Annotated in this window: 185 protein-coding genes, 1 tRNA gene and 5 pseudogenes; 62 read left to right on the forward strand and 129 right to left on the reverse strand. The window is 36.2% G+C overall.

Translation table 11 applies throughout. From position 1 onward, the window contains the following. A partial coding sequence (locus tag AAA915_RS05900; RefSeq protein WP_338200258.1) for an SLAP domain-containing protein occupies positions 1–268 on the forward strand: 268 nt, incomplete at its 5' end. 61 nt (positions 269–329) lie between these two features. Here AAA915_RS05900 and AAA915_RS05905 read toward each other — a convergent pair. From AAA915_RS05905 to greA, 4 genes are all read right to left on the reverse strand, one after another. Continuing rightward, on the reverse strand, positions 330–992 hold the full coding sequence (locus AAA915_RS05905) for a type II CAAX endopeptidase family protein (RefSeq protein ID WP_294604875.1): 663 nt from the start codon (positions 990–992) through the stop codon (positions 330–332). A gap of 88 nt (positions 993–1080) precedes the next feature. Next, positions 1081–1437 carry a hypothetical protein gene (locus tag AAA915_RS05910; RefSeq protein WP_338207482.1) on the reverse strand — a complete coding sequence of 119 codons (357 nt, stop codon included), beginning with the start codon at positions 1435–1437 and terminating at the stop codon, positions 1081–1083. Continuing rightward, the gene (locus AAA915_RS05915) at positions 1430–2743 is read right to left on the reverse strand and encodes a Y-family DNA polymerase (protein ID WP_338200263.1); all 1314 of its coding nucleotides are present in this window, start codon (positions 2741–2743) and stop codon (positions 1430–1432) included. The genes AAA915_RS05910 and AAA915_RS05915 overlap by 8 nt, the downstream gene beginning before the upstream one ends. A 78-nt stretch (positions 2744–2821) precedes the next feature. Then, positions 2822–3283, reverse strand: coding sequence for a transcription elongation factor GreA (gene greA / locus AAA915_RS05920; protein WP_338200265.1), 462 nt, complete (start codon positions 3281–3283; stop codon positions 2822–2824). Positions 3284–3491: 208 nt separating this feature from the next. On the opposite strand from greA, the gene AAA915_RS05925 reads away from it, so the two are divergent. Beyond that, on the forward strand, positions 3492–3914 hold the full coding sequence (locus AAA915_RS05925) for an Hsp20/alpha crystallin family protein (protein WP_046325466.1): 423 nt from the start codon (positions 3492–3494) through the stop codon (positions 3912–3914). 138 nt (positions 3915–4052) lie between these two features. Further along, complete coding sequence (locus AAA915_RS05930) at positions 4053–5369, forward strand: C1 family peptidase (RefSeq protein ID WP_338200270.1); 1317 nt, start codon at positions 4053–4055, stop codon at positions 5367–5369. 75 nt (positions 5370–5444) lie between these two features. Here the strand turns inward: AAA915_RS05930 and AAA915_RS05935 are convergent, their stop codons facing one another. The 6 genes from AAA915_RS05935 to AAA915_RS05960 form a co-directional block, all read right to left on the reverse strand. Next, positions 5445–6380 (reverse strand): nucleoside hydrolase, encoded by a 936-nt coding sequence (locus AAA915_RS05935; protein ID WP_338200272.1) that lies wholly within the window; start codon positions 6378–6380, stop codon positions 5445–5447. Between the two features lie 8 nt (positions 6381–6388). Further along, on the reverse strand, positions 6389–7345 hold the full coding sequence (locus AAA915_RS05940) for an ABC transporter permease (protein WP_338200274.1): 957 nt from the start codon (positions 7343–7345) through the stop codon (positions 6389–6391). After that, positions 7345–8490 (reverse strand): ABC transporter permease, encoded by a 1146-nt coding sequence (locus AAA915_RS05945; protein WP_338200276.1) that lies wholly within the window; start codon positions 8488–8490, stop codon positions 7345–7347. Before AAA915_RS05945 ends, AAA915_RS05940 begins: the two co-directional genes overlap by 1 nt. Continuing rightward, positions 8483–10018 carry an ABC transporter ATP-binding protein gene (locus AAA915_RS05950; protein ID WP_338200278.1) on the reverse strand — a complete coding sequence of 512 codons (1536 nt, stop codon included), beginning with the start codon at positions 10016–10018 and terminating at the stop codon, positions 8483–8485. The genes AAA915_RS05945 and AAA915_RS05950 overlap by 8 nt, the downstream gene beginning before the upstream one ends. Positions 10019–10092: 74 nt before the next feature. After that, entirely contained in the window at positions 10093–11163 is a 1071-nt protein-coding gene (locus AAA915_RS05955) for a BMP family lipoprotein (RefSeq protein ID WP_338200280.1), read from the reverse strand. Between the two features lie 119 nt (positions 11164–11282). Next, positions 11283–12374: a BMP family lipoprotein gene (locus tag AAA915_RS05960; RefSeq protein WP_338200282.1), complete on the reverse strand. Its 1092-nt coding sequence runs from the start codon at positions 12372–12374 to the stop codon at positions 11283–11285. Between the two features lie 281 nt (positions 12375–12655). On the opposite strand from AAA915_RS05960, the gene AAA915_RS05965 reads away from it, so the two are divergent. Further along, positions 12656–13189: a methylated-DNA--[protein]-cysteine S-methyltransferase gene (locus tag AAA915_RS05965; protein WP_338200284.1), complete on the forward strand. Its 534-nt coding sequence runs from the start codon at positions 12656–12658 to the stop codon at positions 13187–13189. Between the two features lie 57 nt (positions 13190–13246). On the opposite strand, the gene AAA915_RS05970 is transcribed toward AAA915_RS05965, so the two are convergent. The 12 genes from AAA915_RS05970 to AAA915_RS06025 form a co-directional block, all read right to left on the reverse strand. Then, the gene (locus tag AAA915_RS05970; protein ID WP_338200286.1) at positions 13247–13900 is read right to left on the reverse strand and encodes an HD domain-containing protein; all 654 of its coding nucleotides are present in this window, start codon (positions 13898–13900) and stop codon (positions 13247–13249) included. A 224-nt stretch (positions 13901–14124) separates the two neighbouring features. Continuing rightward, entirely contained in the window at positions 14125–14961 is an 837-nt protein-coding gene (locus AAA915_RS05975; RefSeq protein WP_338200288.1) for a hypothetical protein, read from the reverse strand. Positions 14962–15281: 320 nt separating this feature from the next. Further along, positions 15282–15354: transfer RNA gene (locus AAA915_RS05980), tRNA-Thr, on the reverse strand. A gap of 63 nt (positions 15355–15417) precedes the next feature. Beyond that, a complete protein-coding gene (locus tag AAA915_RS05985) occupies positions 15418–15756 on the reverse strand; it encodes a heavy metal-binding domain-containing protein (RefSeq protein ID WP_294601735.1) in 339 nt (112 codons plus the stop codon). Between the two features lie 73 nt (positions 15757–15829). Next, positions 15830–16225, reverse strand: a complete 396-nt coding sequence (locus AAA915_RS05990) for an NUDIX domain-containing protein (RefSeq protein WP_338200291.1) — start codon at positions 16223–16225, stop codon at positions 15830–15832. Between the two features lie 108 nt (positions 16226–16333). Then, entirely contained in the window at positions 16334–17599 is a 1266-nt protein-coding gene (tyrS, locus tag AAA915_RS05995; protein WP_338200293.1) for a tyrosine--tRNA ligase, read from the reverse strand. A gap of 270 nt (positions 17600–17869) precedes the next feature. Next, positions 17870–20842 (reverse strand): LTA synthase family protein, encoded by a 2973-nt coding sequence (locus AAA915_RS06000; RefSeq protein WP_338200295.1) that lies wholly within the window; start codon positions 20840–20842, stop codon positions 17870–17872. A 21-nt stretch (positions 20843–20863) separates the two neighbouring features. Then, the gene (locus AAA915_RS06005; RefSeq protein WP_338200297.1) at positions 20864–21496 is read right to left on the reverse strand and encodes a glycerol-3-phosphate acyltransferase; all 633 of its coding nucleotides are present in this window, start codon (positions 21494–21496) and stop codon (positions 20864–20866) included. Next, positions 21496–22620 (reverse strand): LCP family glycopolymer transferase, encoded by a 1125-nt coding sequence (locus AAA915_RS06010; protein WP_338200299.1) that lies wholly within the window; start codon positions 22618–22620, stop codon positions 21496–21498. Before AAA915_RS06010 ends, AAA915_RS06005 begins: the two co-directional genes overlap by 1 nt. 103 nt (positions 22621–22723) lie before the next feature. Then, complete coding sequence (locus tag AAA915_RS06015) at positions 22724–23290, reverse strand: aldose epimerase family protein (protein WP_338200301.1); 567 nt, start codon at positions 23288–23290, stop codon at positions 22724–22726. A gap of 262 nt (positions 23291–23552) precedes the next feature. Continuing rightward, positions 23553–23840, reverse strand: a complete 288-nt coding sequence (locus AAA915_RS06020) for a type II toxin-antitoxin system HicB family antitoxin (RefSeq protein WP_294601749.1) — start codon at positions 23838–23840, stop codon at positions 23553–23555. Between the two features lie 136 nt (positions 23841–23976). Beyond that, positions 23977–25413, reverse strand: a complete 1437-nt coding sequence (locus AAA915_RS06025; protein ID WP_338200304.1) for an MFS transporter — start codon at positions 25411–25413, stop codon at positions 23977–23979. Between the two features lie 343 nt (positions 25414–25756). Here AAA915_RS06025 and hflX point away from each other — a divergent pair, with 343 nt between their 5' ends. Next, the gene (gene hflX, locus AAA915_RS06030; protein ID WP_338200306.1) at positions 25757–27037 is read left to right on the forward strand and encodes a GTPase HflX; all 1281 of its coding nucleotides are present in this window, start codon (positions 25757–25759) and stop codon (positions 27035–27037) included. 82 nt (positions 27038–27119) lie between these two features. On the opposite strand, the gene AAA915_RS06035 is transcribed toward hflX, so the two are convergent. From AAA915_RS06035 to AAA915_RS06050, 4 genes are all read right to left on the reverse strand, one after another. Further along, complete coding sequence (locus AAA915_RS06035; protein WP_420915111.1) at positions 27120–28046, reverse strand: C40 family peptidase; 927 nt, start codon at positions 28044–28046, stop codon at positions 27120–27122. A 150-nt stretch (positions 28047–28196) separates the two neighbouring features. After that, the gene (locus tag AAA915_RS06040) at positions 28197–28916 is read right to left on the reverse strand and encodes a C40 family peptidase (protein ID WP_174795602.1); all 720 of its coding nucleotides are present in this window, start codon (positions 28914–28916) and stop codon (positions 28197–28199) included. Between the two features lie 210 nt (positions 28917–29126). Continuing rightward, positions 29127–29618 carry a C40 family peptidase gene (locus AAA915_RS06045; protein WP_110446557.1) on the reverse strand — a complete coding sequence of 164 codons (492 nt, stop codon included), beginning with the start codon at positions 29616–29618 and terminating at the stop codon, positions 29127–29129. A 181-nt stretch (positions 29619–29799) separates the two neighbouring features. Then, positions 29800–30345 carry a guanylate kinase gene (locus AAA915_RS06050; RefSeq protein ID WP_338200312.1) on the reverse strand — a complete coding sequence of 182 codons (546 nt, stop codon included), beginning with the start codon at positions 30343–30345 and terminating at the stop codon, positions 29800–29802. A gap of 94 nt (positions 30346–30439) precedes the next feature. Here AAA915_RS06050 and AAA915_RS06055 point away from each other — a divergent pair, with 94 nt between their 5' ends. Together AAA915_RS06055 and AAA915_RS06060 are read left to right on the forward strand one after the other, a co-directional pair. After that, entirely contained in the window at positions 30440–30754 is a 315-nt protein-coding gene (locus AAA915_RS06055) for a DUF2187 domain-containing protein (protein WP_338200314.1), read from the forward strand. A gap of 108 nt (positions 30755–30862) precedes the next feature. Then, positions 30863–32386, forward strand: a complete 1524-nt coding sequence (locus AAA915_RS06060) for an O-antigen ligase family protein (protein WP_338200316.1) — start codon at positions 30863–30865, stop codon at positions 32384–32386. A gap of 155 nt (positions 32387–32541) precedes the next feature. Here the strand turns inward: AAA915_RS06060 and lacG are convergent, their stop codons facing one another. The 6 genes from lacG to AAA915_RS06090 all read right to left on the reverse strand — a co-directional run bounded on the left by lacG (position 32542) and on the right by AAA915_RS06090 (position 38411). Then, the gene (gene lacG, locus AAA915_RS06065; protein ID WP_338200318.1) at positions 32542–33966 is read right to left on the reverse strand and encodes a 6-phospho-beta-galactosidase; all 1425 of its coding nucleotides are present in this window, start codon (positions 33964–33966) and stop codon (positions 32542–32544) included. Between the two features lie 11 nt (positions 33967–33977). Continuing rightward, positions 33978–35723 carry a PTS lactose transporter subunit IIBC gene (locus tag AAA915_RS06070; RefSeq protein WP_338200320.1) on the reverse strand — a complete coding sequence of 582 codons (1746 nt, stop codon included), beginning with the start codon at positions 35721–35723 and terminating at the stop codon, positions 33978–33980. 19 nt (positions 35724–35742) lie between these two features. Then, positions 35743–36096 carry a PTS lactose/cellobiose transporter subunit IIA gene (locus AAA915_RS06075; RefSeq protein ID WP_122026486.1) on the reverse strand — a complete coding sequence of 118 codons (354 nt, stop codon included), beginning with the start codon at positions 36094–36096 and terminating at the stop codon, positions 35743–35745. Then, positions 36086–36964, reverse strand: a complete 879-nt coding sequence (locus AAA915_RS06080; RefSeq protein ID WP_338200324.1) for a PRD domain-containing protein — start codon at positions 36962–36964, stop codon at positions 36086–36088. Before AAA915_RS06080 ends, AAA915_RS06075 begins: the two co-directional genes overlap by 11 nt. Positions 36965–37143: 179 nt before the next feature. Next, positions 37144–37764 (reverse strand): LVIS_2131 family protein, encoded by a 621-nt coding sequence (locus AAA915_RS06085; protein ID WP_338200326.1) that lies wholly within the window; start codon positions 37762–37764, stop codon positions 37144–37146. 101 nt (positions 37765–37865) lie between these two features. Further along, positions 37866–38411, reverse strand: coding sequence for a hypothetical protein (locus tag AAA915_RS06090; RefSeq protein WP_338200328.1), 546 nt, complete (start codon positions 38409–38411; stop codon positions 37866–37868). Between the two features lie 357 nt (positions 38412–38768). Between AAA915_RS06090 and AAA915_RS06095 the strand changes: the two genes are divergently transcribed. Both AAA915_RS06095 and AAA915_RS06100 read left to right on the forward strand, forming a co-directional pair. After that, positions 38769–40346, forward strand: a complete 1578-nt coding sequence (locus AAA915_RS06095; RefSeq protein WP_338200330.1) for a multicopper oxidase family protein — start codon at positions 38769–38771, stop codon at positions 40344–40346. A 99-nt stretch (positions 40347–40445) separates the two neighbouring features. After that, a complete protein-coding gene (locus AAA915_RS06100) occupies positions 40446–41156 on the forward strand; it encodes a C39 family peptidase (protein ID WP_294601783.1) in 711 nt (236 codons plus the stop codon). Positions 41157–41331: 175 nt separating this feature from the next. Here the strand turns inward: AAA915_RS06100 and AAA915_RS06105 are convergent, their stop codons facing one another. The 5 genes from AAA915_RS06105 to AAA915_RS06125 all read right to left on the reverse strand — a co-directional run bounded on the left by AAA915_RS06105 (position 41332) and on the right by AAA915_RS06125 (position 45827). Continuing rightward, positions 41332–41808 carry a threonine/serine exporter family protein gene (locus tag AAA915_RS06105; protein WP_338200333.1) on the reverse strand — a complete coding sequence of 159 codons (477 nt, stop codon included), beginning with the start codon at positions 41806–41808 and terminating at the stop codon, positions 41332–41334. A 3-nt stretch (positions 41809–41811) separates the two neighbouring features. Next, positions 41812–42588 carry a threonine/serine exporter family protein gene (locus AAA915_RS06110; protein ID WP_294601787.1) on the reverse strand — a complete coding sequence of 259 codons (777 nt, stop codon included), beginning with the start codon at positions 42586–42588 and terminating at the stop codon, positions 41812–41814. A gap of 8 nt (positions 42589–42596) precedes the next feature. After that, positions 42597–44144: an ABC-F family ATP-binding cassette domain-containing protein gene (locus AAA915_RS06115; RefSeq protein WP_338200335.1), complete on the reverse strand. Its 1548-nt coding sequence runs from the start codon at positions 44142–44144 to the stop codon at positions 42597–42599. 115 nt (positions 44145–44259) lie between these two features. Continuing rightward, on the reverse strand, positions 44260–44619 hold the full coding sequence (locus AAA915_RS06120; RefSeq protein ID WP_338200337.1) for a hypothetical protein: 360 nt from the start codon (positions 44617–44619) through the stop codon (positions 44260–44262). A gap of 26 nt (positions 44620–44645) precedes the next feature. Then, a complete protein-coding gene (locus AAA915_RS06125) occupies positions 44646–45827 on the reverse strand; it encodes an LCP family protein (RefSeq protein WP_338200339.1) in 1182 nt (393 codons plus the stop codon). Between the two features lie 149 nt (positions 45828–45976). Here AAA915_RS06125 and pepF point away from each other — a divergent pair, with 149 nt between their 5' ends. Then, complete coding sequence (gene pepF / locus AAA915_RS06130) at positions 45977–47782, forward strand: oligoendopeptidase F (protein ID WP_338200341.1); 1806 nt, start codon at positions 45977–45979, stop codon at positions 47780–47782. A gap of 176 nt (positions 47783–47958) precedes the next feature. Here the strand turns inward: pepF and AAA915_RS06135 are convergent, their stop codons facing one another. The 15 genes from AAA915_RS06135 to AAA915_RS06205 all read right to left on the reverse strand — a co-directional run bounded on the left by AAA915_RS06135 (position 47959) and on the right by AAA915_RS06205 (position 64595). Next, positions 47959–48708 (reverse strand): amino acid ABC transporter ATP-binding protein, encoded by a 750-nt coding sequence (locus AAA915_RS06135; protein WP_338200344.1) that lies wholly within the window; start codon positions 48706–48708, stop codon positions 47959–47961. Beyond that, the gene (locus AAA915_RS06140) at positions 48701–50197 is read right to left on the reverse strand and encodes an ABC transporter substrate-binding protein/permease (RefSeq protein WP_338200346.1); all 1497 of its coding nucleotides are present in this window, start codon (positions 50195–50197) and stop codon (positions 48701–48703) included. Before AAA915_RS06140 ends, AAA915_RS06135 begins: the two co-directional genes overlap by 8 nt. Before the next feature lie 167 nt (positions 50198–50364). Next, positions 50365–51594, reverse strand: coding sequence for a lactate oxidase (locus tag AAA915_RS06145; protein ID WP_338200348.1), 1230 nt, complete (start codon positions 51592–51594; stop codon positions 50365–50367). Positions 51595–51752: 158 nt separating this feature from the next. Further along, the gene (locus AAA915_RS06150; protein WP_338200350.1) at positions 51753–52550 is read right to left on the reverse strand and encodes a metal ABC transporter permease; all 798 of its coding nucleotides are present in this window, start codon (positions 52548–52550) and stop codon (positions 51753–51755) included. Further along, positions 52550–53170, reverse strand: a complete 621-nt coding sequence (locus AAA915_RS06155) for an ATP-binding cassette domain-containing protein (protein WP_294601870.1) — start codon at positions 53168–53170, stop codon at positions 52550–52552. The genes AAA915_RS06150 and AAA915_RS06155 overlap by 1 nt, the downstream gene beginning before the upstream one ends. 54 nt (positions 53171–53224) lie before the next feature. Further along, positions 53225–54385, reverse strand: a complete 1161-nt coding sequence (locus AAA915_RS06160; RefSeq protein ID WP_338200352.1) for an SLAP domain-containing protein — start codon at positions 54383–54385, stop codon at positions 53225–53227. Between the two features lie 13 nt (positions 54386–54398). Beyond that, the gene (locus tag AAA915_RS06165; protein ID WP_420915112.1) at positions 54399–55286 is read right to left on the reverse strand and encodes a metal ABC transporter solute-binding protein, Zn/Mn family; all 888 of its coding nucleotides are present in this window, start codon (positions 55284–55286) and stop codon (positions 54399–54401) included. Positions 55287–55559: 273 nt separating this feature from the next. After that, the gene (locus AAA915_RS06170; RefSeq protein WP_338200357.1) at positions 55560–56285 is read right to left on the reverse strand and encodes an LrgB family protein; all 726 of its coding nucleotides are present in this window, start codon (positions 56283–56285) and stop codon (positions 55560–55562) included. Then, positions 56285–56719 carry a CidA/LrgA family protein gene (locus AAA915_RS06175; protein ID WP_294836415.1) on the reverse strand — a complete coding sequence of 145 codons (435 nt, stop codon included), beginning with the start codon at positions 56717–56719 and terminating at the stop codon, positions 56285–56287. The genes AAA915_RS06170 and AAA915_RS06175 overlap by 1 nt, the downstream gene beginning before the upstream one ends. Before the next feature lie 155 nt (positions 56720–56874). Continuing rightward, positions 56875–57612 (reverse strand): LytTR family transcriptional regulator DNA-binding domain-containing protein, encoded by a 738-nt coding sequence (locus AAA915_RS06180; protein WP_338200360.1) that lies wholly within the window; start codon positions 57610–57612, stop codon positions 56875–56877. Positions 57613–57639: 27 nt separating this feature from the next. Beyond that, on the reverse strand, positions 57640–59325 hold the full coding sequence (locus AAA915_RS06185) for a LytS/YhcK type 5TM receptor domain-containing protein (RefSeq protein ID WP_338200589.1): 1686 nt from the start codon (positions 59323–59325) through the stop codon (positions 57640–57642). Between the two features lie 287 nt (positions 59326–59612). Then, the gene (locus AAA915_RS06190; RefSeq protein ID WP_338200362.1) at positions 59613–61583 is read right to left on the reverse strand and encodes a PTS fructose transporter subunit IIABC; all 1971 of its coding nucleotides are present in this window, start codon (positions 61581–61583) and stop codon (positions 59613–59615) included. 16 nt (positions 61584–61599) lie between these two features. Beyond that, positions 61600–62514, reverse strand: coding sequence for a 1-phosphofructokinase (gene pfkB / locus AAA915_RS06195; RefSeq protein ID WP_338200364.1), 915 nt, complete (start codon positions 62512–62514; stop codon positions 61600–61602). Further along, positions 62514–63269 carry a DeoR/GlpR family DNA-binding transcription regulator gene (locus tag AAA915_RS06200; RefSeq protein ID WP_338200366.1) on the reverse strand — a complete coding sequence of 252 codons (756 nt, stop codon included), beginning with the start codon at positions 63267–63269 and terminating at the stop codon, positions 62514–62516. Before AAA915_RS06200 ends, pfkB begins: the two co-directional genes overlap by 1 nt. 162 nt (positions 63270–63431) lie before the next feature. Beyond that, positions 63432–64595: a GNAT family N-acetyltransferase gene (locus AAA915_RS06205; RefSeq protein WP_338200368.1), complete on the reverse strand. Its 1164-nt coding sequence runs from the start codon at positions 64593–64595 to the stop codon at positions 63432–63434. Positions 64596–64908: 313 nt separating this feature from the next. Here AAA915_RS06205 and AAA915_RS06210 point away from each other — a divergent pair, with 313 nt between their 5' ends. Together AAA915_RS06210 and add are read left to right on the forward strand one after the other, a co-directional pair. Further along, entirely contained in the window at positions 64909–66264 is a 1356-nt protein-coding gene (locus tag AAA915_RS06210) for a threonine/serine exporter family protein (protein ID WP_338200370.1), read from the forward strand. A 179-nt stretch (positions 66265–66443) separates the two neighbouring features. Next, positions 66444–67463, forward strand: coding sequence for an adenosine deaminase (gene add / locus AAA915_RS06215; RefSeq protein WP_338200372.1), 1020 nt, complete (start codon positions 66444–66446; stop codon positions 67461–67463). Between the two features lie 56 nt (positions 67464–67519). Here the strand turns inward: add and AAA915_RS06220 are convergent, their stop codons facing one another. Beyond that, entirely contained in the window at positions 67520–68020 is a 501-nt protein-coding gene (locus tag AAA915_RS06220) for a beta-xylosidase family glycoside hydrolase (RefSeq protein WP_420915113.1), read from the reverse strand. Positions 68021–68117: 97 nt separating this feature from the next. Here AAA915_RS06220 and AAA915_RS06225 point away from each other — a divergent pair, with 97 nt between their 5' ends. Continuing rightward, positions 68118–68516, forward strand: coding sequence for a helix-turn-helix domain-containing protein (locus AAA915_RS06225; protein ID WP_338207483.1), 399 nt, complete (start codon positions 68118–68120; stop codon positions 68514–68516). A gap of 103 nt (positions 68517–68619) precedes the next feature. On the opposite strand, the gene AAA915_RS06230 is transcribed toward AAA915_RS06225, so the two are convergent. From AAA915_RS06230 to AAA915_RS06255, 6 genes are all read right to left on the reverse strand, one after another. Continuing rightward, positions 68620–70065, reverse strand: coding sequence for a vinyl phenol reductase (locus AAA915_RS06230; protein WP_338200378.1), 1446 nt, complete (start codon positions 70063–70065; stop codon positions 68620–68622). Between the two features lie 68 nt (positions 70066–70133). After that, entirely contained in the window at positions 70134–71999 is a 1866-nt protein-coding gene (locus AAA915_RS06235) for an FAD-dependent oxidoreductase (protein ID WP_338200380.1), read from the reverse strand. Positions 72000–72016: 17 nt separating this feature from the next. Next, positions 72017–73240 carry an MFS transporter gene (locus AAA915_RS06240; protein ID WP_338200382.1) on the reverse strand — a complete coding sequence of 408 codons (1224 nt, stop codon included), beginning with the start codon at positions 73238–73240 and terminating at the stop codon, positions 72017–72019. Positions 73241–73270: 30 nt separating this feature from the next. Then, positions 73271–74755 carry an FAD-dependent oxidoreductase gene (locus tag AAA915_RS06245; protein WP_338200384.1) on the reverse strand — a complete coding sequence of 495 codons (1485 nt, stop codon included), beginning with the start codon at positions 74753–74755 and terminating at the stop codon, positions 73271–73273. A gap of 210 nt (positions 74756–74965) precedes the next feature. Next, positions 74966–75871 (reverse strand): LysR family transcriptional regulator, encoded by a 906-nt coding sequence (locus tag AAA915_RS06250; RefSeq protein WP_338200386.1) that lies wholly within the window; start codon positions 75869–75871, stop codon positions 74966–74968. Between the two features lie 148 nt (positions 75872–76019). After that, entirely contained in the window at positions 76020–77822 is a 1803-nt protein-coding gene (locus AAA915_RS06255; RefSeq protein WP_338200388.1) for an FAD-binding protein, read from the reverse strand. 205 nt (positions 77823–78027) lie between these two features. On the opposite strand from AAA915_RS06255, the gene AAA915_RS06260 reads away from it, so the two are divergent. The 5 genes from AAA915_RS06260 to lepA all read left to right on the forward strand — a co-directional run bounded on the left by AAA915_RS06260 (position 78028) and on the right by lepA (position 82512). Next, on the forward strand, positions 78028–78441 hold the full coding sequence (locus AAA915_RS06260) for a cupin domain-containing protein (RefSeq protein ID WP_338200390.1): 414 nt from the start codon (positions 78028–78030) through the stop codon (positions 78439–78441). A gap of 1 nt (position 78442) precedes the next feature. After that, complete coding sequence (locus AAA915_RS06265; protein WP_338200392.1) at positions 78443–78760, forward strand: carboxymuconolactone decarboxylase family protein; 318 nt, start codon at positions 78443–78445, stop codon at positions 78758–78760. A gap of 191 nt (positions 78761–78951) precedes the next feature. Beyond that, complete coding sequence (locus AAA915_RS06270; protein WP_338200394.1) at positions 78952–79920, forward strand: asparaginase; 969 nt, start codon at positions 78952–78954, stop codon at positions 79918–79920. An 89-nt stretch (positions 79921–80009) separates the two neighbouring features. Then, positions 80010–80696, forward strand: a complete 687-nt coding sequence (locus tag AAA915_RS06275) for a TetR/AcrR family transcriptional regulator (RefSeq protein WP_338200396.1) — start codon at positions 80010–80012, stop codon at positions 80694–80696. Position 80697: 1 nt separating this feature from the next. Beyond that, positions 80698–82512 carry a translation elongation factor 4 gene (gene lepA / locus AAA915_RS06280; RefSeq protein ID WP_338200398.1) on the forward strand — a complete coding sequence of 605 codons (1815 nt, stop codon included), beginning with the start codon at positions 80698–80700 and terminating at the stop codon, positions 82510–82512. A 177-nt stretch (positions 82513–82689) separates the two neighbouring features. On the opposite strand, the gene AAA915_RS06285 is transcribed toward lepA, so the two are convergent. Both AAA915_RS06285 and AAA915_RS06290 read right to left on the reverse strand, forming a co-directional pair. Then, positions 82690–83454, reverse strand: a complete 765-nt coding sequence (locus AAA915_RS06285; RefSeq protein WP_338200400.1) for a hypothetical protein — start codon at positions 83452–83454, stop codon at positions 82690–82692. A 2-nt stretch (positions 83455–83456) separates the two neighbouring features. Next, positions 83457–83999, reverse strand: a complete 543-nt coding sequence (locus AAA915_RS06290; RefSeq protein ID WP_338200402.1) for a Panacea domain-containing protein — start codon at positions 83997–83999, stop codon at positions 83457–83459. A gap of 354 nt (positions 84000–84353) precedes the next feature. Here AAA915_RS06290 and AAA915_RS06295 point away from each other — a divergent pair, with 354 nt between their 5' ends. After that, entirely contained in the window at positions 84354–84632 is a 279-nt protein-coding gene (locus AAA915_RS06295; protein ID WP_338200404.1) for a helix-turn-helix domain-containing protein, read from the forward strand. Positions 84633–84712: 80 nt separating this feature from the next. On the opposite strand, the gene AAA915_RS06300 is transcribed toward AAA915_RS06295, so the two are convergent. Next, positions 84713–85405, reverse strand: a complete 693-nt coding sequence (locus AAA915_RS06300) for a 2,3-diphosphoglycerate-dependent phosphoglycerate mutase (protein WP_110446606.1) — start codon at positions 85403–85405, stop codon at positions 84713–84715. Positions 85406–85563: 158 nt separating this feature from the next. Here AAA915_RS06300 and AAA915_RS06305 point away from each other — a divergent pair, with 158 nt between their 5' ends. The 4 genes from AAA915_RS06305 to AAA915_RS06320 all read left to right on the forward strand — a co-directional run bounded on the left by AAA915_RS06305 (position 85564) and on the right by AAA915_RS06320 (position 89336). Next, complete coding sequence (locus AAA915_RS06305; RefSeq protein WP_338200407.1) at positions 85564–86361, forward strand: DUF6612 family protein; 798 nt, start codon at positions 85564–85566, stop codon at positions 86359–86361. Positions 86362–86706: 345 nt separating this feature from the next. Beyond that, positions 86707–87471, forward strand: coding sequence for a hypothetical protein (locus AAA915_RS06310; RefSeq protein ID WP_338200409.1), 765 nt, complete (start codon positions 86707–86709; stop codon positions 87469–87471). A gap of 35 nt (positions 87472–87506) precedes the next feature. Continuing rightward, on the forward strand, positions 87507–88277 hold the full coding sequence (locus AAA915_RS06315; protein ID WP_338200410.1) for a hypothetical protein: 771 nt from the start codon (positions 87507–87509) through the stop codon (positions 88275–88277). A 93-nt stretch (positions 88278–88370) separates the two neighbouring features. Then, positions 88371–89336 carry a Gfo/Idh/MocA family protein gene (locus tag AAA915_RS06320; RefSeq protein ID WP_338200412.1) on the forward strand — a complete coding sequence of 322 codons (966 nt, stop codon included), beginning with the start codon at positions 88371–88373 and terminating at the stop codon, positions 89334–89336. Between the two features lie 144 nt (positions 89337–89480). On the opposite strand, the gene AAA915_RS06325 is transcribed toward AAA915_RS06320, so the two are convergent. The 10 genes from AAA915_RS06325 to AAA915_RS06370 all read right to left on the reverse strand — a co-directional run bounded on the left by AAA915_RS06325 (position 89481) and on the right by AAA915_RS06370 (position 101277). After that, the gene (locus tag AAA915_RS06325) at positions 89481–90251 is read right to left on the reverse strand and encodes an SLAP domain-containing protein (protein WP_338200414.1); all 771 of its coding nucleotides are present in this window, start codon (positions 90249–90251) and stop codon (positions 89481–89483) included. A gap of 229 nt (positions 90252–90480) precedes the next feature. After that, a complete protein-coding gene (locus AAA915_RS06330; RefSeq protein WP_338200416.1) occupies positions 90481–91962 on the reverse strand; it encodes an SLAP domain-containing protein in 1482 nt (493 codons plus the stop codon). 186 nt (positions 91963–92148) lie between these two features. Next, on the reverse strand, positions 92149–93978 hold the full coding sequence (locus AAA915_RS06335) for a cation:proton antiporter domain-containing protein (RefSeq protein ID WP_338200418.1): 1830 nt from the start codon (positions 93976–93978) through the stop codon (positions 92149–92151). A gap of 130 nt (positions 93979–94108) precedes the next feature. Further along, positions 94109–95263: an SLAP domain-containing protein gene (locus tag AAA915_RS06340; protein ID WP_338200420.1), complete on the reverse strand. Its 1155-nt coding sequence runs from the start codon at positions 95261–95263 to the stop codon at positions 94109–94111. Positions 95264–95309: 46 nt separating this feature from the next. Continuing rightward, complete coding sequence (locus AAA915_RS06345) at positions 95310–96527, reverse strand: glucosaminidase domain-containing protein (RefSeq protein WP_338200422.1); 1218 nt, start codon at positions 96525–96527, stop codon at positions 95310–95312. A gap of 121 nt (positions 96528–96648) precedes the next feature. Next, positions 96649–97140 carry a sigma-70 RNA polymerase sigma factor region 4 domain-containing protein gene (locus tag AAA915_RS06350; RefSeq protein WP_338200424.1) on the reverse strand — a complete coding sequence of 164 codons (492 nt, stop codon included), beginning with the start codon at positions 97138–97140 and terminating at the stop codon, positions 96649–96651. 236 nt (positions 97141–97376) lie between these two features. Beyond that, complete coding sequence (locus AAA915_RS06355) at positions 97377–98219, reverse strand: hypothetical protein (RefSeq protein WP_338200426.1); 843 nt, start codon at positions 98217–98219, stop codon at positions 97377–97379. 133 nt (positions 98220–98352) lie between these two features. Further along, entirely contained in the window at positions 98353–100239 is a 1887-nt protein-coding gene (locus AAA915_RS06360; RefSeq protein WP_338200427.1) for an SLAP domain-containing protein, read from the reverse strand. A 530-nt stretch (positions 100240–100769) separates the two neighbouring features. After that, entirely contained in the window at positions 100770–101018 is a 249-nt protein-coding gene (locus tag AAA915_RS06365; RefSeq protein ID WP_110446618.1) for a DUF2922 domain-containing protein, read from the reverse strand. A gap of 40 nt (positions 101019–101058) precedes the next feature. Beyond that, on the reverse strand, positions 101059–101277 hold the full coding sequence (locus AAA915_RS06370) for a DUF1659 domain-containing protein (RefSeq protein ID WP_110446619.1): 219 nt from the start codon (positions 101275–101277) through the stop codon (positions 101059–101061). 214 nt (positions 101278–101491) lie between these two features. Between AAA915_RS06370 and AAA915_RS06375 the strand changes: the two genes are divergently transcribed. From AAA915_RS06375 to AAA915_RS06385, 3 genes are all read left to right on the forward strand, one after another. Further along, entirely contained in the window at positions 101492–102355 is an 864-nt protein-coding gene (locus tag AAA915_RS06375) for a hypothetical protein (RefSeq protein ID WP_338200430.1), read from the forward strand. Between the two features lie 262 nt (positions 102356–102617). Next, complete coding sequence (locus AAA915_RS06380; protein ID WP_338200432.1) at positions 102618–103076, forward strand: hypothetical protein; 459 nt, start codon at positions 102618–102620, stop codon at positions 103074–103076. A gap of 121 nt (positions 103077–103197) precedes the next feature. Then, the gene (locus tag AAA915_RS06385; protein WP_338200434.1) at positions 103198–105228 is read left to right on the forward strand and encodes a KUP/HAK/KT family potassium transporter; all 2031 of its coding nucleotides are present in this window, start codon (positions 103198–103200) and stop codon (positions 105226–105228) included. A gap of 243 nt (positions 105229–105471) precedes the next feature. Here AAA915_RS06385 and AAA915_RS06390 read toward each other — a convergent pair whose 3' ends face one another. The 7 genes from AAA915_RS06390 to AAA915_RS06420 form a co-directional block, all read right to left on the reverse strand. Further along, positions 105472–106728, reverse strand: a complete 1257-nt coding sequence (locus AAA915_RS06390; protein WP_338200436.1) for a CPBP family intramembrane glutamic endopeptidase — start codon at positions 106726–106728, stop codon at positions 105472–105474. Between the two features lie 141 nt (positions 106729–106869). Further along, positions 106870–108819 carry a M13 family metallopeptidase gene (locus AAA915_RS06395; RefSeq protein WP_338200438.1) on the reverse strand — a complete coding sequence of 650 codons (1950 nt, stop codon included), beginning with the start codon at positions 108817–108819 and terminating at the stop codon, positions 106870–106872. A 95-nt stretch (positions 108820–108914) separates the two neighbouring features. Then, a complete protein-coding gene (locus tag AAA915_RS06400; RefSeq protein WP_294604221.1) occupies positions 108915–110135 on the reverse strand; it encodes an MDR family MFS transporter in 1221 nt (406 codons plus the stop codon). 171 nt (positions 110136–110306) lie between these two features. Beyond that, complete coding sequence (locus AAA915_RS06405) at positions 110307–111563, reverse strand: carboxylate--amine ligase (protein WP_338200441.1); 1257 nt, start codon at positions 111561–111563, stop codon at positions 110307–110309. Positions 111564–111582: 19 nt separating this feature from the next. Then, complete coding sequence (gene asnB / locus AAA915_RS06410) at positions 111583–113532, reverse strand: asparagine synthase (glutamine-hydrolyzing) (protein ID WP_294604227.1); 1950 nt, start codon at positions 113530–113532, stop codon at positions 111583–111585. A 109-nt stretch (positions 113533–113641) separates the two neighbouring features. Further along, positions 113642–115039, reverse strand: a complete 1398-nt coding sequence (locus tag AAA915_RS06415) for a metallophosphoesterase family protein (RefSeq protein ID WP_338200444.1) — start codon at positions 115037–115039, stop codon at positions 113642–113644. 55 nt (positions 115040–115094) lie between these two features. Further along, complete coding sequence (locus AAA915_RS06420; protein WP_338200445.1) at positions 115095–115580, reverse strand: hypothetical protein; 486 nt, start codon at positions 115578–115580, stop codon at positions 115095–115097. A gap of 188 nt (positions 115581–115768) precedes the next feature. Here AAA915_RS06420 and AAA915_RS06425 point away from each other — a divergent pair, with 188 nt between their 5' ends. After that, a complete protein-coding gene (locus tag AAA915_RS06425) occupies positions 115769–116335 on the forward strand; it encodes a DNA-3-methyladenine glycosylase I (RefSeq protein ID WP_338200447.1) in 567 nt (188 codons plus the stop codon). Between the two features lie 56 nt (positions 116336–116391). Here AAA915_RS06425 and phnE (AAA915_RS06430) read toward each other — a convergent pair whose 3' ends face one another. The 6 genes from phnE (AAA915_RS06430) to AAA915_RS06455 all read right to left on the reverse strand — a co-directional run bounded on the left by phnE (AAA915_RS06430) (position 116392) and on the right by AAA915_RS06455 (position 121988). Then, positions 116392–117204, reverse strand: coding sequence for a phosphonate ABC transporter, permease protein PhnE (gene phnE, locus AAA915_RS06430; protein ID WP_110446630.1), 813 nt, complete (start codon positions 117202–117204; stop codon positions 116392–116394). Beyond that, positions 117204–118007 carry a phosphonate ABC transporter, permease protein PhnE gene (phnE, locus tag AAA915_RS06435; RefSeq protein ID WP_338200450.1) on the reverse strand — a complete coding sequence of 268 codons (804 nt, stop codon included), beginning with the start codon at positions 118005–118007 and terminating at the stop codon, positions 117204–117206. Before phnE (AAA915_RS06435) ends, phnE (AAA915_RS06430) begins: the two co-directional genes overlap by 1 nt. After that, the gene (gene phnC / locus AAA915_RS06440) at positions 118000–118773 is read right to left on the reverse strand and encodes a phosphonate ABC transporter ATP-binding protein (RefSeq protein ID WP_338200452.1); all 774 of its coding nucleotides are present in this window, start codon (positions 118771–118773) and stop codon (positions 118000–118002) included. The genes phnE (AAA915_RS06435) and phnC overlap by 8 nt, the downstream gene beginning before the upstream one ends. Positions 118774–118794: 21 nt before the next feature. After that, positions 118795–119721, reverse strand: a complete 927-nt coding sequence (locus AAA915_RS06445; RefSeq protein ID WP_338200591.1) for a phosphate/phosphite/phosphonate ABC transporter substrate-binding protein — start codon at positions 119719–119721, stop codon at positions 118795–118797. 324 nt (positions 119722–120045) lie between these two features. Further along, positions 120046–120978 carry a phosphate/phosphite/phosphonate ABC transporter substrate-binding protein gene (locus tag AAA915_RS06450; RefSeq protein WP_338200454.1) on the reverse strand — a complete coding sequence of 311 codons (933 nt, stop codon included), beginning with the start codon at positions 120976–120978 and terminating at the stop codon, positions 120046–120048. Between the two features lie 518 nt (positions 120979–121496). After that, positions 121497–121988: a universal stress protein gene (locus AAA915_RS06455; protein WP_294756665.1), complete on the reverse strand. Its 492-nt coding sequence runs from the start codon at positions 121986–121988 to the stop codon at positions 121497–121499. A gap of 143 nt (positions 121989–122131) precedes the next feature. On the opposite strand from AAA915_RS06455, the gene AAA915_RS06460 reads away from it, so the two are divergent. Both AAA915_RS06460 and AAA915_RS06465 read left to right on the forward strand, forming a co-directional pair. Further along, positions 122132–122932: a tyrosine-protein phosphatase gene (locus tag AAA915_RS06460; protein WP_338200457.1), complete on the forward strand. Its 801-nt coding sequence runs from the start codon at positions 122132–122134 to the stop codon at positions 122930–122932. 24 nt (positions 122933–122956) lie between these two features. Further along, the gene (locus tag AAA915_RS06465; RefSeq protein ID WP_046327691.1) at positions 122957–123433 is read left to right on the forward strand and encodes a nucleoside 2-deoxyribosyltransferase; all 477 of its coding nucleotides are present in this window, start codon (positions 122957–122959) and stop codon (positions 123431–123433) included. Between the two features lie 377 nt (positions 123434–123810). On the opposite strand, the pseudogene AAA915_RS09235 reads toward AAA915_RS06465, so the two are convergent. The 5 genes and pseudogenes from AAA915_RS09235 to AAA915_RS06485 form a co-directional block, all read right to left on the reverse strand. Further along, positions 123811–123873: pseudogene (locus AAA915_RS09235) on the reverse strand (putative holin-like toxin); the annotation flags it as partial. Positions 123874–124157: 284 nt separating this feature from the next. Beyond that, the gene (locus AAA915_RS06470; RefSeq protein ID WP_338200459.1) at positions 124158–124943 is read right to left on the reverse strand and encodes an ABC transporter permease; all 786 of its coding nucleotides are present in this window, start codon (positions 124941–124943) and stop codon (positions 124158–124160) included. A gap of 1 nt (position 124944) precedes the next feature. Then, complete coding sequence (locus AAA915_RS06475; RefSeq protein WP_338200461.1) at positions 124945–125766, reverse strand: ABC transporter permease; 822 nt, start codon at positions 125764–125766, stop codon at positions 124945–124947. Continuing rightward, positions 125747–126757 (reverse strand): ABC transporter ATP-binding protein, encoded by a 1011-nt coding sequence (locus tag AAA915_RS06480; protein WP_338200595.1) that lies wholly within the window; start codon positions 126755–126757, stop codon positions 125747–125749. The genes AAA915_RS06475 and AAA915_RS06480 overlap by 20 nt, the downstream gene beginning before the upstream one ends. Before the next feature lie 671 nt (positions 126758–127428). Further along, the gene (locus AAA915_RS06485) at positions 127429–128094 is read right to left on the reverse strand and encodes a type 1 glutamine amidotransferase (RefSeq protein ID WP_338200463.1); all 666 of its coding nucleotides are present in this window, start codon (positions 128092–128094) and stop codon (positions 127429–127431) included. 145 nt (positions 128095–128239) lie between these two features. Between AAA915_RS06485 and AAA915_RS06490 the strand changes: the two genes are divergently transcribed. Beyond that, positions 128240–129850, forward strand: coding sequence for an ATP-binding cassette domain-containing protein (locus tag AAA915_RS06490; protein ID WP_338200465.1), 1611 nt, complete (start codon positions 128240–128242; stop codon positions 129848–129850). A 101-nt stretch (positions 129851–129951) separates the two neighbouring features. After that, the gene (locus AAA915_RS06495; RefSeq protein WP_338200467.1) at positions 129952–130290 is read left to right on the forward strand and encodes a hypothetical protein; all 339 of its coding nucleotides are present in this window, start codon (positions 129952–129954) and stop codon (positions 130288–130290) included. Here the strand turns inward: AAA915_RS06495 and AAA915_RS06500 are convergent. Further along, positions 130287–130781 (reverse strand): MFS transporter, encoded by a 495-nt coding sequence (locus AAA915_RS06500; protein WP_338200469.1) that lies wholly within the window; start codon positions 130779–130781, stop codon positions 130287–130289. The genes AAA915_RS06495 and AAA915_RS06500 overlap by 4 nt on opposite strands. Before the next feature lie 362 nt (positions 130782–131143). Here AAA915_RS06500 and AAA915_RS06505 point away from each other — a divergent pair, with 362 nt between their 5' ends. Beyond that, the gene (locus AAA915_RS06505) at positions 131144–131422 is read left to right on the forward strand and encodes a hypothetical protein (RefSeq protein ID WP_046325577.1); all 279 of its coding nucleotides are present in this window, start codon (positions 131144–131146) and stop codon (positions 131420–131422) included. Positions 131423–131481: 59 nt separating this feature from the next. Here AAA915_RS06505 and AAA915_RS06510 read toward each other — a convergent pair whose 3' ends face one another. Next, positions 131482–132150: a hypothetical protein gene (locus tag AAA915_RS06510; RefSeq protein WP_338200472.1), complete on the reverse strand. Its 669-nt coding sequence runs from the start codon at positions 132148–132150 to the stop codon at positions 131482–131484. Positions 132151–132578: 428 nt separating this feature from the next. Between AAA915_RS06510 and AAA915_RS06515 the strand changes: the two genes are divergently transcribed. From AAA915_RS06515 to AAA915_RS06525, 3 genes are all read left to right on the forward strand, one after another. After that, on the forward strand, positions 132579–132929 hold the full coding sequence (locus AAA915_RS06515; protein WP_338200474.1) for a hypothetical protein: 351 nt from the start codon (positions 132579–132581) through the stop codon (positions 132927–132929). A gap of 332 nt (positions 132930–133261) precedes the next feature. Further along, on the forward strand, positions 133262–135295 hold the full coding sequence (locus AAA915_RS06520) for a hypothetical protein (protein WP_338200476.1): 2034 nt from the start codon (positions 133262–133264) through the stop codon (positions 135293–135295). A 10-nt stretch (positions 135296–135305) separates the two neighbouring features. After that, entirely contained in the window at positions 135306–135959 is a 654-nt protein-coding gene (locus AAA915_RS06525) for a putative bacteriocin export ABC transporter (protein WP_338200478.1), read from the forward strand. Between the two features lie 255 nt (positions 135960–136214). Here AAA915_RS06525 and AAA915_RS06530 read toward each other — a convergent pair whose 3' ends face one another. Further along, complete coding sequence (locus AAA915_RS06530) at positions 136215–136469, reverse strand: hypothetical protein (protein ID WP_338200480.1); 255 nt, start codon at positions 136467–136469, stop codon at positions 136215–136217. 194 nt (positions 136470–136663) lie between these two features. Here AAA915_RS06530 and AAA915_RS06535 point away from each other — a divergent pair, with 194 nt between their 5' ends. After that, entirely contained in the window at positions 136664–136963 is a 300-nt protein-coding gene (locus AAA915_RS06535) for a MazG nucleotide pyrophosphohydrolase domain-containing protein (RefSeq protein WP_338200482.1), read from the forward strand. Positions 136964–137061: 98 nt separating this feature from the next. Continuing rightward, positions 137062–137409 (forward strand): hypothetical protein, encoded by a 348-nt coding sequence (locus AAA915_RS06540; RefSeq protein WP_338200484.1) that lies wholly within the window; start codon positions 137062–137064, stop codon positions 137407–137409. 254 nt (positions 137410–137663) lie between these two features. On the opposite strand, the gene AAA915_RS06545 is transcribed toward AAA915_RS06540, so the two are convergent. The 5 genes from AAA915_RS06545 to AAA915_RS06565 form a co-directional block, all read right to left on the reverse strand. Then, positions 137664–139580, reverse strand: coding sequence for an FtsX-like permease family protein (locus AAA915_RS06545; RefSeq protein ID WP_338200486.1), 1917 nt, complete (start codon positions 139578–139580; stop codon positions 137664–137666). A gap of 17 nt (positions 139581–139597) precedes the next feature. Then, a complete protein-coding gene (locus AAA915_RS06550; RefSeq protein ID WP_338200488.1) occupies positions 139598–140335 on the reverse strand; it encodes an ABC transporter ATP-binding protein in 738 nt (245 codons plus the stop codon). Positions 140336–140643: 308 nt separating this feature from the next. Further along, positions 140644–141753 (reverse strand): SLAP domain-containing protein, encoded by a 1110-nt coding sequence (locus AAA915_RS06555; protein ID WP_338200490.1) that lies wholly within the window; start codon positions 141751–141753, stop codon positions 140644–140646. Between the two features lie 159 nt (positions 141754–141912). Next, positions 141913–143022, reverse strand: coding sequence for an SLAP domain-containing protein (locus tag AAA915_RS06560; protein WP_338200492.1), 1110 nt, complete (start codon positions 143020–143022; stop codon positions 141913–141915). Positions 143023–143595: 573 nt separating this feature from the next. Continuing rightward, positions 143596–145548, reverse strand: a complete 1953-nt coding sequence (locus tag AAA915_RS06565; protein ID WP_338200494.1) for a BspA family leucine-rich repeat surface protein — start codon at positions 145546–145548, stop codon at positions 143596–143598. A gap of 309 nt (positions 145549–145857) precedes the next feature. On the opposite strand from AAA915_RS06565, the pseudogene AAA915_RS06570 reads away from it, so the two are divergent. Then, positions 145858–145986 (forward strand): annotated as a pseudogene (locus AAA915_RS06570) (transposase); the annotation flags it as partial. Positions 145987–146078: 92 nt separating this feature from the next. On the opposite strand, the gene AAA915_RS06575 reads toward AAA915_RS06570, so the two are convergent. The 3 genes from AAA915_RS06575 to AAA915_RS06585 are packed head-to-tail and all read right to left on the reverse strand — an operon-like array spanning position 146079 to position 148225. Next, a complete protein-coding gene (locus tag AAA915_RS06575) occupies positions 146079–146807 on the reverse strand; it encodes an ABC-2 family transporter permease (protein WP_338200496.1) in 729 nt (242 codons plus the stop codon). Continuing rightward, positions 146800–147528 carry a lantibiotic immunity ABC transporter MutE/EpiE family permease subunit gene (locus AAA915_RS06580; RefSeq protein WP_338200498.1) on the reverse strand — a complete coding sequence of 243 codons (729 nt, stop codon included), beginning with the start codon at positions 147526–147528 and terminating at the stop codon, positions 146800–146802. The genes AAA915_RS06575 and AAA915_RS06580 overlap by 8 nt, the downstream gene beginning before the upstream one ends. Then, positions 147521–148225, reverse strand: a complete 705-nt coding sequence (locus AAA915_RS06585) for a lantibiotic protection ABC transporter ATP-binding subunit (protein ID WP_338200500.1) — start codon at positions 148223–148225, stop codon at positions 147521–147523. Before AAA915_RS06585 ends, AAA915_RS06580 begins: the two co-directional genes overlap by 8 nt. A gap of 511 nt (positions 148226–148736) precedes the next feature. Here AAA915_RS06585 and AAA915_RS06590 point away from each other — a divergent pair. Together AAA915_RS06590 and AAA915_RS06595 are read left to right on the forward strand one after the other, a co-directional pair. Further along, a pseudogene (locus tag AAA915_RS06590) lies at positions 148737–148937 on the forward strand (transposase); the annotation flags it as partial. Between the two features lie 332 nt (positions 148938–149269). Continuing rightward, a complete protein-coding gene (locus AAA915_RS06595; RefSeq protein ID WP_338200502.1) occupies positions 149270–150622 on the forward strand; it encodes an FAD-dependent oxidoreductase in 1353 nt (450 codons plus the stop codon). 236 nt (positions 150623–150858) lie between these two features. Here AAA915_RS06595 and AAA915_RS06600 read toward each other — a convergent pair whose 3' ends face one another. The 8 genes from AAA915_RS06600 to AAA915_RS06635 all read right to left on the reverse strand — a co-directional run bounded on the left by AAA915_RS06600 (position 150859) and on the right by AAA915_RS06635 (position 157200). After that, positions 150859–151644 (reverse strand): hypothetical protein, encoded by a 786-nt coding sequence (locus tag AAA915_RS06600; RefSeq protein ID WP_338200504.1) that lies wholly within the window; start codon positions 151642–151644, stop codon positions 150859–150861. Between the two features lie 10 nt (positions 151645–151654). Further along, the gene (locus AAA915_RS06605; RefSeq protein WP_338200506.1) at positions 151655–152179 is read right to left on the reverse strand and encodes a hypothetical protein; all 525 of its coding nucleotides are present in this window, start codon (positions 152177–152179) and stop codon (positions 151655–151657) included. Then, the gene (locus AAA915_RS06610; RefSeq protein WP_338200508.1) at positions 152169–152804 is read right to left on the reverse strand and encodes an ATP-binding cassette domain-containing protein; all 636 of its coding nucleotides are present in this window, start codon (positions 152802–152804) and stop codon (positions 152169–152171) included. The genes AAA915_RS06605 and AAA915_RS06610 overlap by 11 nt, the downstream gene beginning before the upstream one ends. Before the next feature lie 10 nt (positions 152805–152814). Beyond that, positions 152815–153519, reverse strand: coding sequence for a rhodopsin (locus tag AAA915_RS06615; protein WP_338200510.1), 705 nt, complete (start codon positions 153517–153519; stop codon positions 152815–152817). A 160-nt stretch (positions 153520–153679) separates the two neighbouring features. After that, positions 153680–154282 carry a rhodopsin gene (locus tag AAA915_RS06620; RefSeq protein WP_338200512.1) on the reverse strand — a complete coding sequence of 201 codons (603 nt, stop codon included), beginning with the start codon at positions 154280–154282 and terminating at the stop codon, positions 153680–153682. Positions 154283–154722: 440 nt separating this feature from the next. Further along, positions 154723–155100, reverse strand: a complete 378-nt coding sequence (locus AAA915_RS06625; protein WP_338200514.1) for a type II toxin-antitoxin system YafQ family toxin — start codon at positions 155098–155100, stop codon at positions 154723–154725. A gap of 18 nt (positions 155101–155118) precedes the next feature. Continuing rightward, positions 155119–155385, reverse strand: coding sequence for a type II toxin-antitoxin system RelB/DinJ family antitoxin (locus tag AAA915_RS06630; protein WP_338200515.1), 267 nt, complete (start codon positions 155383–155385; stop codon positions 155119–155121). Between the two features lie 228 nt (positions 155386–155613). Then, positions 155614–157200 carry an ATP-binding cassette domain-containing protein gene (locus AAA915_RS06635; RefSeq protein ID WP_338200517.1) on the reverse strand — a complete coding sequence of 529 codons (1587 nt, stop codon included), beginning with the start codon at positions 157198–157200 and terminating at the stop codon, positions 155614–155616. Between the two features lie 640 nt (positions 157201–157840). On the opposite strand from AAA915_RS06635, the gene lepB reads away from it, so the two are divergent. Next, positions 157841–158497, forward strand: a complete 657-nt coding sequence (gene lepB / locus AAA915_RS06640; RefSeq protein ID WP_338200519.1) for a signal peptidase I — start codon at positions 157841–157843, stop codon at positions 158495–158497. Between the two features lie 407 nt (positions 158498–158904). On the opposite strand, the gene AAA915_RS06645 is transcribed toward lepB, so the two are convergent. From AAA915_RS06645 to AAA915_RS06655, 5 genes are all read right to left on the reverse strand, one after another. After that, complete coding sequence (locus AAA915_RS06645; RefSeq protein WP_338200521.1) at positions 158905–159387, reverse strand: hypothetical protein; 483 nt, start codon at positions 159385–159387, stop codon at positions 158905–158907. A gap of 576 nt (positions 159388–159963) precedes the next feature. After that, positions 159964–160053, reverse strand: coding sequence for a putative holin-like toxin (locus tag AAA915_RS09240; protein ID WP_081945396.1), 90 nt, complete (start codon positions 160051–160053; stop codon positions 159964–159966). Positions 160054–160565: 512 nt separating this feature from the next. Continuing rightward, complete coding sequence (locus tag AAA915_RS09245) at positions 160566–160655, reverse strand: putative holin-like toxin (protein WP_084619607.1); 90 nt, start codon at positions 160653–160655, stop codon at positions 160566–160568. Between the two features lie 604 nt (positions 160656–161259). Then, on the reverse strand, positions 161260–162843 hold the full coding sequence (locus tag AAA915_RS06650; protein ID WP_338200523.1) for an ATP-binding cassette domain-containing protein: 1584 nt from the start codon (positions 162841–162843) through the stop codon (positions 161260–161262). 458 nt (positions 162844–163301) lie between these two features. Continuing rightward, on the reverse strand, positions 163302–163526 hold the full coding sequence (locus AAA915_RS06655; RefSeq protein WP_338200525.1) for a hypothetical protein: 225 nt from the start codon (positions 163524–163526) through the stop codon (positions 163302–163304). 311 nt (positions 163527–163837) lie between these two features. On the opposite strand from AAA915_RS06655, the gene AAA915_RS06660 reads away from it, so the two are divergent. Next, entirely contained in the window at positions 163838–164275 is a 438-nt protein-coding gene (locus tag AAA915_RS06660) for a GNAT family N-acetyltransferase (RefSeq protein WP_338200527.1), read from the forward strand. Positions 164276–164460: 185 nt separating this feature from the next. Here AAA915_RS06660 and AAA915_RS06665 read toward each other — a convergent pair whose 3' ends face one another. The 3 genes from AAA915_RS06665 to nagA form a co-directional block, all read right to left on the reverse strand. Beyond that, on the reverse strand, positions 164461–165426 hold the full coding sequence (locus AAA915_RS06665; protein ID WP_338200529.1) for an AEC family transporter: 966 nt from the start codon (positions 165424–165426) through the stop codon (positions 164461–164463). Next, positions 165427–167076 carry a malolactic enzyme gene (locus tag AAA915_RS06670; RefSeq protein ID WP_338200530.1) on the reverse strand — a complete coding sequence of 550 codons (1650 nt, stop codon included), beginning with the start codon at positions 167074–167076 and terminating at the stop codon, positions 165427–165429. Between the two features lie 203 nt (positions 167077–167279). Next, positions 167280–168434, reverse strand: a complete 1155-nt coding sequence (nagA, locus tag AAA915_RS06675; protein WP_338200532.1) for an N-acetylglucosamine-6-phosphate deacetylase — start codon at positions 168432–168434, stop codon at positions 167280–167282. 157 nt (positions 168435–168591) lie between these two features. Here nagA and AAA915_RS06680 point away from each other — a divergent pair, with 157 nt between their 5' ends. Both AAA915_RS06680 and AAA915_RS06685 read left to right on the forward strand, forming a co-directional pair. Next, entirely contained in the window at positions 168592–171579 is a 2988-nt protein-coding gene (locus AAA915_RS06680; protein ID WP_338200534.1) for a TIM-barrel domain-containing protein, read from the forward strand. Positions 171580–171882: 303 nt separating this feature from the next. Next, positions 171883–172149, forward strand: a complete 267-nt coding sequence (locus AAA915_RS06685) for a hypothetical protein (RefSeq protein ID WP_338200536.1) — start codon at positions 171883–171885, stop codon at positions 172147–172149. Positions 172150–172211: 62 nt separating this feature from the next. On the opposite strand, the pseudogene AAA915_RS06690 reads toward AAA915_RS06685, so the two are convergent. The 7 genes and pseudogenes from AAA915_RS06690 to AAA915_RS06720 all read right to left on the reverse strand — a co-directional run. Further along, positions 172212–172444, reverse strand: a pseudogene (locus tag AAA915_RS06690) (recombinase family protein); the annotation flags it as partial. Positions 172445–173979: 1535 nt separating this feature from the next. Continuing rightward, positions 173980–174462 carry a PTS sugar transporter subunit IIA gene (locus AAA915_RS06695; protein ID WP_338200538.1) on the reverse strand — a complete coding sequence of 161 codons (483 nt, stop codon included), beginning with the start codon at positions 174460–174462 and terminating at the stop codon, positions 173980–173982. Positions 174463–174471: 9 nt separating this feature from the next. Continuing rightward, the gene (locus AAA915_RS06700) at positions 174472–174963 is read right to left on the reverse strand and encodes a hypothetical protein (protein ID WP_338200540.1); all 492 of its coding nucleotides are present in this window, start codon (positions 174961–174963) and stop codon (positions 174472–174474) included. Further along, positions 174953–175744, reverse strand: coding sequence for a MurR/RpiR family transcriptional regulator (locus AAA915_RS06705; RefSeq protein ID WP_338200542.1), 792 nt, complete (start codon positions 175742–175744; stop codon positions 174953–174955). The genes AAA915_RS06700 and AAA915_RS06705 overlap by 11 nt, the downstream gene beginning before the upstream one ends. Positions 175745–175817: 73 nt before the next feature. Next, positions 175818–177443, reverse strand: coding sequence for an alpha-glucoside-specific PTS transporter subunit IIBC (locus AAA915_RS06710; RefSeq protein WP_338200544.1), 1626 nt, complete (start codon positions 177441–177443; stop codon positions 175818–175820). A 21-nt stretch (positions 177444–177464) separates the two neighbouring features. Then, a complete protein-coding gene (locus AAA915_RS06715; protein WP_338200546.1) occupies positions 177465–178808 on the reverse strand; it encodes a family 4 glycosyl hydrolase in 1344 nt (447 codons plus the stop codon). A gap of 234 nt (positions 178809–179042) precedes the next feature. Then, positions 179043–179972, reverse strand: coding sequence for a cytochrome C5 (locus AAA915_RS06720; RefSeq protein ID WP_338200548.1), 930 nt, complete (start codon positions 179970–179972; stop codon positions 179043–179045). A 150-nt stretch (positions 179973–180122) separates the two neighbouring features. Here AAA915_RS06720 and AAA915_RS06725 point away from each other — a divergent pair, with 150 nt between their 5' ends. Continuing rightward, entirely contained in the window at positions 180123–181361 is a 1239-nt protein-coding gene (locus AAA915_RS06725) for an MFS transporter (RefSeq protein ID WP_338200550.1), read from the forward strand. Positions 181362–181475: 114 nt separating this feature from the next. Here the strand turns inward: AAA915_RS06725 and AAA915_RS06730 are convergent, their stop codons facing one another. Next, positions 181476–182720, reverse strand: a complete 1245-nt coding sequence (locus AAA915_RS06730) for an MFS transporter (RefSeq protein ID WP_338200551.1) — start codon at positions 182718–182720, stop codon at positions 181476–181478. A gap of 106 nt (positions 182721–182826) precedes the next feature. On the opposite strand from AAA915_RS06730, the gene AAA915_RS06735 reads away from it, so the two are divergent. Continuing rightward, positions 182827–183690 (forward strand): helix-turn-helix domain-containing protein, encoded by an 864-nt coding sequence (locus tag AAA915_RS06735; RefSeq protein ID WP_338200553.1) that lies wholly within the window; start codon positions 182827–182829, stop codon positions 183688–183690. Positions 183691–183886: 196 nt separating this feature from the next. Next, positions 183887–184522 carry a hypothetical protein gene (locus tag AAA915_RS06740; protein ID WP_338200555.1) on the forward strand — a complete coding sequence of 212 codons (636 nt, stop codon included), beginning with the start codon at positions 183887–183889 and terminating at the stop codon, positions 184520–184522. 382 nt (positions 184523–184904) lie between these two features. Here AAA915_RS06740 and AAA915_RS06745 read toward each other — a convergent pair whose 3' ends face one another. The 3 genes from AAA915_RS06745 to AAA915_RS06755 all read right to left on the reverse strand — a co-directional run bounded on the left by AAA915_RS06745 (position 184905) and on the right by AAA915_RS06755 (position 189326). Further along, positions 184905–186353 carry a glycoside hydrolase family 1 protein gene (locus tag AAA915_RS06745; protein WP_338200557.1) on the reverse strand — a complete coding sequence of 483 codons (1449 nt, stop codon included), beginning with the start codon at positions 186351–186353 and terminating at the stop codon, positions 184905–184907. Positions 186354–186365: 12 nt separating this feature from the next. Further along, positions 186366–188312: a beta-glucoside-specific PTS transporter subunit IIABC gene (locus tag AAA915_RS06750; protein ID WP_338200559.1), complete on the reverse strand. Its 1947-nt coding sequence runs from the start codon at positions 188310–188312 to the stop codon at positions 186366–186368. Between the two features lie 144 nt (positions 188313–188456). Further along, positions 188457–189326, reverse strand: coding sequence for a PRD domain-containing protein (locus AAA915_RS06755; protein WP_338200561.1), 870 nt, complete (start codon positions 189324–189326; stop codon positions 188457–188459). Between the two features lie 254 nt (positions 189327–189580). On the opposite strand from AAA915_RS06755, the gene AAA915_RS06760 reads away from it, so the two are divergent. The 11 genes from AAA915_RS06760 to AAA915_RS06810 all read left to right on the forward strand — a co-directional run bounded on the left by AAA915_RS06760 (position 189581) and on the right by AAA915_RS06810 (position 214638). Then, positions 189581–190534, forward strand: a complete 954-nt coding sequence (locus AAA915_RS06760; RefSeq protein ID WP_338200563.1) for a class A sortase — start codon at positions 189581–189583, stop codon at positions 190532–190534. A 265-nt stretch (positions 190535–190799) separates the two neighbouring features. Further along, entirely contained in the window at positions 190800–192671 is a 1872-nt protein-coding gene (locus tag AAA915_RS06765; RefSeq protein ID WP_338200565.1) for a MucBP domain-containing protein, read from the forward strand. A gap of 144 nt (positions 192672–192815) precedes the next feature. Next, a complete protein-coding gene (locus tag AAA915_RS06770) occupies positions 192816–193889 on the forward strand; it encodes a leucine-rich repeat domain-containing protein (protein WP_338200566.1) in 1074 nt (357 codons plus the stop codon). A gap of 179 nt (positions 193890–194068) precedes the next feature. Continuing rightward, positions 194069–196624 (forward strand): BspA family leucine-rich repeat surface protein, encoded by a 2556-nt coding sequence (locus tag AAA915_RS06775; RefSeq protein WP_338200568.1) that lies wholly within the window; start codon positions 194069–194071, stop codon positions 196622–196624. A 143-nt stretch (positions 196625–196767) separates the two neighbouring features. After that, a complete protein-coding gene (locus AAA915_RS06780; protein WP_338200570.1) occupies positions 196768–197997 on the forward strand; it encodes a BspA family leucine-rich repeat surface protein in 1230 nt (409 codons plus the stop codon). A 154-nt stretch (positions 197998–198151) separates the two neighbouring features. After that, the gene (locus AAA915_RS06785; RefSeq protein WP_338200572.1) at positions 198152–202066 is read left to right on the forward strand and encodes a BspA family leucine-rich repeat surface protein; all 3915 of its coding nucleotides are present in this window, start codon (positions 198152–198154) and stop codon (positions 202064–202066) included. Positions 202067–202204: 138 nt separating this feature from the next. Beyond that, positions 202205–205888, forward strand: a complete 3684-nt coding sequence (locus tag AAA915_RS06790) for a BspA family leucine-rich repeat surface protein (protein ID WP_338200574.1) — start codon at positions 202205–202207, stop codon at positions 205886–205888. Positions 205889–206026: 138 nt separating this feature from the next. Next, entirely contained in the window at positions 206027–209500 is a 3474-nt protein-coding gene (locus AAA915_RS06795) for a BspA family leucine-rich repeat surface protein (protein WP_338200576.1), read from the forward strand. A gap of 636 nt (positions 209501–210136) precedes the next feature. Further along, entirely contained in the window at positions 210137–213658 is a 3522-nt protein-coding gene (locus tag AAA915_RS06800) for an SLAP domain-containing protein (protein WP_338200578.1), read from the forward strand. A 347-nt stretch (positions 213659–214005) separates the two neighbouring features. After that, on the forward strand, positions 214006–214326 hold the full coding sequence (locus AAA915_RS06805) for an IS110 family transposase (protein WP_338200580.1): 321 nt from the start codon (positions 214006–214008) through the stop codon (positions 214324–214326). Between the two features lie 69 nt (positions 214327–214395). After that, complete coding sequence (locus AAA915_RS06810; protein ID WP_338200582.1) at positions 214396–214638, forward strand: hypothetical protein; 243 nt, start codon at positions 214396–214398, stop codon at positions 214636–214638. Between the two features lie 55 nt (positions 214639–214693). On the opposite strand, the pseudogene AAA915_RS06815 reads toward AAA915_RS06810, so the two are convergent. Continuing rightward, positions 214694–214945, reverse strand: a pseudogene (locus AAA915_RS06815) (transposase); the annotation flags it as partial. A gap of 716 nt (positions 214946–215661) precedes the next feature. On the opposite strand from AAA915_RS06815, the gene AAA915_RS06820 reads away from it, so the two are divergent. The 4 genes from AAA915_RS06820 to AAA915_RS06835 all read left to right on the forward strand — a co-directional run bounded on the left by AAA915_RS06820 (position 215662) and on the right by AAA915_RS06835 (position 222228). Then, positions 215662–217629, forward strand: a complete 1968-nt coding sequence (locus AAA915_RS06820) for an SLAP domain-containing protein (protein WP_338200584.1) — start codon at positions 215662–215664, stop codon at positions 217627–217629. Positions 217630–218337: 708 nt separating this feature from the next. Then, positions 218338–218460, forward strand: coding sequence for a hypothetical protein (locus tag AAA915_RS06825; protein ID WP_338200585.1), 123 nt, complete (start codon positions 218338–218340; stop codon positions 218458–218460). Between the two features lie 324 nt (positions 218461–218784). Continuing rightward, the gene (locus AAA915_RS06830; protein ID WP_338200597.1) at positions 218785–219972 is read left to right on the forward strand and encodes an SLAP domain-containing protein; all 1188 of its coding nucleotides are present in this window, start codon (positions 218785–218787) and stop codon (positions 219970–219972) included. A gap of 267 nt (positions 219973–220239) precedes the next feature. After that, positions 220240–222228 (forward strand): MucBP domain-containing protein, encoded by a 1989-nt coding sequence (locus AAA915_RS06835; protein WP_338200586.1) that lies wholly within the window; start codon positions 220240–220242, stop codon positions 222226–222228. The last annotated feature ends 165 nt before the right edge of the window (positions 222229–222393 follow it).

Consider the following 222393-nt stretch of genomic DNA (forward strand, 5'->3'; position numbering starts at 1 on the left):
CATTTGGACCTATGGCACTAAAGTTATTCAGGGCAAGAAGTATTACGATTTAGGCCAGGACAACTATGTTAAGGCTACTAATGTTTCCGGCGTTAAACGCAAGCTAAGACGCAACAGCTACGTTTACAGTAAAACGGCTAAAAAGCTGCAGCTAAAAGCTTTAAAGAGGGGGCAAAAGGTAAGAACTTATGGCGCAGCCGTTAAGATCCACCGCAAGTTATACTATATCGTAGGGAAAAACCAATACATCAAAAAGAGTAACTTTTAATAAATATTACAAGTAAAAAATAAGAGTTAGGAAATTTTCCTAACTCTTATTTATATTTGTTTTAAGTCATAATTATTAAGATAATGCCGTTTAGCACCGCTAAATAAATTGGCATCCATAAAGTTTGAGTATAAAGGTAAGACCAGGCAAAAAGTCCACCGAGTACAATATTAATTACTAATAGTGGCAGTGAACTTTGCCAATTAAGTAAGCCGAACAAGATACCAGAAGTTAGTATTCCTAGAATTGCTGTTAAGACAGTGTTACTTCTAAATGCATAATTAAATAAAAACCCAGTAATTAAAAATTCTTGCAGGATTGGCAAAACTATCCCTATTGCAGCTAGTAAAAACCAGTAAGTCAAACTTGCCTCATGGTGCAAATAAGCAATTTGGAAATTATATAATTTTAATCTGCCGTAGGATTGGAGCCAGGAAACGCTAATACGTAATACCGTTACCACAGCAGTCAAACCAATTATTAAGCCAAAATTACTCAGCCAGGAACCCCCAAAGCTACGATCAAAAAAGCGCTGTTCCCTATTAAAACGATAAACAAAAAACAATGAAACCATCAACGAGATAGTTGCAAATAAGATTAAATCCCAAATATGAATCGGTGAATTAGCAGTAACTAGCTTAATCACGCCGACAACCATCAAATAACTAATAAAATAAACAAAATAGCGTATGATGTTGCCTTGCCTCGATGCTGGTGTATTCACAAAAATTACCTCTATACTATTATGTACCTTACAAGTTCCATATTATAGCAAAAAAAGCAACCTATATAAAATATCAAGAAAACTTTTCTCAATCGACACTAATATTGTTGATATCTTCTAGCGCAATTTTTTGGCCGTCAACAATAATACCATCTTCACTATAGCCACTGACAAAACCGACAATATCTGCAGGCAACTGATCATCACTGTTCATGACCTTAGCCTGTAAATGAACCATGCGGTGATTACCATATGCTTTAAGTAATTGTAAGCTAATTTCTTCTATACTCATAGTTTCTTTTGCCGAATGCTTCACGCTGCGCCTTTGCTTATCTTTATTAATTGCCATTGTATGATCGCTTAAAAAGAAGCCTTGCCACTTTTTCATTTTGCGATCTTGATAGTTTTTAAAAAAGTCTGTGACAATTTTATCAAAATCATTCATATGCATTTCCGCCATTATGCCCACCAACTAAACTGCTACGCCTGATTGCTGTTGCACCTTTAGATAAACTAGATGCTTTGACTAAACTGGTAAAGCCATATTTCTTTCTGATTCTGTCAATAGTTATGTTTATAGTCCGTTTTTTTATCTGTTCAGAAGCTGGAACAAAGAAGGTTAATTGCTGGCAGGTATCCGGCTCCAAGCGACTGCAGTTAACCCCTAAAGCACGTACAGTTTCTCCATGCCAATTTTTGCGAAAAAGTGCCAGTATTTCTTGCACTAACAAGTCATTATCATTGGTAGGACAAATTTTTTGCTGCACATTAAAGCCCTTGCGCTTGCCGTCTTGCTCGTACCTAGAAAAGCCGACAAATAAACTAATACAGCCAGCTTGCAATCGGTGCGCACGTATTCTGGCACCTACCTGCTCACCAATTTCACGTAAGACTATCTCAATCTCCCGCTGATCTGTGTAGTCACGGTTTAAAATCTGTGAATTCCCGTAATTTTTCATTATGGGAAAATATTCTTCACTGATAATGCTGCGATCCACTCCCCAGCTGATTGCAAATAACTGTTCACCAATCACACCAAATTCTTTTTTTAGGATTGTCGGATCAGTATGAGCCAATTCATACATATTATTAATGTGTAACCGGCGCAAACGGGCAGCTATTCTTTTGCCAATTCCCCAAACATCTTCCATGTCTTTAATTTGCCAAATAGTATCAGGTACATCAATATAATGCCAATAATCAATCATTGAACACCGGTGTTTAGCAGAAATATCCATGGCAAGTTTAGCTAGCAGTGGATTCTCTCCTATTCCGCAAGTAGTATAAAGTCCAATTTTTGATTTAATTTCTATTTGAATTTTGCGTGCCACCAGATACGGATCGTTGCCAAACAAGCGCCATGACTTAGTCATATCAATCATGCTTTCATCAATAGAATAGACATGGATATCCTCATCAGCAGCATACTTTTGAAAAATTTCCAATACCTGCATACTGCGTTTGATATATAAATTCATATGGGGTTCTACCAAAATCAAATCCGGTGCTTCTTTTTTCGTGGGTAAATCACGTACCCGCATGACGTTAGTCAACCCATATTTCTTCTTCGCTAATGGTGAGGCCGCCATAATGAGCCCCGAGCCGTAATTTGTATGTGGCTGATGCGAAACAACTGCTAACACAGCTTTCATTGGGTTTAGACCTAATTGAAGTGCCTCACAACTAGCAAAGAATGATTTGTTATCAATCATAAAAATTAATCGGTGTGGTTCATAACGGTAATCATACATTGCTTTCACTTCCTATTGCAAACTTATGTTCGCTAAAATAAATTATACAAACACAAGTTCGAATAATCAAGCAAAAATTTATTCGATTGCCGCAATAGTAACCTGATACTCCCCAGCAGGTGCTACAACACTTACAGTTTGACCAACTTCTTTTTTCATAATTGCTTGGCCCAGTGGTGAGTCAAACGCAACTTTTCCTGCTCCAATATCAGCTTCCATACGGCCGACAACCTGGTATGTTTCAGTTTCTGGGTCGTCAGCAAATTTTAGTGTGACCGTCTTGCCTAAATCTACTTTGCCGTCATCCTTCTTCTCAATAATTTCGGCATATTTCAACTGCTTTTCCAGATAACGCAGACGACTTTGAAGGTGGCCTAAATCACGCTTCGCTTCCGTATATTCGGTATTTTCCGACAAATCACCTAAAGAGCGCGCTTCCTGTAAAATTTTAATTCTTCTAGGCCTATCCTTTTTTAAACTGGCTATTTCATCTTTAATTTTTTGGTAACCCTTGGGCGTCATTTTTTGATAGTAAACCAAAATATTCTCTCCTAATTATTTTGTTAAAAATATTATCCACAAGCTATAAATACTAATTTAAAGCTATAAATTATAATTTTTTAGCACTCTAAAAATAATAGTGCTAATTATTTCCTTTTTATGAATCTGCATACTATAATAATAATTGTAAGGAAGAAATGAAAGTCTTCTGATACAATATATAAATTTCGAAAGGAAGTTTTTTACTATGGCAAATGATATGATGAATCGGCACAATGACCTATTTGATGCGATGAATGATTGGTTTGATCTTCCGAGAAAATTTTTTGACGATAACGAAGTAGCAAAATTAATGCAATCAGATGTTGTTGAAAACGACAAAGAATATGTAATCAAAGTTGATATGCCCGGAATGGACAAGGATAAAATTCACCTAAATTACAATAATGGTATTTTGAGCGTATCCGGCTCAAGAAAATCATTTAAGGATATGTCTAAGGACAACAGTATTATTCACCGTGAAAGAAGTGAAGGTCACATTTCACGCAGCTTCAGATTACCAAATGTAGTTGCAAGTGATATTCACGCAAAGTATGATAATGGTGTATTAACTATTACCTTGCCAAAGCAACAAGCTGGTGCAAATGATAACTCAATCCAGATTGATTAACTTATTACCATATTGCATAAATTTTAAATAAATTGCCAATACAATTCTCTAAAGCGAGTTCAGCTATTGAACTCGCTTTTATTTTAGCTTAAAATATATAGTAATTTAAAAATAGATTAAAAAAGGAGAATTTATTTTATGGCTCATAAATTAACTGTCCAAGAGTTGGAAGAATTTGCCGCAAACTTTAATGAAAAACCACAAAATCAAGTTGTTGCCCGAGCAGCTCAGAAAAGTGGTGTTCTAACAGCTGCTTACAATGAACACGTTCAAGGTGAATTGACCCGTGTATTTTCAACTGAACTTGACACAGAAAATGTTACTAATCAACGCCAATCAGGTCGTTGCTGGGAATTTGCTACTTTAAACATCTTACGCCACAATTTTGGTAGAAAATATCACTGCAAGAATTTCACTTTCTCACAAAGTTACAACTTCTTCTGGGATAAAATTGAACGGGCAAATATTTTTTATGACAATATCTTGGCTACTGCAGACGAACCACTTGATTCACGTACTGTAAAAGCTCACTTAGAGGGTGCAGGTGAAGATGGTGGTCAATTCCACATGGGTGCCGCTTTAATTGAAAAATACGGTGTCGTTCCTTCTTATGCAATGCCTGAGAGTTTCAATACCAATAATACCAACGGCTTTGCCAAAGCTTTGGGTGATAAGCTAAAGAAAGATGCTCTGGTCTTGCGTAAATTAAAGCAAGCCGGTAAAGACGATGAGATCGAAAAAGCCCGTAAGCACTTCTTAAGTGAAGTTTACCAGATGACCGCAATTGCAGTCGGTGAACCACCTAAGAAATTTGATTTGGAATATCGTGATGACGATAAGAAATATCACCTGGATAAAGATTTAACTCCACTGGAATTTTTGCATAAATACATGGGTGACGTTGACTTCAATGACTATGTCGTACTGTCTAACGCTCCAGACCATGAATATGATAAATTATACGGCTTACCTTTTGAAGATAACGTTGAGGGTTCATACCGTATCAAATTCTTAAACGTGCCAATGGAATACTTGGAAACTGCAGCTGTTAACCAGTTAAAAGATGGCGAAGCAGTTTGGTTTGGAAATGATGTTGGTGAACAAAGCGACCGTAAGAAGGGCTATCTTGACAGTGATTTGTACCAACTAAGTGACCTCTTTGGCGTAGACCTTAAGATGTCCAAAGCTGATCGCTTGCGCACTGGTGCTGGTGCTTCAACTCACGCTATGACTTTAGTTGGTGTTGATGAAGACGGCGGACATGTTCGCCAATGGAAGGTTGAAAACTCCTGGGGCGAAAAGAACGGTGACAAAGGATTCTTCGTTATGAACAACGACTGGTTCAAAGATTATGTTTACGAAGTTGTTGTCCACAAGAAGTACTTGACACCAGAGCAAGTAGCTATAGCAGAAGGACCAATTACTGATTTGCCAGCTTGGGATTCACTCGCTTAAGCTAATCTATAACTAATAAAAAGACGAAATTCTATTGTGAATTTCGTCTTTTTTATTACAAATATTAATTAATGTCTAACTACGCAATAATAATTCATCAAACTTTTTAAAGAATAAATTTTTATCTGCTTTAGTTACCAGAGTTATTTCACGACCATTGGGATCGTCTTCCAGACGACCTGCTGCCAAACCTTGGGTAATTACTCTTACTTTGTGCTTTTTAGTCGTTAAAACGACTTCGGGATATAGTGCACTAATTACCGTTAAAACATCCCAGAAGTACAATTGCGAAGTTGGTATTGGCGGGTTAACTAAAAGACAATACCCTTGTGCAACTAAGTCCATAGCTGGATGCGCACTTAAACTGGCCCAGTGCATTCTTAACTCATCAGTTAAAGGTAATTCTTCACTGCTCTCAAGACCAATAATCTGCATAGGAATGTTGGATTTCAGGACGCTTTCAACCGCAAAAGGATCCCAGAAAGCATTCCATTCTTGAGTACCGTCAGCATTAACCTGAACAACATTACCATGACCATCAAGGGAACCACCCATCCAGTATAGTTGCTCAATGTTATCCGCAATTTGGGGATTAGTTTCTAATGCACGCGCTAAATCCGTTAAAGGACCTGTCATAACTAAAGTTACAGGCTGCTCTGACGCCATAATTTTCTCAACCATATCTAAATGAGCCGGCTTTTCTGCCATCTTAGTAATTACTTTGCCGGAACGATTCAATAAAGGCAGATAATTGAAAGAATATGCCGCTTTACGCCAATCTTCCGGAAACTGATTAACGGCACGGGAATTTGATTTAGCAATTTCCAATTGATCTTCGCGCAAGTTAAAGCGGTCTGTTAATTTACGACATACTTCAACAGCCGGATCAACATAGCCATCAGCATCAATTGCGCTGACACCAATCAGTTTAATATCTGGGGCTTGCAAGAACAGCAAACATGCTACTAAATCATCAATATTACCATCATGGTTAAAATAAATTGTTTTCATTATTCTCCCTATTTTGACTTAATATAATTTTGGCCATCAGCTGCCGGAGCAACCGATTTTCCAAAGAACAGAACTAAAACTAAGATTGTAATTACATAAGGAGCAATCTGCATGTAAACAGCAGGTATATGGCTAAAGAACGGTAGTTGATTGCCGATGATACTAATACTCTGAGCAAAGCCAAAGAAAAGCGAAGCCATCATTGCGCCTAACGGATTCCATTTACCAAAGATCATGGCCGCTAAAGCCATAAAACCCTGTCCCACAATAGTAGAAACTGAAAAGTTGCCAGAAATTGCTTCTGCAAAAACTGCACCGCCAACTCCACCTAAAAAGCCGGATATTAATACTCCAGCATAACGCATGCCATAAACATTAATGCCCAGAGTGTCAGCAGCTTGCGGATTTTCACCACATGAGCGCAAGCGCAAGCCAAAGCGGGTTTTATACAATATCCACCACAATACGACCGACACCACTATTGCCAGCCACGCTGGTGCTGATGTATTTTGAAAGAAAATAGGTCCTATTACAGGGATATTAGCTAAGCCGGGAAAACTAAAATAACCAAAGCTTTGAGTAATGTTTTCAGTTTGCCCTTTATCATAAATAGCTTTAACCAAAAATACTCCCAAAGGCGGTGCCATAAGGTTAAGTACAGTCCCACTGATAATATGGTCAGCATGAAAATTAATAGTGGCAACAGCATGCAGTAATGAAAAGAGCAAGCCTACAATTCCACCGATCAATAAGCCAATCCATGGCGTTGCTTTACCAAAAGTAGAAGCAAAAGTCAGGTTAAAGACAATGGCTGAAAAGGCACCGATAGTCATTATTCCTTCCAGGCCAATATTGGTAATACCCGAATTTTCACTATAAACACCACCTAGAGCAGTAAAAATCAACGGGGCCGAATAGACAAAAGTTGATGATACAATTAACGCTAAAATAGTAACTAAATTCATTAATTTTGTCCTCCTTGAGCTTTAGTAGAATCCGCCACTGCACTGTCTGAATCCGTGTCAGCGGTTTTGGCGTCGTTCTGAATTGCCTGCGCTTTTTTAGTTTTAAATAGCAGTCCAATGACATATTGAATAGCAACAAAGAAGATAATAGCGGCAATAACTATTGAAACGATCTCATAAGGAATACCGGCAATAGTCTGCATTCCTAGTCCTCCGATTTTTAATATCGAAAATAATAATGATGCTAGCAAAATACCAACAGCTGTTCCGCCACCAAGAAGGGCAACAGACAAGCCATCCCAGCCAATATCCAAGCTAGTCGTCTGGGTAAAGTAGTTCTGATAAGTACCAAGGCCCTGAACAACTCCACCTAAACCGGCAAAGCCACCAGAAAGTAGCATTGATAACATGATGTTCTTTTTAGCAGACATGCCAGCATAGCGACTAGCTGCAGCATTAGTACCAACCGAACGAATTTCAAAGCCGGTGGTAGTCTTCCGCATTAAATACCAATACAAAAAGACGGCGACTAAAGCAATAAAAATTCCTGCATTAATCCGCGAATCACCAAACATTGAACTAAGCCAGTCAATTTTTAAACTGCCGTTAGCAGTAATTGTTTTAGTAGTATCAGTATCAATACGTAATTTGGCTGACATTACCTGCTGCATCAAATATTGACAGGAATAAAGCACAATATAGTTAATCATAATGGTTGTAATTACTTCGTTGGTACCAAATTGAGCACGCAGCCAGCCGGCAACACCGGCAACAAGCGCACCGGCAATAATACCGGTAATTACAGCCAGTGGCAATAAAAATACTTTAGGCATGTTCGGATTAGCCAGGACTACCCAGATGGATGACAACCAGCCTGCTTGCGCCTGCCCGGGCAAACCAATATTGAAAAAGCCGGCAGTAGAAGCAATGGCAAAACCAATAGCAGTAAAAATCAGCGGAGTTGCTTCACGAATAGTTTCACCGATACCATTCATGTTTCCTAAGGCACTGGAAAACATTGAAACGTATGCTTGAAACGGGTTATAACTCCAAACTAGCATAATGATTGCTCCAACTAAAAAGCCTGCCAAAATTGAAATAATTGGTACTAAAATTTTCTTAGTTTTTAGTGTTACTTTAAGCAAGAGCGCTGCCTTCTTTCTTAACGCCAGTCATTAACAACCCTAATTCCTCATCACTCGTGTTTTCCGGTCTGACTTCACCTGAAATACTACCATTGTGAAGGACAATAATCCGATCAGACAATTGCATAATTTCATCAAGTTCGTAGGAAATTAACAAAATTGCTTTACCTTGAGCTCTTTCATTTAAGAGTTGATTATGAATATATTCAATCGCACCAACATCAAGACCACGAGTTGGCTGAAAAGCAATAACTAAATTACTATTACGACTTAATTCACGTGCAATAATTACTTTCTGCTGATTTCCGCCAGATAAATCACTTACAGGCAACTTTTCACTAGTCGTTCTGATATCAAATTGCTTGATCAACTTTCTGGCATGTTCGTGAATGACATCATAATGCATGACGTTGTGACGTGAAAATGGCTCTTGATAATAAGTTTGCAGGGCTAAATTGTCTGAAACTGAAAAAGGTAAAATCAAGCCATATTTTTGCCGGTCAGCAGGTATATACGAAACACCCTTTTCAGTTATTTGCCGTACCTTGCGATTAGTCATGTCTTCACCGTCAATCATAATTTTGCCGGAATGAACATGTTGCAAGCCGGTTAAAGCTCTGACAAGTTCATCCTGGCCATTACCATCAATACCGGCAACGCCTAAAATTTCGCCAGCGTGCAAATTAAAAGACATTCCTTTAATTACCGCCACGTTTTGCTTATTTTTTACCTGCAAATTTTCAACCTGTAGCATCGTTTTACCAATTTTTGCTACTGGCTTATTAAGCTTCATGTTAACGTGACGACCAACCATCAATTCCGCCAAACGATTATTATCGACATTAGCAACAGCAAAAGTTCCTACACTTTGACCAGCACGAATAACGGTGACACGATCAGCAGCTCTCTCAATCTCTTCCAACTTGTGCGTAATTAAGATAATTGATTTACCTTCTTTGGCCAGTCCATGCAGAATTTGGATAAATTCCGTAATTTCTTGCGGCGTTAAAACAGCAGTGGGCTCATCAAAAATCATAATATCAGCCCCGCGATACAAGACTTTGAGAATTTCCACTCTTTGTTGTTGTGCCACGGTAATCTCACTGATTTTTTTTTGAGGGTCAATATTTAAGTTATAGCGCTCAGATAAGGCCATAATCTGCTTTTCAGCTTTTTTGAAATCTAGTTTAGGTCCCTTGGTTGTTTCATGACCCAAAATAATATTTTCCAAAACTGTAAAGGATTCCATCAACATAAAGTGCTGATGCACCATACCGATACCTAGGTCTTTGGCAACAGTTGGATTTTTAATATTAACCTTTTTTCCGCGAACTTTGATTGTACCTGAAGTGGGCTGAATCAGTCCTGAAAGAATGCTCATTAGAGTTGATTTACCAGCACCGTTTTCCCCTAATAACGCCAGAATCTCACCTTTTTTCAAAGTCAGATTAATATCGTTATTAGCTTTAAAGCCATTAAAATCCTTAACAATATGGCGCATTTCTATTACGTTCGTCATATTTTCCATTTTATGTAAATTTCCTTTTTCGTAAAAAACTCTTTGCATAAGTATACACAAAGAGTTTTAATCAATAATTTACTTTAATTTTGCGCTACAGTAATTTTTCCAGAAACTATTTGTTGTTTGGCCTTTTCAACTGCCAGCCATGCCTTTGGTGTAAGGTTGCCTTTAGTAATTGAAACACCATTGCCTTTTAAGGAATAGACAAGATGCTTTCCTCCTGGGAATTTTCCTTTGGCCGCATCGTCAGCCAAGGATTTAGTTGCAACGTTTAGTCCCTTCAATACTGAAGTTAAAGTAAAGTTAGCCTTTTTACCATCTTTCGTTTTATAGTTACCAAGATTTTTCTGGTCAACATCTACACCAATCACCCAAACCTTGTTACTTTCAGGTTTAGTTTGATTTAGGGCTTTAGCTTCTTGGAAGACTCCGCTACCGGCTGAACCTGCAGCCTGGAATACTACATCACATTTATTAGCATACATTGACTGAGCAATCGATTTAGCTTTATCGTTTGAAGTAAAGTTACCGATATACTGTACGCTGACATTGATCTTTTTATGCTGAGCTTTAGCAGCGTCTTTTACACCTTGCTTGAAACCAGCTTCAAAAGTATCAATAATAGCTGACTTGGCTCCTCCGATAAAACCAACTTTGTTGGTCTTAGTAGAATAAGCAGCAGCCACACCACCTAAATATGATGATTCATTACTCTTAAAAGTTACTGAAGCCACATTTTTTTGACCAGTAATCACATCGTCAACGATTACAAAATTTTTCTTAGGATTCTTTTTAGCAGCAGCTTTGACTGAATCCTTTAACATATAACCTATACCAAATATTGTTTGGTAGCCAGACTTAGCAGCTTGGTTAAAGTTAGGTGTATAGTCAGTAGCACTGCTAGATTGGAAATACTGATAGCCTTTACCTTGTTTGAAATTATGTTCTTTACCATAATCTTTAAAACCGGCCCATGCAGCCTGGTTAAAGGACTGGTCATTAATACCATTGCTATCAGTAATTAAAGCAATACTGTCTTTTTTGTTCTGGCTGCTTGTTCCCTGCTTTTTTCCCGAGCAAGCATTCAAAACTAAAGTAAATGATGCCATTAAAAATCCTAATGACAAAAATTTCGTAAATTTTCTACCCATTAATTTTACCCTCCACAAAATACGAACTTTTCATAGTCAATATTATAATAAAATACGCATTAATTCAAGGAATATTTTTTTGTGGCTAATTATAGGTAAAAACGTTGGCATATTGCGAACTATTTACTTGGATGGATTGGCACTTTGATATTACCCTTAATAATTTCTGTACGAGCTTGACGTGAATATTGCCAAGCTTTTTCACTAATTTGTCCGCGTTTGATCGAAACACCGTTAGTTTTTAGACCATAAACTAATTGTTGACCACCCGGAAACTTTCCGTGATAGGCGCGATTAGAAATATCACGCGTAGCTACATTTACACCGGTAATAACTGAAGTCAAAACAAAGTTATCTTTTTTACCATCTTTAGTCTTGTAGTTGCCCAAATGAGACTGGTCGGAATCGACTCCAATAGCCCAAACTTTGTTAGCAGCTGTTCTTGTCTGGTTAATTGATTTAGCTTCTTGGAACAAGCCGTTGCCAGCTAAACCAGAAGCGTGGAAAATAATATCGGCTTTTTTGGCATACATTGATTGCGCAATTGCCTTTTCTTTATCAGCACTCTTAAAGTCGCCAACATATTGGTTTAAGAGTGTAATCTTTTTATGCAACTTTTTAGCCTGGTCATGAACGCCCTTGGTAAAACCAGCATCAAATAAATCAATAATATTGCCATGAGCACCGCCAATAAAACCGATAACATTCGTCTTTGTTTCTGTTGCCGCAACAACACCTGCCAAATAAGAAGCCTGCTCACTCTTGAAGTTGGCAGAAGCTACATTCTTCTGCCCCTTTATTACTTCATCGACAATAACGTAGTTCTTTTTAGGATTCTTTTTAGCAGCTGCTTTGACCGCATCTTTTAAGCTATAGCCAATACCAAAAATCGTCTGGTAGCCGGCTTTGCTAGCCTGATCAAAATTAGGCTCAAAATCTGCTGCGCTGCCTGATTGAAAATACTGGTAGCCATTACGTCCGCGATTAAGATTATGATCTTTACCATATTCCTTAAAGCCTTGCCAAGCAGATTGGTTAAAAGAATTATCATTAACACCCGCAGTATCAGTGATTAGCGCAATTGAGTGTTTAGCACTACTACCTGAATTGCTAGCGCCACCTTGCTTTTTACCAGAGCAAGCAGTAAGTGCTAACCCTGCAGCAACCACCATCGCACTAATGGAAAAGATTTTTTTGATTTTTGACCTCATATTGTACCTCCTGTAAATATCACAATACCTAACATACCATATCTGGTAGTATTGTCAAAAATCAGCTACAAGATAAAGTATTGATCTGATAACATTCCTATTTTTTCATGAAAGCGAAACTGAGCTTTACTCATAATGTTTTGTATACCACAAATAAAAAAGTTAAAATTTTCGTATAGGTGTTAATTAAGTTAATTTGGCGCCATTAAGCAATCTTTTTTCATAAACTAACGTATAATAAAATATATGGTAAAATGTTCGTCAATAACAAAGGTAACATAATGAATTTATATAAGGCTTTTTTTAAATCAAAGTTAGGAACATTAACGCTTTTAAGCGATGACAGCTATCTCTTAGGATTATGGTTTAACGGGCAAAAACATTTTGGTGCAGGCTACGATTTGAATCTTGTCAAAGTCTTTCCAAGTAACCCAATTAAATTGGCCCAAAAATGGCTGACTGACTATTTTTCTGGACAAAAACCAGACCCGTATACTGTCCCAGTGAAACCTGACGTGTTGTCTTTTAGGCAAAAAGTACTTAAAGAACTGCAAAAAGTGCCTTACGGCGAGCTTGTCACTTATAAAGAATTATCCGATCGAGTGCAAAAAGGGCAAAAAAATAAAGTAAATAAGGCTCGTGCAATTGGCAATGCTGTTGGGCACAATCCTATTAGCTTAATCATTCCCTGTCACCGTGTAATTGGCAGTAACGGCTCTTTAACGGGTTATGCTGGAGGTCTCGACCGCAAAAGAGCATTATTAAAAATGGAAAATCCCCAAATCAAATTTTCCAGTCAATTAGACTTGCTATAAAGTATTTAATATTCGGTTTTAAAGCAAAATAAAAAGCTGCATGGAGCTTCATGCAACTTAAACATTCCATTCAGACATAAATTCTTTAACATAGTCACGCATAAATTCAGTTCTTTTTTGCGCTTCCTTTTTTCCTCCGACTGTATTCATTAAGTCAGCTAAATGAAATAATTTTTCATAGAAATGATTAATTGTTGTTTCCGTGTGTTCACGATATTGATCGTGACTAACAAGCTTTTGTGGTTTGATTCTTGGATCATATATGACATTGCCATGGGCCCCACCATAAGTAAAGGCCCGTGCAATACCAATTGCACCCAAGCTTTCTATTCGATCAGCATCTTGGACGTATTCTCCAGAAACTGGCAGCTGATAATGGTGTTCGATATTGGCTGAAAAAGACATGTGCTGCATAGTAAATAGAATATCTTTAACTTCTAAAGCGGTAAAGCCTGCTTTAGGTAATAATTCTTTAATACTGGTAAGAACTTGATCAGGATCTGTGCAAATTTTTTCATCAATAGTATCATGCAAATATCCAGCTGCTTCGATAATAGCAACCATACGGCTGTCTTTATGTGCATCAGGATTATCCTGCAAATACATTTTGCTGGCTAAATGCGCTACTCGTTGGCCATGATAAAAATCATGACCAGTTTTTTCGTCTTGCAGTTGTTTTTTTACAAATTCTGTTACTTTAGCTAAATCCAAATTAATTTCCTTTCCCCATCCAACTATTAAGCCTGCATTCCCTCAAAATATAACTTAATGACGATTTTACCGTTTTTTACAAAAAAAGACAGACCACAAATTTATAGCTTTTACTACTTGTTTAATAGTCTATCTCTTTTGATAAGTTTAACCAAATTATTTTATATTAGTTACTAATATTAAGAAATCACTTTTTGACTTAAAATTTTTACCAGATATCAATGCTAAATGTTTAATTTCTTATGAGCTGGTTTAAATTTATGGCTCTTAGTTATAGTACCAATGTGATTATAAGTTACTGTCGCTGGTTTAAATTGACTCAAATCTTCCGTCTTAATATAAGTCACAATTAGTTCACCGTTTGGCACATAATTGTATAGTGGATAATAATTTTCATAGGTATTAGTACCGTCAACTCTGAACTTAATCGGTGTGCGACCAATCCAAAAACCCTTATGTTTACCTTTTGTTTGACCATCTTGCTTCAGGGAAACAGTAAACGTAGCGTCTTTCTTATTACTATATATAATGTTTTCATTAGTTAGCGTTTTACCATATTTATGATCTGATTCACTGTAACCATTATAAGCATTAGCTAAAGAGCCATTGTAATCATGAACTACAGCGTGTCCTTTTTTAAGTTGGTAACCATAAGGGATCTGGCAATAAGCGGCTGGGATAATATATTTTCTTTCGCCATCTTTTTCCTTAATATTACTAATGAAATAGCGTGTTCCGTTGATTGTTCCGGCACCTATAAAGACATCCCAATCATCAATTCCAGGATCTGACTTAGTTCCTATTAATTTCAGTGATTTAAGATCACGATATGCTTCAACGTTATCACCTGGAATAAAACTGGCATACCATTTCCTTTTTTTGATGTAATGGGCACCAGACTTTTTAGAAAGCTTCTGAAGCTTGTTATAGTCCTTGCTTGTTGCAACCGGTAGTGACTTAGCAGCAACGGTTTGAGGGTTTATGCAAGCTAGTGTAGTGATGCCAGCGGACAACAATACTCCCGCAATTAAAATTTTTTTGAATAATTTAGTTTTCTTCATAGCAAATTGACTTCCTTTCAGTAAGATACTGCTTGTTCTTTCTATAGTAAATTACTTACCCAACACTATTAGTTATATAATCAATAATAAAATTAAGCAATATAAAAATTAGATAATAATATTTAATTATCAATTTTTTCAGTAAAATTTACATCTAAAACTGATTACGACACTTATTCAATCAGTCTTTAAGCGCACTTATTTCCCTCAAAAATTAATAAAAAGCATAATTAAAGGTGATGTAAACTCATTATTAATGCAAACTAGTCCTTAACCTATCACAGCAATATTTTGATAAATTACTGATATTAAAAATTCTAAGCCACTTCCCAGATTTGAACTGAGGACCTCCTCCTTACCACGGCGGTGCTCTACCTTCTGAGCTAAAGTGGCAAACTAATTTCACTAAAAAAGCATTCACTTTTCATAAAGCGAATACTTCAAATAATACTATATCTATTCGTTGTCTGCAATAAATCTTACAGCGGTGCCATAAGCAACCACTGACTGCATGTCGCCACTGATTGAACCAGAATCAAAGCGCATCATCACAATTGCATCTGCTCCCTTATCCTCTGCAGCTTGACGCAGTCTATCTAAGGCTTGATTGCGAGAATCTTCTAGCATCTTGGTATAACTGCGAATTTCGCCACCAACTACGGATTTTAATCCAGCACCAAAATTTTTAACAAAATTTTTGGACTGGGTAGTCAGACCAAAGACTTCTCCGATAATTTCGTATTTTTTACCAGGTATATTTTCTGTGGTTGTTATTAAAATTTCTCTTTGTGCCATTTTGGCCCTCCTATCAGTATCATTAACATAATATATTACTAAATAAATAGTATGAAATCCTAAAACTTTTTTGTCAAATCAGATTTAGTATTTTCGCCGCAATTTCAGGGGGCATTAAATTAATCTTAGTTAGCTCTTTAACAGCTACCCAACTAGGCTGGTATACATTTAAATTATTTGAACGCTCTTTTTCTTCTCCACTAATTTCTGGCACAGCTATAAAGGGCATTTCAGCGTAGAAGAAATGTTCATTTTCTTGATTTTTGTATTCAAATAGATAGGTCAAGTCAGCTGGCTTTAGCTGAATACTCAGTTCCTCATCAATTTCTCTAATTGCGGTTTCAACTGGAGTTTCATTCCCTTTAGCTCCACCTCCTGGAATTACCCAGTAGTCCCGACCATTTTTTAATCTGTGAATTAATAAAATCGCATCATTTTCAGAATTATAAAGTATTACACGTGCGCGCATATCAAACACTCCTTCAAAAAAATAATATGGTGTTATTATACTCTTTTGCCAACCAAAAATTGTTTTAACAAAAAATCTGTTGCTTCAAATGCAACAGATCTTTCTTAACTAGTCTTTAATTGTTACCAAAGTATATTTTCTTTTACCTTTTCTAATAATAACGTATTTACCGTCAAAGGCCCTAGCAGGATCGACCTCAAAGTCAACTGATTGCTCGCGCTCACCATTAACATAAATTGCTCCGTTAACAACATCTTCTCGTGCCTGACGTTTAGAAGATTCAATCTTAGTATTAACTAAGAAGTCTACGATATTTTGGCTTTGAGAAGGTGCTACGGCTGCAGGAGCACTCTTAAGTCCCTGCTCAATCTGTTTAACCGACAAATCTTTAATATCGCCGGAAAACAGAGCGTCTGTGATCATCTCTGCCTCTTTTAATCCTGCTTCGCCGTGAACAAACTTGGTTACTTCCCTTGCAAGTGTCTTTTGTGCTGTCCGCTTCCATGGTTCAGTCTTTACTTGTTCAGCCAGATCATCAATTTCTTCATGACTTAGGAATGTAAAGTACTTCAAATACTTAACCACATCACGATCATCCTGATTAATCCAGAACTGGTAAAATTCGTAAGGGCTGGTTTTTTCAGGATCAAGCCAAACAGCTCCACCTGCTGATTTACCAAACTTGGTGCCATCAGCTTTTAGCATTAACGGAATTGTTAAACCAAATGCCTGTCTGTCTGATCCCATTAACTTGTGAATTAAATCAATGCCAGCTGTAATATTACCCCACTGATCGCTACCACCAATTTGCATTTGAACACCATAATTTTTATTTAACTGGTAAAAATCAATGGCTTGTAAAATTTGGTAGGAAAATTCCGTAAAGGAAATACCATTTTCCAAGCGACTGGCAACTACATCTTTATTAATCATGTTATTAACTTGGAAGTGCTTGCCATATTCACGCAAAAATTCAATTAAGCTTAATTTATCAAGCCATTCAGCGTTATTAACAATTTGAAAATTGTCAGTGCCAAACAGCTTTTCCATTTGTTTAGTCAGAGCCACTTCGTTTTCATGCAATTTTTCTGCACTAAGAAGAACCCTCTCTGATTTACGCCCAGAAGGATCGCCAATTGTTCCCGTACCACCACCTATAACAATCACAGGATGATAACCAGCCAATTGAAATCTTTTTAATATCATGAAAGGAATAAGATGCCCGATATGTAATGAATCACCCGTGGGATCAGTACCACAATAAAGAGCTAAATCATCGTGTTCTTGCAAATATTTAGTCAGTCCAGCTTCATCAGTTTGCTGGTTAATCGCTCCGCGCCACTTTAAATCTTCTAAAATATCAAAGTTTGCCATCTTTTTCCTCCAATAAAAAAGTCCCCAGATTCGTTTTTGAATCTAGGGACGACTAATTACTTTTTCAGCCGTGGTACCACCCACGTTTACACTTAAATTACAAGTGCCTTAACTATGGTCTTTACGGGAACCACCCAACTAGTATTTCGCTACTCTTGACCTGTCTAGCTCACACTAACCGCTAGTTCTCTGAACGCTGAATCAAGGTGTTACTTAAAATTGTTATAAATGATAATACTCATTTTTTCTTAATAAGTCAATATAATTTTATTACTTATAGAAGCCTTTAACCTTTAAGCCATATGCTTTGCCAGCTGTCATATCATATTGAATAGCTTCATAGTCAGCTAAAATTTCTTGTTGCTTTTTAGTCAAATACTTGGGATCAATTACTTGTCCTTGACGGCCAATTAATTCGAAGCCTTTATCTCCTTTAAAGTTAATCGTAATTGCCGGCAGTTTCTTATGAACTTCAGTCAGCAGTGCTTGGTACGGAGTAACTTTTGAGTCAGTCTGTTCTAACATCATAGCAATAAAATCACTTGAGCTGACAAAATTATTAGCCCTACGCGGCAATCTAGTCTTTGCGCCATGTTGGCGAGCATACTTGTTTGAGTAAATAAAGTAGCGCGTTGAATGCATTTGTACCGGATACTTAGCAGTATAACTTTGAGAAATAATACTTGGATAGTGATCTCCATAAAAGACCAAAGTAATAGGCTTTTGAATTTTATCAATCTGCTTGATAAATTGCTTAACTGCCTTATCAGTATATTGTGTACCCTTGACATAGGTAGCCATTTGATCACGCACTGCTGGAGACTTGAACAACTCTCCTGAAATCTTACCCATGTATTCGTTGTTTGGATACCAGTTATTGTATGGCATATGGTTTTGAATTGAAATCAAGTTGATAAACTGGCCGCCGTTACGTGAATTGATTTCTTTCAGTCCGTTTGCATAGGTAGTAAAGTCAGAGTTATAACCACTCTTTCCTAATTTCTTTTGGTCAATAACTTTATATTTTGAACCGACATAGATAAACTTATCAAACTTAAATCTATGGTAGTCTTCCTGGCGTGAGTAATACGTACCGATAAATGGGTGGACCGCAGATTTATAATCAAAGTTCATCCCTATTGTTGGGTAGAAATCATAATTTGGCACAATCTGAACGTATGGGGTCAAAGTAGACTTGAACATACCCATGTTCAAACCTGTTAAAGTTTCCCATTCCATGTTGGCAGTACCACCACCATAACCAGCACTCAACATATTACCGTAAGTCGAACGTGATTTCATCGACTGGATAAATTTAACTGGATTTGGAACATCACGGTCGAACCTAATAGTAGGGAAGGTACTTGGATCAACAAAACTTTCGCTCAGATTAAAGACAATTGTTTGATTCTTCAAGTCATTTTTACGTTTCTTATTAATTCTGGCAGCAACCTTCTCATACTTGGTATTTAGTTGCTTAATGCTTGTTTCTGAATAACCTTCAGGTTGATCCATAATTTGCAAGTCAATGTAATTCAAGAAATTAAGCACTGGACCATTAACCTGAATATCCCGCTCTGGATTACGGAATCTTTGCCTGTTATCAAAACCACGATTAATATGATAAATTACGCCACCATCATGGTTAAAACGTAGCGGTGTAACAAATAGTAGCAGACTTAAGAGTGCCCAAATACCACGCCTTTTCCATGATCCGCGCTTTTTAATTGGCCACTTTAATTCCAAGAATATATCTAGCGCAATTATCACAACTAATGCAATTAAAATTACAATGACAGTTGTTTTACCAATCATTGGAATCAAAGTTCTCCAATTAACTATCTCACTTAATTCAGTGGGGTAGATTGGTTCACCACGAAGTAAAAGCTTAATCTTATTGGCAATAGCCCAGCCGATTGCAATCAAACTTACCAGAATATTTGAAGTCCAGTAACGCGTTGTTACGAAGTAAAATACAGAGAATAATGCATCTAGAAAAATGGTAGTCAGAATCATGGCAAAAAACTTAGTGCCAAGAAGATAAACTATCGCATTAATCGTTGAAGCTGTACTAATCTGAATTCGTAAGTTATCAGATTCAATTAGGAAAGAACCAAAACTTAAAATGTAGAACCAGGCCCAAGTAAGCAGATTAACCCTGTTTTCAATAACAAACCTGGTAAATATTGCCCAAACCTTTTCACAAACTTTGGCCAGATTAGGTTCATGATCTAAGTAATTGATGATCTTGGCAAACGGATTTATTTGAAATAAATAGCGCTCAAGCAATTGATACCAGAAAACCACAATTATAGTCATCACTATCAACAAAATCAGCTTGTCAATAATGGATGATCCTGTAAAGCTAAAAGCTCTCATAAATCTGGGTGAAATAGGTGCATCCATGATCATGATTACTGGAATAAAGTAGCGCATCTGCTTTTTATTAAAAGTTAAGATTAACTTCTTAAACAATAAAAAGACGGCTACCACCAATAAAAACATAAATGGTGACGTAGGATTATTTAAGAATTCCCTATTCCAGTCGCCGCCACCATTACCGGAAATTATCTGAGACCAGTAAACAGCATCAAAGCCGGAAACGCCAATTACTACAATGAAGAAGGACAAAAAGCCACTGATTAAAGATAACGTTAGCAACTTATTATTGATGGGAACATTGGCTAGAAACATGCCCCAAGCAAAGAAAAGCACTAAGTACAAGCCATAAAGCGAATATTGAAAAGATAAATTACCAGCACTTAAGGCAAAACCTAGTAAAGTCAGCAAACTTAGTACTAAGAGATTTTGCTTAACAGTTAATTTATGCAAAAAGTCATATAGGTGTGGCTGAATTAGCAAACAGAAAACCAGTCCGGAAAACAAAACTGAAGTACTGGTAATGATGGGAAACAGCATTCCCCAAACGCGCCACATATTAAAACGTGTTGGAACTATAAAGAAAAAGAAAATGTAGTAAACGATCAAAGTGACACTGGCTAACAGCCAATATTTAAAGCTTTCACTAACACTTTGCTTTTTCTTACTGTAAACAGCACCGAATACCATAGGCACTATCATTAAAGTCGCGTTGTGCAACATGTTAGGCATAAAATGAATAAATGAAAAGTGCGCTCTGGCAGCAAATCCTTTCAAATTAAACATTTGCACTAGCATAAACAGAGTTGCCACCAGTAGGAAAATTATCTGAATAGCTTTTAAAGATTTCTTATTTTTATTCATATTCCTAAGTTATATTCCTCACTAAAAATGATGCTGTTGACTATCATGTCTTATACCCAATTTTTTCTTAATTGAGTATAAAACATCAACCTTTTTTCCGTTGCCAGTAAAAAAGTCACGTAGGTCATATCTAAATTTGAAAGCCATGACCAGAGTCATTATTAATAATACGATTCCCGCTTCTCTAACTTTAAAAAGTTCATACAAACTGAACAATATTATAAAAATTATCGGCGGAATCGTCAAATTTTGTAATAGTATCAGTAGTATTAAAGCAACTAGAAGTGTCACCGCAGCAGCAGGAGTATCATATAGCGCCGCTACAATTACGGCTACCGTTACGCCTTTTCCCCCGTCAAAATGGTTCCAAAAGGGAAAGCAATGACCCAGCTCCAAGCCTAAACCCGCATACAAAAGAGCAATATTGTCTGAGAAAAGATAGTGTACGATAAGAAGACAGATGAAAGTTTTTAACAAGTCACCAATACAAGTTAATATACCCCATTTTTTCCCAAACACTGCTCCGACATTTGCTGTTCCTGGATTACCTGAACCCACCTTTGTGGGATCTTCGCGTAAAGCAAAGCGGCAAATTAAAACCGCAGACAACAAGCAGCCAAATCCATATCCGATAGTGATTGACCACAAACGCATTACCAATTGTCGCCTTCTTCCTGGTAACTTTGATCTTGATAATCCTCGTAAATATGATAGTCTTGATTTTCAGGATTTTTAAAATCAAACCCTTGAATTTTGTTACGTTTATTTTGGTAGGTTTCGTTATTGTCTACTGGTACAATAGACAAGCCTAATTCCGTTCGTAAATAATCTGATACTCTCTGCAATTCCTTAGTTGATTGCACTTGATAAGACGCACCGTTAATTGTCGCATTGTGTCCGTGAAGATAATCATTTTTGACGTTCTTAGTAGAATCACGGTAGTTAAACGCAATTTGACGCAGCACATCAAAGGGTAAATTAGTTTTAATGTTGTTAGAAATTGCAGACAATACTGAATCTAACCTGGCTAAAGTATTGATTGACACTGACTTCTTTATAATAGTAGTTATCACTTGACGTTGGCGTTTTTGACGACCATAATCACCTTCCGGATCATCATAACGCATACGTGAGTAGGCCAGAGCTCCTCCACCACCCATGTGTGTCAACTGGTTTTTCTTAAAAATATAACCACCATATTCAAAACTCAAAGTAGGTTTGATATTAATGCCACCGATATAACGAATTAGCCGCATAATACCTTTCATATTCACCAGAACATAATATTTGATTGGCACATTAACTAACTTGGACACACTTGCCATGGACATGGCTGCTCCACCAACAGGATAAGCAGCGTTAATTTTTTTTACTTGAAATTTTTCTGCTCCTACCATTTGGGCCATCGTATCTCTAGGTACCGACATTAATGAATAACGCTTTTTCTGAGGATTAACGACAGCAATAATAATAGTGTCAGTATTACCTATTTTTTCTTTACGATCAAGTGCTCCCGTATCAGTGCCCATTAGCAATACAGCAAATTTTTTTTTGCCATCAAACTCGCCATTTTTGATCTGCACACTGTTTTGATCATCGTAGGCATTATCTACTGCATCTTTCGTGCGCAAATATATATATGCGGAATATACACCAACTGCCACAGTTAACAGGATTGCAATGCTTAACACCCAAGCTAAAATCCGCTTTCTTCTGTGGTAGTCCTTTGCGTGTAATTCGACCCGACTCTTATGCGGGTGATTCTCGTTGTGATCCATAACTTTTTACTTACCTAAAATCTAGTTACAATGAGTATATTATAGCAAAAAAACAAACCGACGACGGTTTGTCAATTTTATCTTATTAAAAACATTAATTTGTTTAACTCAATGTTAAGGTCAATTTGAATTCTTCATCACTATCACTGGCAAGACTGTCCTGATCTATACTGGCTTTAACTTGTTCGTGATCAGTCGTTAACGCAAAATCAGCAGAGGCCAAAGTCAAAGTAGTACCGTCCCTACTCAGCTCAAGTTCATTTGCATTGGTAGTGATTGACCATCCTGTAAAAACAGGCATTAAGAATTTTAACAAAAATGGCAAATCTTTATGCGAATTATTTTTCAAATAAAACTTGATATCAATTCTATTTCCCTCCAAGGCATATGTAAGAATTGCCTCAAAATGGTAAGGAAATTTTTTATAGCTTGAGTTGTCGTCAATTAACGCTAAGCTTACTCTGGAATCTCCTTTATCTACAACTGTCCATGGCAGGATGTCAGCCAGGTTTTCCCCTTGACCTGCTCCCTTAAAAATAATCTCTAATTGTTTTTGCGCATCTTCATCTTTAAAATAATCAGTCTGATTATTTTGGGCAATAAAGTTAACTAACTTTGCACCCTTTTCAGAGATAGAAATTCGCAAAACAGAACTTTCAATTGTTTGCATAATTTACTCCCACACTTTTTTTCTTCCTCAAAAATAGCACTCAAATAATGTTATTGTCAATTTGCATCGAATATCTAAAATACTTTTATATAATTTAATTAGGGACTTATTTGCAAGCACTTTTTAGTAAAACAAGCTAAAAGTATTAGCAAAATTTAGTTAGATATATTATAATAGACTTGTTCCCGAGAATTAAAAGAAAGTTTTTGGAACAAGTTAATAAAAAGAGCATCCCAAGAAATTGGGGTGCTTTTTTTGTAAATCAAATTTCATAATTAATACGATCGCGCGACGCCTCAGTTAAATCTGCAGAAACCGGTGCAACAAAGGAACCATCATCTGGCAACTTAATATCACTAGTTTTGCTAGCCTTCGGCAATACCGCTTTGTTGTATAAACGACTCGCAAGTGTATCAGCTGCCATTTTCATTGCTTCACGCAGACCCTGCCCTTCGGTTATTCCCCCTTTAACATCAGGGAAACTAATTACATATATATCATTTTCCAGTGGCTTAAAAATGGCTGGATACGTCACAACTTTATGGTTCATCCTAAACCTCCTCGTTTTGCACTTTCCCACTACAATAATATACCCAAATAAGTAAAAAGAAGAAATAATTATTAAAAAATTATTTTTTAAAGCAAAAAAGTGTTGAAAATTTTTATTTTCAGCACTTATTTACAGCTTATAATTTATTATTTTTAAATAGTCTCCAGCCGCTTAAGATAACAGTAACTAAACAAATTATCATTGAAATAATGAAAACTACATGCATACCATAAATAAAAATTTCAGGATGCTTCGGTAAATATGCGGTAACTCTGGCTCCTTTTGCTTTGCTCATTGCCGCGAATAATACAGTAGTTGCACTGGAAATACCAATAACCATACCAAGATTACGGGATAAAGAGTTAATACTGCCAGCAACACCTAAATCTTTTTGTTCAACGGAACCCATGACAAGTGAATTATTAGGAGAACTAAAAATGCCACTTCCCAATCCCATTAAAGCGATGCTGATAATGAACAACCAAATTGGTGAATTTAAGTTGCATAATGTGTAACCCACCTGACTGATTAACAGTAAAACCAAACCAATAAATGTGATTAGTTTAGGACCAATCTTGTCAGAAAGAGATCCTGCAACCGGAGCAGCAAACAGCTGAACTACAGGCAAAATCATTAAGATGTAGCCAGTTAGACTCGGAGACAGGTGCCGCGCATTTTCCAAGTAAAAAGGTGTGACCACATTGAAGAAAAAGTTGGTAATAAAAATTAATAATGCACAAAGCAGACTAACTGAAAAATCCGGATTTTTAAACAACTTGAATTGCAGCAGTGGATTGGTAGCATGATTTTCAACATAAACAAACCAAATAAAGCTTAAAAGACCAATTATTAGCATTAATAAAACTGGTAAAGAACTGAAACCTAACTGTTGGCCTAAAAAAATGCCGCCAAATAGAGTAATCATGCCTAAAGCAAAGCTGAATGAGCCCATTTTATCTAAAGGAGCTTTGGTAAAAGTAATGTCTTTGGGTAAAAATTTGGCGCCAATTAATGCAGCAATGATTCCCACTGGCACATTAAGCCAAAAAATATAAGACCAGGACAGGTGACTTAATATTAATCCACCTAAACCAGGACCAGCAATTGAACCCAGAGCAACAAAGGAACCAATAGTTCCTAACGCTTTTCCTCTTTCTGTAGTGGGAAAAATTTCAGTAATAATACCATTATTAGTAGCCATGGTCATAGCGGCACCAAATGCTTGCAAGGCCCTGGCGCCTAGCAAAAACAATAGATTGATTCTAAAACCTGATAAAAGTGACCCGGCAATAAAAAAGATTGCGCCTAAGCGAAAAATTTTAATTTTGCCCAAGATATCACTTAACTTTCCAAAAAACAAAATAAAGCTGCAGACTACAATTAAGTAGAGCGAAACTACCCATTCGGACTGGCTCATTGGAATCTGCAAATCTTTACTGATTACTGGCAAAGCAATATTAACAATTGTGCCATCTAAAGTTGACATAAACGTAAAAAGTCCCACGGCAACCAGAATCCACCAGCGATTCTGTTGTACCTTTTGATTGGTTTGATAGCTTATTCTTTGTGTCATTTTTACAAATATCTCCGTTTCAAAATTAGTTAGGTACCTTAATAGATTGAATTATACTCCTTTTTTTCGCTCTGCCAAGTAATAAAAACTACTAGCAATAATTTTTGCAAAACTTATTAGATAAAAAGAGCCGGCGCTAAGATAAATGAATTGATTCAGTTATCCTAAAAAGCTTTATTTTGCCATCAAAATTGGCGGACAATTAATCTTCTTTTTGGTAAAGAGACATAGATGTATTAAAATTAAACTAATAGCAAAACAAAAGAGGTATGAATCATGAGGATTAAAAAATATTAATTAATAAGATCACTATTAATAACTTCATATATAGAAAGAGAATTAAATGATTGAAAATACTCCCCATAAAACAAAAGCATTTATTGCAGGAGTTAATTTAAATGACCCTAATTTTGATTATTACATGAATGAACTTGTCAATCTTGCAGAAGCCGCAAACATGCAGGTTGTGGGACAGGCGCGACAAAATGAGGAACACATAATAGCTGGTACTTATTTTGGCCTGGGAAAAATAAATGAAATTAAAGATATGGCACGAGGCCTAAAAGCAAAAGTATTAGTACTTAATGATGAGCTAACACCTGTACAAATTCGTAATTTAGAAAAACTGACCAAGCTGCGGGTAGTTGATCGTACTGAATTAATCTTAGAAATATTTTCAAGCCGTGCACGGACTAAGCAAGCAAAATTACAAGTGCAGCTGGCACAATTACAATATGAATTACCGCGCCTGCATCCTTCAGAAAATTCCTTGGATCAACAACGCGGTAATGGCGGTTCCACCGGTGGTGGTTTTGCCAACCGTGGGGCTGGTGAAACGAAACTGGAATTGAATCGGCGCACAATTGGTAAACAAATTTCTGTTATAAAAAGGGAACTACAAACTATTAGTAAACAAGAAGAAATTAAAGCCAAAAGACGCAATCAAAATCATATTCCTAAAGTAGCACTAGTCGGCTACACTAATGCCGGCAAATCAACTACTATGAATGGATTGTTAACAGAATTCTCCAAACACAGTGCCAAACAAGTTTTTGTCAAAAACATGTTGTTTGCTACGTTGGATACAAATGTTCGTCGTATCGACTTAGATAATAATTTTAGCTTTATCCTTTCAGATACAGTTGGTTTTATTTCTAAATTGCCCCATAACCTGATTGAATCTTTTAAAGCTACACTGCAAGAAGTAAAAGATGCCGATTTATTAATTAACGTCGTTGATGCTTCTGATCCCAATATGATTCAGATGATCCGCACCACACAAAATGTTCTTGATGAAATTGGCGTCAAAAACAGGCCGATGATTACTGCCTATAACAAGGCTGACAAGTCAGAGCGTAATTATCCGCAAATTGAAGGTAATGGTATTCTATATTCTGCAATCGATGCTAAATCTATCGCAACCCTTGCTGATTTGATAACTAAGCATATTTTTAGCAGTTATAAAAAAATCAATTTGCTTTTACCCCTATCTGCCGGAAAAATTTTGTCTTACTTGCATGAAAATGCTCAAGTATTAAAAGAAAACTATCAAAATGATGGTATTCATGTTGTTGCACGTCTTTCCCCCCAAGAACAAGCGCGCTTTGCTAATTATATTAACTAGAAAAAAAGATCCTCACACATTTATTATTGTGAGAATCTTTTTCATTTACTCAAAGTATCTTAACCTCAAAACTACCATTTTATTATTGAATAACGCGCTTTGCTACACAAGGATAAAAATATGAACTGATTGTCTGCAATACTACCCCCTGTTCAGGCGTTGCAGCACAAACATACTGATTATTACCAACATAAATCCCCACATGATAAGGTGCATTTTCTGATCCCCAAAATAAGAGATCGCCTGGCTGCAGCTGGTCCATCGTTACAGTTACTCCAACCTTTACTTGGTCAGTCGTTACGCGAGGCAATTGCACGCCACCGACTTGATTATAAACATACTGAACCAGTCCCGAGCAGTCATAATTATCTGGACCATTCCCGCCCCAGGCATAACCTTTGCCAATTTGACTTTCTGCTAAGTTCACCACGTCTTGTGCACGTTTAGAAACATTATCAGCAGAAACTTTATTACTTAAACGTGTTATTGGGGTTACATTAGCCGCACTCTTTGTTTGGATCGCATTATTAAGTTTAGGTACAACTGTCTTTTGCTCCTGCGCCTTTGGCTTAGCTGTCTTCTGCTTATCCGGTTCAACTGCTATTTTTTTAATTTTGTTTTTAGCCTTTTTGTTCTTCTTTTTGGTTACAGCTCTCTTAACTTGTTCGTGCACAGTTTGGGTATTAGAATCCTGCGTTAAATCTTGCGTGTAACGTGCTTCAATCCATTCACTGTCGCCAATCATGTACCATAATTTACCTTTGCGATCAACAGCCGTTTTGGCAACATTCCATTTACTTTTATTTTTTGCACGAAAACTGATCAGTTGTCCGCCATTATAATTTGTCCATATTTTCACACTCTTATTTGGCAGACAATTGATTTGTATTCTTTTTATAGGTGTCTTAAACGTAGCAGCATCTACAGTTTTTTGTGGTGAAGCAGCACCAATTCCGGTTAATGTCAATGCTGCAGCAAGACTTATTTTCCAAAAATTACGCTTCATCAAATCATTTCTCCTTTGGTAGCATAATGTGACCAAAAACTAGTATTTAACTTCATTTTAAACGCTTCAGATTTTTAATCAAGTTACACCAATCAAATGGTACTAAAAAAACACTTAGAAGATTTTCTAAGTGCTTTAATTTTTAGTATATTCCTATTCAAGAACACGTTTTGCAACTGAGGGATAGAAGTATGAGCTTAAACTATCCTTAACAACACCTTGTGAAGGAGAAGCAGCATGAACATATTGATTATTGCCAACATAAATACCAACATGATATGGAGCACTTGCTGATCCCCAAAACAGAAGATCGCCAGGCTTTAAGTCTTGTATCGAAACCTGTTTACCTTGTTTAACTTGTGAATAAGTACTACGACTCAGGTTCACGCCAGTAGCTTCACTAAATACATACTGAGCCAAACCTGAGCAGTCAAATCCTTGAGGTCCATTGCCACCCCAGGCATATGCTTTGCCCACTTCTGCATTAGCCAAATCCACAACTTTTTCGGCTTGCTTAACAGATTTTTTGGGTTTTACAGACTTTATTTTAACACCAGGTTTGACGGTGTAACGCGCTTGAATCCATTGACCTTCACCAATTTGATACCAGGTTCTACCTTTCTTATCAACGGCACTGCTTAAAACATTAACCGTTTTACCGTGTTTTATCCGTTGGCCGGTAAAAGTAGGATTTTCATAGTTATCCCAAATATTGATGCCATAACCGGGAACATAATTGATTTTTACTTTACTAGTGGCAGCTTTAACATTAGCAGTTGTCAAATTATTATTGGCTAAACTGGCAACACCTATACCAGTAATTGTTAGCGCCGCAGCAGTAGTAAATTTAACTAAGTTACTTTTAATCTTCAAAATCAAAATCCCCCCGTATTCGCATCAAACTATTTATATTAATAAGCTCTACTTCTATATTACAAAATCAATTTTACACGCTTACTATTACAAAAAGGTTACAGAAATAATACCGGTACGTAAAAAAGCCCTTTCACAAATTTAGCAGTAAAAGGACGCTTAAATTAATTTTATTGTTTAGCAAATTTGGGGAAAATTAGAAAAGAGTTCTTAATCTAAAATACGTTTAGCAGCGGAAGGATAAAAATAAGCACTAATTGACTGCTTTAAAACACCCTGGCTTGGCGTAGCAGCATGTACAAACTGGTTATCACCCACATAGATACCGACATGGTTTGGGGCAGCTGAAGATCCCCAGAAAAGTAAATCACCTTTCTTTAATTTTTTTAGTGAAACCTTTTTACCTTGTAAAACTTGTGAATATGTAGTTCTTGGTAAAATTTTATTTCCAGCTGTCTTGTAGACATATTGTACTAAACCGGAACAGTCAAAAGAATAAGGACCCGCAGCGCCATATACATAGCCTTTGCCAACTTGCTTTTTAGCTAAATTAGCTACAGCTGTACGCTTCTTGGTTACACTACTAGCACTAACATCATCGGCAGTAGCAGCACTAACTACCGTTACGCTAGCTGCACCAGTGAAAAAGAGGGCAATAACAATTATTAACTTAATTAATCCTTTCGAGTGTCCGTGTTTCAAAATTAAACTCTTTTCTAAATATATTTATTAATTTTAGCAAGCAGAGTTAAAACTACTTATCTATTTCTTCCGACATTTTCTATCTTACTCATTTAATGTTACACATTCGTGTCAAACGAGCTACAAAATGTTAAGAATTTTAATTTGAAACCATTTTTACAAAAGTAATTGCCCAGACAAGTTACTTACTCAGTTCTTTAACAATATCGTTCAGTTCACGTTTAGTCTGATTCCAATCATCATTAACTAAGATATGCGCGTATTTTTGCAGAGAAAGCGGCAGGACATTTAGTTCATTGCCAGTTAACCGTTCTTTAATCTTATTTGGATTATCTCCGCGCTTTATTAAACGTTCAGCCAGCATCTTTTTAGAACTGGCAGTAACGTATAAAAAATAGACCTGTTTTTTTAACTCTGCTAGGTAAGATTGCGCTCCCTTAATGTCGACAATCAAAGATACTAGATCATGATCCAGCCAAGCCTGATCTAGAGCTTCTTTACTTGAACCATACTGGTAGGAACCGTATTTGACATGTTCAAAAAAATGCAATTTTTTAAAACTGGCAGCACTTTCAAAATGATATGATTCCTTTGAGCTTTCTCCCGGCCTCATTGGCCGGGTTGTGTGGGTCAATACCCTGGGAATGGCGAATGTATTTGCCAAGTATTCTGAAATAGTAGTTTTACCAGCACCACTGGGGCCGGCAATTAAAATTAATTTTTGCAAAATCCGAGCTTCCTTTACTTGAAAACTATTCGCTTTTATAATAATATCTTTCTATTATAATGAAACATGGCTAAGAGAGGAAGTAAAACTTATTATGAAAAAAGCTGACGTCAAAGCAGATGACATTCTCAGTGCCAAGTCTGAAGAAGAATTGACTAAACCATTTGTGGGCAAAGTAGAAAAAATTTATGAAAACTCTGTTCTGTTAAAAATAATCGATTATGATAAAGCTGATAAAACTGCAGTTAGTGACCTCAATCAAAAAATAGTTGTCAACTTTAAGAACTTAAAAAGCGTTTCTAAAAAGAAAATGAAGGAAATTCAGGCTTTAGCAAAAAGTGACGTTAAAGTAGAAAAGATTAAAAAATCTGCCAAAGAAAAAACAACTACTGACACAAGTAAAGAATAATAACTATTTTTTAATTAAGAAACAGTGATTAATGTTCACTGCTCTTTTTTTTTGCCTAATTTTTGCCTAAAATTAAACCATGAAAATATTTATGATATGGAGAAAAAAGTGAAAGAAAAAGCAAGAACCATTTTATTTTGGTTCATTCTAATACAACCGTTTCTAGATTTATATTGGTTCTATCATGGCACTCTGGCTAATATTTTACCATTTACACTGCCCACAATTATCCGTATTTTTGCAGTGGCGACTCTGGTTTGCCTTTACTTTAGCTCGAAAAATTCTTGGCAAAAACTATCACAGGAAAAATTGTTGCTAATTTATATTATTCTGTTAGTCATCTATTCAGCATTACATTTAATGCATGTGCAACATTTTACCAGCGTGAGTCCGAACAATTATGGTTATTCTCCTAGTGGAGAAATCTTCTATTTAATTAGAATGATATTGCCCTTAACCGTGCTATATTTGACTGATGAATTAGATTTTGGGCCCAAGCAATTGCAAATGGTGATTGAAGGCATTTCAGGGCTTTTTTCTGGCACTATTGTACTTTCCAACCTTTTCGTTATTTCCCTGAAATCATACGAAACAGGAACTATCAGTGCCAACATTTTTGAATGGTTCTTTAATCCCAATATTGGTTATTCCCATATGGCGTCCAAAGGTTTCTTCAATTTTACCAACATGATTTCGGCCATCCTCTTTATGTTGTTGCCGCTTATGCTCTACTACCTTTTCACTTCATTTAACTGGCATACCATTTTATTAAATGTGGTGCAGGCTCTGGCAATGATTGAGATCGGCACCAAAGTTGCTGCTATCGGTCTGATTGGTGGAATAATAATTGGCCTCATCCTGTTTGGCATACATAAATATCTGATTAAAGATGTGAAAAAGGGTGGTAAGGCGTTTTTAGTTGCTGTCTTAATAGAAGCAGGATCCCTAGTGATATTGCCTTTCGGCCCTGCAATTCAGCGTTATAATTATGAAATTTATCTGGCTAAACAGTCTGACCATGATTTATCGGACGAAAAAAGGGAATTAGCCGCTGGTTTACAAAAATATCCTAATGGCGAAAAAAGAAAAGAGTTTTTGCGTTACTTCATTAAGAAAAATTATCAAGAATATGCGCTTAATCCCAAATTTGTATTTAAAAGCTATCCTTACCAATATGACCCTGAATTTTGGCTCAACATTATGAATGAACCGGGTCAGTCGCGAATGGAAAACCGTCATATTGAAAAGGCTATGCTTAATCAAGTAGTCAAAACCAATAACAACAAACTAGACAAGCTTTTTGGTATTTCTTACATCCGAGAAAATAATATTTTTAATTTAGAACGGGACTTTACTGCCCAAATATATTCCTTAGGCTGGCTGGGAATGCTCTTGTATGTTGGACCATATTTGGCAGTGTTAATTTATGGTGCTTACAGGTGGCTCAGGTATAAAGCAGCACGGACTTATTTAGTCAGTTCCTTAATCGTTGCCAGTGGTTTCATCCTACTTGCTGCTTTCTCTTCCGGTAATGTGGTGGACTTTTTGACAGCCAGCTTTATCCTCGCCTTTATTGAAGGAAATCTATTAGTTCAAGTTCGTAAAAAGGAAACAATAGAGATTGCCAATTAATGTAAAATGTAACTTTATCATAGTTTCAATTTTAGACAAGGGACTAACTGCCACAATCAGACTTGTTCCCCTTATTTTTTAAAAATTTACTGACCATTAGAAAACCCCGAAATTTATCCAATTTCGGGGTTTAAACTAAGTTAGTTGCTTAAATTTTATTCTTTATTCATTGTATCTGCTAATTCTTTAAACCATAAAGCACTCCTTTTAACATAACGCTTCTGAGTTTTGAAATCTACATAAAATAGACCATAACGTTTGTTGTAGCCATTTGCCCAGGAAAATTGATCTTGCAAAGACCATACAAAGTAGCCTTGGACATTCACTCCTTCACTGCGAGCTTTTAAAAGGGCAGCGACATGTTGATCAATGAAATCAATTCTTGGAGTATCATCAATAATCTTATCTGGGCTGACAAATTTATCCTTATAACCTAAACCATTTTCAGTCACATAAATTGTCTTGCAGTTAGGATAATCATGACTGATACGTTTTAATGTGTCATAGAGACCCTGTGGGAAAATATTCCAGTCCCAATCAGTTGTCGGTACCCCTGGCTTTTTGACAGTTTCTCCTACTCCCTTAAACTTAAAGGAAGAAGTACCCTTGTCACCAGTACCGTTAAAGTGGTTTTCACTTTCGCCATGATACGCTTTAATAAACTGATTTTGATAATAATTTAAACCAAAAATATCATTTTGTGATGCAGCTTTAGCGAGAATATCCAAGTCACCGTCTTGAATATCCAAATGAGCATCATTTAACTGCAATATTTCATTAATTGATGCCATGGTATCGTCTGAGTAATAGCCTAAGAACGTCCCGTCAAGCAAAAACTTATTCAAAAACGCATCTTGCAATTTAGCTGCATGCTTATCTTCAGTGCTAGTTGATATTGGATATACTGGTTGAATAACATGAATTAGACCAATTCTACCTGGTAAACCCATCTCTTTATATAAATTAACCACTCTGGCGTGTGCCACTAACTCGTTATGTTCAGCCTGAATTGCACTAGTAACGTCAAAATGATGGTTTGGTGGAAAAGTACCGGCAATGTACTGTGAATATGCTAAAGAAATTAGTTCATTAATTGTAAACCAGTTTTTTACTTCTTTAAATTCATTAAAGCAAAACTTGGCATAGTCCACAAAGTAATCAATATTCTTACGGTTTAACCAGTCACCATTATCAAATAAAGTTTTAGGACTATCGAAATGATGTAGGCTAACGTAAGGTTCAATGCCATTATCAAGACATTCTTTGAACAATTTATGATAATATTCCACACCTTTTTGGTTTACTTGACCGTAACCCTTAGGAAAGATTCTGGTCCAAGCAATTGAAACGCGCACAGCATTTAAACCATATTTTTTGGCAAGCCCAATATCTTCTGGATACCGGTTGTAAAAGTCACTAGCAGGATCTGGTGAAAATCTGCCCTGCTTTTCAAGGTAATCATCCCACATCGTTTTGCCTTTACCATCAACTTGAGTGCTACCTTCAACTTGATAAGCGGCAGTGGCACCACCCCACACGAAATCGTGAGGTAATTTTTGTACTCTATTTAGTAAAGTCATTTTATTCTCCTTTATTCAGAAATGTTAGCAATTATCAGGTCCAGACACTTGTCAGCATGTTGTGTCATATCTATATATTGCTTACCAGTAGTCGTAATCATCTTTGCGTTATTCTTATCACATTCCTTTTTCAGTTCATCTTTCATCGCATTCATTTGCGGTGCCAAAATAACGATGTCCATTCCTGAAAGCAAATCGTGGTGAGCACCAAATGAAGTAGCAGCCACTGCTAAAGGTAAATTGTTTTCAGCAGCTAACTTGTTTAAGGCTTTGGCTAAAATACCACTGGTACCACCACCAGCACAAAGTACGAGAACATTCAGACTTTTACCATCTTTTGTTTTAGCTAGTGGAATTTTGCTTTCACTTACAGTTTTATTAGTATTATTTTCAGAAACAGAAGCTGCTGGTTCAGTACTGGTATTAGTAGCAGTTGCATTAGTAGATTCGCTTGTGTCATTATTTACTTTTGCAGCTTCTTCAGTACATTTTTGCATGTCATATGCTTTAAAGAATGGGTAGTACATTACAACATCAACTACTAGAAGCAATATTGCCAAGATAATTGACCCAATCGAAAAACCGGTACCCATTATCAAGCCGAGTGTTCCTGGTGTAGTCCAAGGAAGATTATAAATAAAGCCAGGCATGTGGAAGACATCAACAAATATTTTAAAAAGCCAGACATTGGCAATTGGTGTCAAAATGAAAGGAATAAAGAAGACTGGGTTCAAAATTAATGGTGCACCAAATAAAATTGGCTCATTAACCCCAAATAAAACTGGAATTGATGCAGCACGACCTACTGCTTTTAATTCCTTTGATTTAGACATGAAAGCAAACATTAATGTAATTACTAAAGTAGCGCCAGTACCACCTAAAGTAGCAACAAAGTACTGTGTACCTTGAGCCAAAATTCTGTTGGCACCTGCAATGTTACCAGCTTTCCAAGCAGACAAGTTTAATTCAACATTGCTTAAATAGATAGCAGTAACTGCTGGTTCAACAATAGATGGTCCCTGAATTCCGATAAACCAGAAGAAAGCCATCGCACCATAAACTATTGCCAGACCAAAATAACCGTCTGCTGCGGTAAACAACGGAGATAAAACTTGAATAATCCAAGCAGCTAAATTTGTCCCGGTCGCAGCTCTAAAAGCTAATGAAAAGATCCAGAAGAAAAACGTACTAATTGCAAAAGGAATAATGTTTTTAAAGGCTCCCGCAATATTTTGGGGTACAGCATCTGGCAATTTAATTGTAATATTATGTTTAAAACATTGGTAGTACACATTGGGAACTATAAATGCTACCAGAAAGGCACAAATTAGTCCTTTGGTACCAATCATTGCAACTGCAAAATACAGGTTGTTCATTTTATCAGTTAAAGTATCAACAGCTACCAAGACAAAAGAAACCTGTGCAGTAAACTGCACACCTACAGTTGGAATCTGATCCGTTTTCGGTAAATCCAAATTAAACGAATCAGTTAAGGCCTTAGCAACCGATGAAGAAGCCATTAATGCTAAAACTCCCATGGACATGTTGTAAAACATGTTTAATGCATTAGCCACTTTGGTTGGCCAGGCAAAGTGCCAAATCAAAGGCACGTTAGCTATCAGTAAAAATATACTGGAAAAGATAATTATCGGCATTAAAGCAATAAAGCCATCTCTGACCGCGCGCAGATATTTATTAGCGGCGACTTTTTGAAAGAATGGCTGTGCTTTTTCAATTTGCTTAATTACAGCATTCATTTTTAAACTCCTTTTTCATTTACTTATTTTTTAGTTCATCCAATTCCTTCAAAGCGGAATTATACTTTTCATACAAATCTATAAAGTATTTAGCTTCATCCCTTAACAACATCGTAGTCATTAAAGTATCCTGCCCGTGTGACATGATAAATGTGGTTTCCATTTCTTCACCACTAGCTTCTTTACTCATTAGTTTTGTTTGTGCATTATGAGCATCGTTTAAAGAGCTGTCTGCACTTTTAACCAGCTCTCTGGCCTTGTCATAATTGCCTTTTTTAGCTTCATCAAGTGCTGTGATTAACGCAGTCTTCGCATCGCCAGCATAAGCGACTATTTCAAAACCTGCCATTGAAATTTCTTCTTTAGTTGCCATCTTTTTTCTCCTTTTCTTTTGGTCCTAAAATTTGATGAATGTGAATGATAAAATAAACTCTTTCTGCGTCTGACGGATGAAAATTAAATTCAACATTAAGAGCCTGAAAAATTTCTTGAGTTATTTTGTAAGATCGCGGATATGCTTTGATCATGTCACATTCAATCTTTTTATCGATAGATTCATTTTTTTCTGGCGGACGCCAGAGCCTTTTGGCCAGATATTGCAAATGAATTAGAAATCGTCTAAAGCTGTCCCGATTTTTGCCATTTTGATAAATGTTATTGTTATCCAGGACATTAAGAACGACATTAATTAATTTAGACGTGTTAAAAATATATTTCGATTTACCCTCGTGCTTGGCAATACCCGTAGGAATCTTGCTGTTGATAAAATGAAGCGCTATACTTTTGACCTCTGAAGGTGGGAATTCAACGCCTAATTTATCGTTAATAATTCCAAGAGCTTCGTCTGCAATTTGATATTCTTTTGGATATTTTTCACTTAAATCCGGAATTTCATTTTCCCGATATTTTCCTGCTAACAGTAATTTGTAGGCGCCATTGACATGTTCACTTAAGGTGAGATAAATCGAATCATAAACCTGAAAATGATAATTGATTCGCGCATTTTCAATAACCGCAAAAACTGCTGAAATAATATCTGCAGGAATATTATGGAAAAGGTAATTAAACGACTCTTTATCCTTCTTATTGTCTAAATAAAATATTTTCTGAATTTTTTTAGTATCAACTAGTCTATTTTTGCCCTGTTCAAACCCCACTCCCTTACCGAAAACAATAGCTTCCTGTCCTTTCCCAACATCAACTAAAATGCTGTTATTATTAAAAATTTTTTTAAGGCGCATAACATCTTCCTTTTTTGCAGAAAAAAAGAGACTACTAGCAATAGCCGATGAACAATAAAAATTCATCAGTTATACTAGTAGTCTCGCCTAATTTGATAGTAACAATCTACTTAAATTTTCAATACAGATAAAGCATATCACACTTTTAAAATTATGCAAACGCTTTATTTAATTTCTTTTTATTTCTCCTTGATAAACGATGAATCCGGAATCCTGATTAAGTAATAGCGGGTAGCATTATGCCCTGCATGCATGCCGATACCATTTTGCCAGACTTTTTTATAATTAGCGGTGTAAATGGCAACATAAGCTCGTTGATATTTGCGGTCCATTGTCTGCAGTTGCTTTTTGTCGTACGGAATTTTGGCCGCATTAAGATCCAGGGGACTTTTACCGTAAGCCACGGTAGCAAAATCACTGGACACCTTAATCTTTTTACCCGGTCTGTAATAAGTGAAAGTCTGGGTACTAATTCTTTTCTTCTTCGAATCAATTGTAACGTAACTGGAATTGCCCTCTCCCGGGTTCATAACAATCGGTTCATAAGTAATATGAGAAGTAATCTTGGTCGTATCGTCAAGGTCCGGGTTATCCAGCATAGTTTTACCAAATAGCCAGACAATCCCAACTAAAAGAGCAGCTACTTCTATGATATCTATTAAAAAATTAGGCCAGCTAAATTGCCGGTGCTTCTTAATAATCATTGTGATGCGGCGCTTACGAATGTTTTGCACAACAAAAACGAAATAAAGAATAACTACTACCCATAACAATACTCCAAGTAGATTCCAGCTAATCATAATGGACCTCCTGCATCTTCTTCCATTATATGGTAAAAAACACCTTTTGAATAGTTACGTTCAAATTTGAATTAATTTTCACCTACTAAGTCTCAGATATTTTATTTCTTAGTCTTTGTTTCTTTTTGTGACTTTTTTGTTTTAGGCTTTTTAACAGTGGTCTTCTTTTTAGCAGAAGCAGCAGGTTTTTGGTATTCACGTACTTGTTTTATTTTTTCCTGCATAGCATCTGTTAATTTGGCAATAACTTCGGCTTCATTTTGTTCAATTTCTGCTTCTGTCGCGATTTGATCAATTCGAAATCCTGATGCATTCAAATATTCCGACTGCGTTTCAAAATATACTGCGACCGGATATTCATTACCTTCTTCGAAAAAATTGGCATTCTTTTTATAATTACTATATGGCAAGTTGATCATATTGGTCTCTAATGCAAAAGTTATAGGTCTTTGACCGCTAATTTCAAGAGCAATATGACTCAGTGAATTATGCTTAAGGGCAGCTTTAGTTTCCTTAACTAATTTAGCTGCTTGCTCACGTAATTTGGTTTTGGACTTGCTAATATCAGCGTATTTAGTAGTTTCTAAGTCTTCAATATAATCTTGCTTTTCTATTTTAGTAGTGAAATCTGTTAAGCTTATTTTCAAGTTAAAAATCCTTATCTAATTTATCAATTTTTATCATCTTTTATACGATACTCAAATTTTTGTTCAAAAACAATTTATTTTATTTCTTTTAAAAATAATTTTTAAAAAACATTTTTTCTGCTCAGGGTTATTTTATAATATTTTTGAAATTATTTAGTTTAAAGAAAACGAAAGCTACGCACTATTTTTGTAAATATTAAATAACGCTTTAGCCCTTAAAATTTTGCAAAAGCGCTTTTATAAAAATTTATCAAAAAAACATAGACTTATCTACTTTACAAGCGTTTTCACATAGAGTAAATTTAACATGTAACTAAAAATTTTTCACTAAATTTTTTAACTGAAAGGTAGACGAATATGTCAGATAAAGTTTACACAGATTATTTCTATAATTCTGAAGATTTTGATAAAAACCACCAAATGGGATACAAAGATCTTCATATTCCTGAAGGCGTTGAAGCTCAGCCTTTGATTGTTCCTCCAGTATTAGAGCCTGATAAACAAGAAAATAACGATGTTTGGTATACAATCGATTCTCAAGAAGGCGACTTCCAATTTTTGCCAGGGAAAAAGACTCACACATGGGGCTACAACTTCCCAGTTCTTGGTAAGACTATGGTTTTAACCAGAGGTCAACACGTTCACGTAACTTTGAAGAACAGCTTACCAGAATTGACTACTTACCACTGGCACGGTATGGAACTTTCAGGTCCTGGTAACGATGGTGCTTGTCACTCACCAGTATACCCAGGTGAAGAAAAGCAAATTGACTTCATAGTTAAACAACCAGCAGCTTTAACTTGGCTTCATGCTCACCCATGTCCATCAACTGCCATGCAAGTTTGGATGGGACTAGCTATGGGCGTTGTTATTACTGATGCCAACGAAGCTAAGTTGCCAATTCCTAAGACATACGGCAAGGATGAGTTCCCAATTATTTTGCAAGACCGTATTTTCCACGAAGACAACCAATTTGACTACAAGGCAGACTACAACGCAATGGGCATCTTTGGCGACACTCCAATCATCAATGGTGTTGTTCGTCCATACGTTGATGTCACTACTCAAAAAGTACGTTTGCTCTTCTTAGGTGGTTCTAACCGTCGTGAATGGCGCCTGCACTTTAGCGATGACTTGGTAATGACCCAAATCGCCGGTGACGACTCATTCTTGGAGCACCCAGTTAAATTGACTAAAGTCTTAATTGGACCAGGTGAACGTCAACAAGTAGTTGTTGATTTCAGCAATTATAAAGAAGGGGATGTTGTCAATCTTTACACTGACGACTTCAAGCTGGTTGAATTCAGAATTCACAGTTATGAAAAAGATGACAGCGTAATTCCTGATACTTTATTTAAACCATATGATCCAGTTGTTAACCCTAACTCACCAGTTCCTCATGTTACTATGGATAACCACAACATGATCAACGGTAAGTTGTTCTCAATGGAAAGAATTGATATGAAGCAGGAATTGATGAATGCTGAATATTGGGATGTAACTAACACTAACGATAAAGTTAACGGTATGTTGCACCCATTCCACACTCACGGTGCTCACTTCCTTGTTGTATCACGTAACGGTAAAGAACCATATCCAAACGAAAGAGGAGTTTACAAGGACACTATCGAAGTAGCACCTCAAGAAACAGTTCGCATAAAGGTTTACTTCCAAAACACTGGTGTCTTCATGTACCACTGCCACATTATCGAGCACGAAGATGCCGGTATGATGGCGCAAATTCAAATTGTTGATCCAAAAGACCCAGACAAGAAATTTCATTTGATGGACATGGAAACTCTGACTAAAGCTTTTGCTGAAGAAAGAGGCGTTCCAGAAGATGAAGTCTTCTGCCCAGGTATGGACGTTGAAGGTATGGCAGTTAAAGGTGAAGACCACAGTCTTGACGCTCTGTCAGGCGCAACTCACCACTAATTATTACTTTCACTAAAGAATTAGTTAATTTTACAAAAATCGTTCATTAATTTGAACGATTTTTTGCTTTTAAGAAACAATCTATGTTTAAATAGCTTTATGAAAAAGAAAAGATTTTCCATTAAAGCTATTTTATTTATATTCCTAGGTCTCGTTCTCTTAGGTGCAGTTTTTGGTGCCCTTAATTCTAATAGTTTTAAAGATCGCTATGACTGGGTTACCCTGAAATCTTCTCAAAAACTGGATGTTCCACTAGAAAACCAGTACCCAGAACTACCAAATGGTTGCGAAGTAACTTCCTTATCAATGCTGTTACAGTATTATGGTATTAAGGTAAATAAGCTAAACCTATCCGAAAATATTAAGCATGTATCTTCTTACACGGATGATGGCAAATATCGAGGCAATCCCCATGTAGGCTTTGTCGGTTATATGAGCCAGGCAAATGCTGGCTGGTGCGTTTATAATGAGCCTTTAGAACAAATAGGACTAAAATATACTAATCGGATTAAAAATTTTACTAATCATGATTTTATTCAAGTAATGAAATTAGTTTCTGATGGTCATCCTGTGCTAATCATAACTACCACAAACTTTAATCATGTTAGCGATATGCAAACATGGCAAACAGCTCAAGGTGAAGTTCATGTAACACCATCTTCTCATGCTTGTGTTATTACTGGCTTTGACAAAAAGGCTCATGTTGTTTATGTTAATGATCCTTTTGGCCATAAAAATAAAAAAATTCCGTGGCAAAACTTGGAGAAAAGTTATAATCAGCAAGGAAAACAAGCATTATATCTAGAATAGAAAAAAGAGCAGATTCAATTAAGAATCTGCTCTTTTTCAAATCGAGGCTCGTTATTAATAACAAGTGACTACTTCTGTTCACATCAGGTTGGTCAACCACCAGCACTTCCCGTGCCTGCCACTTAAGGCGGGTGTCCTCACACAAATACGCATCTCGCGTTTTTGTCGACTCGCATTAATTATTATACTTATTCGAATGACGTTTGTAAAATTTTTTTATCCTGAAAAAGATTTCCACACACATACTTGATAAAAGCATCCCGAGAGCAATTGACCCTGTTACTATTATTACTCTTAAAACCGCATCATTAGCTCCACTCAGGTTGCCCGAGGTTAATTCTCGCACTGCCTGATAAGCAGGAACCCCGGGTACTAGAGGCACAATTGCCGGAATATAAAAAACTGTAGCCGGACATTTTTTTATCCTGGCAAAAATTATTCCTAATATACCGATGGCAAATGAACCAAGCAAGTTTGAGAGCAGCCGTCCCATTGATGCTCTCATTGCCAGCCAATATATGATCCAGCTAATAATACCGCTCACACCAGCTAAATTAAGCACTCGACGCGGAACATTAATTGTTAGGGCAAAGCCAACAGAAGCTAAATAAGCAAAGGCAACGTTAATTACTATTTCTAACCAAAAAGGCATTTTTTAAGCTCCTAAAAACTTTAACACAATACCAACTCCACCGCCTAACGCAAAGGCTGTGAGCAAGGCTTCACAAATTTTCGCCATTCCTGAAAGAATATCGCCCTTAAACAAATCCCGCAGAGCGTTAGTCAAAGCCAAACCAGGTACTAACGGCATCAACGCACCGGTGAGAATGTTATCAATAATCATCTTAGGAAAAAGATTAACTAATCCAGCTGCTACAATAGTCATAACCAGGGCAGCAACCAGTTCAGCCAAAAACTTGACGTTGGTAAAACGTTTAAAATAATAAAAAGAGAGAAATCCGATTGCTCCAACGAAAGCTGCGGCCGGAAAATCAACCCAATCATAATTATTCATAAACATTACCATCAGCGTGGCACTTAAAACCGCAGCACCAATAGTTTGCAACCATAAGGGAAATGTGGGAAAACCACCGTGGGCAATTTTATCTACTTCCCGTTTAACTTCTTGCAAAGTGATTTTTTTATCCGCAAAAGCTCGCGATAATGAGTTAATCCGGTCAACCAACTCAAGATTAATATTGCGTTCATGTACTAAAATACTCTGACAATAATTGCCGTGGTCGAGACTCATAAAAACGCCTGTTGGTACCACAAAGACTCGCGGATCGGGTTCCCCGGCACTTTTAGCAATCCGCAGCATTGTATCTTCAACCCGATACATTTCACTGCCCCCTTCTATCATTAGCTCACCGGCAGTTAAACAGGTATCAAGTAAATCCTGGTAAAACAGTTCACTTTGTTCAGCACTCATTTTTCACCTCAAAGTTTATTCATCGTTTCAATATCAATAGTTTTATTAACCCAGTTACCTTGGAAAAAGTCTCGTTCGTGACTAACGATAATGACTCCGCCAGGAAACTTAACGATAGCTTGCCTAAGTGCATCTTTAGCATCGCGATCCAAATGATTGGTAGGTTCATCTAAAAACAATAAATTAGCAGGTTCAAACAACATTTTAGCCAGTTTAACTTTTTCTTGCTCACCACCCGATAATTTTTTCAAAGGACTCATTGCCTGCTGAGCGGTAACACCTAATTTTGCCAGAGCGCCTCTTAATTCTTTAGGCTTAATCTGTTCAAAATTTTCCTGCAGATATTGCAGAGGGGTCATATTATTATTAGGCCAGGTCAACTCCTGCTTAAAGTAAGCAATCTTGGCAGTTTCTGATAATTTATAGGTGCCGAAAATGGGTTCTAATTGCCCCAGCAACGTTTTTAATAACGTGGTTTTACCAATCCCATTAAAGCCAGTAATAGCAACTTTTTCATTATTTCCAACTGAAAAATTAAAAGCTTCTTTTACCAGCGCCTGGTCATAGCCGATAACCAAATCCTGTGTTTGTAGAAGTAAATTGGCTGCTGTTGCTACATAAGGAAATGCAAAATGCGGTTTTTGATTGCTTTTGGGTGGATTCAGCACTTCCATCTTTGCCAACTGGCGCGCCCGTGATTTGGCAATTTTCGACCGGGTTCCAGCCTTATTTTTACGTATATATGCTTCCGTTTTAGCAATTTTGCGTTGCTGGTTAGTATAAGCCTTCATGTAAGTTTCCCGATTAGCTTCTTTTTGCCTCATTGCCTGCTTTAATGTACCGGTATAACGCGTGATTGTGCCCAGATCAATATCAATAATGCAGTTGGCAATTCTGTTTAAAAAGTCATAATCATGACTAACAACAATAAAAGCACCCTCAAAATCATTCAAATAATCAACCAGCCAGTCAATATGAACAACATCTAAGTAGTTGGTTGGCTCATCTAACAGTAAAACAGCCGGAGTTTGCAGCAGCAATTTAGCTAAAATGATTTTTGATCTTTGACCGCCTGACAATTGGCTCACATCATGATCATACCCTAACTCAGCCAGGCCTAAACCAGAAGCAACACGTTCAATTTCTGTATCAATATTATAAAAGTTGTTTTCCTCTAAGTAAGTTTGCAGCTTACCCGCTTTTGCGAGTAGAGAATCAGCTCCTTCAGTTGCATATTGCTCATAAAGTGAGTTTAATTCTTGTTCTTTTTGATAAAGGGGAGTAAAAGCCGTGCGCAAAAACTGCCGAATTGTCACGCCTTGCTGCAATTTAGCATACTGATCGAGATAACCAACTGCTACCTTATTTTGCCATTTAATTTGACCTTCATCAGGCAGTATTTCACCAGTTAAAATTTTAATCAAAGTGGATTTGCCAACCCCATTTTGGCCAGTGACTCCCATATGGTCTTCTTTATTAAGAACAAAACTCGCATTTTCATACAAAGTTTTATCCTCAAAGCCTTGTCCTAAATTTTTAACTGTTAATAAACTCATTATGCATCTCCCTAGATAGTAAGATAAGTAGTACTGGAAAAAGTAAAGCAGTTGATTTGTCTATCAGTTTAATTTGTAAACGCATGCAATAAAAAAGTGGGCAATTTGCCCACTTTTACATTCTTTCTTGTTCATATTTCTGCAAGGCATCCAATATTTTTGGCCAATAGCGCTTAGGCAAAATTAATTGCAACTTGTTATTATATATTGGAAAATCACTTGCTTTCATTCCCGTAATTTCGGCTAAATCCTCATCGGATAAGTGATATTTACTTGCGATCCGCTTTATTTCAACGGAAGCATGACCCCGAAACCATGAAAGAGCAAAGAAAAATAAGGCAAATATGCTAGCCACTAAAACAGCAACCGGTAAAGACCAGTGCAATGTGCGTAAGCAGATGAAAATTACGGCAAGAAAAGCAATAAAAGCTGATATCACACCATAAACAACTAGAAATACAGATTGCTTACGCATATTTTATCCTCCTTTGCTGAGAACACTTATTGACCAGAATTAGTCCCACTTGAAATAGTTCCACTAGAACTGCTATTTGATTCATCAGTTACTACTGAACGGTAAATCTGATAGTTAGTAAACGGGCTTGGATCCTGCCATTTAATGTTATTGTTCTGCTCATTTAGCCTATTGAGCTTCGTTTCATCATTATCCAATATTTTTTTATCCAAGTCAAGATTGGTACGGATCTTGTCAGAAGCCTTCTGTAGTTCTTTGGTAGATGCTACCTGAATAGAAGAACCGTTAATCCAAGCATCATGTCCTTGAATATAACCGCTTGAAATATTTTGGGAGCAACCACGATATGTCAAAGCTAATGCTAACATATCATTAAAGGTAAGATTGGTTTTAACATACTTCGAAAAAATCTTAACCAGTTTGCGGTAATTAGTTATTGAATCGACAGAGATAGCCTTGTGGACAACTGCGGTAATTACTTGTCTTTGGCGCATTTGTCTGCCATAATCGCCTCGAGGATCATCATGGCGCATTCTAACATAAGCTACAGCATGACGTCCGTTTAGGTGTTGCTTTCCTTTATGGAAATCACACCAGTCATACGAAAACTTAAACGGTACTTTGACATCAACCCCGCCAACAGCATCAACTAAGCTTTTTAACGCCTTCATGTTAACTTCTACATAATAGTGAATAGGAACACCGATTAAAGCAGAAACAGTTTTCATGGAAGCAGAACTGCCGCCAATTCCATAAGCTGAATTAACCCGAAACATATTGTACTTGTTTCCCGGATCACCTAAAATATTGGCAAGGGTATCACGAGGAATAGAAGTCATTGTTGCTTTATTCTTAGCCGGGTTAGCGGTAGCCAAAATCAAAGTATCCGAGTTGCCCTTATCATGTCTGCCTTCAAGTCCTTGATCAACTCCAAGAATCAAAACTGAGATTGGTTGTCTGTTGGCAATACGAGCAGAGGTGGCATAATTGCCACTATCACCATCAATTGCGCTGTGCAAAGCAAAATACATGTGAGCTGCCCAAGCCAGACCCAGGCAAACAAACAAAACAGCCACAATACCACAAATCCGTGCGAAAACGCTGCCCTTGAATGCTTTAGCTGGTTCCGCTAAAGCAAGATTACGATGAAGATTTAGAGAAGAATGTTCTTTATGGTAATCTTCTCTGCGTTTTGAATTTGGATTCATTCCTCTATTTAATCCCTTTCGTATTTTTCCATCTATTATTTTTAACACTTTCAAACTTGAATTAAAATAATATCAATTATAATTAATAATATCTTATTTTTTATTCTTTAGTATAATTTAATTATATATATCAAAAAAGGAGATTTTAAATGTCAATTCCTAAACGAAGTGAAGTTCCCGCAAATCTAAAATGGGATCTAACTAGAATATTTAAATCAGATACTGACTGGGAAGACGAATATACACGTCTTAAAAAAGAAATACCAGTTTTAAGCACCTTGAAAGAAAATTTTGTTACATCAGGTACATCATTATATAATGGAATAACTAAAATTTTAGCACTTAGCAGAAGGCTGGAAAAAGTTTACTCTTATGCTACTTTAGCTAGTGATGTTGACACTGGAAACGCACACTATTTAGGTTATGTTGCTCAAGTACAAGGATTAGCCAGTCAATTTGAAGCAGCCACCGCTTTTATGAACCCTGCAATTTTAAGTGTTTCTACCGCAAAATTAGCAGCATTTAAGCAAGAAGAACCAAGATTGGTCAACTATAATCATTTACTTGATCAGATTACCAGAATGCGGCCTTATACTCTATCCGCCAAAGAAGAAAAACTGATTGCAGATGCTGGAGATGCATTGTCTGCTTCTGATAACACTTATAATGTTTTGACCAACTCGGACATGGAGTATGGCTATACTCAAAATGATAACGGAGAAATGGTGCAGCTTTCTGACGGCTTGTATTCTTTATTGATTCAATCTCAAAAGCGTGAAGTAAGAAAAGATGCATTTGATTCAATGTACGCCACATACGGTCAGTTTGAAAATTCTCTGGCTGCTACCCTGTCTGGTGCTGTAAAAGAACATAATTACAATGCCCGTGTTCATCATTATCAATCAGCACGCGAATGTGCAATGAATGAAAATGGTGTACCAACAGTTGTTTACGATACTTTAATTAGCGAAGTAGACCAGCATTTAAACCTTCTTCATGACTATGTAGCTTTACGCAAACAAATTTTAGGCTTGAACGATTTACAAATGTGGGATATGTATGTTCCTTTAACTGGCAAACCGGCTTTGTCTTACACATTTGATGAAGCCAAAAAAGAGGCTAAAAAAGCTTTACAGCCATTAGGTGAAGATTATTTAAAGCAAGTTGATTATATTTTTAATAATCAGGTAATCGATGTAGTTGAATCACAAAACAAGGCTACCGGTGCATATTCTGGCGGCTGCTATGATACGGATGCATATGAACTACTTAACTGGGAAGACAATGTTGATTCATTGTACACATTGGTTCATGAAACAGGTCATTCCGTTCACAGTATGTATACAAGACAAAACCAGCCATATGTTTATGGCGATTATCCTATCTTTGTTGCTGAAATAGCTTCCACAACTAACGAGAATATTCTAACAGAATACTTTTTAGCACATATCACTGACCCTAAAACCCGCGCTTTTGTTTTAAATTATTATTTAGACTCTTTCAAAGGAACTTTATTTAGACAAACGCAGTTTGCAGAGTTTGAACAGCGCATTCATGAACTGGATGCTGAGGGTGAACCTTTAACAGCCGATCGTTTAGACGATATGTACGGTAAATTAAATGAGCACTATTATGGTGATGCAGTCGAGCCAGGAGGAGAAATTGCTAAAGAATGGGCCAGAATTCCTCATTTTTATTATAATTTCTACGTTTACCAGTATGCTACAGGATTTGCTGCTGCCACTGCTCTGGCCAATAATGTCGTGCATGGTACTGCTGAGCAAAGAAAAGCCTACATCAGCTTTTTGAAAGCAGGTTCCAGTGACTATCCGGTTGAAATCATGAAAAAAGCAGGAGTTGATATGACTAAGCCTGATTATTTGGAAGAAGCCTTCACCACTTTTGCCAATCGTCTAGCTGAATTTAAGAAAATTGTCCAAAATAATTTTAAATAACACTTGCAAGTTTTGCTTACAAATAATATAACTGATATGTAAATTATAATTTCTTACATCAAAACCCACTTTCTCTTTAACTGAAAGTGGGTTTTAAATTGTGAAATTTTTTACGCTTTACTTTTGTTACTAAGTTATTTGGCTAAATTGCCAGCTGGTAGGTTAATTTTTAAATTTTATGCTTCCAATACTCTGGCTAAAAAATCCTGGGCACGCGGAGTTTGCGGCTGTGCAAAGAATTGTTGTGGTGCAGCTTTTTCCTGAATATAACCGTCTGCCATAAACCATACTTCATCCGCAACATTTTTGGCAAAGCCCATTTCGTGAGTTACAACGACCATTGTCATCCCTTTTTGGGCCAAATCCTGCATTACCTTCAATACCTCGCCTACCATTTCCGGATCAAGCGCTGAAGTTGGTTCGTCAAAGAGCATTACTTCGGGATCCATTGCCAAAGCGCGTGCAATAGCAACCCTTTGCTGCTGTCCACCGGAAAGGCTGGTTGGAAAAGCATCTGCCTTGTCAGCTAAACCTACTTGATCTAGCAGCTCAAGCCCTTTAGCTTTAGCATCACTGTCACTCAGCCCTTTTACTTTCATAGGTGCCAATTTGATATTTTCAATAATGCTCATATGAGGAAACAAGTTAAACTGCTGAAAAACCATTCCCATTTTCTCGCGTAATTTATCAAGCTGGTCTTCGCTTAAAGCAGTTAATTCTTTGTCTTCAAAAATCACTTTGCCGGAAGATGGCTGATCTAGCAAATTTAAGCACCGTAAAAACGTACTTTTACCAGCACCTGAAGGACCAATTAAGCAGATAACCTGGCCTTCATTGACTTGAGCGTTGATATCTTTTAGAACTTCATTACTACCAAATTTTTTCTGCAAGTGTTCAACTTTAATTACGGGTTTTGCGTTAGTCATGATTCATTTTCCTTTCAAATACTTTCATTAGACTGGATAAACCAAAAGTAATGATGAAGTATAAGATCATTGTGATTACCAATGGCATAACTCCACGATATGTATCAGCCTGGACTACCCGTGACTGATAAATCAAATCTTTGACACCTATTACCGAAACTATAGAGCTTTCCTTGATTAGAGAAACAAATTCGTTTCCCAGAGCCGGCCAAATATTTTTCATTGCTTGCGGCATAATGACGTAACGCATAGTTGCTGTCCGTGACAAGCCTAAAGAACGAGAAGCCTCTGTCTGGCCAACAGCAATCGAATTAATGCCTGAGCGAATTACCTCCGCTACATAAGCTGCAGAGTTAAGAGAAACAGCAATTATACCGGACAGTAAAGCCGGAATATTTATCACTAATCCTAAGCCAAAATAAATAAAGAGTAATTGTACCATTAAGGGCGTACCACGGATAAATTCAACATATGCTGTCGCAATCGAACGGGCAATTTGATTATGTCCTAACCGCATAAATGCCAATATTGCACCTAATAAGAATCCGAAAAAGACAGAAATTGCGGAAATAAATAAGGTATAGCCAACTCCCGCAATAAAGAAGTCTTTATAGGCCCACATTGAATTGGATGCTTTAACTTCTTTTTTCGTTTTACCGCTTGTTAAGTATTTGCCCGCTTGCGGTAAATACTTCTTATTGATTAAATCTTTCTGCTTAATCTCCGCAATTGATTTGTTAGCAGATTTGACTAAACTATTAGCTCCCTTATGAAAAGCAACTGATGTAGCAGATGACTCGGTCTTTAGACCTGCTGGAATCACCATCACGCCGTCAGTGTTTTGAGCAAAAGCCTCAGCTGTTGCCTTGTCAACAGAAACAGCGTCAACCTTATGCGTTTTTAAACCTAAAACCAAGTCGTTGTCTTTATCCATAGTTTTAAGTTTGACATTTTTAGCCTGTTTCTTAAGCATTGTTGCTTGCATGCTACCAGTTTGAGCACCAATTGACTTGCCGGCAAAAGACTTATAATTATGATATTTGCCCTTATCTTCTGTTCTTATCAGTAATTTTTGCTCACTTCTATAATATGGTTGACTAAACGCGACACTTTGAGCCCTTTTAGGTGTTGCATTCATTCCGGCAATGACCATGTCAACTTTTCCAGTTTCAAGACCTATTAAAAGAGAATCAAAGTCCATGGACCGCACTACAAGCTTAACGCCCATATCATGGGCAATTTTTTCTCCTACTTCAACATCCATACCTACTATTCTAGATTTGCCATTAATATTTTTGACAAACTCATAAGGAGGATAATCTGGACTGGTCCCCATGACTAGCTCGCCTTTTTGTCGGACTTTTCGTAGATAATTGTCAGTTCTTTGTTCAGTTTGTCCTTTATCAGCAGCTGCTGCAGTTTGGGGTAACAGAGTTAACATCAAGACTGCTATCAACAAAGTTTCAAGCAATTTCCACGGTTTCTTCATAATTTTCCTCCATTATTTGTTTTTATTATGACAATTATAAAGATATAAAAAAAGAATTACAACTATTACTTAATAACAATATTTTTTTAATTAATAAAAAAGGCTCTATTTATTAGTAAGAACAACTAGTATATAGAGCGATTTTACTATTTAAATTTCCAAATTAATTAAGCTTGAGAAGCACCGGTTACGGCATCTGAACCATTATTTTTCAATTGGTTTTCAGCAGTCACAGGATATGGCTTAACTCTTGAAGGATCAGTATTTGACTTTAAGTTATCAGCCGTATAATTAATATGAGTAATCTTAGCATGTTTAACATCGTCAATTGTCTTGCAGCCGGTCAATTGCATGTCAATTAACAGTTCTTGATTAAGTTGTTCAATAACTGATTGAACACCCTTGGCACCACCCAGTGCTAGACCATATAGATATGGACGGCCAATACCCACCATATCAGCACCAAGTGCCAAAGCCTTAAAGACGTGCGAACCACGACGAACACCGGAGTCAAAGACAATCGGAACCCGATGATTAACAGCTTTCGCAATTTCTGGCAACATGTCAATTGTAGCAGGGCCACAATCTACCTCACGACCACCATGGTTAGTGACATAAATACCGTCAGCACCAGCACCCATAGCGATATAAGCATCCTCAGCACAAACAACACCTTTAACGAATACAGGTAAGCCAGACATTTCCTTGATACGTCTAACATCTTGTGGGCCAATCTTTTGGGCCGAAGAAGCATACATTTGAGCTACAGTTTGGCCTTCACCTTTAGCTCCTTGGTAGCGGGTAAAGAAATCTAGAGGTACAGGATAAGCAAAGTTAGTTCTAAGATTAGCTTCACGAAAGCCAGAAATCAACGCATCTACTGTCAGAAAAATTCCCTTATAGCCGGCTTTCTTAACTGCATCAAAGACCATTTTATTAAAGTCCCAGTCTTTACTAAGGTACAGCTGGAAAAAGCGTGGTGCATCTGGAGCTGCTGCAGCAATATCTTCAACGCTCTTATTTGCATATGTACTGGATGAAAAGAGTGCACCAGCTGCTGCTGCACCCTTTTGGGTAGCAATTTCTGCATCCTTGTGAGCAATTCCGTGACAAGCAATAGGTGAGATCATCACCGGTGTTTTCAGTTTCATGCCCATAAATTCAGTATCTAATTGCGGATGATCCATATTAGTCAAAGCACGCGGTACAATTTGAAAATGGTTGAAAGCTGTAGTGTTGTTACGCCAAGTCCATTCATTTTCAGATCCCGAAGCAATATAGTAATATGCTCCTTCAGGCATAACTTCCTTTGCCCGTTCCTCAAGTTCATCGAGGTTGACCATATTTAAAGCTTCATTACGTTCGCTTTGAGGAAAACCGTTATAATAGTATGTCATTATTAAGACTCCTTCTTTATTATTATTTCCGCTTTTTATTATACATGTAAATGCATACAAAAGTTAGTGAAATTTTAAAAGGAATGTTTAAATTACAAGATTTATACTATAATTTTTTCACAAAAATAATAGCAGTTTTATCCTTTTAGCCAGCCTTGCTATAATTTATGCTTAATGATGTGAGTGAAATAAGTAACAAGATAAATTGCTACTTCAATTACAGCTATAAAAAAGGTTACAGGCAAATTAGTAATGTAGCCCAGATATAATCCGAGCCAAACGCCAATTAAAGCGAAAAAGACAGACCAAGCGATCATTGACGGAATAGTTCTGCCGAGATAATTAGCAGTAGCAGGTGGCAAAGTCAACAAAATAAACACTAAAAGAGAACCAACTATTTGTGCGCCGATTGAAACAGACATTGCTAAAGCTATTAAAAAAATCACGCTGATTGCTCCGGTTTTTACCCCATGAGCAAGTGCACCAATGTGATCAAATGAATCAAAGTTTAGGGGCCGTTGAATACTAAAAATCATTAGTAGCACTATTACGGACAAGACTATTAGTTGAATTACGCCTTGATGGTCAACTCCGATAATGCTACCAAACAAGATGTTAGTAGCGTAATTGCTGTTTGCACCGGATATTGCCAGAAAAAGAACACCCAAGCCAGTAAATAAAGCTGAAATTGCACTGATTGAGGATTCTTTTTGCTCGCTGTGAAGCGATAATTCTCCCACACTAATTGAACCAAGCAGCGTAAATAGCAGCATGCCCCACAGAGGGCCAATTCCAAGCCAAACTGCAAACGCAGCTCCGGCAAAACCAATTTCCGACAATGTATGTGCTAAAAAACTAAAATTGCGCGCAACTACATAGACTCCTACTGTACCACAAGTTATGGCAATAAAAGTGCTAGCTAGAAAGGCATTACGCATAAAACCATAGGCAAACATTATTCATATGCCTCCTTAAATTGAGACATTTCACCATGCTCAATTTGACCATGGTTTAAATATAAATAATTTTGCATATATTTGTGAGCTAATGACACATCATGCGTCACAAACAAGACTGTTATTTTATGTTTTGCATTCAAATGCTTGATTAATTTCATCAATTCATCCTTAGCCATAGGATCAAGACTTGCTGTAGCTTCATCTAAAATAATCATGTTCGGATTATCCAGTAAAGCTTGCGCTAAATAAGCTCTTTGTTTTTGACCGCCAGAAGCCTCCCCCATCCGAGTATTTTTAATTTGATACAGGTTGGTTTCTTCTAGTTGCTTTTTTATTGCTTTCTTGACAGTACTACTTTTGATAATAGGTGCATTTAACCCTACAAATGCTTCGATTGATAACGGATACTCAGCATCTATGTTGCGAAACTGAGGCACGTACCCCAGCCGAACATCATCCGCAAACTTAAATTCACCCGCACTAGGTGTCAACATACCCATTAGAATGTTAATTAGAGTTGTTTTTCCTGTACCGTTCGGACCTAAAAGAGCCGTAAGCGAGCCCTTTTCTAACTTAAAATTCAAATTATTGAAAATAGTATTTTTGTCAAATCTCATTGCGAGATTAGTGACTTCTAAAATATCAGACAATTTACATTATTCCCACTTTTATTATTTAAAATTGCCCACTTTGACAAATTGATTAACATCAATCGGGTAATATTTGCGGCCCATAATTTTTACACGACCGCCATACGTACGGACATAGTTGCCACGATACAATTTATTGGTACCAACTCGCTGACCGTTACCATCATAAATATAAGCATTATGACCTAAACGTTGAAGTTTACCTTCTACGTTGCTGGCAACGACATATTCATTAATACCTATTTGTAAATATTTGCGCTTTTGAATAGTTAGATCACCATAAATGGTTAACTTGGATCCAGCCTTTTTAGTTGGTAAATCCGTTGCTACCCCATTTTCATCATAAACAAGCGCATTATGCATCAGAGTCCTAGTAGCGACCGGTTTTGGCAAAACGGCAGGCTTTTTAGCGGGTACAACAGGTGTTGTTGGTGCAGTCGGTGCTGGAACCTGTGTAACTATCGGATTACTACTAGCAGGAGCAGTTGGTATTGCTGAAGCCCCTTGATCATAATAATATTTAACCAGATCAAAGAAGTCATCCATGGAGTAACCCCATTTTGCAAAATAACCATCCGGATCAGTGTGATCAGTTCCGCCTAAAAATGTAGATACAGCATGATGAGACCAAATCGTACCTTTACCATCATGAACAGCATTATCCGGTACTAAATTATACTTGTGCAAAAGCTGTGCAACGTAAACAGCATCATTGTTGACACCTTTGGCAAAATCAGCTAGATTATTTTCCTCACATAATTCCACTTGAATAAAACGATTATTGGCTACAGGACCTGCACCCCAAACGCCATAATCAGGAGTTGTCATCTGAATAACTCCAGTCTTATCCACAAAAGCATGAACATAGGAATAAATATTCATCCATTCACGATTAAAATAAATAGCTTCATTGCGTGCTGTAGCATTAGGCGTAGCAGTCTCGTGAATAACCACACCTTCGGGCTTGCCGTTGCGATAATTAATTGGATTGGCAGCAGTAAAGTCATTATATTTAATGCCTTCTTGCGCCAATATTTGTTCCGCAAATGTTACACCGCTATAACTATTTTGTTTTGCAGTGTCATTAATTGTACCAGCCTGAACTGTTACCGGTTGTGGCACTGCCATGGTTGTAACAGTTGCCCCCAATGCCAAAACAGCAATCAATTTCTTCATTTTCATCGCCTCATAATAACTACTTTCGGGCTACTTCAGCCAAGTTTTGATAATTATCCTTCATCCAATCTAAATAATTTGTATTATCAGGAATTGTTTCTCTTACTTTTAAAATAGGAATATTTTGTTTTTGAGCCAATTTCAAAAAATTAGTAACAGTTGAACTAGATGTCTGTTCATTGTCCACAAAAAATGCAATTTTTTGTTTTTTAATCCCTTCGGTCATTTTTTGAACGGAGACCGGACTGGGATCGGTATTGTTTTGAATTGCTTTCTCAAAATCTTTATTTGCCACTTTAATATTAACAGATTCTAAGGCATAATCAAAAACAGGCTCACTAACATAAATCGGTTTTTTAACATGATGATTTAATTTAGCAGCAGATCTCTGAATTTGAGCAATCTGGGCTAAATACTTTTTCCCATTTTTACGATAATAACGAGCATGCTCCGGATCTTTTTTACTGAGCCGCTTAACTAAGTAATTAACATACTTAGTAGGCATAGTCAAATCAAACCAGATATGAGGATTATCACCCTTTTTTAATCCCATTAAGTCTTCACCAACGCGCACCGGTTTTTTATCAACTGAAGAAGCCAATTTGTCCATCCAGCTGTCATAACCTAACCCATTTTCCACTACTATGTCAGCATTTGATAATGCTTTAGCATCATTAGTGGTAGGTTGAAAGTCATGAGGATCAACAGATGACTTGGTAATTATTGCTTCTGCTTTACCGTACTTGCCCACTACATTTTGAGCAATGTCAGAATAAATATTTGTAGTGGTCATAATAGTAATTTTATTACTTTTATGTGGTTTCTGAGAACAAGCACCTAACGTCAAAAGAACTAAACCCAATAGGGTAATTGTAGTAAATATCTTTTTTAATCTAGTAAATTTCACTAATGTTGTCATTCCTTTTCATTTTGAAGTGTTATTTTAATTAACACGGCAACTTTTTAATTAATTGCAGTAAAAAACCAAAGTTACTTACAATTAATAACCATTATACACTAAAAACGAATTGCTTTAAAATAGCGTACTATTATAGTTATATTACAGTTTTATTTCTAGCAGTAGATAGCATTGTTGTTCCCATTAATCTAAAAAGCGTGCGAAAATTTCGCACGCTTTTTGAGTAAGTAAACAATTAAACATAAAACTAATAATTATAAACTATAACCCAACTAGGTGGGCAAATACCGGCACTAACAGATTATCAACTAAAGCTGTAGCAACAACTGCTACTGCAGCAGTAGCTCCCTGAACGGAACCTAATTCTAAAGCAAAAGCAGAACCAATAGTATGTCCTGCAGCTCCCAGTCCTAAGCCTGTACCTAAAGGATCACTATTCAAGTTAAACCACTTAACCAATTGCTTGCCTAAGGCATAAATAACTACAGCATTAAGTATGCATGCCATAGCAGTTACTGATGCATTACCGCCAATTGCTTTTGTTAATGGCATTGCTACTGCTGTTGTAGCAGACTGACTGAGCATTGACTTTATTCCAACCGCATCCAGTCCGACCGCTTTAGCAACAAGAGTTATTAAAACCATTGAAATTAGCGTTCCAAAAACCAAACCCAAAAGAATTACTAACCAGTTTTTCTTTACGACATCGTTACGCTTATACAATGGCACTGCGAAAGCAATTGTAGCTGGAGTGATGAACCAGAAAATGATATCACCTCCGGGTTTATAGGCTTTAGTATAAATAATGGCAGTTGTAACGTTGAAATACTTCGCCAGAACAATTAAAACTGCTATTCCTAAAACCATGGCTACAAATAACGGTTGAAAAAGGAAAAAGCCTTTAGACTTCTTAAACAACCATTGACCAATTAAAAATACAATCAGAGATAAGAAAACGCCAAATAGTGGATTGGTAATGTATTTCATTATTTAACATCCCCTACTTTTTTATGGTCAATAACGGTTAATTGGTTATTGGTTATTTTTTCTATAACCCAGCTAAAAAATTTAGTAGTATATGCAGTAACAACCAATAAAATAATGGTAGAAGCTATTACTACTATAATTAATTGCAAGCCCTGTGCTTTCATAATCTTTAAATTTCCGGCCAGTGAAATTCCAGAGGGAACAAACATAAACCCAATTAGAGAAATTAATGCGCTGCCGAAAGAATCAACCCACTCAACCTTAATTACATGAAATGTCAGTAAAACGTAAAGCAGGACTAATCCTATTACCGGAGTAGGTACTGGAAAAGTTTTAGGCATCAGGTCAGAAATTATTTGGGCAGTAAACAAAATTGCCGCATAAATAAACATCTGAACTAAAATTGGTGCTGATTTTGTCTTTTCTTTTTTCATAAAAATCGCTTTCCTTTCTCATTACAGCTTTCTTGCTTTCAAGTACTAAGATAATAGCTAATTTGAGTTCTGTAAGCGATTTAACTGTGAAATGCAAAAAATGACCTGTGAATTACACATGAGCAAACTCACAAGCCATTGTTATCAGATTAAATTTACATACCCAGTTGTGCATTTAATTCTTTGCGATAAGATCTGCCAACTTGAATTTTAGAATTGTTGTCCATGATTAATAAAGAAGTATGATTAAACCAAGGTTGAACTTCTTTAATATCTTCAATATTTACTATTGCATTACGATGAACTTGCATAAAGCACGAGTCAGTTAAACGCTCCTTCAGCCAAGATAATGTCTTACGCGTTTCGTATTTTTGCTTTTCAGTTTCAATTGTTAGTACACCGTTATTGACTGTTGCTGCTATTATTTCAAGTTTTTTAACGACAACGTTACGATCCTCAAGCTCAATACTTAAAACTTCACTTTCTGCTTTTTCATGTTGCACAACACTGTTACTTTTAGTTTTTAACACCTTTTCTGCTTTTTGCAAAGCCTGGTCAATTCTTTCCTGCTCAAATGGTTTGAGAACATAATCTAGTGCTCCCACATCAAAAGCTTTAACTGCATAGTCATCATATGCCGTTGCAAAGACTATCATGGGAGAATAATTTAACTGTTTAAGCTCATCTGCTAATTCAAAGCCATTCTCTTCATTAAGTGAAATATCCAAAAATAACAAGTCAATTTCATGTTTGAGTAAAGTTCCCTGTGCTTCTTTAATATCTTCTGCTTGATAAAGTTTTACACTTTTTTTATTTAAAATCGGACTCTTTTTAATCAAGTAAGATAATTCAGCGCGAGCTAATGGCTCATCGTCAACTATCAGAATTTTCATTTTAAGCATCCCCTCTAACTTCTAAATTCATTTTTTGGCATTTTTCAACGGTATCTCAGCTTTAAAAACAGTACCATTCTCACCAGTTTGGATTTGCAATTGACTATTAGTACCGTATAAGCCTATCAGACGTTTATTTAAATTATAAAGTGCAGTACCGCTGCCGCCGGATTCACCAATTGGTTCTTTACCCAGTCTTTTTAAAATATTTGGTTTAATACCAATACCATTGTCTTTAACCAAAATTGTTAAATATTCATTTTGAGAGCTTAAATTTATAATAATTTTATTACCAGTTTTTCTGCCCTTAAATGCATGTTTAATGGCATTTTCCACAAATATTTGTAAACAAAATGATGGTAATAATGTATTATCCGGTACAGTTATTTGATAATCAACCGTGAATTTATGAGGAAAACGCAGCTCTTCAATTCCAATATATGCACTGACATACCTTTTCTCCTGTTCAAGAGTGATTTCTTTTGCCTGCCCATTTTTTAAACTTAGTCTAAAAAATGTGCTAAGTTCCATTAATGCTCTGTGAGCTTCATCAACATTTACTCTCATTAACGCACCGATAGTATTAATAGCATTAAAGAAAAAGTGGGGATTTATTTGAACTTGCAAAGCTCTAATTTCTGCTTCATTCACTAAACTTGTCTGCTGCTCAGCAATCCCAATGGCCAATTGACCTGAAAAAATCATGGCTAGTCCGCGAACTAAATTTTCTTCAACTACTGTCATTTCTTGTTCTGCACAAAAATAGAGTTTTAATGCACCAATAGTTTTTTTATTCACCTGTAAAGGACAAACAATTGCGGAAGTTAAGGGACAGTCTTGGTGAGGACAGCCAATTTCATTTTTGGAATGTGCCAATTTTTCTTTGCCGGTAGCAATAACAGTCTTGGATAAGTCGGTAATTACTGGTTCTCCAGCTATGTGATGGTCTTGGCCTGCACCAACATGAGCTAAAACATTAACTCGATCAGTTAGACCCACAGCATCAAAATTAGTGTATTTCTTGATGATTTTACAAACATGTTTAGCAGAATCAGAATCAAGGCCATGACGAAAATAAGGCAACGTTTTGTTCGCCAGTTCCAGAACATCCTTGGTCTGAACAGCACGAAGTTGACGCTCATTAGACAAATAAGTCTTCAAAATTTCAATGAATAAACAAGACCCAACCGTATTCAGCAAAATCATAGGTACAAAAATTAATTTGATTAAACCAAATCCATGAAAAGCAAAAATAAAAATCATTTGAATTAATTCTGCTAAAAAAGACAAGATAGCCACCCAAAATGTTGATGGGTATAAATTATTTTTTTTAACCTTATCACCTAAAATTCCGATTAAATATCCAATTAAGACTGAACTTACAATATAAAAATAGTCAGAAAAGCCACCAAAAATGACTCGATGCAATCCACCTACTAAACCAACTAAAAGTCCTACATAAGGTCCCGCGGTGAGACTGGCAGTAGTAATAACCAGCATTCTTGTATTAGCAATCGAGTCGGTTTGGGGTAAGCCCGTAATAATCAAAGGAGTAAAAATTTCTTTTGAACTCGAAATTTCTACACCAGTGAGATTCGCAATTACCACAAAGAGCGAAAAAATAATGAATAACCAAATTTGTGATTTTAGTGTCCTTTTCTCAATTAAATCCCTAAAAAAGCGCATGTTAACAAGGAGAAACGCCAGTATCATAATAATACCAAGGCGTTCTGATAATAATATGAATAGATTGAACACGTCTTTCTCCAATCTGCAAATCAAGTTGGAATTAACCTCTTATATCATATTAGTATGGCAAATTTTTCAGTTTAAGCAATAGAAATCGCATCCAACTGCTCAAAATAATGTTTGAGATGATAAAATTAGGGGTTTAAATTTTTTCAGTATACTTAAACTAATTTTTAGTCAGAAAAAAAGCACTAAGCCAACTAACAGCTTAGTGCATATTTTTTAACTCTCAATAACATCTGAAATGGAATTTATTTTTGATCTTGGTTGTCAACAGGCTTTTTCCACAAACCTAAGATTACACCTGCAACAATGGAGCCAATGATAGTAGCAACAAAGTACAGTAAAATGTGGTTAGCAAGTGGAGATACCCAGAGACCACCGTGAGGTGCAGGAACACCAATGCGCCATAGACCTACTAAGGCACCGCCAACGGCAGATCCAATAATACATGAAGGCAAAACGTGTCCAGCATCAGCTGCAGCAAACGGAATAGCACCTTCAGTAATGAATGAAAAGCCTAGAATCCAGTTGGTTAAACCAGCGCGCCGTTCATCCATAGTGAACTTGTTCTTAAAGAAAGTTGTACCGATTGCAGTCGCAAATGGCGGTACCATGCCTCCAACCATTACGGCAGCCATCATTACTGCGGCAACCGTTGAATGAGGGTCATTAGCAAAAGCACCGGAAGCAAAAACGTAAGCGGCTTTGTTGAAAGGTCCACCCATATCAATTGACATCATGGCAGCTAAGATAGTGGTTAAGACTACTAAATTGCCAGTGCCCATTTGGTTTAAGAAATTAGTAATCGCAAAGTTAACGGCACTAAAGATTGGGTTAACAATGTAGTACATAATAAGGGCAATGAAGAGCAGGCCTAAGATTGGGTAAATAAGCATCGGCTTCATTCCTTCAAGAGACTTCGGCAACTTGGCGAACAATTTCTTTAAGCCGACTACTAAATAACCAGCAATAAATCCAGAAGCAAGTCCGCCTAAGAAACCGGCAGGAGATTTGGCATTAGTTACCACATTGGCAACATAAGCACCACCATAGGCACCACTATAAACTGTGGCCATGAAACCACCGACAAAACCAGGCATTAATGCAGGCAAGTCTCCGATTGATTCGGCGATGTAACCTGACAAAATCGGCACCATGAAAGCAAAAGCCATGTTTCCGGCATTATTTAAGAAAATAAAAGCAGGAGATTTAGGGCCACCAGCGTAGTTTTCCACAATAAAGGAAATTGCCATTAAGATACCGCCACCGATAACAAATGGCAACATGTGAGAAACGCCGTTCATGAGGTTCTTGTAAATTGAACCCCAAATACCTTCTTTAGCATTGCCACTGTCATCGCTACTCGTTTCACCGTTTGAATGGTAGACACTGGCTTTAGAATCCAAAATGTCATCAATCAATTCATCAGGTTTGTTGATACCGTCAACAACGGGACGAGAAATTAACGGTTTGCCATCAAAACGTGGCATGTCAACTTTCTTGTCTGACGCAATAACAACCCCTTGAGCACGGCTAATCTCATCGGCAGTCAATTTGTCCTTGACACCTTCTGAGCCATTGGTTTCGATACGTACATCAACACCACGCTTTTTACCAGCTTTAATTAAAGCTTCTTGAGCCATATAGGTGTGGGCAATACCGTTAATACATGCGGTAACACCGACAATTAAAGGCTTCTCTTCCTTATTAGTTTCACTGGTACTTGCAGCTTGTTCTTTTTCGGCTTTTTTAGCTTCATCCTTTTGCTGTTCCGCATCTTCAAAAAGTTGGATCACTTCTTCAGGAGTTTGCGCTTTTTTAAGAGCATTAACCAGATCAGGGTCAATTAATAAGCCGGACAATTTAGCTAAAGCTTGTAAGTGAGTATTGTCAGCGCCATCTGGAGCAGTAATCATAAAGAATAAATGAACTGGTTGACCGTCAAGCGAATTGTAGTCAATCCCCTTTTCACTTTTAGCAAAAAGCACGCGCGCTTTGTTAATTGTCTTATTCCGAGCATGTGGCATCGCAATACCATCGCCAATACCCGTGGTAGATTCGTTTTCACGAGCCCAAATTGACTTAATGAATTCATCTTCGTCATTGACGATGCCGGTTTTGACTTCTAAATCAGCCATTTCTTTAATAGCATCTTCTTTGTTAGTCGCTTTAAGCGCCATAATCATGGATTCAGGAGCCAAAATATCTTTAATTTTCATTTAAATTCTCCTCAATTTACGAAATTTCTTCAACATTAATTTGCGGCAACACCGCATCAATCTGACTTTTAACGGCAATATCTTTAGTAAAAGCTGTGGCAGCACCACAGGCCATACCGATACGGAAACTTTCGGCTGGATCATTTGTTTTCACATAAGTGCCAACAAAACCAGCTATCATGGAGTCTCCTGCACCAACCGAATTGACTGCTGTTCCAACAGCTGCTTTAGCATGATAAAAATGCTCAGGGGTTATCAAATAACCGCCCTTGCCAGCCATGGAGACCATAACATTTTGCGCACCCATGTCGAGCAATTTGCGCGCACATTCAAGCATCTCTTTGTCAGAATTAAAAGTAGTATTAAACAAATCAGCCAGTTCATGGTGGTTGGGTTTAATTACAAGTGGCTTGTAGCTCAAAGTATCAAGCAAAGCCCGACCGGTAGTATCAATCACAAAATCTGCCTTTGCTTCTTTAATAATAGGTAAAAGTTCTTTATAAAAATCTACTGGTAAGCTGGGAGCTAATGAACCACTTAAAACTACTATGTCACCTTTTTGCAAGTCATTTAGTCGCGCTTTAAAAGCAGTTATTTCCTGCTCTGTAATATTAGGCCCGGCAGCATTAATTTCTGACTCCTGCTCTGCGTGCACCTTCACATTGATGCGGGTCACATCAGAAATAGTAACAAAATCGTTAACAATGCGGCGCTGATTAAGTTGGCGTACCAGCTCTTTGCCAGTAAAGCCACCCACAAAACCCCAGGCAGTATTATCAATATCCAGCTGATTAAGTATTTGTGAAACGTTAATCCCTTTACCGCCCGCCAAAAACGAGCAGTTATTAGCGCGATTAACTTCACCACGGTTAACCTGCTTTAATTGAATTACATAATCCAAAGCAGGATTAACGGTAACCGTATAAATCATTAGCAAATCTCCTTCAGTTTAATTTTGGCAGGCAGTAATTTTTTCTCTTTTGCACTTAACGCAGTAGTGAGAACTGTGACGTTTTTAACTTGTGCAAAAGTAGCAAAACTGCATTCGCCAATTTTAGAAGTATCGGCCAAAATATATGTCTGATTAGCTTGAGCAATTTCTATTTTTTTAATTGCGGCTTCTTCAGTATCAGGTGTGGTTAGATTGCCATGGTCATCAAGTCCATTTGTGCCTACAAAACTGGCGGAAAAGTTCATCCCCTGCAGTTGTTGCAGAGCAGCTTGTCCCACTACCGCATGTGTATTTTCTTTGATTCGGCCACCCAAAAGTATAGTCTCAATCCCATGGTTAATAGCACAAAGTGCAGTTTCTAAACCATTAGTCACAACGGTTACTCGTGGAATATCAGCAATAAAAGGAACCATCTCATGTGTTGTTGTTCCTGCATCAATAAAAATATAGTCATCTTGATGCACAAAATTCTTAACAGCATATTGAGCAATCAGCTTTTTATCATTATGGTTCATAGAAAACCGAATATGTTGCGACACATCATGAGTAAAACTTTTGACTGACTGGGCACCGCCATGCACCCGTTTAATCAAACCTTTTTCTGCCATTTGATTTAGATCTCGTCTAATGGTTGACTCTGAAGTTGAAGTTATTGAGCAGAGATCACTAACACGGCATAAACCATGCTGGTTAACGAAATCCTCAATCACTTTTTGCCTTTCAGGCGTTAACATATATTTCACCCCAGCGAGTATTTTATGCGCTTTAATAATTAAAAGCAATCATTTTCAATCATAATTTGTCACTTTCCTGCAAAATCGCTCATTTTCAGCAAAAAAAAATAGAAATCGCATAAATTATGCAACTTCTATTATGCTAATCAAAACAATTTCCAGCTAAAAATAGTCATAAAAACTTACTTTACCGTTTAAAAATTCCAATTTACTGGAACTCAGTTTTTTTATTAATCCTAAATTTATTGCTTGCTTTAAAGTTAAATGGCCTAGTAAAACCTTTGTCCAGTTAGTTATTGACCCAGTAAAATCAGGTTTGGCACTGGTTTTAACGCAACTGGTTTCACCAGAATTATTCACCAGATGCCAAACCCCAGCGTTCCACGGACAAATGTCATCCTCTGTAACTTCTAAATTGGCAGTTTTTTCACCAACAAACTTCACAGCAGACGCAATTTCCCCAAAGTCAACAATTCTTGACATCATGTAAGGCCAAATACTAATGCTTAAGCCACTTTGATCAGGAAAATATTCCTCAAGCAATGAATCTTCTGGTGCTGTAATTTCAAACTCGGTACATGAAGATATGTGACCACCAATAAAATTAAGCAATGCTGTGATGGCAGTGGCGTTTGTATAATATATTTCGTCAACCTTAAATTTTTTGTTTGTAAAACGATAAAACATATAGGCCTGAGGAGCCTGATTTTCGTCAACATAAATAGCAACGTATCTGCTAGGATAATATGTTTCCAGTCTGTGCCACCACCATTTTGCTCTAATAACTGTATTACGTTCCTCACCTGCATTAATTTGCTTTTGGTATAGCTTTTTTATCAAACTGCTTAATGTCGGATTGCTCCAATTACCTCTTACAATTTTGCCAGTCTTGGGTAACTTGAAATACTTAAACATTGTAGGTTCAATACTATATGTTTTTTGATAAATACTATTTTCATAACCATATTGCCGATAAAATGTTTCGGACCACGGTGCTAAATTAGATAGTGAAACACCTTCGTCATGAAGATCTTCCAGTATTTCTTTCATTAGTTTGGAAATATCTCCACGGCCGCGATTTTCCGGATATGATGAGACATAGCCAATTCCTGACATTTTAATTTGATGATCAAAAATCTGACTTGCAAAATGGATCGCCATAATATAACTTGCAAGTTTACCATCATGAAAAATGCCATAACTGTCACTGTGCCGATAACAACTCATAAAATTATTATCTTTTTTCAGATCATTAGTTTTTAAAAAGGCATATTGAATTAAAGGGACAACTTCATCTAAAATTTCATTAGTTTTATCTAGTTTCATTAGTTTTCATTTCCTCAGCTAATATTTATTTTTACGCGCTTTAAAGAACGGTTCAATGCTTGCCAGTCAATTTCTAACTATAATCAACCAGCAATTTTATAATACCGTTTTCATAAAAATTGATCTAGCTTAAATTAATTGGCCTATGCGTCTTTAGCTATACTCATAATTATATGAACAGAATAATATTATTTTGGTTTAACGTATAAGCCGATTGATATTTTTGCCACAATATACCTTGTTAAATTGGTCCAGCCACTAATATGGTAAAATTAAAACACTATATTAATAAAAGAAAGGTCAAAAAGCAGTTATGAAAGACGAACAATCTCCAGCATCATATCCCAAGATTTCTAGTAAGCATCACATGAGAATTCACTGGAAACAGTTTTTTAAAAGTTCAGATGATACTTTAGTCAAGGATATTACCCTGGTAGAAAAAGGATCTTTAGTCGGTAGAATAGGTATAATGCTGCTGCAATGTGGCACTGGAGCTTGGCGTGTCCGCGATTCGATGAATACCATTGCACGCGCACTTAAAATCACTTGTTCAGCCGACATTGGTTTAGTAACTATCAGTTATACCTGTTTTGATATTGATAACAAATCATACTCGCAGACACTTTCTTTGCCAACTACAGAAGTAAATATGAATAAGTTAAATGAAATGGAAGATTTTGTCCGCAAATTTGAAACTGAAAATGATCACTGGACAATTGGCGCAGTTCATCATAAATTGAATCAAATTGAACGCCATACTCAAAACTATCCCCTAATTATTTCAGCTTTGAGTGCAGGCTTAGCATGTGCCAGTTTTATTTTTTTACTTGGTGGTGGCTTGCCAGAAATGTTTTGTACATTTTTAGGTGCTTTTGTTGGTAACTATTTACGTCAACTAATGGGTAAAAAGAAAATTACACTTGTTGCCAAAATAACTGTCGGTGTGGCAGTTTCCTGTGCTGTATATTTCCTATGCTTTAAATTAGGAAATATAGTTTGGGGCTGGAGCAATAATCATGCCTATGGCTATATCGGCTCAATGCTCTATGTCATTCCCGGTTTTCCTTTCATCACATCTGGTCTTGATATGTCTAAACTTGATATGCGTTCAGGACTTGAAAGACTGGCCTATGCGATATTAGTAGTTATGATTGCTTCAATGGTAGGCTGGGGCATGGCTACCTTACTTTCTTTATCACCAGGTGCTATGCCAAAACTAAATCTTAATCCGGCTTTATTAACAATGCTTAGAATAATTGCTAGTTTTTGTGGCGTTTTTGGCTTTTCAATTATGTTTAATGCTAAATTATCAATGGCAACAGTTGCTGCCGTAATTGGTGCCCTGGCAAATACTCTGCGTTTAAGTCTAGTTGAATTTAACCATGTTCCAGCCGCTCTAGCAGCATTCATCGGAGCTTTATTAGCAGGACTAATTGCCAGTTTCGTACGTGATAAAGTTGGCTTTCCCCGTATTGCAATTACTGTTCCCGCAATTGTCATAATGGTTCCCGGCTTATACATGTATCGCGCTGTCTTTAATTTTGGCATTACTAACATTAATGTCGGTGCTTATTGGATTATGGATGCTTTGATGATTATTACTGCCCTGCCGATCGGCTTATTAACAGCCCGCATTTTAACAGATGCAAAATGGCGCCATTGTGACTAAAATACTTAACTGGAATTTTTAATTATTTTACCTAACTAGGTTCTTAGTTAGGTATTTTATTAGGAACATATACGCTTATTTTCCTTAATTCGTTCGTTTTTTACTCTATTTTTATTATTAAAATTGTGCTAAACTAAAATAACAAGTAAAAATCAAGAACATTATCTAAGGAGGATTACATGAGTTCAGTCGTCACACCAGAATTTACACGGGGCTTGCCTAAAGCCGAATTGCATTTGCATATCGAAGGAACATTAGAACCTGAATTGAAGTTAAAGTTAGCCAAGCGTAATCATGTGGATATAGGACAAACTACAATTGAAGATGTCCAAAAGACTTATAATTATCATGATTTGGCATCATTTCTAGCTGTCTATTATCCAGCAATGAATGTTCTACAAACTGAAGAAGACTTTTACGATTTGGCCTGGGCCTATTTAACTAAGGCTGCCGCCAATAATGTTCGACATGTAGAATTATTTTTTGACCCCCAAGCTCACACTAGCCGCGGTATCCCATTTGAAGTTGTACTCAATGGCCTTTATCAAGCTACTGTTGATGCACGTGCATTAAACGTTGACGCTCACCTAATCATGTGCTTTTTACGCGACTTTTCTAAGGAATCTGCTAGAAAGACTTTGCGAGAAGGTCTTAAGTACCGTGATAAGATAATTGGCATTGGACTTGACTCTGATGAACATAACAATCCGCCACTAAAATTTGCTCGCCAGTTTGAAGACGCAGCTGCGGCTGGACTGCACATCACTACTCACTGTGACATTGATCAAAAAGATTCAATTGAACATATTCGTCAGGCTTTAGAAATTATGGAAGTTGAGCGGCTTGACCATGGTACCAACATTGTGGAAGATCCAGACCTGGTTGAACTAGCCGCCAAAAGACAGATTGGCTTAACTTCCTGCCCGTTATCTAACAGCTTTGTTTCACCAGAAATGAAGGGTAAAGAAGTAATCGATCTTTTGAATGCGGGAGTAAAAGTTTCTATTAATTCAGATGATCCTGCTTACTTTAAGGGCTATATCAGTGACAATTATTATGCTTTGGCACAAAAATTTGATCTGTCAAAAGATCAAGTTGTACAACTTGCTAAGAATTCTTTTGAGACCTCTTGGATTAGCCAACGTCAAAAGCAATTATATTTAGATGAAGTAGATCAATTTGTAGCACAATTTAATTAAGTTTTCGACTGTAAATATCACACAAAAAAGGTAGAATTTTTCTACCTTTTTTGTTACTACAGATTTTCATACCTTAAATTAATTGAATGAAATTTAACGCTATTTTGACCAATTGCTCTTAAACCGATTACTACACCTGTAAAAGGCGAATCACTAACTTCATTAGTAAAATGTCTGGTCAGCATACTGGTTTTAGCAATTTCAGTTTCATCATCCTTTAAAATTACACAATAATTTTCTTGTCTCATTTTTAAAATAAACCTGATTGTAGTGCCTCTTAGTTTTACCTTTAAATTCTGCTCAATTTTCAAGTCGCTGTCTCGTTTGCTTATTTGAATTATATTTTGTTCATTATTATACAAAACTGCAAAATAATGTGCGTCATCTTTATAGACAGTTAATCCAGCTAAATTATTACTCAGCCCTTCAACCTTTAAGCCAAAGGAGAATTCACCCTTAAATTCAGTTTGCACAAAACCAATAAAAGAAGGTGCAAGTTGGTTCACCTGAGACACTTTAAGAGGCAACATATTTGCTTTTAACGCTAATTCATGCATTGAAAAGTCAGAAAATGATCAAGAACTTATTTCAACATTTACCAGCATTATTAGCTTACAAAATAAAGAAACCAACTTGGTGACCAACCTCAAAATTATGACAGAGGTGATGAATGTCATTCGCATATTAACTGAATACTATGCTCAAGAAAGTAAAACTATTGAAGAAGAGAGTAATATCAATTTTATAGAAGAACTCACCAAATTTGTATTAAAGAACTATCAGCATGAATTGCGAATTAACGATGTTGCACAACACTTTTGCTATTCAAATGGTTATACCTCACGATTAATCAAGAAAAGCCTAGGCTCCTCTTTTTCCGACCTTCTAAGATTAGTCAGAATCAATAAGGCAATTGATCTGATGAATTCTTCTTCCAAGTCCTGGGTAGAAATCTCTGAATTAACAGGCTTTATAACATATCGTAATTTGTATAATGCTTTTTATTCCGTCTATCACATGTCGCCTAATCAATTTAAAAAGCAAAATAAGTAATATAGTATTTCGGCTAAGCAAAAAGACTAACTCTCATCAAAATTGGAGTTAGTCTTTTAACTTGGGATATTATTTTGTTATTTTAGGAATTATTTTTTGCTTTTTATTCCTTAGCTGCAATTGCTTTAATTGCATTACGGCCTGAAAAAATACAATAGCCTGCATGTGTTCCAGGAACATTAACACCATAAGTATCACCATACAGAACAGCAGAACCGTCACCGCCGATAGCATATAAGCCTGCAATAGGTCTGCCTTTAGTATCTAGCACCTCATTATTGGTGTTAACACGAAGGCCGTCACCAGTAGTATAGGCACCAACACCTAATTCAATAGCGTAAAATGGGCCCTTGCCATCAACTGGCAACAGATATTTGGCTGGTTTATGAAAGTCGGTATCTTCGCCGTTTGCCGCCATCTCATTATAGTGCTTAACGTAAGCAACTAAATTAGGAGTATCAATTTCTTGAGCTAGTTCTTCCAGCGTTGCAGCCTTGTGCAGATATTGGCGCCCTTCTTTTTCGGCCTTGGCAATATCATCACGCAAAGTTGGGTACCTGTCTTCTGGAACAAATGGCTTCATTGATCTTGGGTATGATTTATCAGTAAAGTCATCCAAAATCTTTTGACTAAAGATGCAGAAGACCCGATCTTGGCGGTTCATTGAGTTGCCTTCGTTAGCCCAGTTCACAACAGCTGCACTTTCATCAACAAAGCGCTCGCCTAATTCATTTACCCACATTTGCGGCTGGTCACAAACTGAACTCCAGATAGCTGTACCCCATAATTTGAATGACGGGACAGTCTTATCTTTTAGTTGACCACCAAACATCATTGCCATTCCTGTGAAGTATTTTTTAGCGCCCAACTTCCAGGCCAGTCTCAAACCGTCTCCGGTATTTTTACCAGAGTTAACGGGAATAATGTTATCAGGATTTTGGTGAGGTGTACTTTCTAATAACTTTTGGTCGTTCAGATAACCACCTGTAGCCAAAACTACATTTTTAGCATTAACAACTTTAGCAGTTTTTTCTACAACATTAGTCAGAGTAACATCATAAGTGCTGTCTGCATTTTGCTTTAGATCAGTTACTCTAGTTAAAGTAAGAATTGTAATGCCCTTATTCTTAGCATATGGTTCTAAGCCATTATGAATAGCATCATGACCCTTGCCTTTAAATAAGTGCCAGGTCCGTGCGCCAGAACCCAGGTTTGCTACCATACCAATTACAGCACCATGGTCTTCAAGCCAAGAAACATTTTTACCGGCATTGTCGATATATTTTTGCCACATTTTGCCATCTGCCTTGTAATGCGAATAAGTCAGTTCTTCTTTAAGCAAATCTTCCTTGTTCAGAACAGCGTTATCCTTTTTTTGCAGTTCTGAATCGGCAGCAAAAACACCTTCAACATAATTACCAGTGCCGCCAGTTGTTTTACCTTTTTCAACCAGCAAAGTTTTTAAATTATTGTCAACAGCTTCATCTGCGGCAGCAAAGCCAGCAAGACCAGCGCCGACAATCACTACATCATATTTTTCTTGTGTCATATTTCTTCCTCAAGTAAAAAATCATGCACAAATCAATTTTTAAAATTTATACCTGATTTTAAATAAAACTACTTACCGGCTTTAGCAGTTTCAGCTGCATCAATTCCGGCTAATCTACCAGAGATATAAGCAAAGCCTAAAGTACCACCTTCAAAGTCAACATAAGCCTTGCCATACATTCCAGATGCATCGGCACCAGCCACGTAAAGGTTAGGTACAGGTTCACCTTTTGGAGTCAAAGCATGCATTTTTTCATCAATTGTGGCACCGCCAAGAGTTCCCAGGTTCCGGGCAATAAATTTCACAGCGTAAAATGGTCCGTTTTCAACTGGAATCATTCTCTTGGTATCAGAGAAGAATAAATCATCTTCACCCTTCTTCTTAGCATCATTGTATTGCTCAACTGATTTTTGCAGATTCTCTTTGTCAACACCCATTTTTTCAGCCAATTCTGCAATTGTATTACCAATAAATACAACGTTAGTTGAAGCAAGCTTATTTAATAGTGCAGTAAAGTCTGTCTTCTCGTGTTCATGCTTAATATTTTCTTCAGTATCTGTTGGATAATTAAATTCCATGTAAAATTCACGGTGATTCTTCCACTTGCCATAGTGATCTTCTATTGCAACCGTACCGCCTTCTTTGATCTTATCCAGCATTGCCTGATCTAAAACAACGAATTCAGTTTGTTGTGGTTGTTCTGACAATTCGGCTCCATGCACAGCAAAATCTAACGCGTGAGTTTCACTGGCATAACGCTGGCCACGATTATTAACGCGCAAGTTTGGAAAGTCTGCCAAGGCATTAATAGGCATCCAGTTGGGGCCGACAAGTTTAGCCATATCACCAATATCTTTATTACTAAATGTTTGCCAGAAGTAATGGGTTGAACCGTTGATATGATGAGCAGTTCCTGCATCCCAAGCCATGTTCAAACCATCACCGGTGTTTTGCAAAACCTGTCCTTGTGTGCTGACATCACCCAGGTATTCCTTACGCATTTCAGGATTACCGCCAAAACCACCTGTGGCAATAACAACTTTCTTAGCATTAACGTGGAGAATTTCTTCATCACTTTCAGCAATTAAGCCAACAACTTTGCCGTCATCATCTTGCAGTAATTTTTTACCAGCAAAGCCAAAGTACATCTTGCCACCAATTGACTTGAACTTCTCAATCAATCTAGTTACAGCCTTAGTACCACCTTCTTGATAGCCATGAAGAGTAGCCGGCATACCGATATGGTCATAACTGCCGCCAGTACCTGCGTCAACCAATTTCATAATTGCGCCGTTTTCGTTTAACCAATCAACGGTCTTACCTGATTCATCGATGATGCGCCGAACAAGAATTGAGTTCATGTAGCCTTGAGAAGCGTCCATGTATTCGTTATAAAGCCACTTCTTGGAAACGACTGCATCTCGATCCTTTTGTTGTTGACTGTCGCCAGCAAACATACCTCCGGCAAACGTACTTGCACCAAGTGGAGAAATGGTTTTTTCAAATAAAGCAGCGCTTGCACCATGTTGACGAGCAGCTAAAGCAGCTGCTACACCAGCACCACCGGCACCAACTACAGCGACGTCAACGTTAATAGTTTCTTCTTTCTTACCGGTATTTTGACTACCATTTTCTTTAAGAGCATCGTAGTCAACATCAGCTTTATCAAGGGCTTCTTTTACACCCGCAATAATACCGCGAGAAGTTTCGGAAGCTCCAGAAACGACGTCAACATCAACTGATTGCTGGTCAACAATCTTTTGGGCCATTTTCTTAAATGCGTTGTCAGCTAAACTGTCTGGCGCATATTTATCTAATGGTTTAACATTAACGATTTTATCTGTGTCTACCTCAACTTCAAGGTTAATTTGACTTTCTTTGCCTTGACCCGAGCCAGTGTATTTGCCCGGATTTGCAGTTATTTTTTTGGTCATTACAAAATTCCTTTCGTTTATCTACGTGGACGACTACCATTTGCATCTGGCAGGATTCCAATGATAATAGCGGTAATTGCGAAAAATGTTCCTTGAATCATAAATGTTAATTCATAGTTTCTGCCAGCAATTAAACCGATTACAGTTGGAAGACAAGATGAAAGAAGTAGTGAAACTGTGCTTACAAGTCCTCCGGCACTACCCGCATATTTAGGACCAACTTCAGGAAACTGAATCGGCATTGAGTTCATAATTGGACCAGTCATGGCACCAAACAAGCCACCAAGAATCAAAGCAATAGTTAAAGGCAAGCCTAAAGGTATAAACCAAGTCATTGCCATTAAAAGACCGCCTATTAGAGTAAAGACAATCATTACCGGCTTAGCTTTTTTAGCTTTGTTGATAAGTCCAGGTCCGAACAAAGAACCACACAAACTACCAATAGTTGCGATAGCAGCTATCATACTACCTGCAGCAGGTGTCATACCACGAGCAGCAAACGCTTGTGGCAAAATACCGGAAAAACTTTCACTGGCAGCAACACCTAAACCACCAGCAAGACCAACTAACCAAGTTTTCTTGCTGCGAGCTACAACCTTAAAGTATTTCATTGCTGATTCAGGTTTAGCTTGTGGAGCTTGAGCCTGTACTGGCGGAACCTCTTCGCCTTCAGGCTTCTCTTTAACAAATAAAATCCAGCAAACAGTTAATATTAATAAAAGTGTAGATGAGAAAATATAAGCTGCTTTAACGCTTGGAAACATGTGAGAAGTTAACTGCGTTAACATGATACCAATACTTGCTGATGCAAAGAATACTCCCATAGCCAGTTTAGTATCTTGTTTAAACCATATCCCAAATATTTTTAGGGCGTTGGCGCTAAGAAGTGCCATGTAAACACCAAATAGCAGCAACATAATCATCATCGTAGCAAAATTAGTAGCGATTAAACGACCATAAGCACCGATAAGTGAAACAAAACAACCAAAAGTGACAATTTTCTTAGCACCATATTTATCTCCCAGTGATCCAGCAGGAATACTGAGGAAAACTGCAACAAACATTGGAGCCATTAGTAAGCTTTGAAATTGTGCCGGTGCAATATGTAAAGCCGGCATAACTTGTGTAGCTAAAGCAGAAATTTGGTACTGAATATAACTGCTAGTAGCATCCATCAAAGATATAATAGCTAAAATTACCCATCTATAACTAGAAAGCTTAGGTAACTGTTTTTCATCCATAATAAATTAAAACTCCTTTTGTGATTAAAACTAATTTTCAGCGGCATATTGTCCAGCTAAACGGCCGAATGTTTGAGCATGACTGCAAGTAAGACCTGGAACACGATCTGGATAACTACCCCAGAAGAAGCCACCACTGGCATTACCAGCCGCATACAAATGAGGAATTGGCTTACCCATCTTATCAATCACTTCCATCTTGGTATTGATACGCAAACCATCTAGTGTTGCCAGCAGGCGGCCACCCATAATAACACCATAGTATGGCGCTTTATCTACTGGGAACAATCTGAATTTTTCTTTACCAAAATCAGTATCGACGCCGTTGGCACACATCTTGTTATAACGTTTAACACTGTTTACCAAGTTATCTTTTGGCAAGTTCAACTTTTCAGCCAATTCTTCAATGGTATCGGCTTTTTGAACCATACCATCATCAATTCTGCGTTGAATCTCAGCCTTATTTTCTTCAGTATTATAAATACCAGGCCAGCCTAAACGTGAGCAACCTTGAGTCCTAAAATGTGCCAAGTGATCCATAGTATCTTCTGACCAAATTTGTGCTTCGAGGTATCCCGGTTGTTTAGCCATTGCATTAATATCAAATTGGTAAGGGACACTCTCGTTGCCAAAACGTTCGCCGTTCAGGTTAACTTTAAGCATAGGATATGCACCCATCCAGAAATAGCCGGGACCCTTAAAGTCAATTTGATAGTGTTCTTCAGCGTTGGTACCAACAGGAACAGCGCCACGGTCAAAAATAATTTCTGCAGGTTCCTCGTCGCGGGCAGCTCCCACTTTCAAACCGGCAAGAATACCGGAACCGTCATCACGGGGACCGTCAGAATAAACATTCTTCTTGTAGCCAAGCGGATCCCACTTCTTCATTAATTCAACGTTGCCGCCATAGCCACCTGTACAAATAATGACACCCTTGGTAGCCTGATATTTTGTTTTTTCACCGCTATCACGATCGCTGGTAATGACACCGGTAACTGCACCACTATCATCAGTAACGAGTTCTTCAAGCTTAGTATTGTATTTAAGAGTTACTCCTAACTCCTTAACTTTATTAATTACCCAGTCACCATAGTGAGCCCAGCCATTATCAGGCGTAGCAATTGCAAGTTCAGTGTTAAAGGCTGTGTTAACTACTGTTTCATAGTACGCATCTTTTTGCGGTCTTAAGATGCCACCATTTGGCTTTAGAATGTTATCTTCAAGCCAGTTAGCTGTTTCATCAGCATGGTTAGCCCAGGTCCAAAGTAATCTTTCATCAACATTATCTTGGAAAAATAAAGTTAAAAAGTTCATTAATTTAGCTTTATCCACCTTAATACCTGCCCGTTTTTGAGCATTGCTATTTAGAGCGGCGAAGAAAGAACGGTAGAGAAATTGTGAACTGCCCTGTTTATCAATTAACAGAACTTTAGCTCCTTTTTCTGCCGCGGCACATGCTGCCATACCACCGGCATTACTGGCACCGGCGATAATTACGTCATAAGTATTTTCCATTTTTATCCCTCACTTTTTAAAAGTAAATACTTTAACCGTTTACATAATACTATGAATCTAGTGATTCTTTTCACGCATTTCAGAATTGAAGATTACTAAATGGAATGTATAACATTTTTTCATGATTTTTTGCTAAAGAAAAAATACTTACAGTAACAACCATCATGTGCATACTGCAAGTATTATTTAAATAACTAAATTTTGCTAAAATTATTTTTTTACTGGTGAAAATTCTTTAATTGTTTCCCTTAAAATTTTAACAATTTGATTTAAGACAGATTCATTTGTAAAAGATTCCATATATGCAATACCATAAGGAGATATGTCATGATAATCAATAGGAATATACGATACATCTTTGGCACTACCATCGACGATAAAATTAGGTAGTACCCCATAACCCCAGCCTGCTTTTACATAAATGTCCATGGCTAAAAAATCTTGCACAAATTTAATGTGATCCATTCCCATATTATTGATAAGAATATCCTGATACCTCATTTGTACATTTAAAGAACTATTGGGATCCAGTAAAAAGATATTGGTGTTCTTTAGATCTTTTAAAGTAATTAGTTCTTTTTCAGCTAAAGGCGAACCCTTGGGACATGCCAAAACAAATTGTCCTTGAATTAAAGGTTTGAATTTAACATCCTCAACTACTTCAACATCATCTCTTGCAATGGCACATAAATCAACGTGATGGTTGAGAAGTTCTCCAATAGAGTTATTAAGTACAAAAATAAATTGAACGTTGAGATTACTGCCAGATTCCCTCAGTTTACGTAAAAATATTGGTAAAATTTTTTGTTCTAGCGGAGTATCACAAACTCCTATTCGCAACAATGTTTCTGGATCGTTTTTTTGGCTCTGTAAATAAGCAACGGTGTAGTCCATATCATCTACAACATTTCTGGCAACATGATAAAAATATTTGCCGGCATTTGTTAATGAAATCCGATGATGTGCGCGATTAATTAAAGTTACCCCGATGGTATTTTCAAGATCCTTAATATTTTTGGAAACTGCTGACTGGGAAAAATTTAGTCGTTCAGCTGCAATAGTAAAACTTGAATTATCAACAGCTTTGATAAAACAACGTAATTGAGTAAAATTCATTTTCGATTACCTCATTAAAAGCCTTAGTATTGTTTATGTATATATTATAGCCAAAAACATTTATTATAAAAACATAGATTTGTATTGTCCAATTTGATTTAGTGTATACAAAAAGACCATTTATCGCAAATGGCCTTTTTAAAAATAGTTACTTTATCTTACTTAACGCATCGTTAACAGCATCTTTTAGACCGCGTGACGAACTTGAGGCACCACTGACTGCATCAACATCAACGCGATTTTCTTGAACCATTTTGGCAGGTAAAGTCTTGATAGCTTTCAAGCCGTAGTCATCTGACTCAGCTTGTTTCAAAACTTCAATATTCTTTAAGTTCTTTTGCTCATCAACAGTTACCCGGACGACTATTTCATCACCCATACCTTTAGTTGATTTACCAATATATTGATTTTCTCCGGTTTCATAGCTTTCGTGTTTAAGATCCGAAGTCAAGTGCTTTTCAGGCACAGTAGCGCCACTTGCTGCATCAGTCGTTGCAGCAACTTTTGGTTTGGCAGCATTTTCTCCTGCAATCTTGCCCCAAATTAAGCATTCTGCCAGGTTATTACCCCCTTGGTATTGGTTAGCACAGATTCCACCTAACTCGCCAGCAGAATAAAGATTAGGAATCGCTTTACCTCTGGTATCCAAAATTTCAGCGTTCTTATTTCTTCTAGGACCACCTTGCGTATTGAGCATAGTTTGTTCTAGTCTGACAGCATAAATTGCGTTACCAGTAAATGCACGTAAAGTTGCCGGCTCTCTTCTAAATTCAGGATCGTCTTGTTCTTGACAAGCTTTATTGAAACGATTAAGGGTGTCAGACAATACAGAAGGTTCAACCCCAATTTTTTCGGCTAATTCAGAAACAGAATCAGCCTTGATAATATTTTCTGTGTATGGCTTGTAATCGCCGATAATTTTATCATTATCTAATTCATGCTTTTTAGTTTCATCAAAAATCAAGTACGGGTGCTCTTGATTTAGCGGCACTTTCCATTGACCATGATTCTTAATATGGCCGTGGCGGTTTTCTTCAGTTTCATTAAAGTATCTGGTACCATCATCACCGACAACAAACGAACTGCCGGTAGCAACTGTTTCATTTTGAGGCCCTAACATTAAGCGACCGCGTTGTCCCTCTGGTACCGCAAAAGCCATGCCATGAAGTAAGCCTAAAGATTCATAATTATGTAAATGCCAAAAATCAGCGCCAACTTCCTGAGCCATTCTCAGACCGTCACCTTTGTTGTAAAGAGTTCCTAAAGGTGCCAATCTTTTGGCGCCAATAAAGTCTTCGATCATTCTCTGGTTATTTTCAAAACCACCGGTAGTCATGACAACACCATTCTTGGCTTGAATTTTGAGCAATTTACCGTCACGCTTAATCACTACACCGTAAATCTTTTTGGTTTCCGGATCTTGAATTAGTTCTTGAGCAGGTGTGCTGTACAAAACATCAATTTTGTCTTGCCGTTTCACTACCTGCTCTTTTAAAATCTGCCATAAGGAAGCATCAAACCAATGTTTAGTTACAGTGGTGAAATCATAGGACTCTGAACCTGGAAATTCTGGGAATTCCCTGAAAGCATAACTTTTATCAGGGGCATATTCCTTAGCACTATTTGGTTTAACACCCAAATATTTAGAAACATATTCAGGAATGTGTACCATCCCGTCGACATAGGTGTCAATCATCTCTTCGTCAAGTTCCATTGGCGCCGTTAATTTCTGATAATACTTTTTCAACTCATCAAAATCATTGCCAGTACCAATTAATTGGGCAGAATAACGGGTATTACCACCTTCGTGCCCTTCGGGAGCTGCATCAACCAACAGCACTTTGGCATCATGATCAGCCGCAAACCGTGCAGCAGTGGCACCAGCACCACCAAATCCTAAAACAACAACATCATAATTTGCATCCCATTCAATATTCTTGTGATAAATCATGGTAATCTCCTTAATATAAATCGCTTTCATTAGTCAAATTAATTTTATCACACTATATTTTTTCAATATATATTATTCAGAAAAACAATAATCAATTATTAATAAATATCAATTAGCTTACGTTTACTGTTAAAATAACTTGACTTAAAGTTCACGTTAAGGATTAAAGTAATCTTATTAAATCAAATATAAAGGAGTTAAAAAAATGGACGACCATAAAAGTGATGTGCAAAATGGTATTTTTGCTTTAGGCGAAAAAAATACTGCTTATCAAAAATATTTTAAGGGTCAAAGTTACCTGCAAAGTTTAGTCAATGATCCTGATATTAATGTCAGCGTCTCGAATGTTAGTTTTGAACCCGGCTGCAGCAACAACTGGCACCAGCATATTGGTGGCTTTCAAATTTTACTGGCTACTGCTGGTGAAGGCTGGTATCAAGAAGAAGGCAAGCCGGCACGCAAATTGCATCCAGGAGATGTAGTCGTAGTTCATGACAGTGTCAAACATTGGCATGGTGCTACTAAGAACAGTTGGTTTGCACATATAGCTATTACTGCAGGAACACCTAAATGGCTGGAACCTGTTACAGAAGAAGAATATGAGAAACTGGAGGATTAAAATGAAAAAACAGACTGCTGGTAGAGATAAATTAGGTGATTTTGCTCCTAAGTTTGCGGAATTAAATGATGATGCTTTATTTGGCGAAGTTTGGTCAAGAGAAGATAAATTATCTGCACGCGACCGTAGTATGATTACCTGTGCTGCATTAATGGCACAAGGAGCTTTTCCCCAGCTTAAATCACATATGATTATAGGAAAAAAGAACGGTATTACCAAAGACGAAATGGTGGAGTTGATTACTCACTTGGCCTTTTATTGTGGCTGGCCTAAAGCATGGTCAGCATTTGGCCTGGCGCAAGAGGTTTTCGCTGATTAAAACTTTTAATTTAAAGCAGCTGGTCTGTTTTGCTCATATAATCTCCAAACTTGTCCTAAATTTGAGGGTCATATCACTGCTTCGTCCAGCTGCTTTTTTGTCCAAAAACTTTGACCTTTAAAGGTATCAGCAGCTGAAAATTTGTGTTACTCTTGATGGGTATTAAAAGAAATTGCGGGAGTAAAACGATCATGAGCAAAAAAATTTTAATTTTACACACTGGTGGTACCATTTCAATGTCAGAAGATGAAAATGGCAAAATTAAACCCAACAGTCAAAATCCATTGGCTGATTTGTCTTTAAACGTTGATGATGACGTTCAATTAGTTACAGAAGAAATTTTTAATTTACCCTCACCCCATATGACTCCTGAGCGCATGTTGCAACTTTCTTTGCGTATCCGCCAAGCTGAGGCAGAAGGCTTTTTTGGCGCAGTTGTAACTCACGGCACTGATACTTTAGAAGAAACAGCCTTATTTTTAGATCTGACTATTTCCAGCAAAATGCCTGTAGTAGTAACCGGGGCCATGCGTTCTTCTAACGAAATTGGCAGCGACGGCCTGTACAATTTCAGGACTGCAATTATGGTGGCAAGCTCTGATACTTCCATTGGTAAAGGTGTTGTAGTAGTCATGAATGATGAAATTCACCCGGCACGCTATGTCACTAAAACTCATACCACAAATGTAGCTACTTTTCGGACAGCCACTTTTGGTCCAATTGGCGTTGTTTCAGAAGGTCACGTCAATTATGTGCAAACTATTAACCCGCAACAGCACTTACCTATTGATCATGTCGTTTCAAATGTCTATCTGGTGAAAGCATATGCAGGAATGGGACCAGAAATTTTTCAAGCCTTGGACAAACCGACAACTAATGGAATAGTAATTGAAGCTTTAGGTGCCGGCAACATGCCACCACAAACACTGCCAGCATTACAAAAATTGCTTGATAACGATATTCCGCTAGTATTAGTTTCACGCTGCTTTAACGGTATCGCTGAGCCAGTCTATGATTACGAGGGCGGCGGTGTCGGTTTGGCCAAAATGGGTATTATCTTCTGCCGCGGCCTTAATGGGCAAAAGGCCAGAATTAAACTTTTAGTAGGCTTAAGTGCCGAACTTCATGGTGAACAATTAAAGAAATATATTAATAATTAAATATGAGTTAAAGCCAGCTGCATAAGTAGCTGGTTTTTTGCTTGCAAAAATTAATAATTATTTGTAAAATGACCGTTGGTCATTATTGAATGAAAGGAGTAGAAAATATTATTATGTATGTCTTAACTCCCAAAGAAAAAGAAGCCAAAAAGCAGCTAATAGCAGCTGCTGCCAGTAAATTATTTCAAAAAAATGATTTTAACCAAATATCCATGGCGCAAATTGCGCATGAATCAGGCGTAGCCAAAGGCACATTATTTAATTATTTTAAAACCAAAGAAAACATCTTTATGTATCTGCTGCTTTCTGGTTATCAAGACTACCTTAAGGAAGTGCTCCAGCGTTTTCAAAAAGCTGAAAATATCACTTCTTGGAATGATTTTGCTGCTTTTTTACTAGAACAAAATCACTTGTTAATTCATCAAAGGCCCGATTTATTACGGCTTAACGCATTACGAGGGCCAATTTTAGAGGCAGCAGCTGACAGAGAGCAAACTTTGGCCGGTCGGGAAAAATTATATGAAATAAATCGGCAACTGGGTCAGGTGATCGCTGAAAGAATCACACTGTTAAACGTTAAACAGGCCAGTCACCTTTTTATTATTCAAAGCGCCATAATTAGTGGTCTCATGAATATGATGAACCTGGACGAATTTCACCACGACCAGTTACCCGTTAATTTTAAGGGATTTCAAATTGACCTCGAACAAGAAGCCAATCAAATAATGTTATTTTACTTACAAGGATTGCAACAAAAACTGGAGGGAACTAAATAAAATGAAACTTGCGAATATCAGAAATTTTGCCATAATCGCTCACATTGATCACGGAAAATCAACCTTAGCTGACAGAATTATGGAACAAACTGATACTGTGAGCAAAAGGCAATTAAGTGACCAACTACTCGACAGCATGGAAGTTGAACAAGCTCATGGAGTAACAGTTAAGTCACGCTCAGTGCGTAACTTTTATCAAGCAGACAATGGTCAAGAATATGAATACAATTTAATCGATACACCGGGACACGTTGATTTTTCTTACGAAGTTTCTAAAAGCCTCGCTGCCAGTGATGGTGCTATTTTATTAGTGGACGCAACCCAAGGTGTGCAAGCACAAACGGTAGCTAATTTACGTTTAGCTGTAAAGCATAACTTGACCATCATCCCTGTTATTAACAAGATTGACAATGCGGCTGCTGACGTTGCGGCTACAGAAGCTCAAATACGTGCCTTGCGCCCAGAATTTGCAGATGTGGATATTTTAAAAATCTCTGCTAAAACCGGAGAAAATGTTCACCAGGTATTAGAAGCTATTTATCAAAAAATTCCAGCTCCCCAGGGAAAACCAGATGCACCCCTTAAGGCTTTGATTTTCGACTCGCAATACGATTCCTATCAGGGAATTATTGCCGATGTCAGACTAATCGACGGCCAGTTAAAAAGCCAGCAAAAACTGGAATTAATGCAGGGCGGGAGTACATTTAATGCTCAAGCAGTGGGAATCTTCACGCCAGATATGAAGCCGGTAAAGGAATTAAATGCGGGAGAAGTCGGCTATATTGTGACTGGGATTAAGGATGTTGCCAGCGTCCAGGTTGGCGATACCTTAACCGCTGCAGAAAATCCTACTAAAAATGCCATTCCCCACTTTAAGCCAGCGCAGTCAATGGTTTATGCCGGTTTTTATCCTAAAGGAAATACCAGCTATGAGGCTTTAAAGCAGGCTATTAGTAAGCTAGCTCTCAATGATTCAGCTTTTCATTACACCCCAGAACAGTCTGAAGCTCTCGATGCCGGCTTTCGTTGCGGCTTCTTAGGTATTTTCCATTTGCAAATAATCCAGGAGCGACTGCGCGATGAATATCATGTAGAAGTGCTGACAACTGCTCCGAATGCCACCTACCATGTTTATCTCAAGCAGCCTCAGCCTAAGCAGGAATACCTCACCATCACTAACCCGGCGAAATTTCCTAATTTTTCTAAAATTGATTATGTTACCGAATCTTATGTCAAGGCAGTAATCACTACCCCAAATGAATACTTGGGTGCAGTCATGAAATTATGCGACCAGCATTTTGGGGAAATGGTGGACTTGGATAATCAACAAGATTTAGTCACATTAACATACAAATTGCCAGTGTCTGAAATTGCCTATGACTTTTTTAACAGCTTAAAATCAATTACTCATGGCTTTGCGACTCTTGATACGGAATTTCTGGATTACGAACTAGTAGATGTAGTCAAAATTCAAATTCAGATTAATTATGCCGCTGTTGATGCTCTTGACATTATTGTGCCACGGCAAAAAGCCGATTTAATTGCTCATAAGTTAGTTAAAAAATTAAAATATACGGTTCCGCGTCGTTTATACCCAATGCCTGTGCAGGCAATGGTGGAAAACAAAGCAATTGCTAGAGTTGACGTGCCACCTTTACGTAAAAATGCGGCTGTTAATGGCGAAAAAAGAAGTATCTCGAAGAAACAACAACTTTTACGCAGACAAAGTTTAAATAAGAGACAAGCTGTTAAAAGTGACATTAAGTTGCCGCAAAGCGTATTCGATGCTATCTTAAATATCAATGAACCGGATTAGAAAACATATCCAATAAAAAGCCAAAAAGTCCCCTTTTGTTAGACCTACAGTCTAATTAATAAGGGACACTTTTTGATTAAACCACTCAAATAATAACTCTACTTTAGTTCAACAATATTCTCTAACTGTAGTAACTAGGTAACTGAGTTTTGACATAAAAGATACTTCTTGTAAAAGTTAGTCTAGCCAGTTTACAAGTTCTTTTTTTATTGCCTTTCTACTTACTTTCTTTTGAAACAATTCTTTTAAGGAACAATTAAAGTCTTTTACTTTTTTATATTCTATTTCATTTATCTCGTCACGAGATTTACCCTTAGTAGGAACAGGACAAACCAAATGATGTGGATCCAGCAGAAAAACAATTAACCAGCTTTCTTCTTTTTCACTATTGATATTTTCCACATCATATACGGAAAAAGCTCTAAATTTTCCTTTACCTACCCCATCACTAACCTGAGTGTATTCATTAGTAATATAAGATTCATATATTGCATATTTTTTAAAATCAATATTAATGCAGGCACTAAAGATTGCATTAATTCTCTTTCCATTTTTCAAAGACAAATTAATCAATCTCATTCTTTTATTAACTACTTCAGAATTGCAAAAAATATTTTCAAAGTTAATCCCAATCGAATCATTATAATTCTCCATTGAGCCATAAATATAATTTGTAAAGAAAAGATTTGCTATTTTTAGACTGTTTAAACAACAATGTAAGAAGGCTACTTTAGGTTTTATTGATTGGGCATTTAAAGGGAACTCAATTTTTTTGACAGTTGAAGAAAAATCTAAGCCATCAAGGTTAGAACCACTGTTCACTTTTTGTTCATCTGTTAAAAAGTTCAGGCCATTAAGCTTTTTATTAGATTGAGATTTCTTATCTTGATTAAAAAAGTTCAAATTGTTAAAAGACTTATTTGAACTTTTATGTTTCTTCATTTTTACTCACCTATATAATTGATATAATCCCGTTTTATTTGGTTACTATCAATTTTACAGTGTTGCTCATTTTCGTTATACGCGTCTTTCCAAGCCTTGTCTTTATGAGATCTCTGAACTAAACCGAAATCATTTACTTCATTAATCTGATCTACTAAATTATTAATAAATAATAGAACTTCTCTCTTCTCAGATTCAGTAGTAGAAATTTTATCTTGAATTTCTTTTGAATTAAGTTTCTTAATTTCATCGCCTTTATAAGCCGCATATACTTTATTTATGACTGGACCGTATCTCCATGCTTCAAAGTCAGGCTCAAACAGCTCAGGAGGGTAAGCACCATCTTGCAGGTCAAACTCGCTTTGATCATCAGTACTGTACTGAATATTGCCGTATGTAGCTGAATAAAAAGCCCACAAAAAATACAAGGTTTTTTGAATTTTCAGTGGTGTAGGATTATCTAGTCTATATTCTAAATACCCAGCTAAATCTAATACGTTGTCAAAAACAAATTTTGCGGTTTTTTTACCAGCTGTTTTAGTCATATGTATGCACCTTCTCCCCTTCAGTAAAACCAAGAAATCTAGATTTCTTGGTTTTACTATAACACTATTTTGCCTGAAATTAGTGTGAATTAGGTAAATTTATACAAAACTTACGTTCTGTCCGTATTTTAAAAAACAATCCAAAAAATTGCCATATATTTAGACAAAACATTAAGTAAATAAATTTAAACCCGATAGCATATATGCTACTATGTTAAAGAAACAGAGAACTTATGATTAAAGAAATTATCTTTGGATATTATGATAAAAAGAGCTTAGAAAATTTTTACATAGTTTTGTATAAACAAGGAAGTCGTAAAACTATTCGGAAAGATATTCTAAAGAGGAACAAAAATGAAAACTGAAACTGAAAAAATACTTGATGAATTAACAAAAGACGATTCAAAATTAAAAGAATATGCTGAACAATATGGTCAGCAACTGGACGCTTCAGTTGCAGTTACAAAATTACGTAAGCAAGAAGGGCTTAGCCAACAAGATTTAGCAGTTAAAGCAAATGTAAGTAAATCAACTATTGCTAGAATTGAAAATGGTACAATGAGTCCCACGTTAAAAATGCTAGGCAAAATTGGCATGGCTGTTGGTAAGCATCTGCTTATTTCCTATAATTAATTTTGCTTATCAACAACTTAGTTACAGATACTAAAAATTCCTAACCACGAAGGTTAGGAATTTTATTTTTCAGCTTAAAATTAGTCGTCTAACTTCTCTTTGTTAGTGACATTCAACTTGTCATCAAAGGTGTAAACTACAGGTTCACCGGTCTTCATTTCCAAGTTCATAATATCAGCGTCAGAAATGTTTTCAATGTATTTAGTCAAAGCACGAAGTGAATTACCGTGAGCGGCAATAATGACATTCTTACCAGCCAATAGGTCTGGTGCAATGTGATCTTCCCAGAATGGCATAACTCTCTTTAAGCAAACCTTTAAGTTCTCAGTCCGAGGAATAATGTGCGGGTCAAGGTCAGCGTAACGACGATCGTGAACTTGACTGTACTTAGAATCATCCTCAATCTTTGGTGGTAAAACATCGTATGAACGACGCCAAATGTGGACTTGTTCATCACCGTACTTGTCAGCAGTAGCCTTCTTGTTTAAGCCTTGTAAACCACCATAGTGACGCTCGTTTAATCTCCAGGTCTTAGTTTCGGGAACCCAAAGTTGGTCGCTTTCTTCCAAAGCATAGTGCAAAGTCTTAATGGCACGAGTTAAAACTGAAGTATAAGCTTGGTCAAATTTCAAGCCGTGTTCCTTAATTAACTTACCCGCATTCTTGGCTTCTTCAACACCTTTTTCTGATAAATCTACATCAATCCAACCAGTAAATTTATTTTCAAGGTTCCATTCACTTTGTCCGTGACGAATCAAAACTAATTTTGACATGAAATATCTCCTTTGCAAATTAAAAGTTTCACTTATTATTTTACACATTTACATTTTGTTTTCATAGGTTTTAGGGTTAAAAATCGTTTTTTAAATTCAAGTTTTAAGATACAATAGAAATAATAATGATTATAAGAAAAGAGATTATCTAACTCGTTATGAAAATAAAAAAACTAATGCTGGGCCTAAGCTTAATGGCAGCTTTAATTGCTGGAGGTTGCTCAAAGCCAAAAAAGCAAAGCGAACCAATTTTAACTAAAAGCCAAGTAATCAAATGTTCACAGAAATCTTTTAAGAGTGGTCAGGCAAAACAAGTTATCACTTTGGGTACTGACACCTCCAACCAAGTTGTTGCTACCACTGCCCTTTTTGGAGGCAGTCCCACCGTTTTTCAACTTAATTCCCAAACACAGGTGAAAGGTAAAACCCAATCTGCACAAGAATGGGTTGATAATTCCAATCATATCTATATTAATGGTGAAAGTAATTGGTACAAGACCGACTTTAACAAATTAACCGGTCATTCATACGTTGATTTATTAGACTCCATAGTCAACAACCCCATGTTAATGGATCCGCCCGCATCTCTTACAAAGGCTTATAAAATGACGCGTAAGGGGCAAACATATACGTTAGATGCAACAGTTAAAGACCAAAAGACCATAAAGAAGGCGCTTGACCCGATCTTTGTCACTAATAATCAAAGTTCAAAGCAACAAACGATTTACCGTAAAATAGCTAAAATAGGAAAAATTCAAGGTATGACCGCAAAGCTAGTGGTTAAAAATAAGAAACTTTATACATTTCAATACTTAGTTAAAATTAAAGTAAACAAATTAATGCGCTTCAGTGCCGGTCAAAGTTACGGCAACATGGGCAGCAGGGACTTTTTAAAGATTCCCAATAATGCACTTAACGCTAAGCCATTACCGGAAACAAATAAAAAGAAGAAATAAATATTATTAATAATGTGAACCCTAAAATCAGCATAGTTTATGAGGCTCTAGTTATGGACTTACTTCCGCTATTAAGTAGAAGCTAGTCCTTTTAATTTATAAAAAGGCTGAATAATGAAATGAGTCCAGCAAGTTATCTAACTTGCTGGACTCTTTTTATGACCAGATTATCTAAAAAATCAAGCTCTACCACCAATGGAAACAGGACTTTTCAGATTCTTATTTGACCAAGACCGGTTGTGCAGACTTTTATATAAAAGTTTTAATAAAAAATTAACCATAAAAGGTATACAAAAGTTTTTTTTAATTTAAAATATAGGTATCTTAAAAAAGGAGATGTTACCAATGAAATTTAAGAAAATTATTTCGGCTTTGCTGTTATCCGTCGCCTTAGTTGGTGGTGGGCTATTTCATGCCCAGTCAGTAGAAGCAGCCTTAAACAAAAAGCAGGCCATTGCGATTATTGCAAAGGATGAACAAAATCCCACTAGTTTGCAAATGGAACAAACAACAACGACCAAATATAGGAAAAAGACTACAACTACCACAGAACAATCCGTTTTTAATAGTCAAAAGGGATTATTTCACATCATCAGCACAACAAAAACTGGAAAGAAAACTGAAACTACTGAGCAATGGGTAGATTTAGACAGCAAGCGCCTTTATTCTAAGCAAAAAGGCCAGTGGCAGTACGATACCTTACCAGACTTTTTGATTACAGAACTAAATAAACTAAAAAATAGTAAAGCGCTCAAGAAATATAATAAGAGTATTTACCAGGAAATGGGCAAGAACGCCAAAATCACCAATAATAATGAAACTTACACGGTTAAAGGTAAAGTTAGCGGTAAGAAATTATTACGAAGTACTCTAGGGATTCTAGGTCAAGCAAATACAAAATCCTTACTAAAGAGTTTTAAATTTAGCAATTGCAAGTTTGTTTACACCATTAAGGATCAAAAAGTTGTAAGTACCTATGTTAGCCTTAAAGCAAGTTTCGCCAAAACTATGCATGTTAAAGTAAAGCAAAGTAAGAGCAATTTTGGTGACTTTAACGACTTACAATTACCCGATGAGGTTAAAAACGCACCGGCTAACTCGTTAAAATAATATAAAGTGTTTTTAATAATTAAGAGGTATTAATCATGAAATTTAAAAAATTAATTTCTGCTGTTTTATTATCTGCTACCCTTGTTGGTGGCGGTTTGACTCATGCCAAAACAGTTGATGCTGCTTTAAATAAAAAGCAGGCTATTGCGATTGTTAACAATAAAAAGGCGGAACCAACTAGTGGCCAATACGTTTTCACCACTAAGATTAAAAGTGGTAAGCAAAAACTGGGTTTTGATGCACATGGTGCCTTCACTACCAAGCCTCAACTAGTGCAATCTATTACTACCGTCAGCGCTGGCAAAAACAAAGGTAAAGTAGAACAATGGGTTGATATGACTTCTAACCGACTTTATACCAAGGTCGATGGCAAATGGCAATATACAACTCTCGCAGACAGTGAAGCAGCTCAGCCGGACATGCAAAAATATGAAAGTACAATTAAGAAATTTACCAAGAGTGTTAAGCATGATTTTTATAAGAATGCCCGTCTTAGTCATAAAAAAGGCGTTTATACTCTCAAAAGCAGCGTCAGCATGACTAAAGCAGCCAAACTTTTAAACCAGATTTTTAAAGATTATAAGGTAGATACCAAATCTTTCAAAAAACACGTTAAACTCAGCAAATGCTACATTACCTTCACTCTTAAAGACAATGAAGTAACAGACTATGCTGTTTCCTTTAAGATGAATTATGATAAAAAGACACCTGCATCGTTCAAACTTAAAATGTTTGGCTTTGGTAGTTCTGACTCTTTAGCTCTTCCTGACGAAGTCAAAAATGCGACCCCAGCTACAACTAAATAATCTAAAATGATAGGTTCTCCAGATCTATTCGATGAGATAAAATAAGGGTGTTAACTCTTTTAAATATTTTCACCAGTAAATTGGAGGTCCAAAATGAAATTAGGTATTATTGGCAGTGGTAAAATTGTCCATGACTTTTTAACCACTGCTGCTAAAATTGAAAATTTGGAACTAGCAGCAATTTCTACGACTAAGCGCAGTCGGCATATCGCTGAAGATTTAGCTAAGCAGTACGGTATTAACGAGGTTTTTGCGGATAACGATCAGTTGTGCAATGACGACAATGTAGACACTGTTTACGTCGCCGTACCTAACTTTTTGCATTATGACGTTGTAAAAAAAGCCGTTTTGGCTGGCAAAAATGTTATTTGTGAAAAGCCCTATGTTGAAACCGTTGCTCAAGCTCAAGAACTTAAAAAAATAGCTGATGATCATAACGTAATTATTGTTGAAGCTATTACCAATATTCATCTGCCAAATTATAAGGAAATCAAACGAAAATTAACCAAAATAGCGCCTATTCATATCATCTCTCTGAACTATACACAGTACTCTAGCCGCTATGATGATTTCTTGCAGGGTAAGATTGCTCCCGTTTTTGATCCAGCAAAAGATGGTGGTACTTTAATGGATTTAAATATTTACAACATTCATTTAGCTGTTGGTCTTTTTGGCAAACCGGAAAAGGTGCAATATTACCCAGTGATCCAACAGCATATTGATACTTCCGGTATACTTAACTTAGTTTACCCAGATAAGCAAGCTGTTTTGATTGCTTCAAAGGACAGCTATACTACGCCAAGATCCTTTATTGAGGGTGAAAAAGGCACTATCTATTTTGATGGTTCAACGGGTGTAATCAAAAACTTTACCATTGAACGAAGAAACGGTGAAAACAGTGAATTCAACTTTAACCAATTTGATCATCGTATGGCGAGTGAATTTACAGACTTTGTTAAAATTATTGACAATCACGATACCGTTGCAGCTGACAAATTGTATGATCATAGCGTAGCTGTGATGGCTGTTCTAGCTCAAGCAAAAGATTCGATCAAATAAATAAAATTAAAAGCGCAGTTACCTCTAATTTTTAGAGAAACTGCGTTTTTGAATGTAAAAAGAGACCTAAAAGTCCGGTAATACATTTTAGTATTTATCAGGGATACCATTTAGGTCTCTTTTGCTAGTAATATTAAATATTATTTACTTTGAAGGAGTAGTATTAGCGGATGAACTGTTAGAGCCGGTTGAACCATTAGAACCAGTCGAACCGTTAGAACCAGTCGAGCCAGTTGAACCGTTAGAACTAGTCGAGCCAGTTGAACCGTTGGAACTAGTCGAGCCGGTTGAACCATTAGAACCAGTCGAGCCGGTTGAACCGTTAGAACCAGTCGAGCCGGTTGAGCCAGTGGAGCCGTTGGAACTAGTGGAACCGGTTGAACCAGTTGAGTTAATTGGCGTAACGTTTGTCTCGTCTTTAGCTAAAGCACTTACTTTAATGTATCCAGCTGAAGTTGAGTAATACTTCTTACCCTTAATTTTAACAGTACCACCATAAACGGTAACTTTTTGGCCTTTACGAACTTTGCTCTTCTTTAAAGCCTTACCACTTCTGGTTACCAAAACTGTGTTTTTAACTACTTCAACAGTTTTGCCATCAACATTAACGGCTTTAATATATTGGTTTTTGCCAATCTTATAGTATACTTTGCCTTTAACAGTCTTTTTGCCAAGAACACTAACCTTTTGGCCAACCTTAACTGTTACCTTAGTTTTAACTAACTTCTTGCCCTTTTGCTTGTAAACAGCAGAATTTGCACCAACTTTTTTAGTTTTATTAGCTTTTTTAGCAGCACTAACTTCAGTTGGAGTACTACCTAAAGCATTGACAGGCAATTGATTTACGCCAACTGCTAACAATGTTGCACCAGCTACAGAAACTATCATTTTTCTATAAAAACTATTTTTACTCATATTGAGCCTTCCTTTTTCCATTGACAACATTTTGACGTACTTAGTTAAAAATTAAGAACGCTATAACTCCTATTGAGTTACATGGCTTATATTTTAGCACTATGAAAAAAGATTATAAATATTAATAAGTTAATTCTTTAATTTTATTTATAAGTCGGACTAAAAATTGATGACACTGTTTCTATAAATAATTTGCTTTTCCAGCAACTGAAATATTACTGTTATATTGTTATGGCATCACAGCCACGGCCGAATAAGCAGTAGTTTTTTCAAAGGCTGCTCCTAGACCAATTGTTCTAGCATCCGGATCAAGCAATATGTCCCGATATTTCCCGTCCCTAGTTATATTATTGTTAAGATATTCGTAAAGAATGCTGCTGGCAACGTCTTCCGTTGATCCACCATCAAGTGCAAGTTCTAGCATGTTTGTAGTGCGATTAATAGTCCACTCCCACGAAAAACTAGCAATACATTCTCCCAATATTGGACAATCAATGCCCCTTTCTTGAAAAGCCTTTTGTAAAATAGACGTTCCAGATTTATCATAAAGTCCAAAATTCTTGATTAAATCCTGGGCACGTTCTTGAACAATCTTGTCATAAGTAGGGTCTGCTGTTAATTCGGTTAAGCCACGACTAACCCGCTCCTGATTAAGTTCCTTTAAAAAAACTTGTCTAAATTTACTAGGTGAAAATTCATTTGTGTGAGAATCTGAGACATTCTCATTGGCAGCAATAGGATCTGGTAAATTATTTGAAGCTGTATTCTGTGATGCATCATCAGAGGTATTCGGCTGATCGGGATTCCTCTTGTCTTCTGGAGTTTTAGGCTCAGAGGTATTTTTATCATTAGTTTCCGTTTCTTCCTGAACTACATTAGCAACGTGTGCATCTGCAAAATCATCCGCATTATGTGGATTTTGTGCAGTATTGATATCACTATTGCTTTCAGACTTATCGGAGTTCTCTACCCCATTTGCACTAGATGCGCTGTTAATTTGGCTATTATTAATTTTATTCTGAGTAGTCTTATCCACATTAGGAGTAAAACTATTGCTTGGCGTATTATTCAAGCCGGAGCCATTAAATACCAAAATATTGGTATTTTGCGCCTTATTATAATCATTACCTTTTGCCAATTCGTTAGTAGTATTTACTACAGGTGGCAGGGTTTTAATTTCCTGCTTAGTTGATTTCACCGCCGAATTTATCTTGGCTAACACACTCTTCCTGATGTAACCGTGTCTAGTGGAGTAGCATTTCTTGCCCCTAATTACTTTTGGCGCACCAAAAATCCTGATTTTTTGTCCTTTGTGAATTACTTTAACTTTTTTACCATTTCGAGTATAAAGTACCGCGTCTTTGGTTACCTGACAAATCTTGCCTTTAATATTAACGGCTTTAACATATTTATTTTTACCAATGCGATAAAAAAGTTTACCTTTGACAGTTTTTTGGCCATAAATACGTACTTTTTGGCCCATCTTGATAATTTTCTTAGATTTAAGCAGCTTTTTGCCCTTGCGAACATAGACAGCGGAATTGGCTCCGACCCTTTTTACTCTACTGGTCTGACCATTTTTCTTTGCCGCGCATACTTTTTCCGGCATGGTATTTAAGAGGTTCGGTGGCGCTTGCTTTAAAAGCCCTGTCAGTAAAGTCACTGTGGTCAAGGAAACAATCATTTTCTTGCAAAGATTATTTTTACTCATATCTAAACCTTTCAGTATTTAAAAATGAAAATTATTATAACTATACAAGAGTCTATTTTAACTGAAGATTAAAATAGACTGTCAGCCACTTTTTAATTTTTGTATCATTTTCTAGCCCAGAAAAATTCGCAATTAAAAAGGACTGATTGCCAAAATCAATCCTTCTTTAGTCAGTATAATTAGCAATTATTTTTTGCCTATAACTTTGCGAATATGATCGGCCGCCTGATATTTTGCGGTGAAAATCAGTTCATCACCTAATTCAATGACAGTGTGACCGTGTGGCACCAGCCATTCTTGACCACGACGAATACGACTGACAGTGATGTCATGAACCACATCACAGTCCATCAGTTGCCGACCAGAATACTGTGTATTGCGAACAACAACAGAGTAAACCGCATTTTTAGTATCACTCAATACACTGTAGAGAGCAGGCGATTCTATTAGTGCCCGTAAGAGTGCGGAAGTAATATTACTTAAGTCAAAGACTTCCATGCCGTTTTTGCGCAATTCCTTGACCCTGGCAATATCAGCACGCTTTTGACAAATAATAATGCGCTTGAAATCACCCTTCTCTTTTGCCAGCTGTCCTAGTCGCAAATTAGTATCGTCAGACCTCATGGCTGCAACGAAAATATTACCAGTAAAAGCACCAGATTGTGCTAGATTTTCACTATCCAATTGAGATAATAATTTTAGCTGCGGCACGCGGCTTTTATAAATATTATAGTGTTCGTTACTGGTAGTAAACATCTTAACCGAATACCAGTTATCATGCAGGTTGAGCATTACGGGTACAGTCAGAGCATTAGTGCCCAGAATCACAACTTTTTCCTTAATGCGATCTTCAGCTTTCAATTTAAAAATGGCGTTAAATAAAATCGGACACAGAATGCAGACGATCACAGCAGCCAGGATAAAAACATCTGATTGCAGCCGCGTAATAACGTTTAATTTACGTGCTACTGCTAAAGTCGGAAGGACTATAGTAATCGTAGTTGCAGTTAAAAAGCCACCGGCAATACCATTTCTGCTGCCGAATTTTTGAGCGTAAACCAGGGCAACAGGTGCTTTAGCCAAGAACAGAAACAAAACTAATATTGGTAATAAAATCAGTGACTTTGGGTGAGCCAAAAGTGACCTTAAATTAAGTTTTACTCCCGTCATGATAAAGAAAATAGGAATGAAGAAGCCATAGCCAATTGAGGTTAACTTATCCGCTGTTTCCTGACTGGGCTCTAACAATTTCATGACAATGCCGGCTAAAAACGCCCCCAGAATATTTTCCACTCCCACTCTCTCAGCTACCGTAACTAAAGCAAATATTAGAAAGAAGGCTAAACGGACATCTAACTGAGTAGTTGATTTTGTCACCTTCACAAACCACAAGTACGGCTGCTTAAAGCGCCACAATAATAGAATGGCAACGCCAAAGAGCAGAATAATCAGCCACAACTGCTTAGTGTTACCACCATTAATAGCTGCATAAACCGTTAAGAGCATTAAGGGAATTACTTCCCCTAAAACCGCAGTTAGTAAAATTGTCTGACCGATAGGCCTGTTTAAAATATCCTTTTCCTTTAAGGTAGCAATCACCACGCCCAAAGCAACAGTCATAAAAATGATAGTTGCAAGCATAACGTCCCCAAATAAACCCAGCATCTTTAACAATAATGCTAGGCAAATAGACAAAATTGTCACACCTAAAAAGGCGTTGAGTGCAACTTTAAAAGGAGCGATCTGGCCCTTTTTCCTTTTGGTCTTTTGCCCCGGTTTTAACAAGTCAAAGTTAATTTCCATTCCTGACAAAAACAACAACAAGATTACGCCTAAATTTGACAGAAAAGACAGGTCATGAGTCGGCCGGACGAGATTAAAGCCACTTGCACCTAAAACAATACCAACAATAATTTCTGCGACTGCAGTCGGAACTGCATTAACCCTTAAACGCGCCATTAATATAGGCACTACCAGCGCAAACAAAACAACTAAGAATAAAGACAACTGTGCCACAAGGAATGCCCCCTCATTTATTCTTAGTCGATTATACAAGAAATTGCCAAATGAAGAAAATAATACGGGTAAGAAATAACAAAATGACCCCCAAACTTGGGGGTCATATCATAACCTGTTTCTTTATTTGCTATTTAAAATTGGCTGCTTTGACAAAGCGGTTGGTATCAATTGGGTAGTACATTTTGCCACCAATATTAATGCGGCCGCCGTAAGTACGAACAGAAGTACCACGTAAAAGTTTTGAATTATCACTACGAATTCCGGTAGTATCATAAACATAAGCATTATGAGTTAAAATTCGCTTAGTACCAACAATGTTGCTGGCAACAACGTATTCATTTTCACCAATTTGCAAGTACTTTTTACCGTTAATGACTTTCTCTTGCGCTACAGTCACAACGGTCCCTGCAGTTTTCAGTGCAGCAGTAGTACGATTGCCCTGGGCATCATAAGTATAGGCATCGTGCATTAAAGTCTTGTTGCCAGTTGGTGCCTGAGAGACGGGGTCAGAATCAGTGTTAGAATCAGAAACCACCGGATCATTTGAGCCAACGTTATTATCGGGCACTGTGGTATTAGAAGTTTCAGCCGCTTGCAAGTCATAATAATATTTGAGCAGGGAGAAGAAATCATTCATCGAATAGCCCCATTTTTGGAAGTAGCCATCCGGATCGGTATGATTGGTACCACCTAAAAAGCGGGATACAGCGTGATGAGACCAAATAGTTCCCGTGCCCGTATTTGAAGCATTCACCGGCGTGATGTTATAGCGGTGCAATAACTTAGCGGCATAGATAGCATCATTATTGACGCTTTTAGCAAATTTATTGCGCGTATTTTCCCGACACAGTTCAATTTGGATAAAGCGATTGTTGGCAATTGCGCCCGCACCCCAAACGCCGTAGTTGGGCGTCATCATTTGAATAACTTGCTTACTGTCGACAAAGGCGTGAACATAGGAGTACATATTCATCCATTCACGGTTGAAGTAAATGGCTTCGTTATAGGCAGAGGCTCCAGGGGTAGCTGTCTCATGGATGACAATACCTTCAGGTGTTCCTTGTCGATACTTGATTTTATTGCCTTTAGCGTAAAATTTGTTATACTTAATATTCTGTGTCTGCAACATTTGATACAAAAATGTTTCGCCGACATAACTGTTTTGTTTTGCGATTGAATTAATTGAGGCAGCTTCAACTACCTGTGTGTGATTAACATTAAAAATAGGTGCAACTAAACCTACTCCGATAGCAATAGTAGTTATTAGTTTCTTTATCTTCATCTAAATTTTCATTCCTTATTTCTGCTTTTTACCGTTTGACCCTGATCTAAAAATTGCCTTTCTTAATATACTGGTGAACGCCAATTCTATAGTACTTATGACCGTAAATATTGATTGCACTGCCAAAGGTTGCGACTGACTGACCCTTCTTCATTACCAGCTGATTGTCACGGTTGCCGTAATCGTTATAAACATAAGCGTTCTTTTGCAAAAGTCTCACTGTGCCATCAATATTGCCGCTGGCAATATACTGGTTTTCGCCAACACGATAATATTTTTTACCGTTAATGGTTTTAGTACCGTAAGTCGCAATTACTTTACCTGTATTAGGTACCTTAATTGCCTTCAGCTTTTTAACACGTTCACCCTCAGAGTTATAAACATAAGAATTGTGCATTAAAGTCTTGTTGACCTTTTTTTCACCCTTAGGCGCTTGCGAAGCAGGAGGAAGTGCGCTGCCCAAATCTAAGAGCGTATCATTAACCCAGCCCTTGCCGGAGATATACATACGCTTTCTGCCATTATAATAAGTAATGGTCTTCGTAACGGTAACTGCATCGCCCTTAGCAACGGAACCAGTTTGAGCTGAAACCGAGTGGTCAGTGGGCCAAGCGTAAGTAGCGCCCGCTTTCTTGACGACATAAGACTTGCTGGTGTTTGAAATCGTAGGGTCATATTGCGTTAAATTGTAGTTAGTAATTCTGGCGTTCAAGGTCGTGTTGTACTTGCTGTCAGTCGCATACGTACCAGTTAACGCCTGAGTGGCATCTGTATAAGAAGCAGCGTTTTCCAACCAGGCTCCTTGATAGCGATCAGGCTGCCAAGTTACACCTAAACGCAATTTCTTACCATTATCATCAAAAGAATCCTGACAAGAGTCATATTTTCTAAACTTAGCGGTTACGTAATAGCTCTTGCCGTTCTTATCTTCTTCACGAGTCTTAGACGAATATGTTGCTCCGGGCCAGTCGTCATTAGCTTTCATGCCAAATAAGTTATTGGCGTTGACTGCCAAACCTGACTTGCCCCAATTAGATTCTACGATTGCCTGGGCAATCATCACTGAAGGGTATAAGCCGTATTTCTTTGATACCTTCTGTGCCTGTTTAGACATAGTATTTAAAAACGTAGTTTCAGCCGCAGTAGCTGCAGATACTTTCTCAGCACGTACTGGAGAATTGGCAATTAAGTTGTTGGTAACCGGCATTACCACCGCTGAGGCGAGGACAGCTGTCGCAAAACCAGTGATTAGTCTTTTCTTCATAAATAATGTTTCCTCCTTAACCGACACCTTTATTGTATCGGGCAATTAGACTATAAACAATAGCTGCGCTTGAATTGTAGTCAAAAAGTAATATAGATCGTTTTTATATTACAAATAGTAATTATTTTTCTAAAATTTCACGTAGGTGAATTAACAAATTATGCTTGCTTCTTTGCAGCTGAACTCGGCTCACATGGGCTTCTTGAGCCAAGGCACTGATAGTTTGACCACCAATTAAGTGATTAATAAATAGCAATTTTTCTATCTTGTTCATATGAGCAAGTTCACCCTTAAGAACCAGCTGATTATTCCAGTTAGTCATTAATGTAGCTTCTGTGAGCGAATCAAAGGCAATTTCTTCTTCTGATTGACGCTGCTTTTTGCGCAACAGATCAATAGTGTGCCAGATAATCTTACGAAAACTCAGCCGATCTACTTCAGGACGCTTCTTATCTGCTAACTTGGTTAACATTTCCGCGTATATTAAAATACCTTCTTGAAAAAGGTCTTCATAATTAGTATAGTCCACTCTGACGTGGGCGGCCTTTAATGCGCCTCTAACTAATTTTTGGTTATCCCATGCTGTTAAAAATGCCTGTTGGTTAATCTTCATTTGTGACGTTTCCTTTATATCATTTTGTCACAAGCGCTTGTGCCCCTATAGATTAACAAGGTTTATTAAAATAGCAAAAACATAAAATGAGGCGTTTATTATACTATCACTGACTTTTTTAATAAAAGTAAAAATTTCCCTAATCCTAGTTGCAGATAGCCTAATAACGCGCAATTTCTGGGTGAAAAAAGAGTTAAAAAAAATACACGAATTAATTACTTAATTCGTGTAGCAAGCTAATATAAGCTGTCGGGTCTCTTGCTGGAATAGTAGGCCTTCTTATGTGCCTCGGTCATTTGGGGCAATTCATAAAAATCTGCCAAGTAGTTACCGTAGCGTAGATGCTTTTTATCCAGAACTTCCGTCATAATGCTTTTGAGACTTAAATTTGCCAGAGATTGATGCGGATGAAAATTAGCCGGTTGATCAATCAGAGATTTGCCATGAAATTTCCTAACCCGCCAGCCTAAATTCTGCTCTAAATGGGTACTGTTAAGCACATACAGGGCATGGTTAAAGAATAAGCTGTTACATATCTTATCTGTTAAGTGCCGGCTGCAGTTGCGGTAAGCAAAAAGGTATTTGTTGTTGCTAATACTGACAGTTTTAAAGACAAACATGTGGTTCTGCAAGGGTTGATAGTCGGCCATTTGATGAAGTGCAACCCAGTCAAGATTACTGGTGTTGTAGCTGCGAGTGGAAAAGTAAGCCAGTCTGCCAGTAGCTATGACGTTGTGTCCTGCTAAACCAATTTGACGGGCAAATTCACGCTGAAACTCAAGGCCGGCAAACAGGCACTTTTGCGCAAATGAAGTCAGGTGAGACTTGGTACTACGACCACTTAAGACTATGCCGCACTTACTGTCAAAAATGGCGCTTTTGAACTTGCCCCACAGCGGCTGATTTTGAAACTGATACAAGGCAATGGTACTGGCACTAACACAGTATTCTTCATCAAACACCAGATAGTCTAAAATTTTCTTATCTTCTGCTATGCGCTGGCGCAATAACCTTTCTGACCAAATGGGATAGTCTTTACTTGGGGGTAAGTTACAAATGGTATCATTTTCTTTTATCATTTAAGCTTCTCCTAATTTTAAAATTGATAAAAGCTATTATACCAGTATTGTTATCGCTTGCATAGCTTAAAAAGGCAACAAAAAAACGGAAATATAACACATTTCCGTTTTCGTATAATTAACTAAGAATTAATTACTTAAAGTTAGCAACTTTAACGTATTGCTTCTTAGGTCCACCGATACGGTAGTAAGCCTTACCATTCTTGAATGTGTAAGGTGAACCATAGGTAACAACAGTTGCACCCTTCTTCAATACACGTCTGTCAGCACGCTTCTTAGAGGTCTTGTAAACATAAGCGTTGTGTGACAATACACGAGAAGTACCGTCAATGTTGTCCGCCATTACGTATTGGTTGTCACCAATCTTGTAAGCAAGGCTGCCATCTGCAAGCTTAGTTGGAGTACCGTAAACATTTACAGTGCTGTAAGCTGCAAGCTTGTTAGTACCAACACGCTTGTGGTTCTTGTCGTAAATGTAAGAGTTGTGCATAATTGTCTTAGGTGTTGCAGGAACAGGTTTAACTGAACCGTCAACATACTTAGTTTCTACGAAGAAGTTGGAATCAAGGCCGTTAACTCTGGTGTATGACTTACCATTTACAGTTACTGTTCCAAATGTAGCGATTTGGTCACCATTCTTAACAGTTGTTGTTGTAGTTGTTACTACATTACCATCAATCTTGTATACTGGAACAGTATCAGTATCAGCTTGAACAGTTACATAAGTAGCACCCTTTTGACCAACAGTTACGTAGAATGTAACCTTAGTAGTTCTACCAGCTGCGTTAGTAGCACTAACTGTTACAGGATATCTACCAAGAACTTTAGTATTTACTTTGCTTGTATCAATACTTACTGGCAATGTTGTTGAGTCAGTAGCACTAACTTTAGCAGTGAACGCTCTTCTAATAGCGTTAACATCAACATAACCATTTAGTGGAATGTAATTAAATGCTGTATCACCAATTGAAGTGATTTCTACTATACCATGTAAATTAGTCTTGTTATTCTGGCTGCCAGTACCTTCATTATAATCAATTTGTGGATAAGTTGCATCACCATATGATGGATCTGGATTAACATCTACAACAAATGTTGCAGTATGATGATTAGAAGTAGCTAAACGCAAAGTAATAGGGAACGTACTTGTTGGTCTTGCAATGCTGTTGTCAGCTCTAACAACTATACCAGCCGCATGAAGACCATCTCTTACGTCTTGCTCAACGTCTATCCAATCAGCTGTAGCACCATTGTTATCAGCACCAACTACAGTAGAAGCAGGCTCATATGCATCTTTAATACTCTTTACAATACCTTCAACTGTGTCAGAAAAAATTACTGAACCTCTTGAAACCTGATATCCACCAGCTTGAATTATCTTACCATCTTTATCTTTTATTTCCTTAGCTTTTACATAAGGATAGCCTTGCATGGTAGCATCATTAATTGAGAATGGTTTACTTCCCAAGGTTAGGTGAACACTCTTACTATCTGAAGCAGGAACTGCTTTTGTACTACCATTTACATAATAGTCACGGCCACCAACCAAGCCAGCAATATCCATTGTAACTACAGCAACATACTTATGACCCTTTTTAAAGTTAGTAGCTTCTGTAGCTCTTTCTGGCTTAACAAATTGACCATCTTGACCAACTAGTGATGTTGTTGAATCTACATCAGTAACATCATAAACTTTAACATCAGACACGTTCTTAGCAGGATCAAGTGAATATCCATCAGGCATCTGATTCAAGTTTATATTAACTGTCAAATTACCATTAGTAACATCGTTACCATCTACTACTTGTGGCGCAACATTTGCAGAAACGCTTAAATTAAGCGTATTATTAGCCCCTGTTTGTAAATTAGTGGTGTTAACCCCTGCAGTAAGCTTACCATTATTTGCTGTAGTAGTAGTTGGAGTATCAGCTGAAACAGTTGAAACAGCACTTGCAGCAACTGGAGCAACAGCTAATAAAGCAGCAGCAGCAGCGCTAACAATTCTTAAATTTTTCTTCATGTGGTCTTTCCTCCTTGTGTATATACAAAATAGTAATAGACTATAGGTTCAGTCGTTATGAGCCTACATTGTTACAACACCCTTCGAGCTGAAATCATAAGTTTATAACTCTTATGAGGTAGCCTTCAAGCTGAAGAACGCGCATGCGTACAGGCTATCGAACCTGAAGCATAGTTATTACTTACCACATTTCATATTGTACTAACCTTTTGCTTAAATTGCAAGGCATCCAATTATTTTACACACTTTTGTAACAAACGCTTACAGCTGTAAAATAGATATGTAAAGTTGCTATTCTTATAAAAACGCTGTGCAACAATGCTTTGCGGGTTTTCTGGCTAATTTTAGTTAAAAAAACTTTTTTATTTACCGCCAAATTTTACAAAATAATAACAAAAAACTTTTTATAAAGTAAAAAGGCTGCACTTAACAATCTTAGTGCAACCCTTTCCTTTATTAATATTTACTCTCGTCTTAAAATCCGCCTGACCTTAGCAATTAATTTGCTAATCAGTTTCAGTATCTGCAAATTACAGAGACTGATCCGCAGTATTATCAAACAAACTAGTAACAGTTCGTTCAACGTATGCAGCAGATTGAGGAGTTTGATATAAACTCACCCCTTCTTGTTCAAATGCATCAGCATTTGCTATTGTAGTCATTGCCGTTTTAACTTCCGCGCCAGTTAAGTTGGCCGCAGCGTTAGACAAGGACAAGTTAACCTTTTTACCTGCACCATTTAAAAATACTAGTTGTAACGTCTTGGTTTTAGTTTCCATATTATCTACTCCTATCCCGCTAATTATTGACTGACTAGTTTTAATCTCTTGCTAATGAAATGCCCTGCTTTTGAATTAAGGTTGCCGCTCCCAGTTCATCGCCTTGCAATTGAGCTAGTGCGTTTCCGACTTTAGCTAAACTGTCCGCTGCAACGCCCCGTTTAACATTCTTCAAATTGCGTGTTTTAGCACCTTGCTTGCCATACTTGGAGTTTAAAAATGTGTATTGGACTGCTTGATCTAATAATGCAAAATTCATAGTATCTTTCTTTCCTTTTTAATTTATCTTAATGCTGTAATCAACCCGCGCGCCAGCTGTCTTACACTATTACTAACGAATTAGCGCCGTAAAATGTAACTTTTTAGTCGTAATTTTTTGGCTAAAACACGTGAAAAAACACCATTAAGTAGTCAAATCTGCTTAAACCATCTATAATTAAACTAAGTATGAGTAAGGAGGATAAGTTCCTATTATGAAAAAAACGACAATTGGTACGATTGTGGCAGTAGTAATTATCGCTATTGGTGGTGGCGTCTTTTATGCCACCCAAAAATCTAACAGTGATAAAGTTAATGCTTCCTATAACAGTGCAATGACTACCGGTAAAAATGCAGTTGCTGACAAAGACTACTCAGAAGCAAGCTCCGCATTTGCCAAAGCTTTCAGAATTAAGAAGACTGACCAGGCTAAAGCTTATAAAAACCAATCGGACAATATGACTTCTGCAATTAAGGCTACTAAAAAGGGTAAATATGATGATGCCTTAACCAAAACTACAGACGTAATTCAAAGAAAAAATGGCTACTCCGTTTTAGTAAAACAAGGTAAAAATCTTAAAACTACCATTAAAGATGTGCAGGATAATTACGAGCACGAAATTCGGCCTATCTTTCTTGCTGCATCCCAAGCCGAACTGAATAAGCAATACCTTAAAGCTGCGGACGAGTATCAAAAAGTCCTAGACTTGCCATATATCGACGGACAATACTACAACCAATATAAGAAAGAAGCTGAAAAGGGACTGAAGAATAACCAAAAGGCTGCTAAAGACGGCACTAATGGTAATGCTGCTCAAAGTTACAAAGCTATTTCCGGTAAGGGACAAGACACAGGCAACGCTGGTAAGACTGGTGAAGGAGCAATGGGCAACCATAAGGTAAACGGTAAGACCGTTACTAAGAAGCAGATTGCGCAATTGCGTAAGCGTGTAGCTAAGTTTGGTTATGACGCAACCTCCTGGAGTCCACAAGACCTAATCGACCTTTACAGAAAATCTGGCAGGACTAAACCAAGCAAGATTACCAGAAAAGACATCCAAGATTATCTGAGACCATAATCACGATTTTTAGATCTCTGAATTAGAATTAAGTAAAATCGCCTTGAATTGCTTAACTGCAATTTAAGACGATTTTTGCTGTCAAACTTTTAATGACCAGTAGTTTTTTGTGAGTGGGCAAAATGCTATAATTTTATTAAAATTGAGAGAAACTACTATTGTGTAAAGGGTAAATTGCTTCAATAGTTGCTTTTATAGTCTAAACTCTGTAAAATGACTATTGACTTTCACGTTTCCTATTTTTATTAAAGGAGTGTCTGCTTTGACTGATAAAGAAAATAATACCAAAGAGAAAGATAACGAAAAACAACAAGAACAAGATAAAGAGAAAGCTAGAAAAGAAGAAGAACTTAAGGTTGTCATGCCTGAGGCTGAGTGGTCTACCATGCCGCAGAAAGAATTCACAGAGCAGCCAGACTACCTTATAGTATTTGCTGATTTTTATATCGCACAATTTAACCAGCGCGACTTAGAAATCATGAACTTATACGATACTAATTCCAACATGGTTGATATTAATCATTATCTTCTTAACAACATTCATTTTAGCCGCAAAGAATTAGTTAAGCATGTATTACAATATCATGCGCAAAATTTCCAAAATATAATTGATGAAATTGCGGCTAAAGATGGTGTTGAAGCAGAAAAAATGACATCATACAAAGATTGGGATAACTGGTACGAAGACCGCCGCAGTAAAATTTCAGCTTCTTTATCATAATTTACTTGTACTAAAGCAAAAAAAAGAACAAAATAGATACTTGAATGAGAATGCCACATTGACATTCTTTTTTACTTAAAAATGAATAGCTCAATATTGTCTATGGGAGTACATATTTACTATGGATAAAAAGAAGAAGCGGATTTCAGCTGCCGGCTTGCTAATCACCATCGGTATCGTTTACGGTGATATCGGCACTAGTCCGCTCTATGTAATGAAATCAATCGTTACAGGTAATGGTGGTATTGCCAACGTTGATCGGGAACTGATCTTAGGTTCAATCTCGCTGATTTTTTGGACAGTCACGCTGTTAACTACCGTTAAGTACGTTATGATTGCGCTTAAGGCCACTAACCGTGGTGAAGGTGGTATTTTCGCTTTATACGCTTTAGTACGCAAAAGAGCCAAGTGGCTGGTGATGCCAGCTTTGATTGGCGGGGCAGCGTTATTAGCCGACGGAACATTGACACCAGCCGTGACGGTTACAACCTCAATCGAGGGACTGAAGAACATGCACTTTGGTTCCCACGTTCCCGTTCCTAATCAGAATGCCGTCATCATTATTACGATTGCCATTCTGTTGGTACTGTTTTCAATTCAAATGCTAGGCACCAGCAGTATCGGTAAAGCTTTCGGCCCGATTATGTTTGTCTGGTTTACCTTTTTAGGTTTAATCGGTATCTATAATATGGCTAACGACTGGTCAATTCTGGAAGCACTGAATCCGGTTTGGGCTGTTAAAGTCCTTTTCAGTCCCTCTAATAAAGCCGGCATTTTCATTTTGGGATCGATCTTCCTGGCTACCACTGGTGCCGAAGCCCTGTATTCTGATGTTGGTCACGTTGGCAAAGGCAATATTCGGGGATCATGGCCCTACGTCTTTCTTTGTCTGTCACTTAATTATTTAGGACAAGGAGTATGGATACTGCAAAATCCGCACTACCAAACTAATGGCGGTGAACTTAATCCTTTCTTTGAGGCTGTGCCAACCGATTTACGCCTGTTCGCCATCATCTTAGCTACAGTTGCCGCCATTATCGCCTCCCAGGCTTTAATCACCGGTTCATTTACACTGGTATCCGAAGCAAGTGGTCTGAAATTTTTACCACGGATGAATATTAATTATCCTACAACTAAGCATGGTCAAATTTATATTCCTTCCGTTAACAAAATGATTTGCGCTGCTACTATCGCAATCGTCATTTTCTTCCGGACTTCAGAACACATGGAAGCAGCCTACGGTCTGTCAATCACAGTCACAATGTTGATGACTACCCTGCTATTATTTGAGTACTTGGGTTCCAAACACCACCCGTTAATATTGCGTCTGTGTTTCTTACTTGCCTTTGGCTTTATCGAAGGCATGTTCTTAATTTCCAGTTTGACCAAATTTATGCATGGTGGTTATGTTACCGTCCTAATTGCTGGTTTTATTGGTGTCATTATGTTCATCTGGTACTTCGGTAATAAAGTGCGCGACAAACATGAAGGTGCACATACTTATGTACGTTTAGATGAATACACTGATATGCTAACGGACCTAAGTCATGATGATGATTACCCTACTTATGCGACTAACTTGGTTTACATGGCTAAGGTTAAATACAACAAGTTTATTAAACGGGAAATCATGTACTCCATTTTGGATAAACGTCCTAAACGTGCTCAAGCCTACTGGTTTGTCACTGTCAACATTACCAACGAACCGTTTACAGCCAGATACGCTGTTAATACTTTTGGTACTAAAAATGTCATTAACGTGCAGCTGTATCTCGGTTTCAAGAAACAAACCAGTGTCAACGTTTACCTGCGGCAAATTGTCCACGACTTGATTAAAGACGGCACCATTGAGGCTCAACCACAGGAATACACCACTACCCCAGGTCGTAAAGTCGGCGACTTCTCATTTGTAATTGTTAATGAAGTTGTCAGTCCTTTGACCAGACTAAAGGGTTTTGAAAAAGTAATACTAAAAGCGCGGGTATGGTTGCAAAACCTATCTTCCAACCCTGCTTCCTGGTTTGGCCTGGAATACACCGATACAGTAGTCGAGCAAGTGCCTCTAATTTTAGGCAAGCCAAGACACAACTTGCACATTAAGCGGGTTGCACCACGTGACTATTCCAATTTAAAGAAAAAAGAAACTGAATAATATAAATAGCCGTCCACGACTTGTTAGAGTCGGGGCGGCTTTATTTTAAGCCAAAACGCACAAGCTAAAGTCTAGCTTATGAGTTTTTTAATTACTTTGTCAATTATGGAATCAAAATCAATGGTAATTAATCCTGTTGCTTCGGAAAAAAATTTTCTTAGAATTTCACTGTCAAATAGATTCTTTCTAATTTCTCCATCTTGCGTAAAATCTTGATGACTTCCTAAACTGCAATTTAAAATATTACATTTGCAACAAATTTTTTGCGATTACTTCTTGTCTCCGTTTGGTCCAAATAATAACTAAGGCGATAGCTGCATAAATAGTCACTCTCAAAATAGTTCCCTGCCAATCCATCATAGTAGGTTGGACTGCAGATTTAACTGTATTGCCATATTCGCTAATACCACCCTGAAATAGAAATAAAATAAAATCATATAAGCCGTGATAGGTCATAGTTAACAGTAACGAATGTGTGTAAAGGTAAATAGCAGCAATTACCAATCCCCAACCACTTATCTCAAGCATTTGGCGCAAAGTAGCTAATGGCGTTTGATAGGCAATGTTGGTGATATGCCAAAACCCAAAAAGTAGGCCATCAAATAACACAATTAAGTATATACGATACTTACTGCTTTGAAAAATTTGCGCAAGAAGAGCAATAACCATAAAACGCATTAGCCATTCTTCAGCAATCCCCGTCCGTATAGCTGACCCGATAACACCAAGATTAATTTGATCAAAATAGTAATTCAAAGTATCAGCAATGCTAATAACATAGTCAAAATGGGGCATAGCAATTAAAAGTAAAACTCCCACTAAAAGTAAAGTTATTAAGCTGGAAAACAGAATTGAGTCATTCCGACTATATACAAAGTGTGGTTTTTGTATTTTCCAACAGGACATTACCAAAACAGTAATGATGATTAAAACAGGAGTTCCAGACAAACCAGAATTATTTATCTGGAGCAATACCTTGTTGTACCGTAAATGTCCGGCAATGTTGCTTGCAGTCCATATTATTTCGTCATAGACAACAAACATTAATAGCAAAATTCTGCCCCAATTATTGTTCACCCGACTTAAGGCTAATTTAGCCATTGGAATATACATGATAAGGGAATAAAAAGTAACCGAAAGCATCCAGAAAGTGCCATTGATCAAATGATAGTAATTCAGTAATTTTGTTAGCAAAGACAAACTAATTGGCAAAGTGTAACAAATTGCTATAGTTTCAATGTAATGGTTAATCAATTGCCATCTTTTCGGCTGTTCACTTTCAGTTTGCAATAAAGAAAATTGTAAACAAACAAAAATAAGAGAGAGTGAAATGGCAAACCTTTGGTTTTGATTAAAAAGATTTCTATTAACAAAAGCAAGGGTAGCACAAATTAGTAAGATCAATATTTGTCCCACAGTTTGTGCTAAATGAAAAATTTTTATTATCCGATTTGTTTTTGATGTACGTGCTGATACAGCGTTTTGATTGAAGTTCTTCATAGTAACTACATTATAATAAATGTCAAATGCGTTTCAATATATTTCTAATATTTTTTTAAATAAATAGAATTATTATTTACCTTTACAAAAAACCATTGTTCTAAATGATTAGAACAATGGTTTTTGATTTACTACTAATAATTACCAAATATGTACCCGTTTGTCTGGGTCGAGCCACATGCCATCTTCAGGCTTAACATCAAAGGCTTTGTAAAAGTCATCTTGACATTGGCTTTGAACGTTGGCACGTAATGGACCAGGTGCGTGAACGTCAACAGCGGTTTGACTCTTAATTGATTCAGTCAGTTGCTTATTAGCCCAAATGCGTGCAAAGTTTTCAAATAATTTCTTTAAGTCATCATTTTCATTCTTTGCAGCTTCAACAGCAGCAGTCAAACCACCTTGGTCAGCAATATTTTCTGAAACTATTTGCTTACCATTAAGTTTAACCGGACCATATTCAATGCCATCAAACAAATCAATTTCAGCTTGTGTCCGCTTCTTGAATTCGGCATAATCCTCATCAGTCCACCAATTAGTCATGTTGCCCAATTCATCAAATTGTGCACCGTTGTTGTCAAACGCATGAGAAACTTCATGAGCGATTACGGAACCAATACCACCAAAGTTGGCTGCTCTGTCTTGCTTCAAGTCATAGAATGGCTTTTGCAAAATGGCTGCAGGGAAAGTCAGATCATTTCTTTGCGGATCATAGCAAGCGTTAACTAAATTACCAGGCATTGCCCAGACTGTCCGGTCAACTTCCTTGTGCAGTTGCTCAATGTTGTACTTTTGTTCTGCAATAGTAAATGCACGTTCATTTGAATAAAGGCTGCCACCTTGACTTGCAGGGATAACCTTTAAACGATTATAAATCTCCTCGATTTTATCCGGATAACCAATTTTCAAGACCAAAGCATCAAGCTTAACAATCGCGCGCTTTTTAGTTTGTTCAGAAAGCCAGTCATTATTTTGCAAGCGTTCCTTATAAACGTCAAGCATACGATGAATCATATCCTCAACGTCTTTTTTAGCATTTTCGCCAAAATAAGTCTGACCATAATAAACACCGACTACTTCACTAAAGGTGCCATTGGCAATGTGGTAAGCTTGTTTTTCACCACTAGACAATTTGGGCTGGCCATATAAAGCCTGGCTAAATGGAAACGCTGCTTCCCGGAAGTCTTGTGACAAGGAGTCAGCAGCCGCGTTAATAAAGGTAACAATCATCCAGCCTTTGATTTCATCAAAGTTTTCTTCATTGATAATTTCGTTAATGTGATCCAAGTAGCGTGGTTCTTCAACAATAATTCGTTCTGGTTCTTCGCCAATTGCTTCTTTCAAGTAGTAAGCAATCTTGAATTTATCAAACTTAGCTTCAAAGTCCTTAATCTTCATTGGATTGTAAGTAGCAGGATAATCTGCCCACTCCTCTGTAGACTTAACGATCTTAGATAGCTTAGCATCAAACTTAATAGCATCTTCTGCATATTTTTCTGCTTTAGCTTGATCAATACCAGCCATGGTTAAAAGCTTAACTGATTGCTTTTGCAAAGTATCTAACAATTTAGGTGCATCAGGAGTTTGATAAGTTGTAGTGTCAGGCAAGAAAGTTCCAGGACCAGCAAAATACAAAGCATTAACTTTGGTATTCTTCATGTCAGGAGAAACGCCAAAGCTAAATGGGAGCAAGGCAAAAGTTGCTAAGTCAGGCGCATTTAGGTTGTAGTCAGAAAAGTCCTTAATGCCGTCAAGAATAGCTAAATCGTCCTTAATCGGATCAGCACCTTCTCTATTACGCTTGTCAAAATCGCATGCTAATTTATAGAGCTTAACTGCCTCACCTAAGTTAGGAACATCAGGAATTTCTTTTTTACCAGATGCAAAGTCGGCAAAATCCTGCATTAAATGCTTTTCAACATCTACATCGATGCCGTCAAATGAAGCCATCCGTGAACGGTCTTCAGGAATTTTAGTATTTTTAATCCACTCAGAATTAATAGCCAAGTAAAGGTTGTCCTGTGGACGAGCGGCAACATTAGGTTCAATAATATCGCCACTACCGCCGCGAACAGCAAAATTTTTATTCATTCAGAAAGTCCTCCCTTTTATATCTAAATTAAAAATAGACTAAATTAATCTTATCATTTTAATTAAACCGTTAATATTAAAAAGCCTTTACAAAATCATTTATAAAGTGTGATATGTTTACGCAACTTTGCGTGAAGGGGCAATAACATTAGCACCATCAGAAAAATACCACAGGCAGCAATTATGAAAAACGGAATATAACCCGCACGATCAATTACCATACCGCCAAATAAGGGGCCAAAGGCTTGACCAATACCACGGGCAACATTAATTTCACCCTGGTATTTACCCTTACTGGTTGCGGGGGATAAATAGTTAATGTAAGCAGGAACGGCAGGAAAAGCTGTCGCTTCACCTAACGTCAGAACAAACATTGACAGTGCAAAGTGAGCAAAGTCTTTGGCAAAAATCAATGTGGCAAAAGAGATCGAGAACATGATCGTGCCAAAAATAATTTGCTGAAACAGGTTTTTAAAAATATGAGGAAAGCGTGCCAAAATTACCTGGACAGTAACTATGATGGCACCATTAAAGGTCCATAGCAAACTGTACATGTGGAAAGGTATTCCCAAAGACACCATGTAAACTGACAGGTTGGACTCCCAGTTCATATACATTAACCAGGTAACAGCTAAAGAAACCAAAAATCCGACCATCAACATCACGTTATATTTTGGCATAGGAATCGCCTTGGATTGTGCATTCTTTTTAACACCGTTCTTTTTACGGTTTTGGTGAAAAGTACTGATCGGGCGGTAATGAATAGCCGCATTGACGCAAGCAATGGCAAATAAAGATGCTGCCAGAATAAATAAAAATTCAATCGAGAAATCATAGAGATAACCGACAAGCAGAGTACCAGTGACAGTACCAACGTTTTGCGCAAAATAAATCAAATTAAAAACGTAGCGTCCTGAATATTTACGCAAACTCGTCGCAATTGAATTAATCAGCGTGCCGTTCCAGCCACTGATACATCCCGTCATAATCAGCCATATCCAATATTCCGGCCAGCCGTGAAAGAATGCCATCATAAACAGAACCAGCGCATCAAGTCCTAAACCAGTGACAATTAGCGGGTAGGGGTTCAGGCGGTCATATAAACGCCCAGCTAAAAATGAGCCCAAGACATTGCTGGCACAATTGCAAAATAAAACAACCCCTATTACAGAAAGGCTGATGTGTAATTGTTTGTTTAAATAAACCGAAGTTAAGGGCCAAACAAAACTTGACCCAATCCACGTGGCCAGTTCCCCCAGTAACAGCCAGTGCAGCTTAATTTCTGTTTCTTCATTAGATCCGTGTTTAAGTTTCATTTATTCAGTCCTTTCTTTTTTTAGATTCCATTTACCAGTTTAGCAAGAAGTATTAAAAAAGAACACCCCAAAACTAATAACTAACCAGTTAAAAAAGATAGTTTTTATCCAAAAAGATGATTACAGCTGCTTTGCTGCAATCATCTTTGTTACTATGCAATGGAAATAAGCCTAAAAGAACTGGCCCTTATTTTCCTGGTAATACTTTTGGTAGCGTCCTTTATAATTATGAAACATGTATTTCAAAAGCAGCCACCGCTTAAAATTGCGATCCTGATCATAAAAGACAGTTGTACCGTAGCGCCCTTCATGAATTAATTCTTCGGCCATTTGTTTAGCTTCATTATCCACGGCATATTCCTTGAACACGCTCACCGGAATACCCAGCCACAATTCATGCTTTGACTTTAATTTGTTGCCGTAGATTGGTTCCTTGTCCTTCAGTGAATCGTAAACATAATCGTCCACGTACCATTTCGCTAAATTATAACCATTAAGTGTCACATAGAAGCTTGAGCGACCCTGACGCAAATTAATTTCAAAAAACTTATATTTACCATCACGGGCATCATATTTAATGTCAAAGTTGGCCATTCCCGTGTAATTGATTTTTTCCAAAAATGCTTCAACCTGCTCATACAGCTTTTCGTCATACTCAGGTAAAATCGCCATGTAATTTCCAATTGACTGAGGTGTGGGATCTTCCAGCAAAGGGTGACCCATACACATCATCTTAATATGATGTTCCTTATCAACATAGGCATTTAACACCCGCATGTTGGAATCATCACCGGGAATAAAGTCCTGCAGAATTAAATCTTCTTTGTAGCCATTTTCATAGATTTTTGTGACAATGTCGCGCAATTCAGTTTCATTATGAATGGTAAAAGCCTTTTTGCGACCTTCAAATTGCACATCAAGCCAGGATACCGGATCTTCCGGCTTAAGCTCCAGTGGGTAGCCAAAAGGCAGTTCCAAATAATTTTCCGCCTTGTAATCTGCCATAGTCACGATTTTAGTCTTAGGGTACGGCAGACCATACTTTTCCGCAATTTGATAAAAGTTTTCTTTTGAGATTAATTTTTGTAAGAGGTCGTAGTCCACGTAAGGAACAACAAATACCTGCTCTAGTTCTTCTTTATGCTTGGCAAGCAGTTCCGAGTAACCATCTCCGCATGAAATCAAAATCACCGGTTCTTCATGGTCTTGGTAGAGTTTCATTTGCTTGCGCATTACTTCAATAAATGTGGGATCTTCACTAAAACCCTGATGTAGTTCCACACTAACAATTTTAGAATAACGCGTTGCTGCCAGCTGGCTGTCAGCCAGTGCTTTCACGCTAATACCATAAGCCTCGTTAAACGATCGGGCCATGCCGTAAACATTAATGTCACTACCAAGTAAAATTGGTGTAAAGTTTCGTTTCATTAATAAATTTTGCTCCTCATTAAACCAATTTGCCTTGTTTAATCAAATCGGCTACTTCTGGTTGAACACGCTGGTATTTGGCAACTGTACCTTCATAATCAACAAAGAATAGTTTATACCAAACTAAGAACGTATAAATTGTCCAAATCTGTCTGCGATGAGAGCCATCGCCTTTATAGTTTTCATCAAGCAAGTCTAAAATTTTATCCTGCTCGAAGATATCCTGCACAAAGTCTTCGCTGAACAGCTCGCGTACCTGCTTATAAAAACGAGGTTCTTGCAGCCATTCTTTGATTGGGGTAGGAAAACCTAGTTTTGGCCGTTTAGCCCATTCATCTGGTAAAACTTTTTCTGAAGCCTTGCGTAAAGCATATTTAGTATCATGCTTATTAACTAGATAATCGGTTGGAATTGAATTTGCTCTTTCTGCCACCTTTTTATCAAGGTATGGTACCCGCAATTCCAGCGAATGAGCCATAGAAATCTTATCTGCTTTTTGTTCAATATCATTAAGCATAAAGTGATGCAGATCAATGTATTGCATTTGCCGGACATTATCGAGATTTTTGACCTTTTTAAAGTCACTTTGGTAAATACCGTTAACAGTTAGTTTATTACGGTAAGACGGCTTTAAGATGCTGTTAGCATCTTCAGAAGAGAAGATGGTCGGGTAATCCATGTCATAAATAACCGATTGACCAACGTAAAATTCACTTGGCTCAGCTAAGTTGGTATACAGGTGCACTTTCCCCGGGAAATTCGGCATTTTCTTAATTCTGCGCGCCAACTTAACCTTAGTTTTCTTAGGCAATTTCTTGCACTGTGAAGTAAAGGCCTTAATGATACTGTTATGCGTGTGCATCCCATAATTGACATAACCGGCAAACAATTCATCTGCGCCTTCACCGGACAATGCGACCGTGACGTGCTTACGCGCCATTTTACAAAGATACCACAACGGGATAATTGACGGATTGGCATCCGGTTCATCCATATGATACTGCATCTCCGGAAAGTCATGCATTGCTTCATCTGCTTTAACCTTGTCAGAAAAGAAGTTCCAACCCTTGATGTCCGCTAGCGCCTTGGCCTTTGACGCTTCATCATAAGTAGCATCATCAAACGAAATTGAAAACACATCGTCTGGATTTAAGATACTGGTGATATAGCTGGAATCGACCCCTTCAGATAAGAAGGCACCGACGGGAACATCCGCAATATGGTGCAGTTTAACTGATTCGTGCAAGTCTTCGTTAATTTTATTAACAGTTTCTTCGAAACTTAAAGTATTGGCTTTGTATTCCGCGTCCCAGTATTGGTGAGTTTTCATCACGCCATCTTTGTATTCGAACCAGTGACCGGCAGGAAATCTGTAAATACCCTTAAAGAAAGTCTCATGCAAGTCATTATACTGATTCATTAAATATGGTTTAACGGCTTCAATATTTAAACGCCGTTTAAAGCCGGGCAGTGCCAGAAAGCTTTTAATTTCTGAGCCCATAATCAGGTGGCCATTTTCATTGCTGTAATATAGCGGCTTAATACCGAAAAAGTCCCGGGCACCATACATTGTCTGGGTCTTATCATCCCAAATAATAAAAGCAAACATGCCTCTGATTCTTTTGAGCAGGCCAGCCATGCCCCATTCTTCAAAACCATGCAAAAGTACTTCCGTATCGGACTTAGTGGTAAATGTGTGACCTGCCGCAAGCAGTTCTTCTCTTAAGGGCTGGAAGTTGTAAATCTCACCGTTAAAGATAATCGCCTTTGTTTTGTCCTCGTTGTAGATTGGCTGACTGCCACCACGTAAATCAATGATTGACAGTCTCCTAAAACCTAAGGCAATTTTATCGTTGGTATAAAAACCATCTGAATCAGGACCACGATGCTTCATTGCCGCCATCATTTTACCGATAGCAGCTTGTTTATCATTTATTTCTGGATTATAGAATGCAACAATTCCGCACATTGCTTAACTTCCCTTAATTTGTCTTACTTTGTATATTTTTGTCTTCATTTTAACTTTTCCATTATATGCTAAGAACCGGGCAATTTCCAAATTGCCCGTCGCGACTTTACTAAATATAAAAGATTCTGCGTTTGCTGGCAGCACCATAGCCGAAGGTCTGGATATAGTGTCTTTGTAAATCAATATTTACGATATAACCGGCAAATTCGGTTTGGTGGTCAATTTGCCTTTTCCAGTTTTTATTATATTTGGTAGTCAGGGCGTGATTAGGACCCATCAGTGCAGAACAGTTAAACAAGATATACTGGATCCCGTTAATTCGGTACTGGTCTTCTCTATGTCTGTGGCCGCAGAAGTAGGCAATAATGCGGGCATTTTTTACATTAGTAAAGTCAAACTCATTTGCCAAACGAAATTCAGGAGGCAGCCCAAAGCTGGAATGCATCTCTCCTTTTTCGCCTTGATTAAAGGCTACCAGCAGTTCATGCAGTGAACGACCGTTGTACTTTAATGCGTTTGAACCTTTACGATTAATGGGATTAGCGTGACTCATAAAGATAATTTGCTTATTCGATGACTGCTCCAGAATTTCAATGATTTCTTCTATTTGATCTTCCCTCACAGCCAGAGTTAGTTTAGCATCATATTTTTTTCTGCCTTGTGCATCTAGATAATAGGGCAAATCTGAAGTATTCACAGAAATAAAGCGCACATCATCCACATCATAGTAACAAACACCGTGCTGACGGGAAATATAATGAATGCCTTTTTGCTGATACATAGCAGGCCACATAATTCCTTCAAATTCATTTTCTGGAAAAGAGGCTCTTAAATCATGATGTTCATCGAATTTATCATTTTCATCATGATTCCCTTTAATTAAAATATATGGCACCTTATCTGATTTAAAAGAATCACGCAGTTTAGTTAATTCACTTTCGCCCAAAAAGCCGGTATCAGAACCATCAATCCAGTCGCCTAAATGAACTTTTAAACTCAGAAGACCAGAATCATCAAGATAAGAAAATTCATTAACATGTGTCAGACCATTCCAGCCATAAAAGTCCATACTGTTACGGTCCTTATAATGAGTGTCCGTAATGACACTCACATTCACAGAATTTTTCCCTGTACGAATGTGACCTTTAACTCTTTCAATAAAGCGGTCGAGATATTCTTCTACAACGTAACGCCTACCGGTTTTACGGCTGACAAAAGCGCGATAACGCTGCAATTCAGGACTATATCTGCGCACATATTCAGGCTCTAACTTATCCGTGCTTTCCAAGCTCAATGCCTGGTGCAACACCTTTTCTTCATCTTGATAGACAGTCAAGGTATAAGGTTGATCATTGGGAGTTCTTTGTTCACCGTCAACGTGATACTCTCCTACTGTCAAAAAATCTTGCATGGGATCAAGCTGTGCATCTTTTTTCTTAAATAATGAATGCAGCTTAGCCCCGTTTATTTTATCAGCTAATCCTTTAGCATACTTAAAAACACCCATTTTTTGCCTCAAGCAGAAAGAAAAAGAGCTGAACACACATGTTTCAGCTCTAAAATTATAAACTTTTTTCTAAAGCGTGTGCCGCTAAACCAATTGACAGAAGTGCATCCTTAGACAAAACTCCTTGTAAAGTTTTTGGCGCTACTTCTTCAACGGCTCCAATTACTTTTAAGCTGTAACTAACAACGTGAAAGTCTACTATATCATTATAAAATCCATCTTCATAAGGATTTTCATGATTATAAGTCAAGTTGATTTCATTCTTGTCAACAAAACCGTCAACGTGGTTAGTTAAAATCCGATCATGTAAATCGGTTAACTGCTCTGATAATTTAATCAAAGTCATTTTATGATCACTTTCAGTGTCATAATACTCTTCCTGAGTCATGCCGAAGTATTCTTTTATTGGCTTATGCAATACGTGCAAATTATCAATTACACGATAAACTGCCTCGGCGTCAAAATCCGTTTCTTTATTTAAAATACTCTCTTGATTTGCGGCCAAGTCATCGGCCAAAGTTACTATTTCTAACTTCTCCATGGTTTCCTCCTAAAGTTCAATATATATTATACCAAAAAAACTACTATTGCACTTTTTGAGGACAAAGTTTCTAATATTTTAGGAAAAAGAAAATAATTAAAAGTTACTAGTCAAATTATTTTAAAAAGGATAGAAAACTTTTGGCGTATTTATTTATGAACGCTAAGATATATTTAAGGAGAATAAAAATGAATGATATCACTCGCTGCCCCTGGAGTGACCATGATGATGCTTTAGTTAGAGAATACCACGATCACGAATGGGGCAAGTTAAATTTAGACGAACGCTATTTATTTGAAATGTTGGTATTAGAACTGTTTCAATCCGGACTCAGCTGGTCCACTGTTTTGCATAAACGTTTAAGCTTTCGGCAGGCTTTTTACAACTTTGTTCCAGAAGAAGTTGCTCAAATGAGTGCGCTGGAACAAACCCGCTTACTGCAGAACAAGGCAATTATCCGCAACCAAAGAAAAATTGCGGCGGCAGTTACCAACGCTCGCGTCCTGTTAATTATTGATGCCAAATACGGTAGTTTCGCGCACTATTTGCAAAAATTTATTCCTACACCAATTATTCATCATCCCCAAACAAGTACTGAAGTACCAACGACAAACAAGATTGCACAAGAACTAGCAAAGCAGATGAAAAAAGACGGCTTTACTTTTGTGGGTCCAGTAATCCTTTATTCTTTCCTACAAAGCGTAGGCCTAATTAATGATCACCTTGAAAATTGCCCGTTTAAATATCACGGCTAAAAAATGAACCAAGTTGCTAGTTACCAACTTGATTCATCATTTGTTATATTTACGTTTTACACTAATTTCTTCCTAATCCAGCCTGAAATCCAGTCAATTACAACAACCATAATGATGATACCCAATAAAATGATACCAACACGGTTCCACTGACGATATTGCAGTGCAATAATTAACGGATAACCAATACCACCGGCTCCAACTAAGCCTAAGATAGAAGCCGACCGAATTGAAACGTCAAACCGGTATAACGTGTTTGAAATAAGAGCAGGCATCAGATTAGGCAGAGTAGAAAACATAATAATATTTGTTTTTGAACCACCAACCGCAGTGACTGCTTCGTTAGGACCATCGTCCAAGTTCTCAATTGCTTCAGAAAAGAGCTTGGCAAGCATACCTACTGAGTGAAAACCCAAAGCCAAAACACCGGCTGCCGAACCTGGACCTACAGCTTTAATAAACATCAGAGCCAAAACAATTTCTGGGAATGACCTGATGATTGCCAGCACAATTTTACCAGAGCGTGAGACATACCAATGTTTATGCTTGGTATGTGCTGCCCAGAAGGCAAATGGCAGTGAGATAATGGCTGAAATAAATGTGCCCAAAAAGGCAATGCAGACAGTTTCCCAAAGCTGCGAAAGCAGATCTTCACCCGTACCGTTATAAACATATGACCAGTCAGGGTGGAAAATGCCGGAAAAGATGGCACCTGCAATTTGTCCAGCAGTTTCTTTAATGCCGCCAAAGTCAATACCAGTACATGACCAAATAATCAGCACTACTGTGATAATGGCCATCAACCAGTGAAAGGCACGCTTTTTAACATCTATAGGCCTAGGAGGCAACTTTTTCATACTTGTATCCATTATTGCATCAACGCCTCCCGTGACTTAGATGAAACGTAGTCAATTAGCACTACCACAATGATAATTACAATTATAATGGTACCTGTCTTCGGGTAATCGAAGATTTGTAGTGTTTGTTGCAGATATAGCCCAATACCACCGGCACCGATATAACCCAAAACGGTTGAGGCCCGCACGTTAATTTCGAATGCGTATAAACAATAAGAAATAAAATAGGTAATAACTTGTGGCAAAACCGCAAAGACAATAATTTGTATTTTATTAGCCCCAACTGCAGTTAATGCTTCAATCGGACCCGGATCAATAGTTTCAATAGCTTCATAAAAGAGCTTGACCACAATTCCGAATGTACAAATAGCTAGTGCCAAGACACCCGCTACCGGTCCGATACCAACAATAGCAACAAAGATAGCACCAAGAAGCAAGTCCGGTATAGTTCTGATAATGTTCATAATTATGCGCAAAATTCCCGTGACTGCCTTATTTTTGACAATATTGCGGGCAATAAGCAAAGAATAAATAAAAGCAATTACAGAACCTATCGCCGTGCCTAATATCGCCATCTTAATAGTTTCAAGCAAAAGCGGTACAACTGTTGCCAGGTATGACCAGTCAGGGTGCAACATTTGCAAGAAAATTTCAGCAAAATCCCTAAAGTTGGCAAATAGAGCACCCAAATCTGTTTTGGTTTCATTAGTAGAAATGAATAGTCCGGCGACAAAAAGCAGCACCCAAAGCCAATTCAAAATTTTAAGCTTTTTCTTAGGTAAAGTCATCAGCTTTTCTTGCTCTGTGCTACTCATCTTGATCACCACCGGAATAGATCTGATCAAACGTGGATGCCGGAGTATCTGACATTTTGCCGTCATAAATAATTTCACCAGCACGAACACCAATGACCCGTTTACCAAATTCTTGTGCTAACTGGACGCTGTGCAGGTTAATGACTACCGTCATACCATGCTTTTCATTCAGCATCTGCAAGTCTTTCATTACGCGGCGTGAAGTCTGTGGGTCAAGTGAAGCTGTCGGCTCATCCGCCAAAATAATATCCGGGTTTTGAGTCAAGACACGAGCAATCGCCACTCTTTGTTGCTGACCACCAGACAATTCATCAGCTCGTGAATAAACCTTGTCTTCCAAATCCACTTGCTGGAGTGCATCATACGCACGCTGCTTATCTTCTTTAGTAAAAAGGTTGAGAGTAGATTTCCAAGTAGGATAATAACCCACTCTGCCTGTTAAAACGTTACGCAGAACACTTGACCGCTTAACCAGATTAAAACTTTGGAAAATCATTCCAATATGCCGGCGCAGCGTTCTTAACTTTTTACCTTTGGCCTTGGTAATAGATTCACCATTAATTAAAATATCACCTTCAGTAATATCAATTAAACGGTTAATCGACCGCAAAAGTGTTGATTTGCCGGCGCCGGATAGACCAACAATAACGACAAATTCACCTTTATTAATAGTTAAATTGACGTTTTTTAAACCAACAACATCTTTGCCATAAACTTTCTTAACGTTTTTTAATTCGATTATTGGCTTAACTGCAGAATCTGCCATTATAAACTTCCTTTGTATTCTTTATTTTTTGGTCGATTCAATAATTTTTTCATACTTACGCACAACATTAAAGTCGCTGTCCTTAGTGTGGACATATCCTTCGTGAGTGTAAATACTTTCGATGACCTTTTTACCCTTCTTGGACTTACCGATATCGATAAATGCCTTAGCCAATTTCTTTCTGAACGATTCACTCATGCTCGGAACAACGGAAATGGTATCGTTCGGAATAGGCTTAGTAAAGTAAATTGGAACAACTTGGCTCATGATCTTAGGATTATCGTCTTTAACAATTGTTCGTGCATCTTCAAAAACAAATGCAGCGTCTGTGTCGCCATTGAGAACATTTAAAACAGCTTGGTCTTGACCAGTTACTGTCACTAGTTTGCAGCTTTTGCGCACATCAAGACCCTTTTCCTTTAATTCAGCAATTGGGAAAACATAGCCTGCTGAAGAAGTGGGACTTTGAATAGAAATAGACTTACCCTTTAAATCTTTCCAGCTCTTAATTTTTGAATTTTTCTTTGCCACAATTTCAGCGCGATAGAAGTTGACCAGTTCCTTAGTTGGTCGTCCGTCAGGTTGCTTAACACCATATCTTTGAGCCTGCAGCAAAACATCTGCTGCTCCCTGCTTATGAGCTAAAATGTAGCCATTTGGCGGCAAGAAACCTACATCAACTTTCTTAGACTTCATGGCCTCAACCACCGTGTTGTAGTCGGTAGACATTGATACATGTACTGGAATGCCTAAACGATCCGACAACATTTTTTCCAGCGGCTTTGCACGAGATTCCAGTTTAGTGGCAGCCTGACTAGGAACGAATTGAACGTTCAAGGACTTAGGCGTGCCAGTATCTTTGCTCTTTTCTTTGTTTGAGCAGGCAGCCATCATGAATGCTACTAAAAAAATAGCGGCACCAGCTAGTATTTTTCTAAATTTTTTCATCATGCCCTCCCAGACATAAAAAAAGACTTTAGCTAAAAACACGAATGTGAATTAAACTAAGTCTTTCAATAACACTTTTACTAAAAAGCGAACAATACCATTTTGAAAGGAACGAAAAGGCTTTTTTGCAAAAACTTCAATGAACGCCAAGCGCCGTTTTTGCATTACCTTCACCCTCCTTTCGACATACTGTATTTATTCTATCAAATAATAGCAGAAATGTTTTATTTAGAAAAGAGAATTGACTAGAAATCTTATTTTGTTTAAGAAAGTTTATTTAATTCTTGGTATGTAGCCTTTTGAGATTTTTAAATATTGGGAAAACTATTTCTTAGTAGAAGAAACTATTTTATTGTATTGACGAATAATATCGTAATCACTATCTTTGGCGTAAGTATAACCTTCCTGATTATAAACATTTTCAATAATCTTCTTACCTTCTTTAGACTTGCCAATAGCAATAAATGCTTTAGCCAGCTTCTTCTGGAAAGCTTTTGGTAAACTCGGGATGACTGAAATAGTGTCGTTAGGAATACGCTTAGTGAAGTAAATTGGTACTACTTTGCTCATAATCTTCGGGTCATCATTTTTAACATTGTTACGAGCATCTTCAAATACGAAGGCTGCATCAGTGTCACCGTTTAAGACGTTTAAAACGCCTTGGTCAGCACCTTTAACAGATACGGTCTTGCAACTCTTGGTTACGTCTAAACCCTTTTGCTTTAATTCAGCAACTGGGAAAACATAGCCTGAATCGGAAGTAATATCTTGAACAGAAATTGACTTGCCCTTTAAATCCTTCCAGCTTTTAATTTTTGAATCCTTCTTAACCAGGATCTCACCACGATATGAATTAACTAATTCTTTGGTTTGAACACCATTTGGTTGCTTAATGCCATAACGTACAGATTGTAAAAGCAGATCAGCTGCTTTTTGCTTGTGCGCCATAATATAGGCATCTGAAGGTAAAAATCCGACTTCTACTTTCTTAGATTTCATAGCTTCAACTAGACCGTTGTAGTCAGTTGACATTGAAACATGCACCGAAATTCCCAGACGCTTAGACAATAACTTTTCCATAGGCTTAGCCCGTGCTTCCAACTTGTTAGCAGCTACGCTGGGAACAAACTGCACGTTTAGTGACTTTGGCGTGTTACTGTTTGAACTTGATTTCTTACTTGAATTCGAACATGCAGTAGCACCAACAGTTAATAATAATGCAAAACATGCTATCAGAAACTTTTTGATTTTGGTCATTTGTTTTTTTACTCCTAATAAATACGTTTACCATAACTTTAATTTTGTTTAAGCATAAACTTCGTTGTCATATTCATGGCAATTTATTCATGTAAATATTCAGATAAAATCAACCCGAATCAGCTTCCGTTTCTATTTTTCATTACATCCTCCTGAAATTAAGCAAATAAAAAGGCATGATATGACCAATGTCACATCATGCCCTGGTAGTCATTCTGAAAGAAAAACGAACGGTTAACAAAGCTAGTTGAACAGTACATAAATAGGAAAATAAATAATAAATTTTTCCTGTTACCTTCATTGCCCTCAACCTTCCAAATAGTATAATTACGTTCATTTCATAATGATGATACCATAAATATTCGCAAAAGGGCAATAAAATATCAAAATTTATTTTAAAATTGTATAATGAAAGTTATATTCACGAACACTATCATTACATAGCGTCTTAAGGTTCTGTATTCAATATAAAAAAGGCACACGAATTGTTGATCGTATGCTTTTAAATTTATATATAGTTATTTTTTACCGTTTTGCGGCTTAAGTGGATTATTATTAATGTCTGTTCTGACAATTAAAACGTCAGCTAAAGCATGTTGATTAACATATTCAGTAACTGAACCCATCAACATTCTTTCTACTGCATTTAATCCTGTTGCACCCATGATAATCAAATCATTGTGATGATCTTTAATAAAGTCATAGGAAATAATCGCCTTCGGACTGCCATAACGAATGTGATAATCAATATCATCGAAGCCCAAGTTATCATGAGCCCATTCTTTCAAGCTTTTAAGATATTTTTCTGAATCTTGTGTCATCTGATAAACGGTGTCACCCGTAATCAGTGTATCTTGCATCTCACCCAAAAATTGTCTGGTATCAATGACACTTAAGACATCGATATGCGCATTTTCCGTCATTGCGATTTTAACTGCTTTATCAAAGGATCTTTCTGCTGACTCTGAACCGTCAACTGGAACTAAAATGCTAGCTTTTTTCGTTTCCATGTTCTCACCCTTTTGAAATATAATATTCTTTTGTTTATTTTACCATAATTTCAGTACCCACTTAGGTTTTTTTATAATTGTTTATATACTAGTTTATTGCTAAAATGAGGTGTAATTGTCAAACGCAAAGGTGGAGGTATTCAATGACCCAAAAACTTAAAAATCAATTAATTGGCGTAACAAGCGGCCGTAATTTCCGCGAGCTGGGCGGCTATCAAACTACTGATGGCAAAACAGTTAAAATGCATAAATTACTCAGAACAGCTAACTTGGCAAAACTGGATAAAACTGATCTGAAATTTTTACATGACTATGGCGTCAAGTATGTCGTTGACTTCCGGAGCAAAGATGAAGCTGAAAAAGAACCTGATCGTGTTCCAGAAGGTGCTATTTACAATTTTGACCCCGTATTTAGTGAAGACTTGACTGAGTCATCAAAGGGAATTGACGAGATTCTCAGTCAAAAGCACCAAGATCCTAAAGCTGGGTTTGATCACATGTTTTTAGCCTATGATGATATGATTAAAAGTGAGTCTGCTCAAAAAGCTTACCGTCACTTTTTTGATGTGCTGCTAGCTAATGACGAAGAAAACCAGAGTGTAATTTTCCATTGCACTGCTGGTAAAGATCGAACTGGCTTTGCAGCACTATTGATTTTATCAGCACTTGGTGTGCCATTTGAAACTATCAAAAAAGATTACCTGTTAACAAACGTTGCCACCAAAGACTTTGTCCATGATTTTTTGCAAAAAGCCAAAGATGAAGGGGCAAATGACGTTACAGTAAATATCCTAAAAGACTTGCAAACCGTGCACTCCGAGTACATTGACTTCGTAGTTTCAACTATAAATAAAAATTATGGTAGCGTTGAAAACTACTTACATGATATTATGAGATTAACTGATGATGAAATCAGTAAGTTACGTGAAATATATTTAAAATAGGTTTAAATGGTAAGGAGAAATTTTATGACTAAAACAAAGACTGTTTATTTTGGTGCTGGTTGGTTTAACGATAAGCAAAACGACGCTTACAAGAAGACAATGAAAGCTTTAGAAGAAAACCCAACCATCGACCTGGAAAACAGCTATGTTCCTTTAGATCATCAATACAAAGGCATCAATGTCGAGGAGCATCCTGAATATCTGCGTGATCGTGAATGGGAAACCGCTACTTACCGCGGTGACTTAACCGGTATTAAGACCAGCGATGTTATGATCGGCGTCTATTTACCAGATGAAGAAGATGTAGGTCTCGGTATGGAATTGGGTTATGCGCTGTCCCAAGGAAAATACATTGTATTGGTTATTCCTGATGAAGACTACGGCAAACCAATCAATTTAATGAGTTGGGGCGTTTGCGATATTGCACTTAAGCTCAGTGAAGTGAAAGACTTTGATTTCAACAAACCTCGTTTTGACTTTTACGATGGAGCTGCTTATTAAACAAAGCTGCGTTCATACAAAAATTAAATAAGACATATAAAAACCGTTTCTGTTGAAACGGTTTTTGTGTGAGCAAGATATGATTGTTCAAGGCAGTTTAGTTTAGTGCGTAAACTAATTGCATATTGTTAAATTAGCTCCAGCTTTGCAATTTAAAATGCCTCGTATTCTTTTACGCAATGAATTCTGCTCTATAATACTTAATTGCACCATAAGGGTATTCATGCTAAAATACGAGTGTAAGAAAAAGGAAGACTTACCTCAATAAGTCTTCCTCACGTAGAGCCGCCACAAAGGACGGTAGCTGCGCTTATAGTTATAATTTTTTAAATTTATAAACCGCCCAGCCAGTATCTAGGACGGTTTTTTGATTTTGCTCATTTATCATGATGCTTGTCAATAAACATTAACAAGGTCAAAATAAACATACCAAAGTTAAGTTAACGCTTCGGCAGTGCTCATCAACTGCTGCTCCTTTCTTTTGGGAGACTGAAGTATGAATCAAGATAGTTCATAGGCCTCACTTCCTTCATGAAAGCGGCAGCTACCGTCCTTTTAACTTTTCTACGCTGATTAAATTATAACAAACCAATCTCAAATATTAACCAGATTTTAGAAAAATTACCTATAATCGTATATACCAAGCCGCTAAAATGGCTTGTTTTTTAATGTGAAAAAAAGTTATCAAACAAAATGAAATTATTGTTGACTTTTAATAATGCATCTAGGATCCTGAACTTTCATAGACAGAAATTCCCTTATGCCATATTAACAAGGATAGTGTAAAGAGCAATATTGATATTATTATTAAGCCTCCAATGTTAAACCATCCCTTATTGCCAGTTAGAAAAAAGCTGGCAGGATAGAATGCTGTGAACGCAAAAGGAATGATAAAACTAATAATAATACGAATAGTTCCGTTATATATACTTACAGGATATTTAGCAAAATTATTTAACATATAAAATATATACATCAAGCTACCTGATTGTTTGCTCCAAAAAGCAATACTTGCAGCAATTATTTTAATACTAGTATAAATTAAGGTCGCAAAGGGAATAGCAATTATAAACAAAGCAGCCTTCCACAATGACCAGTGGACGATATTGCTAGTTTTTATTAATAATGCAATTCCAATTATGAGTTCGCCACATGCATCTAGTTGAAACGTTTCTATCAAAACCTGAAAAAGTGGAGAAATCGGTCTTAACATATATTTATCAAACTGACCATTTCTAATAATTCTTTTCCCCAAGTTCCATAAATTATCAAATAATAAATGATCAATTCCTTTGGGAATCAAAGAAAAACCGTAAATAAAGGCAATTTGAGTTAGAGTCCACCCATATAATGATGGAATCTTGGAGAAAATTATCCATAAAAAAGCAATATTTAACGCCTGTGTCAAAAATACACCAATAATTCCAATTACAAAGTCAGTTTTATATTCCATTAATTGTTTTAAATATTGGACAATAAATATTTTTTGTAACTTAAAATACCTTAGCATTTTATCCTCCTTGAATCGTTAATTTACTAATTACCACAGACCAAATAAACCTTGATAATAAATAAAACGCCAGTGTCCAAAATAATTGAATTCCCAGTACTTCGAGCAGCTCCAACTCTTGATACTTACCTAAATAAATCATTACTGGTGTGTAGACAAACGATCCAAACGGAAAAATCTGTAAAACAGTGGCTATAATTTTTGGAAAAAAGGAAAGCGGAATTAATGATCCAGACATAAAGGCTATGATAGCCTGTTTCATCACTCTAGCGCCCCACAGATTTTTAGAAACAAAAGCTGTGAATCCAAAACAAACATTAAAATAGAAATTGATAAAGTATGAAAGAATAGCCGAAAAAGCAAAAAATAGTATATTTATAAAATTAATTGGAACGCTGCTGGGATTCATACTTTGAAAAATCAAAATACCGCCAAAAATTGGTACTGCCAGCATTATTATCTGCAAGAGCTTTATACCAATTTCACTAAAAAGATATGTATCTACAAAGTTAATTGGCTTTAATAATCTCATACTAATGGATCCATCTTTAACTTCTTCACCAATATTGTCACTGACGCCAGTTTTAGTAATTACGCTAACAAAAAAGCTTAAAAACACATAAAGTTTCATTTGTTGAATACTAAATCCACCAATAGTAACTGCATTTGATGAATTAAAAATTGAAATCCAAAGAAAATATGTTACTACAGCTTCAAGAATGTCTCCTAGTCGATAACAAATAAAGTCTAAACGGTATGAAAGACTAATTTTTAAGCCAGCACTGATAAAAGGTGTGTACTTTTTAAACCTTCTCGGAATCATTACCAATCTCCCTTCTGATAAATCTCCGCACAATATCCTCTACGTCAGGATCCTTAACAGCTACATCAACTATAGGCACCCGATCTAAGGTATATTTTATTATGTTAGGTAAAGGAACTTTAGTTGCATCAAAGTAAACGTGGACCGTATCTTCAGCAACTGCAGTATCAATATTACTAAATTTCTTTTGATACTCTAAGATGCTAGAGTCATTTTTATTTTCAAGCTTAAAAACCACTTCATGAATTCTACCGTATTGCTTTTTTAGTTCTTCAATTGAACCGTCAAAAATCTTTTCCCCATGATCAATCAAATATATTCTCTGACATAGTAACTCAATGTCTTTTAAATCATGTGTGGTTAATAAAATAGTGGTTTTTTCTTCTTGGTTTATTGCAGTTATTGCTTTCCTAATCTTATCTTTAACAGACACATCTAGTCCTATTGTTGGTTCATCTAAGAATAAAACTTTAGGTCTATGCAATAAGCTGGCTGCAATATCAGCCCTCATTCTTTGTCCCAGTGATAACGTTCGAACGGGATCGTTAATGAAATCATTTAAATCCAAAATTTCATTTAAAAATCCCATACGTGTCCTAAACTCTTTATCTGGAACTTGGTAAACTTCTTTTAATACAGAATATGTTTCCTGGAGAGGAAGGTCCCACCATAATTGTGTTCTTTGTCCAAAAACGACACCTATTTCTTGAACATACTTTTTTCTGTCTTTTTGAGGGTTAAAGCCATTAATAGTACATTTACCGGAAGTTGGTGTAAGAATACCAGTTAACATTTTGATTGTTGTCGATTTACCTGCTCCATTGGCTCCTATAAACCCAAATACTTGTCCTTTTGGAACGTTAAAAGTCAAATTCTTAACAGCCTCAAAGTCCATAGTTTGAGGATTAAATAATGATTTAAAACTGCCAGCTAATCCTTTTTCCTTTACCACTTTTTTAAATGTCTTATTTAAATCGTGAACTTCAATCATATAATTGCTAGACAAAATTTTCCCTCCCTTTTTTGTTTTTTCTCTCTTTCTCGCTTCGCATAATAAAATTTACTAATGATTTACTATCTTCAATTAGTAATTTTGTAATAAAAACAAAATTAGGTGATTTAATATCATTAACAATTTACAAGCTAGAAATTAAGTACTTTTGTTACATTAACTAATGCTAGACAAGAGAGACCCTTATTTTAGGCACATATATAGTCCTAACATAAAGTTCTGACAAATCAATATCTAGTTTAATGTTAGCGGTAACAAAATGTTTTAACTATTTATAATGGTTAAGCAAAAAGGGACTAACTTTCTCTTATCAAGCGTTAGTCCCAAATTAAATTCTATTAAGATATCTTTTCTGACTTAATAAAAATCCTAAAAATGCCCTATTTAATATACACCCCAAATGCTAATCATTCTTAAACCTCCATCATGATACTTACTGTTTATTATTTTAAGGTAAAATTTGCCAGCGCCAGCTGACAGTTCATTTTTCACTGCCATTGGTGTAAGACCAGCTTGTAAATCACCGATTGCGCGGGAAATAATGCTTTTGCTTTAAATCTTGGAGAATTGCAATCAAAATTTCCCATTCTTTAACGGTAATTGCATCACTTTCAAGTAATTTTAAAACAAATTTTCTATATCTAAATTATTTATTCCGTCAAATAATCTAAAATGCAAAACATCGCCGTTTTATTTTCTTTAGGAACAGGATGCTCAATAATCTGCTTAGCTGTTTGCTTAAACACTGACCCAGAAAGATATTGAGAATCGTTAACCACAATCTCTTTGATATTATCTTTTTCTGGTTCTAAGTGAAACTGCAAACCAACAGCTTGCTTGCCTAAAACAAAACCTTGATTTTGTAAATTAGCATTAGAAAATAAAACGTCAGCGTCTTTTGGTATTTCAAACATTTCTTCATGCCAATGCAATACTTCTAAACTTTCAGGTAAGCCGGTAATTAATTTGGATTGCAATTCGACCGGCCCCCAGCCTACTTCCTTAACCAGCGCCTTTTTAACCTGATAGCCTAAAGTTTTAACAATTTGTTGGGCGCCAAAGCATACTCCTAAAACAGGCTTTTCCTCTTGAAATAGCTGCTTAATTAACTGGCGCTCCTGCTTAATCCATGACAGATCATCATTTGGACTCATCGGACCGCCTAAGATAACTAGTAAATCTGTTGTAGCAGCTTTAGGCAAAATGCCAAACTGATAGGGATGATATACATAAAAGTCATGCTGATGCAGATCAGCCCATTCCTGGATTGAACCGGGACCTTCGTTTGGCGTGTGTTGTAAAACGTTAATTCTCATCGTTTTGCTCCTTTTAAAATAATTTAGCACCATAATGTTTTTAATAAAATATTCAAATAATAATTTAATATTATTATAATTTCATGATAAGATGAAGTTTAATTTAATTAAAACTTTTTATATTTCAAAATACCAGGAGAAAGCAATGTCTTTCAAAACTTTTTTTAAAACACTACCTAAGTCCTTATTATTGGGAATTCTAATTGCAACTATAATTTATTCTTTTGATGGCGTGGTTTTATCTTCAGTAGTTTCAAATGTGACGCTTTTCAACCGCCATACGTCTGCTATGAAAGCAGTGTTGTATATCATTAGCAGTCTACTGGCTATGGGATTAGTTTATTTCGCCATGACCCTAAAACAAATCTGGATCAATCAGGCAATCAAATTAATGAATATCAAAATAAAAGACAGCTTTGTTTACGCTCAGATAGTTAACCCTGACTTTGCTGCCGTTGCTTCAGATAATGTTTCAAAGATTTTTAACGACTTCAAGTTAATTGAAACTAATTATTTTAAAAATTTTTTTGAATTGTGTGGTGCCATTTTGATGGCTGCAATATCCAGCTTTTATATTCTTTGGCTTAATTTTACAATTGGGATTTTATTTATTTTGTTTTCACTGCTGCCAATGCTTTCATCTAAAATTTTTGGCAAAGTATTAAGTGATTCCTCTAAAACTTGGCAAAAAAGCAGCAGCACTTATTTAGGCAAAGTAACTGACTTGTTTAATGGTATTCGTACAATCAAAACCTATTTAGCTGAAAAAACAATGTTTAAGGATACCGAAAATTACTTGCAGCAAACAGAAAATTCATATAAAAAGATGAATGACTATCAAGCTTGGGCCATTTTTCTCAGTGCCATTCTTTCTGCATTGAGTTTTATTCTTCCTCTTGGTGCAGGTTTGTTTTTTGTCATCAATGGTCAGGCTGAACCAGCAGCTATTATCGCCATTTTCTTAGCCAGTGACCGTGTCGTTGGACCCCTGAGAAATGCCTCACAATGTCTAAATGAGATGAAGACAACAGAAAATATTCGTAAAAGTCTCAAACTGTATCCACTTGAATTTGTAGAAAACAAGAACAGTCACCTTAATTCTCCTGATATCAGGATAGATGATGTCAGTTTTGCTTATAATGACAAAAAGGTGATTTTAACAAATTTAAGTTTATCAATTCCATTCAGAACCAAAATTTTAATTACTGGTAAATCTGGTGCCGGCAAATCAACTATCTTTAACTTAATTGAAGGCTTCGTTAAACCTACAGCCGGAAAAATTTTTCTCCAAGATGGTTCTCAAGTAGTTAAAAATATCGCTGGTTCTGGTGAACTTGCTTATATTGCTCAGAGTCCCTTCATGTTTAATGATACTCTGCGTCTTAATCTGACTCTAGGTAAACTGTTTTCGGATGAAGAATGCTTGAAAGCATTAAAAGCAGTTGGTTTATTAGCAGAACTAGGTGATGATTGCCTAGACAAAAATTATGGTGAAAATGGTGCCAATCTTTCAGGTGGACAAAAGCAAAGAATTGAAATTGCTCGCGCACTAATATATCGTAAAAAGATTATTTTAGTAGATGAAGCTACCTCGGCTTTAGATAGTGAAACAAGTAAAAAAGTACAACAAGTAATAAACAATTTAGACTGCACTGTATTGGAAATTGCACACCATTACGATGAGCAAATATTTAAAGACAATAACTTTAAACATTACGTGTTGCAGGACAACACTCTTTTAGAACAGAATGACTAAATTCAATACATGTTTTTTATTATTCGGCTACATAATGGGCAGAAAAGATTACTTTTTTATTGCATAGACTTATTAAATTTAATTTTGAAAGGTTTCAAATCATGCTGAAATATAAACTTAATCCTAAAATTGCCTTATTTTTAATGGGCATTTTACAATTTTTAATTGGTATTCTTTTTATTTATTATCATAAAGATAAGATAGCTATATATACTTACTTTTTCTTTGGTGTGATATTACTGCTAGGCGCTATTTTCATAAAAACCACCCACCCTGTAAAAATTATTCAAAAGGCTAATCTGGATGGCGTAGAAAAGTTTGGCAAATACACAATTTTAGCACTTTTAGCATTTTCTCTACTAGAATTAATTTTTGATAGGACTAATCAAACTTCATATATTCCGCAAATTGATGCATTCTTATTTTTTATCCTAGTTTAACCTACCGGTTCCAGGAAAAGTAGTAGATAAAAAGTAGGCCAATGTTCATTTTTAATATTGGCAGGCGTACATTGAACGATAATCGTAATTATAAAGGTAAGAAGAATTATTGCTACTCCAAATATTATTGGTAACTTTTGATTAACCTTATCATAAGTTATTCCAGCAAACGCAGAGACAAGAGCATCTATAATGACAGCCGGCAAAACCAGTAACCCTGCTGTGGCCGTTGTTTGTTTAAAAGCAGTTTGTAAGACGTTGGGTATCAAAAATGACATGCTAAGTGACATTAATTGCAACAGAAAAAATGCCAGCAAAAAGGTGTTAAACAGCCAGCTTTTAAATAAGCCTACTTTTAAGACTGCATGCTGACTGTGTTTTTCAACAAAAATAAAGAACAATCCGGTAACAATAGTGATCAGTGTTAGTATTAGTTGTACATAAATGTTGTTGCCACTTGTAAAGCCTAAAAGTAAAAATAAAGCTGACATTAGAAATACAATTAAAAGTAGCCCACCCTGAAAATCAAAAGGAATTTTTTGAGTTTTACTAGTTTGGCTAATACTATGTTCACCTAATATCCAGGTTAAAATAATTACTGGAATGATAAGTAGAAATAAAGTCTGCCATTTTTAACCATTAAAATCCTAGATTTCTTTTGTCTTTATTTTTGCATACAACATATAATGAGTATAAAATACCACCTTAATATGTTGTATTGGTTAAGAAAAGTAATTGAATAGAACATTATTTTATGATACAAAATTTTGCCGACTAGCATAAAAAGCAAGGAATAATTTTTTAATTATACTTTAGCCAGATCAATAACCATAAATTGGAGTTACAAATTATCATGGAAAAAACAAAACAAGAAAATTTAATGAAGCTTTTCAAAAGCACTCTAAAAAATTTAGAAACAGAATACACTGCTAGAGTAGATGATTATGATGATAACATTTACTTATCAGTTTTTACGAAAGAGGATTTCCGCAGGGCTTTAGGACTACTTGGAGCAATAGGTGCCTTTTTTAGTACCTCGTATTTACCTGAGCCTGAATTAGAATTTCAAATTTGTATTAGAAACTACGGATTGGATTTAAGTGATCTGGTAAAAATGTTGCCTAAATCTTAATAATTCGCAACCTGTCATTTATAGATATATGAAGTAGCCTACATTTTTATAGGGTTGGCTTAATCAAAACATACGATACTTTTTATTTTCCAATTCCAAAAAGAATTGGATTTTTTTTGCATATAAATCCCAACAGGTTTATTTTTGATACTTGCAACATAATAGCCACATTCTTCAGTTCCACCTTGAAACTCGCTAATTTTCTGGCAGCGATCACTAATTTTAAGAGAATGTAAAAATTTCGCTGTTTTCCTATTAGTTGCTACTTGGTTAATTTCTCGGATATCGTGTTTTCTTATTATTTGATTAATCTGATATTGTGCTACATCAGGTACATAGTCATTTGATGCCCAATAGTAAAATAAAAAAAGACCTACAGCAACAATACATGCAAATATACCAAATTTCACTTTTCTAGTCATTATTGCCACCTCATTTACAATATTGACCAAATAGTAGTTCATTTTATTAAAAAAGCAATTGGCTTGTTTTATTAAACTATAAAATTCATCAATTTCTGATCTTAAGTTATTAGCTAAATGATTAGTTTCAATTTTTTGAAATAAACATACTCGCTCTAATACTGCAGCTTTATTTTTCTGGCAAACAGCAATACTGACTTTAGCTACAAGTAATTTATCATATTGGCCCAAGTCTTTAATTAGAAGTTTTAGTTTAATTAAATTAGCTGCTACCAAGTCAAATTTATGTGCCAACATTTCAGCCATTACCTGATTAACTAATGTATTTACTTTTAAAGACTTATTTAAGGGGTAATATTTATTGATCGCTTCAATAATTTTGTCAACAATTTTATTTGCAGTTTCGTAATCATACGATCAAAAACGCTAACACTTGTTGTGTTATCCTTCGTGATATTCTTAATTTCCTAATCGTCCGATCAAACTTGTTCATGTAGAAACCCCTTTAAAAACTTCGCTTAAATGATATTATGAAACTAAGAACTCATTAGAGGTTAAGTTTTAAATGAATCCTCAAACACTATAGAAAATATTTAGATGTATATTACTCTTTTTTAATGTCAATTTAAAATCAAATTCGATATTGCTAAAAGACACGCATCACAGAAATTAATTAGTAATAAGCTTTCATAATTACATAATACTAGATTATAAAAGTAAGGAGGTTGAAGATAATGTTTCCACCATTTGTAACCACAATACTGAAAATTTTGCAATTTGTGCTAATTATACTAGTAATTATTAGCGCAATATATGTGAAAAGACACGAAAAAGAAGTCTTTTGCAGGCCTCGGACTCATCCCAAAAGCTTTGATATGTGTTTAACCCTTGGTGTTATACTTGTTCCCTGGGTTCCGGTACTTTGGTACATAATTTTTCCGCTTAAAGCTAACATTTCAATTTATATTCAAAGAATAGTAGATGTATGGCCAATAATTGCACTATGCGTTTTCTGGGCACTAATTCTGCTTTTGGCAACATACTATGACCTAAAGCTGCGTAAAAAATATGGTGGTGATCCGTAAAATTCATTAATTGTTCAATTTAAAATACTTTCAGTATTAAATTATTCTTTACTGGGAGTATTTTTTAGTTATAAAAATATAGCTTATATTATTAATTCAAACTGATTAAATAGCAGAGCTCTTCGTTTAAATAACTAATGACTTAAATACATACCTACAAAATTATTTTCGACAATCTTTTCAACATCAAAAGCAAAGCACAGTTGAAAGAACATGATAACTCGTTTAATCTAATAGTAAATAGCTAAAATTACATATATGATAAAAGATACAGAATACCAATTCGATTTTGACAGAGCCATTTTGGATAAGAGGTTTTAAGAGGTTTAAATGTGCTACGAAAAATAAAAATCTTACTTTACTTGCTAATTACAATTGCTACTATCGCCCTGTTCACTAACATTTTTCATTCCTATGATGACAGTTCTTTACCCGATAATCCAACCATTGTGGAAATTTATGGTTCAAAAAAACTTAATAATTCGCAAATTAGGAAATGGCAAAAAACGGATAGCAAAGAATGGAACAAAAAACATAATAAAAAAAGTTTTTTTATCATATTACAAAAGTTTGCCCATTCTAAGAATATTTCTTTAGTTAAGCTAAGAATTAATAATTTTAATGGCCATCAAAGTAAAATAGTCTATAGTTTTGGCAATGATAATAAAGATTACTCACTTTATAAAGATAAATCTGTTAAAAAACTATCAAATAAAAAGCTACAATTAGAAGATCTTTACGGAGTATATTGTACTAATGCAAAAAATGAAGCTTTGGGCGATTTGCTTTCATTACTCCATTCATACCAATTAAAAGTACGAACTGAGGACAACTCCCTATCATTTAATTATATTTTACATTTACTTCTAACGGAATTAAGTAGTACCAATGTACTCATATTTTTGGGTGTTATCAGCATTTTGTTCATTGTAATGGTGCTCGAAAAATTATACCGTTTCAAAGCGTATGGCATAATGAAAATTAACGGCTTAAATAACTGGCAGCTTTTTATGAACGACTTAAAAAGAGAAGCACCTTTATTAGTTGCAGCTCTCGGCTTAATTGTAATATTCATAGTCGCTTGGGGATCTTATTCATTTACTGCTAAAGGTTGGACAACTTTTTTACCCTACCTGCTACTCGTATTATTGCTTTTATTTTTAAGTTTCTTCTCCTTAAACGTCTTATCCTATCTGGTACTGGTGTTATTAAAGCCATATGCCGCAATCAAGGGCGAAGAACATTCCGGAGCTTTTTTATTAATTGGCTATCTTTTAAAAATAGTACTGCTGGCCTTAATAATGCTTAACGCGATAGCTTTATATAAGAATTACCAGATTTATACAAGAGACACGAGTATCATCAAAAAACTTTCTGCTAAAGAAAATGGCTATTCACTGGATCTTAGTTGGCATACTTCGGACAAGGCTGAAGATATGAAAGTAGCGCGAAAGGTTCATAAATTGGTGGTCGAGTCTCCGCAAGCAATCATTGCAAAAAATTCACAGGTATTCAGACCAGCAATGCGGGATGTTCAGCCTGAAAATGGCAATGTGATTACTGCCAATAAAAGCTTCCTGGCAAAGAGTGGTCTCACTTCTAAACATATTAAAGTTTCTAAAAATAATGTCTTGCTCTTAGTACCAAAGAATCGCTTAGACCAACTGGAAGAAGCTAAAAAGGAGTTGAAGAGCTTCCTTAAGTTTCAAAATAAGTTACCTAACCGCTATCGCAAGCAAAAAAAGATGCCATCGGTTCAGGTCATTCCAATTGCAAGTGATCAAAAAGTCCTTAATTATACCGTTAATGACGAGATACTATCGTCTATTTCATTTAATCCGCTAATTATCGTGGTGAATGATAAGTCGTTATCGGATGATTTCTATTTGTCAACTAACAGTCAAGGAATGATTCGCTTTCCCGATCTTAAAGCCCTGCAAAGATTAGTGAAGCGTTTAGGTTTAACCCCTTATACTGTTGGAATTACCAGCCAGCAAGCATTGCTTTCGGATTATGTCGCAAAAGCAAATAAGGAGCTGCTCCTGTTAACCATTACGACAATCATATCACTGCTGCAATTAATTTTTATTATCTTGTTTGTCAGCTCAACCTTCTTGCAAAGCCAGAGGCATAAAATGGCGGTTTATCAGGTATTCGGAAAATCTAACGCTAAACTAATTTGCACGTTTTTAATTGTTAATTTGGGGTTTGATTTCTTAATGATTAGCTTGGTTTTAGCTAAAAGAGGATATTTAAACTTAATGCCGCTTACTTTAAGTTACCTTTTAATAGAAGCAGGTATTATTTTATTAACTTATATTCACGCACAGCACAATTTATTAATTACCCTTAATCACGGAAATTAGGAGCGAAAAATTGATTAAAGTAGAACATCTTACTAAAAAGTTTAAAGAAAAAGTTATCTTCGAAGATATTAATTGCACTTTAGAAACAGGTAAAACTTATGCTATTGTGGGCAAAAGTGGTGCTGGTAAAACAACTTTTCTTAATGTTTTAAGCGGACTTGAGCAACCTTCATCCGGAAAAGTTGTTATTACTGATCTAACTGTTAATGGTAAAAATCGCAAAAAACTATATCGCACAACTTTTGGCTTTATTTTTCAAAATTTTGGGTTAATTGACACGGAGACCGTCAAGCAAAACCTAGAATTAGGCTTTGCTAATCAGAAATTAACTAAAGGACAAAAAAGCAAACGAATGCAGTCAGCTTTAAAACAAGTGGGTCTGGAAAAAATGCCGTTTAATCAAAAAGTATATACTCTCAGCGGAGGTGAACAGCAACGGGTAGCGCTAGCCCGCATACTTTTAAAAACTCCCAAAGTGATATTTGCAGATGAACCAACCGGTTCGCTTGATTCAGAAAATAGCCAAGTAGTGCTAAAAACCTTGTTAAATAATTTTGATCCCGCTGCCACAATTATGATAGCAACTCATGATCCGAGTGTTTGGCAAGAATGTGATTACCTAATTAAAATTGCAAATAAAAAGATTAAAATAATTCCCAACTGATAACATCCCTAAAATTAAGACTAAACGCAAAGAACTAACACACGATTTATTCGCAAGTTAGTTCTTTTGATTTTATTGCAAATTCTAATTCAGATTATGACAATAATTTTTTGGGTCAATTGTTTTTAACTTAAAAAACTCCAAGCTAACTGTAGCTTGGAGTCAAAATATTAGCAAAAGGATTTTTAAAAAATCCCTAAGCTATTTCTATAATCAAAATTTTTATCATATATCCATTGTGCTTGCTTTTAATAACTAATCGTTTAGAGCGATTTTTCTGAATATAAAATATATTGTTGCTAGTATACATACCTGAACTACCCCAAGAATAATGCTGACACCGTTTAAAGCATTGAAATTCTTAAATAGCAAGTAAGATACAACTGGGGGTATAACAATAATTGCAATTGCTACCCCAGCAAAAATTTTGTTAAGAGCTTGCAGTTGTTCCCTTCCTGTATATTCCATTCCCGCAAATAACATAAGAAGTAAAATCATAATCCACAACATATTTTCACCTCATAATAACTCTATCGTTTATTTTGCGAATGATAATCACTAAAAATATAAAATAAACCTAACAGAATAAGCAAAACAATTCCAGAGTATTAAGATAGTAAAATTTTAACCTAATTTGATATTTATTACTTCCATTATGCAAATTAAATATAAAATGGAATAAAAACACTATTCAGGAGTCAAAATTGATCATAGATACTAAGAAACTGCAAAAAGCAGTCATGGAAAATAAGAAAAAACACGGCTTCAATACCACAGATATTGAGTTTGAATTATTGCGATTACATGGAGAAGCTAACGAGCTATTTGAAGCCTGGCGCAAAAATGATAAACAAAACATCAATGAAGAATTAGCGGATGTGGGAATATTCTTACTGGGTATTGCGGAAATGCTTGACAGTGATTTGGGAGAAGACATTGTTAATAAAATGAAAATAAACGAAAAAAGAATATACAAAAATGGTGTTAAAAGCAGTCTTCATTAATTATCAGGGTTTAATATATCCAAATATAATATAAATACTATCTTTGATATCAAGTTATATACAAGATTATTTGATAATAGAGAAAGCGTCATAATGTTATGGTTTTAAAAAACTTATCTTATAAAACTAAACATATAATATCTGGTTTTATACAAATTCTGCTAGGCATCTTTTTAACTTTTGGTTTAGGAAAAAGTATTGGTTTCCTATTCTGCTTTTTAATTTTAGCCCTCATGTGCTTTATATCAGCTTTTTTTGGAAAGAATCCCACTACTAGAATTAAAAAAATTTCTGAAAAAGCATATAAAAATTCGAAAAAATTTTCTGCTATTTTAGGTTTGGTATTTTTTTTCTTAGGCTTAGTGGATATGATAACCAGTCCAAAAAGCGGTTCAAATTTTCTTTATTTAGATACTGGCCTGATTTTCTTATTGCTACCCGAGTAAAATGCTTAGAAATAGCTATTTTTGAAAAATACAATCTTGACTTGACTGAATAGTCTTGAAGTATTATTTCTTATAGACCAACAAAAGACATTGAGTTTAATGCTCAATGCCTTTTTCATATACATTTCTTCTCAGTCTTGATACTAGTTTTTTGCATCTTAAATGGATCACAAAGTACGAAGTATGTATAAAATTTGTGGGTCTGCCCTTCTTCAATAAGATTTAATGATCTTATTTTTCAATTTTTATTTTACTTATATTTCCAATAGCACTTTAGTTTTATGGTATGAAAAAATGTAGATTAATCCATAAACTATTAAAAATAATAAACATGTTTCAATAATTGGCTTACCCACAATTTGAAAGCTTCCTATGAGTTCCACAACATCATTTTCCAAAAAACTGTATCTAAAGCCAATAAAAGCTATTAATCCATTTAATAGTCCCATCACTGCAGGAGAAACGAAAAGCAATAAATTACTAGCACTAGCTATTTTTCTCAATTGTTTTCTGCTATAACCAATATTATCTAAAAATCTAAACTCGTCAGTTACTTCTGTAGTTTCCATTAAAGTAGTAAAGTAAAGAATACAACCTATAAAGACAAAAAATAACACAGAAATGAAAGCTTCCATTAAAAATGTTGCACTATTATTGTCAACCGCATCTTTATTCTTTTTATAAGCGCTTAAAAACTTAATGTTCATATGCTTAATATCTTGATAAAGCTGCTTGTTATCTCGTAGATTAGGCCCATTAACCGTATAAACCATTTTAGCTGAATGATGTTTACTTATTTTTTTAAAGTCTTGATTATTCAGCACTATATATGCATAGCCATATCCAGCGTTCATAGGCCACATGTGCATTTCTTTTAAATTAAGCTTGATACTATTAATATTTACCTTTCGCCAAGATTTATTTGGCTTATAAAAGGCATAAATATATTCAGTTCCCTTAGTAAATGTAAGGTTTGGGACTTGCTTATTACCTTGTAATTTAAACAGCTCTTGATAATCCTGTTTATTAATAACTTTGCATTTTTTAGTAGACTGCTTTTTGTTTACCATTATTGGTTTATCAGAAATCAGTTTAATTACCTTTGTTGCTTTAAATTTGCCATCATATTTTCTAGCTATTTGCTTTACCTTGGTTACTTGATTAGGTTCAAGTTTCTGATTAATTTCAATAGCCGAAGGTATAGTTTTCATAAACGAAGCTTTTGGATAAGTTAGAAGCATAAAAGTCGTGCTGGCAAGACCAATAACAGCTGAAATAACTAAGGACAGTACAACCAATAAATTTGATTTAGTTTTTAGCTTAAACAGTGATTCTGGTAAAAAGATATTGCTCGTCGGTCGGTACAACTGACGGTGATTATTAATTTTTCGATTAATAAAATAAACCAAAGTGCTTTTGATAATTAAGAATGTGCCAATTATTACCAATACTAATGAAATCATTGCCATTGGTGCAAAACCAATTTTAACCCATAAAGATTGTTGTTGCTTAACGAGATCTAAAACTAAGACATAAGCTATTAATAACGCAATCATTCCTAAATAAGCTGTCCAGGACTTAGTTTTCACTGCTTTTTCACTAACTTGATTTAAATTAGAAATATTTAAGATAGATAAGTGCTTAATTAAATAGTAATTATCAAAAAAGATAACTAACAACATAAAAATTGAAAGTACTCCTGTAATTATGAATGGTGACAAAGTGAAATGTGTTAAATATGGTATATCAAGCTTTAAAGCTACAATCAAAAGTACTTTTATTAAACTATAAAACAAAATACTAATAAGCATTCCAACAAAGCAGGCAATTCCAATAATAATGGTGTTTTCTGTCATTAAAATCGAAGTAATGTTCTTCTTTGACATACCCAGCATTGAATAAATTCCTAGCTCTTCAGCACGCTGCTTTAAGAAAAAGCGGTTAAAGTAAATAATAAAGAAGATTGTAAATAAGGTAAACAATACCGAAGTAACGTAAGACATAAACTCTACTTTGGCTGAACTCGATAAGGAATCTGCAATTACATGGTCCTTGGCGAAAATTTGCAGCGTGTTGAATAATCCCAGAATTAACGAAAGCGATATAAAATAATTTCGGTATAGGCCAAAACTATTTTTGATATTATTTTTAGCTATTACTTTGTAATTCATAATTAATATCACTCCCCTTAAACTTCTACTTCGGCTAATTTCCTTGCTAGTTCCTGTTGAAAAGTGTTATTGCTGTCTTTTTTAACAATTTGGTCAACAATTTTCCCATCTTTTAGAAAAATAACTTTATTAGCGTAACTGGCCGCTAAACTATCATGAGTAACCATTAAGATAGAAGTATGAAATTTTTGATTTACTTTTGCTAAATACTCCATGATTAATTTTGCTGCTTTTGAATCCAATGCTCCTGTTGGTTCATCAGCTAATAATAGTGCGGGATTTTTAATGATGGCTCTAATAATTGCCACACGCTGTTTTTGACCACCCGACAAAGTAACGGGGTATTTATCAAGTTGATTGCTTAATCTAAAATATTCAGCTAATTTATCAATCTTTTGATCTATTTCTTGGTTATTCTTACCCAGTAATGACATAGGAACGGCAATATTTTGCCTTACCGTTAAGCTTTTTAATAAACGATAGTTTTGAAAAACAAAGCCTAGTTTTGTTTTGCGAAAGTTGGCAGCCTCATCATCAGATAATTTTGAGATTTCATGGCCATCAACATAAATTTTGCCGCCAGAAGCCGTATCTAAAGTTGAAATCATATTGAGTAAAGTGGTCTTACCTGAACCAGACGCACCCATAATTGCCACAAATTCGCCAAAGTTAATTCCAAAACTAATACCTGCTATTGCCTGATATTGTTTTTCATAAATTTTAGTAACATTACTTACCTGCAAAATTTCAGCCATAGCTAATCCTCACTTTCTGTTTCTTTGTACTATTCATCTAGTACACTAGTTCTAACAAAAAGCGCTGTCAATAAGTACAATGAAAAAGATGACTAAATTTTAAATTAACTTAAGATATAAAATAAATATTTTACAAAAACTTTACTTTGATTCAGTGAAAATTTAAATAAAAAGGTTCAAAAATGATTTGATAAAAGTATTGAGATAATTTTGAAATATATTTTTATAATAAATACAAAAATGCACCCAATAGCTGATTTTTACTATTAGGTGCATTTAAATTATTTATTCAGTTTTTTCAAAACGTTTTACTTGGCCGTCTTTGGCTTAGCATTTTGCTGTACTTCTTCTGCAGTATTGATCGGACTTAGTCTTACACCCGCAATAAATCTAACATCACTCGCTTTGACATAGCTATCACCAAAATCTACTTGACCACCACCTGTTCCATCTGGCTTATCAGTGGCATAAAATCTATGACCCTTCATATGGTAAAACAGCTCTGCTTTATTTTCGGCTGGCACCCAAATGTAAAGCAATTTATCTACTTTTATGTCACCGCCTTGTTTCCTAATTCTTTGCCCATTAATATCTTTTTTGGTGCCATCGGCATTATAGACATCTGTATCTTGATAAAACCTAATATAAGAATAATGCTCAAGGTCATAATAATGATGTGGAAGTTCTTTTTGAACTTTAACGTCCAGGCAATAGAGCCAATTATTCGTCCCTTTAATACGATAAATAGTAGGATTAGGAATAGCCGAATGGCCAATCTCCTCCGCATAGTTATCTTCTTCAGCTCGGTCGACTACAAAGGTAGTACCTTTTTTAGCCTTTTTAGTAGTTTTGATCCCATTTTTGATCTCATAAATTGGGGCACCGCCATCTCTTGTTACTGTTGCGATCGTTTCTTCGGTGTTTGAAGCGGTTATTTTACCCAAGTTGCTGGCTCTCACATATTGCTTTGCGGGACCACTAATGCGGTAGTAGCGCAAACCGTTCTTAAACTTCACAGTACCGCCATAAGTTGTAATGGAAGTTCCTTTTCTAATTAAACGGTAGTCAGCCCTGCGTGAACTGGTAGCGTAAACATAGGAATTACGCTTAACTTCACGTTTAACGCCATCGATATTATTAGCTTTGATATATTGCTTTTTCCCGCTAATTTTATAGTATGGGGCGTAGGGCTTAAAATCTAAGATTAACGGCTTTTTATCAACTTCAACCCGGCGAAAAGCTGGATACTTAGCATCTACCTTTTGTCCGTTCTCATCATATGCTTGTGACGTGTACATAACCGTTCTTATGGTGCTGGGAATCTTTGCCTGAACAGTATGGACTTGCTGATTAAATGTCAAAACGGCAGTTAGTCCTAAAAAACCAGCTGCTAAATAATGAACAAGTTTTTTATTCATGTATTTTAACCTCTCTTCTTTAAAAATTACTATCTTAAATTTTGACCTTCTAATTTCTATAACAAAACGAGAAACCATATAATTTCATTTTGTACTTTTATTAACGATTATTGAAGGTACAAAATAATGCACCTAACAGCTTATTTTTACTATAATGATTTATTTGGCCGTCTTTTGCTTAGCATTTTGTTGTGCTTCTTCTGCTGTATTAATTGGGCTTAATTTGACACCGGCAATAAATCTAACATCACTTTGTTTAACATAGCCATCACCAACATCAATTGAATCTGGTCCTCCACCACCTGGAAGGTCAGTGGCATAAAACTTATGACCTTTTAAATGGTAAAACAGTTCTGCTTTATTTTCGGCTGGTACCCAAATATAAAGCAATTTATCTACCTTTAAATTACCGCCTTGTTTCCTAATTCTTTGTCCTTTGTGATCTTGCTTGGTGCCATCGGCATTATAGACATCTGTATCTTGATAAAATCTAATATAAGAATAGTGCTCATAATCATAGTAATGAGAAGGCAAATCTTTCTTAACTTTAACGTCTAGGCAATAGAGCCAATTATTCGTTCCTTTAATACGATAAATAACTGCATTTGGTATAGCCAATTGGCTAATTTCTTCAGCGTATCCTTGTTCTTCAGCACGATCGACTACGAAGGTAGTGCCTTTTTTAGCCTTTTTAGTAGTTTTGACCCCATTTTTGATCTCATAAATTGGGGCACCGCCATCTCTTGTTACTGTTGCGATCGTTTCTTCGGTGTTTGAAGCAGTGATTTTGCCCAAGTTGCTGGCTCTCACATATTGCTTTGCAGGACCACCAATACGGTAGTAGCGCAAACCATTCTTAAATTTAACGGTACCACCATAAGTTGTAACGGAAGTTCCTTTTCTAATTAAACGATAATCAGCCCTGCGTGAACTGGTAGCGTAAACATAAGAATTATGCTTAACTGCACGTTTAACACCGTCAATGTTATTAGCTTTGATAAATTGTTTTTTACCGCTAATTCTATAATATGGTGCGTATGGCTCAAAATCTAAGATAACAGGTTTTTTATCAACTTCAATCCGGCGAAAAGCTGGATACTTAGCATCTACCCTTTGTCCATTCTCATCATATGCTTGTGACGTATACATAACGGTTCTTATGGTGCTGGGAATCTTTGCTTGAACAGTATGGGCTTGCTGATTAAATGTGCAAATAGCAGCCAGTCCTAAAAAACCAGCCGCTAAATAACGAACAAGTTTTTTATTCATATTTTTAACCTCTCTTCTTTAAAAATTATTATCTTTTGCCATTGCTTTTATTTTGGGAACAAAAGCGCAAAACGAGACAATAGTAAAAAAAACTAATATAATAACTATTACTAATCATGTACCCCTTTTTATAATTATGGAAGATAAAAAATGATGAATTTAATTAAGGAAATATCTTAATATATAGGAAGATACTTAATTTTAAACTTACCCCGTTAAATTTATACGCATAATAAAAAACAGGGAAGGGTTTACTTTATGACGAAGACGCCAAGAGAAATTATCAAGATTTTAAAAGAGAAAGGTTTAAATTTTTCAGCTGTACTAACCTAAAGCCTTAAAAGCAGAATTAAATTTATAACTAGAAAAAATAAGTCCTGGAAGTTAAGCAACTTTCGGGACCTTTTTACAATTTTCGGGACTAATTGCTAAATAGCATAATACAAAATAATGCACCTAATAGCTTATTCTTACTATTAGGTGCATTTAAATTGTGAATTCTTTCTTGACCGTTTTTGCTCAGTAGTTATAAACATATTTATGCTGTACTACTGAACTGCTTAACCAAAAATTCTAAAAGTTAGCTTTCTTCACGTATTGGTTCAGTCCGATGATGTAGTAATAACGACCTTTCCGCTTTACTGCACCACCATATGTTCTAACTTTGCATCCACGCTTTAGACTGGCATGTCTTATTTTCTTTGCTTTTTGATTATAAATGAGTGCATTATGCTTTAACTTACGCTTTTGGCCTGTAATATTAGTGGCCTTCACAAACGTATTATTATCTAAAAGATAATACTTTTGACCATTTATGGTTTCGGCATCATAGGTTGTAATCATCTGGCCTGATATAAGTTCGCCTGTTACTCGCTTACCGTTAATATCATAGAGATACGAATTATGCATTACCATTCTTTCAGTCCCTTTAAGGTAAGTATAAGTTACAGTCTGAGGCTCGTAGCTGAAGAAGCCTGTCGCATTATAAGGTCTTGCCTTTAATAAATAACCAGCAAATTTCAGTTCTTGGGTAATGTAGCCATCACCAACATTACCATTCAAGATTCTATCAGGTGCTAGTTTAAGGCCATTTTTATCTTCATAATGGACTCTGACCTCAGCTCCTGCAATCGGCTCTATAACACCAGATGAATGACTTGGTGGTGTTGGCGTCGGTGTTGGCGTTGGAGTTGGTGGCGTTGGAGTCGGCGGAGTCGGCGGTGTTGGTGGCTTAGGCTCATCAAAGTGTGTGCCCTCACGAACATAAGTATCGGCATCTTTAGCTGGATCATAATTTGCCATTAACTCTGTTGAGCTCCACCTATTCTTGCCCTTAGGCTCATTAAGTGTACCACCAGCAACATTACGCCAAGTGCCATCAGTATTTAATCCAGTACCATTGACAATATTATCTTTACCTAGCTTTAACAAGTTTAGACTCTGCAAATCAATTAGCATTTCGGAAATATATGTAATTTTACTCATATCAAAACCGCTAATGTCAAGTTTCTTCAAGTCATAATCAAACTTAAACATCTCGCTCATATTAAAAACATTCGCAGTTTTAAAGTTGCTGAGATCAAGCTCTGTAATATGCTTGCAGCCCATAAACATTCTATTCATTGCAGTTACTTTATCAGTATTAAATTTGCTAACATCAATTTTTGTTAAGCTTTGGCAGGCCCCAAACATACTTGACATAGTTGTAACGTTAGCAGTTGAAAAGCCGCTAACATCTAAGTCAGTTAGGGAAACGCAATTGTTAAACATCAAGCTCATATCAGTAACATTATCAGTTTTGAAATCTTCACCAAACTTAATGCTTTTTAGTAAATAGCAATTCGAGAACATGGTACTGGTATCGGTCACCTTACTAGTTTTAAAGTTGCTTAAATCAATTGCACTTAGTCTCCAACATTCTTCAAACATGCCAGCTAATAATGAAACATTTTCGGTATTAAAGGTACTAACATCAATATTTTTAAGATTTTCGCAACCATAAAACATGCTTGTCATTCTGGTAACATTGGCAGTATTAAAGTTTTTTAGATTAACATCGCTTAGATTAATACATGTTGAAAACATGCTTGTCATATCAGTAACTTTACTAGTATCAAGCTTGTCCAAGCCGTCTATATTAGTTATATTACTAAAGCCTTTAAATAGATACCTGACTGACCCGCTAAGTGACAAGGAACCCTGAATAACAATATGGTTAACATTTACAGGATCAAGCCCTACATTATATAAAGCATTTGCCAGCGGTTTCGGGTCATTAACAGCTGTGGAGCTACCAGGAATTGTTAATGTTTTACTGGTCGAATCATAGCTAAGTGACACATCACTATCGCCCCATGGAACTGTCCGAATATCTCTTGTTGCAATTTTCGTTTCTTTTGCTGAATTTGTAGGAGGTGAAGCCGACGCAAATGTTGTTTGCGGTTTAATAATACTTAAACCTACCACAGTCATAGCAATAGTAGCTAAGTACGTTGTAAGTTTAATGCTAAAATGGTGTTTATTCATTATTTGCCTCCTTTAAGCAATATACTTCTACTTAACCCAAGTGTAGCATAAATAACATTAAAATAAAAATGTTTTTTAGATATATATAAATATATATATATATATATATATAAATTATTATTACTTTTTTATATACAACTGATATTATATAGCATTAAATTAATTATACAGATATATACCAATAACATAAAAGGAGTTTAAATAATGAATTTTCGTCTCGAACTTTTACTATAAAGTGACATGCTTTTTCTAATGACTACTAAAGAAATTCATGCACCACTTATGCGGTAATTAAAGAGATAGTATCGGAGTAATTCCAACGGATACTTAGAAGGCTTCAATCGCAAAATCAAATAAGGTGAGCGCACTACATTTGGCTACACCAATTTAAACAATCTGCTAGTTAGAATCAGATTGTCAGAAAATAAGGTAAAATAAAAAGAATCAAGCAGCTAATAAAATACTTGATTCTTTTTATATATACCAACTATATCAACGACAATGAACAATTATTTATTTAATTGACAGTTTTAATTTTGCCAGTTGTCGAACACTTTTATAATTAAGCAAGTTAAAACCACAGTTAAAATTAACGGAATAACCATTTCCCAAGCCGTCAGGATTTGTACTTGACTGCTAATAGTAGATTCCCAAAATGTTATTAATCTTATTTGCCACGCCCAAGGAACCACAGGCCAGATAAAATCAAAAAGACTGGTGATGCTTAAGCCTGAGATTACGACACCAAAGAAGCCCAGAATCATAGCACCACCAACATTAAACTTTAAGGCTATCCATTGGGCTAATTCATATTGAATAAGACCGAAAAGTGCAAAAATAAAACTGGTTAGTAAAATTTTAATAAAGGATATATTTATCTGAAAGGCAAACCTTAAAATAAAGAAATAAATCAAACTCATTCCGATAATTTCAAGGAAATATAATAGCCAATAATATAATAGTTGCAGTTCGATAGTTAGGCCCTTTTTGCCGGGATTAGCCAACCAATTTTTACAATGACCAGCTTTTTCCTCACGATCGAAAACTAACCCGATGACAATACTAATAACCAGCGGAGAAATAAGCGCCAGCAATTCGTAAAAAGTTATTATCATAACGGATGAGTTTACAATGTTTTTTCTTGTACCATAATAAAGTCCCATTAATAATGGATAAACAATTAAAGTTAACAAATGTAAATATAATAAAAAACTCCGCTTAAGTTTAACGTTTTCTGACCGAAAAATATTTTTAAGCATTTTTGATTACCTGCTTCTTAAATGATCTGGCAGCCAGATAGCTGAACAAAACGAAAAGCAGAATAGCTGCTGCTAAAATCCAATAATTATTTGAACCTGCCACATTATGACTTAGAGGTAATCCGTTAATATTCATTTTTATCAAGGGTACTGGGAAAAGTTCAGACCAAGTAAATGGCCAAATTTTGCCAAGGAAATAACTATTTACTTCTATGCCGCTAAAAATTCCGGCAAAGGCCAATACAATAGTTACATACATATTAGTAAGGCGACTAAGCCAAAGATATAAAGGAATTTGCCAAAGATTGACTAACCAAATACCGAAAATTGCCAAAAAACATGAAATTAACGAGACACTAATTTCAGAAATGAAATAAAGCAAGCTTACAAAAAGGGCTAAGAATAAAGAAGAAACTAATGTTAAAAGTGCAACGTGTAGAATTCTACCTAATTCATAATCAAATAAATTGTAAGGTGAGCTCAAAATCAACTTATAGTTCGTACTTTTTTTCTCATGTCGATCAATTAGACCAACAATCAAAGCAAGAAATAAGGGTAACCAAATAGTACTCCACTGATTAATGACACTTTGAATAGCGTAACCAGTAGTGGCAAAAAGCACTGTCACTACAATTATTACTAAAAGAGGATAAAGCCACAATAACTGTCTGACTAAAGTTCTTTTTGTTTTTATCACTTCAATAGATAATGAGTTAAGCATTCGTTACACCAGCATTCATTAAAGTATCATTAAATAATTGTTCCAGATTTTCTGTATGATCTATAGTTTTTTCAAGTAAAAGCTGGCCTTTGCCGATAATGCCAATCTTATCGGCCAAACGCTCAACTTCAGAAAGCATATGACTAGAAATGATAATAGTAATGCATTCTTTCTTAAAATTAGAAATCAAATTCCGCAATTGCTGAATTCCCAGTGGATCAAGTCCATTTGTCGGTTCATCCAAAATTAACAACTTGGGTTGGCCAACAAGAGCTAAGCCAATTCCAAGGCGCTCTTTCATTCCCAGAGAAAAATTTTTGGTCAGTTTTTTACCCGTATCACTAATGCCTACTTTTTCCAGAATAGCTGGTATTTCGCTTTCTTCGACCCCTCTTAAACGACAAACTACCTGGAGATTTTCAGCAGCCGTTAAATTACCATAAAGAGGTGCGTTTTCAATCAAAGAACCAATAGCAGATAAATCCGCTCTAGACCAATCGTGACCAGCAAACGTAATGGCACCACTTGTAGCTGGTATGATTCCCGTTAAAATCTTCATTAAGGTAGTCTTACCTGCGCCATTGGGGCCTAGTAAACAATAGACCTGATTTCCCGGGACATGTAAGCTTATTTGATTGAGTACAACTTGATCTTTAAACTTTTTTGTTAGTTTATTTGTTACTATTAAATCAGACATGTTTTCCTCTTTTATAATAATTTTTGTTGTTAAAATATACTCAAATAGTTTTAAAAGCAAACCTAAGTACAAGCAATTTAACAATATCAAACTTTATTCACCTAACATAATGAAAATGATTATATTATATATCAAAAACTGCGTCAATATAATTTGTAATAAGTAGCTATCCAAAAAGCAATTTGCTCTAAACAAAAAGCTTGATAATCCGGCTCCATAATTTATCCTGTTAATTTATTGCACAAAAAGAAAGACATATTCTCTTGCATTAAAATACCAACCTCAGTATTTATAACAAGTTTGAATTATGTCCCTTTTTGCTGATTATATTAAGTTTGCTCTTGATATTAAAGATTGTTTCATTAGCTTGGCTAACAACTATAAGCACAGAGTCTTATGTCGCAGACACGATAAACGTTAGCTGGCTCAATCCGACCTGATAGCAAAATACCACTGTACTTTCCAGCCTTCTATGCTTAAAGCGTAATTAACAGGTTAACACCGGAGTAATTCCAACGGATACTTAGAAAACTTCTATCGCAAAATTAAATAAATTGAGCGCACTGCATTTGGCTACGCCAATTTCCACAATCTGCTAACTAAAATCAAATTGTCAGAAAATAAGGTAAAACGAACAGTATTTGACCAAGAACTGTTTTTGCCTTTTCTTTTGGATTTCAAAGCAATAGCAAAAGTTGCAATTTCATTTTGATCTCGCATGCTTAAATGAATGCTTTCCTTTTTCAAATGATACTCTATTTGTACTACTATTTGAGTATCACTTCTTCTTCTTAGGTTCTTTTTAAATAATTTACTTGGCCGTATTTTACTCAGAAATTATCTGCAAATTTGATATTTAGTGAAATTTGTAAAATCAATTTATACGGTGATATTAATTTTTCGTTGTTTTATAAGTTTTAATATATAAACTAATTAGCTATACTAGTGCATCTTTGTATAACTAACGCATTTCTTGTGTTACGATAGAATACAACGAAAGTGCTACAAGCGCTTTCAGATATTGATAAAAAGGGGATTTTCTCAATGAATCAAAAAATAGTCATCATTGGTGCTTCTCATCCAGGTCATGAAGCAGCCATCGAATTATTAGACAGATATCAAGATCTTGATGTCACTATTTATGAAGCAAGTGACTTTGTTTCATTTATGTCTTGCGGAATGAAGCTCTTTTTAGAAGAAAAAACTACCGGTCAGGACAATGTACGTAACTTTTCACCTTCTGATTTAGAAAAATTAGGTGGTAAAATTCGCAATAATTCGCAAGCAGTTGCCTTAAATCCGGCGAATAAGCAAGTTACAATTAAAAATACCCAAACTGGTCAGACTGAAGAAGTTAATTATGACAAATTAATCTTGTCTCCAGGAGTTGATCCACTCCAATTACCTGTTCCAGGGGCAGATTTAGACTATGTTTATTTAATGCGGGGCTATAGTTGGGCTAAAAAGATCAATGAAGCTCTTCATAATGATGAAATCAAAAATATCGTTGTTGTAGGTGCTGGTAACGGAATTGCTGCCGTTGAAGCAGGTGTTTTAGCTGGTAAACACATGACCTTGGTTGATGCCAGCAACCATATTTTGGCTAATTATTTTTCAAAAGACTTTACCGATGTTTTTGAACAAGAAATGCATGACAAGGGTGTCGATTTAAAGCTTAATACAAAAGTTACTGGCTTTACCAATGATCACCTAGTCCAAACTAATCATGGTGATATTAAAGCTGATTTAGTCATCGTCGCTGCAGGCATTGTCGCTAATACAGACTGGCTTAAAGATACTATTAATTTAAACCAACGTGGTTATATTGAAACAGACGAATATTTGAGGACTAATCAAAAAGACGTTTATGCTTTGGGTGACGCTATTTGGCCACTATCAATCCCGGCTAATAAAAGAATGCCGATTCCATCGGCAGTTGCTGCTCGCCATGAAGCAAATTATTTAGTACAACATTTGTTTGAGAAAAAACCAAGCCGGCCATTCCCAGGTTTAGTTGGTGGCCAATTATTAGAGTTCGGTGATGTACATGCAGTAGTTAGTGGTCTTCCACAAAAATCTGCCGAATTTGCTGGTATCAACGCTGCAACCAGCATCTATATTGATCATTTGCGTCCAGACTTTATTCCTACAGAAGATAATCCACTAGGATATGTCTCCTTAACTTATAATAAGGATACTCACCAGATTCTTGGGGGTGCAGTTATGTCTAAATATGACATCACTGCTCAAGGAAATGTTTTAAGTTTAGCAATTGGTCATAAATTAACGTTAGAAGATTTAGCTGAGCAAGACTTTTTCTTCTCACCAAGTTTTGATCGGCAATGGAATATCTTGAACTTAGTCGCACAACATGCGCTAGGTTTACATAAGTTTTAATTAACTTTGGGTTGCTAGGCTTTGTAAGATACTCTATTGTAGAGACATGCTTTTCTTTCTAAAATCTTTTGTACAGTACATGTATGCCAAAGATCAAAAATGATATAAAAATATCTCCAGAAGCAAGATTGAAGATACAGTTAAATATCAGTAGTAAGCATTAAATGGAATCAAAGCATAATAAAAAGGATTAACTCTTCAACGTTTAGAGTCAATCCTTTTTTTACTTGCTACTTTTACAGCTCCATCAAACGCTTTTTATCTAAATAAAACATAATCATGCAATAAAGTAATAATATTGCAGTCATAAACACCACCACATAGATGTTAGCAGTTCCAGGGAGTTCACGTAAGAAATCAGCCGGTGAATAACTTATAAAATATGGCAAATGAATAGTTGCATTCATTAATAATAAAACTATTTGCAAAACTAAACCTGTACACATGGCAGCAAACTTATTTTTAATCCACAAAGAAGTAACCATTGCGAATACAGAGAACAATCCTCCCCAAAGAGAAGAAAATATAATTGACAAAATAGCGTGGACAAATGGATGGGAATAATAAAGGGAGACAAACAGCATAGTAAAATTTCTAGCACCAATATTAATATTAAGTAAATTATCGGGCTTAACATTAGGCAATATCATAAACCAAGATAAGAAGTTAAACAGTAAAGGAACAGCGATCACAATAAAACCTGTCATAAATGCAATTTCTAGGTATCCTAACAAGATTTGTTTAATGGACTTCTCCATCTTTAATTTATAAAAATAGCCGTTGGTAAAATCTTCTTTTAATAATGTACTGGCAGGTAAACTTGCTATTAAAGGTAACAAGATAAAAAATATAGTAGGTACAAAAGTAAATCCATCTATTGACATCCACATAGTATAAGGTGAGTTTGTCGCAAGAATATTTTTAGACACAGAAACAGCACATTGTACAACGCTAATACTTAACCCTATTGCCAATGCCAAAAATAACCATAATTTATTCAAACGTGACCACAAAAATTTCATTTTATTCTCCCTATTCTAGCAGAAGCGAATATTTGACATAGTGCTTCTTAGTTGGTACCAAGAAACTGAAACGTAATTTTTGATTGCGCATGTCATATGAATAACGCGGAATGGTAAAAAATATTGTAAAAGGCTGCTTGCCGTGCGCTAATGCTTTATCAGGATTAATACTGTGGTGACTTTTGTCATACAATTTTATTGAGGGATTGCTTGTACCATAAGGATTATTTAGATACATATTTTCTCTAAAATTAGGATTGTTCTTTTTCTCGCCATAGAATGACTGACCAGTTTGACGTATATTAAATTTGACTTTGGCTTGTACAGCGTCCTTACTTTTCTTAACTGCAGCTTTATGAACAATAAAGTCAACGTGATAGGCTTTTACCAATTCACTTTTGTGAAAAAGCTGTTCTTTAGTCACACCATACTGCTGAGGATGGGCGTTTACCTGGTTGTAGCGATAAAAGCCCACGCAGCCAACTACAATTATTATTACCACGAAGAAGCTCCATAATAATTTTTTATTTTTCATGATTAATTGTTCCTTCTTGTACATATAGCTTTTGCGTGGCGACTTTGTTCACAAATTCATGATCATGCGAAGCAATAATAAAGGTTGAACCTTTATGGTTATAGCCGTCAATCAATCTGATTAATTTACCAATACTTTCATGATCCAGCGCATTGGTGGGTTCATCCAGAACAATTAACGGATAGGCTCCAAGAAAAGCCTGTGCAATTCCTAATTTCTGCTTCATCCCCAGTGAAAATTTCTTAACTTTTTGTTTAGGGAACCTGGTTAAATCAAAGTACGCCAATAAATCATTAATCTGCTTTTCTTGAATATCTGGATTTAATTTCGCTAATAGTTCTAAATTTTTATGAGCAGTAAATTCTTCTATTAAACTGGGATTTTCAATTAAAATTCCCGCTTTAATAGGATAAGGATCTTGGACCTTCATCTTCTTACCATTAACTATGACTTCCCCACTGGTATTTATTAGGCCTAAAATCGTCTTTAAGATTAACGTTTTACCGGAACCGTTTATTCCTTCTAAAACAGTAATACTGCCTTCCGGAATATCTGCACTGACATCATGCAATAGTGGCCGTCTTTTCACTACTTTTCCTACTTCATTTAATTCAATAAAACTCATTTTTTGCTCCTTACTCTACACTAAAGAAATGATCAATAATCCCATAAACAATTACCATAATCAAAGTTGCCAGCAATAATAATAAAAAACCGGGGAAATTAAATCTCATGATTATCAAGCAATTCAAAGGATTTAATTGCCATTTTAAAAGAGATGTCATTATCAAAAGTGAAGCTGGAATAATCAGACCCAAGGCTGAATTAAACTTTCCAATTGTACCTTGCAAAAGAAGCGTCAGATATATTCCTAAAAAATTGTTGATGAAAAGTAGTGGGATCGCCTGCCAGTCAGCTAAATTAAAAAAAGACAAAGAGGGCAATTTAAATAAAGCCGTAACAAGCAACATAACTAAAAGTGTAACAAACACATAGACAAAAGCTATTACTCCCATTAATAACATAGTGACAACAGTAAAATTTTTCGGTGGAATTTGTAATCCTCTTAGGTGCATAATGGTAGTTTGCCAAAGCAGCTTAAAGCTATTTAGCACAATAAGCAGCGGTATTAAGAAATAGACCAGCCACAAAATAAAATTAAAAGATGTATCTTGACTGGTATCGGCAAAGAAGAGATTAAATATAGAAGTATGTGGACTGTTAATTAGCTGCGCACTGAGAAAAATAATTGAAAAGCAAATCAAACTTAGCCAGCAAATAAAACGGAAGCGGATTATTTGCCATAAATATAGTAATTGATTCCAAAATAGACGTTTCATAAAAACCTTCTTTTTAAGAGTGAGGATAGCCGCATAATAAGTACAATTTAATTCGACTTTTATAGATAGACAGTTTTTATTTCTTATTTTTTAATTATCGTTTAATTCTATACATTAATAGTATCATTTTAGTATTGTTAAAAATAGTAGAATTAAACTTTTAATAATCCAGCTCACTATAACGATTAGTAATTAAATAGACGATTATCATTAATAGCGTTGTAACTAGTAACAACAGAATATTGTTCTTATTGACCCGCAGCAACATTAAACTATTGAGCGGATTATATTTCCAAGTGGTATAAATGGTGATAATACACAGGCTAAAAGGAATAATTATACCCAATGGAGCATTGAACTGGCAGATAGTGGTTTGAATTGTCAACAACAGAAATATTCCTAAAAAATTGGTAATAAACAATACTAATAAAGCCGGTAATCCGTGAAATTGTAATAGCTTAAAATTTCTCAGCCAAGAAAAATCAGTCACTAAAGTCATGATTCCCTCTGTTAGTACCACATAAATGATGGTGATCAACCCCATTAACCCAACATTAACTGTGGCAAAACTTAATGGTGAGTATCTGAGCCCTCGCAATTGCATTCCCCTTACTTGCCACAATTGTTTAAAACTGCTTAAGACTATTAATAGCGGAACTACAAAATAAACAAACCAAAAAACAGGCAAAATAACTTGGCCTGATTTAACAGCGTTAAAGTCAACACCAATGAAAAAAAGAGGAACTATAGCGGAATTAGGCATTAGTTTCAACATCAGTATTACAAAGCTTATTAAGCCTAACCAAAAAAGAAAGCGCGATTTTATTAGTTGCCACAAAAATAAAAATTGGTCCCAAAATAAATTTACAAGAGATGCTTTTGAGTCTACTGCCTTATAGTGCAACTTTTTTCTCCTTACTCGTTTACACACGCACTTCTTAAAAATGAAATAGCTTACACCAATACTACCACTTGTATAGGATTTAAAAAATACGATCAGTAGAATTAAAATATTAAATTCCTTTAGTTAAAGCAAAAATGCTCTAGGCGTTAATCAACTGATTAACTTTCTAGAGCATTTTAATAAAAAGGTTAGCTATTATTTTACTTCTTCTATTTCTTTTTAATTTTGGTTGTATATCATATTAAAATGAGTATTTTCTATTGGCTTGGAATAACTTTTTTCTAACTCTTATAGATACCTCATTTGAATAATTCACTATGCGTTCCTATACCAATTAAAAAAACTGTTTCTTGTGTAGGAGCATATACTAATAAATGGTCACCACTATGACCGTCAAAATGAAGTTCCAGAATAATTACTGTTGCTCTTTTATCGCTTAGTTGTTTTTTAATTTGTTTCTTTATATTGATTAAATTTTCCAAAGCATGCGGATGAAAATAATTAGGTATTTTATTATCTTCGATCAAACTTTGAATAATGAATTCCCAAGGGCTTCGTTCCTGATTATCAAGCTCTTGTGGAAGAGATCCATTAAATACAGAATGCCATTTCGGATCCTGCCTTCGCTTTTTTAACTGCTTTTTAAATATCTTAGTATATTTGATTGTTTTATCCATTTATCATATAAGATTCGACTATTCATTTGAATTGAGTAACTTTTCTAATTCTTTAAAATTATGAGCTTCTGGCAGCTTTTCTTTTCCAGATAAATCATCAAGCATTTCTTCTAACGAACTGCTTAATTCTTGGTTAGGTAAAGAATAATATTTTGGTAAACCCTGATTAGCCACAGTAGTTACCGTCATTCTAACAAATTCTGAAATTGTTAAACCATGGTTGGCAAGTACTGTTTTCGCTTTATTTTTGATAGCTGGATCAATTCTAGCTTCTATTCTAGCCATTTTTATCACCTCATTATCATTGTACGTCGAATGTCACACATGGTCAATTACATAATTTTTCTTGTCCCAGGTGAATTTATAATTTCCTTTATTGATCATTCTTTTCACAATGTTAAGTAGTTTAAAGCTTTGATAAACCCCGCTACTTTTAAATAGTGACTTAATTACTTTTCCATAACTAAATCATTAAATTAACAGTTAAAAACCGGCCTACTTTATCCCAGTACTTTAACTAATCAGGCTCAGCTTCTTATCTTCCAACTTGTAAGAACGCGTAAACTTACTTTGCAAGTCCTCTGGAATATGGTGATCAATTTCAACTACAGTCAAGTTGGAAGACAAAATCAATTCATGAATTTCATGTGCAGTTTGAGGATCAAGAGATGCGGTACCCTCATCAATCAGTAAAAAGTTGCGATTGTATAAAAAAGCACGAGCAATTTCTATTCGTTTCTTTTCTCCACCCGACAAGTTAGTTCCGTCTTCTTTAATTACGGCATCAAGACCAATCTTTTGCATTAATGGTGTTAAACCCGCTTTTTGAATAGCACGTTCAATCTCTTGGTCAGAAAAGTTGCGTCCCAAAGTCAAGTTAAAGCGCAGAGTGTCGTGAAAAATATTGGAATCCTGGTTGACTTCTCCAAAGTAGTCAGGCTGTGGGGTAATAGCTTTGCCATCTGGTTCAACGAGTTCAACGATTCCTTTATTTGGATGGATTATATTGGCCATTAATTTGAGCAGTGTACTCTTACCCTGCCCGCTACGACCAGTTAGCAGAATTTTATCGCCGCGATTAACTGTCAAGCTGGCATTTTGAATAATAGTCTTATTTTGATAGCCAAAACTCACATCATTGAGCTGCAAGTCTTTGAAGTCTATTGTGGTCATTTCGTCACTGAGAGCGGACTGTGGTAATTCCTTGATATTAGCCAGTTTTGTTAACAAGGGTTTGGCCGAGTTAATCGTTGTCATTGACTGGTTGATTGCCAAGATAGAATTCACAATCCAAGAACTGGAATACTGAACCATGATAAAGGAAGAAAGGGGCAAGCGCTTGTCTAACACAAATAAAATACCAATTCCAATGGGCAGAAATGATAAGGAATAAGCCAGAATCCCAGCCAGTAAATTGCTCATGGCAATCGTATTTTCCCGTTTCTGTTTGGCTGCAGCGGTTTCGGTAATTGCCTTCTTACCTTTCAGTAAAAAGAAAGGCATTGCATTATAATGTAGAATTAAGTCAATGTGCTTGAGGTAATCCGACATAAATCCCGTGTACTTACCAACACTAGCACTCCAGGCTCTAGAGCTCTCCATAACTCGTTTGGCCATAATTTCCGGAGCAATTGCCGAAATAACTGAAAAAAGCATGAAAACAAAAGTTAGGATGAAGTTTGCATTTATTGCCATAACTAAACAAAGTAGCAGGTTAACAACACAAGTAATTAGGTTAAATACTTCTTTAACGTAATTATTTTCTACCAACTCTAAATCGTTAGTGACAAATGACAGCTTATCAGAAACCGGTCCCTTCTGTTTAACGAAATCGGAAGATAACAGATCACTACGCACGTTCTTGTTGAAGAGGTAGATATTCCGATTTAGTGTTCGCTCGTAAAAGTAGCGGGCAACGGTTAATAAGAAAATAACTAGAACAATCAAACAGACTTCAAGAACTACTCGTCTTTTATCACCGGCTTCAACCATGGCAAAGATTTGCGAGTAAGACCACGTATTAAAAGGGGTATCCAGACCCACGATCAGGGTTAGCAAGAAGCATAGAATTATGCTTTTGTTATCAAAATATTTTTTCATAATTGATTTTACCTTTCATTAATATTTAACCTATCTTTGCTAAAACACCCTCGTTTCAGAGAAGCAATACGACTTCTTTTGTTCTAAAGCATTTTAATTATTATTCAATTTAACCATAATCTAGTTTTAAAATATATAAGTATTTACTAAGAGGTAGTTTTTTAAGACTAAGTGGTTATTGTTAGATACTAAAAATACTCCACAATAGTTAAGAAGTAATTTAACTATTATGGAGTATTTCATAAGCTATTTTTAGATGTACAAGATTATGACTGACAAGCTTGTTCACAGAAGTAGCCGCAGAAAAATTTTCTATCCACTGCGCCCAAATTATGCATTATAGATAAATTCAGTTTTTTATTGATTTTAATCAGCAAAATAAAAAATAGCTAATTTTATTGTTAAATAAGAGCATTAAAGGATAGAACTGGTTTGTTTGATCACTTATGCAAAAATAGTCTTTCTATTTCATGAAAAAGTAATATTAAAGATTCAGTGTGAATGACTATATAAAATTAGGAAAAGCTATTTCAATTAACATTACTTAAGCTAATAGTAATTGAAAAAATTTTTTGACTTTTTATTATTTATAAGTCTATAATTTTTACATTAATATTAATTTAAATAGTGAGACTGAATAATGAAAAACGATCAAAATAACGATACAAAAGAAAAATCAAAACAGATTTACGAATTTCTAAGATATGTAATAGTTTTTTTTGCTATTTTTGTTTTATGTAACTTTTTACTAACAAAATATTTAATAGTTAAGTGTTCTGTATCTGGAATCTCAATGCAACCCACTTTTGAAAATCAGGAAAAAGTTATAGCCGATCGAAATAGCGAATTGAAAAGAAACGAAGTTGTTATTTTAAAAGCTCCTGATGAACGCAATTCTTTTTATATCAAAAGAATTATTGGATTACCAGGTGACACTATAACTGCAAAAGATAATAAAATTTATGTTAACGGTAAAAAAATAAATCAGGATTTTTTAAAGCCCGGCTTTAAGCTTACAGATAATGAAGATGGCTTTTATGGTACGAAATATTCTTATACGGAAAATTTCTCAATTCGGTCTTTGGCTAAAACTAAAGAATACAAAAGTATCTATTCCTCTGCGCAACTGAAAAAAATGAAAAAAACTAATGAGGTTCCTAAAGGTTCATATTTCGTAATGGGTGACCATAGAAGTGTTTCAAAGGACAGTCGCTATATAGGAGCTATCCCCAGAAACAAAATACAAGGTGTAGTCAAGTATCGCTACTGGCCACTTAATAGAATTAGGGCATATTAAAAAAGCAAGTCTCAAAAGTTTAAATGAAGTGACTCCCAAATTTAGGACAAATTTGGGGTTATTTTTATGACTAAATTATCTAAACCAGATAAAATTAAAATTTCGGTGTTGTGAACTCTGGCAAATTTGTAAAGAGCTGAGAGGCGTTCATCTGATAAAGTCGTTTTGGTTGATTATCTTTTTCTGCCATAATTAACCCGTTCTATCACTAATTGTTAGCCAAAATTTATATTGGCTTTATTAGGCTTTATTAGTAGTAGATTGGTCTATCATTTTATTAATCTAATCATGGTTCATATTTTTAATTTGAGCAGTCGGTCAAATTGGTAATAAACTAAATTTTTAGCAATCTGGAAAAAAGCAGAACTTGTATCTTCTGCTTAAAGCTTTTCACAATTCAGTTTCGTCTACCAGCCATATACTGAATAGATAAAGAAAGTACCTGCAGTAAAACCAACTATAAAAGAAACGCGGCTAGTGACATATAATCGCCATACTAATTTTGCCCGTTTTGCATTATGAATATAGGAAGTACTTGTAAACTGCTTTCTTATTTTTTTAATTATATCTGCACTCATATATATTTCTGCTAATAAGGCGGCAATAAAAATCAAATTTCCTATACACAGAATAACAACATCTGATGTAAAACAAACCCAACTTAATCCTAGAGAAATAATTGCAATAAACGGGCAGATATTTATCATTATCAATTTTCTTTTAATTCCAGGCTGTGCTGAAAGCTCAACTGTAAACGCTGCGATTTCTTTTCGTAATTCCAGACTACGTTTATGCCAAGCTTTTGAGACGATATAAATCATATATAACAAACTTACAGCTCCAACAGGTATGAATATCATAACAATAGAATAGCAGATCATATTTTCCATAAAAAGCTCTCCCACTTATAGTTTTTTTAGAATGCGTCAATTACTCACATGTTTAACATAAATCCTGGATGTTTAATCGCTAAAAGTCAGTCCTATTTAGTCATTAATTTTAATAAAAAGAAATCAAAGTTTTAAGTCTTATGTGACTATATTTTTTATCACTTAGACTAACTTATTAAGAAATTCATGTCCTTAATTATAAGTTTAGCAGAAAGGTTCCCATGTATATATAATATTTGTAGAATTTTCATTGATTTTTTAAGATTTTATTGTTCTTTATGTGATTCTGATTTTTTATTGAACTACTATTTATAGCCACAAAGAAGTGGTTATTTAGATTTTTTATGAAAACTCACCTGATTTTCTTTATAAGATACTTTATTAATTAAGATTCCACTCATTACTCAGCTCATTGTGCAAAATTAATTCAGTCATGATATAATATAATTGTAAAGAAAAGAGGCCTTGCGCTAACAAGACCTCTTTGAAAACAAGCAGCCGCTCTAAAGGCGGTTAGCTGTCTAGGTAATAGAAGACTATCCCTAACTTGCTAAAGTATGATTGGGACGGTCTTTTTTATTTCTTGTGATTGTTGATATAATCCAACAACACAATAATAAACGTGGCGAATGCCAACATTATTTGTAATGCCTGGTAAACGCTCATTGACTGCTTCTCTTTCTAGTTCTGCTAGTCACAATCATTACTCAGTTCACCGTGCTAAATTAATTCAGTCATGATATAATCATTAAGAAAAGAGGCCCTGCGCTAACAAGACCTCTTTTAAAACAAGCAGCCGCTCTAAAGGCGGTTAGCTGTGTGAGAGATAGAAGACTATCCCCAACTTGCTAAAGTATTATTGGGACGGTCTTTTTTATTTCTTGTGATTATTGATATAATCCAACAACACAATAATAAACGTGGCGAATGGCCAACATTATTTGTAATGCCTGGTAAACGCTCATTAACTGTTTCTCTTTCTAGCTATGCTAGTCGCAATCATTACTCAGTTCACCGTGCTAAATTAATTCAGTCATGATATAATGTAATTGTAAAGAAAAGAGGCCTTGCGCCAACAAGACCCCTTTGAAAACAAGCAGCCGCTCTAAAGGCGGTTAGCTGAGTAGGAATATAGAAGACTATCCCAACTTGCTAAAGTATTATTAGGACGGTCTTTTTTATTTCTTGTGATTATTGATATAATTCAATAACACAATAATAAACGTAGCGAACGCCAACATTATTTGTAATGCCTGGTAAACGCTCATTAACTGCTTCTCTTTCTAAAAGATTTCGTGCCATAGGCACCATCTCCTTTCCGGATCAACAGCCAACCGCCCTCAAAACAATTTGCTTGAATTCTAAATTAATTATAACAAATACTGTTTGCATATTGAATAACTATAAAGTATTATTGCCAAATCAATGGCTTATTTTGATTAACTTCCATATTACAGGGAAGTTATTTTTTATCTACCTTTAAATTTAAATAGTTCCAGCTTAGCTTTAATTCATTAGCTTAGCATTAACCTATGTGAAAGCCTATCAAATTTATTATTCTATGACATCAAGGTAAATTATTTTTTTAGGTGATTATATGAGATTAAAGAAAAAATTCGTTTTCAGTTCCATAATATGCATTCTTCCTATTAGTTATACTTTACCGGCAGTATTTCTATAGCACTTTTGTCTACAATAAGAAAAATTGAGAAGTGTTGGTATTGTATTACAAGGAGCAAGAGGAATATTTCCACCCTTTTTTATGCAATAAAAAACCTGTTAACAGCTTATTACACGGATAGGTCATCAACAGGATAAATTATAGATTTCTTTTATTTTTTCTCTAGATTCTTGCTTCACGATAACTTGAAATTAAGATTGCTTTGCCAAGTCAACTATTTGGTCAAACATTTCCTTTTCGTTTGATGAAATGTGGTGAGCAACTTCGATCACAGTTCCTTTAAACTCACTTAGAATTGTTTGGTGTATTTGCAAAGATAAGTTCTGATCAAGAGACGAAGTTGCTTCATCAGCTAATAATATTGGTCTTTTTGATACTAATGCTCGTGCAATTTCAACTCGTTGATTTTGACCACCAGATAAATTACTACCACCCTTCCCAAGCTGATAGTCTAAGCCCTTTTCGTTTACGAGATCAGTTAAGCCGGCTTGTTCAACAGCATAATTTAAGTCTTCTTCAGACACATGGCGGCCTAAAGTAATATTGTATTTTAAAGTATCATCTAAAATAAAAGGCTTTTGCTGAATAAAAGAGAAGTACTCGTGTAATTTTCCCCAATCACCATTTACTTCAGAATGATTAACTTCATAGGATCCAGAATCAAGTTGTTGAATACCAATTAAAACATTCAGTAAAGTTGATTTCCCCCAACCTGATGGAGCTTGCAGGAGAACTTTTTCACCGGAATCAATTTTTAGGTTAACATTGGCAAAAATTTTCTGTTTACCCTGGCTAACTCCAGCATTAATCAATTGTAATGATTGGAACGTATCTGGAGCAGTTGCAGTTTTACTGCCCTGCGGTTTTATCAACAAGTCGATTTTTTTGATTTTTTGCAAAATCGGCTTTGCCGTTTTAATATCGTTAACTGAGCCAAAAATACCAACTACAGGATTAATAAAATTATTAGCCAGTTGTGCAATCATCATAAACGTGCCTAAAGTCAGCCGACCGCTAACAATGAAACTAATACCAATGGCAAAAGGAAGGAACATACTGAAAATATATGCTACTATCATAGTCATCTCATTAGACATACCTTTAGTCCAATTGGTTTTGAAAAGAGCCGTTTCCATTAGCTTCGCTGCTTTAATCAACCTGTTAACCATTGAATATTGAACATCATAGATGCTAGCCATTTCTGCTCCAGAATGAGTTTCAATAACGGTATTGGTATAGTTGCTATTGGATTTTTCCCACTTTTCAGAATTTTTTTCGATCTTAGGGCCAAAAACAGACTGAATAACGGCAGGAGTAAATGAAGCTATTAAAAATACCAGCGCAATAATCCAAGAACTAACAAATGCAGAGATTACAGCTGCCAAAAATTGAATTAAATCAGAAATAATTGAAAGCTCTGCCTCAATACTATTAGTTTCAATTTGCTTGAGGTCATTGGTCATAAATGAACTGTCAATTTCGTTATGGCCAGCATAGTTATTCACTAAATAATTAGCAGACGCACTTTTCAAGGCAAGATTAATTTCTTCGATAATTTTATAGTAGAAATACTGATATATGATGCCGACTATTCCAAATACCAATAGACCGCAAACAGCAAAAGTAGTCAGCTTGATCAAACTACCTTGGGGCTTCTGAGCAAAATCAATAAATTTTTGAAAAATGAAAGCGACAAAAACAACTTGAAGTGATTTTAAAAGAGCAAAAAAGACATACAAGGCGAGTTTCCACGGGTTTGAATATTTTATAATCATTGTTTTTCCTTTCAATAATGTTTGAATGACATCTTGTCCATTAAGTCCTTCATAATAGTGGTATTTATAGCTTTTATTAAATTTAGAAACAAAATAAATGAGCTTTTACCCAGTTTAAGCGTTAGAAGGCGTTATTTTTAAATTAATAAAATATAAAATTTTTATAATCAACATAATAATGTTTTAATATATTTTTGTCAATAAAATTATGGTGTTTTCCTGTAAATTCAGGCTTGAAGATATACTTCACGCCATTAGAATTGTTACGCAATACGATAACTTTAAAAATGATGTTTAAGAACAGCTGCCGTTAATGTAAACTCTCATTGCTATTCAAAGAAAGTTCGCAAGCAAAAATTAATTTAGGAAGTTCAGTCAAAACAGACTAAATAATAGTAAAATAACTTAGCCAAATAAAAATGACAGTCTAAAAAGGTTGTCAATTTTATATTGATTTTTTAGCTTAATTTAATTTTAAGGGCTTCAGTTAATAGTTTTGAAAAGTTAATACCTGCCTTTTCACCCGCAATAGCTAAATCTCTAGGTATAGAAGTATTTTTCATAATAGTAGCTGGCTTAGTAATCTCGTTAGCTTCTTTCATATCAGCTAAAATATAAGTAACAACTTCACCAGGGTTATCTTTTCTAATTTTTTCAATAGGGCTGCTAAACCTTCTTACCACTGGCCAAAGCTTTAAGCCTTTACCCTCACCTATAGCTCCTGGAAATGTTACCGTGTAAAAGCCTTTTTCATTTTCGGAACCATCTAATACAGCTAGATAAGAATAATATCTGTCTTGATAGTATTTTGTTTCCCTCTTTAAAAACTAAAATACATTTTTGACAATAGTAAAATACGGTTTTACTACCACTATACTAAGCCAATCCAAGTTTAAAATGAGCGCATTTTTACTATGTAAATAAATCTTTTTAATCAATATTGGGAGCGCTAAAATAGCTTTATCACGTAAAAAAATATAAGAAAGGAATTTTTATGATTAGAAGATGCCAAGTAGCCGACAGTGCGGCCATTCAAAAAATCAATAAAACCGAACTAGGTTATGATTATTCTGTTGAAAAAACCACAGCCAATATTAAAAGATTACTAAATGATCCTAAACACCACTATCTTTGGGTTTTTGAAGACGAGAATACTAAAAAAGTAGAAGGCTATTTGCACGCAGAAATTTTTGAAGAAACTTATTTTGACCCTATGTTTAATGTTTTAGCTTTAGCCGTAGATTCTTCTGCTCAAAAGAAAGGAATCGGCAGCCAACTTATGCATACTTTAGAAAAGCAAACTAAAGCTTTGGGAATGAATGAAGTCAGGTTAAATTCTGGAGAATCACGTTTAGGTGCTCACAAATTTTATGAAAAACTGGGCTATACCAGCAATAAAATGCAAAAACGATTTGGTAAAACATTAAAATAATTTTAAGACTACTATGTATTCAAAAACCAATTTATTAAAGTGTGTCAGATATATTATTTCTATATAAACGTTATTTGCAGGATGTGGATCTAATCCAACAATGGTTATGTCTCCGACGCCCAATGCAAAAACCCGCCTTATTTATACGATAAAAGACGGGTTTTATATTGCAAAATTTTTATTAATTATATTAACATTTGAGTAATTTCCAAAACTAACGGAACAACAATTACGAATAAGACCGTTGAGGTGGTTACAACATTGGTAGCGTATTGCACATCCCCGTGTGATTCACCAACTAATATTGGCAAAACTGCCAAAGCCGGAGTAGCTGATTGCACAACTAAAGTCTGTTTAGCTAAACCAGTCAAAGCTGGCAACCAATTAGCACCAACAACGATTAAAATAATCATTAAAGCTGGCACTAAAATAAAGCGACCTAGTAATGCCCAAATAGTATCACGGTCAAGGTGGATTGATTTTAAGCCGGCATCTGCCAATATAATACCAATATAGATGAGCGACATTGGGGTGACGATACCACCGACCATGCTCAACACGGCTGTAATCCAGCCAGGAATTGGAACTTCAACCAGTAAGCAAATCAAAGCTATTAAAAATCCCACTAGTGGCGCTGGCAACAACTTTTTCCAGTTAAATTTTTGCTGCTTGTTCTTTTGTGCGGTCGGATCATCACTAGAAATGAAGAAGACACCAATTGCCCAAGTAGAAACAGTATTTAAAACATAATAAATTAAAAAGTATGGCATACTTTTTTGCCCAAATAAGGCGATATTTAATGGTAGGCCAATAAAAATAGTATTGGCGTTCGTAATGGCATTAATAAAAGTACCACGACGGCCCTTGCGAATTCGCAAAACCTTGCATAATAGCCAGGCAAACAAATAACTTAGGGCAAAGCAGATAATGGCATAGATTAAGCCACCTGTTAAACCGAACAATTTTTGTCGATTCAAATATTTTAAAACAGAAACAAAAATTGAAGCAGGCAGAGCAATATTCATAATCAAATAAGAAATATTGCCTTTAAACTGGTCACCCAGTTTGCCACTCGTGCGCAGCCAATAACCTAAGGCAATTACAAGTAACAGCTCAACTACACTGGTTAACGAAGTAATAAAGGCTTGCATTTATTTTTCCTTCCGTTCATCTGCATACTCTGGCGTCCAGCGAAGTGCTGCTACAGCTTTTTCACCATCTTGAAAATCGTTCTGGTTAAGATGGTCGGCAATGGCCTTGTTAGCCACGGCTTTCGCTACAGTTTGAGAAAAGACATTCAATTTTTCGACTGGTGGCAAAACTGCTGCACCTGGTTTACTGGAATCAACGATTCCGCCAAGTGAGTGGGCCGCCACGCTGATCATTTCATTGCTTAAAATCTTGGCATTAACTGCCAAGGCACCCAGACCAAGTCCAGGATAGACCAAGGCATTATTGGCCTGACCTATTTCATACTTGACGCCATTATATTCAACTGGATCAGCAGGAATACCAGTCGCTACCAAGGCTTTGCCTTTAGTCCAGTGAATTAAATCTTCTGCTTTTGCTTCAGCTAATTGAGTTGGGTTTGATAATGGGAAAATAATTGGCCTGTCGGTATGGGCAGCCATTTCCGTCACAATATCCTGGGTGAAAGCTCCTGAACGGGTTGAAGTTCCTACTAAAATGTCGGGGTGAACTGCCTGCACGACACTCTTTAAGTCTTTGAGCTGATCGGCGTTACTGAACTCAGAGCGTTTTCTTGCAAAAGGCTTCTGCGCTGGTGTTAAATCAGGTGTATCTTCAAAAAGCAATCCTTGTTTATCCACCAAGTAAAAGTGCTTGCGTGCTTCATCAGGCTGTAAACCTGCTTGCAACATCTCGGCGTAGACCTGTTCAATGATCCCAGTACCAGCAGTTCCGGCACCGAAGCAAACGTACTTTTGATCGGTTAACTTTTGTCCGCTAATCCTTAAGGCTCCCAAGATACCAGCCAAAACAATGACTCCAGTACCCTGAATATCATCATTAAAGGTTAGAATATGATCACGATAATGTTTTAAAATATTATCAGCATTATCCCGGCCAAAATCCTCAAAATGTAAATATAGTCCCGGAAACAGTTTTTCTACAGTTTGCACAAAGCGATCAACAAACTGATAATAAGGTTCCCCGTTCACGCGACGCTGATGATTGCCTAAATAAAGCGAGTCATTGAGTAATTTCTCATTATTAGTACCAACATCAAGAACTACAGGCAATACACACGCTGGATCGACACCAGCTGCAGCTGTATAAACCATTAATTTACCAACGGAAATGTCAACTCCTTGTGTGCCCCAGTCACCGATTCCTAATATTTCTTCACCATCGGTAACTACAATTAACTTAATATCACGGCCATCAGCCGCATTTTTTAATGTTTCTGCTATTTTATCCGGCTCATTAATTGATAGAAATGCGGCATATTGCGGATTAACAAACAAATGACTGTAGTTTTCAATAGTTTCTGCTATTGTCGGATCATACACAATTGGCATAAATTCAGTGACATGTTCACTAAAAATTTTAAAGAACAGCACGCGGTTAGTATTAAAAATCGTCATTAGAAAAATCCGTTTTTCTAGATTCGTTGATTTTTCCTGGTATTGTAAATAAACTTCTCGAGCTTGTTCTTCAAGAGTCTGCACCTTTGGCGGCAACATCCCTACTAAATGATATTGTTCTCGCTGCTCTTCTGTGAAAGCAGTCCCTTTATTCAAAAATGGGTCATTCAACCTATCTTGTCCTGTTTTAGCCATTTTCTCACTCTCCGTCTATTTAATTATTAATAGCACGTACTATATGCTTAGACTATATCCGGGGTGAAAAAAGTGCAATTAATTTAACTTATAGTAAAAGCGTATAGTGTATAATAAAGAGCTAAATATAGTTAATTATAACAAGCAAAAAGCCAATTCAACTTGATGAATTGGCTTTTTTGAAATTTAATCGAGCAATTATCTTATGCTTTGTAACGTGACTCACCATTTAAGTAAGTTTCACTTAAAGTCATATCTGGGTTTAATACTAAGAAATCAGCGTCCTTATCAGGAGCAATTGAACCGCATTTATCCAAAACATGAGCGCTCTTAGCCGGTACGTAAGAGGCCATCATGATTGCTTCTTCCGGCGTAGCAACATTCCAGTCAACAATGTTTTTAACGGCAGTCTTCAATTGTAAAATACTGCCGGCTAAATTATTGCCACCCTTTAAGCGAGCCATACCTTCCTTAACATAAACAGGCAACTCACCTAACATATAGTCACCATCAGGCATCATTCCGGCTTCCATACAATCTGTGATTAAGCAAATATGTTCGGCACCTTTAAGCTGAACTAATGCCCGTACCATTTCTTTTTGAACATGGTGACCGTCACAGATCAACTCATCTGTCACATTATGTAGCGCCATTGCCGCGTTAGAAATTGATGTATCGTGGTGTGACGGATCAGGCATCCCGTTAAAAGTATGAGTAAACATAGTGGCACCAGCTTCAACACCGGCTTTAGCTTCTGCAAAAGTAGCGCTTGAGTGTCCTAAAGCTACAACTACACCCTCTCTAACAGCTGCACGAATGAATTCTTTAGCACCTTTTCTTTCAGGAGCAAGAGAAATTTTATTTAAAAGTCCTTTTGATTCTTCACGCCATTGATTAAACTGGTTAATATCAGGGTCAATCAAGTATTTAGGATTTTCCGCACCAGCATGTTCAGCAGTAAAGTATGGCCCCTCAAAGTGAAGTCCCTGAATTTTGGCTCCAGTTTCTTCACCCTTATGGGCGCCAAACATCTGACAAATTTTGCTTAATGTATCAGCACCGGCAGTGTAAGTCGTTGGCAACCAGCTGGTAACACCTGAACGCAGAAAGCCTTCTGACAAGTGGTTAATTCCCGCCCAGTCACTTTTCATTACGTCTTCTTTTAGTGAACCGTGAACGTGAGTGTCAACAAGTCCCGGTGCTATCCACTTACCTTTATAATCGATAATTTTACCTTCCGGCTTTTGGTCTTCAGTATAATAAAAGCCGAATTTGCCATCATCTTGTACTTCTAAGTAACCACCTTGTTCAGTTACATTTTCAAGAAAGAATTTATCTGCATGAATATAATAAGTCATAATATTTTGGCCTTTCTTTTATAAAATAAACCTCTTACTTATAGTTTCATTTTAGCTTAATCAACTGGTCTTTACCAGTTCAATTTCAAATAGTACGGAAAGTTTTAGTTTTTTAGTTATAATAGTGGTGTAGGTAACTAATTAGGAAGCAAAAATCATGATTCAAAATACGCAAACAAATAAATACTCATTGGGAGCACTTACTGGTGCCAGCAAGTGTGACCACTATTATGAATTACACTTTGCCACTGGCGAAATTGCGCACTTTTACGTCTTAGCTGACGGTATTTTTCGCCTTTTAATTGATCCAGAGCAAAATTTTATTGAAAATCGAAACTCAAACATTCAGCTGTCGCAATTTGATAATACTGCTTTTACCAATTCTCAGGTCAGAGCTACCAACGATTCCTTAATCATTCATACAGGCAACTATCAAATTATTTTCGGTCAAAATCCGGCTGTGCTCAGTATTTTTGATGAATCGCTGCATCATAATAGGATGCGTCAGTCGCAGCCGCTCGAATTTAGTGAAAACGAAACGCGAGAATTTTTAGCAGAAAACCAAAACGAATTTTTCTACGGTGGTGGACTGCAAAATGGTTATTTTAGTCATAAAGGCCATAAAATCGCAATTAAGCATGATCAAATAACTGGAAAAGGCGGCGTGATTATGCCTGTTCCCTTTTTCTGGTCAAATGCCGGTTATGGTGAATTAAGAAATACCACTGCAGCGGGAAGCTATGATTTTGGTAAAACCCAGCGGGGAGCTACCATCCTCGCTCATCAAGATGCTGTTTTTGACACTTTTTACCTCCTTGGCACTACACCCAAGGAAATTTTACAGCGCTATTTCACTTTAACGGGCAAGCCGATGTTACTGCCTAAATATGCTTTAGGTCTCGGCCATATCGGCAATTTCTGCACGACCTTATGGCAGCCAAGCCATGCCCAGGAACGTAATGCCAGCAAAATTGGCAACAATTATTATACCCGTACCAAAGATGAAAATGCCGCTTCGGGTAAGGCCTCACTTAATGGCGAAGAGAACTACCAGTTTTCAGCAAGAGCGCTAATTGATCGCTATCACGCCATGCATTTTCCAATAAGCTGGTTTGTCCCTAACTATGGTGAGCAACCCGAAAATGAGCAGGCTCTTAGTTTCTTTAATGAATACGCGCAAACTCAGGGTGTTCATCCCGGATTTTGGCATCAGGGTGAAGTTGATCTACCTGAAAAAACTGACTTTACTTATACTGCAGTTGGCGAAGCAGCTCAAGATACGGCAAAACTCCAAAGTGAATCGCAAAAAGAGCGGCCTCTAGTGTTGGCTGACAGCGGCACCGCTGGCATGCAAAAAAATGCCGCACTTATTTTTGGCGATGTTGGTGGTAACTGGGACAATATTACTAATCAAGTTGCGGGATTACTGGGAGCAAATCTTTCCGGTCAGCCTTTAGTTGGGGCAGCGGTCGATGGCTTGCAAGGCGGCGGCAATGCTCAAATCAATGTCCGTGACTTTGAATGGAAAAGTTTTACCGCTTTACTATTTAACTTTGACGATCAAGGTAATTTCAGTAAAAACCCGTTTGCTTATAATAAGAAAATAACTGAAATTAATCTGGCCTATCTTAAATTGCGCCAGCATTTAGCCAGTTACATTTATACGTTAAATGAACGGGCAAAAAGCGGCGAGCTGATTATGCGGCCACTATTCAGCGAATTTCCTGATGAGCGTGCTAATTATACAGCCCAGTTTGGCAACGAGTTTATGTTGGGGCCTGACCTTTTAATTGCTCCTATTACTAATGGTCGCGAAGACAAAAACGGCGATTCTCGTAAGGATAATTTATATTTGCCAGGCAAAAAAACGCTGTGGATTGACCTTTTTACCGGTAAAAAATATGCTGGCGGCAAGGTCTACAATAATTTAACTTTCCCATTATGGCATCTGCCGGTTTTTGTTCGGGGTGGCAGTATTTTTGACTGGAATAAGCGTGATTTTCTACTTTATCCCCAAGAGCAGAGTGAAGCCATTAGCTATGACGATGATGGGACAATTGCTGCAAGTAACAACTATACTACTAAAATCTGCAGTAAAGTTGAACAGGAAAAGCTGGTGGTCACTATTGCACCGACTGAAGGTAATTTGACAAAGAAATTCGTTGAACAGCCTACCAATCTGACAATCATGTGCGATTCTTACCCTGATGCTGTAACTATTAAAATTAATGATCAAGTTGTCCCCGTAGAAGAATACGGCTCGCTGGATGCTTTCAATCATGCTCATGAAGGTATTTTTTATAATACTAATTACGGCCTCGATGAGTTTAAAAAATATCATAAGAATTCGCAGACTGCGCTGCAAATAAAATTAGCTGCCAGAGATATTACCACCACTGAAATAGAAATCACAGTCCGTAATTTCAACTATGGCAAAAACGTGTTAGTACATGAAATTACCAGTGGTGTCTTGCCGTCACCAAAACTACCGGCAGTAGACTCAAGTAAGATCTCGGCTCATTCATTTGAACTTGCCTGGCCTCATGAGAGTGCCGTGCAGATTGAAATTAATAATCTTCTTTATGTTGGCATTACCGGCAAAAGTTTTACTTTTCATGAGTTAACGCCTAATACCCGCTATATTATTAGGATGCGTTATGCAATTAAAAATAAAGTTTCTGAATGGTCTGACCTTTTCGGTGTCATTACGAAACATGCTGCCAAAGACTATGCAATTGAAAACATTGAGGTAACCAGCAATTGTGATAGTAAAGGAAACCATCCTCTGTCCTATTTAACTGATCTTAAACTAGCGAGCGAATGGCAAACTAGCCAATCTGTTTCACCTGAGCAACCGCTGGAATTAACTTTTAGCTTTGAAAAGGTTGAAAAGCTAAGCAGAATGGTTTTTGTACCTCGGAATATTGATCATAATGGTGATCCTCTTGTTGTTTCAATTGCTGTTTCAACAGATGGTGAAAACTATACTACTTACGCAGACCACTTGCAGTGGAAGGCTGATACTAAAAACAAGGTAGTAGGCTTGCGAGATGTGCGCGCTAAAAAAGTGCATCTGACGATTTATCAATCATCCGGTCCAATTGTTGCGGCAAGAGAAATTATCTTTTTCAGGGCAAAACGATAACTAAATAAAAGAAAAGCACGAAATTAATATGTACTGAGCTTCTAAAAGTTGTCCTAAATTTGGGGCTCTTTTATTTAAAAATTATATTAGACATTTAATTAGGCTTTTGACTCATGATTTGTCTATGTATTTTTGTTTTAAGGCTTTATCGAATTGAAAATATGATTATGGCCTCTATTAATTATGCAAAATAACTGTTAAGACTATATTGCTGATTAAAATCAAGATAACCTAAATTTTGGAGAGATATAATTTAAATCTCCTTATGAGCAGTGTATACTTGCACTAATACGATTTAGGAAGTTGATATTAAAGAAAAAGAAACTGGGTATGTTTGTTGCTAGAAAAGTTGGTAATTCTATAGTCCTCACGGTTCCAAGTAAGGCGGGAGTTAAACTTGGTGAACGATTTGAATTGACTCAAAAAGATAACGATACTTTAATCTATAAGAAAGCTATTGACTCTAATCCGTGGTTTAATGAAGAATGCAACGATATTGATTTTAAAAAAGAAATTGCAAAAGTAGGTAACCCCGATACTATGCAGGTTGGTAAGGAGAATATTCCGTGATAGAACCCAAACAAGGAGATATTATTTAATAGATGCTGAACCACATGCAGAACGATAAGAAGGCGACCATGATAGCGGTCCTCAGATTTAGCAATTGGGATGTGTCCTGCCGTTTCCGCTCCTTAATTCTCTTACGTTCGCTCTCACCTTGGTACTTATAAAGCTCTAGAATGAGGTTGTTCATCAGATGCTACAGGTTAGGATCTTCAAAAGGCCTCAGAAAGACGAAAAACTGCAGTGTGGCTCCCTTGCGCTTAATTGCGCCCATAATCTTAGTTAAATCCTGGTTATTCCGAAGTCCAAAAGGAATTTAATCTAATGAACAACTGGTGCTACTTAAAATTAAAAAGTATATGAAAAATCGTTTAGTAATTAATGTTAACCCCCAAAAATTAAGATAATTTAACTATAAAAATACGACCTCAAAAATTATCTTAATTTCGGAGGTCGTATCAATATCAAAATCGTGCATTGGCTTTTGCATAATAATTAGATGTCTAAGTACTAGTTATACGTCACATTTATTGACTACAAAATATTTGATTTAAATTATTTTTTGTTGCGGTCATACCAATGAAGCACACAATTAACTATAAAAATATCCAAAAGTATAATGCAAAATTGTACAAAAATATTTGTCCACCTATTAGTTATGTAAGGTGATAAATATATTTGATATATGAAAACTATAATTCCAGTCGATATTCCGTACGCTAAAGCGTTACGATATTTCACCGATTCATAATAATCAGATTCAGTCTTTTTCTTTCTATTCATTTTGTCTTTTATAAATTAAATTATTGCCAGCCCCACTGAGTAATTACTGGATAGTGATTGATGCCAGTAAGTATCCAATTAACATCAAACCAGACGCCACCTTTAATATTGTCACCAATTGTCTAACTTAGAAAAGTACCAATTGCAGCTACTATAGGGCCTCCATCAGGGCCAACAACAGCGGTGATAATAGCTGTGAGACCTGCAAGACCGCCTGTAGCAACAGTTTTAGCAGTGCATTTATCTAAAAAAACTCTAATGTAATTCCATTAAAATTCAACTATATTTACACCAAAATGATGCTTTGCGCGGGGTTGAATTTCGGAATTTTCTGTTGATAGTAAAATTCTAATTGATTTTCCAGAATTATTAATTTCAAATTCTAGAGTTGAATTTTTTGTGCTTTTATTTATAACAAAAAATGATCCACTAATAAGTCAATTGATGGGCTATTACTTCTTGAGCAGAGACATATTCAGCCTGAGTAATAACCTTTTTAACTTCTATATACAAAGCAATTTTGTTTACGATGTCTTGACTTAAGACTTTAGCTAGTTGAGCGTAAGCGGAATTATCAACAGAAGCTGCTGGCACAGTATTTGTGACAGCAAAAGCATTATTATATACTTTTCTTAATCATATATGATTAATTACAATGTAATATGTACTTAATAAAAAGTCAACAATATTTTTAATTTAATTTTTATAAATTTAGAATTAATTTAAAATTAATGTAGCTTTTATCATTTCCTCGTTTTTTCTCGGATAGTCGATCACTTAGCCACGACTAGCAGCATGTTAGTAAAATTATTTTTGGCAGCACAAATATCATTAAGGATAATATACTTTTTGCTACTTTCTTTTTTCACAAAATACACAAGTGATTTTCAAATTCAGAACAATTTTACAATTAATCTTTAGTTAACCTCATAATATATCCAAGCCTATACCTTTACAATATTAAATAAAAAACGCTCCGAGGTAGTTAAAATTGCAATTAAAACTCAGGGTTTTAATTTATTTAACTAGTCGAAGCATCTTATTTAAAAATATTTAGGCATCAAACTGAAGAGTCTGAACTGTGTCACCGTGGGTCGTATCACCTACCGACACATCAGAAACAGATTTTATGACGTCCATATTAGTATAAACAACTATTACCGTATCATCATAATTTTCAGCCGTAATCAGTTCTGTATTCATACTTGCCAAATAATCATCTTGCTTAACAGTATCGCCCTGTTTGACAGCCACTTCAAAGGGCTCACCTTTTAATTCAACAGTATCAATTCCTAAATGGATCAATATTTCTAAATTATTATCAGTGGTAATGCCAATTGCATGCTTAGTGGGAAAGACTGTAGTGACAGTTCCTGCAACAGGAGAATAAATTTTGCCATTTGTAGGCTTAATGGCGTACCCATCACCTAGCATTTTCTGAGAAAAAACTTCATCTTTCACATCTGTAATTGGCATTAGTCTTCCATCACAAGCTGCAGCCACTGTAAAACCGCGTTTTTTAAATATATTAAACATTAATTCTACCTATTTTCTAATAAATATACTAATTGTTAAAACTAAACAAAAACCGAAGATAGTCAAAAAGATAAAAGCAGGTACTTTGATAAAATTGCTTTGACATTTTAATTTGCCAGTTTGTTCATTAATACGTATGATGCCAAAAAGCGCCAAAATCAAGCAAAATATGTTACCAACCATTAACTGGCTAATCGCCTGAGTGAACATCAAAAAGTGATAATTACCCTTGCACTCAAGAATCAAATCTTTCTTGAGCCAAATATAATAGCCCATTATAAAATCTGTAAGAGCTACTATCATATCTATTGCAATCAAGGGCGTATTATTCAAAACTACATTGATGTTTTGTTTAGTAATAGATGACGCCAAAACCACAAAGCTGCCGAAAAACAAGGGAATTAAAATTAAAGCATAGATATAGGTTGTCAAAATTTTTTTAGTATCCAAATGAGCTCTATCCAAGAAACTAATCACAAAGTTGTTTATCTTACTTACCATTTTTATCACTTTTTTCTTTTTGCCAAATACCAAACTTATTTATGATGAAATCAACTAAGGTATAAGCCAGTATAAATGAAACATCATTGCTAGACGAAAATTTTACAGTTGGATAGTAGAAATTATAATCAGAAAGTGAAGCAAGCTTATTTTGCTTTAAGTCGGTAAAGGATACATAACGTAATTTGTTGTTAACCATCTCAAACTTACCAAGTTCATCATTAATTTCTTTATTATTACCCGTATAAGAAATAATAAAAAGCATGTCGCCTTTTTCCGCTATTTTTCCTATCATTTCCAGTTCACTGACAGCGGCTGGCAAAACTATTGATGAGATGCCAAAAAGTAATAACTCATGAGAAAGATAATCTGACAACATCTGTTGGATCCAACCGGTAGAGTAAATATATTTGTGCTCTGCTTTGCTCAGATCAGTAAAAAAGGGGTCTAAATTAAGTGACTGAAAGTTTTTGACTAGATTTTCTGTTTCTTTAATTAAGTCAGAACTAAAGTTATTTGTAAAAATCTTATTTTTCTCACTTTGCTCCTTCTCCAGAACCATTTCATTCAGGATAAATTTCAATTCACTATAGCCACTTAATCCCAAATGTTTGCACAAACGGAAAATCGCAGAACGCGAAACGTATAATTTGTGGGCAAGTTCAGTAAGACTTAATCCTTTGCACGCTTCTGCATTATTTATAATAAATTGAATGACCCTTATTTCAGAATCATTCAATTTACTACTATTTTGATAGACTAAATATTCTAATTTTGACATAGATCAACGCTCCATATAAAGTAATTTTACATATGACAAATTGCTTTTACCTATACAAGCGTTCTAGCCATAATTAATCTTGTTTATTATCCTGCTTTCTTAGTTCTTGCATTGCTTCAAGTACTTGGGCAACATCCAAGCCAACAATAACCTGAATCGCTTTGCCATGATGGACAACGTTAATGGCTTTAGCTGCCTTAAACTGAGCATCAGAACCCATCTTATCAGGATCAGCCACAGTAACACGCAATCTCGTAGCACATGAACTTAACTCTTTAATGTTGGAACTTCCACCTAGTAAATCTAGGAAGGCAGTTGCTCTTTCAATGTATGGATCAGTAGCAGTTTGTTCATCAGCTTGTATAACTGCTTGCTCAGCTTTTCTAGCTTGGTATTCTTTCTTGTTTATCAAATGTACTTCCTCAGTATCTTCTTCACGACCGGGAGTAATATAATTAAACTTTACGATCATATATTTAAAGATAAAGAAAGTAATAATTGCAAAGATAATCCCAATCACAATTTGGGTAAGAAAAGTTTGCCAATGGTTAGCCCACAAAGGGATCCAATTCTCTGCGGCCGTATCTATGGCACCACCAGACATATTACCAACAACACCAAAACTGAACATAATAGTGTTCATAGTAGCTGAAAGTAATGAATAAATGATCCATAAAACTGGTGCTGCAAACAAGTAAGTAAAGTCAATTGGCTCAGTAATACCAGTAAAGAAGGAAGTCAAAGCTGCTGGAATTAACAAAGCTGAAGTTTGCTTCTTTTTACTCTTTTTAGCAGTAACATAAAAGGCCAAACAAATGATGGGAGCAAGAAACATCTTTTCGTTACCATATAATTGGAAGCCCAATTGAGGGGCCAACTGTTTTAATGGTTTAGTACTCATAGCAAACTGAGTCAGGTGTCTCAACCAATAAGGTTGCAACCCCCCTGCTACTACAGCTGGACCGTATTGAAATGGAATGTACACTAAATGGTGTAACCCAGTTGGTATTAAAACCCGATTTAAAAAGTTGTAAATCCAAATACCAACGACGCCGCTGTTAACAATAAAATGCTGTAATTGCGTAATTCCCAGCTGAACTTTAGGCCAACCCCAACAGGTAATAAGTGCCAGAGGAATCATAAGGAAAAAGCCTAAAATATAAACATATGTGGACCCTTGAAAAGTTCCCAGCCAGTCCGGCAATTTCTTATCAAAGTAACGGTTATGTAGCCAAATTACTATACCAGCAACTACTAGAGCACCAATAATACTGGTGTCGAGAGTTTTGATACCTGCTATTTCTGTTAGTCCGTGGTTAGTGGAATTTTCCACAATCTGAATTTTATCAAAGTTAGGAATACCAAAGCTGGCACCCCAGTGAGTCAAAATAGCACCGACAAAATAGTTGTAAGTCATGTAAGTAATTACTGCTTCCATGGCAGCTCTACCTCTGGATTTATTTGCTAAACCAATTGGCAGACCTACAACAAAAAGCAAAGCTTCTTGCTTAAAAACTGTCCAACCACCTGCGCTAATTGTATCCCACACTGAATTCCAAGTTGTTCCTGGCCTTGCCAGAGAGCCGAAAACTGCCTGATTGGTAAACAAACTGCCAAAAGCAACGACAATTCCTGCAAATGAAAACAAAAGCACCGGTACAAACATTGCTGCACCAAACTTTTGAAACTTCTGCATCATAAGCTATCATCTCCCTAACAACTATTTAAGTTCTGGCCAGTATGGCTTGTTTTCCGGAATCATATCATCAAGAATCTTCTTAGCAACTGAAGCATCTGGGACAGTCTTATTAAGAGCAAAGGCTTGCCACATCTTGTTGTATGAATGTTGTTCATAAGCATCAACTACCAGCTTTTCACATGCTTGTTGCTCTTCCATTAATCCCTTTTGGAATCTGCCAGCCATTCCAGTTGCCATAGGTTGAACTCCATCCGCACCAAACCAGCAAGGTACTTCAACAACAGAGTCGGGATCCATATTAGCAATCGCGCCGTTATTCGGAATGTTAGCAAAGAATTTTTCGTGAGTGTTATAGGCAATCGCATGACAAATATCAACAATATAGTTAGAGTGTTCTGCACTTGCTTCCCAAATATTGCCCTTAGCTGTACCAGCTTTTACAATTCTGGCACATTCTTCGAAGACAATCTTTTGCCGGTATTCACGAATCTCATCTGTTCTAGTATGGTTAGGGTCAGCGTTTTGAACTTCATATTGTGGATAATAGTAATATTGCATATAAGTATTAGGTAAAGTTTCTGGTTCAAGAGCATAGCAGTCCTTTGCCTTCTTATATGTTTCGGCCCAACTAGCTTCAGTTTCTTTATCGTATTCGCCACCGATCCAATAGCCATTTTCAGATACATGCTTTTTGAGAAGAGGCATTAAATCTTTGCCCGTCTTTTTATCACGAACTTCTTTCCACCAGCCAAAGTGGTTTAAGCCATAGTAGTTAACATCAAGATCATGGTAGTCATTTAAGCCGCAAATATGAGCCATTCTAGTCATAATTGCTACAGGCATATCACAAATATTAATTACTTTAGCATTTGGTCTTAATCTGCGGCAAGCTTCTGCAACGATAGCTATGGTATTGGAATAGTTGATCATCCAAGCATTTGGTGAGTACTTTTCCATCCAGTCGATTATCTCAATAATAGCTGGAATAGAACGCATCCCATATGCCATTCCTCCTGGTCCGGTTGTTTCCTGGCCGTTAACGCCATATCTTAACGGAATTTTCTCATCGAGTTCACGCATGTGGTATTTACCAACCCGAATTGATCCCATAACGAAGTCAACATCTGTGAATGCTTCTTTAGGATCAGTCGTATACGAAAATTCAATTTGCGGTGCGCGTTCTTTCATAATGATTGCGCATGCATCACCAATTTTCTTTTGCCTTTCGGCATCGTTATCATAAAATTTCAGCTTTCTCAGTGGAAATCTGTCCTCGTTAGCAATCAAGCTCAAAACAAATCCTGGAGTAAAAGTACTACCACCACCTGCAATGACTACGGAATAACGTTTATCTTTTTCGGACATATTCTTCTCCTTTAATTCACTCTGCCCAACTTGAGCTGTTATTTTCTAAGCTAGCTTACTTTTATATTTATAACATCTTTCTTATTTTTTGTATCCGCTTTCCAAGAAAGTGAATACGTATTTCGCAACTTGAAATATTTGTTTCATTTTAAGAAATTAATTTCACAAAAAAACTGGCACCACTAAGGTGCCAGCATTAATGCTATTTAAGTTAAATGTTATGAGAAGACTATTTTAGACGAACCTGTCTTTTTTAATTACCCGATAAATAGAAATAATTAAAACTAACGTTGCACAGAAAATTGCAACGTAAGCCATTGGTCCAACGCTAATAGCGGCTTGTGCCTGAGCACTTGCCATCCGATTTTCCACCGCATATTCTACAATCCACTTACTCAATAAGCGCGGAGTTAATACGAAACTGATGGTTGCCACAATTGAAGCTGCTAAAGCCGTATTGCGTGAATATGGTTCACGGAAAAATTGTGCTAAAACGCAAAATGCAGGTGCAATCATTAAAAGCAATATCCACATGATAATTAAGCGTCCAGCACTGCTGTTCATCATTTGGGCACTATTAGTAGCATAGCGATATTTTCCCCAAAGTTGTCCACCAGTTAAGGTATTCAGTAAGCTTAAGAAATATGATCCTTGTTGACCATAGATACCGCCACGATTAGATAAAATTCCCTGCACAATCTGTAACCCATCGGTTGAACCAGCAGTGGAAAAGTTTACTGTTACTACTTTTTTCATGTAAGTAGCCAGAAACATGATGATCGAGCCCCCAAATTGCAATGCCCGCAACATGCTTAATTTCCTGGAGGACTTCATTTTAAATTCCAGGCTAAGAACGCGATCGGGATGGTGGCTGCGACCAATGACAAAGATACCGATTGCGACAATAACGATCAGCCCAGCAAGCAGCCACCACAGTTTAGCCATAACTAAGAAAATAGCCAAAACAACAATGGCCACCGCAACGTATGGTCGATCTGCAAAAATATCCCAGAAATTTAATTTTAAATGACGATAATCGGCACGAGTCTGAGAAGTGTCATGCCCTCTGAGTGCTGCTTTCGTCATTTTTTTATTTTGAAGCTGAGACTTTTGGTTGTATTTTTCGCGATATTCCTGCCTAGTTAAATGCGAATTTTTTTCCATAACAGCACCCCTTCCTTTCAGAAATAATATCCTAACATGATTAATATGAAAATATCAGCTATTTAGCAAATTCTTAGCAAATTTATTGTGCTAAAATATAAAAGATATCATATTTTTTAGAAAAATATTAAAAAAGAAAGCGAGGAAGTTTTGACAGATTCTAACAAATTCCCAGCTGGCTGGCATAAAGCGTTTGTGACTCTATGGCTTGGCTGCTTTATCACGGGCATGGGCTATTCCATGACGATGCCCTTTATCTCTCTATTTATCGCCGATCTGGGGCACTATAGTAAGCTGCAGATTAGCATGTATTCTGGCCTTGCTTTTGCTATGACCTTTATTGCCCAGGCAATCGTTTCGCCATATTGGGGCAACCTGGCCGACAGAAAAGGCCGTAAGTTAATGTGCATGCGTGCTTCTGGAGTCATGGCTTTGACCATTACTGCTACCGGTTTTGCTCCTAATGCTATCTACATTATTGTAATGCGTTTTATTCAGGGTGCTTTTTCCGGATATATTAACAACGCTACTGCTTTAATCGCAGGGGAAACTCCCCATAGAAAAAGCGGCTGGGTGATGAGTCAAATGATGACCGCCGGAACGGCAGGAAACTTGGTAGGACCACTTTTAGGTGGTGTTTTGTCAAACTTCTTCGGTAACTGGTTAGGTGGCGTTTGGGGCTACCGGATTCCATTTTTCATCACCGGTTTCTTGATGGTGCTCGTCTTCTTAGGCTCAACTTTCTTAGTTCATGAAAACTTTACTCCGATTTCTCGTGCAGAAATGAAGCCAATGAAAGAAATTATGCAGTCTTTGCCTAACGTTAAGCTGATTGTGGTTATGTTCGTGACTACTCTCTTAGTACAGGCTGCTAACATGTCAATTGATCCAATTGTTTCTTTGTATGTCAAATCGATGATGCCTAATAGCAAGAATATTGCATTTGTGGCGGGGATCGTAGCCGCAACCCCAGGTCTCGGAACACTGCTGGCTGCTTCCAAAATCGGACATAAAATGGATGAAATTGGACCACTAAAAATTTTACGCCTAGGTTTAATAGTAGGTGCAATTCTTTTCGTACCTATGGCTTTAACACACTCACCTTGGGTGTTGGCAGGATTGCGTTTTCTGCTGGGAATTGCCAGTGCTGCTATGCTGCCTGCAGCACAGACCGTTTTGACTCTAAATACTCCAGCCGAAAGTTTTGGCCGGATATTCAGCTATAATCAGTCTTTTCAAGCAGTCGGTTCGGTGTTTGGTTCACTAATGGGCTCCACTATCTCGGGACTGTTCAACTATGCAACTGTTTTTTGGACTACAGGTTTCACCCTACTAATTAACTTTATTCTGATCATCTTTTTCAGTTTGAGAAAAAGTCCGAATAAATAAGAACTAACTTACAACCAGCAAAGCCATCAAGTCAATTTATCTTGGTGGCTTTTTATATCTGGCTTAGAAAAAAGCTGGCAAAAAGCAACTGCGAATTTACCAGCTGAAAAACCATTAATCCTCTTTTTTGGCTGATTTTTTCATTACTACACCAGTAATAACAAAAAGCAGAACACTGACTATCAATAATCCTAAAAGAGAATATTGCACATTTGTCGCAGCCGATAAGGTAGTAAAAGCAGTTGTCATTAAGGGACTGGCAATCAATAAAATCGTATTGATCAGACCAACAGAAGACGCCAAAATTTTATGATCAACTGCACCTACCATCCACTGGGTTAATTTTGGTGTAGCAGTTCCCGCAAAAAAGCCTAAGATACAGTAAGTTATTAAACAGAACCAAATTTGTTTACTTAAAATAGCAATTATGACACTTGCTCCAGCAATATAAGCAAACATAATGATCATATAAAGGCTAACATTTTTAAATAGATTAGTACCAAAAATGCTGCCTAAGGCAGCGCCTATTCCTGCCATAGCGCCGATTAATGCAATTGTAAAACTATAGGTTCCAATGACCATTACCTGACGATTGCCCGCAATTACAATAGAAATCAGAGGCTCTATCGTGCTGAGAACTCCGTTTAAAATGGCGATTACCAGTAAGGTAGTAATTAAGCCACTAGCCTTTTTAACTTGCTTTAATGCTAAGGCCAAGGTGGACCAAAAGCCACGATCATCGACTTCTTGTGTGACAATTGAAATGCCTTTTTTTCGTTTACTCCTGGCAATATTGCAATAGATCAACCCTGCCACAACGAAAGTCAGACCGTTAATTACAGCCAGCGCAGAATATGACATGAATAACAAAAGTCCTGATCCAACAAACTGACTAATCAAAGTGATTACTTGCGAAACACCGCTAGTAAAGCCTTCGGCTTCAGCAATCTCATCCTTTTTAACCAGGCTAATAATTAGTGGTGTAGTAAGTCCGCCAGAATAAGTTCCGGCCGTATCAGAAATAAAGTTGATAATAATCACCATAATTACCAGATTCCAACCCGCAATATTCTGGCTAAAAAGAAAACCAACCAGTAAATAAAGAGCTCCTCTGATCATGGCCATCCAGACTATTTTTTGAAATTTGTTCTGCGTCCTATCAGCTAGATAGCCACCAACACTGGAGAACAGCCGGGGAACTGACTCAGAAATAGCAATTAATGACAAGGCCAGCGAATAATTTTTGAGCCGACTGGCATAAGTCATCAGCGCTAAATAGAATAAAATATCCCCCGCACTGGATAAAATACTGGCAATTGAAAACTTGCGATATTCTTTATTTTTAAAAAAGATAGTCATAATTTTTTTCTCCTTTTTAGCTTTCTTTATTTTTAATTGTACTTAAGCTAAAATTGTGAATATAAAAGTGTCATATATGAAACAAAAAAAATAATGAGGTTAAACTATGACTATCGGTGCATTACTTAGACAATACCGTTTAGAAGCTGGCAAAACTCAACGCGCATGGATTGGCGATGTTATCAGCCCCTCTTTTTACTCTAAAGTAGAAAAAGATCAGACGCGCATTTCAGCGGCAGACCTAATTGAATTATTACGGCAAAATCACGTTAACATTGCGGGTTTTTTTAAACAACTTGATTACCAGGCTGAAAGTGAAGATAATCTCAAAAAGAGGATTGTTGCCCAAATGACGGACGCTTATTATAATTTTGATACTAAGCGACTAAAAGAAATTAAACAGGCCATTGCGGGTAGCGAACTTACCAGTAAAAATGATTTAATGCTAAGTGTGAACTCAATCTTAGCTATTATAGATGGTAATAGAGAAAAATTGAGTGCTGCAGAAATTCAGCAACTTAAAAATAAATTCTTTAATGAAGAGAATTTCGACTGGAAAACTATCAAAATTTTCCTGAACTGCATGTTTTTTTATGATTTTGCCAGTGACATGATCATTACTAACAAAATTTTTCAGCAATTTAAAGATAGTGATGATGACGATATACAATTTATAGTGTTGGGAATATTAATCAATATGATTAATATGTGTCTGGAAAAAAGCAAGTACCAGGAAGCAAAGCAGTTGGTGGAAAAATCCCATGAAATTCACACTCAGCCGCTAACCTGCTTTAATAAGATGACTCTATTATTTTTAGAGAACATTATTAACTATCATTTTGATCCCAAACAGGTTCATCTAGATAATTGCGCAATGCAAATAGAAGAATTTTCCTTAATCGGCATGACTGAATATAGTAAGCAATTGCAAAAAACTGTGCAAGAAAAGACAGGTGGCAATTTAGTATAAAAAGAAGCCGGTTCCAGCATTCACTGGTAACTAGCTTTTTATTACAATTTGAATAATGAACTTTTATATTCTAAGTCCTACTAAACAGCAAAAATCGTTCGTTACTACAAAGAAAAACGCTTTCTAAAAAACCAAGACGTAGTATAATTAAATACAAATAAAATAGTTACTGCTAAATTGTGAAAGTGTGAATATCATGAAGTCAAACGAAGAAATGATTGCAGAACAACAACTTTATCCTTCGAATAATTCAGGATTTACTAACTCAGATAAAAGTGTAACTGTTGGACATAAAGTAAACATTCTGCATGTAATCCTAGGACTAGTTTTAGTCATTTTAGTGTCATTATTTATGACTGGATTTGGCTATCAACCTTGGTGGGTACTGGGACTCATAATTTTGGTGGAAATTTTTATTACTTTACCAACATGTTTTAGTGGATATTGGCAGATCAATAAAAATGGAATTACTGTAGTAAGTTATAGTTCAAATGATGCAATGAAACTTTTGCAGTTATTACATATCAAAAAAATTTATACAAAATCATACTTATTTGAAAATATAGCTAAGGCTGAAATTACATATCGTAAAAAAATTAGAATTAGTCCAATTGATTTTAATCCAGACTTTTTTAAGCTAAACTTGACTGTGAATAATGAAGCAATTCAATTAGAATTAGGAAATATTCAAGCAAAAGATTTAGTAGAAATTGTTGCCATACTAAATAATCATGGAGTAGCTGTTTATGATAGACAACAGATAATTGGGCTACTGAAAGAAAACAAAAGTTTATTTAATCATTTTCATAATGGTAAATGGGCATCATTATAGTTGGCGTTAGGGCCAAGAAAGATACAACCTGCTGAATTTTCTGTTGGAATATGAAAAAGTAGTGTTAATGGATGATCCTGCTTAAGTAGATAATGCACAACTGCATTGTCCACAAAAGCAGGATTTTTTGTTGAGTCTATGATTAACGCAATATGTTAAAAGTTACAATTATCCAAGTAGATTAAGTACCGAGAAGTTAACACAAAAATATGCCTGCTATCAGTTTAATGAAATGGAATATCCAACTAAATTCTAAATAATCAAAAAGGCGACTTTTGTCACCTTTTTATTATACCTAGATATTATTCGTGTTAAAGGATAGTATATAAAAACCCCGAAATTAAGATGATTTAATTTCGAGGTTAGTAGTAATTTATTACAACTAGGCTAGATCAGCACCATTGGTAGAAATAACCTTCTTGTACCAGTCAAATGACTTCTTCTTGTAGCGCTTAAAGGTTCCGTGACCTTCATCATCTTCATCAACATAGATAAAGCCATAGCGCTTGGACATTTCACCAGTTGAGGCACTAACTAGGTCGATGCAACCCCAAGGAGTATAACCCATGACGTCAACGCCATCGTCGATTGCCTGAGAAATAGCTTCAATATGTTCACGCAAATAATCAATCCGGTAATCATCTGCAACATAATGGTTTTCATCCGGCTTGTCTACCGCACCTAAACCATTTTCAACAATGAATACAGGTTTTTGATAGCGATCTGACAGTTGATTTAAGGCAATTCTAAGACCAGTAGGGTCAATCTGCCAGCCCCAGTCACTGCTCTTTAAGAATGGGTTCTTAACGCCGCCCATCAAGTTACCATTTGTTGTTTCTTGATTTTCATGAGTAACGTCAACTACAGAAGACATGTAGTAACTAAAGCCAATATAGTCAACTGGATATTGAGCTAACAATGCCAGTTCTTCATCAGTGTAATCAAGGTCTGCTAATTTAACACCTTGTCGAGCCAATAAGCTCTTTGTATAAGCAGGATAGTGACCCCTTACTTGAACATCAGCGCAGAAAAAGTTATTAGCCTGGTTGTCTTGCAAGGTAGCCAATTGGTTCTTAGGGTTAGAGTCATAACTATAAGTAGTAGCATACAAAATCATGCAGCCGATTTTAAGATCAGGATCAAGTTCGTGACCAATCTTAACAGCTTTAGAACTACCAACGAATTGGTTATGCCAAGCCTGAAAGATATTTCTTCTGTCTTCCAGACTATCACTAGCTGTCATTCCTTGACTCATGATCGGGAAGTGAGCAGCACTATTGATTTCGTTAAAAGTCATCCAGTACTTAACTTTATCATGATATCTGGTTAGAACTGTGCGGGCAAAACGTTCATAAAATGTTATCAGTTTCTTATTTTTCCAGCCGCCATATTCATTTATTAAATGAAGAGGCAATTCATAGTGAGAAATAGTAATTACAGGTTCGATATTATACTTCAAGCACTCATCAATTAGTGAATCGTAAAATTTTAAGCCCTCTTCATTAGGTTTTTCCTCGTCACCATTAGGGAAAATACGTGACCAGGCAATTGAAAAGCGATAGCACTTAAAGCCCATTTCACCAAAAAGCGCAATATCTTCCTTATAGTGATGATAATGATCAATACCTACATGATTGGGATAAAAATATTTAGAATCCATTTTAAAATCAAAACCTGGATCATTAATTATTTTCATACGGTCTTTACCGCCTGGTAAAACGTCTGGCAAGGATAAGCCTTTGCCTCCTTCTTGGTAGGCACCTTCTAATTGGTTAGCAGCAGTAGCACCGCCCCATAAAAATCCTTTAGGAAAATTATTTGTAGTCATCATTTTCTCCTTTCGTTATTTTAAATCTAGTAATGCATCCCCAATGGTTATTGTACCATTTGCAACTGCATTAACTTCATGATAATTATTAGAATTAGTAACAACTACTGGTGTTGCAGTTTCAAAACCGGCTTTTTTGACGGCTTCCAGATCAAAGTTAATTAAAGGTTCACCCTTTTTAACTTTCTGATCCTTTTTAACTAAAGTAGTAAAGCCTTTACCATCAAGTTCAACTGTATCCATACCGATGTGAATCATTACCTCTGCACCACTATTGGATTTAAGACCAATAGCGTGTCCTGTAGGGAAAACCATCACTACTTCACCATCAAGAGGTGAGCAAACTTGACCATCTTTAGGTTTAATCGCAATGCCTTTACCCATTGAGCCGCTAGAAAAAACTTCATCTTTAACCTGGCTTAATGGTACAACCTGGCCAGTTAACGGAGCTACTAATTTTTCTTCCTTATTAGATGAAGCTTCCGGCTTAACAGCTGCTGAATCTGCAGAGCTATTTGTTGCAGCAGAACCTGCAGTTTGTTCAGCTAAATTCTCATCTACACTTTTCTTACCCAAAAGCATTTGCAATATAAAGCCTAAAATGATTGCCGCAGCCATACCAATCATCAAGCCATATACACCCATGTCAATGCCATTTTTACCCATAGCACATGGAATTGCGAAGATACCCATTCCGGCCATTATGTAAGTTTTTGTGCCAAAGAGTCCAATTAATCCGCCACCAACGGCAGAAGCAATACAGCTAAGAATGAACGGCTTCTTGCGTGGTAATGTCAAGCCATAAATAGCTGGTTCAGTAACACCGAAGATCCCTGATACAAATGCGGGAATAGCCAGACTACGAGTTTTTTCATCTTTTGTTTGAAAAATCATAGCTAAAACCACACCAGTTTGAGCAAAGGAGGCTGCAAATGATAAACCAATAATCGGGTCAAAGCCCATGGCAGCAATGTTAGTCATCATAACCGCCACGAAACCCCAATGAACGCCAAAGATGACAAATACCTGCCAAAATGCACCCATTAAAATACCAGCAATCACCGGGCTAAAGTTGTAAATCGCACTCACAATTTCCGCAACCCCATTACCCAGCCAAGTTGCAACAGGGCCAATTACAAGAAAAGTAACCGGAACTGTAATTAATAAAACGATAAATGGTACTAAGAAAGTTTTAACAACATCTGGAACTATTTTACGAGCGACTTTTTGCACCTTAGAAGCAAACCAGACCGCAATAATAATTGGGATAACCGATGAAGTATAATTCATTGAAATTACCGGAATGCCCAAAAAGGTCATGTGAACTGGTGCTTCCAAGAATGTGCCCTTAAATACTGTATACAATGCAGTTTTACTGCCAGTCATTGCCACAATAGAAGGATAACAAAGTGCAGCTCCAAGGGTGGCACCTAAATATGTGTTGATGCCAAATTTTTTCGCTGAAGAAATTCCTAAAATAATAGGTAAGAAATAGAATAAACTGTCGCCAATAGCGTTTAAAATGACATATGTTCCAGAAGTTGCTGATAGCCAGCCAAACGCTAAAAACATTGCATTAAAGCCTTTAATCATACCACCAGCACACATTGCACCTAAAAGCGGATTAAAAATGCCGGAAATCAAGTCAATAAATCTATCAGCCAAGCTCATATTGCTGTTGTCAGCGGCAGTAGCAGAAATACTGCCGCCACCAGAAAATCCACCCACTTTAACCAGTGTGTCATAGACATCGGCAACGTTATTACCAATGACTACTTGGTATTGACCGCCAGACTTGACAACAGAAATTACGCCATCAGTGGCTTTTAATTTGTCATCGTTAGCCTTTTTCATATCTTTTAATTTAAAACGCAAGCGCGTAGTGCAGTGAACCACACTAACCACGTTGTCTTTACCGCCAACGTCAGCGATAATTTCGTTACTTAAATCTTCGTATGCCATTTTTCCTCCTAAATATCAAAACCCGGGAACTTCAAGAAAACATCTCACTAATTTATTGTGAGACTTTCACTTAAAGTTCTCGGGTTAATGCCTGTAAACAGTAACACACCGTTTAAACTAATTAATTATTAAAATATAGTAGAATTAACTCTCCCGTAATTGTGCATCATTTTGTCTGTGCGTTACCCGCCAGACATGAAGAGTTAGATATACCTGGTCATCAGGCTGCATTTTCCAACCTGCTTGTTTATATAAGTACGTGCCGATTTTTTGGACAGTGTCATACGCCTTTTGATACTTGACTTTCATAAGTTCAATTAAAGAATTATCAAGTTCTTCACCCGAATCCTTCTCACATTCGCCACACATATGCCTTACCATAAAGGCACGTAAATGCGTCATGAACCTGTTAAAATTAAATGATTCAGTGTCGAGCTGCATCCCATACTGGTACTGTATAATATCAACTACTCCGCGAATAAGCTTAGTAATTTTGATAGTATCCTGCAGCTTAGTCTGACCAGAGCCAGCGTTAATAAAATGGTATGTCAGATAAGCTGCTTCACTTTTAGGAAAATCAAGCTTGGTTTTTTCCTGCATTAACTTTAATGCTTCCTGAGCCGTGCCGTATTCTTTAGGAAACAATTTTTGCATTTCCCAGCCAAGCGTATCTTGGCCTAATTCAATATTTTCAGTAGCACGGGTTAGCATAAAGTCGATATGATCTGCCAATACCATAAACTGATAATCCGAAAAAGTTATCTGCAATTGTTTGCTAGCCAAATTAATCACAGCAGTAGTTAGTGCTAAAGTCCTCTGATCAATATTCCGCACGCTGTCAACCATTTTCAGATTTTCTCCAACAGCTATAAAACGGCGCGAAATCTTGTCCTCATCAATGGGATCACCGACTTTTTTGCCGAAACCAATCCCGTTACCAATCACCACCCAGTCTACTTCAGATTCATCAGACACCAAGGCAGCATTGTTGTTAAAATTCTTTACAAATTTCATTCAACTTACTTCCTTTCCAATAAAAAAACCTACAAACAGTACCAAAATAAGTATTGTTCATAGGTTAATGCCTGATCAAATCAGTAACACGTCTACTTACAGCTGATATTATAAAGTAGTGCATAAGCGATTTCAATACTTATTTGATTATTATTTTTAAGTGTTTCCTACAAAACAAATAATTGTGCTTTACGCAAATTTATACTTAAATAATAGCTGAAACCTAATACAGAAGTTTAAAGAGAAATAGTTCAATGGCAAATAAAAAGCAAAAACATTCTTTAAAATATCAAATATGGTCTACTATTCGTGTGTTACTACTAGGAGCCCTTTTTTACCTGGGAGTAACCCTAATCTTTTTCGGTTCCGGGTTCGGTAACTCCTATGTCGTTCAACAAAATGCGCAAAAAGCAAATACAACTTTAACACAAAAGAAAGCAGATAGAAATAAAAAACGCAAAACAAATTACGATGCCAGCAAAACTAAGTCAGTTAGTGCAGCCGAAGTTCTCAGAGCTAAGCAAGCTAGGGCCTATGCCATTGGCAGAATTGCTATTCCCAGTGTCAATATTCATAATCCCCTTTTCGCCGGTTATGGAGACCAGAATCAAAATTTAGAATACGGTGTGGTAACTTGCCTGCCCGACCGTGTCATGGGTGGTGCTAATAATTACGTACTTGCAGGACACTACATGGGGTCTTATGGTCCTGCCGTTTTAGATAATTTGCACTTATCACGCCCGGGCGACCTTATTTACATAACTGACTTACATCATATATATACGTATAAAATTAAAACAATTTCCTTTGCTATTAAGCCCACTCAGGTTGAAGTTGAAAACAACATGCAGGATAAAAGCATGATCACACTGATTACCTGTTCAGACTTTAATACCTCTAAGTATGGCTACGGCCAGCACCGGACGGTTGTACAAGGCGACTTAATTGCTAAAAATAAAGCGACGAAACATAACTTAATTGCTACAGAATTAACCGCTAAGCCAAAGCAAAGTAAAAAAAGACGCCAGGCGTCTTTAACAGCCAAAAAAGACCATAAGAAAAACAAAAAGTCCGAGCAGGTTCGACCTGAAGCCCAGCCAAAGTTTTACCAAAATATGACTTTCATCAAGACGGTAATCATTACCTTTAATGTTATTTTTGTTTTAGCAATTGGCTGGCAACTTGTGCGCATTTGGATTTTGCGCTAATTTCTTTAAAATCACTATATAACGATATCAGAAATAACTATTTTGAAATAGTCATCTGCAATAATACATGCTATACTGAGGCTTAGATAGTATTATGAGGGTAACATTTGTTTGCGGCTATTCTCGCGTATAATATTAATATATAGTTTTTAGAAAGCGATTTTTTTAAAACATTAATATACCTATTGCTATTTTTAAAGCAAACACGCTTAACGTTAAAAATGAATTTACCGCTATTTTTATTAGTAAAGAAGATGATGACTAAATGTCGACTAGAACTAGTGAACCCAAATCAACGATCGCTACCTCTGATTTTGATATTGATGCGATAAATTCTGTCGAAAATTCCAATTCAATTGCCAGTTGGATGCCTGATAAGGTCTTGCAAAAAATTGTGGCTGCGAATTTGAGCCAAAATATTAGCCAGATTACCAAGGAAAGCTTAGCTAACTTAACTGAAATTAAATTAATAGCACCTAGTGAAAAACATGTTGTTCATGGCGAACGGCAATGTGATGTTTCTGCAGGTGAATATAGGTTACGCTTAAAGCTTACATCACTAGAAGGCTTAGAATACGCAACTAATTTAGCTAAAATAGACCTTGCCCCTAGTCGCGAATTTAATCACAAATGGCTGCATCATACTATTGTTAATTCAACTTTAACGGATATTTCGGCTTTGCATCATTTGAATAAATTGACTTCTGTTAACCTAGAGATGTGCAGCGTGCATGATATTTCTGCTTTAGCAAATAAACCGCAACTAATTCAACTTAACCTTTCATACAATGCAATTGCAGATTTTTCACCATTAAAGACAAATAAACGGTTGCTTGAAAATGGTAGTGTAAACTTAAAAAAGCAAATAATTCGCGTTAAATCTATTCACATCCCTGCAGAAAGTACTTTTTACACACCTGACCCTTACAAACTATTTGATTTTAATGGCTCAAATATGCCATTTAAAATTGAAACAGGTAAGCATCTTAATTCCAACTGCTTCATTAAACAATTTTGCAGCAATTGGAGTAACCATGTCGGTCAAATTACTGATGAGCAGACTGTAACTTGGAACCTTCTGGGTTTGAAACCCGGTGACGGGGCAGCAATGACCGTAAAATTCCACAGTATGAATCGTGTGCAAGAGCCGCTAATTACTGGTTGGTATATTATTCCTTTTAGAATAGTTACAGGTCAACCGATTACTTTTCATTTTAAAGACGATGACGGTAACACAATTGCCTCTGAGCAGAAACTATATGGCGATATTAATACCAGCAGCAATATCTCTATTCCGAGCTTTACCGGCTATTCAATTGCTGCAAAATTAGTTGATGGCACTAAGACTCCAATCAGCCAGGACTTTGTCACGACCACTATTAGCGCCCAAGTACAAGACATTACCTTGCTTTATAACCGCGATAAGCCAAAAAACATTACCATTCATTATCAAGATGAAAATGGCAAAACAATTGCACCTGAAAGCATAACTAGTGGTGATTTTAATAAGCAAAAAATAATTGAGCCTAAAGATGTTCCTGGCTATACTCCTATTTATTATGAAATTGACCACAATGGCAACTCTTATCATTTGGGAAGCATAGCTATTCTGCTCAATAGTCAGCCACAAGATATTACTTTCTATTATGATAAAAAAAGCAAAGAAAAAGTATCTAATGTGATTGTTTGCTTTGAAGACACAGACGGCAATAAGATCTCTCCGAATAAAATTATAAGTGGCTTTATTAATGATCAACAATCTGTTCCTGCATTAAAACTACCAGGTTACACTATTAAATTTAAAGATTTTAACGGTTCACATATTATAAATAATTTAGATACAACCGTAATTACTCTTAAGCAACAGTCGCAAAAGCTAATCTATGTCTATACTAAAAGCATAGCAGAAAGCAAAAGCCTAGTTAAGGCTGATATTATCGCTAACTATAAGCACAGTAAAGATCAGCGATTTAGTGGCAAGATACACCCATCAAATGACAATAAGACAAGTGAACAGCAACCCAGCTCCAAAATTAATAAGCTTTCGCATTTAGTACTAACAACAATAATTTTGATAGTATTATTCAATGTGTTAGGCCTAGTACTGATGCACTATAAAAGAAAAAGAACAAAATAAAAAAGCACCTAATAAGTATATTTACTGGGTGCTTTTTATATACATTTTAGATAAGATATAGTCGCTATATATTGCAAACATTATATTATAGATATACAATAATAGTGCAAACTGTTATTTGTTAAAATTTGAGAGGTAAAAAATATGAATAAACATATAAAACTAAGTAAACAAAGTAAAAAATTGTTATTTAGTGGAATTACTGCTGCTGCACTAGCACTAGTTGTTGGTGGCCCACATGCAGTTAAAGCTGACAGCGTATCTGGAAGCACACTGGCTGCACAAAGCTTGAATACAAAAACTGCTAAAACATTTCCATCGAAATCTTTGTGGCCTACTTTACCAGCTTCAGCAAAAACTACCGGTGTTAAAAATAAGGTAACCACCAAATCTGATGATTCTATTGACGCTTGGATGCCTGATAAGAATTTGCAACAAGTAGTTGCCTATAATTTATATGGTAATCCAAATAGCGTAGATAAAATTACCAAAGATGATTTGGCTAAATTAACGAACTTAAGCGTTACCAGTGAGCTTGCAGAAAATGATGCCAATTATTATGCAGCCGCAATCAGCATTAAATCACTAACTGGTCTAGAGTACGCTACTAATCTAGAATCAATCGATTTAGCACCAAATATTAACTATAGTATTGATCACTTTGGGCCTGCATATGCATTATTGCACAGCACTCTATCCGATATTAGTGCAATAAAGGGACTAAAGAACTTAGATTATGTCAACTTCCAACAATGCTCTATTTCTGATATATCTGCATTAGCAAATAAACCTTCGTTAACACGAGTTTCTATTTCTTATAATGGTATTACTGACTTCTCCCCATTAGGTTCAGATACTAATTTAAACTTAAACCTAACACAGGCTTATTATCAAGACGTTAGCTCAAATGGATACTACCTTTCATCAAGCACACCATTCTATACATTCCGTTATAATAATTTAATTGGTATTGACGGTAAACCAATGAAGATTCGGGTGGCCGATACAGATGATGTCCAACACGATCATTATGTTAAATATTACCTCAGCAATTGGAAGAAAAATGCTGGTGTAGTTTCAGATGATGGCAAATCAGTTACTTGGGATATCACTGGAATTAGTCCAGATCCTCAGGCTACTCATTACATGACAATTAATTATAAAGGCTCTCACGGTGAAGGCGGATGGTTCATTATCCCATTCATCGTATATGATTAATTTAATTATTTTTGATGATCAATATAATTTAATATGAAAAAGTAGTGTTCTAATTTATAAATGAATTAGAACATTATTTTTTTGTGATCAATGTGCTAAGTATCACAATGAATTTGACTTTTAATAGGCTCAGCCATATACTAAACTTATATTAACATGCAGTTTAGAAGAGGAATTATATGAATACACATATGAACATTAATAAACAAAGGGAAAAAATATTGCTCGGCGGCGTAGCCGCAGCTGCTTTAGGCTTAATTAATGCCAAGCCCCAGACGGTGAAAGCAGCTAATCAAAATGGCACTCGTGCCACCAAGAAGACTGCGAGAAGAGCGGTTAAGACTAAATTAAATTATCAAAGTGAAACTGCTTCAGAAACTGAAGGTGAAACAGCTACTGACGACTCTACTAACCAAACCAGCAGCAGTCAAACTGCTGACAGTGAGGCTAATGTAGGAACAGCAAGCAGCAAACCTGAAAGTGGACAGGAACAAACTGGTGCTAATAGCAATCCAGCAAGTGACAGTAGTCAAGATGCAATCACAGGCAATACCAGCGATCCAAGCACCACAGACAATACAAAAACTGAAAAACTCGGAAAAGCTGTCAAAAGAGATAACGAAAATCCTACCATATTAACCGGTGTTTGGCTTGGTGTCGATGTAACTTATCAACCTGGACTCGGAATATTTACTGTTAAAGGTAACAATCAAACTATTAATACTGTTAACGATCGTTCTACTAGTATCTTAAAAGCAAAAAAGAGTCGTGATCTTCTTGCTGAACCTCTTATTGTAGATAGAAATCAAGTTAAAGAAGTACATTTTGAAGGGCCTTTGACCATTAACGGCACAGTCCAAAGTATGTTCGACACTTTACCAAATTTAACCACCGTTACTGGGTTAGAAAACCTGAATACATCTAATGTATATAGCATGTATGGCATGTTTGCCAATTGTTCAAGCCTAAGGTCAGTTGAGGGAATAAATAAATTAGACGCTTCCAAAGTAACTGATATGTCCTACATGTTTGAAAACTGTTTTGAAAACTCTAAAGATTTAATTAACTTAGATTTAAGTGGCTTAAATATCGGTTTAAATATTAATAAGAATGATACTATTACCATGAAAGAGATGTTTAGGGGTTGTTCTAAACTTAAAAGCTTAATTTTACCAGATAAAATTGATACTTCTCAGGTTACCGATATGACAGGTATGTTTTATGGCTGCTCAAACTTAGTTTCTGTAAGTTATCCAAATTCTGAAAACTCTGGAGATCCAGCAAATCAAAAAGTAGACTTATCCAAATTTAATACTAATAGCCTGCAATATATGGATTATATGTTTAGCGGATGTACTAATTTAACAACGTTGAATATTGCTAGCTTTGATATGTCAAAAGCTATAAAAACTAATGGGATTAAGAATCCTCTGAATAATTTACCTGCTCTGAGAAAATTAGTACTGGGTAAGAATTGCAAATTTTACAGAAATGATACTAATACTAATGTTGGCCTTGATACTCCAGGGACATGGGTTAATGTCGGTAACGGTACTGAAGAAAATCCGCAAATGAGTAAAAAATGGTCTTCCACCGATTTAATGAATAATTATAATGGTGACACGGATCATGATACTTATATCAGGTTCTATGATGGCTACCCTGTAAAAATTCATTACGTATACCTTGATAAAGACGGAAAACGACAATCAATTTTAGATAAAGACGGAAAATCTTATGACTATGTGGTTGCCGGTGATAATGGTAAAACCAGCGAACCTATTAATACTAAAAATATATATGGTTATACTATCAATTCCATTTTTGTCAATAATGATAAACAATCTAGTACTGACAAAGTCACAGTCACATTTACTGATCACGAACAAGATGTTTACTTCGTTTATGACAGGGCAACAGGTAAATCTATTAAGGTTAATTATTTATACTTTGTGGATGATAAAGGTAATACCAAGCCCTTTCTTGATAAAGACAACAAGCCGATGACGGAAGAGGTTCCCGGTGTACTTTATGGTGATCAAAAAGATATTATTCCAAAATCAATACCTGGTTACACCATTAAGCAAATTAACATTGATAATGTTAAACAGACTGGAACCGATAAAGCAACAGTTGGCTACTCCGATAAAGAGCAAATTGTCGACTTTATTTATACTAAAAACGCAAGTCCTAGTACCCCAGGCACTAATAATCCAAGTACCAATAACCCAGACACTGGTAACCCAGACACTGATAAAGTTAAAGCAGCAGATGTAACTGTTCACTATAAAGACGAATTTGGTAATACTATTGCTCCCGATGAGATACTGAGCGGCTATGTTGGCGATGGCTATACTACTGAGGCTAAAAATATTTCCGGCTATACATTAAAGACGAGACCAGATAATGCTACAGGGTTCTTTAGCACTTTCCCGCAAGATGTAACTTATATTTATACTAAGACAAGTACAAACAATACACCAAATATTAATGAACCTAATATCCCTACTAACTTGCCTCAACAGCCCAAGAAGAAAAAGCCTATTAAGCAAATAACAAACAATAATTTACCACAAAAGCATGGCAGTTCTAGCGTTGCTGAAAGTCAAAAAAACGCCACTTTACCACAAACAGGTACTAATAAGTATTCTAGTCTAGTTATGCTAGCATTAGGAAGCTTAACTTTAGTTGGTGCATTAGGTGCAGCCTGGTTTAGTCGTAAGAAAATTAAATAAATTAGAAGACTCATCAGCAAAATACTGGTGAGTTTTTATTATAAATAACAATAAATATATATTTATTTAGTCTTGATTTTGCTGATATATAGTCATATACTAAAATTGAATTGTGTATGTTATTATAGAAAGAATGAGAAAAAATGAATAAACACAAGATTATTAAGCAAAGTAAAAAGTTGCTATTTAGTGGCATAGCAGCTGCAGTTTTAGGCATGATTTGTGTAACCACAAAGCCAGTTCAAGCTGCTACCGTGAATGGTGACTATCCTTCAACCAATAGTGCTAATACAAAAGAAGCTGAATTAAATTATCAGGCTAAAAATAATACACCTGCGGTTAAAAATGATAGTGCCAAATTCGATTCTGCCAAAGCTACTAAGAGTGATACTATCGAAACAGGTACTTGGGATGGAATACCTGTAGAATATGATACTGTTACCCATACACTCACAATTGGTGGTGGCACCATTAATAACACCATGCATGTGCCAAATGTGCCAAATACTTTACAACTTTTACGCATTGACTGGAATGACCCATCGTATACCTATGACACACTAGAAGTTAAAACTATCAACTTTACTAAAAAATTAGTTATCAATGGTTCTGCTGCTGAATGGTTTAGATTTTATAATAATTTAACGACCATTAACGGTTTTGAAAATGTTGACCTAACGCACGCTACTGATATGAACTCTATGTTTATTAATTGTACTGCTTTAGAGAATATAGACTTAAACAAGTTATTTCAGCCAAATAAAACATATGCCGTAACTAATGTTGCGCATATGTTTGAGGGCTGTAAGAAAATAACAAATCTGGACTTTTCTAATTTTGATACTTCAAATGTTGTTGACATGTCAGGTATGTTCAATGGTGACATTAATTTAACCCAACTTGATTTAAGCAAATTTAATACTTCTAAAGTAACGAATATGAATGCTATGTTCAGTGACTGTCCAAAACTGACCTCAATAAAGGGATTAGACAAATTTGATACTTCTAAAGTAACTTCAATGGGACAGATGTTTGCTTATTGTTCTTCTTTGAATAAATTAGATCTAAGTAACTTTAACACTTCTAAAGTAACTCAATTCTATTTTATGTTCTATAGATGTACTAATTTACAGAATTTAAACATTAGCAGTTTTGATATGACACACGCTAATTTTAATTTTAATATGTTTGCAAATTTACCTAATTTAAAAACTCTTGTACTTGGAAAGAATGCTGTTATGGCTAACACTGGTCTTGACACACCAGGAACATGGACAAGTAACAGTGGTAATATGTGGACATCAGATGAGCTAATGGCTACTTATAATGGTAGTACTGATTATGGTACGTATCGTAATGACGGTATGAATTAAGTTTAATTTAAGTACAATATTTATATAAGTCTCTAAAAATACTCATTAGTAAAATACTAATGAGTATTTTTTGTCTATCAATGATCATTTGACATATATATATATCAGCCATATACTAAACTTATATTAATATGCAGTTTAGAAGAGGAATTATATGAATACACATAAGAATGCTAACAAGCAAGGAGAAAAAATATTGCTCGGTGGCGTGGCCGCTGCTGCTTTAGGCTTAATTAATGCCAAGCCACAAACGGTGAAAGCAGCTAATCAAAATGGCACTCGTGCCACCAAGAAGACTGCGAGAAGAGCGGTCAAGACTAAATTAAACTATCAAAGTGAAACTGCTTCAGAAACGGAAGGCGAAACAGCTACTGAAGATGACCACACTGACCAAGACAGCAGCAGCCAATCTGCTGGCAATGAAGATAGCATTAGCACTGCAAGTGGTAGTAATCAAAATGCAGCTACAGGCAATACCAGCGATCCAAGCACTACAGACAATACAAAAACTGATAAGCAAGAAGCGGACTCTACACAATTTGATCCTGCTAACGCAATTCGTGACAACAATACTACCATCTCAAGTACTTGGGAAAATATACCTGTCACGTTTCATAATGGCGTACTATCAATTGGTGAAAAAGGCAAAAGCTATACAATAAATAATTCAGACAATAATGATATTAGCATTGACATGAACATCGACAATGTTTCTGGAAATGACATTACAGAGATCGATATTAATGCTCCCATTGCCATCATTGGATCAGCCGAAATACTTTTCTACCACCTCTTGAACCTTACATCAATAAATGGTTTAGATAAACTAGATACTTCTAAAGTAACGAATATGCAACAAATGTTTATGAGCTGTGCAAAAATGACTTCTTTAGATCTATCCAGTTTTAATACTACTAATGTAACCAATTTTAATACAATGTTTGCCGCAGACCCCAGCCTAACTAGTGTGGATCTATCTAGTTTTACTGTTGCAGATGATGCTACAACGATGGGAATGTTTGCATTGAGCAAGAATTATACTTCCAATTTGTCCAAGTTAATTTTAGGTAAAGGTTTCAAATTCACTACGAGCAATGGTAGACCCAACAATTCACTTCAGCAGCCAGGAATTTGGGTAAACATGGGGGAAGGAAATGGTTCTCTGGCCAAGGGCACTAATCAATGGTCTTCAGCTGATTTAATGACCAATTACCAAGGTGATAGAGACCACGACACTTACGTTAGATATACTGGAGGCATCGTTACTGTTCATCGCCAAGACGAAGAAGGCAAGCAGCTAGTTGATCAAGATGGTAAGGAAGTTCCTGATGAAAAACTTTTCGGCAACATTTCAGACTCGGTAACTGTTGACACCAGCAAAGAATTTGCCGGTTACACCTTCAAGGAAAATCAGAATCCTACTATCACAGCTTTTATTTCTGACCCACAAACTATCACTCTAGTCTATTCTAAGAGTAAAACTGATAATACTAGTGACAATACTTGGGAAGGAGTTCCTTACACCTTTAATAATGGTGTTCTATCTCTAGGTGAAAAAGGCAAAAACTATCCTATCGACAATTTAACTAATAAAAATATTAGCATTAGCCAAAATATTAAGGGCGTAAATGTTGATGAGATTAAAGAAATTGATCTTAATGCACCTATTGCAATCTCGGGTTCTGCTCAGCGTCTCTTTTCTAAATTAAGCAATTTAGTATCTATTAAGGGATTAAATAACCTAAAGACTCCTCAGATAACAAATTTCAGCTATATGTTTGCTGACTGCCCTAAATTAACTACGTTGGATCTTTCAACTTTTGAAACTGCCAAAGCCACTTCATATTCTTCAATGTTTAGTGGAGACTCAGCTCTAACTAGTGTAGACCTTTCAAGCTTTACAGTTACAGACGATGCCTTAACGTTTAGTATGTTTGATTCTTGTTCAAACTTAACTAAGTTGAATTTAGGAAAGGATTTTAAATTTACAAATTATAAAGATACTAAAAACAATTCACTTCAACAGCCAGGTACCTGGGTAAACATGGGGGAAGGAAATGGTTCTCTGGCCAAGGGCACTAATCAATGGTCTTCAGCTGATTTAATGACCAATTACCAAGGTGATAGAGACCATGATACTTATGTTAGATATACTGGTGGCATCGTTACTGTTCATCGCCAAGATGAAGATGGCAAGCAGCTAGTTGACCAAGATGGTAAACAAATTCCTGATGAAGAACTTTTCGGCAATATTTCCGATCCAGTAACTGTTGATACCAGCAAAGAATTTGCTGGTTACACCTTCAAAGAAAACAAGAATTCTGATGTAAAAGCATTTACCTCTGATCCACAAGATATTACTTTGATCTACTCTAAGAGTAAAACTGATAACACTAGTGACAACACTTGGGAGGGTGTTCCTTACACCTTTAATAACGGCGTCTTATCACTAGGTGAAAAAGGTAAAAATTATAAAATTGACAACTCAGGAAACAAAGAAAAGAGCTACGCACTTGACACTCGAGATATTAGCATTAGCCAAAATATTAAGGGCGTAAATGTTGATGAGATTAAAGAAATTGATCTTAATGCCCCTATTGCAATTATAGGCAGTGCCAACGGAGTATTTAAGAACCTGAAGAATTTAGCTACTATAAAAGGCTTAAGTAATTTAGATACATCACAAGTAACAAATATGGAAGAAATGTTTTCGAACTGCCCTAAATTAACTACGCTGGATCTTTCAACTTTTGATACTGCCAAAGCTACTTCATATTCTTCAATGTTTAGTGGCGACACAGCTTTAACTAGTGTAGACCTATCCAGTTTTAAAGTTGCAGCTACTGCCGACATGTTCAGTTCTTGTTCCAGCTTAACTAAGCTAACTTTAGGCAAAGACTTTGAGTTTACTACACCGGATAATCAGCCAAATAATTCACTCAAGCAACCAGGCACCTGGGTAAACATGGGTATAGATCAGGATTCTCCAGCTAAAGGGACAAATAAATGGACTTCAGACGAGTTGGTAGCTAACTACCATGGAAACACAAGCCATGATACTTATGTTCGTTTTACTAACCTTGGTGGCACCGTAACTGTTCATCGCCAAGATGAACAAGGCAAGCAGATAGTTCCTGATGAAGAACTCTTTGGCAATATTTCAGACCCGATAAATGTTGACACCAGCAAGGAAATTAATGGTTACATTTTCAAAGAAAATCGAAACCCTGATGTAAAAGCATTTACTTCTGGCCCGCAAGATATTACCTTGGTTTATACTAAGAGTTCAGTGACACCACCTGAACAAAATAAAGCTGAGCAAGTGACCGTTTACTACAAGTATAGAGCTGATAACGGTGAACTGGTTGAAATCCCAGGCTCCAACCCTGAAAATTTCCCTAAAGATGCTACTCAGAGTGTAGTTGGCGACCCTGTGCATATTCCTTTCAAATCCATCAATGGCTATACTCCTGATTCCTATCAGATTAATAATGGCAACATCATCAAAAGTACTAATGTACCAGATGTTACTCTAACTGCTAAGCCTCAGTCTGTTAATCTTATTTATACCAAGAACTCAGTGACACCAATTACTCCTCCTGGCAGTACTCCTGGCAACAACAATCCTAACAGTTCTTCTGGAAATAACGGTTCAGTCAATAATCCTTCATCTTCTAATAGTCAAGGTTCCAATAGTCAAGGCAGCAACACTGGCAATTCTAACAACAATTCCAGTTCCGCAAGTAATGGCCAAAATAACGGCAACAATTTGCCTAACAATGAACCGAATAACATTCCATCACCTGTGAACCGCAGACCCAAGACTGTTAGACCTCACAAGACTATTAATAAAGGGTTTAATATCAAGGACCAAAATGCAATTCATAATCAGCAACTGGAAAACAGTTTAAAGAACAATGGTTCGAGCCCAAATACACAAAATAGTGCAAGCAATACCTTGCCGCAAACTGGTAACGACAAGCATAATAGTTTGGCAATGCTGGCTCTAGGCAGTTTAGCTTTGGCTACTGCCTTAGGTGCAGCCTGGTTTGGTCGCAAAAAAGACTAGCTAATTTCTAAATAATCAAAGCGTTCTATATTACAAAATGTAGAGCGCTTTTTTTGGTTAAATAGACCAGGTTTGACTTTTACTAAGCTCAGCCATATACTAAGCTTATATTAACATGCAGTTTAGAAGAGGAATTATATGAACATGCTTAAGAATAATAATAAACAAGGAGAAAAAATATTGCTCAGCGGTGTAGCCGCAGCTGCTTTAGGCTTAATTAATGCCAAACCCCGGGCGGTAAAGGCGGCCACTTTGAATGGTAACCGTGCTACCAAGAAGACGACTAGAAGAACAGTCAAGACGAAATTAAACTATCAAACCGAGACGGCTTCAGAGACTGCAGGTGAAACGGCAACCGCTGATCCTGCTGACCAAGATAGTGGCAATCAAACTAAAGTGAATACAGTAGATAGCACAATAACTGGCCAGGAGCAAACTAATACTAATAGCAATCCAGCAAGTGGCAGTAATCAAGACTCAGCTACAGGCAATACCAGCGATCTAAGTACCACAGACAATACAAAAACTAATAAGCAAGAAGCAGATCATGCTCAATTTGACCCTGCTAAAGCTACTCGAGATGGCGCAATTTCAGGTAGTTGGAATAATATACCTACCACTTTTTCTGATGGTGTATTGTCTATTGGAGAACAAGGAAATAATTACTCGTTTGGTAACATAAACTCCGACTACCAGGGACTTTCATTTAGTGACAATAAGAAAAACTTAAAAATTGATGATTTATCTACTATTACAGAAGTTGATTTTAATGCTCCTATCAAAATTTCAGGTGGGGTAATAAATTTTTTTGGTGGTTTAACTAACTTAACTACAATTAAGGGACTGCCTAATTTAGATACTAAGAATGTAACTAGCATGTACGGTTGGTTTGATGGTTGCAATTCTTTAACCAGTTTAGATTTATCTCATTTTGACACTTCTAATGTTACTAATATGTCTCGTATGTTTGATAAATGTTCATCACTAGCATCTATTACCTTCTCTAATAAATTTAAGACAGATCAAACAACTGACATGTCCTATATGTTCAATGGCTGCCAAAAACTACCAAATATTGATATGTCTACGTTTAAAATAGCAAGCGGAACAGACACGTCCTATATGTTTAAAGATTGCAAATCTTTTACTAAATTAGATTTATCTAGTTCTTCCTGTACTGGTGACGCGAGTCATATGTTTGAGGGTTGCGATAATCTTGAATATTTAAATTTAATTAACCTTACTACACTTGATGAAGTTGATCATGGAGAACACTTTACTAGAGCTACTTGCTACTCTATGCTTAAAGATCTTCCTAAACTAAAAGTAATAGTATTAGGCCGCTTTACCCATATAAAACAGTCCGAATTTAATACTGAAGGGACTTGGGTAAACATGGGTATTCCACAAGGGAGTTGGCCAGTTCCCCAAAAAGGTTCAATCCAACTAAGTTCTGCTGACCTTGCCCAGAAGTATGATAATAGTGTCTTTAACGAAGATCTTTACCAAGACACTTATATTAACTTTAAGAATCTCGGTAAAGGAATTACAATTCAATACCGTGACAAAGACGGCAACAAGATTCCTGGTGTTGACGATGATATTCAGTTTGGTAATATTGATGATTTTCTCGTAAACAACGATCCCTATACTGCCTTTAAACCACAAGAAAAGTTTACTGATAGTTCAGGAAACGAGTATGATTTTGATAATTTAGCTAAGATGAATGATAGTACGGTAAACTATAATGCTGTGAAGTTTACCTCTAATGATCAGACTATTACTTTCTTCTATACTAAAAAAGCTAATAATTCTGATCCTTCCAATGGTTCAGATTCTTCCAACGGCTCTGATACCTCTAATGGCTCAGACTCTTCCAACGGCTCTGATACTTCTAACGGTTCAGACTCTTCCAACGGCTCTGATACCTCTAATGGCTCAGACTCTTCCAACGGCTCTGATACTTCTAACGGTTCAGACACCTCCAATGGCTCTGACCCTAGTGATTCTGGTCCTTCTGTTTCAAGTACTTGGGAAGGTGTGCCTGTTATCTTCTATACTGATTCTGGTAAATTAAAAATAGGTAATCCTAAAAATACTTATACCGTTAAAGGTGATAGTTTATCTACCAATATTGGCATCAAGAACAATATATCTTTTGTAGACACATCAAAAATCAAAGAAATAAATATAGTAGGAAACATAGAAATCGAAGGGTATGCTCAAAACCTATTTTCGGGTCTTCCTAGTTTACAAACCTTTAAGGGATTAGAAAACTTAAAAACAGATAAAGTAACACGGATGGACAATATGTTTGAAGGCTGTTCATCACTAACCTCACTATCACTTCCTAAAAGTTTTAATACAAGTAAAGTAACTAATATGGGAGGCATGTTTTGGAACTGTACTGCTCTAAAAACTTTAGATTTGTCATATTTTGATACTTCTCAAGTAACTAATATGTTAAATATGTTCAATAGCTGTACCAGTCTAAAAAGCTTAAACCTACAAAATTTCAATACCGATGAGATAGATGATTTTTTGGGATTAGGTTCTATGTTTGAAAATTGTACCAATCTTGAAGAACTAAATATCGAAAACTTTAATATGCCATCTGCTAAGTCCGCTACTTCAATGTTTGAAAAAGACTCTAATCTACGAAAATTAGTTTTAGGACCTAAGTGCAATATTTCAAATTCTAATCTCAATGTTCAAGGCACCTGGGTAAATATGGGCTTAGGAAAAGGTTCCCCTAAAAAAGGTACATGCAAATTTTACTATCCGCAAGCATTCTTAGATGAATTTAATCCTTCGACTCAACATGATACCTATGTATGTTTTACTGATCTTGGAGGGCCAATTACAGTTCACTATCAAAGTGACAATAAAGATATTGCTGATGCAGAACAACAATTTGGTGATATAGATACTAAACTTGTCAATGGCGACTCTCTCACTGCTTTTAGCCCCCAAGAATACATTGGAGAATATAAATATGACCATGCAGAATTCAATGGATCGATAACGGATATAAATAGCTTTCTGTTCACAAGCGAGCCTCAAACCGTTAATCTTATATATAAGAAAACTACTGGTGGGCCAATCTCTTCTGGTGGATCAACTACTTCTGGTGGATCAACTACTTCTGGTGGATCAACCACTTCTGGTGGATCAACTACTTCTGGTGGGTCAACCACTTCCGGTGGATCAACCACTTCTGGTGGATCAACCACTTCTGGTGGGTCAACCACTTCTGGTGGGTCAACCACTTCTGGTGGGTCAACCACTTCTGGTGGGTCAACCACTTCTGGTGGGTCAACCACTTCTGGTGGGTCAACCACTTCTGGTGGGTCAACCACTTCTGGTGGGTCAACCACTTCTAATACTTCAAACAACTCCAATGGCTCTGCCACTTCAATCGGCTCCAATACTTCTAATGGTTCAGGATCAAACAATAGTAGTGGCAGCAATGTGACTAACAATAAGTCAAAGAAGAAGTCTACTAAGAAGTCACATAAAAAACACCGCATGGATAGGCAGAATAATTCTAAAACTGTTAAGCACTATCAGAATGCTAATAAAGGATTTAGAGAGAAGCATAAAGCTAATCGTCAAACTAATTTGACAGCAGCAAGTGGCAAATTAAATAAAGCTGCTAACACTAATAACCCACAAAAAGGCATGATGGGTCAGGACAGCAGAACTGATGTATTGCCACAAACTGGTACAGAAAAGCACAATAGTTTAGCCATGCTGGCCTTAGGCAGCTTAGCCTTAGCAACTGCCCTAGGAGCTGCTTGGCTTAACCGTAAGAAAGACTAGTTAAATTATAATAAGTAAAAAACGTTCTATATTATTAAATATTGGGCGTTTTTTGCTCTAGCTTAGCTTAGTTTGACTTTTACTAAGCTCAGCAATATACTAAACTTATATTAATATGCAGTTTAGAAGAGGAATTATATGAATACACATAAGAATGCTAACAAGCAAGGAGAAAAAATATTGCTCGGTGGCGTGGCCGCTGCTGCTTTAGGCTTAATTAATGCCAAGCCCCAGACGGTGAAAGCAGCTAATCAAAATGGCACTCGTGCCACCAAGAAGACTGCGAGAAGAGCGGTCAAAACTAAATTAAACTATCAAAGTGAAACTGCTTCAGAAACGGAAGGCGAAACAGCTACTGACGGCCCTACTAACCAAACCAGCAGCAGTCAAATTGCTGGCAGTGAGGCTAATGTAGGAACAGCAAGCAGCAAACCTGAAAGTGGACAGGGGCAAGCCGATACTAATAGCAGTACAGCAAGTGGAAGTAATCAAGATGCAATCACAGGCAATACCAGCGATCCAAGCACCACAGACAATACAAAAACTGATAAGCACGAAGCGGGCTCTACACAATTTGACCCTGCTAAAGCCACTAGGGCAAGCTTTCCAAGTAAATGGCAAGGATTAGACATCAGTTTCGATGATGAAGGTGATATATTAAAAATTAGTGGTGGTACAATTGATAACAGTGATAATCATACTATCAGCTTGTACTATAACCTAAATAGTCAAAATCAAACGTTAGCTGCTGATATTAAAGAAATTGATATCACTGGCAAACTCAAAATTATTGGCTCTGCAGCGGATCTGTTTACTAGCCTTGAGAATTTAGAAACTATCAAAGGTCTAGATAACCTTGATACTTCTGAAGTTACCAGCATGGAAAACATGTTTAGTAAAGATAAAAAACTAAAAAATATCGATTTATCTAGTTCAACTACTTTTAAAACAGATAAAGTGACAGACATGTCATACATGTTTGCTAGTGACGAGTCTTTAACTAAGTTAGATTTATCTCACTTTGATACGTCAAATGTCACAAACATGGCGCATATGTTTGAAAGCTGTGTGGGACTTCATAGTTTTGCATTCCCAGCTACTTTTAACACGGATAAAGTAACAGACATGTCATACATGTTTGATAACTGTAATCAAGTTTGGTCAATTGACGTAACCAAATTCAACACTTCTAATGTTGAAAACATGGCATATATGTTTTATAATTGTCAAAGTTTTCTTAAGTTAGACGTATCAAGCTTTGATACGTCAAAAGTGACAGATATGTCATATATGTTTGGTGCTTGTCGTAATTTGCTTAAATTAGATCTGCCAGCTACCTTTGTTACCGACAATGTTCAAAATATGAAGGGAATGTTTAGCGGTTGTGAGAACATAACTGAGTTAGACTTATCAAAGTTTAATACTGCTAAAGTAACTAATATGGCGAATATGTTCGGAGGTTCTAGTAAATTAACAAAGATTACTGCCTCTGATAACTTTACTACAGCAAATGTTACTAACATGAGTGACATGTTTTCTGGCGATATCGTAATTACTACTGATAGTATAAACAAATTAATATCCAGATTCGATACTAGCAAAGTCACAGACATGACAGAAATGTTTGATGGCTGCTCACAAGTAACTTCACTTGATTTGTCTAAATTTGATACTGCAAATGTCGGAAATGTTTCTGAAGAACTATCTCGTGCTGGTATGGAAAGAATGTTTAGTGGCTGTGGTAACTTAACTACTTTAGACTTAAGCAATTTTGATACTAAAAATGTCCGTGATATGAGCTGGATGTTTAATAACGATAAAAATTTAGCAAGTATAAACCTTAATCTTTCTCTTTTCAATACCTCTAACGTTATTGACATGAATCACATGTTTGAAGATTGTCATTCATTAACTAGTATTGATGTCAGTCATTTTGATACTTCAAACGTACGTGATATGAGTTACATGTTTGATGATTGTCATTCATTAACTAACATTGATGTTAGTCATTTTAATACTACCAAAGTAACTGATATGACGAACATGTTTGCATATTGTGATTCTTTACCAAGTTTAGATGTCACTAATTTCAACACGGCAGCTGTTACTTATATGTTAAAAATGTTCTGGCAATGTTCAAATTTAATCAGTTTGGACCTATACAACTTTAATACCAGAAAAGTTTCTGATTATACTGACATGTTTCAAGGCTGTGATAAACTAGCAAAACTTGACATTAGTAGTTTTGATATGAAAATTTCAGCATCAACTATTGGTGATATGCTTAGTGATCTTCCATCTCTTGAAGTGCTTATACTAGGCAGAAGAAATGATTTGCATATAGTCGAAAATTATTGGGACGGTGGTTTAGGCAACAATCATGATGGCAAAGAAGAAGATGTCTGGGTTAACATGGGAGTTAATAAAGATAACGGAGGTCTTCAGCCTAGAGTTCATTCTTGGACTGGTGCTGATTTAATGAAAAATTATGATGGCAGTAAGGATTATGATGTGTATGTTAATATCAATAAAATTCCAAATCCTTGCAGTATTACCATTAATTATCAATTGGGAGACGATAAAACCGCCAAACTCTCGCCAAACGATTATCAATTCGGTACCGCTGGTAAAGACGTGGTTATTCCAATCACAGCCAGAAAGTTGCCTACCTATAAACTTGCCTACGTTGAAATTAATGGCAACAAATACGCCACAGATAAATATGAAGATGCGTTGAGTAAACTAAAGTTTACTAATGATCCTCAAACTGTTACCTTTGGATACGAAAAGAGTAGTACTGGGACTAGTAATGGCTCTGACAGCAATGGTTCCGATAGCAACGGCTCTGATAGTAATAGCTCTGACAGCAATGGTTCCGATAGTAATGGCTCTGGCAGCAATGGTTCCGATAGCAACGGCTCTGATAGTAATGGCTCTAGCAGCAATGGTTCCGATAGCAACGGCTCTGGCAGCAACGGTTCCAGCAGCAATGGTTCCGATAGCAACGGCTCTGGCAGCAATGGCTCTGGTAGCAACGGTTCAGATAGTAACGGTTCCAGCAGCAACGGGTCTGGCAGTAATGGCTCCGGTAGCAACGGTTCCGGCAGTAATAATGGTTCCGGCAACAGCACTCCTAACAGTTCAGTTCCAAATAACAATAACAGTTCTTCTGGAAATAACGGTTCAGTCAATAATCCTTCATCTTCTAATAGCCAAGGATCCAATAGTCAAGGCAGTAACACTGGCAATTCTAATAACAATTCCAGTTCCGCAAGTAATGGCCAAAATAACGGCAACAATTTGCCTAACAATGAACCAAATAACATTCCATCACCTGTGAACCGCAAACCCAAGACTGTTAAACCTCATAAAACTTTTAATAAAGGATTTAATATCAAAGGTAAAAATGCAATTCATAACCAGCAACTGGCAAACAGTTTGAAGAACAATGGCTCTAGCTCAAATGCACGAACCACCTCAGATGATAATTTAACTGATCCCTTGCCAAAAACTGGTAACGACAAGCATAACAGTTTAGCAATGCTGGCTTTGGGTGGACTTGCACTAGCAACCGCCTTAGGTGCAGCCTGGTTTGGTTGCAAAAAAGACTAGCTAAGTTTTAATTAATAAAGAATGTTCTAAATCGTTATTTATCATAATCCACATCTTTATGATCACAAAGGCAGCCATAAAACTGGCTAACATTATAGTGATGCAAGTATTACAGCTATGGTAAGATCTATATTCAAAGTTAAGAATACTATGACTTGGGTAATGATATGTTTGTCAAAACTAATAAAGTTTCTGGAAGTAGCCATAGGCTAAACTAAAACATAACACTTATATTTACACTAGAAAATGTAAACGCTATGGACAAAAGACCTAAAAATTGTATGATTGAGATCTGTGGATATGCTATTATAGCAGTATTTCAGGCTATAATACTTTTCAGGTAAAAATCAGTATTTTTTTAAAAGCCAACTTCTAATAAATAACAAAAAACAAAATATTCGTAAACGTCTCTCTGATTTTAGTAATCGAGAGACGTTTTTTATATATATTAGATATTCGTGTATAAATCAATATGTGAAAAAAATGATATTTCATAATAACTTTTTTATACTAAAATTTATTTATTAAAAAATTTATAAGATTATTAGTATAAACTGTTTTGCTTTTCCCTAATTTTACCTGTATATTTAACATCATGTATATTTAATAAGTGTATGTATATCTTGGAGGATAAAAATGTATAAACGAAAGAATGTAAATCAAACTAATAAGAAATTCTTATTTACTAGTATCGCGGCTACTGTTTTAAGCTTAATCGCAATTAATCCTGACTCTGCCAAAGCAGATACTATATCTGACACGGGCAGTCCATATCATGATTCAAATAACAATATCACTAGTACTGCTTCAAATAATTTTGGTGATGACGCAAATTCTGCTACATCCACATCAGGAAATAGCTCAGATTCTGCCACAACTACTATAACTTCAAAAAGTACTAACTCCCCTAGTACTCAAGAAGAAAAAGTTCCTACTCAATCAACTTGGAACGGTTTAAAAATAACTTTTGATAAGAGACAAGGGATATTAACTATTTTTGATGGTGACATTCATAATGAAGGTGGTAAATTAGACCTTGGCTTTCACATTGCGGATGACGTTAACATCGCAACTGACGTTAAAGAAATCAGATTTAATGGAAAAGTTAAAATTTACGGATCCGCCCATGGCCTTTTTAATGGTCTCAATCAATTAACGTCAATAAAAGGACTTAATAAGCTAGATACTTTTGACGTTACTGATATGTCAAACATGTTTTCTTTTTGTGGAGAACTAATTGATCTCGATCTATCCAGCTTCAATACTACAAAAGTTACTAATATGACTTCCATGTTTCAGAGCTGTAAAGCATTACAAAAGCTTGATATCAGTAATTTTGACATGAAAAATGTCCCTGTTGACTCGCTGGACTTGGAGAATAAGGATAAGAATAAGACTATAAACATGCTTGTAGACTTGCCAAGTTTATGCGCTATAGGTATCAGTAGTAAAAATAAGCTAGAAGGTTCAAATCTAATTGATAATAACTATCCCAATAAATGGATCAATGTGGGTAATGGAACAGAAAATAATCCTCAAAACAGTTTTCCATTGAGCTCAGGTTTACCGGAATTACCATGGACTTTACAAAATATAGTATACAATTGTAAACAAATAACTAAAGACGAATTTATTCGCTATAACGTTATAGTGCATTACTATGATGATAGTAAGAATGATATTACACCAATTGGTTATGCATATGTAGCTGATAATGACTTTAGTAAATTAACACCAAAGAAAATAGCTGGCTATACTTGTCAATCTGACAACCTTCCTACTAAGCTGGAAAAAGATCAGGGTACTATACCAGAATTCTATTTTACGTATACTAAGGATAAAGATACAACTGATGGCAACGGCTCCGATAGTAATGGATCTGGCTCAAATGGTTCCGGTAGTAATGGCTCCAGCAGTAATGATTCCGACAGTAACGGGTCTGGCAGTAATAGCTCTGACAGCAACGGATCCGATAGTAACGGCTCCGAAAGTAACGACTCCGGCAGCAACGACTCCGATAGTAACGGATCTGGCTCCAATGGCTCCGGCAGCAATAGCTCCGATAGTAACGGATCTGGCAACAATGACTCCGACAGTAATGGTTCTGACAGCAACAGCTCTGGCAGCAATGGGTCTGGCAGTAATGATTCCGGCTCCAATGGCTCCGAAAGTAACGACTCCAGCAGCAACAATTCTGACAGCAACGACTCCAGCTCCAATGGTTCCAGTAGTAATGGCTCTGATAGCAACGGATCCAGCAGTAATGATTCCGGTAGCAACGGGTCTGACAGCAACGACTCCGGCTCTAACGGTTCCGACAGCAATGGCTCAGGTAGTAACGGTTCCGGTAGCAACGGCTCCGACAGTAACGGGTCTGGCTCCAATGGTTCCAGCAGCAATGGCTCAGGTAGCAAAGACTCCGATAGCAACGGATCTGGCAACAACGACTCCAACAGTAACGACTCAGGTAGTAATGGCTCTGACAGCAACGACTCAGGCAGCAACGGATCCAGCAGTAATGGTTCTGGTAGCAACGACTCTGACAATAACGGTTCCGACAGTAACGGTTCTGGTAGCAATGGTTCTGGCAGCAACGACTCCGATAGCAACGGATCTGGCTCCAATGGTTCCGACAGCAATGGTTCTGGTAGCAACGGGTCTGACAGCAACGACTCTGACAGTAATGGCTCCAATAGTAATGATTCCGGCTCCAATGGCTCCGACACCAACGGTTCAGACAGTAACGACTTAGGTACCAACGACTCAGATAGTAACGACTCCAGCAGTAATGATCCCGGCTCTAATAGCTCTGACAGTAACGGCTCCGATAGTAACGATTCTGGCTCCAATGGTTCAGACAGCAATGGGTCTGGTAGCAACGACTCCGACAGCAACGACTCAGGCTCTAATGGTTCCGACAGCAACGACTCAGATAGTAACGGATCTGGCTCTAATGGTTCCGACAGCAATGACTCCGACAGTAACGGCTCCGACAGTAACGATTCCGGCAGCAACAGCTCTGACAGCAACGACTCCGGCAGTAACGGTTCTGACAGTAATGGCTCTGGCAGCAACGGATCTGGCTCTAATGGTTCCGATAGTAACGGATCTGGCTCCAATGGTTCCGACAGCAATGGTTCTGGTAGCAACGACTCAGGCTCTAATGGTTCCGACAGTAACGACTCAGACAACAACGGCTCCGGCAGTAACGGCTCTGGCAGCAACGACTCCGACAGTAACGACTCAGACAGCAACGACTCCGGCTCCAATAGCTCTGACAGCAACGACTCTGGCAGCAACGGATCTGGCTCTAATGGTTCCGATAGTAACGGATCTGGCTCCAATGGTTCCGACAGCAATGGTTCAGACAGCAACGACTCCGATAGCAACGGCTCCAGCAGTAATGGTTCTGACAGCAATGGTTCCGATAGCATTGATTCTGACAGTAACGGCTCTGGTAGCAATAACTCTGACAGTAATGACTCCGATAGTAACGGAGCCAATAGTAACGGATCTGGCAGTAACGACTCAGGTAGCAATGGCTCTGACAATAATGGGTCCGATAGCAATGATTCTGACAGTAACGACTCCGATAGCAATAGCTCCAGTAGTAACGGGTCTGGCAGCAATGATTCCGGCTCCAATGGCTCCGGTAGTAATGGTTCTACTAATCCAATTTACCCTGTTTATCCTATTATCTCGGTTAACCCAAGTAACCCAATTATTTCTGTTAATCCTGTTAACTCAAATAAACTAGATGTTATCAAGGTACCGGTTCAACATAATTCTCAAACTGCAGTTATCAGAACTGTGCATCACAATTCTTACCTTTATGACCGGAATGGCAAGCGCAGACTTGAAGAATACTTTGTCGGAAAAAAGATTAAAACTTATGGCGTTATAATTATTAAAGGTAAGAAGTTTTATGATTTAGGTAATAACCGCTATATTAAAGTGAGCAATGTTTCAGGTGTAATCCGTAAATTAAAGCATAATGCATACATTTACGCTAAGAAGAATAAGAAAGCTAAGCGTCTTGGACGTAAAGTTTTAAAGAAGAATAAGAAAGTTAGAACTTACGGTGGTGCAGTCAAGATTCACAATAAGTTGTACTACATTGTAGGTAAAAACCAATATGTAAAGAAAGCTAATTTTTAGAAATTAGGTACAGCTAAAATATTCTTACACTACTTTTGATAGTTTAATTTAGATATAAGACTAGGCATGACATCCTAACAAGATAGTTGGGGTGTTATACCTTTTTGGCTCTTGTCAAACATCCTAAAGTAGGAAGCAGATAGAAGTCTGACGATACTTTTATCTGCTTTTTCTTTATACTTAAAGCTGAAGTTGAGGTCGCCAACAGGATTGAATTTTTCGATTTGCAAAGGGTCCCGTAAGAATAATGCCCTTTGCTAGTTAGGTTAGGATGAGGATCTTAAAGATCGTATTAAGAAAATGAACAAACGCACTATTCTGCTTCAATAATTTTAAGAGGTGTTACAGTGAATGTTATTGGTATTGACGTTAGTCGTGGTAAAAGTCATGCCACTTTAATTACTACTGATTTTGAAAAGCAAGATTTTAATTTTAGTCATAATCGCAGCGGTTTTAAGCAATTAGCTGCTTATCTGGCTGATCCAGTTTTAGTTATTTTCGAAACCACAGGAGTTTATTCTGTTAAGTTAGCTTATTATTTAAGCCAAAATAAAATTAAATTTTGTGAGCTCAATCCGCTGGAAGCAAAAATGAGAATGTCATCTTTGCGGCGAAACAAGACAGATGCTAGTGATTCCTTCAAACTAGCTTTATTAGGAATCACGTAGGCAGCCGTCATTCCTACTAGAAGTCGACATTATATTGATATCCACTATCACTCTTTATGCTTTTTAGCTGTGCAATATCACAAATTAAGCCAAGAGCGGGTTAGAATTGAAAATCAGTTGCGTTCGACGCTAGAGCTGTCTTTCCCTGAGTTAAACGATATTTTTCCCATTATTCGCTCTGTTGTAGCCTTGCAGATGATTCGCAAGTATGCACATCCAGATTATTTAGCTGGTCTGACGGTTAAAGGAATGACTGAACAGCTTTATAGAGTAATCGGTAAAGCTGTTACTAAGAAATTAATTGCCTGCTGATCTTTGGCGACTAAAGCATCATAAAATGACTGCAGCAGGTTGTAGGCATTAGTGAGCAGACAATGCCTTCGTTGACTACCTGCTCTTGCGTCAGGTTGTTTTTGCAATTCCAATTGTAATGCGGATGAATTTTCTCGAGCTCCTGGTACTTCTTAAGATACAGTTTCCACGGTGCTTTAAGCAATTTGTATTCTCTGCTGGTCTTTTTGAATTTCTTCATGATCTACACGCGCAGAGAGTTAAGAGAGTGCGTAAGCATTTGTACCATGTGAAAGCGATCAATCACAATCTCAGCGTTGGGAAAGCATGCGGCCAAAAGTAAAACTGCTCAGCAATGTAAGAATAGTCGAAGTCAACATTTTAATAGCAAGTTATGCGTACCTTTTAATAAAAAGAAAGATGTTCAGCAACTCAATACAAAAACTAGTAATTACCATTTTTAGAACTATTAATAATTAGTTTAATGTTAAGTCTCAATATTTAAGGCATATTTATAGCTCATTGCAAAAAAATGAATATAAAAATTACTAAAATAATTTTAAAATATATTAATATAGTTTAAATTAGTCTTATTTACTAAACAATAATCATAGCAAAGTTTTCCACTTAATTCTGAAATTTTAATTTATTGATTATCGTTAACACGATGAATTCTTTTTGTCATGCTCTAATTTAGTCAGTTTAGCCCTTTTTTAATACTAAACCAGTTTTATATAGTGAAAAAATTTAATAAACAATCACTATATTATGCATCTATATATGTATATATTAAGTCACTAATAATAAATATATAAGCATAATATATACAAGCAGCTGCTCTAATCTTTATAATATATAGTATATATAATTATTTAGTATAATATTTAGAGCCTATTCAAGTAAATAAACATAATGTCAGTTCAAATATTCCTATAATGATTAAATATATTGTTTACAAGAGAAAAATCATTAAAAATTTACTTTTGGAAATAAATTACTGGGTTTAATTCTAAAAGGTAAATAATTTAGAAAGAAGACTACACGTTGAACAAAAGAAAAATTATAGCAAAGCAAGACAGAGTAAAAACCAATATAGCATATAAATTAGGACTCAGTGCTGCGTCTATTTTACTTGGAAGTACCTTTCTAGCTAGCAGTCAAGTTGTTAAGGCTGATACTGTAATACCAAATTCGCAAGCTGGTCAAAGCAGCGTCAATAATTCATCTAAGAAGAACTCGTTAAATCTTTCAAATGAACAAAATTACTCTATTGGTAGGTCTTATAATAATTCCCAAGATACAACCAATAAAACAAATATAATTAAGCAAAATGATAATAAGACATCAGATAATTTGGCTACAACAGCTAAAACACCTCAATTTTATGATAATGATAAAACAATTGCTAAGACAAAATGGAATAATATTGATATTTCTTTTAACCCCGAAACCAAGGAATTAACAATTTTTGGCGGAACCGAGCAACAGCCAGCTATAATGAAAAATACTATAGATGGCGAAAGCAAACTGTATCCTCTTGAATTCTCTTTGAGTGAAATGGGTTGTAGTAGTCAAGATGTTAAAACAATAATAATTCAGGGAAAAATAAAACTAGAAGGGGGTGCGCAAGGACTTTTTAAAGGACTTCCATATTTAACTAAATTTCAAGGTTTAACTAATTTAGATACTACTGATGTAAACGATATGGCCTTTATGTTTGAGTCTATGAATAGCGTATCAACTCTTGACTTATCAAGCTTTGATACTTCTAACGTTCGTTGGATGAAAAATATGTTTTCGGGATGCAGAGCCTTAACCAGAATAGATTTATCTAGTTTTGATACTTCTAAAGTAGAGTTGATGGAAAGTATGTTTATGGAAAGTTCTGGTATACGTGAACTAGACCTAGGCAATAAGTTTAAATTTGAATCATCTGCTTCCGGACGAGGTGACGGTGATAACATCAATAATACACTACCAGGAAAATGGGTTAACTGGGGTAAAACCAATCATTTGGCTAGAGGAGAAAAAATATGGGATTCTTCAAAAGACTTTTTTACAAAATATCAAGGTGCTACTGATTATGATACCTATGTGCGCTTTGAAAATTTGGCCGCTCCAATTACGGTGCAATATCGCGAGCAAGACGGGCAAGACAAGCATAAGATTGAAGGTATTGAAGATGAAAAGCAATTTGGCAACGTTAACGACAAGCTTATTGATCAAGCTAACCCACAATTTATTACTTCCTTTAAGGAGAAAGAAATTCCTGGTTACAAGTTCGACCATGCCGAAATAAATGGTCAAAAAGTAGAGTTAGATCAAGTAACCTACTCTTCAGACCCACAGACTATCACTTTGATTTATACTAAAGTCAAATCAGATAATTCTCATGGTAGCGGCAATACTAATAATTCCTATAATCCAGTAACCCAAACTAAAGGCAGTGACATTAAAGTTAACTATGAAGATGAAAATGGTAATCAATTGGCTCCAACTGAAACATTATCCGGCTATGTGGGTGACGGCTATGTAACTGAAACTAAAGAAATTCAAGGGTATACTTTAAAGGTAAGACCTTTAAATGCTACTGGCTTCTTTAGTAGCCAACCGCAAACTGTTACCTACATCTATAGTAAAAATGTAGCTACGGTTACACCTATTATCAGAACGGTATATCATAATTCATATCTTTATGATCACAATGGAAGCCGTAAAACAGGTAAATATTATAGTGGCACAAGCATTACAACTTATGGTAAGACCTATATTCAAGGTAGAGAATACTATGACTTGGGTAATGATACATTTGTCAAAGTTAACAACATTTCCGGAATCAAACGCAAACTAAAACATAACGCTTATATTTACAATAAAAAAGCTAAACGCGTTAGCACCAAAGTACTAAAGAAAAATAAAAAAGTAAGAGTATATGGCAAAGCCGTTAAGATGCACAATAAGCTGTACTACATCATAGGCAATAACCACTTTGTTAAGAAAGCTAATTTTTAAAAATTAGGTATAGCTAAAATATTCTTACACTACTTTTGATAGTTTAATTTAGATATAAGACTAGGCATGACACCCTAACGAGATAGTTGGAGTGTCATGCCTTTTTTAATAAAAAACAACTAACGCTAGCAACGCATCAATTGAAGATACTCCGTAAAACACGTTAACTTTACGGAGCTTTTGGTTAACAAGATTATGAATAAAAAATGTTAATGAAATCACCCTAAGTAAAAGTATTACTGACTATATAGGAAGATAGCTACTTTACATCAGGCAAGACTTCAAAAAGGAAAATGATCAGATAATATTTAGTACTTAAAGGCTTTTATAATTCAATCAAATTAATTTTAATAATGAAAATAATGGTAACATGTTGGCCATTAATAGCAGGCAAAACAAGCAAAATTTAACTGAAAGCAGGATAAGCAAAAGCAGCAGTCTAGATAATAAAATCCTTGAGAACTAGGCCCTATTTGCTGGCTTAATTGGCATATAGTTCAAAGGTAGAAAAACAGCTTTAGCTTTTAATTATACCCTCTTCTTTTTTTGAGCGCTTTAATTTATGAATTTAAATTTTTACTTTATTTACTTGTACCAAAAAATTTCTAAAACTGTATAAAAACACATTTTATGATATTTATTTGTATGAGATATGTGTATATAATAAATTATAATGTAATAAAAATTTAATGGAGGAAGAGTGTTAATATGCATAATAATTTTTATCATAAAGGTAAAAAGATTTTATTTACTAGTATGGCAGTTGCTGCGTTAAGCGTAATTGCAGTTAGTCCTGTTGCAGCTAAGGCTGCTGAATCTGAGGGAGAGTAACCTGTTAAGCCAGCTGAAACTAAGTCAACAACAAATAATGATAAAGACCAAAAAACCGATATAGAGGATCATACTGCCGAAGACGATTCACACAGTCTATGGGCTTCAGCATGGATCAAAGGATCTTACAGTTATGACGAAAAGACTAAGACTTTTACCATTAAGAATACAGGTAAGCCAGGTGAACCTAGTATATTTAACAATGAATACACAGTTATTAGCGGTCAAGATCAACCACCTATCAATCCTGCCCAAATAGCTTGGAATGTTGATGATGTTAACACAGATGAAATTGAAACCATTAAAATTGAAGATGGTCCCATTATTTTCAAAGGAGATGCCAGTTCATTATTTGCTAATTTACCAAACTTGAAGAAAATTGAGGGATTAAACAACCTTGATACAAAAGAAGTCACTAGTATGAGAGAAATGTTTGCTAATGATCCTAAATTAACTTCATTGGACCTGTCGAATTTTAACACTTCTAACGTAACTGACATGATGGGTATGTTTACCAATGATACTAGTTTAACCTCATTAGACGTATCAAGTTTTGACACTTCAAACGTGATTGATATGTCATACATGTTTGCTCAGGTTGATGCATCTAATGATGACGATAAACCAAGTAAAGACGCTGCTCCGAAGTTGACTGAAATTAAAGGCTTGGAAAAGTTTGATACTGCCAAGGTAAAACGGATGGGCAATATGTTCACTAACCAGAGCGCTTTAACATCTTTGGACATCAGTAATTTCAAAACTCCAAAGGATTCAGTACCAGTAAAAGATGAAAACGGAAAGACAGCTTATAGTGAACCCGATGAAACTGATATGCTAAAGGGACTGGACAGCTTAACCTCTCTAAAACTTGGTAAAGACAATATTATTAAAAGTTCTGGTCTTAACACAAAGGGTACATGGAACTTGAACGGTAAGAACTTAACTTCTGATGAATTTGCAAGTCAATTTGATGGTAAGAAAGATGCTGGTAACTTCACTTTAACTCCTGCAAGCACTCCTTCAACCCCAAGTACTCCAACTACACCAAGCAATCCAAGCACACCAGTTACCCCTTCTACTCCAAGTACGCCAGTTACTCCATCCAACAACAATACTACAACTAAGCCAAACACTAACGTCAAGAAGGGCGTTAAGAGAGTTGTTACTCACAATGCTTACATCTTTAACCAAAGTGGTGTACGTGTAAGTGGTGAATTCTACGTTGGTGATTCCATTACTACTTATGGCACTAAGTATATTAACGGCAAGAAGTTCTATGATTTAGGCAACGACCGCTTCGTCAAGGCCAACAACGTTACAGGTATTAACCGTAAATTAAAGCATAATGCTTACATTTACACTAAGAAGAATAATAAAGTTAAGCGCTTTGGACGTAAAGTTTTAAAGAAGAATAGGAAAGTTAGAACTTACGGTGGTGCAGTCAAGATGCACAATAAGTGGTATTACATCATTGGCAAGAACCAATTTGTTAAGAAAGCTAACTTTAGATAATAAAAAATACTTTTCATAAATAAAGAAACCCAATTAGTAGGTGTCGCTGCTAATCGGGTTTCTTTTTGCTTGGCATAATAGCTCCTAGTGAGTAAGTAAGCAAGCCAGCTTGGCAATTTATTAATCAAATTAACTATTTGTTCTTTTCAAATAAAAGTGTATAAATTATGTTAATAAACTAAAAGGATGTATAATACCTGTAATAAAGTATAAGCTAAATATTAATCATGTATACATTTATTTTATTGTTGAAGAAGGAATAGTAACATGAGTAAGAAAAAGAATTCTAAGCAAGCAGAAACTTCATTAGTGTACTTTAGCATTGCTGCTGCCAGCTTAAGCTTATTAGCCATGACCCCTAAGACAGTCAAAGCCGATGAGACAATGCCTTCATCCCTTACCAAGCAAACTGTTGCTGATAAAAATTCTGCTAACAATAAAGTTGCTTCCCCTAAATCTACCACAAACGATCAACCAAAAGTTAACACTCCAGAGACGCCTCAATTTCAAGATTTAGCTCCTAATACTTTTAAATGGGGAAACCTCGACGTCACTTATAGCAACCACGTAGTTACTGTTCCCGGCGGCAGTGTTACTCAACCCGGATCTATGGCCTATATTAATGGCATTAACAAAGATGATATTCAGGAAGTGAAGTTTACTGGTCAATTAAAAGTTAATTCGGCTGCAGAAATGTTCAGGGGCTTACCTAATTTAACTAAAATTACCGGTCTAAAAAATCTTGATACATCTGATACCATTGACATGAGGTACATGTTTGCAAATTGTAAAAATTTAACCAGCATAGACGGCATTGGTGATTTACAAACTCCCAAAGTTACTAATATGCTTTATATGTTTGCGGATTGCGGTAAATTGACTGACCTGGATTTGTCCGGCTTTGATACCACCAATACACAATATGTAGAAGGCATGTTTCAAGGTTGTGAAAATTTGCAGAGCATTAAGTTTTCACCTAAATTCACAATAGCTAATGTAAACAGTATGAAATTCATGTTTAGTGGATGCTCCAGTTTAACTGCTCTAGACCTTAGCAAATTTAATACTAGTAATGTTACCAACATGATAAGAGTTTTTGAAGATTGTTCCAGCTTAACCAAGTTAGACTTATCATCCTTTGATACTTCTAAAGTAAACGATATGATGGGTATGTTTACTAATTGTGGTAACTTAAAAGAACTTGATCTCAGCAGTTTCGTCATAGATCCCAGTATTGACAAGGGTTATATGTTAGATGGACTTGATAAATTAAATACCCTTAAACTAGGAAAAAGAACTTATATTAATGATACGCATCTTGATACTCCAGGAACGTGGGTTAATGTTGGCAATGGCACTGAAGACGCACCACAAGCAAACCAGAAATTGAATTCAAATGATTTAGCATCCCAAGGAATTGGTGACACGTATATCCGTCCGGGTGCAGCTATTAAGGCTTTTTATTTAGATACTGACGGCAAGCCTATTGCGGATGAAACAAGTTTAAATGGTAAAATCGGTAACAGCTATAAATTGACACCTAAAACAATTCCAGGTTACGTTATCAAGGAAATTCCCGCTAACGCTACTGGCTTTTTCACTGATCAGCCACAAATTGTCAAGTTTATTTATTCCACTGTTCCCGTATCCGTCCCTTCTACTCCAGCCGCTTCAACCCCAGTCAAATCCGCGAATGTGATCGTTCATTATCAAGATGAAAGCGGCATTAAACTTGCACCCGATACGGTATTACAGGGTAATGTCGGCGATGGCTACATTACCTCTCCTGTAGAAATTGCTGGCTATACGCTAAAAACCAGGCCTGATAATGCTACCGGCTTTTACAATGATCAAAATCAAGACGTTACTTACATTTACACTAAAAATGCTACTGGTTTAAGTCCTGTTACAAGAACTGTTTTCCACAATTCATATGTTTATGATGAAAATGGCGTCCGTAAAACGGGTAAGTATTTTGCTGGCGAAACGGTCAAAACATATGGTACTAAGCTAATTCAAGGCAAAAAATACTATGATTTAGGCAATAATGACTTTGTCAAAGCAGTTAATATAACTGGTGTTAACCGTAAATTAAAGCATAATGCTTACATCTATACTAAGAAAGCTAAACGCATGGGCCGCAAGGTACTGAAAAAGAAGTATACGATAACAACATATGGTGGCGCTATTAAAATTAATCATAAGTTATACTATATTGTTGGTAAGAATCGTTATATTAAAAAAGCTAATTTTTAGCAATTTAAAAATAATTAAATAGAAAAGTTCTGGCTCTCTGTCAAACATCCTAAAGTAGGAAGCAGATAGAAGTATGACGATACTTTTATCTGCTTTTTCTTTATACTTAAAGTTGAAGTTGAGGTCGCCAACAGGATTGAATCTTTGAATTCGATTGTCAAACGG

Origin of the sequence: Lactobacillus rizhaonensis (assembly GCF_036246345.1) — a bacterium.
Lineage (GTDB): Bacteria > Bacillota > Bacilli > Lactobacillales > Lactobacillaceae > Lactobacillus > Lactobacillus rizhaonensis.

What these genes read in the sequence shown, in the direction of transcription:
- AAA915_RS05910 (WP_338207482.1), bottom strand. Translation starts at nt 1,437, where the DNA reads ATGAATGATTTTGATAAAATTGTCACAGACTTTTTTAAAAACTATCAA.
- AAA915_RS05915 (WP_338200263.1), bottom strand. Translation starts at nt 2,743, where the DNA reads ATGTATGATTACCGTTATGAACCACACCGATTAATTTTTATGATTGAT.
- AAA915_RS05925 (WP_046325466.1), top strand. Translation starts at nt 3,492, where the DNA reads ATGGCAAATGATATGATGAATCGGCACAATGACCTATTTGATGCGATG.
- AAA915_RS05930 (WP_338200270.1), top strand. Translation starts at nt 4,053, where the DNA reads ATGGCTCATAAATTAACTGTCCAAGAGTTGGAAGAATTTGCCGCAAAC.
- AAA915_RS05935 (WP_338200272.1), bottom strand. Translation starts at nt 6,380, where the DNA reads ATGAAAACAATTTATTTTAACCATGATGGTAATATTGATGATTTAGTA.
- AAA915_RS05940 (WP_338200274.1), bottom strand. Translation starts at nt 7,345, where the DNA reads ATGAATTTAGTTACTATTTTAGCGTTAATTGTATCATCAACTTTTGTC.
- AAA915_RS05950 (WP_338200278.1), bottom strand. Translation starts at nt 10,018, where the DNA reads ATGGAAAATATGACGAACGTAATAGAAATGCGCCATATTGTTAAGGAT.
- AAA915_RS05955 (WP_338200280.1), bottom strand. Translation starts at nt 11,163, where the DNA reads ATGGGTAGAAAATTTACGAAATTTTTGTCATTAGGATTTTTAATGGCA.
- AAA915_RS05960 (WP_338200282.1), bottom strand. Translation starts at nt 12,374, where the DNA reads ATGAGGTCAAAAATCAAAAAAATCTTTTCCATTAGTGCGATGGTGGTT.
- AAA915_RS05965 (WP_338200284.1), top strand. Translation starts at nt 12,656, where the DNA reads ATGAATTTATATAAGGCTTTTTTTAAATCAAAGTTAGGAACATTAACG.
- AAA915_RS05975 (WP_338200288.1), bottom strand. Translation starts at nt 14,961, where the DNA reads ATGAAGAAAACTAAATTATTCAAAAAAATTTTAATTGCGGGAGTATTG.
- AAA915_RS05985 (WP_294601735.1), bottom strand. Translation starts at nt 15,756, where the DNA reads ATGGCACAAAGAGAAATTTTAATAACAACCACAGAAAATATACCTGGT.
- AAA915_RS05990 (WP_338200291.1), bottom strand. Translation starts at nt 16,225, where the DNA reads ATGCGCGCACGTGTAATACTTTATAATTCTGAAAATGATGCGATTTTA.
- tyrS (WP_338200293.1), bottom strand. Translation starts at nt 17,599, where the DNA reads ATGGCAAACTTTGATATTTTAGAAGATTTAAAGTGGCGCGGAGCGATT.
- AAA915_RS06000 (WP_338200295.1), bottom strand. Translation starts at nt 20,842, where the DNA reads ATGAATAAAAATAAGAAATCTTTAAAAGCTATTCAGATAATTTTCCTA.
- AAA915_RS06005 (WP_338200297.1), bottom strand. Translation starts at nt 21,496, where the DNA reads ATGCGTTTGTGGTCAATCACTATCGGATATGGATTTGGCTGCTTGTTG.
- AAA915_RS06010 (WP_338200299.1), bottom strand. Translation starts at nt 22,620, where the DNA reads ATGGATCACAACGAGAATCACCCGCATAAGAGTCGGGTCGAATTACAC.
- AAA915_RS06015 (WP_338200301.1), bottom strand. Translation starts at nt 23,290, where the DNA reads ATGCAAACAATTGAAAGTTCTGTTTTGCGAATTTCTATCTCTGAAAAG.
- AAA915_RS06020 (WP_294601749.1), bottom strand. Translation starts at nt 23,840, where the DNA reads ATGAACCATAAAGTTGTGACGTATCCAGCCATTTTTAAGCCACTGGAA.
- AAA915_RS06025 (WP_338200304.1), bottom strand. Translation starts at nt 25,413, where the DNA reads ATGACACAAAGAATAAGCTATCAAACCAATCAAAAGGTACAACAGAAT.
- hflX (WP_338200306.1), top strand. Translation starts at nt 25,757, where the DNA reads ATGATTGAAAATACTCCCCATAAAACAAAAGCATTTATTGCAGGAGTT.
- AAA915_RS06055 (WP_338200314.1), top strand. Translation starts at nt 30,440, where the DNA reads ATGAAAAAAGCTGACGTCAAAGCAGATGACATTCTCAGTGCCAAGTCT.
- lacG (WP_338200318.1), bottom strand. Translation starts at nt 33,966, where the DNA reads ATGACTTTACTAAATAGAGTACAAAAATTACCTCACGATTTCGTGTGG.
- AAA915_RS06070 (WP_338200320.1), bottom strand. Translation starts at nt 35,723, where the DNA reads ATGAATGCTGTAATTAAGCAAATTGAAAAAGCACAGCCATTCTTTCAA.
- AAA915_RS06075 (WP_122026486.1), bottom strand. Translation starts at nt 36,096, where the DNA reads ATGGCAACTAAAGAAGAAATTTCAATGGCAGGTTTTGAAATAGTCGCT.
- AAA915_RS06080 (WP_338200324.1), bottom strand. Translation starts at nt 36,964, where the DNA reads ATGCGCCTTAAAAAAATTTTTAATAATAACAGCATTTTAGTTGATGTT.
- AAA915_RS06085 (WP_338200326.1), bottom strand. Translation starts at nt 37,764, where the DNA reads ATGATTAGCTGGAATCTACTTGGAGTATTGTTATGGGTAGTAGTTATT.
- AAA915_RS06095 (WP_338200330.1), top strand. Translation starts at nt 38,769, where the DNA reads ATGTCAGATAAAGTTTACACAGATTATTTCTATAATTCTGAAGATTTT.
- AAA915_RS06100 (WP_294601783.1), top strand. Translation starts at nt 40,446, where the DNA reads ATGAAAAAGAAAAGATTTTCCATTAAAGCTATTTTATTTATATTCCTA.
- AAA915_RS06105 (WP_338200333.1), bottom strand. Translation starts at nt 41,808, where the DNA reads ATGCCTTTTTGGTTAGAAATAGTAATTAACGTTGCCTTTGCTTATTTA.
- AAA915_RS06110 (WP_294601787.1), bottom strand. Translation starts at nt 42,588, where the DNA reads ATGAGTGCTGAACAAAGTGAACTGTTTTACCAGGATTTACTTGATACC.
- AAA915_RS06115 (WP_338200335.1), bottom strand. Translation starts at nt 44,144, where the DNA reads ATGAGTTTATTAACAGTTAAAAATTTAGGACAAGGCTTTGAGGATAAA.
- AAA915_RS06120 (WP_338200337.1), bottom strand. Translation starts at nt 44,619, where the DNA reads ATGCGTAAGCAATCTGTATTTCTAGTTGTTTATGGTGTGATATCAGCT.
- AAA915_RS06125 (WP_338200339.1), bottom strand. Translation starts at nt 45,827, where the DNA reads ATGAATCCAAATTCAAAACGCAGAGAAGATTACCATAAAGAACATTCT.
- pepF (WP_338200341.1), top strand. Translation starts at nt 45,977, where the DNA reads ATGTCAATTCCTAAACGAAGTGAAGTTCCCGCAAATCTAAAATGGGAT.
- AAA915_RS06135 (WP_338200344.1), bottom strand. Translation starts at nt 48,708, where the DNA reads ATGACTAACGCAAAACCCGTAATTAAAGTTGAACACTTGCAGAAAAAA.
- AAA915_RS06140 (WP_338200346.1), bottom strand. Translation starts at nt 50,197, where the DNA reads ATGAAGAAACCGTGGAAATTGCTTGAAACTTTGTTGATAGCAGTCTTG.
- AAA915_RS06145 (WP_338200348.1), bottom strand. Translation starts at nt 51,594, where the DNA reads ATGACATACTATTATAACGGTTTTCCTCAAAGCGAACGTAATGAAGCT.
- AAA915_RS06150 (WP_338200350.1), bottom strand. Translation starts at nt 52,550, where the DNA reads ATGTTTGCCTATGGTTTTATGCGTAATGCCTTTCTAGCTAGCACTTTT.
- AAA915_RS06155 (WP_294601870.1), bottom strand. Translation starts at nt 53,170, where the DNA reads ATGAGATTTGACAAAAATACTATTTTCAATAATTTGAATTTTAAGTTA.
- AAA915_RS06160 (WP_338200352.1), bottom strand. Translation starts at nt 54,385, where the DNA reads ATGAAAATGAAGAAATTGATTGCTGTTTTGGCATTGGGGGCAACTGTT.
- AAA915_RS06170 (WP_338200357.1), bottom strand. Translation starts at nt 56,285, where the DNA reads ATGAAATACATTACCAATCCACTATTTGGCGTTTTCTTATCTCTGATT.
- AAA915_RS06175 (WP_294836415.1), bottom strand. Translation starts at nt 56,719, where the DNA reads ATGAAAAAAGAAAAGACAAAATCAGCACCAATTTTAGTTCAGATGTTT.
- AAA915_RS06180 (WP_338200360.1), bottom strand. Translation starts at nt 57,612, where the DNA reads ATGAAAATTCTGATAGTTGACGATGAGCCATTAGCTCGCGCTGAATTA.
- AAA915_RS06185 (WP_338200589.1), bottom strand. Translation starts at nt 59,325, where the DNA reads ATGATACTGGCGTTTCTCCTTGTTAACATGCGCTTTTTTAGGGATTTA.
- AAA915_RS06190 (WP_338200362.1), bottom strand. Translation starts at nt 61,583, where the DNA reads ATGAAAATTAAAGATATTTTGGCTCCTGAATCCATGATTATGGCGCTT.
- pfkB (WP_338200364.1), bottom strand. Translation starts at nt 62,514, where the DNA reads ATGATTTATACGGTTACCGTTAATCCTGCTTTGGATTATGTAATTCAA.
- AAA915_RS06200 (WP_338200366.1), bottom strand. Translation starts at nt 63,269, where the DNA reads ATGTTAACGCCTGAAAGGCAAAAAGTGATTGAGGATTTCGTTAACCAG.
- AAA915_RS06205 (WP_338200368.1), bottom strand. Translation starts at nt 64,595, where the DNA reads ATGAAACTAGATAAAACTAATGAAATTTTAGATGAAGTTGTCCCTTTA.
- AAA915_RS06210 (WP_338200370.1), top strand. Translation starts at nt 64,909, where the DNA reads ATGAAAGACGAACAATCTCCAGCATCATATCCCAAGATTTCTAGTAAG.
- add (WP_338200372.1), top strand. Translation starts at nt 66,444, where the DNA reads ATGAGTTCAGTCGTCACACCAGAATTTACACGGGGCTTGCCTAAAGCC.
- AAA915_RS06220 (WP_420915113.1), bottom strand. Translation starts at nt 68,020, where the DNA reads ATGCATGAATTAGCGTTAAAAGCAAATATGTTGCCTCTTAAAGTGTCT.
- AAA915_RS06225 (WP_338207483.1), top strand. Translation starts at nt 68,118, where the DNA reads ATGACAGAGGTGATGAATGTCATTCGCATATTAACTGAATACTATGCT.
- AAA915_RS06230 (WP_338200378.1), bottom strand. Translation starts at nt 70,065, where the DNA reads ATGACACAAGAAAAATATGATGTAGTGATTGTCGGCGCTGGTCTTGCT.
- AAA915_RS06235 (WP_338200380.1), bottom strand. Translation starts at nt 71,999, where the DNA reads ATGACCAAAAAAATAACTGCAAATCCGGGCAAATACACTGGCTCGGGT.
- AAA915_RS06240 (WP_338200382.1), bottom strand. Translation starts at nt 73,240, where the DNA reads ATGGATGAAAAACAGTTACCTAAGCTTTCTAGTTATAGATGGGTAATT.
- AAA915_RS06245 (WP_338200384.1), bottom strand. Translation starts at nt 74,755, where the DNA reads ATGGAAAATACTTATGACGTAATTATCGCCGGTGCCAGTAATGCCGGT.
- AAA915_RS06250 (WP_338200386.1), bottom strand. Translation starts at nt 75,871, where the DNA reads ATGAATTTTACTCAATTACGTTGTTTTATCAAAGCTGTTGATAATTCA.
- AAA915_RS06255 (WP_338200388.1), bottom strand. Translation starts at nt 77,822, where the DNA reads ATGATTTATCACAAGAATATTGAATGGGATGCAAATTATGATGTTGTT.
- AAA915_RS06260 (WP_338200390.1), top strand. Translation starts at nt 78,028, where the DNA reads ATGGACGACCATAAAAGTGATGTGCAAAATGGTATTTTTGCTTTAGGC.
- AAA915_RS06265 (WP_338200392.1), top strand. Translation starts at nt 78,443, where the DNA reads ATGAAAAAACAGACTGCTGGTAGAGATAAATTAGGTGATTTTGCTCCT.
- AAA915_RS06270 (WP_338200394.1), top strand. Translation starts at nt 78,952, where the DNA reads ATGAGCAAAAAAATTTTAATTTTACACACTGGTGGTACCATTTCAATG.
- AAA915_RS06275 (WP_338200396.1), top strand. Translation starts at nt 80,010, where the DNA reads ATGAAAGGAGTAGAAAATATTATTATGTATGTCTTAACTCCCAAAGAA.
- lepA (WP_338200398.1), top strand. Translation starts at nt 80,698, where the DNA reads ATGAAACTTGCGAATATCAGAAATTTTGCCATAATCGCTCACATTGAT.
- AAA915_RS06285 (WP_338200400.1), bottom strand. Translation starts at nt 83,454, where the DNA reads ATGAAGAAACATAAAAGTTCAAATAAGTCTTTTAACAATTTGAACTTT.
- AAA915_RS06290 (WP_338200402.1), bottom strand. Translation starts at nt 83,999, where the DNA reads ATGACTAAAACAGCTGGTAAAAAAACCGCAAAATTTGTTTTTGACAAC.
- AAA915_RS06295 (WP_338200404.1), top strand. Translation starts at nt 84,354, where the DNA reads ATGAAAACTGAAACTGAAAAAATACTTGATGAATTAACAAAAGACGAT.
- AAA915_RS06300 (WP_110446606.1), bottom strand. Translation starts at nt 85,405, where the DNA reads ATGTCAAAATTAGTTTTGATTCGTCACGGACAAAGTGAATGGAACCTT.
- AAA915_RS06305 (WP_338200407.1), top strand. Translation starts at nt 85,564, where the DNA reads ATGAAAATAAAAAAACTAATGCTGGGCCTAAGCTTAATGGCAGCTTTA.
- AAA915_RS06310 (WP_338200409.1), top strand. Translation starts at nt 86,707, where the DNA reads ATGAAATTTAAGAAAATTATTTCGGCTTTGCTGTTATCCGTCGCCTTA.
- AAA915_RS06315 (WP_338200410.1), top strand. Translation starts at nt 87,507, where the DNA reads ATGAAATTTAAAAAATTAATTTCTGCTGTTTTATTATCTGCTACCCTT.
- AAA915_RS06320 (WP_338200412.1), top strand. Translation starts at nt 88,371, where the DNA reads ATGAAATTAGGTATTATTGGCAGTGGTAAAATTGTCCATGACTTTTTA.
- AAA915_RS06325 (WP_338200414.1), bottom strand. Translation starts at nt 90,251, where the DNA reads ATGAGTAAAAATAGTTTTTATAGAAAAATGATAGTTTCTGTAGCTGGT.
- AAA915_RS06330 (WP_338200416.1), bottom strand. Translation starts at nt 91,962, where the DNA reads ATGAGTAAAAATAATCTTTGCAAGAAAATGATTGTTTCCTTGACCACA.
- AAA915_RS06340 (WP_338200420.1), bottom strand. Translation starts at nt 95,263, where the DNA reads ATGAAGATAAAGAAACTAATAACTACTATTGCTATCGGAGTAGGTTTA.
- AAA915_RS06345 (WP_338200422.1), bottom strand. Translation starts at nt 96,527, where the DNA reads ATGAAGAAAAGACTAATCACTGGTTTTGCGACAGCTGTCCTCGCCTCA.
- AAA915_RS06350 (WP_338200424.1), bottom strand. Translation starts at nt 97,140, where the DNA reads ATGAAGATTAACCAACAGGCATTTTTAACAGCATGGGATAACCAAAAA.
- AAA915_RS06355 (WP_338200426.1), bottom strand. Translation starts at nt 98,219, where the DNA reads ATGATAAAAGAAAATGATACCATTTGTAACTTACCCCCAAGTAAAGAC.
- AAA915_RS06360 (WP_338200427.1), bottom strand. Translation starts at nt 100,239, where the DNA reads ATGAAGAAAAATTTAAGAATTGTTAGCGCTGCTGCTGCTGCTTTATTA.
- AAA915_RS06365 (WP_110446618.1), bottom strand. Translation starts at nt 101,018, where the DNA reads ATGGAAACTAAAACCAAGACGTTACAACTAGTATTTTTAAATGGTGCA.
- AAA915_RS06370 (WP_110446619.1), bottom strand. Translation starts at nt 101,277, where the DNA reads ATGAATTTTGCATTATTAGATCAAGCAGTCCAATACACATTTTTAAAC.
- AAA915_RS06375 (WP_338200430.1), top strand. Translation starts at nt 101,492, where the DNA reads ATGAAAAAAACGACAATTGGTACGATTGTGGCAGTAGTAATTATCGCT.
- AAA915_RS06385 (WP_338200434.1), top strand. Translation starts at nt 103,198, where the DNA reads ATGGATAAAAAGAAGAAGCGGATTTCAGCTGCCGGCTTGCTAATCACC.
- AAA915_RS06390 (WP_338200436.1), bottom strand. Translation starts at nt 106,728, where the DNA reads ATGAAGAACTTCAATCAAAACGCTGTATCAGCACGTACATCAAAAACA.
- AAA915_RS06395 (WP_338200438.1), bottom strand. Translation starts at nt 108,819, where the DNA reads ATGAATAAAAATTTTGCTGTTCGCGGCGGTAGTGGCGATATTATTGAA.
- AAA915_RS06400 (WP_294604221.1), bottom strand. Translation starts at nt 110,135, where the DNA reads ATGAAACTTAAACACGGATCTAATGAAGAAACAGAAATTAAGCTGCAC.
- AAA915_RS06405 (WP_338200441.1), bottom strand. Translation starts at nt 111,563, where the DNA reads ATGAAACGAAACTTTACACCAATTTTACTTGGTAGTGACATTAATGTT.
- asnB (WP_294604227.1), bottom strand. Translation starts at nt 113,532, where the DNA reads ATGTGCGGAATTGTTGCATTCTATAATCCAGAAATAAATGATAAACAA.
- AAA915_RS06415 (WP_338200444.1), bottom strand. Translation starts at nt 115,039, where the DNA reads ATGGGTGTTTTTAAGTATGCTAAAGGATTAGCTGATAAAATAAACGGG.
- AAA915_RS06420 (WP_338200445.1), bottom strand. Translation starts at nt 115,580, where the DNA reads ATGGAGAAGTTAGAAATAGTAACTTTGGCCGATGACTTGGCCGCAAAT.
- AAA915_RS06425 (WP_338200447.1), top strand. Translation starts at nt 115,769, where the DNA reads ATGAATGATATCACTCGCTGCCCCTGGAGTGACCATGATGATGCTTTA.
- phnE (WP_110446630.1), bottom strand. Translation starts at nt 117,204, where the DNA reads ATGGATACAAGTATGAAAAAGTTGCCTCCTAGGCCTATAGATGTTAAA.
- phnE (WP_338200450.1), bottom strand. Translation starts at nt 118,007, where the DNA reads ATGAGTAGCACAGAGCAAGAAAAGCTGATGACTTTACCTAAGAAAAAG.
- phnC (WP_338200452.1), bottom strand. Translation starts at nt 118,773, where the DNA reads ATGGCAGATTCTGCAGTTAAGCCAATAATCGAATTAAAAAACGTTAAG.
- AAA915_RS06445 (WP_338200591.1), bottom strand. Translation starts at nt 119,721, where the DNA reads ATGAAAAAATTTAGAAAAATACTAGCTGGTGCCGCTATTTTTTTAGTA.
- AAA915_RS06450 (WP_338200454.1), bottom strand. Translation starts at nt 120,978, where the DNA reads ATGACCAAAATCAAAAAGTTTCTGATAGCATGTTTTGCATTATTATTA.
- AAA915_RS06455 (WP_294756665.1), bottom strand. Translation starts at nt 121,988, where the DNA reads ATGGAAACGAAAAAAGCTAGCATTTTAGTTCCAGTTGACGGTTCAGAG.
- AAA915_RS06460 (WP_338200457.1), top strand. Translation starts at nt 122,132, where the DNA reads ATGACCCAAAAACTTAAAAATCAATTAATTGGCGTAACAAGCGGCCGT.
- AAA915_RS06465 (WP_046327691.1), top strand. Translation starts at nt 122,957, where the DNA reads ATGACTAAAACAAAGACTGTTTATTTTGGTGCTGGTTGGTTTAACGAT.
- AAA915_RS06470 (WP_338200459.1), bottom strand. Translation starts at nt 124,943, where the DNA reads ATGCTAAGGTATTTTAAGTTACAAAAAATATTTATTGTCCAATATTTA.
- AAA915_RS06475 (WP_338200461.1), bottom strand. Translation starts at nt 125,766, where the DNA reads ATGATTCCGAGAAGGTTTAAAAAGTACACACCTTTTATCAGTGCTGGC.
- AAA915_RS06480 (WP_338200595.1), bottom strand. Translation starts at nt 126,757, where the DNA reads ATGATTGAAGTTCACGATTTAAATAAGACATTTAAAAAAGTGGTAAAG.
- AAA915_RS06485 (WP_338200463.1), bottom strand. Translation starts at nt 128,094, where the DNA reads ATGAGAATTAACGTTTTACAACACACGCCAAACGAAGGTCCCGGTTCA.
- AAA915_RS06490 (WP_338200465.1), top strand. Translation starts at nt 128,240, where the DNA reads ATGTCTTTCAAAACTTTTTTTAAAACACTACCTAAGTCCTTATTATTG.
- AAA915_RS06495 (WP_338200467.1), top strand. Translation starts at nt 129,952, where the DNA reads ATGCTGAAATATAAACTTAATCCTAAAATTGCCTTATTTTTAATGGGC.
- AAA915_RS06500 (WP_338200469.1), bottom strand. Translation starts at nt 130,781, where the DNA reads ATGTCAGCTTTATTTTTACTTTTAGGCTTTACAAGTGGCAACAACATT.
- AAA915_RS06505 (WP_046325577.1), top strand. Translation starts at nt 131,144, where the DNA reads ATGGAAAAAACAAAACAAGAAAATTTAATGAAGCTTTTCAAAAGCACT.
- AAA915_RS06510 (WP_338200472.1), bottom strand. Translation starts at nt 132,150, where the DNA reads ATGGCTGAAATGTTGGCACATAAATTTGACTTGGTAGCAGCTAATTTA.
- AAA915_RS06515 (WP_338200474.1), top strand. Translation starts at nt 132,579, where the DNA reads ATGTTTCCACCATTTGTAACCACAATACTGAAAATTTTGCAATTTGTG.
- AAA915_RS06530 (WP_338200480.1), bottom strand. Translation starts at nt 136,469, where the DNA reads ATGTTGTGGATTATGATTTTACTTCTTATGTTATTTGCGGGAATGGAA.
- AAA915_RS06540 (WP_338200484.1), top strand. Translation starts at nt 137,062, where the DNA reads ATGGTTTTAAAAAACTTATCTTATAAAACTAAACATATAATATCTGGT.
- AAA915_RS06545 (WP_338200486.1), bottom strand. Translation starts at nt 139,580, where the DNA reads ATGAATTACAAAGTAATAGCTAAAAATAATATCAAAAATAGTTTTGGC.
- AAA915_RS06550 (WP_338200488.1), bottom strand. Translation starts at nt 140,335, where the DNA reads ATGGCTGAAATTTTGCAGGTAAGTAATGTTACTAAAATTTATGAAAAA.
- AAA915_RS06555 (WP_338200490.1), bottom strand. Translation starts at nt 141,753, where the DNA reads ATGAATAAAAAACTTGTTCATTATTTAGCAGCTGGTTTTTTAGGACTA.
- AAA915_RS06560 (WP_338200492.1), bottom strand. Translation starts at nt 143,022, where the DNA reads ATGAATAAAAAACTTGTTCGTTATTTAGCGGCTGGTTTTTTAGGACTG.
- AAA915_RS06565 (WP_338200494.1), bottom strand. Translation starts at nt 145,548, where the DNA reads ATGAATAAACACCATTTTAGCATTAAACTTACAACGTACTTAGCTACT.
- AAA915_RS06575 (WP_338200496.1), bottom strand. Translation starts at nt 146,807, where the DNA reads ATGCTTAAAAATATTTTTCGGTCAGAAAACGTTAAACTTAAGCGGAGT.
- AAA915_RS06580 (WP_338200498.1), bottom strand. Translation starts at nt 147,528, where the DNA reads ATGCTTAACTCATTATCTATTGAAGTGATAAAAACAAAAAGAACTTTA.
- AAA915_RS06585 (WP_338200500.1), bottom strand. Translation starts at nt 148,225, where the DNA reads ATGTCTGATTTAATAGTAACAAATAAACTAACAAAAAAGTTTAAAGAT.
- AAA915_RS06595 (WP_338200502.1), top strand. Translation starts at nt 149,270, where the DNA reads ATGAATCAAAAAATAGTCATCATTGGTGCTTCTCATCCAGGTCATGAA.
- AAA915_RS06600 (WP_338200504.1), bottom strand. Translation starts at nt 151,644, where the DNA reads ATGAAATTTTTGTGGTCACGTTTGAATAAATTATGGTTATTTTTGGCA.
- AAA915_RS06605 (WP_338200506.1), bottom strand. Translation starts at nt 152,179, where the DNA reads ATGAAAAATAAAAAATTATTATGGAGCTTCTTCGTGGTAATAATAATT.
- AAA915_RS06610 (WP_338200508.1), bottom strand. Translation starts at nt 152,804, where the DNA reads ATGAGTTTTATTGAATTAAATGAAGTAGGAAAAGTAGTGAAAAGACGG.
- AAA915_RS06615 (WP_338200510.1), bottom strand. Translation starts at nt 153,519, where the DNA reads ATGAAACGTCTATTTTGGAATCAATTACTATATTTATGGCAAATAATC.
- AAA915_RS06620 (WP_338200512.1), bottom strand. Translation starts at nt 154,282, where the DNA reads ATGCCTAATTCCGCTATAGTTCCTCTTTTTTTCATTGGTGTTGACTTT.
- AAA915_RS06625 (WP_338200514.1), bottom strand. Translation starts at nt 155,100, where the DNA reads ATGGATAAAACAATCAAATATACTAAGATATTTAAAAAGCAGTTAAAA.
- AAA915_RS06630 (WP_338200515.1), bottom strand. Translation starts at nt 155,385, where the DNA reads ATGGCTAGAATAGAAGCTAGAATTGATCCAGCTATCAAAAATAAAGCG.
- AAA915_RS06635 (WP_338200517.1), bottom strand. Translation starts at nt 157,200, where the DNA reads ATGAAAAAATATTTTGATAACAAAAGCATAATTCTATGCTTCTTGCTA.
- lepB (WP_338200519.1), top strand. Translation starts at nt 157,841, where the DNA reads ATGAAAAACGATCAAAATAACGATACAAAAGAAAAATCAAAACAGATT.
- AAA915_RS06645 (WP_338200521.1), bottom strand. Translation starts at nt 159,387, where the DNA reads ATGGAAAATATGATCTGCTATTCTATTGTTATGATATTCATACCTGTT.
- AAA915_RS09240 (WP_081945396.1), bottom strand. Translation starts at nt 160,053, where the DNA reads ATGAGCGTTTACCAGGCATTACAAATAATGTTGGCATTCGCCACGTTT.
- AAA915_RS09245 (WP_084619607.1), bottom strand. Translation starts at nt 160,655, where the DNA reads ATGAGCGTTTACCAGGCATTACAAATAATGTTGGCGTTCGCTACGTTT.
- AAA915_RS06650 (WP_338200523.1), bottom strand. Translation starts at nt 162,843, where the DNA reads ATGATTATAAAATATTCAAACCCGTGGAAACTCGCCTTGTATGTCTTT.
- AAA915_RS06660 (WP_338200527.1), top strand. Translation starts at nt 163,838, where the DNA reads ATGATTAGAAGATGCCAAGTAGCCGACAGTGCGGCCATTCAAAAAATC.
- AAA915_RS06665 (WP_338200529.1), bottom strand. Translation starts at nt 165,426, where the DNA reads ATGCAAGCCTTTATTACTTCGTTAACCAGTGTAGTTGAGCTGTTACTT.
- AAA915_RS06670 (WP_338200530.1), bottom strand. Translation starts at nt 167,076, where the DNA reads ATGGCTAAAACAGGACAAGATAGGTTGAATGACCCATTTTTGAATAAA.
- nagA (WP_338200532.1), bottom strand. Translation starts at nt 168,434, where the DNA reads ATGACTTATTATATTCATGCAGATAAATTCTTTCTTGAAAATGTAACT.
- AAA915_RS06680 (WP_338200534.1), top strand. Translation starts at nt 168,592, where the DNA reads ATGATTCAAAATACGCAAACAAATAAATACTCATTGGGAGCACTTACT.
- AAA915_RS06695 (WP_338200538.1), bottom strand. Translation starts at nt 174,462, where the DNA reads ATGTTTAATATATTTAAAAAACGCGGTTTTACAGTGGCTGCAGCTTGT.
- AAA915_RS06700 (WP_338200540.1), bottom strand. Translation starts at nt 174,963, where the DNA reads ATGGTAAGTAAGATAAACAACTTTGTGATTAGTTTCTTGGATAGAGCT.
- AAA915_RS06705 (WP_338200542.1), bottom strand. Translation starts at nt 175,744, where the DNA reads ATGTCAAAATTAGAATATTTAGTCTATCAAAATAGTAGTAAATTGAAT.
- AAA915_RS06710 (WP_338200544.1), bottom strand. Translation starts at nt 177,443, where the DNA reads ATGATGCAGAAGTTTCAAAAGTTTGGTGCAGCAATGTTTGTACCGGTG.
- AAA915_RS06715 (WP_338200546.1), bottom strand. Translation starts at nt 178,808, where the DNA reads ATGTCCGAAAAAGATAAACGTTATTCCGTAGTCATTGCAGGTGGTGGT.
- AAA915_RS06720 (WP_338200548.1), bottom strand. Translation starts at nt 179,972, where the DNA reads ATGGAAAAAAATTCGCATTTAACTAGGCAGGAATATCGCGAAAAATAC.
- AAA915_RS06730 (WP_338200551.1), bottom strand. Translation starts at nt 182,720, where the DNA reads ATGACTATCTTTTTTAAAAATAAAGAATATCGCAAGTTTTCAATTGCC.
- AAA915_RS06735 (WP_338200553.1), top strand. Translation starts at nt 182,827, where the DNA reads ATGACTATCGGTGCATTACTTAGACAATACCGTTTAGAAGCTGGCAAA.
- AAA915_RS06740 (WP_338200555.1), top strand. Translation starts at nt 183,887, where the DNA reads ATGAAGTCAAACGAAGAAATGATTGCAGAACAACAACTTTATCCTTCG.
- AAA915_RS06745 (WP_338200557.1), bottom strand. Translation starts at nt 186,353, where the DNA reads ATGATGACTACAAATAATTTTCCTAAAGGATTTTTATGGGGCGGTGCT.
- AAA915_RS06750 (WP_338200559.1), bottom strand. Translation starts at nt 188,312, where the DNA reads ATGGCATACGAAGATTTAAGTAACGAAATTATCGCTGACGTTGGCGGT.
- AAA915_RS06755 (WP_338200561.1), bottom strand. Translation starts at nt 189,326, where the DNA reads ATGAAATTTGTAAAGAATTTTAACAACAATGCTGCCTTGGTGTCTGAT.
- AAA915_RS06760 (WP_338200563.1), top strand. Translation starts at nt 189,581, where the DNA reads ATGGCAAATAAAAAGCAAAAACATTCTTTAAAATATCAAATATGGTCT.
- AAA915_RS06765 (WP_338200565.1), top strand. Translation starts at nt 190,800, where the DNA reads ATGTCGACTAGAACTAGTGAACCCAAATCAACGATCGCTACCTCTGAT.
- AAA915_RS06770 (WP_338200566.1), top strand. Translation starts at nt 192,816, where the DNA reads ATGAATAAACATATAAAACTAAGTAAACAAAGTAAAAAATTGTTATTT.
- AAA915_RS06775 (WP_338200568.1), top strand. Translation starts at nt 194,069, where the DNA reads ATGAATACACATATGAACATTAATAAACAAAGGGAAAAAATATTGCTC.
- AAA915_RS06780 (WP_338200570.1), top strand. Translation starts at nt 196,768, where the DNA reads ATGAATAAACACAAGATTATTAAGCAAAGTAAAAAGTTGCTATTTAGT.
- AAA915_RS06785 (WP_338200572.1), top strand. Translation starts at nt 198,152, where the DNA reads ATGAATACACATAAGAATGCTAACAAGCAAGGAGAAAAAATATTGCTC.
- AAA915_RS06790 (WP_338200574.1), top strand. Translation starts at nt 202,205, where the DNA reads ATGAACATGCTTAAGAATAATAATAAACAAGGAGAAAAAATATTGCTC.
- AAA915_RS06795 (WP_338200576.1), top strand. Translation starts at nt 206,027, where the DNA reads ATGAATACACATAAGAATGCTAACAAGCAAGGAGAAAAAATATTGCTC.
- AAA915_RS06800 (WP_338200578.1), top strand. Translation starts at nt 210,137, where the DNA reads ATGTATAAACGAAAGAATGTAAATCAAACTAATAAGAAATTCTTATTT.
- AAA915_RS06825 (WP_338200585.1), top strand. Translation starts at nt 218,338, where the DNA reads ATGCATAATAATTTTTATCATAAAGGTAAAAAGATTTTATTTACTAGT.
- AAA915_RS06835 (WP_338200586.1), top strand. Translation starts at nt 220,240, where the DNA reads ATGAGTAAGAAAAAGAATTCTAAGCAAGCAGAAACTTCATTAGTGTAC.